This is a genomic window from Streptomyces endophytica, from assembly GCF_026153355.1.
GTDB lineage: Bacteria > Actinomycetota > Actinomycetes > Streptomycetales > Streptomycetaceae > Streptomyces > Streptomyces endophytica.
The window spans coordinates 3,564,136-3,794,821 of sequence record NZ_CP110636.1 but is presented as its reverse complement, the minus strand read 5'-3'; the positions used below and the strand labels follow the sequence as shown (position 1 = coordinate 3,794,821).

The 230,686-nt window shown below is 72.5% G+C and carries 175 protein-coding genes, 1 tRNA gene, 1 other RNA gene and 30 pseudogenes (2 of these 207 running past the window's edge); 110 read left to right on the top strand and 97 right to left on the bottom strand.

Annotation, left to right across the window (positions count from 1 at the left end; genetic code table 11):
* Positions 1-642, bottom strand: partial view of a glycoside hydrolase family 13 protein gene (locus tag OJ254_RS16940; protein WP_265363006.1) — the beginning only. It extends 942 nt beyond the left edge of the window; the window shows 642 of its 1,584 coding nt (coding positions 1-642); the start codon lies at positions 640-642; the stop codon falls past the left edge of the window.
* Between the two features lie 146 nt (positions 643-788).
* On the opposite strand from OJ254_RS16940, the gene OJ254_RS16935 reads away from it, so the two are divergent.
* Positions 789-2,033 (top strand): RNA-guided endonuclease InsQ/TnpB family protein, encoded by a 1,245-nt coding sequence (locus tag OJ254_RS16935; RefSeq protein WP_265363005.1) that lies wholly within the window; start codon positions 789-791, stop codon positions 2,031-2,033.
* Here the strand turns inward: OJ254_RS16935 and OJ254_RS16930 are convergent.
* From OJ254_RS16930 to OJ254_RS16920, 3 genes are read right to left on the bottom strand one after another with little or no spacing between them, the layout of a single operon-like run.
* Entirely contained in the window at positions 2,008-2,844 is an 837-nt protein-coding gene (locus OJ254_RS16930) for a sugar ABC transporter permease (protein WP_265365196.1), read from the bottom strand. The two genes, OJ254_RS16935 and OJ254_RS16930, sit on opposite strands and share 26 nt — an antisense overlap.
* Positions 2,845-2,852: 8 nt before the next feature.
* A complete protein-coding gene (locus tag OJ254_RS16925) occupies positions 2,853-3,731 on the bottom strand; it encodes a carbohydrate ABC transporter permease (RefSeq protein ID WP_423836022.1) in 879 nt (292 codons plus the stop codon).
* Between the two features lie 53 nt (positions 3,732-3,784).
* A complete protein-coding gene (locus tag OJ254_RS16920) occupies positions 3,785-5,062 on the bottom strand; it encodes an extracellular solute-binding protein (protein WP_265363003.1) in 1,278 nt (425 codons plus the stop codon).
* Positions 5,063-5,310: 248 nt separating this feature from the next.
* On the opposite strand from OJ254_RS16920, the gene OJ254_RS16915 reads away from it, so the two are divergent.
* The 3 genes from OJ254_RS16915 to OJ254_RS16905 all read left to right on the top strand — a co-directional run bounded on the left by OJ254_RS16915 (position 5,311) and on the right by OJ254_RS16905 (position 9,019).
* Positions 5,311-6,933, top strand: a complete 1,623-nt coding sequence (locus tag OJ254_RS16915; protein WP_265363002.1) for a glycoside hydrolase family 13 protein — start codon at positions 5,311-5,313, stop codon at positions 6,931-6,933.
* Positions 6,934-6,982: 49 nt separating this feature from the next.
* Positions 6,983-8,032 (top strand): LacI family DNA-binding transcriptional regulator, encoded by a 1,050-nt coding sequence (locus OJ254_RS16910; protein WP_265363001.1) that lies wholly within the window; start codon positions 6,983-6,985, stop codon positions 8,030-8,032.
* Between the two features lie 153 nt (positions 8,033-8,185).
* The gene (locus tag OJ254_RS16905; protein WP_265363000.1) at positions 8,186-9,019 is read left to right on the top strand and encodes a phosphatase PAP2 family protein; all 834 of its coding nucleotides are present in this window, start codon (positions 8,186-8,188) and stop codon (positions 9,017-9,019) included.
* Positions 9,020-9,487: 468 nt separating this feature from the next.
* Here the strand turns inward: OJ254_RS16905 and OJ254_RS16900 are convergent, their stop codons facing one another.
* The 4 genes from OJ254_RS16900 to OJ254_RS16885 all read right to left on the bottom strand — a co-directional run bounded on the left by OJ254_RS16900 (position 9,488) and on the right by OJ254_RS16885 (position 15,983).
* On the bottom strand, positions 9,488-12,559 hold the full coding sequence (locus OJ254_RS16900) for a bifunctional [glutamine synthetase] adenylyltransferase/[glutamine synthetase]-adenylyl-L-tyrosine phosphorylase (RefSeq protein WP_265362999.1): 3,072 nt from the start codon (positions 12,557-12,559) through the stop codon (positions 9,488-9,490).
* A gap of 27 nt (positions 12,560-12,586) precedes the next feature.
* Positions 12,587-13,948 carry a type I glutamate--ammonia ligase gene (glnA, locus tag OJ254_RS16895; RefSeq protein ID WP_265362998.1) on the bottom strand — a complete coding sequence of 454 codons (1,362 nt, stop codon included), beginning with the start codon at positions 13,946-13,948 and terminating at the stop codon, positions 12,587-12,589.
* Positions 13,949-14,322: 374 nt separating this feature from the next.
* Positions 14,323-15,210 (bottom strand): alpha/beta fold hydrolase, encoded by an 888-nt coding sequence (locus OJ254_RS16890; protein WP_265362997.1) that lies wholly within the window; start codon positions 15,208-15,210, stop codon positions 14,323-14,325.
* The gene (locus OJ254_RS16885) at positions 15,207-15,983 is read right to left on the bottom strand and encodes a DUF998 domain-containing protein (protein ID WP_265365195.1); all 777 of its coding nucleotides are present in this window, start codon (positions 15,981-15,983) and stop codon (positions 15,207-15,209) included. Before OJ254_RS16885 ends, OJ254_RS16890 begins: the two co-directional genes overlap by 4 nt.
* A gap of 1,033 nt (positions 15,984-17,016) precedes the next feature.
* Here OJ254_RS16885 and OJ254_RS16880 point away from each other — a divergent pair.
* Together OJ254_RS16880 and OJ254_RS16875 are read left to right on the top strand one after the other, a co-directional pair.
* The gene (locus OJ254_RS16880; RefSeq protein ID WP_265362996.1) at positions 17,017-18,546 is read left to right on the top strand and encodes a multicopper oxidase family protein; all 1,530 of its coding nucleotides are present in this window, start codon (positions 17,017-17,019) and stop codon (positions 18,544-18,546) included.
* A gap of 136 nt (positions 18,547-18,682) precedes the next feature.
* Positions 18,683-20,437 (top strand): NAD+ synthase, encoded by a 1,755-nt coding sequence (locus tag OJ254_RS16875; RefSeq protein WP_265362995.1) that lies wholly within the window; start codon positions 18,683-18,685, stop codon positions 20,435-20,437.
* Between the two features lie 41 nt (positions 20,438-20,478).
* On the opposite strand, the gene OJ254_RS16870 is transcribed toward OJ254_RS16875, so the two are convergent.
* The 4 genes from OJ254_RS16870 to OJ254_RS16855 form a co-directional block, all read right to left on the bottom strand.
* Positions 20,479-21,705, bottom strand: a complete 1,227-nt coding sequence (locus OJ254_RS16870; protein ID WP_265362994.1) for an MFS transporter — start codon at positions 21,703-21,705, stop codon at positions 20,479-20,481.
* A 168-nt stretch (positions 21,706-21,873) separates the two neighbouring features.
* A complete protein-coding gene (locus OJ254_RS16865; protein WP_423836021.1) occupies positions 21,874-22,878 on the bottom strand; it encodes an endonuclease/exonuclease/phosphatase family protein in 1,005 nt (334 codons plus the stop codon).
* Between the two features lie 251 nt (positions 22,879-23,129).
* Positions 23,130-23,789 (bottom strand): TetR/AcrR family transcriptional regulator, encoded by a 660-nt coding sequence (locus tag OJ254_RS16860; protein WP_265362992.1) that lies wholly within the window; start codon positions 23,787-23,789, stop codon positions 23,130-23,132.
* Positions 23,786-25,414: an MFS transporter gene (locus OJ254_RS16855; RefSeq protein WP_265362991.1), complete on the bottom strand. Its 1,629-nt coding sequence runs from the start codon at positions 25,412-25,414 to the stop codon at positions 23,786-23,788. The genes OJ254_RS16860 and OJ254_RS16855 overlap by 4 nt, the downstream gene beginning before the upstream one ends.
* A 219-nt stretch (positions 25,415-25,633) precedes the next feature.
* Here OJ254_RS16855 and panB point away from each other — a divergent pair, with 219 nt between their 5' ends.
* From panB to OJ254_RS16840, 3 genes are all read left to right on the top strand, one after another.
* A complete protein-coding gene (gene panB, locus OJ254_RS16850; protein WP_265362990.1) occupies positions 25,634-26,494 on the top strand; it encodes a 3-methyl-2-oxobutanoate hydroxymethyltransferase in 861 nt (286 codons plus the stop codon).
* A 517-nt stretch (positions 26,495-27,011) separates the two neighbouring features.
* On the top strand, positions 27,012-28,040 hold the full coding sequence (locus tag OJ254_RS16845) for an ATP-binding cassette domain-containing protein (RefSeq protein WP_265362989.1): 1,029 nt from the start codon (positions 27,012-27,014) through the stop codon (positions 28,038-28,040).
* Positions 28,037-28,867: an ABC transporter permease gene (locus OJ254_RS16840; protein ID WP_265362988.1), complete on the top strand. Its 831-nt coding sequence runs from the start codon at positions 28,037-28,039 to the stop codon at positions 28,865-28,867. Before OJ254_RS16845 ends, OJ254_RS16840 begins: the two co-directional genes overlap by 4 nt.
* Before the next feature lie 54 nt (positions 28,868-28,921).
* Here the strand turns inward: OJ254_RS16840 and OJ254_RS16835 are convergent, their stop codons facing one another.
* Positions 28,922-32,287, bottom strand: a complete 3,366-nt coding sequence (locus OJ254_RS16835) for an AfsR/SARP family transcriptional regulator (protein ID WP_265362987.1) — start codon at positions 32,285-32,287, stop codon at positions 28,922-28,924.
* A 149-nt stretch (positions 32,288-32,436) separates the two neighbouring features.
* Here OJ254_RS16835 and OJ254_RS16830 point away from each other — a divergent pair, with 149 nt between their 5' ends.
* Entirely contained in the window at positions 32,437-33,207 is a 771-nt protein-coding gene (locus tag OJ254_RS16830) for a site-2 protease family protein (protein WP_265362986.1), read from the top strand.
* A gap of 1 nt (position 33,208) precedes the next feature.
* Here OJ254_RS16830 and OJ254_RS16825 read toward each other — a convergent pair whose 3' ends face one another.
* From OJ254_RS16825 to OJ254_RS16795, 7 genes are all read right to left on the bottom strand, one after another.
* Positions 33,209-33,400: a hypothetical protein gene (locus OJ254_RS16825; protein WP_265362985.1), complete on the bottom strand. Its 192-nt coding sequence runs from the start codon at positions 33,398-33,400 to the stop codon at positions 33,209-33,211.
* A 111-nt stretch (positions 33,401-33,511) separates the two neighbouring features.
* Positions 33,512-34,243 carry an NADPH-dependent F420 reductase gene (gene npdG / locus OJ254_RS16820; RefSeq protein WP_265362984.1) on the bottom strand — a complete coding sequence of 244 codons (732 nt, stop codon included), beginning with the start codon at positions 34,241-34,243 and terminating at the stop codon, positions 33,512-33,514.
* Between the two features lie 126 nt (positions 34,244-34,369).
* Entirely contained in the window at positions 34,370-35,245 is an 876-nt protein-coding gene (locus tag OJ254_RS16815; protein ID WP_265362983.1) for a carbohydrate ABC transporter permease, read from the bottom strand.
* Positions 35,242-36,228, bottom strand: a complete 987-nt coding sequence (locus OJ254_RS16810; protein WP_423835913.1) for a carbohydrate ABC transporter permease — start codon at positions 36,226-36,228, stop codon at positions 35,242-35,244. Before OJ254_RS16810 ends, OJ254_RS16815 begins: the two co-directional genes overlap by 4 nt.
* Complete coding sequence (locus OJ254_RS16805; RefSeq protein WP_265362982.1) at positions 36,225-37,577, bottom strand: ABC transporter substrate-binding protein; 1,353 nt, start codon at positions 37,575-37,577, stop codon at positions 36,225-36,227. The genes OJ254_RS16810 and OJ254_RS16805 overlap by 4 nt, the downstream gene beginning before the upstream one ends.
* Positions 37,574-38,665 carry a sialidase family protein gene (locus OJ254_RS16800; RefSeq protein ID WP_265362981.1) on the bottom strand — a complete coding sequence of 364 codons (1,092 nt, stop codon included), beginning with the start codon at positions 38,663-38,665 and terminating at the stop codon, positions 37,574-37,576. Before OJ254_RS16800 ends, OJ254_RS16805 begins: the two co-directional genes overlap by 4 nt.
* A gap of 214 nt (positions 38,666-38,879) precedes the next feature.
* The gene (locus tag OJ254_RS16795; protein WP_265362980.1) at positions 38,880-39,563 is read right to left on the bottom strand and encodes a FadR/GntR family transcriptional regulator; all 684 of its coding nucleotides are present in this window, start codon (positions 39,561-39,563) and stop codon (positions 38,880-38,882) included.
* A gap of 194 nt (positions 39,564-39,757) precedes the next feature.
* Between OJ254_RS16795 and OJ254_RS16790 the strand changes: the two genes are divergently transcribed.
* From OJ254_RS16790 to OJ254_RS16780, 3 genes and pseudogenes are all read left to right on the top strand, one after another.
* Complete coding sequence (locus tag OJ254_RS16790; protein ID WP_265365193.1) at positions 39,758-40,747, top strand: dihydrodipicolinate synthase family protein; 990 nt, start codon at positions 39,758-39,760, stop codon at positions 40,745-40,747.
* 42 nt (positions 40,748-40,789) lie between these two features.
* Positions 40,790-41,466, top strand: a pseudogene (locus OJ254_RS16785) (hypothetical protein).
* Between the two features lie 102 nt (positions 41,467-41,568).
* A complete protein-coding gene (locus tag OJ254_RS16780; protein WP_265362979.1) occupies positions 41,569-42,915 on the top strand; it encodes an MFS transporter in 1,347 nt (448 codons plus the stop codon).
* A gap of 47 nt (positions 42,916-42,962) precedes the next feature.
* On the opposite strand, the gene OJ254_RS16775 is transcribed toward OJ254_RS16780, so the two are convergent.
* Positions 42,963-43,202, bottom strand: a complete 240-nt coding sequence (locus OJ254_RS16775) for a hypothetical protein (protein WP_265362978.1) — start codon at positions 43,200-43,202, stop codon at positions 42,963-42,965.
* A 66-nt stretch (positions 43,203-43,268) separates the two neighbouring features.
* On the opposite strand from OJ254_RS16775, the gene map reads away from it, so the two are divergent.
* Both map and OJ254_RS16765 read left to right on the top strand, forming a co-directional pair.
* Positions 43,269-44,126 carry a type I methionyl aminopeptidase gene (map, locus tag OJ254_RS16770; protein ID WP_265362977.1) on the top strand — a complete coding sequence of 286 codons (858 nt, stop codon included), beginning with the start codon at positions 43,269-43,271 and terminating at the stop codon, positions 44,124-44,126.
* A gap of 164 nt (positions 44,127-44,290) precedes the next feature.
* Complete coding sequence (locus OJ254_RS16765; RefSeq protein WP_265362976.1) at positions 44,291-44,998, top strand: biliverdin-producing heme oxygenase; 708 nt, start codon at positions 44,291-44,293, stop codon at positions 44,996-44,998.
* Between the two features lie 36 nt (positions 44,999-45,034).
* Here the strand turns inward: OJ254_RS16765 and OJ254_RS16760 are convergent, their stop codons facing one another.
* Complete coding sequence (locus tag OJ254_RS16760) at positions 45,035-45,700, bottom strand: PhzF family phenazine biosynthesis protein (RefSeq protein WP_265362975.1); 666 nt, start codon at positions 45,698-45,700, stop codon at positions 45,035-45,037.
* A 430-nt stretch (positions 45,701-46,130) separates the two neighbouring features.
* Here OJ254_RS16760 and efeO point away from each other — a divergent pair, with 430 nt between their 5' ends.
* The 4 genes and pseudogenes from efeO to OJ254_RS31875 all read left to right on the top strand — a co-directional run bounded on the left by efeO (position 46,131) and on the right by OJ254_RS31875 (position 50,562).
* The gene (efeO, locus tag OJ254_RS16755; protein WP_265362974.1) at positions 46,131-47,282 is read left to right on the top strand and encodes an iron uptake system protein EfeO; all 1,152 of its coding nucleotides are present in this window, start codon (positions 46,131-46,133) and stop codon (positions 47,280-47,282) included.
* A gap of 45 nt (positions 47,283-47,327) precedes the next feature.
* Positions 47,328-48,641 (top strand): iron uptake transporter deferrochelatase/peroxidase subunit, encoded by a 1,314-nt coding sequence (gene efeB / locus OJ254_RS16750; protein ID WP_265362972.1) that lies wholly within the window; start codon positions 47,328-47,330, stop codon positions 48,639-48,641.
* Positions 48,642-48,708: 67 nt separating this feature from the next.
* Positions 48,709-49,506, top strand: a pseudogene (efeU, locus tag OJ254_RS16745) (iron uptake transporter permease EfeU); the annotation flags it as partial.
* Between the two features lie 66 nt (positions 49,507-49,572).
* Positions 49,573-50,562, top strand: coding sequence for an SCO2278 family lipoprotein (locus tag OJ254_RS31875; protein WP_481005572.1), 990 nt, complete (start codon positions 49,573-49,575; stop codon positions 50,560-50,562).
* A 139-nt stretch (positions 50,563-50,701) separates the two neighbouring features.
* On the opposite strand, the gene OJ254_RS16735 is transcribed toward OJ254_RS31875, so the two are convergent.
* Complete coding sequence (locus tag OJ254_RS16735) at positions 50,702-51,454, bottom strand: bifunctional DNA primase/polymerase (protein ID WP_265362969.1); 753 nt, start codon at positions 51,452-51,454, stop codon at positions 50,702-50,704.
* 163 nt (positions 51,455-51,617) lie between these two features.
* A complete protein-coding gene (locus OJ254_RS16730; RefSeq protein ID WP_265362968.1) occupies positions 51,618-52,244 on the bottom strand; it encodes a TetR/AcrR family transcriptional regulator in 627 nt (208 codons plus the stop codon).
* Between the two features lie 125 nt (positions 52,245-52,369).
* Here OJ254_RS16730 and OJ254_RS16725 point away from each other — a divergent pair, with 125 nt between their 5' ends.
* Positions 52,370-52,549, top strand: a complete 180-nt coding sequence (locus OJ254_RS16725) for a DUF6243 family protein (RefSeq protein ID WP_265362967.1) — start codon at positions 52,370-52,372, stop codon at positions 52,547-52,549.
* Positions 52,550-52,570: 21 nt separating this feature from the next.
* Here the strand turns inward: OJ254_RS16725 and OJ254_RS16720 are convergent.
* From OJ254_RS16720 to OJ254_RS16705, 4 genes and pseudogenes are all read right to left on the bottom strand, one after another.
* Positions 52,571-53,562 (bottom strand): annotated as a pseudogene (locus tag OJ254_RS16720) (small ribosomal subunit Rsm22 family protein).
* A gap of 171 nt (positions 53,563-53,733) precedes the next feature.
* Positions 53,734-54,774, bottom strand: coding sequence for a serine hydrolase domain-containing protein (locus OJ254_RS16715; protein ID WP_423836020.1), 1,041 nt, complete (start codon positions 54,772-54,774; stop codon positions 53,734-53,736).
* 77 nt (positions 54,775-54,851) lie between these two features.
* Positions 54,852-56,168, bottom strand: a complete 1,317-nt coding sequence (locus tag OJ254_RS16710) for a multidrug effflux MFS transporter (RefSeq protein WP_265362966.1) — start codon at positions 56,166-56,168, stop codon at positions 54,852-54,854.
* A 134-nt stretch (positions 56,169-56,302) separates the two neighbouring features.
* Positions 56,303-57,934, bottom strand: coding sequence for an alkaline phosphatase D family protein (locus OJ254_RS16705; RefSeq protein ID WP_265362965.1), 1,632 nt, complete (start codon positions 57,932-57,934; stop codon positions 56,303-56,305).
* A gap of 175 nt (positions 57,935-58,109) precedes the next feature.
* On the opposite strand from OJ254_RS16705, the gene OJ254_RS16700 reads away from it, so the two are divergent.
* The 3 genes from OJ254_RS16700 to OJ254_RS16690 all read left to right on the top strand — a co-directional run bounded on the left by OJ254_RS16700 (position 58,110) and on the right by OJ254_RS16690 (position 61,285).
* Positions 58,110-59,036, top strand: a complete 927-nt coding sequence (locus OJ254_RS16700) for a DUF4429 domain-containing protein (RefSeq protein WP_265362964.1) — start codon at positions 58,110-58,112, stop codon at positions 59,034-59,036.
* Positions 59,037-59,088: 52 nt separating this feature from the next.
* On the top strand, positions 59,089-60,024 hold the full coding sequence (locus OJ254_RS16695) for an SDR family oxidoreductase (RefSeq protein ID WP_265362963.1): 936 nt from the start codon (positions 59,089-59,091) through the stop codon (positions 60,022-60,024).
* A gap of 220 nt (positions 60,025-60,244) precedes the next feature.
* Positions 60,245-61,285, top strand: a complete 1,041-nt coding sequence (locus OJ254_RS16690) for a trypsin-like serine peptidase (RefSeq protein WP_265362962.1) — start codon at positions 60,245-60,247, stop codon at positions 61,283-61,285.
* Between the two features lie 27 nt (positions 61,286-61,312).
* Here OJ254_RS16690 and OJ254_RS16685 read toward each other — a convergent pair whose 3' ends face one another.
* The 6 genes from OJ254_RS16685 to rnpB all read right to left on the bottom strand — a co-directional run bounded on the left by OJ254_RS16685 (position 61,313) and on the right by rnpB (position 66,512).
* Positions 61,313-61,591 (bottom strand): hypothetical protein, encoded by a 279-nt coding sequence (locus OJ254_RS16685; protein ID WP_265362961.1) that lies wholly within the window; start codon positions 61,589-61,591, stop codon positions 61,313-61,315.
* A gap of 157 nt (positions 61,592-61,748) precedes the next feature.
* Entirely contained in the window at positions 61,749-63,323 is a 1,575-nt protein-coding gene (locus OJ254_RS16680) for a S53 family peptidase (RefSeq protein ID WP_265362960.1), read from the bottom strand.
* Between the two features lie 122 nt (positions 63,324-63,445).
* Positions 63,446-64,426: a transporter substrate-binding domain-containing protein gene (locus OJ254_RS16675; RefSeq protein WP_265362959.1), complete on the bottom strand. Its 981-nt coding sequence runs from the start codon at positions 64,424-64,426 to the stop codon at positions 63,446-63,448.
* 201 nt (positions 64,427-64,627) lie between these two features.
* A complete protein-coding gene (locus OJ254_RS16670; RefSeq protein WP_265362958.1) occupies positions 64,628-65,356 on the bottom strand; it encodes a hypothetical protein in 729 nt (242 codons plus the stop codon).
* Positions 65,353-65,838, bottom strand: a complete 486-nt coding sequence (locus OJ254_RS16665) for a hypothetical protein (RefSeq protein WP_265362957.1) — start codon at positions 65,836-65,838, stop codon at positions 65,353-65,355. Before OJ254_RS16665 ends, OJ254_RS16670 begins: the two co-directional genes overlap by 4 nt.
* 271 nt (positions 65,839-66,109) lie before the next feature.
* Positions 66,110-66,512: RNase P RNA component class A (gene rnpB / locus OJ254_RS16660), an RNA gene on the bottom strand.
* Positions 66,513-66,645: 133 nt separating this feature from the next.
* On the opposite strand from rnpB, the gene OJ254_RS16655 reads away from it, so the two are divergent.
* Positions 66,646-67,455: a MerR family transcriptional regulator gene (locus tag OJ254_RS16655; protein ID WP_265362956.1), complete on the top strand. Its 810-nt coding sequence runs from the start codon at positions 66,646-66,648 to the stop codon at positions 67,453-67,455.
* Between the two features lie 976 nt (positions 67,456-68,431).
* Here OJ254_RS16655 and OJ254_RS16650 read toward each other — a convergent pair.
* Positions 68,432-69,916: an RNB domain-containing ribonuclease gene (locus OJ254_RS16650; RefSeq protein ID WP_265362955.1), complete on the bottom strand. Its 1,485-nt coding sequence runs from the start codon at positions 69,914-69,916 to the stop codon at positions 68,432-68,434.
* A gap of 241 nt (positions 69,917-70,157) precedes the next feature.
* On the opposite strand from OJ254_RS16650, the gene yaaA reads away from it, so the two are divergent.
* Positions 70,158-70,955 (top strand): peroxide stress protein YaaA, encoded by a 798-nt coding sequence (yaaA, locus tag OJ254_RS16645; protein WP_265362954.1) that lies wholly within the window; start codon positions 70,158-70,160, stop codon positions 70,953-70,955.
* A 76-nt stretch (positions 70,956-71,031) separates the two neighbouring features.
* Positions 71,032-71,721: a bifunctional 4-hydroxy-2-oxoglutarate aldolase/2-dehydro-3-deoxy-phosphogluconate aldolase gene (gene eda, locus OJ254_RS16640; RefSeq protein ID WP_265362953.1), complete on the top strand. Its 690-nt coding sequence runs from the start codon at positions 71,032-71,034 to the stop codon at positions 71,719-71,721.
* Positions 71,722-71,825: 104 nt separating this feature from the next.
* On the opposite strand, the pseudogene OJ254_RS16635 reads toward eda, so the two are convergent.
* The 3 genes and pseudogenes from OJ254_RS16635 to OJ254_RS16625 form a co-directional block, all read right to left on the bottom strand.
* A pseudogene (locus OJ254_RS16635) lies at positions 71,826-73,038 on the bottom strand (bifunctional RNase H/acid phosphatase).
* Positions 73,039-73,041: 3 nt separating this feature from the next.
* Positions 73,042-73,785: a zinc ribbon domain-containing protein gene (locus OJ254_RS16630; RefSeq protein WP_265365191.1), complete on the bottom strand. Its 744-nt coding sequence runs from the start codon at positions 73,783-73,785 to the stop codon at positions 73,042-73,044.
* Positions 73,782-74,660, bottom strand: coding sequence for a Nif3-like dinuclear metal center hexameric protein (locus OJ254_RS16625; protein WP_261951824.1), 879 nt, complete (start codon positions 74,658-74,660; stop codon positions 73,782-73,784). The genes OJ254_RS16630 and OJ254_RS16625 overlap by 4 nt, the downstream gene beginning before the upstream one ends.
* A gap of 317 nt (positions 74,661-74,977) precedes the next feature.
* Here OJ254_RS16625 and OJ254_RS16620 point away from each other — a divergent pair, with 317 nt between their 5' ends.
* Positions 74,978-76,393, top strand: a complete 1,416-nt coding sequence (locus tag OJ254_RS16620) for a hypothetical protein (RefSeq protein ID WP_265362952.1) — start codon at positions 74,978-74,980, stop codon at positions 76,391-76,393.
* A 145-nt stretch (positions 76,394-76,538) separates the two neighbouring features.
* Entirely contained in the window at positions 76,539-76,706 is a 168-nt protein-coding gene (locus OJ254_RS16615) for a hypothetical protein (RefSeq protein ID WP_265362951.1), read from the top strand.
* A gap of 66 nt (positions 76,707-76,772) precedes the next feature.
* On the opposite strand, the pseudogene OJ254_RS16610 reads toward OJ254_RS16615, so the two are convergent.
* The 3 genes and pseudogenes from OJ254_RS16610 to OJ254_RS16600 all read right to left on the bottom strand — a co-directional run bounded on the left by OJ254_RS16610 (position 76,773) and on the right by OJ254_RS16600 (position 79,878).
* Positions 76,773-77,715 (bottom strand): annotated as a pseudogene (locus OJ254_RS16610) (3-oxoacyl-ACP reductase).
* Between the two features lie 72 nt (positions 77,716-77,787).
* Positions 77,788-78,864 carry a Zn-dependent alcohol dehydrogenase gene (locus OJ254_RS16605; RefSeq protein ID WP_265362950.1) on the bottom strand — a complete coding sequence of 359 codons (1,077 nt, stop codon included), beginning with the start codon at positions 78,862-78,864 and terminating at the stop codon, positions 77,788-77,790.
* A gap of 138 nt (positions 78,865-79,002) precedes the next feature.
* Entirely contained in the window at positions 79,003-79,878 is an 876-nt protein-coding gene (locus OJ254_RS16600; RefSeq protein ID WP_265362949.1) for a MaoC/PaaZ C-terminal domain-containing protein, read from the bottom strand.
* Positions 79,879-80,268: 390 nt separating this feature from the next.
* On the opposite strand from OJ254_RS16600, the gene OJ254_RS16595 reads away from it, so the two are divergent.
* Genes OJ254_RS16595 through OJ254_RS16580 form a run of 4 tightly spaced genes read left to right on the top strand, consistent with a single transcriptional unit; the run spans position 80,269 to position 84,022 of the window.
* Positions 80,269-81,297 (top strand): ABC transporter ATP-binding protein, encoded by a 1,029-nt coding sequence (locus OJ254_RS16595; protein WP_423835911.1) that lies wholly within the window; start codon positions 80,269-80,271, stop codon positions 81,295-81,297.
* Positions 81,297-82,025, top strand: a complete 729-nt coding sequence (locus tag OJ254_RS16590; RefSeq protein ID WP_265362948.1) for an ABC transporter permease — start codon at positions 81,297-81,299, stop codon at positions 82,023-82,025. The genes OJ254_RS16595 and OJ254_RS16590 overlap by 1 nt, the downstream gene beginning before the upstream one ends.
* A gap of 6 nt (positions 82,026-82,031) precedes the next feature.
* Positions 82,032-83,420, top strand: coding sequence for a sensor histidine kinase (locus OJ254_RS16585; protein ID WP_265362947.1), 1,389 nt, complete (start codon positions 82,032-82,034; stop codon positions 83,418-83,420).
* Complete coding sequence (locus OJ254_RS16580; protein ID WP_265362946.1) at positions 83,417-84,022, top strand: response regulator transcription factor; 606 nt, start codon at positions 83,417-83,419, stop codon at positions 84,020-84,022. Before OJ254_RS16585 ends, OJ254_RS16580 begins: the two co-directional genes overlap by 4 nt.
* Positions 84,023-84,050: 28 nt before the next feature.
* Here OJ254_RS16580 and OJ254_RS16575 read toward each other — a convergent pair.
* From OJ254_RS16575 to OJ254_RS16560, 4 genes and pseudogenes are all read right to left on the bottom strand, one after another.
* Positions 84,051-85,497 (bottom strand): annotated as a pseudogene (locus OJ254_RS16575) (MFS transporter).
* Between the two features lie 118 nt (positions 85,498-85,615).
* Entirely contained in the window at positions 85,616-86,173 is a 558-nt protein-coding gene (locus tag OJ254_RS16570; protein ID WP_265362945.1) for a DUF3291 domain-containing protein, read from the bottom strand.
* A gap of 434 nt (positions 86,174-86,607) precedes the next feature.
* Positions 86,608-87,800, bottom strand: a pseudogene (locus OJ254_RS16565) (lipid-transfer protein).
* Positions 87,801-87,873: 73 nt separating this feature from the next.
* On the bottom strand, positions 87,874-90,069 hold the full coding sequence (locus OJ254_RS16560; RefSeq protein ID WP_265362944.1) for an acyl-CoA dehydrogenase family protein: 2,196 nt from the start codon (positions 90,067-90,069) through the stop codon (positions 87,874-87,876).
* A 363-nt stretch (positions 90,070-90,432) separates the two neighbouring features.
* On the opposite strand from OJ254_RS16560, the pseudogene OJ254_RS16555 reads away from it, so the two are divergent.
* The 4 genes and pseudogenes from OJ254_RS16555 to OJ254_RS16540 all read left to right on the top strand — a co-directional run bounded on the left by OJ254_RS16555 (position 90,433) and on the right by OJ254_RS16540 (position 94,257).
* Positions 90,433-91,097, top strand: a pseudogene (locus tag OJ254_RS16555) (class I SAM-dependent methyltransferase).
* A gap of 83 nt (positions 91,098-91,180) precedes the next feature.
* A complete protein-coding gene (locus OJ254_RS16550) occupies positions 91,181-92,056 on the top strand; it encodes an N-acetylmuramoyl-L-alanine amidase (RefSeq protein WP_265362943.1) in 876 nt (291 codons plus the stop codon).
* A gap of 168 nt (positions 92,057-92,224) precedes the next feature.
* A complete protein-coding gene (locus OJ254_RS16545; protein WP_265362942.1) occupies positions 92,225-93,076 on the top strand; it encodes a hypothetical protein in 852 nt (283 codons plus the stop codon).
* 171 nt (positions 93,077-93,247) lie between these two features.
* Positions 93,248-94,257 (top strand): annotated as a pseudogene (locus tag OJ254_RS16540) (LLM class F420-dependent oxidoreductase).
* A 17-nt stretch (positions 94,258-94,274) separates the two neighbouring features.
* On the opposite strand, the pseudogene OJ254_RS16535 reads toward OJ254_RS16540, so the two are convergent.
* The 4 genes and pseudogenes from OJ254_RS16535 to OJ254_RS16520 all read right to left on the bottom strand — a co-directional run bounded on the left by OJ254_RS16535 (position 94,275) and on the right by OJ254_RS16520 (position 98,537).
* Positions 94,275-95,092, bottom strand: a pseudogene (locus OJ254_RS16535) (maleylpyruvate isomerase family mycothiol-dependent enzyme).
* Positions 95,093-95,169: 77 nt separating this feature from the next.
* Positions 95,170-96,240: a prenyltransferase/squalene oxidase repeat-containing protein gene (locus tag OJ254_RS16530; RefSeq protein WP_265362941.1), complete on the bottom strand. Its 1,071-nt coding sequence runs from the start codon at positions 96,238-96,240 to the stop codon at positions 95,170-95,172.
* Complete coding sequence (locus tag OJ254_RS16525) at positions 96,237-97,103, bottom strand: class I SAM-dependent methyltransferase (RefSeq protein ID WP_265362940.1); 867 nt, start codon at positions 97,101-97,103, stop codon at positions 96,237-96,239. The genes OJ254_RS16530 and OJ254_RS16525 overlap by 4 nt, the downstream gene beginning before the upstream one ends.
* A gap of 87 nt (positions 97,104-97,190) precedes the next feature.
* Positions 97,191-98,537, bottom strand: a complete 1,347-nt coding sequence (locus tag OJ254_RS16520) for a glycosyltransferase family 4 protein (protein ID WP_423835910.1) — start codon at positions 98,535-98,537, stop codon at positions 97,191-97,193.
* A 260-nt stretch (positions 98,538-98,797) separates the two neighbouring features.
* On the opposite strand from OJ254_RS16520, the gene OJ254_RS16515 reads away from it, so the two are divergent.
* Positions 98,798-99,430 carry a TetR family transcriptional regulator gene (locus OJ254_RS16515; protein WP_261951805.1) on the top strand — a complete coding sequence of 211 codons (633 nt, stop codon included), beginning with the start codon at positions 98,798-98,800 and terminating at the stop codon, positions 99,428-99,430.
* 16 nt (positions 99,431-99,446) lie between these two features.
* On the opposite strand, the gene OJ254_RS16510 is transcribed toward OJ254_RS16515, so the two are convergent.
* Together OJ254_RS16510 and OJ254_RS16505 are read right to left on the bottom strand one after the other, a co-directional pair.
* Positions 99,447-99,701, bottom strand: coding sequence for a ferredoxin (locus tag OJ254_RS16510; RefSeq protein WP_265362938.1), 255 nt, complete (start codon positions 99,699-99,701; stop codon positions 99,447-99,449).
* Positions 99,701-101,152, bottom strand: a complete 1,452-nt coding sequence (locus tag OJ254_RS16505) for an aldehyde dehydrogenase (RefSeq protein WP_265362937.1) — start codon at positions 101,150-101,152, stop codon at positions 99,701-99,703. Before OJ254_RS16505 ends, OJ254_RS16510 begins: the two co-directional genes overlap by 1 nt.
* Before the next feature lie 238 nt (positions 101,153-101,390).
* On the opposite strand from OJ254_RS16505, the gene OJ254_RS16500 reads away from it, so the two are divergent.
* Positions 101,391-102,557 carry a Strvi_7410 family MBL fold metallo-hydrolase gene (locus tag OJ254_RS16500; protein WP_265362936.1) on the top strand — a complete coding sequence of 389 codons (1,167 nt, stop codon included), beginning with the start codon at positions 101,391-101,393 and terminating at the stop codon, positions 102,555-102,557.
* Positions 102,558-102,717: 160 nt separating this feature from the next.
* Entirely contained in the window at positions 102,718-103,647 is a 930-nt protein-coding gene (locus tag OJ254_RS16495; protein WP_265362935.1) for an SAM-dependent methyltransferase, read from the top strand.
* A 36-nt stretch (positions 103,648-103,683) separates the two neighbouring features.
* Here the strand turns inward: OJ254_RS16495 and OJ254_RS16490 are convergent, their stop codons facing one another.
* Positions 103,684-104,091: a cytidine/deoxycytidylate deaminase family protein gene (locus OJ254_RS16490; RefSeq protein ID WP_265362934.1), complete on the bottom strand. Its 408-nt coding sequence runs from the start codon at positions 104,089-104,091 to the stop codon at positions 103,684-103,686.
* A 535-nt stretch (positions 104,092-104,626) separates the two neighbouring features.
* On the opposite strand from OJ254_RS16490, the gene OJ254_RS16485 reads away from it, so the two are divergent.
* The 5 genes from OJ254_RS16485 to OJ254_RS16465 are packed head-to-tail and all read left to right on the top strand — an operon-like array spanning position 104,627 to position 110,265.
* Positions 104,627-105,982: an SCO2321 family membrane protein gene (locus OJ254_RS16485; RefSeq protein ID WP_265362932.1), complete on the top strand. Its 1,356-nt coding sequence runs from the start codon at positions 104,627-104,629 to the stop codon at positions 105,980-105,982.
* Complete coding sequence (locus tag OJ254_RS16480; protein WP_265362931.1) at positions 105,982-106,662, top strand: SCO2322 family protein; 681 nt, start codon at positions 105,982-105,984, stop codon at positions 106,660-106,662. Before OJ254_RS16485 ends, OJ254_RS16480 begins: the two co-directional genes overlap by 1 nt.
* Positions 106,659-107,834, top strand: a complete 1,176-nt coding sequence (locus OJ254_RS16475; protein ID WP_265362930.1) for a CbiQ family ECF transporter T component — start codon at positions 106,659-106,661, stop codon at positions 107,832-107,834. Before OJ254_RS16480 ends, OJ254_RS16475 begins: the two co-directional genes overlap by 4 nt.
* Entirely contained in the window at positions 107,831-109,453 is a 1,623-nt protein-coding gene (locus OJ254_RS16470) for an ABC transporter ATP-binding protein (protein WP_265362929.1), read from the top strand. Before OJ254_RS16475 ends, OJ254_RS16470 begins: the two co-directional genes overlap by 4 nt.
* Positions 109,450-110,265, top strand: a complete 816-nt coding sequence (locus OJ254_RS16465) for an ECF transporter S component (protein ID WP_265362928.1) — start codon at positions 109,450-109,452, stop codon at positions 110,263-110,265. Before OJ254_RS16470 ends, OJ254_RS16465 begins: the two co-directional genes overlap by 4 nt.
* Before the next feature lie 34 nt (positions 110,266-110,299).
* On the opposite strand, the gene OJ254_RS16460 is transcribed toward OJ254_RS16465, so the two are convergent.
* Positions 110,300-111,469 (bottom strand): steroid 3-ketoacyl-CoA thiolase, encoded by a 1,170-nt coding sequence (locus OJ254_RS16460; RefSeq protein ID WP_265362926.1) that lies wholly within the window; start codon positions 111,467-111,469, stop codon positions 110,300-110,302.
* A 247-nt stretch (positions 111,470-111,716) separates the two neighbouring features.
* Between OJ254_RS16460 and OJ254_RS16455 the strand changes: the two genes are divergently transcribed.
* The 4 genes from OJ254_RS16455 (at position 111,717) to OJ254_RS16440 (ending at position 115,022) form a co-directional block, all read left to right on the top strand.
* Positions 111,717-112,949, top strand: coding sequence for a cytochrome P450 (locus OJ254_RS16455; RefSeq protein ID WP_265362924.1), 1,233 nt, complete (start codon positions 111,717-111,719; stop codon positions 112,947-112,949).
* Positions 112,950-113,200: 251 nt separating this feature from the next.
* A complete protein-coding gene (locus tag OJ254_RS16450) occupies positions 113,201-113,821 on the top strand; it encodes a DUF6230 family protein (protein ID WP_265362923.1) in 621 nt (206 codons plus the stop codon).
* Entirely contained in the window at positions 113,812-114,174 is a 363-nt protein-coding gene (locus OJ254_RS16445) for a DUF6114 domain-containing protein (protein WP_265362922.1), read from the top strand. Before OJ254_RS16450 ends, OJ254_RS16445 begins: the two co-directional genes overlap by 10 nt.
* Before the next feature lie 104 nt (positions 114,175-114,278).
* Positions 114,279-115,022 (top strand): hypothetical protein, encoded by a 744-nt coding sequence (locus OJ254_RS16440; protein WP_265362921.1) that lies wholly within the window; start codon positions 114,279-114,281, stop codon positions 115,020-115,022.
* On the opposite strand, the gene OJ254_RS16435 is transcribed toward OJ254_RS16440, so the two are convergent.
* Both OJ254_RS16435 and ctaD read right to left on the bottom strand, forming a co-directional pair.
* Positions 115,012-115,392, bottom strand: coding sequence for a hypothetical protein (locus OJ254_RS16435; protein WP_265362920.1), 381 nt, complete (start codon positions 115,390-115,392; stop codon positions 115,012-115,014). The two genes, OJ254_RS16440 and OJ254_RS16435, sit on opposite strands and share 11 nt — an antisense overlap.
* Positions 115,389-117,035: an aa3-type cytochrome oxidase subunit I gene (gene ctaD, locus OJ254_RS16430; protein ID WP_265362919.1), complete on the bottom strand. Its 1,647-nt coding sequence runs from the start codon at positions 117,033-117,035 to the stop codon at positions 115,389-115,391. Before ctaD ends, OJ254_RS16435 begins: the two co-directional genes overlap by 4 nt.
* Before the next feature lie 128 nt (positions 117,036-117,163).
* Here ctaD and OJ254_RS16425 point away from each other — a divergent pair, with 128 nt between their 5' ends.
* The 6 genes and pseudogenes from OJ254_RS16425 to OJ254_RS16400 all read left to right on the top strand — a co-directional run bounded on the left by OJ254_RS16425 (position 117,164) and on the right by OJ254_RS16400 (position 122,552).
* On the top strand, positions 117,164-117,715 hold the full coding sequence (locus OJ254_RS16425) for an RNA polymerase sigma factor (protein WP_265362918.1): 552 nt from the start codon (positions 117,164-117,166) through the stop codon (positions 117,713-117,715).
* A 51-nt stretch (positions 117,716-117,766) separates the two neighbouring features.
* Positions 117,767-118,708 (top strand): CU044_5270 family protein, encoded by a 942-nt coding sequence (locus tag OJ254_RS16420; RefSeq protein WP_341483779.1) that lies wholly within the window; start codon positions 117,767-117,769, stop codon positions 118,706-118,708.
* 588 nt (positions 118,709-119,296) lie between these two features.
* Positions 119,297-120,687, top strand: a pseudogene (proP, locus tag OJ254_RS16415) (glycine betaine/L-proline transporter ProP).
* A gap of 308 nt (positions 120,688-120,995) precedes the next feature.
* The gene (locus OJ254_RS31055; protein ID WP_341483778.1) at positions 120,996-121,520 is read left to right on the top strand and encodes a DUF2330 domain-containing protein; all 525 of its coding nucleotides are present in this window, start codon (positions 120,996-120,998) and stop codon (positions 121,518-121,520) included.
* Complete coding sequence (locus tag OJ254_RS16405) at positions 121,478-122,158, top strand: DUF2330 domain-containing protein (protein ID WP_423835909.1); 681 nt, start codon at positions 121,478-121,480, stop codon at positions 122,156-122,158. The genes OJ254_RS31055 and OJ254_RS16405 overlap by 43 nt, the downstream gene beginning before the upstream one ends.
* A gap of 76 nt (positions 122,159-122,234) precedes the next feature.
* Complete coding sequence (locus OJ254_RS16400) at positions 122,235-122,552, top strand: antibiotic biosynthesis monooxygenase family protein (protein WP_265362917.1); 318 nt, start codon at positions 122,235-122,237, stop codon at positions 122,550-122,552.
* Positions 122,553-122,666: 114 nt separating this feature from the next.
* On the opposite strand, the gene OJ254_RS16395 is transcribed toward OJ254_RS16400, so the two are convergent.
* A complete protein-coding gene (locus tag OJ254_RS16395; protein ID WP_265362916.1) occupies positions 122,667-123,014 on the bottom strand; it encodes a carboxymuconolactone decarboxylase family protein in 348 nt (115 codons plus the stop codon).
* 301 nt (positions 123,015-123,315) lie between these two features.
* Here OJ254_RS16395 and OJ254_RS16390 point away from each other — a divergent pair.
* A pseudogene (locus OJ254_RS16390) lies at positions 123,316-123,759 on the top strand (GNAT family N-acetyltransferase); the annotation flags it as partial.
* A 159-nt stretch (positions 123,760-123,918) separates the two neighbouring features.
* Here OJ254_RS16390 and OJ254_RS16385 read toward each other — a convergent pair.
* Complete coding sequence (locus OJ254_RS16385; RefSeq protein ID WP_265362915.1) at positions 123,919-126,012, bottom strand: MFS transporter; 2,094 nt, start codon at positions 126,010-126,012, stop codon at positions 123,919-123,921.
* Positions 126,013-126,305: 293 nt separating this feature from the next.
* Between OJ254_RS16385 and OJ254_RS16380 the strand changes: the two genes are divergently transcribed.
* On the top strand, positions 126,306-127,421 hold the full coding sequence (locus tag OJ254_RS16380; protein ID WP_265362914.1) for a peptidoglycan-binding domain-containing protein: 1,116 nt from the start codon (positions 126,306-126,308) through the stop codon (positions 127,419-127,421).
* A 189-nt stretch (positions 127,422-127,610) separates the two neighbouring features.
* The gene (locus tag OJ254_RS16375; protein WP_265362913.1) at positions 127,611-128,273 is read left to right on the top strand and encodes an HAD-IA family hydrolase; all 663 of its coding nucleotides are present in this window, start codon (positions 127,611-127,613) and stop codon (positions 128,271-128,273) included.
* Between the two features lie 104 nt (positions 128,274-128,377).
* On the opposite strand, the gene OJ254_RS16370 is transcribed toward OJ254_RS16375, so the two are convergent.
* Together OJ254_RS16370 and OJ254_RS16365 are read right to left on the bottom strand one after the other, a co-directional pair.
* Positions 128,378-128,959, bottom strand: a complete 582-nt coding sequence (locus OJ254_RS16370; RefSeq protein WP_265362912.1) for a TMEM165/GDT1 family protein — start codon at positions 128,957-128,959, stop codon at positions 128,378-128,380.
* A gap of 192 nt (positions 128,960-129,151) precedes the next feature.
* Positions 129,152-129,909: pseudogene (locus OJ254_RS16365) on the bottom strand (ABC transporter permease).
* A gap of 287 nt (positions 129,910-130,196) precedes the next feature.
* Here OJ254_RS16365 and OJ254_RS16360 point away from each other — a divergent pair.
* From OJ254_RS16360 to OJ254_RS16335, 6 genes and pseudogenes are all read left to right on the top strand, one after another.
* Entirely contained in the window at positions 130,197-130,841 is a 645-nt protein-coding gene (locus tag OJ254_RS16360; protein ID WP_265365186.1) for an HNH endonuclease family protein, read from the top strand.
* Between the two features lie 360 nt (positions 130,842-131,201).
* Positions 131,202-133,214 (top strand): FAD/NAD(P)-binding protein, encoded by a 2,013-nt coding sequence (locus OJ254_RS16355; protein WP_265362911.1) that lies wholly within the window; start codon positions 131,202-131,204, stop codon positions 133,212-133,214.
* 79 nt (positions 133,215-133,293) lie between these two features.
* Positions 133,294-133,723, top strand: a pseudogene (locus tag OJ254_RS16350) (DoxX family protein); the annotation flags it as partial.
* A 227-nt stretch (positions 133,724-133,950) separates the two neighbouring features.
* Positions 133,951-134,604 carry a DedA family protein gene (locus OJ254_RS16345; RefSeq protein WP_265362910.1) on the top strand — a complete coding sequence of 218 codons (654 nt, stop codon included), beginning with the start codon at positions 133,951-133,953 and terminating at the stop codon, positions 134,602-134,604.
* Between the two features lie 157 nt (positions 134,605-134,761).
* Positions 134,762-135,343 (top strand): GNAT family N-acetyltransferase, encoded by a 582-nt coding sequence (locus tag OJ254_RS16340; protein ID WP_265362909.1) that lies wholly within the window; start codon positions 134,762-134,764, stop codon positions 135,341-135,343.
* A gap of 210 nt (positions 135,344-135,553) precedes the next feature.
* Positions 135,554-136,710 (top strand): annotated as a pseudogene (locus OJ254_RS16335) (methyltransferase).
* Positions 136,711-136,888: 178 nt separating this feature from the next.
* Here the strand turns inward: OJ254_RS16335 and OJ254_RS16330 are convergent.
* Positions 136,889-137,548 (bottom strand): TetR/AcrR family transcriptional regulator, encoded by a 660-nt coding sequence (locus OJ254_RS16330; protein ID WP_265362908.1) that lies wholly within the window; start codon positions 137,546-137,548, stop codon positions 136,889-136,891.
* Here OJ254_RS16330 and OJ254_RS16325 point away from each other — a divergent pair.
* A complete protein-coding gene (locus OJ254_RS16325; protein ID WP_265362906.1) occupies positions 137,489-137,806 on the top strand; it encodes a cupin domain-containing protein in 318 nt (105 codons plus the stop codon). The genes OJ254_RS16330 and OJ254_RS16325 overlap by 60 nt on opposite strands.
* 93 nt (positions 137,807-137,899) lie before the next feature.
* Positions 137,900-138,547 (top strand): annotated as a pseudogene (locus OJ254_RS16320) (nucleoside/nucleotide kinase family protein); the annotation flags it as partial.
* Between the two features lie 20 nt (positions 138,548-138,567).
* On the opposite strand, the pseudogene OJ254_RS16315 reads toward OJ254_RS16320, so the two are convergent.
* Positions 138,568-138,918: pseudogene (locus OJ254_RS16315) on the bottom strand (hypothetical protein); the annotation flags it as partial.
* A gap of 167 nt (positions 138,919-139,085) precedes the next feature.
* Between OJ254_RS16315 and OJ254_RS16310 the strand changes: the two are divergent.
* Both OJ254_RS16310 and OJ254_RS16305 read left to right on the top strand, forming a co-directional pair.
* Positions 139,086-139,736: a MarR family winged helix-turn-helix transcriptional regulator gene (locus OJ254_RS16310; RefSeq protein WP_265362904.1), complete on the top strand. Its 651-nt coding sequence runs from the start codon at positions 139,086-139,088 to the stop codon at positions 139,734-139,736.
* 85 nt (positions 139,737-139,821) lie between these two features.
* Complete coding sequence (locus tag OJ254_RS16305; protein WP_265362903.1) at positions 139,822-140,685, top strand: alpha/beta fold hydrolase; 864 nt, start codon at positions 139,822-139,824, stop codon at positions 140,683-140,685.
* Between the two features lie 64 nt (positions 140,686-140,749).
* Here the strand turns inward: OJ254_RS16305 and OJ254_RS16300 are convergent, their stop codons facing one another.
* From OJ254_RS16300 to OJ254_RS16285, 4 genes are all read right to left on the bottom strand, one after another.
* Complete coding sequence (locus OJ254_RS16300) at positions 140,750-141,250, bottom strand: VOC family protein (protein ID WP_265362902.1); 501 nt, start codon at positions 141,248-141,250, stop codon at positions 140,750-140,752.
* A 299-nt stretch (positions 141,251-141,549) separates the two neighbouring features.
* Positions 141,550-143,916 (bottom strand): trypsin-like peptidase domain-containing protein, encoded by a 2,367-nt coding sequence (locus tag OJ254_RS16295; protein WP_265362901.1) that lies wholly within the window; start codon positions 143,914-143,916, stop codon positions 141,550-141,552.
* Positions 143,917-144,000: 84 nt separating this feature from the next.
* On the bottom strand, positions 144,001-144,333 hold the full coding sequence (locus tag OJ254_RS16290) for a trypco2 family protein (protein ID WP_265362900.1): 333 nt from the start codon (positions 144,331-144,333) through the stop codon (positions 144,001-144,003).
* Between the two features lie 364 nt (positions 144,334-144,697).
* Positions 144,698-145,738 carry a DUF1152 domain-containing protein gene (locus OJ254_RS16285; RefSeq protein WP_265365185.1) on the bottom strand — a complete coding sequence of 347 codons (1,041 nt, stop codon included), beginning with the start codon at positions 145,736-145,738 and terminating at the stop codon, positions 144,698-144,700.
* Here OJ254_RS16285 and OJ254_RS16280 point away from each other — a divergent pair.
* Complete coding sequence (locus OJ254_RS16280) at positions 145,737-146,111, top strand: tyrosine-type recombinase/integrase (protein ID WP_341483776.1); 375 nt, start codon at positions 145,737-145,739, stop codon at positions 146,109-146,111. The two genes, OJ254_RS16285 and OJ254_RS16280, sit on opposite strands and share 2 nt — an antisense overlap.
* A complete protein-coding gene (locus tag OJ254_RS16275; RefSeq protein WP_265362899.1) occupies positions 146,108-146,242 on the top strand; it encodes a hypothetical protein in 135 nt (44 codons plus the stop codon). Before OJ254_RS16280 ends, OJ254_RS16275 begins: the two co-directional genes overlap by 4 nt.
* Here the strand turns inward: OJ254_RS16275 and OJ254_RS16270 are convergent.
* Positions 146,216-146,287, bottom strand: a tRNA-Val gene (locus OJ254_RS16270). The genes OJ254_RS16275 and OJ254_RS16270 overlap by 27 nt on opposite strands.
* Before the next feature lie 142 nt (positions 146,288-146,429).
* Here OJ254_RS16270 and OJ254_RS16265 point away from each other — a divergent pair.
* The 7 genes and pseudogenes from OJ254_RS16265 to OJ254_RS16235 all read left to right on the top strand — a co-directional run bounded on the left by OJ254_RS16265 (position 146,430) and on the right by OJ254_RS16235 (position 153,645).
* Positions 146,430-147,821, top strand: a complete 1,392-nt coding sequence (locus tag OJ254_RS16265; protein WP_341483619.1) for a coiled-coil domain-containing protein — start codon at positions 146,430-146,432, stop codon at positions 147,819-147,821.
* 244 nt (positions 147,822-148,065) lie between these two features.
* The gene (locus OJ254_RS16260) at positions 148,066-148,827 is read left to right on the top strand and encodes a DUF4383 domain-containing protein (protein ID WP_265362898.1); all 762 of its coding nucleotides are present in this window, start codon (positions 148,066-148,068) and stop codon (positions 148,825-148,827) included.
* A 288-nt stretch (positions 148,828-149,115) separates the two neighbouring features.
* Positions 149,116-149,820: a FadR/GntR family transcriptional regulator gene (locus tag OJ254_RS16255; protein ID WP_265362897.1), complete on the top strand. Its 705-nt coding sequence runs from the start codon at positions 149,116-149,118 to the stop codon at positions 149,818-149,820.
* Positions 149,821-150,151: 331 nt separating this feature from the next.
* On the top strand, positions 150,152-151,297 hold the full coding sequence (dgoD, locus tag OJ254_RS16250) for a galactonate dehydratase (RefSeq protein ID WP_265362896.1): 1,146 nt from the start codon (positions 150,152-150,154) through the stop codon (positions 151,295-151,297).
* A 324-nt stretch (positions 151,298-151,621) separates the two neighbouring features.
* Positions 151,622-152,241 (top strand): annotated as a pseudogene (locus OJ254_RS16245) (bifunctional 4-hydroxy-2-oxoglutarate aldolase/2-dehydro-3-deoxy-phosphogluconate aldolase).
* A 113-nt stretch (positions 152,242-152,354) separates the two neighbouring features.
* Positions 152,355-153,401 carry a sugar kinase gene (locus tag OJ254_RS16240; protein ID WP_265362894.1) on the top strand — a complete coding sequence of 349 codons (1,047 nt, stop codon included), beginning with the start codon at positions 152,355-152,357 and terminating at the stop codon, positions 153,399-153,401.
* Positions 153,402-153,426: 25 nt separating this feature from the next.
* Positions 153,427-153,645 (top strand): FmdB family zinc ribbon protein, encoded by a 219-nt coding sequence (locus tag OJ254_RS16235; protein WP_265362893.1) that lies wholly within the window; start codon positions 153,427-153,429, stop codon positions 153,643-153,645.
* A gap of 102 nt (positions 153,646-153,747) precedes the next feature.
* On the opposite strand, the gene OJ254_RS16230 is transcribed toward OJ254_RS16235, so the two are convergent.
* From OJ254_RS16230 to OJ254_RS16215, 4 genes are all read right to left on the bottom strand, one after another.
* Entirely contained in the window at positions 153,748-154,371 is a 624-nt protein-coding gene (locus tag OJ254_RS16230) for an O-methyltransferase (protein WP_265365182.1), read from the bottom strand.
* A gap of 104 nt (positions 154,372-154,475) precedes the next feature.
* Positions 154,476-155,360: an HAD family hydrolase gene (locus OJ254_RS16225; RefSeq protein ID WP_423835907.1), complete on the bottom strand. Its 885-nt coding sequence runs from the start codon at positions 155,358-155,360 to the stop codon at positions 154,476-154,478.
* Complete coding sequence (locus tag OJ254_RS16220; RefSeq protein WP_265362892.1) at positions 155,357-157,840, bottom strand: phosphoribosyltransferase; 2,484 nt, start codon at positions 157,838-157,840, stop codon at positions 155,357-155,359. Before OJ254_RS16220 ends, OJ254_RS16225 begins: the two co-directional genes overlap by 4 nt.
* Before the next feature lie 33 nt (positions 157,841-157,873).
* The gene (locus OJ254_RS16215; protein ID WP_265362891.1) at positions 157,874-159,046 is read right to left on the bottom strand and encodes an HpcH/HpaI aldolase/citrate lyase family protein; all 1,173 of its coding nucleotides are present in this window, start codon (positions 159,044-159,046) and stop codon (positions 157,874-157,876) included.
* Between the two features lie 218 nt (positions 159,047-159,264).
* Here OJ254_RS16215 and OJ254_RS16210 point away from each other — a divergent pair, with 218 nt between their 5' ends.
* The gene (locus tag OJ254_RS16210; RefSeq protein ID WP_265362890.1) at positions 159,265-160,380 is read left to right on the top strand and encodes a TerD family protein; all 1,116 of its coding nucleotides are present in this window, start codon (positions 159,265-159,267) and stop codon (positions 160,378-160,380) included.
* 20 nt (positions 160,381-160,400) lie between these two features.
* On the opposite strand, the gene OJ254_RS16205 is transcribed toward OJ254_RS16210, so the two are convergent.
* The 6 genes and pseudogenes from OJ254_RS16205 to OJ254_RS16180 all read right to left on the bottom strand — a co-directional run bounded on the left by OJ254_RS16205 (position 160,401) and on the right by OJ254_RS16180 (position 164,974).
* Positions 160,401-161,144, bottom strand: a complete 744-nt coding sequence (locus OJ254_RS16205) for a TerD family protein (RefSeq protein ID WP_265362889.1) — start codon at positions 161,142-161,144, stop codon at positions 160,401-160,403.
* A 98-nt stretch (positions 161,145-161,242) separates the two neighbouring features.
* Positions 161,243-162,385, bottom strand: a complete 1,143-nt coding sequence (locus OJ254_RS16200; RefSeq protein WP_265362888.1) for a DUF475 domain-containing protein — start codon at positions 162,383-162,385, stop codon at positions 161,243-161,245.
* 52 nt (positions 162,386-162,437) lie between these two features.
* Positions 162,438-163,012, bottom strand: a pseudogene (locus tag OJ254_RS16195) (TerD family protein).
* Between the two features lie 180 nt (positions 163,013-163,192).
* The gene (locus OJ254_RS16190) at positions 163,193-163,768 is read right to left on the bottom strand and encodes a TerD family protein (RefSeq protein ID WP_261951750.1); all 576 of its coding nucleotides are present in this window, start codon (positions 163,766-163,768) and stop codon (positions 163,193-163,195) included.
* A 170-nt stretch (positions 163,769-163,938) separates the two neighbouring features.
* Positions 163,939-164,397: a peroxiredoxin gene (locus tag OJ254_RS16185; RefSeq protein ID WP_261951749.1), complete on the bottom strand. Its 459-nt coding sequence runs from the start codon at positions 164,395-164,397 to the stop codon at positions 163,939-163,941.
* A gap of 145 nt (positions 164,398-164,542) precedes the next feature.
* The gene (locus tag OJ254_RS16180) at positions 164,543-164,974 is read right to left on the bottom strand and encodes a DUF3052 domain-containing protein (protein WP_030414571.1); all 432 of its coding nucleotides are present in this window, start codon (positions 164,972-164,974) and stop codon (positions 164,543-164,545) included.
* Positions 164,975-165,494: 520 nt separating this feature from the next.
* On the opposite strand from OJ254_RS16180, the gene aceE reads away from it, so the two are divergent.
* Positions 165,495-168,227 (top strand): pyruvate dehydrogenase (acetyl-transferring), homodimeric type, encoded by a 2,733-nt coding sequence (gene aceE, locus OJ254_RS16175; RefSeq protein WP_265362887.1) that lies wholly within the window; start codon positions 165,495-165,497, stop codon positions 168,225-168,227.
* Positions 168,228-168,354: 127 nt separating this feature from the next.
* Here the strand turns inward: aceE and OJ254_RS16170 are convergent, their stop codons facing one another.
* Positions 168,355-168,780, bottom strand: a complete 426-nt coding sequence (locus OJ254_RS16170) for a peptidase inhibitor family I36 protein (RefSeq protein ID WP_265362886.1) — start codon at positions 168,778-168,780, stop codon at positions 168,355-168,357.
* 553 nt (positions 168,781-169,333) lie between these two features.
* Positions 169,334-170,934: pseudogene (locus tag OJ254_RS16165) on the bottom strand (MFS transporter).
* A 115-nt stretch (positions 170,935-171,049) separates the two neighbouring features.
* On the opposite strand from OJ254_RS16165, the gene OJ254_RS16160 reads away from it, so the two are divergent.
* From OJ254_RS16160 to OJ254_RS16130, 7 genes and pseudogenes are all read left to right on the top strand, one after another.
* Positions 171,050-171,709 carry a TetR/AcrR family transcriptional regulator gene (locus OJ254_RS16160; RefSeq protein ID WP_265362885.1) on the top strand — a complete coding sequence of 220 codons (660 nt, stop codon included), beginning with the start codon at positions 171,050-171,052 and terminating at the stop codon, positions 171,707-171,709.
* A gap of 198 nt (positions 171,710-171,907) precedes the next feature.
* Positions 171,908-173,121 (top strand): annotated as a pseudogene (locus tag OJ254_RS16155) (alpha/beta hydrolase).
* Positions 173,122-173,332: 211 nt separating this feature from the next.
* Positions 173,333-174,214, top strand: coding sequence for a DUF4429 domain-containing protein (locus OJ254_RS16150; RefSeq protein ID WP_265362884.1), 882 nt, complete (start codon positions 173,333-173,335; stop codon positions 174,212-174,214).
* 143 nt (positions 174,215-174,357) lie between these two features.
* Entirely contained in the window at positions 174,358-175,863 is a 1,506-nt protein-coding gene (locus OJ254_RS16145) for a sensor histidine kinase (protein WP_265362883.1), read from the top strand.
* Positions 175,860-176,543 (top strand): response regulator, encoded by a 684-nt coding sequence (locus tag OJ254_RS16140; protein ID WP_261951741.1) that lies wholly within the window; start codon positions 175,860-175,862, stop codon positions 176,541-176,543. Before OJ254_RS16145 ends, OJ254_RS16140 begins: the two co-directional genes overlap by 4 nt.
* A 407-nt stretch (positions 176,544-176,950) precedes the next feature.
* Positions 176,951-178,120: an alpha/beta hydrolase gene (locus OJ254_RS16135; RefSeq protein ID WP_265362882.1), complete on the top strand. Its 1,170-nt coding sequence runs from the start codon at positions 176,951-176,953 to the stop codon at positions 178,118-178,120.
* Positions 178,121-178,353: 233 nt separating this feature from the next.
* Entirely contained in the window at positions 178,354-179,574 is a 1,221-nt protein-coding gene (locus OJ254_RS16130) for an acyltransferase family protein (RefSeq protein WP_265362881.1), read from the top strand.
* A gap of 256 nt (positions 179,575-179,830) precedes the next feature.
* Here the strand turns inward: OJ254_RS16130 and OJ254_RS16125 are convergent, their stop codons facing one another.
* Both OJ254_RS16125 and OJ254_RS16120 read right to left on the bottom strand, forming a co-directional pair.
* Complete coding sequence (locus OJ254_RS16125; RefSeq protein WP_265362880.1) at positions 179,831-180,856, bottom strand: aldo/keto reductase; 1,026 nt, start codon at positions 180,854-180,856, stop codon at positions 179,831-179,833.
* Positions 180,857-180,862: 6 nt separating this feature from the next.
* A complete protein-coding gene (locus OJ254_RS16120) occupies positions 180,863-181,354 on the bottom strand; it encodes a MerR family transcriptional regulator (RefSeq protein ID WP_265362878.1) in 492 nt (163 codons plus the stop codon).
* Between the two features lie 167 nt (positions 181,355-181,521).
* On the opposite strand from OJ254_RS16120, the pseudogene OJ254_RS16115 reads away from it, so the two are divergent.
* A pseudogene (locus OJ254_RS16115) lies at positions 181,522-182,342 on the top strand (serine hydrolase domain-containing protein).
* Positions 182,343-182,394: 52 nt separating this feature from the next.
* Here OJ254_RS16115 and OJ254_RS16110 read toward each other — a convergent pair.
* Entirely contained in the window at positions 182,395-183,066 is a 672-nt protein-coding gene (locus tag OJ254_RS16110; RefSeq protein ID WP_265362877.1) for a pirin family protein, read from the bottom strand.
* A 57-nt stretch (positions 183,067-183,123) separates the two neighbouring features.
* Between OJ254_RS16110 and OJ254_RS16105 the strand changes: the two are divergent.
* The 5 genes and pseudogenes from OJ254_RS16105 to OJ254_RS16085 all read left to right on the top strand — a co-directional run bounded on the left by OJ254_RS16105 (position 183,124) and on the right by OJ254_RS16085 (position 188,136).
* Positions 183,124-184,307 (top strand): annotated as a pseudogene (locus OJ254_RS16105) (PucR family transcriptional regulator).
* Positions 184,308-184,396: 89 nt separating this feature from the next.
* Positions 184,397-185,358: pseudogene (locus OJ254_RS16100) on the top strand (ACP S-malonyltransferase).
* A 13-nt stretch (positions 185,359-185,371) separates the two neighbouring features.
* Positions 185,372-186,418, top strand: coding sequence for a ketoacyl-ACP synthase III (locus OJ254_RS16095; protein WP_261951733.1), 1,047 nt, complete (start codon positions 185,372-185,374; stop codon positions 186,416-186,418).
* Between the two features lie 105 nt (positions 186,419-186,523).
* On the top strand, positions 186,524-186,772 hold the full coding sequence (locus tag OJ254_RS16090) for an acyl carrier protein (protein ID WP_006605825.1): 249 nt from the start codon (positions 186,524-186,526) through the stop codon (positions 186,770-186,772).
* Positions 186,773-186,849: 77 nt separating this feature from the next.
* Positions 186,850-188,136, top strand: a complete 1,287-nt coding sequence (locus OJ254_RS16085; protein ID WP_265362876.1) for a beta-ketoacyl-[acyl-carrier-protein] synthase family protein — start codon at positions 186,850-186,852, stop codon at positions 188,134-188,136.
* A 100-nt stretch (positions 188,137-188,236) separates the two neighbouring features.
* Here OJ254_RS16085 and OJ254_RS16080 read toward each other — a convergent pair whose 3' ends face one another.
* Positions 188,237-189,127, bottom strand: a complete 891-nt coding sequence (locus OJ254_RS16080; RefSeq protein WP_265362875.1) for an NAD(P)-dependent oxidoreductase — start codon at positions 189,125-189,127, stop codon at positions 188,237-188,239.
* Positions 189,128-189,247: 120 nt separating this feature from the next.
* Positions 189,248-189,742, bottom strand: a complete 495-nt coding sequence (locus OJ254_RS16075; protein ID WP_265362874.1) for a DUF3145 domain-containing protein — start codon at positions 189,740-189,742, stop codon at positions 189,248-189,250.
* Between the two features lie 323 nt (positions 189,743-190,065).
* Between OJ254_RS16075 and OJ254_RS16070 the strand changes: the two genes are divergently transcribed.
* The 3 genes from OJ254_RS16070 to OJ254_RS16060 all read left to right on the top strand — a co-directional run bounded on the left by OJ254_RS16070 (position 190,066) and on the right by OJ254_RS16060 (position 193,178).
* Positions 190,066-190,977, top strand: coding sequence for an SGNH/GDSL hydrolase family protein (locus tag OJ254_RS16070; RefSeq protein WP_265362873.1), 912 nt, complete (start codon positions 190,066-190,068; stop codon positions 190,975-190,977).
* A 158-nt stretch (positions 190,978-191,135) separates the two neighbouring features.
* Positions 191,136-192,200: an aldose epimerase family protein gene (locus OJ254_RS16065; protein WP_265362872.1), complete on the top strand. Its 1,065-nt coding sequence runs from the start codon at positions 191,136-191,138 to the stop codon at positions 192,198-192,200.
* Positions 192,201-192,479: 279 nt separating this feature from the next.
* Positions 192,480-193,178, top strand: coding sequence for a DUF4097 family beta strand repeat-containing protein (locus OJ254_RS16060; protein ID WP_265362871.1), 699 nt, complete (start codon positions 192,480-192,482; stop codon positions 193,176-193,178).
* Between the two features lie 118 nt (positions 193,179-193,296).
* On the opposite strand, the gene OJ254_RS31650 is transcribed toward OJ254_RS16060, so the two are convergent.
* Both OJ254_RS31650 and OJ254_RS31645 read right to left on the bottom strand, forming a co-directional pair.
* On the bottom strand, positions 193,297-194,448 hold the full coding sequence (locus tag OJ254_RS31650) for a glycoside hydrolase family 3 C-terminal domain-containing protein (RefSeq protein ID WP_423836019.1): 1,152 nt from the start codon (positions 194,446-194,448) through the stop codon (positions 193,297-193,299).
* 623 nt (positions 194,449-195,071) lie between these two features.
* A pseudogene (locus OJ254_RS31645) lies at positions 195,072-196,039 on the bottom strand (glycoside hydrolase family 3 protein); the annotation flags it as partial.
* Between the two features lie 397 nt (positions 196,040-196,436).
* Between OJ254_RS31645 and OJ254_RS16045 the strand changes: the two are divergent.
* Entirely contained in the window at positions 196,437-197,171 is a 735-nt protein-coding gene (locus OJ254_RS16045; RefSeq protein WP_265362870.1) for a TetR/AcrR family transcriptional regulator, read from the top strand.
* Positions 197,172-197,355: 184 nt separating this feature from the next.
* On the opposite strand, the gene OJ254_RS16040 is transcribed toward OJ254_RS16045, so the two are convergent.
* Complete coding sequence (locus tag OJ254_RS16040; protein WP_265362869.1) at positions 197,356-197,715, bottom strand: LppU/SCO3897 family protein; 360 nt, start codon at positions 197,713-197,715, stop codon at positions 197,356-197,358.
* Positions 197,716-198,552: 837 nt separating this feature from the next.
* Here OJ254_RS16040 and OJ254_RS16035 point away from each other — a divergent pair.
* Positions 198,553-199,935: a pyroglutamyl peptidase gene (locus tag OJ254_RS16035; protein WP_423835905.1), complete on the top strand. Its 1,383-nt coding sequence runs from the start codon at positions 198,553-198,555 to the stop codon at positions 199,933-199,935.
* A gap of 148 nt (positions 199,936-200,083) precedes the next feature.
* Positions 200,084-201,490, top strand: coding sequence for a nitrilase-related carbon-nitrogen hydrolase (locus OJ254_RS16030; RefSeq protein ID WP_265362868.1), 1,407 nt, complete (start codon positions 200,084-200,086; stop codon positions 201,488-201,490).
* Positions 201,491-201,650: 160 nt separating this feature from the next.
* Here the strand turns inward: OJ254_RS16030 and rbsK are convergent, their stop codons facing one another.
* The 6 genes and pseudogenes from rbsK to OJ254_RS16000 all read right to left on the bottom strand — a co-directional run bounded on the left by rbsK (position 201,651) and on the right by OJ254_RS16000 (position 210,084).
* Positions 201,651-202,589 carry a ribokinase gene (gene rbsK, locus OJ254_RS16025; protein WP_265362867.1) on the bottom strand — a complete coding sequence of 313 codons (939 nt, stop codon included), beginning with the start codon at positions 202,587-202,589 and terminating at the stop codon, positions 201,651-201,653.
* Between the two features lie 382 nt (positions 202,590-202,971).
* Positions 202,972-205,045: pseudogene (locus tag OJ254_RS16020) on the bottom strand (ABC transporter permease/substrate-binding protein).
* The gene (locus OJ254_RS16015; protein ID WP_423835904.1) at positions 205,035-206,828 is read right to left on the bottom strand and encodes a sugar ABC transporter ATP-binding protein; all 1,794 of its coding nucleotides are present in this window, start codon (positions 206,826-206,828) and stop codon (positions 205,035-205,037) included. Before OJ254_RS16015 ends, OJ254_RS16020 begins: the two are co-directional and overlap by 11 nt.
* Before the next feature lie 365 nt (positions 206,829-207,193).
* The gene (locus tag OJ254_RS16010) at positions 207,194-208,195 is read right to left on the bottom strand and encodes a LacI family DNA-binding transcriptional regulator (protein ID WP_265362866.1); all 1,002 of its coding nucleotides are present in this window, start codon (positions 208,193-208,195) and stop codon (positions 207,194-207,196) included.
* 308 nt (positions 208,196-208,503) lie between these two features.
* Positions 208,504-208,932, bottom strand: coding sequence for an organic hydroperoxide resistance protein (locus OJ254_RS16005; RefSeq protein ID WP_265362865.1), 429 nt, complete (start codon positions 208,930-208,932; stop codon positions 208,504-208,506).
* A 129-nt stretch (positions 208,933-209,061) separates the two neighbouring features.
* On the bottom strand, positions 209,062-210,084 hold the full coding sequence (locus tag OJ254_RS16000; RefSeq protein ID WP_261951718.1) for an NADP-dependent oxidoreductase: 1,023 nt from the start codon (positions 210,082-210,084) through the stop codon (positions 209,062-209,064).
* Between the two features lie 87 nt (positions 210,085-210,171).
* Between OJ254_RS16000 and OJ254_RS15995 the strand changes: the two genes are divergently transcribed.
* A complete protein-coding gene (locus OJ254_RS15995; RefSeq protein ID WP_261951717.1) occupies positions 210,172-210,603 on the top strand; it encodes a MarR family winged helix-turn-helix transcriptional regulator in 432 nt (143 codons plus the stop codon).
* Positions 210,604-210,721: 118 nt separating this feature from the next.
* Positions 210,722-211,345 carry a mycothiol-dependent nitroreductase Rv2466c family protein gene (locus OJ254_RS15990; RefSeq protein ID WP_265365176.1) on the top strand — a complete coding sequence of 208 codons (624 nt, stop codon included), beginning with the start codon at positions 210,722-210,724 and terminating at the stop codon, positions 211,343-211,345.
* Positions 211,346-211,375: 30 nt separating this feature from the next.
* On the opposite strand, the pseudogene OJ254_RS15985 reads toward OJ254_RS15990, so the two are convergent.
* Positions 211,376-212,935 (bottom strand): annotated as a pseudogene (locus OJ254_RS15985) (MFS transporter); the annotation flags it as partial.
* 226 nt (positions 212,936-213,161) lie between these two features.
* Between OJ254_RS15985 and OJ254_RS15980 the strand changes: the two are divergent.
* On the top strand, positions 213,162-214,109 hold the full coding sequence (locus OJ254_RS15980; RefSeq protein ID WP_265362864.1) for a TetR/AcrR family transcriptional regulator C-terminal domain-containing protein: 948 nt from the start codon (positions 213,162-213,164) through the stop codon (positions 214,107-214,109).
* A 40-nt stretch (positions 214,110-214,149) separates the two neighbouring features.
* Here the strand turns inward: OJ254_RS15980 and OJ254_RS15975 are convergent.
* Both OJ254_RS15975 and OJ254_RS15970 read right to left on the bottom strand, forming a co-directional pair.
* Positions 214,150-215,408: pseudogene (locus OJ254_RS15975) on the bottom strand (PucR-like N-terminal domain-containing protein).
* 54 nt (positions 215,409-215,462) lie between these two features.
* The gene (locus OJ254_RS15970) at positions 215,463-215,609 is read right to left on the bottom strand and encodes a hypothetical protein (protein ID WP_265362863.1); all 147 of its coding nucleotides are present in this window, start codon (positions 215,607-215,609) and stop codon (positions 215,463-215,465) included.
* A gap of 377 nt (positions 215,610-215,986) precedes the next feature.
* Here OJ254_RS15970 and pgfA point away from each other — a divergent pair, with 377 nt between their 5' ends.
* The 10 genes and pseudogenes from pgfA to OJ254_RS15915 all read left to right on the top strand — a co-directional run bounded on the left by pgfA (position 215,987) and on the right by OJ254_RS15915 (position 229,822).
* Positions 215,987-216,919 (top strand): cell envelope lipid trafficking protein PgfA, encoded by a 933-nt coding sequence (gene pgfA / locus OJ254_RS15965; protein ID WP_265365175.1) that lies wholly within the window; start codon positions 215,987-215,989, stop codon positions 216,917-216,919.
* 219 nt (positions 216,920-217,138) lie between these two features.
* Positions 217,139-218,347, top strand: coding sequence for a glycosyltransferase family 4 protein (locus OJ254_RS15960; RefSeq protein WP_265362862.1), 1,209 nt, complete (start codon positions 217,139-217,141; stop codon positions 218,345-218,347).
* An 8-nt stretch (positions 218,348-218,355) separates the two neighbouring features.
* Positions 218,356-219,081, top strand: a complete 726-nt coding sequence (locus OJ254_RS15955; RefSeq protein WP_265362861.1) for a class I SAM-dependent methyltransferase — start codon at positions 218,356-218,358, stop codon at positions 219,079-219,081.
* Positions 219,078-225,034 (top strand): annotated as a pseudogene (locus OJ254_RS15950) (alpha-(1->3)-arabinofuranosyltransferase domain-containing protein); the annotation flags it as partial. The gene OJ254_RS15955 and the pseudogene OJ254_RS15950, both read left to right, overlap by 4 nt.
* A 203-nt stretch (positions 225,035-225,237) precedes the next feature.
* On the top strand, positions 225,238-225,978 hold the full coding sequence (locus OJ254_RS15940) for a class I SAM-dependent methyltransferase (RefSeq protein WP_265362860.1): 741 nt from the start codon (positions 225,238-225,240) through the stop codon (positions 225,976-225,978).
* 4 nt (positions 225,979-225,982) lie between these two features.
* Entirely contained in the window at positions 225,983-226,966 is a 984-nt protein-coding gene (locus OJ254_RS15935; protein ID WP_265362859.1) for a DMT family transporter, read from the top strand.
* Positions 226,963-227,187: a Trm112 family protein gene (locus OJ254_RS31640; protein WP_265362858.1), complete on the top strand. Its 225-nt coding sequence runs from the start codon at positions 226,963-226,965 to the stop codon at positions 227,185-227,187. Before OJ254_RS15935 ends, OJ254_RS31640 begins: the two co-directional genes overlap by 4 nt.
* The gene (locus tag OJ254_RS15925; RefSeq protein ID WP_265362857.1) at positions 227,184-227,993 is read left to right on the top strand and encodes an FkbM family methyltransferase; all 810 of its coding nucleotides are present in this window, start codon (positions 227,184-227,186) and stop codon (positions 227,991-227,993) included. The genes OJ254_RS31640 and OJ254_RS15925 overlap by 4 nt, the downstream gene beginning before the upstream one ends.
* Positions 227,977-228,584: pseudogene (locus OJ254_RS15920) on the top strand (hypothetical protein). Before OJ254_RS15925 ends, OJ254_RS15920 begins: the two are co-directional and overlap by 17 nt.
* Positions 228,585-228,790: 206 nt before the next feature.
* Complete coding sequence (locus tag OJ254_RS15915; protein ID WP_265362856.1) at positions 228,791-229,822, top strand: rod shape-determining protein; 1,032 nt, start codon at positions 228,791-228,793, stop codon at positions 229,820-229,822.
* A gap of 98 nt (positions 229,823-229,920) precedes the next feature.
* On the opposite strand, the gene OJ254_RS15910 is transcribed toward OJ254_RS15915, so the two are convergent.
* Entirely contained in the window at positions 229,921-230,517 is a 597-nt protein-coding gene (locus tag OJ254_RS15910) for a histidine phosphatase family protein (protein ID WP_265362855.1), read from the bottom strand.
* A gap of 11 nt (positions 230,518-230,528) precedes the next feature.
* Positions 230,529-230,686, bottom strand: the final stretch of a protein-coding gene (gene trxA, locus OJ254_RS15905) for a thioredoxin (RefSeq protein WP_265365174.1). The gene runs 370 nt beyond the window's last position; the window shows 158 of its 528 coding nt (coding positions 371-528); its start codon lies beyond the right edge, outside the window; the stop codon is at positions 230,529-230,531.

Genomic DNA, 230,686 nt, shown 5'->3' with positions numbered 1-230,686 from the left:
CAGCCCGTGCGCGACGTCCACCCGGAAGCCGTCCACCCCCAGGTCCAGCCAGAAGCGCAGGATGGAGCGGAACTCGTCCTGGACAGCGGGGTGGTCCCAGTTGAAGTCGGGCTGTTCGGGCGCGAAGAGGTGGAGGTACCACTCGCCGTCGGGGACCCGGGTCCAGGCCGGCCCGCCGAAGAGGGACTCCCAGTCATTGGGCGGGAGTTCACCGTTCTCGCCACGGCCCTTGCGGAAGTGGAAGCGTTCCCGGGCGGTGGAACCGGGGCCCTCGGCCAGCGCGCGGCGGAACCACACGTGCTGGTCGGAGCAGTGGTTGGGGACGATGTCGACGATGATGCGCAGGCCCAGCCCGTGGGCGTCGCGGATGACCGCCTCGGCGTCGGCCAGGGTGCCGAACATCGGGTCGATGGCCCGGTAGTCGGCGACGTCGTAACCGGCGTCGGCCTGCGGCGAGGCGTAGAACGGGCTGAGCCAGACGGCGTCCACGCCCAGGTCCCGCAGATACGGCAGACGAGCGCGGATGCCTGCCAGGTCGCCCATGCCGTCGCCGTTGCCGTCGGCGAAACTGCGCGGGTAGACCTGGTAGATCACCGCGTCCCGCCACCAGTCGGTGGCACGGGTGGGGTGGTGCTGGGTCATCCATAACTCCTTGCGTGGAAAAACTGGCCTTCAAGCCTGGGAAAGGGGCCGCCCGCATTCCGGCGTCGCATAGTGGCGGGCCCGAGTGGGCCTGGGTTCTGGCCAGTGCTTGGCCGCTCACATGTGGCGTCACTAGCGTGTGAGCCATGGCGACTTCCCCTGTGAAGCGGGCGTTCAAGTACCGCTTCTATCCGAGTGAGGTGCAGGCGGCTGAGCTGTCGCGCACATTCGGCTGTGTGCGGAAGGTCTACAACCTGGCGTTGGCTGCACGAACGAAAGCGTGGTCGCGGCAGGAGCGTGTGAACTATGCGCAGACCTCGTCGATGCTGACGGAGTGGAAGAAGTCCGAGGAGCTCGCCTACCTGTCCGAGGTCTCTTCCGTTCCCTTGCAGCAGTCGCTCCGTCACCTGCAGGCTGCGTTCGTGTCGTTCTGGGGCAAGCGGACTCGGTACCCCCGCTTCAAGTCGCGTAAGAGATCCCGCGCCAGTGCGGAGTACACCCGGTCCGCGTTTCGCTACCGGAACGGGGAGCTGACCTTGGCGAAGATGACAGACCCACTGGACATCGTGTGGTCCCGCGCCCTGCCCGAAGGGGCGGAGCCGACGACGGTGACCGTCTCCCGGGACGCTGCCGGGCGCTGGTTCGTGTCCCTTCTGTGCGAGGACACACCGGCCACGATGCCCGCCGCCGCGGGCGCGGTCGGCATCGACGTCGGGGTCACGAGCCTGGTGGCCCTGTCCACCGGGGAGAAGGTCGCCAACCCCCGCCACGAACGCGGTGACCGCCCCCGCCTGGCCCGGGCGCAGCGGGCGCTTTCCCGCAAGGCCGAGGGAAGCAGAAACCGGCAGAAAGCCCGACGCAAGGTGGCCAGGGTGCATGCTCGCATCGGCGACCGGCGCCGGGACTTCCTTCAGAAGCTGACCAGTCGACTCGTGCGCGAAAACCAAACGCTCGTGATCGAGGACCTGACTGTCCGCAACATGGTCAAGAACCGCAAGCTCGCCCGCGCCGTCTCCGATGCGTCGTGGGCCGAGCTGCGCAGCATGCTGGAATACAAGTGCGCCTGGTACGGGCGCGAGCTGATCGTCATCGACCGATGGTTTCCCAGCTCCCAACTGTGTTCGGCGTGCGGCACCATCGCGGCGAGGCTGCCGCTCAACGTCCGTACCTGGATGTGCGCTTGCGGAGCGACCCACGACCGGGACGTGAACGCGGCGAAGAACATTCTGGCCGCCGGGCTGGCGGTGACAGTCTGTGGAGACGGTGTGAGACCTCAACGGAACACTCCTGAGAGGCAGCGGTCAGCGAAGCAGAAAATCCGACCCGCGAGGGAAGGAATCCCCGCTCCTCGGAGCGGGGAAGAGGTCAACCCTTGGTGGTGCCCGCCGTGAGGCCGGCGACGAGGTGGCGTTGGGCGAAGGCGAAGACGAGGGCGGCCGGGACGGCGATGATCACGGCGGCGGCGGTCATCGAACCCCAGTCGTTGGTGTACTGGTTGACGAAGGTCTGCAGCCCGCCGGCGAGGGTGAGGTTCTCCTCGCCGGTCATGAAGGCGGAGGCGTAGGCGACCTCGGCCCAGGCGGTGACGAAGGTGTAGAAGCCGGTGACGGCGAGGCCGGGGCGGGCCAGCGGCAGGACGAGCCGCCAGAAGGTGCCGAACGGGTTGAGGCCGTCGACCCGGCCGGATTCGTCGATCTCCACCGGGATGGTGTCGAAGTAGCCCTTCATCATCCAGGCGCAGAACGGGACGGCGATGGTCAGATAGGTGATGACCAGGCCCGCGGGCTGGTTCAGCAGGCCCAGGGTCGCCATGAGGTTGTAGAGCGGCACGATGAGCACCGCGACCGGGAACATCTGGGTGATCAGCAGCAGCCACATCAGCGGGCGCATGCCGGGGAAGCGGAAGCGGCTGACCGCGTAACCGGTGGTGGCGGCGATGAAGACGCCGAGGACGGTGGTCAGCCCGACGATCACCACGGAGTTCTTGAACCAGGTCAGGAACTCGGTGTCGGCCAGTACGTGGGTGTAGTTGGCGAGGGTGAAGTGGCTGACGAGGCTGGTGGAGAAGGCGTCGTTCTTCGGTTTGAAGGACGTCACCAGCAGCCAGAGGGGCGGGAAGACGGCCACCACGGCGGCGAGGGCCAGACCGGTGTGCAGTCCGGCGGATGCCAGGCGGGAGCGCTCGCCTCGTTTGCGGGTCATCGGGGTGGTCACCACACCTCTCCCTGCTTGCGCAGCGCCCGGCGGTAGACGACCGCGACGGCGGAGAGCATGAGCAGGATCAGGACGCCCCAGGCCGCGGACTCGGAGAAGTTGCGCGGGCTGTCGACGAAGGAGAGCCGGTAGGCGTAGGTCACCAGGATCTCGGTGGCGTCGCCGGGGCCGCCCCGGGTCAGCAGGAAGATCACCGGGAACATGTTGAAGGTCCAGATGGTGGAGAGCAGGATCACGGTGCTGCTGACGGCGCGCAGTCCGGGAACGGTGATGTTGCGGAACCGCTGCCAGGCGTTCGCGCCGTCCATCTCCGCGGCCTCGTAGAGCTCGGCGGGGATGGAGGTCAGGCCGCCGAGCAGCGCGACGAGCATGAAGGGCACGCCGAGCCAGACGTTGACGGCGACGACCGAGAGCTTGGCCCAGGTGGGGTCGTTGAGCCAGGGCACGGCGTCGATGCCGCCGCCGGCCAGCAGCTTGTTGAGGATGCCGCTCTTCTCGTTGTAGAGCATCCGCCAGGTGAAGACGGAGATGAACGCGGGGATGGCCCAGGGCAGGATCAGCGCGAGGCGGTAGAAGGTGCGGCCGCGCAGCTTCCGGTTGAGCATGGTGGCCAGCGTGAGGCCGAGGAGGAAGGTGAGGCCGACGCAGGCGACGGTCCACACGACGGTCCAGCCGAGGCGGTCCCAGAAGACGCCGTCGGAGAGCACCGCCTTGTAGTTGTCCAGGCCGGTGAACTTGTAGGTGGCGGGGATGTGGTTGACGCCGATGTTCCGCTCGACGTTGGCCTCGTTGGCGTCGGTGAGCGAGAGGAAGACGCCGCGGGCCAGCGGATAGCCGATGATCACCCCGATGACGAGCACGACCGGGGCGACCATCGTCCATGCGTACCAGTGGGTGCCGAAGGCCCGGCGCACCCGTACAGCAACGGTCACTTGTAGTCCTTGAGCAGCTTCCGGTAGGCGTCGCCGGTCGCCTTGGCGGCCTGCTCGGGCGTGGCGGAGCCGGTGAGGACCTTGTTCATCTGGACCTTGATCGGCTCGAAGAGGGAGTTGCCTTCGGCGATCCAGGGGCGCTGGACGGCGCCGTCGACGGCGGGCTTGAAGAACTTGACCATCTCGTTCTTCTTGACGGCCGGGACGTCGTAGACGGACCTGCGGGTGGGCAGCAGGCTGAGCTGCTCGGTGGTCTGCTGCTGGACCGCGGCGGAGCTCATGTACTTGACGAAGGCGTAGGCGGCGCGGAGGTTTTTGCTGCCGGCGTAGACGGAGAGGTTCCAGCCGCCCTGCGGGGAGCCCTGGGCGGCGCTGCCGGCCGGGACGGGGGCGACGCCGAGGTTCTCCTTGTCCTTGAAGGCCTTGCCGGCGCGGGCGGCCTCGATGTCCCAGGGGCCGTCGATCGCCATCGCGACGGTGCCGTCCTTGAGGGCCTTGAGCTGGTTCTCCTGGCCGTCGGTGGCGTCGGTGACGGCGGCCTTGGAGTCGACCAGGTCCTTGAGGGTCTTGAACGCCTTGACGCCGGCGCCGTCGTCGATCTGGACGACCTTGTCGCGGGCGTCGACCATGTTGCCGCCCTCGCCGTAGAGGTAGGGCAGGAACCAGTAGGGGTCGTCACCGCGCAGGTAGAGGGCGGTGGCGCCGGTCTTGGACTTGATCTTCTTGGCGGCGGCGGACAGGTCGGCGAAGGACTTGGGGACCTCGACGCCGGCGTCCTTGAGGAGCTTCTTGTTGTAGAAGAGGCCCAGGGTGTCGATGACCTGGGGCGCGGCGTAGGTCTTGCCCTTGAACTTGGTGGAGCCGACGGCCTGCGGGAGGTAGTCGTCGGTCTTGTCGAGGGCGGGGGTGCCGTCGAGCGGGGCGAGGTAACCGAGGTTGGCGAAGTCGGCGGTCCAGGCGACCTCGGTGCGCATCACGTCGGGGGCGCCGGAGTTGCCGCCGGCGGCGTTCTTGAACTTGGCGTTGGCGTCGCCGAAGGGGACGTTCACATAGTTGACGTGGACCTTGGGGTGTTCCTTCTGGAAGGCCTCGGCAAGCTTGCGGTAGGTCGTCTTCTCGGTGTCGTTGGAGGTGTCCCAGTAGGTAACGGTTCCCGACAATTCGCCGCCGCTGTCCGTGTTTCCTCCGTCGTCACCCCCGCCGCACGCCGTCGCCGCCAGTGCCAGGCCCGCTACCAGCGCGGTGGCGATCGCGCCCCGTATGCCACGCCGCATGTGAACTCCTTAGGGAAATGCCTCAGATGGCGGTCAGGAACGTAACAGCGCTGCAAACAAACCGAAAGACCTTGCGGCAAATTGCTGCAAGGCCACTGGAAGGTATTGCAACGGGATGTCCGGAAAGAGACCCTGGAGGGGCCTGCGGCACCGTCACCCGGCGACCGCCCGAGCGTTGACTCCGTGAAGGCACACCCCTGCCTCGCGGCCCCGCCTCTCATGACTCTTCACCTCGACAGGGACGGCAGATGACCCAGGAGCTCACTTCCCCCAGCCCCGCCCCCCAGGTGCCCGGACCGGGCCGCGGTCCGGGGTGGTGGCGCGACGCCGTCATCTACCAGATCTACGTGCGTTCCTTCGCCGACAGCGACGGCGACGGCATCGGCGATCTGCGCGGGGCCCGCGCGCGGCTGCCGTACCTCAAGGACCTCGGCGTGGACGCCGTCTGGCTCACGCCGTTCTACGCCTCGCCGCAGGCCGACGGGGGCTACGACGTCGCCGACTACCGCACCGTCGACCCGCTCTTCGGCACCCTCCAGGACGCCGACGACCTGATCCGCACCGCCCACGACCTGGGCCTGCGGGTGATCGTCGACGTCGTCCCCAACCACACCTCCGACCGGCACCCGTGGTTCCGCGACCCCGGGCTCGCCCGGCGGCGGTACGTCTTCCGCCCCGGCCGCGGCGAGCACGGCGAACTCCCGCCCAACGACTGGGAGTCGGTCTTCGGCGGCCCGGCCTGGACCCGCACCGACCGCGGCGACTGGTACCTGCACCTCTTCGCCCCGGAACAGCCCGATCTGGACTGGGACAACCCGGACGTGCACGCCGAATTCGAGGCCATCCTGCGCTTCTGGCTCGACCTCGGCGTGGACGGCTTCCGGGTCGACGTCGCACACGGCATGGTCAAGGCGCCCGGCCTGCCCGACATCGGCCACGGCCAGCAGGCCAAGCTGATCGGCAACCAGGTCCTGCCGTTCTTCGACCAGGACGGCGTGCACACCATCCACCGCACCTGGCGCCGGCTGCTGGACGGCTACGGCACGGACCACGGCAAGCAGGTGATCGGCGTCGCCGAGGCCTGGGCCCCGACCCCCGAGCGGCTGGCGCTCTACGTCCGCCCCGACGAACTGCACCAGGCGTTCAACTTCCAGTTCCTGAACACCCCTTGGCGGGCCGACGCACTGCGCCGGGTCATCGACGACTCGCTCGCCGCCACCACGTCGGTCGGCGCCCCGACGACCTGGGTGCTCTCCAACCACGACGTGGTCCGGCACACCACCCGGCTCGGCGGCGGCCTCGCGCGGGCCCGCGCCGCCACCCTGCTGATGCTGGCCCTGCCCGGTTCCGCGTACCTCTACCAGGGCGAGGAACTGGGCCTGCCCGAGGTCACCGACCTGCCCGACGAGGCACGACAGGACCCGGCGTTCTTCCGCGGCCACGCCTCCGGGAAGAGCGGCCAGGACGGCTTCCGGGACGGCTGCCGGGTCCCGCTCCCCTGGTCCGGCGAGGCCCCGCCGTACGGCTTCGGGCCGGGCGGCAGCTGGCTGCCGCAGCCCGCCGACTGGCGCGCCCTGACCGTCGCCGCCCAGACCGGCGACCCGTCCTCCACCCTGGAGCTCTACCGCACCGCGCTCGCCCTGCGGCGGGAGCTGCCGGGCCTGGGCGACGGGGAGATGAGCTGGCAGCCCTCCCCCGACGGGGTGCTCGCGTTCACCCGCCCCGGCATGGTGTGCACCGTGAACACCCTCGGGCACGAGGTCGAGATCCCGCTCCCCGGCTCTCCGCTGCTGTCCAGCGCCCCGGTGGCCGTCAACGGCACGACGGCCGCGCTGCCCGGTGACAGCTGCACCTGGTGGGCAACCCGGTGACAGCTGCACCTGGTGGGCAATCTGACAGCCGGACGGTAAGGTCCCACCCATGACCGCCCGGCTGGCAGACATCGCAGCGCAGGCGGGTGTCAGCGAGGCCACCGTCAGCCGGGTTCTCAACGGGAAGCCCGGCGTCTCCGCCACCACCCGCCAGTCCGTGCTGGCCGCCCTCGACGTGCTGGGCTATGAACGCCCGGTGCGGCTGCGGCAGCGCAGCGCGGGCCTGGTCGGGCTGATCACGCCCGAGCTGGAGAACCCGATCTTCCCGGCGTTCGCCCAGGTCATCGGGCAGGCGCTGACCCGCCAGGGCTACACCCCGGTGCTCGCGACGCAGACCCCGGGCGGCTCGACGGAGGACGAGCTGACCGAGATGCTGGTCGACCGCGGGGTGGCCGGCATCATCTTCGTCTCCGGGCTGCACGCCGACACCTCCGCCGACATGCAGCGCTACGAGCAGCTGCGCGGCCAGGGCGTGCCCTTCGTGCTCATCAACGGCTTCTCCGACAAGGTGCAGGCGCCGTTCGTCTCCCCCGACGACCGGGCCGCGGTGGACCTGGCCGTCACCCACCTCGCCGCCCTGGGCCACCGGCGGATCGGGCTGGCGCTCGGTCCCAAGCGCTTCGTGCCCGTCCAGCGGAAGATCGAGGGCTTCGTCCGGGCCATGCAGGAGCGGCTGGACATCGGTCCGGCCGAGGCGGCGCCGTACATCCAGCACTCCCTCTACACCCTGGAGGGCGGGCAGGCCGCGGCGAGCGCGCTGATCGAACGGGGCGCGACCGCCATCGTCTGCGCCAGCGACATGATGGCGCTCGGTGCGATCCGGGCGGCCCGGCAGCGCGGACTGGACGTACCGCGCGACATCTCGGTGGTCGGCTTCGACGACTCCCCGCTGATCGCCTTCACCGACCCGCCGCTGACCACGATCCGGCAGCCGGTCACGGCGATGGGCCAGGCCGCGGTCCGCGCGCTCCTGGAGGAGGTCGGCGGCACCCCGGCGCCGCACAGCGAGTTCGTCTTCCACCCCGAGCTGGTGGTCCGCGGCTCGACCGCGTCGGTCCCGAAGGCGGCCCGGATCCCCAAGCCGCTGCGGGCCACCTGACGGGCCGTCTCGGGGTCCGCCCTGGGGTCCGTCTCAGGGTCCGTCCCTGAGAACGGCCGGGGCCGCGTGTCCGCCTCAAGTGCCATATGACGGGTCGAATACCCGACCGAAGGATGATCGGCGACACACCCCTTTCTGGCAGACTGTCTGCCTATGGGTGATGCGCTGACGAGGACTCTGGACGGCCTGCCGACCACCCCGCCACCCAAGGGGGACCGAGCGGACCCGCCGGTGGAAGAGGGCCGACTGGCCCGCTTGCGTACCCCCCGCGCTCCCCGGCTCTGGTTCGAGATCCTGCTGATCGCGGTCAGCTACTGGATCTACTCGATGATCCGCAACGCGGTGCCGGAGCAGAAGGCGAAGGCGCTACGGAACGCGGACTGGATCTGGCAGGCCGAGCACTCCCTCGGCATCGCCGTCGAGCACACCGTCAACCACGCGGTGAACTCGGTGACCTGGCTGATCGTGTCGATGAACTACTACTACGCGACGCTGCACTTCATCGTGACGATCGGGGTGCTGATCTGGCTCTACCGCTGGCACCCGGGCCGGTACGCGGCGGCCCGGCTGGCCCTGTTCGCCACCACCGGCGTCGCGCTCATCGGCTACTACTTCTATCCGCTGGCGCCGCCCCGGCTGATGCCGGACGGCGGCTTCATCGACACCCTCATCGACCACGGCACCTGGGGCTCGATGGCGTCCGGCAACCTCGCCTCGATGTCCAACCAGTACGCGGCGATGCCGTCGATGCACATTGGCTGGTCGCTGTGGTGCGGCATCACGATCGCCATGCTGGCGAAGCCGGTGTGGGCCAAGGCGCTGGGGCTGCTCTACCCCAGCATGACGCTGCTGGTCATCGTCTCCACGGCCAACCACTTCTGGCTGGACGCGCTGGGCGGCGTACTGTGCCTGGCCTTCGGCTTCGGCCTGGCCGGCATCTGGTTCGGCACGTTGCCGCATCGGCTTTCTCCGCACGTTGTCGTCTGACCGTGCGCTTTGCGGCGCCTCCCACGTACCTGTCTGTCCCGCCGTGGTGGTTTCTCGCCGTTGCGCTTTGCGGCGCCCCGCACGTACCCGTCTGACCCGCCGCGGTTGTTGTTCGCCGTTGCGCCTGCGGCGGGCTGGGTTTGTTGTGGGTGCGGTGACGGGCCTCCGGGGCCGGTTGTGTGGACTGCTGACGCTTTACGTCCACACAACCGGCCCCTCCGGCCCGTCCCCTCCCGTGAGAGGGAATGTGAAGGACGGTGGGGGTGCACGTAATGCCCACGTGCCCGCAGGCAACAGATCACGCCCGCCCCCAACCAGCTCAGCAACTCCCCCTCACGGGAGGGGCTGGACCGGAGGACGAAGTCTGGAGGGCCGGCACCGCACCCGAAACACAAACGCCCGCCGCCAGGCGCAACGGCGAGACGACCCGCGGCGGGACGGCCAAGTACGTGGGAGGCGCCGCAAACGTCAGGCTCCATAAAACACGCGCTCGACGACGCTGCGTGCCCGTCGTGTGATCCGGCGGTAGTCGTCGATCATTTCGCCGCTGCGGCCGGAGGCCTCGTTGCCGCGGCCGTTTTCGGAGGGGCGGCGGCTGAGGCCGTCCTCGTAGCCGAGGTAGCGGCCGACCGCGGCCAGTTCCCGGCCGTCGACCGGGAACGTGTCGCCGGGACGGCCGCGGACGAGCATCACCGCGTTGCGGACCCGCGCCGCCAGCACCCACGCCTCGTCCAGTATCTGGGCGTCCTCGGTGGCGATCAGCCCGGCCGCGTGTGCGGCGGACAGTGCCTCGCGGGTGCGGGTGGTGCGCAGGCCGGGGATCTCCCAGCCGTGCTGCATCTGGAGCAGCTGGACGGTCCACTCGACGTCGCTCAGGCCGCCGCGGCCCAGCTTGGCGTGGGTGGTCGGGTCCGCGCCGCGGGGCAGCCGTTCGGACTCCATCCGGGCCTTGAGCTTGCGGATCTCGCGCACCGCCTCGTCGCCCAGGCCCTCGGCCGGGTAGCGCAGCGGGTCGACCAGCTCGATGAAGCGCCGGCCGAGGTCGAAGTCTCCGGCGACCGGCTCGGCGCGCAGCAGTGCCTGGGCCTCCCACACCAGCGACCAGCGCCGGTAGTAGGCCGCGTACGAGGCGAGGGTGCGCACCAGCGGGCCGGTGCGGCCCTCCGGGCGGAGGTCCGCGTCGATGAGCAACGGCGGGTCGGAGGACGGGAGTTGGAGCAGCCGCCGCATTTCGTTGGCGACCGCGTGGGCGGCCTTGGCGGCCTCCTGTTCGTCGGCGCCCTCGCGGGGTTCGTGGACGAAGAGGACGTCGGCGTCCGAGCCGTAGCTCAGCTCGTGGCCGCCGAAGCGGCCCATGCCGATCACCGTGAAGCGGGTGGGCAGGGTGTCGCCCCACTGCGCGCGGACCGCGGCGCGCAGCGCACCGGCGAGGGTGGCGGCGTTGAGGTCGGAGAGCGCGGAGCCGACCGCGTCGACGGAGTGGCCGTGGTCGGTGTCGGCGGGGCTGAACTCCGTGCCGTACGCGCCGATCACGTCGGACGCGGCGGTGCGGAACATCTCCCGGCGGCGCACCCCGCGGGCCGCCGCGACCGCCGCCTCCGCGCCGTCCGCGCGGCCGACCGCGGCCAGCACCTCCTGTTCCAGGGCGGCGCGGGTCCGCGGCTGCAGGCCGTCGGGGGCGCCGAGCAGGGCGACCGCCTCGGGGGCGCGCAGGAGCAGGTCGGGGGCGAGCCGGCCGGCCGACAGCACCCGGGCGAGGTTCTCGGCGGCCGCGCCCTCGTCGCGCAGCAGCCGGAGGTACCAGGGGGTCTTGCCGAGCGCGTCGGAGACCTTGCGGAAGTTGAGCAGTCCGGCGTCCGGGTCGGCGGAGTCCGCGAACCAGGCGAGCAGCACCGGGAGCAGGGTCCGCTGGATGGCGGCCTTGCGGGTCACGCCGGACGCCAGCGCCTCCAGGTGGCGCAGCGCGGCCACCGGATCGGCGTAGCCGAGCGCTTCGAGGCGGTGACCGGCGGCCTTGGCCGACAGCCGGGCCTCGCCGGGCTCCAGATGGGCGACGGCATCGAGCAGGGGGCGGTAGAAGAGCTTCTCATGCAGTCGGCGCACTTCTCTCGCGTGCCACCTCCACTCCCTGCGGAGGGTGTCAACCGGCTCGGTCCGCAGCCCCAACGACCGTGCCAGGCGGCGCAGTTCGGCCTCGTCCTCGGGCATCAGGTGGGTGCGGCGCAGACGGATCAGCTGGATGCGGTGTTCGAGGGTGCGCAGGAAGCGGTAGGCGGCGTCCAGGGCGGCGGCGTCCTGGCGTCCCACATAGCCGCCGGCCGCGAGCGCGGCCAGGGCGTCCAGGGTGGTGGCACTGCGGAGGGTGGCGTCGCTGCGGCCGTGCACCAACTGCAGGAGCTGGACGGCGAATTCGACGTCGCGCAGACCGCCGGGGCCGAGCTTGAGTTCGCGTTCGACCTGCGCCGCGGGGATGTTCTCGACGACCCGGCGGCGCATCTGGCGGACGTCGGAGACGAAGTTGTCCCGTTCGGCCACCTCCCACACCATCGGGGCGAGCGCGTCGACGTACTCCTGGCCCAGGCCGAGGTCGCCGGCCATCGGGCGGGCCTTGAGCAGGGCCTGGAACTCCCAGGTCTTGGCCCAGCGCTGGTAGTAGGCGAGGTGGCTGCTGAGGGTGCGTACCAGCGGGCCGTTGCGGCCCTCGGGGCGCAGGTTGGCGTCGACCGGCCAGATCGTGCCCTCGACGGTGTTGTCCGAGCACAGCCGCATCATCCGGGCGGCGATCCGGGTCGCGGCCTGCAGTGCCTTGGCCTCGTCGACGCCGTCCTTGGCCTCGGCGACGAAGATGACGTCGACGTCGGAGACGTAGTTCAGCTCCCGGCCGCCGCACTTGCCCATGCCGATGACGGCCAGCCGGCACACCGCGGCGTCGCCGGGCGCCTCTTCGTACGAGATCTGCAGGGCGGCGCGGACGGTGGCCGTGGCCAGGTCGGCGAGTTCCGCGGCGGCCTCGGCGACGTCCGTCGTGCCGCACACGTCGCGGGCGGCGATGCCGAGGAGGGCCCGGCGGTAGGCGGCGCGCAGCGCGTCGGCGCGGGGCCGGCCGGCGCCCTGCTCGCCCCAGATGCCCTCGGCGAGCGCCTGCTCGAACTCGGGGGTGGTCGGGTGCAGATCGACGGACTCGTAGGTGACCAGCGACCGCCAGTCGCCGGGGTGGCGGGCGAGGTGGTCGGCGAGCGCCTCGGAGGCGCCCAGCACGCCCAGCAGCCGGTCGCGCAGCGGTTTCGCGGCGACGAGGGTGCTCAGCAGCGCCTGCTGCTCGTCCTCCGGCAGCGCCTCGACCAGCCGGACCAGACCCCGCAGGGCCAGGTCCGGATCGGCGGTGCCGCCGAACGCCTCCAGGAGGACCGAGTCGTCGCGGACGGCTGCGAGTTCGGGGGCATCGAGCAGTTCCCCGGCCGCCGAGGGGTCGGTGAACCCGTGTCTCAGCAGCCGGCCGAACGTGCTGCTCCGCCGTCCCTGCGGAGCGGGTAGTGCCATGGTCCAGCCTCTCGGGGGCGCGGTGGCTCAGAGCACGGGCAGCATCTTGCGCAGCTCGAAGGCGGTGACCTCCGAGCGGTACTCCTCCCACTCCTGCTTCTTGTTGCGGAGGAAGAAGTCGAAGACGTGCTCGCCGAGGGTTTCGGCGACGAGTTCGCTGCGTTCCATGAGCTCGATGGCCTCGCCGAGGTTCTGCGGCAGCGGCTCGATGCCCATCGCCCGGCGCTCGGAGTCGGTGAGCGCCCAGACGTCGTCGTCGGCGCCGGCCGGGAGCTCGTAGCCCTCCTCGATGCCCTTGAGGCCGGCGGCGAGCAGGACGGCGTAGGTGAGGTAGGGGTTGGCGCCGGAGTCGATCGAGCGGACCTCGACCCGGGTCGAGCCCATCTTGCCGGGCTTGTACATCGGGACGCGGATCAGCGCGGAGCGGTTGTTGTGGCCCCAGCAGATGTACGAGGGGGCCTCGCCGCCGGCGCCCGCGGTGCGGTTGGCGCCGCCCCAGATGCGCTTGTAGGAGTTCACCCACTGGTTGGTGACGGCGGAGATCTCGCCCGCGTGCTGGAGCAGACCGGCGATGAACGAGCGGCCCACCTTGGAGAGTTGGTACTCCGAGCCGGACTCGTGGAAGGCGTTGCGGTCGCCCTCGAAGAGCGAGAGGTGGGTGTGCATACCGGAGCCCGGGAACTCCGAGAACGGCTTGGGCATGAACGTCGCCTGGACGCCCTGCTCCAGCGCGACCTGCTTCATGACCAGCCGGAACGTCATGATGTTGTCCGCGGTCGACAGCGCGTCGGCGTAGCGGAGGTCGATCTCCTGCTGGCCGGGGGCGCCCTCGTGGTGGCTGAACTCCACCGAGATGCCCATCGACTCCAGCATCGTGATCGCCTGGCGGCGGAAGTCCATGCCGACGTTCTGCGGGGTGTGGTCGAAGTAGCCGGAGGAGTCGCCGGGGATCGGCCGGGAGCCGTCCACGGGCTTGTCCTTGAGCAGGAAGAACTCGATCTCGGGGTGGGTGTAGAAGGTGAAGCCGAGGTCGGAGGTCTTGGCCAGGATCCGCTTGAGGACGTACCGGGGGTCGGCGTACGAGGGAGAGCCGTCCGGCATCAGGATGTCGCAGAACATCCGGGCGGTGCCGGGGGCCTCGGCGCGCCAGGGCAGGATCTGGAAGGTGCCGGGGTCCGGCTTGGCGATCATGTCGGATTCGTACACCCGGGCGAACCCTTCGATGGCCGACCCGTCGAAACCGATGCCCTCGTCAAAGGCCTGCTCCAGCTCGGCGGGCGCCACCGCCACCGACTTCAGGAATCCGAGCACATCGGTGAACCACAGCCGGACGAAGCGGATGTCGCGCTCTTCCAGCGTCCGGAGCACAAACTCCTGCTGCTTGTCCATGGGTCACCAATCCTTGCAGGTCAATCGGCCTGTCCACGTACGTCGAACGACGCGCGTGGCAACCAGTATCACGTGAGGGGGTTACCGTCACATTACGCACCCTTGGCCTGAACCAGAACCGTCGACCCGTAACCCCCGCTCCGCTTCCTTCCCGCATCCTTTCCCGCAGCGAGCAAGCTCAGCGCAGCCGGCGGCGGCAATCGGGCCGCTTGGTCCAGTCTTGAAGCCGCCCTGAGGGGTCGTTGACCAGCCGTTGAGCGGGGCGTTCCCCGCCGGTCGCCGACGGTTCCGGGTGGTGACCGGGCAGTGAGCGAGCGGTGATCGGACGGGGACGGGAAGGGCTGGGGCGGGGCGGGCTGCCGGCGGCGCACCCGTTACCGGAGCGGGGTGGCGTCCCGGCCGGTGTCGGTGAGGTCCAGGACCGCGCGGGCCACGGATTCCGGGACGTCGGCCATCACCAGGTGGCCCGCGGGCGCGGCGACCGCGAACCGTCCGCCGAGCTCCGCGGCGAGCGCCCGCTGCCGCTCCAGCCAGCGCAGCCGGCCGGCGGTCTCGCTGCCGTCGTAGGCCGCCAGGACCGTCACCGGGACGGGTGGCAGCGGGCGGGCCCGGCGCAGCGCGGCGAGTTCGGCGGCCTGGTAGGGGTAGGTGGCGTTCTCCAGGACGCAGGCCCGGGCGACCCGGCTGGTGCGGTAGCCGACCCGCTCCCAGGGGTGCGGCGGATGGCTGCCGACCGTCGAGGCGCGGCCCACCAGGCGACGGGCGGCCGGGCCCAGGGCACGCGGCATACCGGCCGCGGACAGCACCCCGGCCACCCCGCCCGCCCAGGCCGTCCGCACCGCCCGCGGCAGCAGGGGCCGCGGGTCCTCCTCGATGCTGCCGTCGACGAGGACGACTCCGGCGCAGCGGTCCGGGTGCAGCCGGGCGAACGCCTCGGCGTGGAACCCGGCGAGGGAGTGGCCGACGATCGTGGCCGGGCCGTCGTGGCCGAGCGCGTCGAGGAGCCGGGCGATCCGGTCCGCCTCGGCGGCCAGGGTGGGCGGCGCGGGCGCCTGGGCGCTGAGCCCGAGGCCGGGGCGGTCGAAGCGGACGACGGTGCGGTAGGGGGCGAGCAGCGCGGCGACCGCGTCCCAGTCGAACCACGCCATGCCGAGGCCGCCGCTGAGCACGCAGAGCGGTCCGGCGCCCTCCGTCACGACGTGCAGCGGCACCCCGTCGACGCGCACGAACCGGCCGGGGGTGGGGAGGCGCTGGCTGCTCATCGGTGGGGGATCTCCTTCGCCTCGGTGACGGGTTCGGTACGGGCCGCCCGGTCCGGCCGGGCCAGGTGGAGGGCGAGCAGCGCCAGATAGAGGGCGACCAGCAGGACCTGGAGCCGCTGGCCGGCGCCGAGGGCCCAGGTGCCCCGGCCCGCGGAGAAGGCCGCGACGGAGGCCAGCGTCCAGCACGTGGCGGCCAGTTCGGCCAGCACCAGCCAGGGCCCGTAACGGGCGAGCGGCGCCCGGCGGTCGTGGCGCCGGGCGGCGGCGGTCAGCAGGACCAGCGCGGCGAGGGCGCCGAGCATCGCGCAGGTGCTGCTGACGGCGTGTGCGGTGTGGGTGGCCGGCACCAGGCCAGCGGTCTCCCGGGCCGCGCAGACCGGGTCGCTGGTGGGGGCGCAGCTCAGCGGGAGCCGGGAGTCGACGGCGGTGGCGGCCCCGAAGACGGCGAGCGCGACCCAGCCGGCCTTGGCGGTCCGGGCGGCCACCGGCGCGGGCGCTGTCGCCAGGGGTGCTGTCGCGGCGGATGTCGTCACCGCGGATGTCGTCACCGCGGATGCCCTTCCCGCCGGCGCCGTCATCGCGGTCAGCGCGCCGGCCAGTACCAGCAGGCCGGCGGCCAGGTCCGTGGCGCGGAAGAGGCCGCCGAGCGGCTGGTCGGCGGCGGCGAGTTCGCTGACGTAGGCGCGCACCGGATCGAGGCCGGTGGCGAGTACCAGCTCCAGGACCCACGCGGTGTAGGCCGCGGCGCCGAGCAGCAGCACGGCGGCGGCCACCCGGCGGCGGCGCACGGCAGCGGCTGCGGCGGGACGACGGGTACCGGTCACGGACATCCAGGTGCTCGGGCGGACCCGGCCGGCCGTACGGGGGATCCCGGCCGCGCCGGAGGTGCCCGGGGCCCGCCGGTGGGGCGGGAAGGCCAAGGATAGGCGGGCGACGCCCCGTTCGGCGGCGCTCCGGTGGAGGGTGATACCCCTCGGGGGTAGGGTGCCAACCGGCGGCTCCCTCCGGTGTCCGCCGTCCTCGTCGGGAGGTCCGCGATGCGTGCACAGGGCACGGCCGCCGCCGCGCGGTGCGGCCGGTTGCCGCGGTGCACGGGGACGATACGCGCGGGTCTGCTGCCCGGCCGGTGGCCGATATCCGCGCCGCCGCGCCCCCTGCTCCTCGCCCCCACGTCGGTGCCGCGCGCCCGGTAGCGCGCCCCGCCACCGACGTCCCCGGGAGTCCGCGACGAAAGCCCCGTCAGCCGACTTGCAGCCGACCTTGCTCACACCGACACCGTTTCGAGGTGCTCTCTTCCATGCGCGATTCGCAGCGCCCTGCCCTGCACGATGACCCGTCCAGTGACCCGTCGGAACGCCCGTCGGAAGGCCCCTCGGACGTACGGCCGGAAGACCGGCCGGAAGGCCGGCCGGAAGGCCGGTCCGATGCGCCGGGTGACGTCCGGCCGGCCGGCCCGCGGACGCCCTCGCGGCGTGCCCTGCTCGGTGCCGGGGCCGCGGTCGCCGGCAGCGGGCTGCTCGCCGCCTGCGGCACGTCGAACACCGGCTCCGGACCGGACGTCACGGCAGGCCTGTACGGCTCCCACCCTCCGGCCGCCCCCACGAGTCCCCCGGCCCGCGCACCTCCCACGGCTCGCACGGCTCACATGGCTCGCACGGAGCGGCCGGCAGCCCGGCGCCCCATGGCACCCACAAGCACCATGACGGGCACGGTTCCCACGATTCCCATGGCAGGCACGGCTCCCACGGTGGCGGTGGTTCCGGGGGGAGACCCCCGCGCGGCTATGTCGCCCCGGACGGCCCCGAGGTGGCCGAGTGCGAGCGCAAGCGCGGCTCGGGACCCGTCCGGCACTTCACCCTGACCGCCGCCCCGACCCGGCTCGAACTGGGCGGCGGCCGGACCGTCCGGACCTGGGCGTACGGCGACGAGCTGCCGGGCAAGGAGATCCGGGTCACCGCGGGCGAGCGGATCGCGCTGACCCTCCACAACCACCTGCCGCAGTCCACCACCGTCCACTGGCACGGCCTCCACGTGCGCAACGACATGGACGGCGTCCCGGACCTCACTCAGCGGGCCGTCCGGCCCGGCGGCTCCTTCGACTACCACTTCAAGGTCACCGACCCCGGCACGCACTGGATGCACCCGCACGTCGGCGTGCAGCTGGACCGGGGGCTGTACGCGCCGCTGATCGTCGAGGACCCCCGGGAGCCGCTCTCGTACGACCGGGAGTGGGTCGTCCTGATCGACGACTGGCTCGACGGGATCGACGGCCACACCCCGGACGCGCTCCTGGCCGGATTCCTGAAGCGCGCGGGCCGGCACGGCGGGGGCATGGGCCACATGGGCGGCATGGGCATGAACATGGACATGGGGGACGACGGGAAGGGCGGTGGCGGCACCGCCACCCGGCACGGGCGCGGGCACGACGAGCACGACGGACACGACGAGCACGACGAGCACGACGGACGTGGACACCGGCACGGGCACGGCAAGGGCGACCACGGTCACGGCTCGTCGCGGCGGCCGTTCCGCCGGCGGCAACTCTGGGGCGAGCCGGGCTCGGTGGACCATCCGCTCCACCTCATCAACGGCCGTACCGCCGGGCATCCGCACACCTTCCGCGCCCGCCCCGGCGACCGGATCCGGATCCGGATCATCAACGCGGGCGGGGACACGTCGTACCGGGTCGCGCTCGGCGGCCACCGGATGACCGTGACCCACACCGACGGCTACCCCGTACGGCACGCCAAGACGGACGCGCTGCTGCTCGGCGTGGGCGAGCGCTACGACGTCCTGGTGACCGCCAAGGACGGCGCCTTCCCGCTGACCGCGCTCGCCGAGGGCAAGCGGAACCGTTCCGCGATGGCGGTGCTGCGGACCGCCAGCGGCGCCACGCCCGGCCCGTCCGACCGGCCCGGGGAGCTGCGCGGCAAGCTGATGACCGCGGACCGCCTCAAGGCGGCCGGGTCCGTACGGCTCTCCGCGCGCCGCCCCGACCGCGTCATCGACATGACCCTCACCGGCAACATGGCCCGGTACAACTGGGCGATCAACGGCCGGGCGTACTCCCCGTACCAGCGCTATCCCGTGCGGTCCGGTGAGCGGGTGCGGATCGTCTTCCGCAACCACACCCGGATGTGGCACCCGATGCATCTGCACGGGCACACCTTCGCGCTGCCGCACGGCGGGCCCCGGAAGGACACCACGATCGTGCTGCCGGGGCGGCAGCACGCGGTCGATTTCGACGCCGACAACCCGGGGCTGTGGATGGTCCACTGCCACAACATCTACCACTCGGAGTCGGGGATGATGACGATCCTGGGCTACCGCTCGTAGGGCGCGCACGGCCGGGCCGGCGCCCTCCCCCGGACGCCGGCCCGGCCGTCGCCGTCCGCCTCTCCCGACCCCTCCCGCGCCGCCGTATCCCGCCCTCCGCCCCATATTGCGTCAGAGAGACGATTACACTGGCGGGGTGCCTCAACTCCGCCTCGCCCTCAATCAGATCGATTCCTGCGTCGGCGACCTCGCGCAGAACGCCGAGACGATCCTGCGCTGGACCCGGCACTCCGCCGACCAGGGCGCCCATCTCGTCGCGTTCCCCGAGATGGCGCTCACCGGCTATCCCGTCGAGGACCTCGCGCTGCGCCCGTCGTTCGTCGAGGCGAGCCGGGCCGCGCTGCGGACACTGGCCGGCCGGCTGGCCGACAAGGGCCTGGGCGAACTCCCCGTCGTCGTCGGCTACCTCGACCGCTGCGAGCAGGACCGGCCGCGCTACGGACGCCCGGCCGGTGCCCCGCAGAACGCCGCCGCGGTGCTGCACCGCGGCACGGTCGCGCTCTCCTTCGCCAAGCACCACCTGCCGAACTACGGCGTCTTCGACGAGTTCCGCTACTTCGTGCCCGGCGACACGCTGCCCGTCGTCCGGCTGCACGGCATCGACATCGCGCTGGCCATCTGCGAGGACCTGTGGCAGGACGGCGGCCGGGTGCCGGCGACCCGCAGCGCGGGGGCCGGGCTGCTGCTGTCCATCAACGCCTCGCCGTACGAGCGGGACAAGGACGACACCCGTCTGGAGCTGGTCAGCAAGCGGGCGCAGGAGGCCGGCTGCGCCACGGCCTACCTCGCCATGATCGGCGCCCAGGACGAGCTGGTCTTCGACGGCGACTCGATCGTGGTGGACAAGGACGGCGGCGTGATCGCGCGGGCACCGCAGTTCGCGGAGGGCTGTGTGCTGGTCGACCTGGACCTGCCCGCGGCGGCGCCGGAGCCGCCGGCGGGCGTCCTGGACGACGGGCTGCGCGTCGACCACCTCGTGCTCTCCGCCGACCCGCTGCCGGCGTACCCGCCGGAGAGCCCCGGCGGGCAGGCCGAACGCCTCGTCGACCTGGAGGAGATCTACACCGCGCTGGTCGTCGGCCTGCGCGCGTACGTGGCCAAGAACGGCTTCCGCAGTGTCGTGGTCGGTCTCTCCGGGGGCATCGACTCGGCGCTCGTCGCCACGATCGCCTGTGACGCGCTGGGTGCCGCGCACGTCCACGCGGTGGCGATGCCCTCGCGCTACTCCTCCGAGCACTCGCTGACCGACGCGGCCGAACTCGCCCGGCGGACCGGCCTGGCGTTCCGTACCGTCCCGATCGGGCCGATGTTCGACGCCTACATGGACTCGCTCGGGCTCACCGGTCTCGCGGAGGAGAACCTCCAGTCGCGGCTGCGCGGCACGACCCTGATGGGGATCTCCAACCAGGAGGGCCACCTGGTCCTCGCCCCCGGCAACAAGTCCGAGCTGGCGTGCGGCTATTCGACGCTCTACGGGGACTCGGTGGGCGGCTACGGCCCCATCAAGGACGTCTACAAGTCCGTGGTCTACGAGCTGGCCCGCTGGCGCAACCAGGCCGCCGCGGACCGCGGCCGGACCCCGCCGATCCCGGAACACACCCTCACCAAGCCGCCGAGCGCGGAGCTCCGCCCCGGGCAGGTCGACACCGATTCGCTGCCCGACTACGACGTCCTGGACGGCATCCTGGAGCTCTACGTCGACCGGGACCGCGGCCACGCCGACATCGTCGCCCAGGGCTATGACGCCGCGCTGGTCACCCGCGTCCTGCGGATGGTCGACCACGCCGAGTACAAGCGCCGGCAGTACCCGCCGGGCCCCAAGATCTCCGCGAAGGGCTTCGGCAAGGACCGCCGGCTGCCGATCACCAACCACTGGCGCGAGGGCCGCTGAGGGCCCTCGCGGCGGCCGGTCACCCCCATCCGGCCGGCCGGTTACGACCCGCCGCCGGTCCGGGCACCCGCCTCGGCCGGGGCCGGGGCGTCGTCGCTGCGGGCCACGATGCGCGAGGGGTCGTGCGGGGTCCGGTCCAGCAGGCCGGCGGTCACCGCGACGGCCAGGCCGAGGGCGGCCAGGACGGCGCCGACCAGGGCCGGGGAGGTCCAGCCCCAGCCGGCCGAGAGGGCCAGCCCGCCGACCCAGGCGCCGCCCGCGTTGGCGAGGTTGAAGGCGGACTGGTTGGAGGCGGCGGCCAGGGTGGGGGCCTGGTGGGCCTTGTTCATGACCAGCATCTGCAGGGGCGTGGTGGTCAGGAAGCCGATCGCGCCGACGAGGACGACGGTGACCATGGCGGCCCAGGCCACCGGGGCGGTGAAGTGCAGGGCCGCCAGGACCAGGGCCAGCCCCGCCAGCGAGCCGTAGAGGGTGGGGCGCAGCGCTCGGTCGGTGAGCGGGCCGGCGGCCAGCGCGCCGAGGGTCATGCCGATGCCGAAGAGCGCGAGCACGAGCGGGACCGAGCCCTCGGCGAGGCCGGTGACCTCGGTCATCATCGACGCGAGGTAGCTGTAGACGGCGAAGATGCCGGCGAAGCCGAAGACCGTGGTCAGCAGGCCGAGGAGCACCTGACGGTTGCCCAGGGCGCGCAGTTCGCGGGCCAGGCCGGTGCGTTCCTCGGCGGGCAGCGGCGGGATCAGCCGGGCCAGCGCGGCCATGGCGACCAGTCCGATGGCGGCCACGATGAGGAAGGTGGCGCGCCAGCCGAGCCGCTGGCCGAGCAGGGTGGCGGCGGGCACGCCGACGATGTTGGCGATGGTCAGGCCGAGGAACATGGTGGCGACCGCGCGGGCCTGGCGGCCCTCGCGGACGAGCCGGGCGGCGACCACCGCGCCGACACCGAAGAAGGCGCCGTGCGGGAGGCCGGCCAGCAGCCGGCCGGCGATCAGCAGCCCGAAGTTCGGGGCGAGGGCGGAGGCCAGGTTGCCGACCGTGAAGACCGCCATGAGCAGGACGAGCATCCGCTTGCGGGGGATGCGGGACCCGAGGGCGGTCAGCAGCGGGGCGCCGATGACGACGCCGAGGGCGTAGGCGGAGACGAGGTAGCCGGCGGTGGGCACCGAGGTGCCCAGGTCGTCCGCGACGTTGGGCAGCAGGCCCATCATCACGAATTCCGTGGTGCCGATACCGAAGGCCGAGATCGCGAGTGCGAGCAGAGCCAAGGGCATGGAAAACCTTTCGGGGACGCGTTCCGTGCGTGCGAGCGGAGACGTGGACGTGCGTCCTGCCGGGCCGGCAGGACGCACGGGACTCCCACGGTCTCTTAAGTTCTCTTACGGAACAAAGTCTCCCAGGTCCAGTATTCCAGCGGGGGAACGGGACGTTACGGGGCTGCGTCAGACCTTGATCGAGGCGGCGACCGGGAGGTGGTCACTGCCGGTCGAGGGCATCACCCACGCCTTGACCGGGTCCATGCCCTTCATCATGATCTGGTCGATCCGGGCCATCGGGAAGCCGGCCGGCCAGCTGAAGCCGAAGCCGTCGCCCGCGGCGCCCTGGGCGGAGCGCATCTGCGAGGTGACCGGGGCCAGCGAGCGGTCGTTCATGGTGCCGTTCAGGTCGCCGAGCAGCATGACCTTCTTGACCGGGTCGGCGGCGATCGCCTCGCCCAGCGCCTCGGCGCTGCCGTCGCGCTGGTTGGCGGTGAAGCCGGCCTCGACCTTGACCCGGACCGACGGCAGGTGGGCGACGTAGACCCCGAACTGCCGGCCGTCGGTGGCGGTGACGGTGGCGCGCAGCGCGCGGGTCCAGCCCATCTTGATGTCCACCGGCCTGGTGTCGCTCAGCGGCAGCTTGCTCCACAGACCGACCGTGCCCTGCACGGTGTGGTACGGGTACGCCTTCGCCAGCCCCTTCCGGTACGTGGGCAGGGCGTCGCCGGTCAGCTCCTCCAGGGCGACGACGTCCGCGCCGGAGTGCACGATGTCCCGGGCGGTGGCCGCCGGATCGGGGTTGTCGGCGTTGACGTTGTGGGTGACGACGGTGACGTTGCCGCCGGTGCCGGCCTTGTCCGTGACCTGCCCGGCGAACAGGTTGACCCAGACGAAGACCGGCAGGACCAGCGCGATCAGGGCGGTCGCGGAGCGGCGCAGGACCGCGGCGAGCAGCAGCAGCGGGATGGCCAGGCCGAGCCACGGCAGGAAGGTCTCCAGCAGGCTGCCCAGGTTCCCCACGTCGTTGGGCACCCGGGCGTGCAGGATCATCAGCAGCCCGAGCACGACGGCCAGCACCGCGAGCACGATGCCGCGCCGCCACATCCCGTCGGGACGCCACCAGTTCCGCAGGCGTCCGGCCCGGGAACCGGCCCCTGCGGACCCCCGCCCCTGCTCCGGCTCCGTCATGTATGCCTGCGTCATGCCGCCGTCCTCACTGCCTTGCTCCGGTGCTGTCACCCGTGATCACCGACCCTAGGTGATGGCCGTAATGCGGTTTCTTAGATTCGCGCCCGGCCGTGCCGCGCTCTTCGGTGGTGAGGACGGCGGTGTTGCGGGGTGGGGTTCCGGTCACGGGGTCCGTGACAACGGCTGTGACAGAACGGGCACGGTCCGGTCATACGGCGCGGGGTTCCCGGGCCCGGGCGGCCGGCGGCCACTCAGCCCGCCGCGGCCTGGGGGCGGGGCCGTACGCCGTCGAGGACCGTGTCGACGATGTCCTCGGCCAGCCCCTCGGGGAGGTCCTTCCACTGGTGCAGCACGGCCCGGGCCAGCAGCGGGCCGACGAAGAGGTCGGCGAGGGCGTCGGCGGGGCGGTCGGTGCGGATCTCGCCGTTGGCCATCCCGCGGCGGAGCACGGCGAGCAGCGCCTCGTTGCGGGCCCGGACGACGGTGCGGTGGTACTCGTCCCACAGCTCGGGGTGCGCGTGGACGTGGCTGACGACGGTGCGCAGCAGCGCGGAGTCCCGTTTGGCCAGGCCGCGGCGGCGGAGGAATTCCAGCAGGGAGACCAGGTCGTCGCGGACCGAGGCGCCGTCGAGCGGCGGGAGCGGGGCGTCCAGGGACCGCATGACGTCCAGCATCAGGGCGTCCTTGCCGGACCAGCGGCGGTAGACCGTGGCCTTGCCGACCCCGGCCTCGCGGGCGATCCCCTCCATGGACAGCTCGCCTATGGACGCCCCGTTCTCGATCAGGCGGAGCACGGCCTCGATGATGGCGGAGTCGGCCGCGGCGCTGCGCGGCCGGCCGCGGCGCTCCGGTGCCACCGGGTCCGGCCCCGCCCCGGCCACCGCCTCGGCGCCCCGTGCGGGCCGGTTCATCGCGCCGCCCCCGCCTTCCGCTCGTCCCGCGGCTCCGCGGACCGCGGCGCCGGTCCCTTCTTGCCCGGCAGGAAGGCCAGCACGATCAGGGCGCCGACGGCCGAGACGGTGGCCGATCCGAGGGCGGTGACGTGCATGGCGTGGACGAAGGCGGCGTTCGCGGCGGTGACCAGCGGCCGGCCCGGAGCGCCCATCCGGTCCGCGAGGCCGAGGGTGGCCTCGATCGACTCACCGGCCGCGTGCCGGGCGCCGGCCGACAGCCCGGGCACGGCGTCGAGGACGCCCTGGATGCGGTCCCGGTAGCTCGTGGACAGCAGCGAGCCCAGCACCGCGACGCCGAGGGTGCCGCCGACCTGCCGGAAGACGTTGTTGAGCGCCGAGCCGGAACCGGCCTTCTCGCGGGGCAGCGACTGCATGATCGAGACGGTGACCGGCGGCATGATGTGCGCCATGCCGGCGCCCTGCAGGAAGAACAGCGCCTCCATGACCCAGATCGGGGTGTCGGCGTCCAGCAGCAGCAGGCCCAGCATGGTGTCGGCCACCACGAACATGCTGAACGTGCACACCGCACGGGCGCCGTAGCGGTCCACGGCCAGCCGGGCCCGCGGCGCGAAGATCATCTGGGCGACGGCCAGCGGCAGGAGCAGCAGGCCGGCCTGGAGCGGGGTGTAGCCGCGCACGCTCTGCACGTAGAAGACGATGAAGAACGTGACGCCCATCAGGGAGAAGAAGACCAGGGCGATGGCGGCGATCGCGGCGGAGAACGCCGGCTTGCGGAAGTAGTTGATGTCGATGGACGGGTGGTCGCTGCGCTTCTGGTGCACGACGAACCCGGCGAGCACCACCAGGCCGGCCACGACCGCGCCGATCACCTGCGGTTCGGTGAAGTCGGCGAGCTGGCCGCCCTTGATGATCCCGTAGACCAGCAGGACCAGCCCGACGACGGAGAACAGCACGCCGACCGGGTCCAGCCGGCCGGGGCTGGGGTCCTTGGAGTCGGGCACCAGGATCAGCATGGCGGTCAGCGCGATCAGCACGATGGGCACGTTGACCAGGAACACCGAACCCCACCAGAACTGGTTCAGCAGCAGCCCGCCGGCGATCGGGCCGATCGCGATGGCCAGACCCACCCCGCCGGCCCAGATGCCGATCGCCTTGGGCTGCTCGTCGCGCTCGAAGACGTTCATCAGGATCGCGAGGGTGGCCGGCATGACGAAGGCGCCGCCCAGGCCCATGAGCGCGCGGAAGGCGATCAGCTGGGTCGGCGAGCCGGCGAACGCGGCGAGCACCGAGCCGGTGCCGAACACCGCCAGGCCGAAGAGCAGCGTCTTCTTGCGGCCGAGCCGGTCACCGAGCAGGCCGGCGGTGAACAGCAGCCCCGCGAAGACCAGCGTGTAGGCGTTGATCGCCCACTCCAGTTCGCTCTGGGTGGCGCCGAGGCCGTGCGGGGCCGGCGTGGCGATCGTCTTCATGGCGACGTTCAGGATGGAGTTGTCCAGCACCACGATCAGCAGGCTGAGCATGAGGGCGGACAGGATCGCCCAGCGGCGCCGGTGCACGCGCTCGGGCACCTGCCGGGCGGGCGGGCCGTCCGGCGCGGTCGGTGGGGTCGATGAGGTGGCCATGCCGACACCCTACGTTTGCGATACGGGTCCGTTCCGTATTGATGAGCCGCGGCCGGATCCCCCCGGGCGGGGCGGCCGTACGTCCCACTCTCCCGCGGTTGTGGCGTTCCGGCTCCCGGTGCGCCCTCCCTTTTCCTTTGCCTCGGGGTCGTGCCAGCATGGTGGGGAGTCCGGGGACACCGTCAGGGTGCCTCGAGATGACGAACAGGAGCCGTCACCATGACGCAGCCTTCGCCTGCCCAGACGCCGGTGCCCAAGTCCCTGTACGGGGGTACGGGCTCGCGCCGGGTCACCGTGCGCGACATCGCCGCCGCCAAGGAGCGCGGCGAGAAGTGGCCGATGCTCACCGCCTACGACGCGATGACCGCCTCCGTCTTCGACGAGGCCGGGATCCCGGTCCTGCTCGTCGGCGACTCGATGGGCAACTGTCACCTCGGTTACGAGTCCACCGTGCCGGTCACGATGGACGAGATCACGTTTCTGTCCGCGGCGGTCGTCCGGGGGACCAAGCGGTCCCTCGTCGTCGCGGACCTGCCGTTCGGCTCGTACCAGGAAGGGCCGGTCCAGGCCCTGCGCAACGCCACCCGGCTGGTGAAGGAGGCCGGGGTCGGCGCGGTCAAGCTGGAGGGCGGTGAGCGCTCCGCGGACCAGGTGGAGCTGCTGGTCTCCTCCGGCATCCCGGTCATGGCGCACGTCGGGCTGACCCCGCAGTCGGTGCACGCCTTCGGCGGCTACCCGGTCCAGGGCCGCGGCGAGGAGGCCGCCCAGCAGCTGCTGCGGGACGCCAAGTCGGTCCAGGACGCGGGCGCGTTCGCGGTGGTCCTGGAGGCGGTACCCGCCGAACTGGCCGCCGAGGTCACCCGCTCGCTGCACATCCCGACCGTCGGCATCGGCGCGGGCCTGGAGTGCGACGCGCAGGTCCTGGTGTGGACCGACATGGCCGGAATGAACGCCGGCCGGGTACCGAAGTTCGTCAAGAAGTACCTGGAAATGCGTGAACTGCTGGGCGGCGCGGCCAAGGCCTTCGCCGAGGAGGTCGTGGGGGGCACGTTCCCTGCGCCGGAGCACACGTTCCGCTGACTGGCGGCGCCGCCCACGTACCCGTCTCTCCCGCCGCGGGTCGTCTCGCCGTTGCGCGCTTGGCGGCGCCCCGCACGTACCTGTCTGCGGCGCCGCGGGGCTCGCTCGCCGTTGCGCCTGCGGCGGGCTGGGGGGCGTCGGGTGCGGTGACGGACCTCCGGGGCCGGTTGTGTGGACTGCTGACGCTTTACGTCCACACAACCGGCCCCTCCGGCCCGTCCCCTCCCGTTGGAGAAATGGGAAAAGACCGGTGGGGGTGCACGTAACGCCCACGAGCGTGCAGCCAACAGACAACGCACGCCCCCAACCAGCTGAGAAACTCCCCACCACGGGAGGGGCTGGACCGGAGGACGAAGTCTGGAGGGCCGGCACCGCACCCGACAAAACAACGCCCGCCGCCAGGCGCAACGGCGAGCAACCCCGACGGCGGGACAGACGAGTACGTGGGGCCGAGGCCAAGCGCAGCTATCGGCGGAATATCGGTGCGCTGTCGGTGGCCCCTGGCACCGTTAAGGGCATGACGCGACAGACGATGACCACCAAGGGCGGTAACGCCGTGGAGGTGCGCGGTCTGGTCAAGCACTTCGGCGACGTGAAGGCCGTCGACGGGGTGGACCTGGACGTGAAGGAAGGCACCGTACTCGGCGTGCTCGGGCCCAATGGGGCCGGTAAGACCACGCTCGTGCGCTGTCTGTCCACCCTCCTCGTGCCGGACGCCGGCCGTGCCGTGGTGGCGGGCTACGACGTGGTGCGCCAGCCCCGCGCGCTGCGCCGCACGATCGGCCTGACCGGGCAGTACGCCTCGGTCGACGAGAAGCTCTCCGGCTGGGAGAACCTCTACATGATCGGGCGGCTGCTCGACCTCTCCCGCAAGGACGCCCGCGCCCGCGCGGACGAGATGCTGGAGCGGTTCTCGCTGACCGAGGCCGCCAAGCGGCCCGCCGCCAAGTACTCCGGCGGTATGCGCCGCCGGCTGGACCTCGCCGCCTCGATGATCGGCCGCCCGGCCGTGCTCTATCTGGACGAGCCGACCACCGGCCTGGACCCCCGCACCCGCAACGAGGTGTGGGAGGAGGTCCAGCGGATGGTCCGCGAGGGCGCCACGGTCCTGCTGACCACGCAATACATGGAAGAGGCCGAGCAGTTGGCGGACGAGCTGACGGTCATCGACCGCGGCCGGGTGATCGCCGAGGGCCGGGTCGACGAGCTCAAGGCCAAGGTCGGCGGGCGGACCCTGCAGATCCGGCCGGCCGACCCGGGTGAGCTGGACCGGATGGTCGGCGCGATCGCCCAGGCGGGGCTGGACGGCATCGTGGGCGCGACGGCTGACCACGACGGGGGTGTGGTCAACGTACCGATCATCAGCGACGAGCAACTGACCGCGGTGGTCGGGGTGCTCGGCGGCCGCGGCTTCGCGCTCGCCGGGATATCGACCCATCTGCCCAGCCTGGACGAGGTGTTCCTGGCCATCACGGGCCAGAAGACCTCCGGTGCCCCGGAGTCGGACGACCTGACGGAGCAGCAGTACGCGGGGGTGTCGGCATGACTGCCGTGACGATGACTGCGCCGTCGGTCAAGGCCGGCGGGGACGAGGGCCGGATCGGGCTGCGCGGCAATCTGCGGCACATCGGTGCCCTGGTGCGGCGCAACGCCCTGCAGATCAAGCAGGACCCGGAGTCGATGTTCGACGTCCTGCTGATGCCGGTGATCTTCATCCTGCTGTTCACCTACGTCTTCGGAGGCGCGATCGCCGGCAAGGACCACCAGGCCGACTACATCCAGCGCCTGGTGCCCGGCATGATGGCGATGATGGGCATGAACATCGCCATGGCGGTCGGCTCCGGTGTCAACGAGGACTTCCGCAAGGGCGTGATGGACCGCTTCCGGACGATGCCCATCGCCCGCTCCTCGGTCCTGATAGCCAAGATCGTCGTGGAGATCGGCCGGATGCTGGTGGCCATCGCGATCCTGCTCGGCATGGGCTTCCTGCTCGGCTTCGAAATCCGCGGCAGTGCCCTGGAGTTCCTGGCCGCGGTCGTGCTGTCCACGGCCTTCGGCGCGGCGCTGATGTGGATCTTCATCCTGCTGGGGCTCTCGGTGAAGACTCCGCAGGCGGTGCAGGGCATGGCGATGATCGTGCTGATGCCGCTGCAGTTCGGCTCGTCGATCTTCGCCCCGCCGACGTCGATGCCCGACTGGCTGGAGGGCTTCACCAAGGTCAACCCGCTCTCCACGCTGGCGGACGCGGCCCGGGCACTGCTCAACGGCCAGGGGGCGGTGGCGCACCCGGCGCTGATCACCCTCGGCTGGACGGTCGCCATCACGGTCGTCGCCATGCCGCTCGCGGTCTCGAAGTTCCGCAAGAAGACCTGACGCACGCCCCGCGGGGGGCCTCCCCGCGGGGCGGCAGCCTCCGCCCGGCTCGCGTCAGATGAGGGCGGTGGCCTCTTCCAAGGAGAGGTCACCGCCTTCGGCGTGGGCACGCGCGTAGGCGTCGTCGCCCAGCAGCTTCCGCGCCGCCTCCTCGGTGCGCGCCCGTTCGTCGCGGATGACCAGGGTCGGCACGTGGCCGGTGGCCCGCAGCGCGTCGTACGCCCCGACCAGCCGCGCCGCGTCCCGGCCCGCCGCCTCGCCCCGTAGGGCCATCAGCACCCGGGCGCCGGTGAGGAGCTGGATCACCGGCATGTCGGGGGCGACCATCTGGGTCAGCTCGTCCTGCATCAGCGCCATGGCCGTCCGGAAGCGCGGCAGCACGCCCTCGGTGTGGCCCTCCTCGATGTCCAGCGAGACCAGCGCGGACTCCAGGATGCCGGCGAAGAGGTCCGGGGCGCGCGGGACGAACAGCTCGTGCACGATGTGGAGTTCGGCCCGCGCCTCCTGCGGCCGCCCGCTCACCGACAGCCACATGGCCAGGGTCAGCCGGGCGAACGGCTCGGTGTCCCGGCCGGAGTTGCCCCCCGCGGCCTCGGCCAGCACCTCGCGGAGCATCCGTTCGCCGGTCTCGGACTGGCCGTCCTCGATCAGCACGGCGCCCAGCCGGCAGCGCAGCAGCAGGGTCTGGCCGTGCGCACCCACCTCCTCGGCGTGCACCATCGCCGCCCGGTAGTCGCGCGCCGCGAGCTCGTACGCCCCCCGCTTCTCGTGGTACTCGCCGCGCCCGGTCAGTGCCTCGGCCGCGCCCCAGGCGTCGCCCACCGTGCGGAATATCCGCAGCGCCTCGTCGGCGTCGCGGGACGCCTGGGACAGCCCGCCGGGCCGGTCGTTGAAGATCTTGGAGCGCATCTGCAGGACGTAGGCCAGCTCCCAGTCGTAGCCGTGGTCGCGGCAGGCCGCCACCGCACCGTCGATCATCTCGGCCAGTTCGTCGAAGCGCCCGGTGAGCAGCACCGCGAAGTACCACATCACACCGGGCACCTTGCAGGTCTGCGGCAGTCCGGGGCGGTAGGCGGCGAGCATTCCGGCGAGCTCCTGCTGCATCTGCGGGTCGCGCATCGCCTGGATGTCGCTGTCCCTGCTGGACAGCGCGACCAGGCGGACCTCGCGGCGGGCCTCGGCCAGCTGCTCGTCGGACATCGGCGGCGGGGCGTCGATCGGCCGCCGGTGCAGTGCGGGGGCCGGTTCGACGGGCGCCAGGAAGGGGTTGGGGCCGAGCTCGCCGGCCGCCGTGGCCCAGTGGCGGGCGTCGCTGCGGTGGTCGCGCAGCGACCAGAACCACTGCAGGGACAGCACCAGGCACAGCGCCTCGTGCTCGTCCCCGGCCGCGACGGCCCGGCGCAGCGCGGTGCGCAGGTTGTCGTGCTCCAGCTCCAGCCGCTCCATCGCCGCACGCTGGCCGGGGCCGCGCAGCAACGGGTCGGCGGTACGGGCCAGTTCGCGGTAGGCGACGAGGTGCCGGCGCTCGGTATCGGCCCGCTCCCCCGCCTCGTCCAGCCGCTCCCCGGCGTACTCCCCCACCGTCTCCAGCAGCCGGTACCGCATCTGGCCCCCGGTGCAAGCACCGGCTCCACCGGAGCGGCTGTCGCCGCGCCCCTGGCTGGGGGCGGCCACCACCAGAGACTTGTCGATCAGCGAGCCCAGCAGCCCGGCGACCTCGTACTCCGCGACGCCGTCGCCCGCGCACACCTCCTCCGCGGCGGCCAGGTCGCAGCCGCCGGCGAAGACGGACAGCCTGCGCAGCACCGCCCGTTCGGGCTCGTCGGTGAGGTCCCAGGACCAGTCGACCACCGCGCGCAGGGTCTGCTGCCGGGGCAGCAGGGTCCGGCTGCCGCTGGTCAGCAGCCGGAAGCGGTCGTCGAGCCGGTCGGCCAGCTGACGGGGGGTGAGCAGCCGCAGCCGGGCGGCGGCGAGTTCGATGGCGAGCGGCAGACCGTCCAGCCGGCGGCAGATCTCGGTGCAGGCCGCGGGGTCGTCGTCGATCCGGAAGCCGGGACGGGCGGCGGCGCCTCGGTCGGCCAGCAGCCGCAGCGCGACCGGGTCCGGCAGCGGCTCGACCGGCCGCAGCACCTCGCCCGGTACGGCCAGCGGCTCCCGGCTGGTGGCCAGGACCGTGACGCCCGGGCAGTCGGCCAGCAGCCGCTCGGCGAGCGCCGCGGCGGCACCGATCACATGCTCGCAGTTGTCCAGGACCAGCAGCATCCGGCGGCCCGCGCAGTGCTCGGCGAGCCGGCCGAGCGGGTCCAGCGCGGTCGGGTCGGCGGCGGCCCGCAGGCCCTCGGCGGTGGTGCCGCGGACGACGGTCTCGCGGGCGCCCAGCGCGGTCAGCACCGCCTCCGGCACGGTCTGCGGATCGTCCACCGGCGCCAGCTCCGCCAGCCACACGCCGTGCGGCCAGGCCCCCGGCCGGGCCGCGGCGGCGCTCTCCGCGCCCTCCTGCGACAGCCGGGTCTTGCCCGCCCCGCCCGGCCCCAGCAACGTCACCAGCCGGTGTTCGCCCAGGTCGGACCGGATCGCCGCGAGGTCGGCGTCCCGGCCGACGAACGAGGTGAGCCGGGCCCGGAGGTTGCCGGGCCCGCGCCCGGCGGGCCGGGACGGCGGCACCGGGGGCTCCGCCGCGGCCGCCACCGGCTCGTCCGCACCGAGCCGCAGCAGCTCCGCGTGCAGGGCCCGCAGCTCCGGGCCCGGGTCGGCGCCGAGGCGGTCGGCGAGGCCGGTGCGTATCTCCTCGTAGGCGGCCAGCGCCTCCGCGGTACGGCCCGCGGCGCGCAGCGCCCGCAGCCGCAGGGCCTGGAGGGGCTCGTCGAGGGGGTGTTCCCGGCACAGCGCGAGCAGGGTGGGCAGCGCCCGCTCGGCCCGGCCGAGGGCGAGGTCGGCGGCGAGGCGGGTGCGCTGGGCGTCCAGCCGGCGGCTCTCGGCGCGGGCCGCCTCGGCACCGGCGTCCGGCAGGTCGGCGAGCGCCGGGCCGCGCCACAGTGCCAGCGCCTCGTCCAGCAGGTCCGCGGCCCGGGCCGGATCGGCGTCGGCCAGCGCCCGGCCGCCGTCCGTGGTGAGCCGCTCGAAACGGTGCAGATCGACGGCGTCGGGCTCGGCGGACAGCCGGTAGCCGCCGTCGACCGAGGCGATGGCGGCGTGCCCGAGGGCCCGCCGCAGCCGGCCGACCAGCGCCTGCAGCGCCCCGGGCGCGTCGGCGGGCGGCTCCATGCCCCAGACGTCGGCGATCAGCGCCTCGGCCGGCAGCGCACGGCCCGGGCGCAGGGCGAGGGCGGTGAGCAGCGCGCGCAGGCGGGCGCCGCCGAGGGACACGGGGGTGCCGTCGGGGCGGTCGGCCTGGGCGGTGCCGAGAATTCCATAGCGCACCGGCCCATTGTCGTGCAGGGCCGCGGCCGCTTCGCACCGAGTTTCCGTCCCGGACGACGACCGGCCGCGGCGGCACCCGTGCGCGGTCCGCCCCCGCACGGTTACGGTCGGGGCTGCCCCTGCCGAGTCCGTCCCCGGGAGCCCGCACCATGACCACCGCCATCCGGCGCGCCGACCGGCGCATCAGCCCGGTCTTCCTCGCGCTCGTCGCCGTCCTCGCGGTGTCCGGCTGGGCCGTCTGGAAGGGAACGCTCGGCACGCACACCGGCGTCGCGGTCTTCGCGTTCGTCACGTCCGGCTGGGTGGTGTCCCTCTGCCTGCACGAGTACGCACACGCCCGCACCGCGCTGCACAGCGGCGACATCTCGGTGGAGGCCAGGGGCTATCTCACCCTGAACCCGCTCAAATACACCCACGCCCTGCTCAGCATCATCCTGCCGCTGATCTTCCTGATCGTGAACGGCATCGGCCTGCCGGGCGGCGCGGTCTACATCGAGCGCGCCCGCATCCGCAGCCGCTGGCAGGACAGTCTGGTCTCGGCGGCCGGCCCCCTGACCAACGCCGTGTTCGCGGTGATCTGCACCGCCCCGTTCTGGCTGCTCGGCCTCACGGGCGTCCCGACGGCCTTCCGCTTCGCCCTGGCCTTCCTCGCGCTGCTCCAGGTGACCGCGACGATCCTGAACTTCCTGCCGGTCCCGGGCCTGGACGGCTACGGCGTGATCGAGCCCTGGTTGTCCCCGGCACTGCGCCGCAAGATAGAGCCCTACGCGGTCATCGGCCTGCTGGCGGTCTTCGCCCTGCTGTGGCTCCCCGAAATCAACCAGGCCTTCTTCGGCCTGGTGGACACGATCCTGCGCGGGCTGGGCGTCTCCCGCCTCGACACCTACTTCGGCCAGGAGCTCTTCCGCTTCTGGCAGTGACTCAGCCGGAGGTCGCGGCCCGCTGCTCCCGCTCGATCTTCGCCTTGCGCACGTAGAACCACGCCATGTTGCTGGAGATACCGGCCAGCAACACCCACACGATCCCCACGAAGCTGCCCTCCACGAAGGACACGACGGCAGCGGCAACGGCAAGAACACACACGGCGAGGGCCATGAGAGCGAGGCGGGGCATGGGATGAGCTCCTGTCGGGAGTAGGCGGTCCCTCCCAGTGTCCCCCATCCCCGCCACCGCCCTCGGCTGCCCCTCGCTCTCGGCCACGACGCACCCGCTTGCGCCGTGGGGCTAGACGTCCGTGAGGCGGACCCCCGCATGCGCCTTGTACCGCCGGTTCACCGAGATCAGGTTCGCCACCAGCGACTCCACCTGGTGCGCATTGCGCAGCCGCCCCGCGAAGACGCCGCGCATCCCGGGGATGCGCGCGGCCAGCGCCTGGACCAGGTCCGTGTCGGCGCGGGACTCCCCCAGCACCATCACGTCGGTGTCGATCTGCTCGACCTCGGGGTCCTGGAGCAGCACCGCGGAGAGGTGGTGGAAGGCCGCGGTGACCCGGGACTCCGGCAGCAGCGCGGCGGCCTGCTCGGCCGCGCTGCCTTCCTCCGGCTTCAGCGCGTAGGCGCCCTTCTTGTCGAAGCCCAGCGGGTTGACGCAGTCGATCACGAGCTTGCCGGCCAGCGGCTCGCGCAGGGCCTGGAGCGTCTTGGCGTGGCCCTCCCACGGCACGGCGACGATCACGATGTCGCTGCGCCGCGCGCACTCCGCGTTCTCCGCGCCCTCGATGCCGAGGCCGAGTTCCTCGGCGGCGGTCCGGGCGCGCTCCTCGGCCCGGGACCCGATGATCACCTTCTGGCCGGCCCGGCCGAGCCGGTAGGCCAGGCCCCGGCCCTGGTCGCCGGTGCCGCCGAGGACGCCGACCACGAGGCCGGAGACGTCCGGCAGGTCCCAGGGGTCGCGCTGCAGGGCAGCCTTCGCGCGGGTCGCGGCGTTCGGGGACTGCGCATCGTCAGGAGTAGTCATGACACCGATCCTGTCACGTCCGGTCACGCCACTACGGCCGCCCGCGGCACGGCATCGTCACCCCCACGACGGCCGCCCGTGGCAAGGCACCGCCACCCCACGACGCCCCACCGCGGCATCGCGCCGTCACGCCTTGACGCTGCCCTCCGTCAACCCCGCGCGCCAGTACCGCTGCAGGACGGTCATCAGCACCATCAGCGGCACCACGGAGAGGAACGCGCCACCCACCGTGTACTGGTAGAGCACCGGCTGCCGGTCCGCGTAGCCGGTCCAGCTGGTCAGGCCCAGTTGGATCGGGTAGAGGTCGGAGTCGGAGAGCATGACCAGCGGCAGGAAGTAGTTGTTCCAGATGTGCACGAACTGGAACAGGAAGACGGTGACCAGCGCGGGGGTCATCAGCCGCAGCCCCAGCCCGGCGAAGATCCGCGCCTCGCCCGCGCCGTCGATCCGGGCCGCCTCCAGCAGCGAGTCGGGGACCGCGGCGGCCGCGTAGATCCGGCAGAGGTAGACGCCGAACGGGCTGACCACGCTCGGGATCAGCACCGCCCAGTAGGTGTCGGCCAGGCCCATCGCGCTGAAGAGGAAGTAGAGCGGGAGGGCGAGCGCGGTGCCGGGGATGAGGACGCCGGCGAGGACGAGGTTGAAGGCCGCCTCCCGGCCGGGGAACGGGAATTTGGCCAGCGCGTAGCCGGCCGCGGCGGACAGCAGGGTGGCGCAGACCGCGCCGATCCCGGCGTAGAGCAGGGAGTTGGCGAACCAGCGGACGTAGATGCCGTGGTCGTAGGTGAGGACGTCGGCGAGGTGGCCGAGGGGGTCGGGGTGGCCGGCGAACCAGAAGCCGAAGGTGCCGAAGAGTTCGGCGCTGTTCTTGGTGATGGAGACGACCAGCCAGTAGACGGGCACCAGGAAGTACAGCGCGGCGACGGTCAGCAGCGAGGCGGTGATGATCCGGTGGCGGACCGGCGGCAGGGTCGTGCGGGCTCGGGCGGTGGGCCGGGTCATCGGCGTCGCTCCTTCGCGCGCCCGCCGACCAGCCGCAGGAAGCCGAACGACAGCACGCACGCCACCAGCGCGAGCAGCACCGCCTCGGCCGCCGCCACGTGCGGGTTGTTGCCGACGAACGCCTCGCTGTAGGCGTGCAGGTTGGGGGTGAAGCCGGAGTCGATGGACGAGGCGAGCGGGCGCAGCACCATCGGCTCGGCGAACAGCTGGAGGGTGCCGATGATGCTGAAGACGGTGGTGAGGACGAGCGCGGGGCGGATGAGCGGGAGCTTGACGTGCCGGGCGACCTGCCAGGCGGAGGCGCCGTCGATCCGGGCCGCCTCGTACAGCTCGCCGGGTACGGACTTCAGCTGGGCGATCAGCACCAGCATGTTGTAGCCGGTGAACTGCCAGGTCACGATGTTGGCGATGGACCACAGGACGGTGCCGCGGGAGAGGAAGTCGACGTCCCAGCCGACCGCGTCGGCGATCTTCACCAGCGGGCTGATGCCGGGGACGTAGAGGAAGCCCCAGAGGATCGAGGCGATCACGCCGGGCACGCCGTAGGGCAGGAAGAAGGCGCTGCGGAAGAAGGCGATACCGCGGGCGCTCGCGCTCTCCAGGAGCAGTGCGAGGGCGGTGGCGAGCGCGATCATCAGCGGGATCTGTACGGCGCCGAAGAGCAGCACCCGGCCGAAGCCGGCCAGGAACCGGTCGTCGGCGAGGGCGTGCGCGTAGTTGGCGAGGCCGGCGAACGCCTCGTGTTCGCGGCCGCCGAGACCGAGCGGGCCGGTGCGTTCGGTGCGGTGCAGGCTCTGCTGGACGGCGTACACGATGGGGGCGACGAAGCAGAGGCCGAAGAGGGCGAGGAAGGGCAGGACGAAACCGGCGGCGGCGCGGGCGTTGCGGGCCTCGGTGCGGGAGACCCGGCGCCGGCGGCGGCCGGGCGCGTCCGGCCGCCGGGCGGTGTCCGGCGCGGTGCGGCTGAGGGTGTCCCGGCTCACCCGCCGCTCTCCACCTTCAGGCCCTTGCCCTGGAGGTCGGACAGCGTCTGGCGCTGCACCTTGGCAAGGGCGGAGCGGAACGAGCTGCCGTCGGCGATGGCGTCGGTGAAGGCGTCGCCGAGCCGCTGGTAGAGGGTGTCCACGCCGGGTCCCCACCGCCAGCTGGTGTCGACGTGCGCACTGGCGTCGGCGAAGACCTTGCTGTACGACTGGCCGCCGAAGAAGGGCTTGTCGACGTCGAGGGCGTCGGTGGCGTAGCCCTTCTTGGCGCTGGGGAAGCCGTAGCCGCCGTCGATCAGCAGGGCGATCGACGCGGGGTCGGTGTTGAGCCAGACCGCGAAGTCCAGCGCGTCCTTGGGGTAGCTCGCCTTGGCGAAGACGGCGGTGGTGGAGCCGCCCCAGTTGGCGAAGACCTGGCCGCCGGCCTTCCACTGGGGCAGCGGCGCGGCCCGCCATTTCCCCTTGGTGCCCGGCGCGTTGCCGACCAGCAGGGCGTCGCCCCAACTGGCGCCCACCCAGGCGGTGATGTCGCCGGTCTGGAGGTCCTTGTACCAGGCGTTCTGGCGGTCCGGGATGGTCTTGACGAGCTTCTGCTTGACCAGGGACTCCCAGTAGTCGGCGACCCGGCGGGTGGGTTCGTCGTCGATGTGCACGATCCAGGTGTCGCCGTGGCTCGCGTACCACTTGGCACCGGCCTGCCAGGCGAGGCCCGAGAAGCGGTTGCCGTTGGTGGGGGCGAAGGTCTCGATCCAGGCGCCCTTCTTGCGGATCACCTTGGCGGCGGCCTCGTACTCGTCCCACGTCCCGGGAGCCTTCAGGCCCCACTTGTCGAAGAGGTCCTGGCGGACGAAGAGCCCCATCGGGCCGGAGGCCTGCGGGATGGCGTAGATGCCCTTGCCGAAGACGGACTGCTGCCACTGCCAGCCGAAGAACTTGTCCTTGTGGCGGGCGGCGCCGAGCGGGGCGAGGTCGAGCAGCCCGTTGTCGAGCAGGAAGCTGGGGACCACCGGGAACTCGATCTGGCCGAGGTCGGGCGGGTTGCCGGCCTTGATGGCGGCGTGCATCTTGGCGTACTGCTCGCCGTTGACGGCCGACACCTTCTCGACCTTGACCTGGACGTCGGGGTTCTTGCGGTTCCACAGGTCGACGGGTTTGTCGATGCCCGGCACCCAGGACCAGAAGGTCAGCGTGATCTTCTGGCCCTTCTTGCGCTCCCGGGGCGCGTCGGCGTCGCCGTCCCCGCCGTCGCTGCAGCCGGCGAGCGCGAGGCCGGCGGCGAGCGCGGCCGCCCCGCCGAGGACCGTTCTGCGGGGCATACGGGGCAGGTGGGGCACGGGGTTGCGGGTCATGCCGGCTCCTCCACGGGGATGCGGCGGAAGGTGATCGTCGAGTACGCGCTGAAGTCGCCGGTCTCGTAGAGCAGTCCGACGGTGTCGCGGTCGAGGCGGACGAGATCGGAGTAGCCGGCCGGGAGTCCGCCGGTGGTGTGCACGGTCCGCCAGGTCAGGCCGGCGTCGCGGCTGGTGCGCAGGGTCATCAGGGCGCGGGCGTCGGGGTGGGCGGGTCCGGAGAAGAGCAGGGTGCGGTGGTCGTCGAGGTGGAGCACGCTGCCCTGGCAGACCGGGCCGGCGAGCCCGGCCTGCGGGCGGAACGGGGTGCGAAGGCTCTCGCCGCCGTCGGTCGAGACGGTGTCGGCGCGGTGCCAGGCGGCGGCCGCCTGGCTGCGGGTGTTCAGGTAGACGGTCCCGTCGGGGAGTTCGGCGGCGGTGGTCTCGTTGGGGGCGACGGTGGGGTGGGTGTCGCCGTCGACGGCGCCGATCCGCCAGGTCGCGCCGCCGTCATCGCTGAGCAGGGTGTGGCTGCCGTTGTAGCGGGGCTCGGTGCCGGTGTCCGCGGGGTCGCCGGGCGGGGTGGAGTGGTTGGCGGGGACGAGCAGCCGGCCGGCGTACGGGCCGTGGCGCAGCCGCAGGGCGTGGCCGGGGCCGGTGGCGTACCAGCGCCAGTCCGGCCGCTTGACCTGGTCGGTGAGTTCGCTCGGCGGGCTCCAGGTCGCGCCGTCGTCGTCGCTGTGCTGGAGCCATACGCGGCGGCCGTCGGCGGGCGGGACCGCCCCCCGCCGGATCCGGTCCTCGGTGGCGTCGGCGGCGTTGTGGACCGTCCATAACAGCACCCGGCCGCCGGCCAGGACGACGGGGGCGGGGTTGCCGGCGGTGCCGGTACCGTTGCGGGCGACCACCTGGAGCGGGCCCCAGGTGCGGCCGGCGTCGGTGGACCGCTTGAGGACGGTGTCGATGTCACCGGAGTCGGCGGCCGAGGAGACCCGGCCCTCGGCGAAGGCCAGCACGGCCCCGGAGCGCGCGCGGACCACGGCAGGGATCCGGAAGCTCGTGTACCCCTCGGTCCCGGCCCGGTACGGCACCGAGCTCTCGTACGCCATGGGTCACCCCCAGGGGGCAAGGACGTAGGATGTCCTCTGTCCTGGGGACCATAGGGAGCGCCCAACTGACCGTCAAGGCAGCACACATGACGCTTTTCCGTGTCGGCAACGGGACGGCTGACGGAGCGTGACATCACGGTGAACGGGCGGACGCGGGACGGGGTCCGGCGCCGCCCGCCCGCACCACCGGGGCCGGGCCGGTCCGCGCCCTTCGCTACTCGGCCAGCCGGCGCCGGATGCCGTCGAAGTGCCGGTGCATGGCCTCCACGGCACGGTCGCCGTCGCCGGCCTCCAGCGCCTCGACGATCTCCTTGTGCTGACGGTAGGTCAGCTCCGGGTCAGGGCGGTCGTCGGAGAGGTCCTCGCGCACCCGGCGCAACGCCGCCCAGAAGGCGTCCAGCACCTCGCTCAGCAGGTGGTTGCCCATCGAGCGGTACAGGGCGAGGTGGAAGGCCCGGTCGGTGGCACTCTGCACCATGCCGCCGCGCGCCTCCTCCGCCATCCGCTGCACCAGGCCCTTGAGGACGGTGAGGTCCTCGGCGGGCAGCCGGCGCGCGACGGTGGCGATCAGGCCGGCCTCCACCGCCTCGCGGACCTCCATCAGCTCGTACAGGCTCGGCTCGCCCTGGTGGTGGCGGACCGCGGCGCGGAAGGCGACGCCCTCGACGAACGGCTCCAGGGTGAGCGGGCCGACGTAGGTGCCGAAGCCGTGCCGGATCTCGACGATGCGCATGGCCTGCAGCGCCTTGAGTGCCTCGCGCACCGAGTTGCGGCTGACGTCGAGCAGGTCGACCAGTTCGGCCTCGGTGGGCAGCGGATCGCCCGGGACCAGTCTGCGCCGCAGGATCAACTGCTTGATCTGCGCCTGCACTTCCTCGGACATCGTCCCTCGCGCCATGGGTTCTCCCTCTCCCGCACACACCGCCGCCGCGCCGCCGACCCTCCCCCACCCTCTTGAGGAGCAGGGGGATCCCCCTCCGACCCGCGCCCGCCGGGGCCGCGGATCCTTCCGACCGCCTGTGAACAGGTCTATTGTGCTCTGACATAGGACATCCCATGTCCTATGTGTTTCACGACCACCCGGAGCCCGCCATGGCCCTGCCCACCCCCCTCCACGGCCCTCTCCACGGAGTCATCCCCCCGGTCTGCACCCCCCTCGACCCGCGGGGCGAGGTCGACACCGCCTCCCTGACGCGCCTGGTGCACCACCTCGTCGCCGGCGGGGTGCACGGACTCTTCGCCCTCGGCTCCACCGGCGAGGTCGCCTACCTCACCGACGACCGGCGGGCCACCGCCCTGGAGACCGTCATCAAGGCCGCGGACGGCCGGGTGCCGGTCCTCGCCGGCGTCATCGACACCACCACCCCGCGCGTCCTGGACCACGCCCGCGCCGCCGCCGCGCTCGGCGCCGACGCCCTGGTCGCCACCGCGCCCTTCTACACCCGCACCCACCCCCGGGAGATCGCCGCCCACTTCCGCCATCTGCGCGCGGCCGTGGACCGCCCGCTGTTCGCCTACGACATCCCGATGGCCGTGCCCAGCAGGCTCACCCCCACCGTGGTGCGCGAGCTGGCCGAGGACGGCACGCTGGCCGGGCTGAAGGACAGCAGCGGCGACGAGGGCGCACTGCGCCGGCTGCTCGTCGCACTCGGCGGCCGCACCGGCCGGCGCACCGGACCGGCCCCCGGCTTCACCATCCTCACCGGCTCCGAACTGACCGTGGACGGCGCCCTGTTGGCGGGCGCGGACGGTGTGGTCCCGGGGCTGGGCAACGTCGATCCGGCCGGCTACGTACGCCTCTACGAGGCGGCGCGGGCCGGCGACTGGGCGCGTGCGGCGGCCGAACAGGAGCGGCTGGTCGCACTGTTCGGGATGGTCGACGCCGGTCCGGAGGCGGAGATGGGGCGCAGTTCCTCGGCGCTCGGCGCCTTCAAGGCGGCGCTGCGGCTCCTCGGCGTCATCGAGCACGGAGCCACCGCCTTCCCCCAGTTGCCGCTGAGCGAGGAGTCGGTCCGGGAGGTAGGACGTCGGCTGACGGCCGCCGGTCTGGAGCCGGTGGCCCGTACGGGTGACGCCGGTTGAAACGGCAACCAGGTGCCGGGGCGCTGCGGCAGGATCCGGGCCATGGATGCCGTACGGGTCGCCCTGCTGCGTGAGGTGCTCGCCGGGACCGAGTGGATCCAGGCCACCCGGCGGTTCGCCGGGTCGCTGCGCACCGCCGTCGCCCCGCACGGCGGCGGACTGCTGCTGGTCGGCGGCGCCGACTACGAGCCCTGGCACCTGGCCGCCCATCTCGACGACGAGGCCGCCTGGTCGGGGCTGCCGGAGCTGTCACCGACCCTGGTGCGGCAGCGCGTCCCGGCCGGCGCCCCGGCCCATCTGGCCGTCGGGCCGGGCCGGCTGGTCGCGGCCGGGCGGGGCGAGACGCTGCTGGTCGTCGCGCCGGGGCAGCCGGGCGCCGAGCTGCTGGAGCGGGTGCACGACGCCCGCCGCAACGGCGCCACGGTGCTCGCCCTGGACGGCGGTGACCGCGATCTGCACGCGCTCGCGCACGACGCCCTGACCGCGTCGGCGCCCTCGCCCGACGGCGCCCCCGGTACCGGCCCCACCCCGGCACCGCCCCCGGCCCCGATCCCGAGGATGTCGCCTCCCAGGGCCTCGACCTCGATACGGTCCAGCACCTGGTGAGCGCGGCCGCCGGCGAGAACTGCCTGCCCGCGCCGCGCGGCCGCCGCCGCTTCCGCGACCGCCTGGCCCGCCTCGCCGACGAGCTGACCGCGCCCCCGCCACCACGCTGGTAGCCGCCGCTCGGGCGGGGGGACGTTCCTCCGCCCTCGCGCGGCCCGCCCCCGCCACCGAAAACCCTTTGCGGGCCCGCTCCCCGCGCCGCACGATGGACCCTCGTGACCACCGAGGATCCCCCGCTCCCACCCGCGCCGGCAGCCCGGCGGCGGCTCGCCTCCCTCCTGCCGGACCTGGCCCCCTGGCGGTCCTCACGCGACTTCCGGCTGATGTGGTGCGCCGGCGCGATCACGGTCTTCGGCAGCTTCCTGACCTTCGTGGCACTGCCGCTCCAGCTCAAGCAACTGACCGGTTCCACCGTCGCGGTCGGGGCGCTGGGCGCGGTGGAGCTGGTCCCGCTGATCGTCTTCGGGCTCTACGGCGGTGCGCTCGCCGACGCCGTGGACCGCCGTCGGCTGATCGTGTGGACCGAGGCGGCGCTGGGCCTGATCGCGGTAGGACTGCTGGTCAACAGCCTGCTGCCGGATCCGGCGGTCTGGCCGCTGTATGTGAGCGCGGCGGTGTCCAGCGCGCTCACCGGTCTGCAGCGTCCCGCGCTGGACGCGATCGTGCCGCGGATCGTCGGGCACGACCAGCTCGCCGCGGCCGCCGCGCTGAACGCGCTGCGCTGGCAGGTCGGCGCGATCGCCGGCCCGGCGCTGGCCGGCGGGCTGCTCGCCTGGGCCGGCCCGTCCTGGGCGTACGGCGTGGACGCGGCCACCTACGTCGGCTCGCTGCTGCTCTCCGTACGGCTGGCCCCGTCGCCCGCGGCGCACGACGCCGAGAAGCCGTCCCTGCGCGCGATCGCGGAGGGCGCGCGCTACGCCTGGTCCCGCAAGGAACTGCTGGGCACCTACGCGATCGACCTCACCGCGATGCTCTTCGCCTTCCCGCTGGCGATCTTCCCGTTCCTCGCCGACGAGCTGCACGCCCCCTGGGCGCTGGGCCTGATGTACGCGGCGCTGCCGGCCGGCTCCTGCCTGGTGAGCCTGACCAGCGGCTGGACCTCCCGGATCCACCGGCAGGGGCGGGCGATCGCGCTGGCGGCGGCCGGCTGGGCGCTGGCCGTCGCGGCGGCCGGGCAGGCGCGCACCATCTGGCTGGTGCTGCTCTGCCTCACGCTGGCCGGCTCCTGCGACATGATCAGCGGCATCTTCCGCTCGGCGCTGTGGAACCAGACCATCCCCGACGAGCTGCGCGGCCGGCTGGCCGGCATCGAGCTGCTGTCGTACTCGGCGGGCCCCCAGCTGGGGCAGGTCCGGGTCGGCGGGATGGCGGCCCTGACCGGCGTCCGGGCCTCGGTGTCCCTGGGCGGTCTGCTGTGCTTCGCCGGGGTCGGGCTGCTCGTGCTGGGCCTGCCGAAGCTGATGGCGTACGACGCGCGGACCGACGAGCACGCCCGCCGGATGCGGGAGCGCCGGGCCGCCGCCCCGGCCGCCCCCGAGACCGACAGCGCCCTCACCGCCTAGAGGCCACCACCCGGAGGCCACCGCCCGGAGGCCGCCCGGAGGAGCGGCTAGTCCTCCTCGCGGTCCCCGTCCCCGCCCTTCCCCGTGTCGTGCCACTTGGGGTCGTTCTCCCACTCCACGTTCCGCTCGCGGGCGGTCTCCATGGCGTGGGCGGCCTCCTCGCGGGTGCTGTACGGGCCGAAGCGGTCGGCGGCGCGGCACTGGGGGCCCTCCTCGACCGTGCCGTGCTTGAGGCAGTAGAACCACTCGCCCGGCTGTCCGACCGTCCGCCTCTTGAAGAGCGCCATCGCCGCCTCCTGTGGGGTGCTCCGTGCCACCATCCTGCCCGACGGGCCGCGGATACACTCGCTGGCATGTCTGGCCAGTCGCTTCTTGTCCCGGGGAAGATCTCCCCCACCCGCCCCGTCCCCGCCTCGATCGCGCGCCCCGAGTACGTCGGGAAGGACGCGCCCACGCCCTACACGGGGCCCGAGGTGCAGGACGCCGAAACGATCGAGAAGATGCGGATCGCCGGCCGGATCGCCGCCCAGGCGATGGCGGAGGCCGCCAAGCACATCCAGCCCGGCGTGACGACCGACGAACTGGACCGGGTGGCGCATGAGTTCATGTGCGACCACGGCGCCTACCCGTCCACGCTCGGCTACCGCGGCTTCCCCAAGTCGCTGTGCTCCTCGCTCAACGAGGTCATCTGCCACGGCATCCCGGACTCCACCGTCCTCAAGGACGGCGACATCGTGAACCTGGACGTGACCGCGTACATCCACGGCGTGCACGGCGACAACAACGCCACGTACCTGTGCGGTGAGGTGGACGAGGAGTCGCGGCTGCTGGTCGAGCGCACACAGGAGGCGCTCAACCGCGCGATCAAGGCGGTCAAGCCGGGCCGGCAGATCAACATCATCGGCCGGGTCATCGAGTCCTACGCCAAGCGCTTCGGCTACGGCGTGGTCCGTGACTTCACCGGTCACGGCATCAACTCGTCGTTCCACTCCGGTCTGATCGTTCCGCACTACGACAGCCCGCACCACACCACCGACATCAAGCCCGGCATGACGTTCACCATCGAGCCGATGCTGACGCTGGGCACGCACGAGTACGACATGTGGGCGGACGGCTGGACCGTGGTCACCAAGGACCGCAAGCGGACCGCGCAGTTCGAGCACACCCTGGTGGTCACGGAGACCGGCGCGGAGATCCTCACCCTTCCCTGACCGCGGGCGGGGCGGCCCCGGCCTGGTGGCCGCCTCGCGCCCGGGGTACGGGCCTGGCAGAATTTTTACCGACAGCGCGTCGGAAACACCCCTACACTGATTTACCGACAGTGAGTCGGCAAATCTGCCCGCCCGTTCGCGCCCCTCGGCCCCGGAGGTCCGTCGTGGAACCGTCCAGCCAGGCCCCGCACCCCTCGACCGTCGCGCCCGCCCCGGCCGCACCGTCCACCCCGTTCTCGACGGTGATCCGGACCGCGTCCCACGCGCAGCACACCGAGGCCGAGAACTCCTCCTTCATGAGCGACCTCCTCGGCGGCAGGCTCGGTGTCACGGCGTACCGGCGCTACACCGAGCAGCTGTGGTTCGTCTACCGCGCCCTGGAGGACGCGACCGGGGCGCTCGCCGGCGACCCGGTGGCGGGCCCGTTCCTCCGCCCCGAACTGGCCCGCACCCCCGAGCTGGAACGCGATCTCGCCCACCTCGGCGGCCCGTCCTGGCGCGCGGGTCTGCAGCCGCTGCCGGCCACCGCCGCCTACGCCGCCCGCGTCACGGAATGCGCCCACCACTGGCCGGCCGGGTATGTGGCGCACCACTACACCCGCTACCTCGGCGACCTCTCCGGCGGCCAGATCATCCGCGGCACCGCCGAGAAGACCTGGGGCTTCACGCGCAAGGGCGACGGCGTCCGCTTCTACGTCTTCGAGGACATCGCCAACCCCGCCGCCTTCAAGCGCAGTTACCGCGCCCTGCTGGACGCCCTGCCGGTGGACGAGGTCGAAAAGCAGCGCGTGGTCGAGGAATGCCGCCGCGCCTTCCGTCTGAACAGCGCGGTCTTCCACGCACTGGGCGAGGAGTTCCCGCTCAGCGCGTAGGACGAGGAGCGCGAACGGGCCGGAGGCGGCGGGCGGTTACGCCGCCACGCGCCGCACCCGGCCGCCGACGGCGATGGTGCCGTCCGGGTGGACGCGGGTGAAGAGCTGGGACGCCGCGCCCTGACGGATCGTCAACGGGCGGGCCAGTTGGTGGGTGAGGAGCATGGCGGCCGCGCCGGTGGCCTCGTCCTCGGCGATGCCGTCGCCGCGGCGCGGGAAACCGCGGGCGCGGACCACGCCGGCGGATTCGTCCTGCCAGGCCCAGGCGTAGAGCCAGCCCTCCCCCTGCGGCGGGGCGGGCAGGGCGTCGACCTCGGCGACCGAGGCGAGGCGTTCGGTGTGGCGCGGAGGCACCCATTCCGGGCGGCCCCGGACCCAGGTGAGGTCGCCCTCGAAGCGCACCTCGACCTCACCGGCCGGCGGCCGGAGGGTGCGCGGTGGCCGGCCCTGTTCGCGCAGGAGCCAGGCCAGGCCGACGAGCGGATGCCCGGCGAACGGGAGCCGGACGCTCGGGGTGTGGATGTCGACGGTGCCCCGGTCGGGGTCGTCGAGGAACACGGTTTCGCTGAAGCCGAGGCGGGCGGCGAGGGTGGCGCGTTCGACGGCGCCGGGGAGCGCCGCCCCGTCCCGCACCACCGCCAGGTCATTGCCCCCGGCGCCGTCCGGCCCGCAGAACACCCGGAGTACGTCGTACGCGGTCATCGGGACATTGAACCGCGGGGCCGGGCGAGACCGCGCGGACCAGGGCCCGGCGCAGGCCGGCGCAGAGCACGCGGGCGCGGGTCGCGGTCGGCGGGAACGACGTCATGGAGCACCCCCCAATAGAAACTTAGGTAAGGCTAACCTAACTCCACCGTGATGACCTTGCGCCTCGCGGGTGGCGAAGGGCGAAAAGTGCCGGTCACGGGTGGGATCGAGGGTGGGCCCTTACCTTGACCGGCGCATGACCGTTCCGTGATGTGCGGCGGGCCAATCCGTGATGGGGCCGTTGCGCATGAGAGCGGGATCACTGGACAGGGTGGGCAGAAATAGGTAAGCCTCAGATAAGTTAGGGCCGCCTTAGTGGTGGCTCCGGCCATTGTTTACCGTTCTCCTGCACCGTTTCTTCGTCCTAGCCCGCTTGGAGCCCTGTATGCGAGCCCTTCGCTCCTCCGCCCTCGCCGCCCTCGCCGCGGCCACGGCCGTCACCGCCGTCGCCGGCTGCGCCGCGAAGAACGACGGCAAGGGAGGCGGGAAGGGCGCGGTCAAGGTGACCGCGACCGACTCCAGCTGCGAGCTGTCCGCCAAGGAGTTCCCGGCCGGGCACGTGCAGTTCTCGGTGGAGAACAAGGGCTCCAAGGTCACCGAGGTGTACGTCTACGCCCCGGGCGACCGGATCGTGACCGAGCGGGAGAACATCGGCCCCGGCACCAACGCCGAGATCACCGCGGAGATCAAGGCCGGTTCGTACGAAATAGCCTGCAAGCCGGGCATGAAGGGCAAGGGCATCCGGCAGAAGGTGACGGTCAGCGGCAAGAGCGCGGCCGCCAAGCGCGACCCCAAGCTGGACGCCGCGGTCGCCGCGTACCGCCGTTACGTCCAGGAGCAGGCCGACGAGACCCTGCCGAAGGCCCAGAAGTTCGCCGACGCCGTCAAGTCCGGCGACCTGGAGGCCGCGAAGAAGGCCTATGCGCCGTCCCGGATCGGCTGGGAGCGCACCGAGCCGGTCGCCGAGTCGTTCGGCGACATCGACCCCAAGGTCGACGTGCGGGCCGACGGCCTCACCGGCGGACAGAAGTGGACCGGCTGGCACAAGCTGGAGAAGTCCCTGTGGGAGGAGAAGAAGATCTCCGGGGACGACAAGAAGCTGGCCGACCAGCTGATCACCGACCTCAAGGACTGGCAGAAGCGGGTCGGCAAGGCCGAGATCACCCCGACCAGCATGGCCAACGGCGCCAAGGAGCTGCTCGACGAGGTCGCCACCGGCAAGGTCACCGGTGAGGAAGAGCGCTACAGCCACACCGACCTGGTCGACTTCCAGGGCAATGTCGAGGGCGCCGAGAAGGCGTACGAGCTGCTCAAGCCGGTCGTCGCCAAGAACGAGCCGGCGCTGGCCAAGGAGCTGGACAAGCAGTTCGCGGCGATCCACGCGCTGCTCGACGACCACCGCGACGACAAGTCCGCCGACGGGTTCGTCTCGTACGACACGGTCGGCAAGGGCGACCGCAAGAAGCTCTCGGACGGCGTCAACGCGCTGGCCGAGCCGCTGTCGAAGCTGGCCGCAGCCGTGGCCACCGCCAAGTAGTCCGCCGCCGGGCAGGGGATCAGGATGACGCAGGACGAGGACGGTATGGCAGACAAGACGGACGACGTGACGAAGGCCCCCGAGGCCTCGCAGGGCACCGACGGGCGGGCGCCGTCCCGGCGTTCGCTGCTCGGCTGGGGCGGTGCGGGGCTGGCGCTGGGCGCGGTGGCGGCCGGCGGTACGGCCGCGGCGCTGCGGGTCGGCAACGACGTCCAGCCGGCCGGCGCGGACGCCACCGCGGGCGCCGCGGTGGCCTTCCACGGCGCGCACCAGGCGGGTATCGCCACCGCCGTCCAGGACCGGCTGCACTTCGCCGCGTTCGACGTCACCACCGACGACCGCGACGAGCTGATCGCCCTGCTCAAGGAGTGGACCAAGGCCGCCGCGCGGATGACCGCCGGTGACGCGGTCGGTGACGGCGCGGTCGGCGGGCTGGCGGAGGCGCCGCCGGACGACACCGGTGAGGCGCTCGGTCTGCCGCCGTCCCGGCTCACCCTGACCTTCGGTATCGGCCCGTCGCTGTTCGAGAAGGACGGCAAGGACCGGTTCGGTATCAAGGACCGGCGGCCCGCGGCGCTGATCGACCTGCCGCAGTTCCCCGGCGACAACCTCGACAAGTCCCGCAGCGGCGGCGACCTGTGCGTCCAGGCGTGCGCGGACGACCCGCAGGTGGCGGTGCACGCCATCCGCAACCTCGCCCGGATCGGCTTCGGCAAGATAGCCATCCGCTGGTCCCAGCTCGGCTTCGGCAAGACGTCCTCGACGACGCCGGACGCCCAGACGCCGCGCAACATGATGGGCTTCAAGGACGGCACCCGGAACATCGCGGGCACCGACACCGCCGCGCTGGACAAGCACGTGTGGGTCGGCGACGGCGACGAGAAGGGCAAGGCCGGCTGGATGGCGGGCGGTTCGTACCTCGTCGCGCGCCGCATACGGATGCACATCGAGACCTGGGACCGCACCTCGCTCAAGGAGCAGGAGGACATCTTCGGCCGCAACAAGGGCGAGGGTGCCCCGGTCGGCCGGAAGAACGAGCGCGACGAGCCGCACCTGAAGTCGATGCTGCCGACCGCGCACGTCCGGCTCGCGCACCCCGACTCCAACGGCGGGGTCCGCATCCTGCGCCGCGGCTACTCCTTCACCGACGGGACGGACGGACTGGGCCGGCTGGACGCCGGACTGTTCTTCCTCGCCTACCAGCGCGACGTGCGGCACGGCTTCGTGCCACTGCAGCAGAAGCTGTCGCAGAACGACGCGCTCAACGAGTACATCCAGCACGTGGGTTCCGCGGTCTTCGCGGTGCCGCCGGGCGTCCGGAAGGCGGACGACTGGTGGGGCCGGGAGCTGTTCGCCTGACACCGCCGCGACCGGCGAGATCGCCGTCCGGAACGGGCGGCCGTATGAAAGAAGGGAAGGGACCGGCGTGTTCGGCAACTACCTGATCGGACTGCGCGAGGGGCTGGAGGCCAGCCTCGTCGTCTGCATCCTCATCGCCTATCTGGTCAAGACCGGCCGGCGGGAGGCGCTGCGCCCGGTCTGGCTCGGCATCGCGCTCGCCGTGGTGCTGTCGTTCGCGTTCGGGGCGGCGCTGCAGTTCGGCTCGGAGACCCTGACGTTCAAGGCGCAGGAGGCGCTCGGCGGTTCGCTGTCGATCATCGCCGTGGGCCTGGTGACGTGGATGGTCTTCTGGATGCGGCGTACCGCGCGGCACCTGAAGAAGGAGCTGCACGGCAAGCTGGACGCGGCGCTGCAGATGGGCACCGTGGCCCTGGTGGTCACCGCGTTCCTGTCGGTGGGCCGGGAGGGCCTGGAGACCGCGCTGTTCATCTGGACCGCCGCGCAGTCCGCCAACGACGGCGTACGGCCGTTGGTCGGGGCGCTGCTGGGGCTGGCGACCGCCGTGGTGCTGGGCTGGCTGTTCTACCGCGGTGCGGTGCGGATCAACCTCGCGAAGTTCTTCACCTGGACCGGCGGGATGCTGGTCGTGGTCGCGGCGGGCGTGCTGGCGTACGGCTTCCACGACCTGCAGGAGGCGGCCGTGCTGCCCGGGCTGAGCTCGCAGGCGTTCGACATCAGCGCGCAGATCCCGGCCGACAGCTGGTACGGCACCCTGCTGAAGGGCATCTTCAACTTCCAGCCGGACCCGACCGTCCTCCAGGTCACGGTGTGGGCTCTGTATCTGATCCCCACGCTCGGCTTCTTCCTCGCCCCGGTAGGGTGGCGCCGAATCGTGCCACCCCGGCGGCCACCCAGTCCGCCCCGGTCGCCCCGAAGGAGCCCGAGCCCCATGACACGCAGGTCGCCGTTCCGGGTGCCCGCAACAGTGACGTCGGCAGCGACGGCGCTGGTGATACTGAGCGGGTGCATGACGGTGCACGGCGAGCGGGAGATGCTGCCGGCGGTGACGAAGGCTGACGGCGCCAAGGCGCTGCAGCGCTTCGCCGCCGGCTTCAACAAGGCCAAGCGGCAGCTCGATCCGGAGCTCAACCCCTCGTTCGAGGGCGGCGCACTGCTCGCCCTCGACCAGGCGGGGATAAAGGCGGCGCACGCGCTGAAGCCGCAGGGCGACCCGGCCTACCCCGCCCTGGCGTTCCAGGACGCGCACTTCACGATCCCCAAGCAGGCGGGCTGGCCGAAGTACTTCATCGCCGACGCGGCCAGCAACCGCAAGGCGGCCGACGGTTCGTACAGCCGCTGGTTCCTGGTGTTCAGCCGCAACGGCATCAAGGAGAAGTGGCGGGCGGTCTACCTGGCGGAGTTCGCCGGCAACAAGGCGCCGGAGCTGAAGACGGACCAGGACGGCTTCGCCGAGGCGGTGCCGGCCGGCGGCAAGTCCGGGCTGGCGGTCGATCCGGGCAAGCTGAGCCGTACGTACGCCGACTACCTCAACACCGGCAAGGGCAGCACCTTCGCGTCCGGGCCGAACACCGACGGCTGGCGGGCCCGGCGCGCGCGGGACACCAACCAGCCGGGCGCCCGCATCCTGTGGGAGGACACCGCGGCCGACTACCCGCCGGTGGCGCTGCGGACCACGGACGGTGGCGCGCTGGTGTTCTTCTCGACCTTCTACCACCAGCAGAAGACGGTCTCCGCGGGTTCGGTGATCACGGTCCCGGCCCAGTTGCAGGGCCTGATGGACGGGCCGGCGAAGAAGACCAACCGGATGGCCTTCACCACCGTCTCCGCGCAGGCGGTGACGGTGCCGGCGAAGGGCTCCGGGGGCAAGGTCACGGTGCTGAACCGGCGCGAGGCCAAGACGTCGGTCAAGCCGCTGTAGGCCGGCCGGGAGACGGGCAAGCAGTCCGGTACCGCGCGAGACGGACCACGCGATACGGACAAGGGGCCGCCGGGAGGTTTCCGGCGGCCCCTTGTCCGTACGGCGGGGGACGTGAAGAACGGTGCGCGGGGCGCGGCGGTCAGCGGCCGATCGGCCAGGCCGCGCTCTCGTGGTAGTGCTCGCGGTCGGCGCGCTCGTTGAACTCCGCGCAGGCGTCGGTGAGCGACTCCAGCAGCGTCAGCGGGTCGGGCAGCGGGAGTTCGGGGCCGCGCAGCCAGGTCACCGCGGGCTGTTCGCCGGGGAGGGTGGAGGGCGGCAGGAGGACGTAGCTGCCGCGGCAGTGCCAGCGCAGGCCGGGATGCTCGTCCATGGTCTCGGGGTGGCAGTCCAGTTCACAGGGCCACCACTCGTCCTCGTCGTCCGGGGTGCCGCGGGTGGCGGTGAAGAACAGCATCCGGCCGTCGCCGAAGCCGGCGCCGCTGAGGGTGATCGGGCCGACCTCGATGCCGGCCGCCTCCAGTCGTCCGAGGGCGCTGCGGCCGGCCTCGACGGGTACGTCGAGGACATCGTGGGCGATGCCGGTGGCGGTGATGAAGTTGGCCTGCGCGAGGGTGCGGACCCAGGCGGCGACCTTGTCGCGGTCGGTGGTGGCGACGGTCTGCCAGCCGAAGGAGATGGGGTGGCGTCCGGGGGTGGGACAGCCGATGCGCTCACAGGAACAGCCGTAGCCGGAGGGGTGCGCCGCCGGGGCGATCGGGAAGCCCGCATCGGCCGCGGCCAGCAGCAGGTCCTCGCGGCCGCGCGCGGCAACCGATCCCGTGTCCGTATCGCCGCCGTCCGATCCGCTCTTCGGCCGGCGCAGCCACTGGGAGAACCTGCTCTTGCGTTCCATCTATCCCCTCACTTCGAGCGGTGGTCTGGGATCAATGCTGCCACCATCCTGCGCCCGGGGTGACCGGTGTGCGGATCCGGGGTGAACAGGAGAAGGCCGAATACCGGCATTTCCGGCCATCACCGACAGGTCGCCGCACACGCCGGGCGCTCGGCCGGCCGGGTCAGTCCCGCGGACGCAGACCACGCAATGCCTGGTCGACGAGGGTGTCGACGAAGTCGTGGGTCAATTCGCCGGTGCGCATCAGCCAGCGCTGTGAGAAGGGACTCAGCAGCATCTCGACGGCCACCCGTACGTCGATGTCCGCGGCCACCTCGCCGGCCTCCTGGGCCCGCCGCAGCCGGTCGACGTAGACCTGGGTGCCGGGCTCCAGCAGCCGGGCGACGAAGGCGCGGGAGAGCTCCTCGTCGTTCGCACCGGCCGCGGCGAGGGCGCGGTAGGGGGCCTGCCAGGCGTGGTCGTTGAATTCGTCGGCGGTCGCGTGGAGCACGGTCTTCAGGTCGGCGGCGAGATCACCGGTGTCCGGGAGGCCCTTTTCGTAGTCCTCGTCGACGCCGGCGGTGAAGGCGTCCAGGAGGACGGCGGCCTTGGAGGGCCACCAGCGGTAGATGGTCTGCTTGCCGACCCCGGCCCGGGAGGCGATGCCCTCGATCGTGAGCTTGTCGTAGCCGACCTCGCCGACCAGCGCGAGCGCGGCGTCGAAGATCGCCTGTCGGGAGCGCTCGCTGCGGCGGGAGGAGTCGGGGGCTTTGGCGCCGGAGCCGGCGGAGGAGGCTGAGGTGTGGGCCATGGGGCGAGTGTAGCGAGGGCTAGGCGAGACGTATCGTCTTGACGAGACGATACGTCTCGTGCATGCTGAAGCCCGTTACGCGAGACGCATCGTCTCGCTTCATCGGTGCGACGGAGGAGGAACCCATGAGCAAGGGCAACGGGGACGGCATGCTCGGCGTCGGTGGCACCCGCAGCAAGCTGTCGCGCGGAGCGCTGCGCGGCGGCGCCGGCGGCGGCCGGGGCGGCACGGACCGCGCCCGGGCGCAGGACCAACGGCAGGAGCTGTTGCGCAAGTTCCAGGAACGGGCGACCGGGAAAGGATGAGACCGCCCGGGCCCGGCGTACTCAGGCGCCGGGCCAGCTGTCGCCCCAGGCGGCGTCCCGGGCCTCGCGGTACTGCGCGCCGTGCCGCTTGGTGACGGTGGTGCGCCGCAGCCCCTCGTCCGTGGTGCACAGGTCGAGAAGGACCTGGCCCTTGCGGAGCTGCGGTTTGCGGACGATCCGGGCGGGGGCGGGTTCGGCCGGGAGGGCGGTCGCGGCGACGTAGGCGAACTTCTCGTCCTCGTACGGGAGCGCGCCGCCCTTGACCTGGCGGTGGAGGGAGGAGCGGCTGACCCGGGCGGAGAAGTGGCACCAGTCTCCCCCAGCTACCGCTGGGGGTGCCCCCACGCCCCCACAAGCGGGACGATGGGGCAGGTCCCGGCGTGCGGGCAGGGGGCGACGATCCGCAGGCCGGCCTCGATGAGCTGGTCGCGGGCCTCGCGGATGCGGAGGTAGCCGTCGGGGGTGCCCGGTTCGATCAGGACGACGGCGGTGGCGGTGGCGGCCGCGGCGACCACCGCACGGCGGTCCTCGGGGCGGAGTTCGCCGAGTACGTAGGAGACGGTGACCAGGTCCGTGCCCTCGGGGACGGTCAGGCCCTCGCCGATGGTGCCGCGGCGCCAGGTGGTGTCCGGAAGGATGCCGGCGGCGAGTTCGGCGCCGAGGTCCAGGGCCGGCTGGGCCCAGTCCAGGACGGTGCTGTGGTGACCCTGCCAGAGGGCGGCGGTGGCCCAGGTCGCGGCGCCGGTGCCGCCGCCGATGTCGAGGTGGGTGGCCGGGGACCAGTCCGGGACCCGGACGGCGAAGGCGGTCAGCGCGGCGCGCACCGCCTCGAAGGTGGCCGGCATGCGGTAGGCGGCATAGGCCGCCACGTCCGCGCGGTCGCGCAGGACCGGGGCGTCGGTGGGGGTACGCCCCCGGTAGTTGGCGATCAGCCGGTCGACGGCCTGCGCAGCCTGCTTGGGCGGCAGGCCGTCGAGCAGGCCGGCCAGTGCGGCGCGCAGTTCGTCGTGCATCGACGAAATTCTACGTACGTTTTCGGCTGGCCCGCCGTGGGGGTTGCTGTTTTTCGCCTTCGGCGGGGTGGGGTTTGGGCCGGGGGCGCTTGGTTGGTGGGTGGTGCCGGGTGTGGTCCTCCGGGGCGGGCCAGCCCCCACGGCGGGCCAGCCGAAAACGTGCGGCGATCCTCAGCCGGCGGCTCGCGCCAAGCACGTCGCCGCAGCCGCCCGCGGGCCGCTGCCGGCGTTGCGGCGCCGCGGGTGGACCGTATTGGCGAGCAGGACCAGGAATGTGTCGGTGGCGCGGTCCAGGACCAGGCTGGTGCCGGTGAAGCCGGTGTGCCCGGCCGCGCCGCGGCCCGCCAGCTCGCCCATGAAGTACGGCTGGTCGACGACGAAGCCGAGGCCCGGTGGGTCGAGCAGGGCGTCGACCGCGGCGGGCCCGAGGATCCGGGCGGTGCCGTACGCACCGCCGTTGAGCAGGGTGCGGCACAGCACGGCCAGGTCCTGGGCGGTGGAGAACAGGCCCGCGTGGCCGGCCACCCCGCCCAGCGCCCAGGCGTTCTCGTCGTGCACCTCGCCGCGGAGCATGCCGCGGTCCGCCTTGGCCCAGGGCCGCCGCTGGTCCTCGGTCGCCGCCACGCCGTGCGGCGGCAGCGGTCCGTAGCGGGTCGAGGTCATGCCGAGCGGGCCGGTGATCTGCTCGCGGACCAGCGCGTCCAGGCGGCGCCCGGTACGGCGCTCCAGGATCAGCGCCAGGGCGATGAGGTTGAGGTCGGAGTAGCGGTGGCCGGCGCCGCCGCTGGGGGCCGCCGCCTCCCGCCACAGCAGCGCCAGTTGGGCGTCCCGGCCGGGGTGGTCGTAGAAGGGCAGCTCGGGTGCGAGCCCGGAGGTGTGGGTGAGCAGCTGCCGGACGGTGCGGCCGGGGGCGAAGGCCGGCAGATGGTCCCGGACCTCGTCGTCGAGGGAGAGCCGGCCGCGTTCGGCCAGCTGGACGGCGGCGACGGCGGTGAAGAGCTTGGTGAGCGAGGCCAGGTCGAAGACGGTGCCGGCCCGCATCGGCTCCCACAGGTCGCGGGGCAGGTCCACCCCGCGGTCCCGCTCGGGGTCGTACGCCCGGTAGCGCTGCGCCCAGCCGGCGGCCTCCTCGGCGACCACGACCGGGCCGCGGCCGGCCAGCACCACGACCCCCGGGCTCCACGGCGGCCGGCCCTCGGGCACCTCCCGCACCCCGCGCACCAGCCGCTCGACCCAGGCGGGGTCCAGTCCCGCCCGGGCCGGCGTGCCAGAGGTGAGTCGAGGTGCGTTCAGAGTGCGGTCCTCCCGCCGTGGCTGCTCTCCCCCTTACGCTGCCACGGACGGCACAGTCCCAGGAAGCTCCCGAGCGCCAATACGGCGCAGGAGAGCTGGACGAGTGCCATCGGTACGGCCGTCCGCTCGCCCGCGATGCCCACCAGCGGCGAGGCCACCGAGCCGAGGAGGAAGGTCGAGGTGCCCAGCAGGGCGGAGGCGGAGCCGGCCGCGTGCGGGGTGCGCAGCAGCGCCAGGGTGTTGGTGCTCGGCATGACCAGGCCCATCGCGGCCATCAGCACGAACAGTCCGGCGGCCGTCGGCAGGAGGCCGACGTGCCCGAAGACGCCTGCGGACATCAGCAGCAGCGCGCCCGCGGCGAGCGCGATCACGGCCAGGCCGGCGCCCAGCACCTTGTCCAGGGCGACCCGGCCGACCAGCACCTTGCCGTTGATCTGGCCGACGGCCACCAGGCCGACGGAGTTGATGCCGAACAGCAGGCTGAAGACCTGCGGGGAGGCGCCGTAGATCTCCTGGACGACGAACGGCGAGGCCGAGATGTACGCGAAGAGGGCGGCGAAGGCGAAGGCGCCGACGAGGAGGTAGCCGGAGAAGACCCGGTCGGCGAGCAGGTCGCGCATGGTTCGGAGGGCCTCGCCGATGCCGCCGGAGTGCCGCCGGGCGGGCGGCAGGGTCTCCGCCAGGCGGCGCCAGACCAGGAGGGTGAGGGCGAGGCCGACGGCGGTGAGGACGACGAAGACACCGCGCCAGTCGGTGATCTGCAGGATCTGCCCGCCGATGAGCGGGGCGACGACCGGCGCCACCCCGGAGATCAGCATCAGGGTGGAGAAGAACCGCGCCATCGCCACCCCGTCATAGAGGTCGCGCACCACGGCGCGGGCGATGACGATGCCGGCGGCGCCCGCCAGCCCCTGCAACAGCCGGAAGGCGATGAGGAGTTCGGCGTTGGTGGCGAGCGCGCACAGGGCGGTGGCCAGGACGTAGACGACCATGCCGGCCAGCAGCGGGCGGCGGCGCCCCCACTTGTCGCTCATCGGGCCGACGATCATCTGGCCCAGCGCCATGCCGGCGAGGCAGGTGGTGAGGGTGAGCTGAACGGTGGCGGCCGGGCTGTGCAGCGCGGCGGTGACCTGCGGCAGGGCCGGCAGGTACATGTCCATGGAGAGCGGCGGGACCGCGGTGAGTCCGCCGAGGACGAGGGTGACGAGGAGGCCGGTGCGGCGGGACGCGGCGGGAGGTGGTGCTGCCGCGTCCCGCCCGGCTATGGCGGGGGTGTCCGAGGGGTCTGCCGGTCTGGTGCCGGGCTCCGTCATGTGCGTCTCCATGGGTCGGTGGGCCGATCCATGGTGTCATGAGCAGAGCGGGTTCGGGCCCCTTACCGGGTGCGTCATTGGACCTAGGACCGTGGTCCCGGCCGGCAGTCCGGCCGGGGCCCGCGGTCCGGGCATCAGGCCGGCTTGAGGCCCGGGTTGCCGGCCTCGGTGACGAAGGACGCGGCCGTCCTGACCGGCGCGCCGGGGGTGGTGACGGCGGACACCGTCCGGTAGTCGCCGCGGGCGGTGTCCCGGTCCAGGGTGACCGTCACATAGCCGCGGCGGCCGTTGTAGAACTTCAGGTGCGGGTTGGCGGCCATGTACGTGCCCCAGTTGGCGGGCTTGTCCGCGCCGTCCTTGCCGCTGGCGATCGAGGTGGTCACGAACTCCACGCCCGCGGTGCGCGATCGGGGGTCCGCGAAGTCCTTCTTGATGTCGAAGGCGTAGTGGACGTGCACGTCGCCGGTGAGCACGACGAGGTTGTCCACGCCGGCCGACTCCGCACCCGCCAGTACCCGCGCGCGGGAGGCCGGGTAGCCGTCCCAGGCGTCCATGCTGACCTGGTAGCCGGGGCCGGTGGCGTTGCGCCGCTCGGAGAACGCGACCTGCTGCGGCAGCACGTTCCAGCGGGCGGTGGACTGCCGCCACCCGTCGATCAGCCAGCGCTCCTGGGCGGCACCGGTCAGGGTCCGCTTCGGGTCCGTGGACTCCGGGCCCGGCGCGTGCCAGCCGTCACCGTAGGCCTGGTCGGAGCGGTACTGGCGGGTGTCGAGGATGTCGAACTGGGCGAGCTGGCCGTAGTGGAGGCGCCGGTAGAGCCGGGCGTCCGGGCCGTGCGGCCGCTGCGGGCGGCGCAGCGGCTGGTTCTCCCAGTACGCGCGGTAGGCGGCGGCCCGGCGGACCAGGAACTCGGCGGGCGGGAGGTCGTCCTCGCTGATGTCGGAGGCGTAGTTGTTCTCCACCTCGTGGTCGTCCCAGGTGACGATGAACGGGTGGGCGGCGTGTGCGGCCTGGAGGTCCGGGTCGGACTTGTACAGCGCGTAGCGCAGCCGGTAGTCCTCCAGCGTGACCGTCTCGCGGTTGAAGCGGGCGGGCAGCGTGCGGCCGGTGTATTTGCGGGCGCCGCCGGCCGCGTCGACCGGGTACTCGTAGAGGTAGTCGCCGAGGTGGAAGACGACGTCGAGGTCCTCCTCCGCCAGGTGCCGGTAGGCGGTGAAGTAGCCGTCGTGGTAGGCCTGGCAGGAGACCGCGGCGAGCTTCAGCCGGGAGAGCTGGGCGCCGCGGGCCGGCGCGGTGCGGGTGCGGCCGACCGGGCTGATCCAGCTGCCGGCCCGGAAGCGGTAGTAGTAGACGCGGTCCGGGGCCAGGCCGGTGGGCTCGATGTGCACGGAGTGGTTGAACTCCGGGTGGGCGTCGGCCCGGCCCTGCCCGGCCAGCCGCGAGAAGCGCTCGTCGTAGGCGACCTCCCAGCGGACCGTGACTCTGGCGTCCGGCATTCCGTTGCCGGGCTCGTACGGCCGCGGCGCGAGGCGGGTCCACAGCACGACCGAGCCGGGCTGCGGGTCGCCGGAGGCGACGCCGAGGGTGAAGGGGTTCTCGGTGATCTTCCGGGCGTCGGCCTCGGCGGCGTGCGCGGCGCCGGCGGCCGGGAGGTTGGCCGTGAACGCGAGCGCGGCGGCGGCCCCGGTCACGGTGAGGAAGCGGCGCCGGCCCACGCTCGCGGCAGCGGCCCTGATCTCCTGCTCGTACGGTGCGGTGTGCGTCATCTGGCCCTCCCCTGGCGGCGGTTGCTGCCGACGATTGGAGGGCCGCGGGACGGCGGGCCGCTGACCCGGGTACGACGCAGGCATGACAGCTCGATGATGGTTGGTCCGGCACCGGACGACGCCGGACAATCACGGCACGCCGCACGCACCACCGGCTCTCCGTAGGATTCGGGACATGGCTGAACTGATGGGACGCGACGGCACCTGGAGCTTCGACGGAGAGGGCATACGCATCGTGCCGGGCCGCGAGCGTGGGGTGCACAAACTACGCCAGGATCTGGGCGAGTTCACGGTCCCACTGACCGCGCTGGCCGGCATCGCCCACGAACCGGGCCGCAAGGTCGGCCGGCTCCGGCTGCGGCTGCGGGACGGCGCGGATCCGTTGCTCCAGGTCACCGGCGGCGGGCTGTCGGACGACGCGAATCCGTATCAGGTCGCCGTGGAGGCCGCGCGGGTGGACGTCGCCGAGTACTTCGTGGACGCGGTCCGGCAGGCCCTGCTGCTGGAGCAGGTGCCGGACGGGCCCTGCGACCGCTATCTGCTGCCCGGCCCCTCGGTACCGCTGACGGCCGCCGGGGTGGACGGGGTCGCCACCTTCGACGGGGAGCGGGTGCGCGTGGAGTGGCGCTGGAACACCAGTGAGACCAAGCGGCAGTGGGGTCCGCGGGACTACGCCCTGACCGAACTCGAAGCGGTGGAGTGGCGCCCGTCCGCCGGCCTGGAGTCCGGCTTCCTGCGCTTCCGTCCGCACGGCGCGAAGGAACGGCTCAAACCGGACCACGACCCCAACTCCATCGAACTGTGGGGCTTCAAGAAGGAGAGCGGCACCACCGCGCTGCTGGCGGCCGCGGTCACCGCACGGCTGCCGCACCCCTCGGCGCCCGCGGCCCAGGCCCTCCCCGCGGCCGCTCCGGCCCTCCCCGCGGCGGCGTCCGCGCCCCCCGCGGCGGGGCCCCCGGCCGCCGCCCCGGCCGACGACCACGACGCGCTGCTGCGCCGGCTGCGCGAACTGGGCGAGCTGCACCGCGAGGGCATCCTGACCGACGAGGAGTTCACCGCCACGAAGGCGGCGGTGCTGCGGCGCTTCGACACCGTCGGCTGAGTCGCCGCGGCGGGCGGCCGGTTCGCTCGCCGCCGCCGTTTACGCTGCCGCCATGGCACAGAACACACAGCGGGCAGGGGCAGCACAGGCGACGCCGGTGGCGCGGGCCGGGCACGTGGGCGGCACGGCGACCGCGCCCCGGCCGACACTGCCGGCACCGGCCACACGGGGCGGGCAGACCCCGCAGACCGCGGCGGCGGCCCAGGAGGCACGGGAGGGCGGCGCGGCGCCCCGTAAGGTCGCGGTGGTCACCGGCGCCGGATCCGGCATCGGGCGGGTCGTCGCCCAGGCGCTGATCCGCGCCAACTGGTCGGTGGCGCTGGCCGGACGGCGCGCCGAGGCACTGGCCGAGACCGCCCGCCTGGCCGCCCTGACCGAGCCGACCAGCCCGGCGGTCGTCACCGTGCCGACCGACGTCACCCGCCCCGAACAGGTCGACGCGCTGTTCGCGGCGGTCCGCGACCGGTTCGGCCGGCTCGACCTGCTCTTCAACAACGCCGGCACCTTCGGCCGGGCGGTGCCGCTCACCGAGCTGTCGTACGACGACTGGCGCGCGGTGGTCGAGGTCAACCTCACCGGTGCGTTCCTCTGCGCCCAGGCCGCGTTCCGCACCATGCAGGAGCAGGAACCGCAGGGCGGCCGGATCATCAACAACGGCTCGATCTCCGCGCACGTGCCGCGGCCGCACTCCGTCGCGTACACCGCCACCAAGCACGCGATCACCGGGCTGACCAAGTCGCTGTCCCTGGACGGCCGTCCGTACCGCATCGCCTGCGGCCAGATCGACATCGGCAACGCGGCCACCGAGATGACCGGCCCGATGCAGACCGGCATCCTGCAGGCGAACGGGCAGACGGCGGTGGAGCCGGTGATGGACGCCGCGGACGTCGCCCGGACGGTGGTGCACATGGCGGAGCTGCCGCTGGAGGCCAATGTGCAGTTCGCGACGGTGATGGCCACCACCATGCCCTACATCGGCCGGGGCTGACCGGCCGTCGGCGGCGGCGCCGCCCGCACCGCCGGTCCCGGCCGTTTCCGTCCGACCCCTGCCCTCCGGTCGCTTCCGGTGGCACGCTTACCTCTCACCGCACCACTCGTCTGCCGGGCCGCCGCCTGCGGCGGCCTCTCCCCCACGCTCCCGAGGAGCAGGGGGACCCCACTCGCGGCCGCGCGCCCGGTGTGCGCGGCCCCCGCAGAAGGAGTTACGCGTGAGACGAAACGAGCGTGGCCGCACGGCAGTTGACGGCATAGCGACGCGGCGTCCGGCGCGCGGGTCCCGGGCCGCCCTCGGCACCCTGACCGCCGCCGGCACGCTGCTGGCCCTGCTGCTCCCCACCTCTGCGGCCGGTGCCGCCACCCCGCAGGACTCCCACCGCTCCGCCACCCCGCAGCGCACCGCCGGCGCCTTCTGGACGGCGGCGCGGATGCGGTCCGCCACCCCGCTCGACCTCGCCGCGCCGGCGCAGCGGCACCGCGCCGCGGTCCCGCGCAGCGCCCCGCTCACCGTACGGCCGACGCTCCCCCGGCTGCCCGGGCTGCCGTCCCTCGCCGCGCCGCTGACCGCCGCAGCGGCCCAGCCGGGCGGCCCGTGGACCGGTGGCGGCGCGGTCACCAAGACCGCCGGCCGGGTGTTCTTCACCTACCAGGGGCGCACCGCCTCCTGCTCCGGTGACGCGGTGACCAGCGCGAACAAGAGCACCGTGCTCACCGCCGGGCACTGCGTGAAGCTGGACGGCGCCTGGCACACCAACTGGGTCTTCGTGCCCGGCTACCACGATGGCCAGGCCCCGTACGGCAAGTGGTCGGCCGCCAAGACGCTCTCCACCCCGCAGTGGACGGCGAGCGAGGACATCAACTACGACGTCGGCGCGGCGGTCGTCGCCCCGCTCGACGGCAAGAAGCTCACCGACGTCGTCGGCGGGCAGGGCCTGTCCTTCAACTCCGGCTACAACAAGACGATGTACGCCTTCGGCTATCCGGCGGCGGCACCGTACGACGGCACCAAGCTGATCTACTGCAGCGGCACCACCATGAAGGACCCGCTGTTCTCCCACGACCACGGTCTGTCCTGCAACATGACCGGCGGTTCCAGCGGCGGCCCGTGGTTCACCTCGTTCGACGAGAAGACCGGCACCGGGCTGCAGTCCTCGGTGAACAGCTTCGGCTACCAGTTCCTGCCCAACACCATGTTCGGTCCGTACTTCGGCGACGACGCCAAGAACCTGTACAACACGGCACAGGCGTCCTGACCGGCGGTCCCCACGGGCGGGCGGGGTCTACTCCCCGTCCGCCACCCCGGTCGTCACCGACCGGCCGGCGTCGTCGTAGCCGCCGGCGACCAGCGCCGAGGCCGCCACGACGAGCGCGACCAGGGCACCGAAGATCAGGAACGGGCGGGCCCCGTACAGGCGTTGGCGACTGCGCCCGGGTCCGCGCCCGGTGCGCGTCCGCTGCCGGTGCGGCCCCAGGGCGCCCGGGCCCATGCCGCGCCGCCATCCCAGCGACCGGCTGATCCGCCGCTTCCAATACACCAGCCGGTAGTAGTGCTTGAGCACCGCAGCCCCCACCCCGTACGCCCGTTCCGCACACTCATTCGAGAAAATTCCTCCCGAGGGTACCGGCCGCGGGGCCGCTCCACCGCACCTTCGGGCCATCCGCCGAGGGCCCGCCGGGTGCGGCCGTGCACACCCGGCGGGCCGGCTGTCCGGGGGTTCAGCGGGGCACCATCTCCCGCAGGGAGGCGAGGAGTTCGGTGCCGTTCGGGACTCCCAGGCCGGTACAGGTGTCCCAGCCCGGGTGGGCCTCGAAGTCACCGTTGGTGCCGACGGTGACGTCACGGAAGCCGCGGGCGGTGTGCCCGGGGGTGGCACCGGCGTACAGCAGCGGGTGCAGCATGCCGAGCGGGCGGCCGAGCGCCTCGACCAGCCGGCAGGTCAGCGCCGCCCAGAGCGGGGCGACGGCGCTGGTGCCGCCGATCACCGTGCGGTGGCCGTCCACCAGTACCTCGTAGCCGGTGGCCGGGTCGGCGACGCCGGAGACGTCCGGCAGGCCGCGGCCCGGGCCGCCGCCGTTGTGCGGCACACCGGCCGTGGTCTGCCAGGACGGCAGCGGGAACGCCTCGCTGACGCCGCCACCGGTGGCACCCCCGCCGTCGCCGCCCCACACCACTTCGCTGCGCACCAGACCGGAGTCCGGGTCGGCGTCCAGGCGGGTGCCGCCGCAGGCCAGGGCGTGCGGGCTGGAGGCCGGGAAGTCGGTGTGCGGGCGGCCGTCGGGGACGCCGTCGCTGCTGCCGTCGTCGCCGGCCGCGGCGCACACCGTCACGCCCAGCGCCGCCGCGTCCGCCAGTGCCTCGTCGAACACGGCGCGGGCCTGGTCGGTCCAGAACGGCTCGGCGGCGCCCCAGCTGATGCTCAGCGCGGCCGGGGTCGGGGTGTCGTGGACGGCCTGGCTCACCGCGTTGACGAAGCCCTGGTCGGTGTTGTGCGCGAAGTACACCTTCTGCTCGGCGCCGGGCGCCAGCGCACCGGCGACCTCGATGTCCAGCAGCACCTCGCCGTCGGCGCCCTTGGGGTCCCCGTTCGGCTGGTTCCGGGCGGTGCCGACGCTGACCGCCGTCACCTTGGGCATCTTCGGCAGCCCGAGGGACCGGAAGTACTCCGTCAGCTCTTCCTGGGTGAACCCGCCGTCGAGTTCGATGATCGCCAGCGTCTGCCCGCTGCCGTCGGTGTCCGGCGGGAACTGGTACACGCCGGCCAGCTGCGAGGGCTTGTACGAGGTCTGGCGGGCCCGGGCCCGCGCGTGCCGGACGTGGGGGCGGGCCTGCGGGCGGTCGTCCAGACCGAGCACCGCCACGACCACGCCGTCCAGCTCGGCGGGCAGCTGCAGCGGGCCCTCGCGGTGCCGGTGCTCGACGAGGTCGCCGTGGGTGGGGTCGGGGCTGGCCACCCGGGTCAGCTGGGTCCCGAACGCGGCGGCCATCTGGTCCGCGGTGCCGGACACCTTCATGCGCCGGGACGCCAGGTCGACGTCGTTCACGTCGACGCCGTGCCGGCCCAGCACCTCGCGTACGCGGTCGGCGTCGGCCTGGTCGGCGCCGTACCGCTGTGCCAGTTCGGCCTGCGAGATGGTGTCCGGCCCGGTGATCAGGTCCCGGGGGACCTCCGCCCGGCGGCGCAGCATGATCGTGGCGTGTACGGGGGTGGAACCGTCGAGGGGACCGGCGGGGCGCGCCTTGGGCGCGGCGGCCCGCTCACTACCAGGTATAGGGACAAATCGTTCATTCATAGCACAAAGTATCGACCCGATCACGCCATGTCCGCATGTCGAGTGCGGGACGGCGGGCATCCGGTCCTCATCGGCGGTGGTCACCCCGCTCTTCGGGCCGACCACCGCCGCGGGGTGGTCCCTCAGGTGCGCGGGCGGTCCCGGCAGGACAGGGCGTCGATGGTCTCGGTGCGCGGCTTGTAGTCGGTTTCCCAGGTCGGGTCGGCCTTCGTCGCGGCCCACAGCGACGTCGAGAAGTCGTGGCTCCAGTTGTTGCTGTTGACGTAGTCCCGCAGCGCGTCGCGCAGCCGCAGGCAGTCCTTGCGGTGCCCCTTGGCCATCGCGATGCCGTAGTGGTTGACGGAGCCGTAGGTGAGGTCCGGGACGACCTTGAGGTCCGGGTTCTCCTGCGTGAAACCGTAGAGGATCATCTGGTCGGTCGAGACCGCGTCGGCCACCTTCTTGACCTTGAGGTCGGTCAGGCAACTCGACGCGTCCGGCCGCTCGTAGACCGCGATCCGGGAGTACTCCGGCCCCTCCAGCGTGGTGGCGGACGTCGTCCCGGGCCAGGTGCAGACGCGCTTGCCGAAGAGGTCCTCGGGCTTGCGGATCCGCTTGTCGTTCTTGCGGACCATGATCCCCTGGTACGTGGACGCGTACGGGCCCGCGAAGTCCAGCGTCTTCATCCGGTCGACGGTGATCGAGAAGGTCGCCACGACCAGGTCCTTCTTCTTCTCGGTGAGCACCGCGCTGCGGTCCTCCGACGGCACGATCCCGAAGTCCGGCTCGGCGCCGACCGCCTTGAGGATCTGCTGGGCGACGGTGATGTCGAAGCCGGAGAACTTGTAGGTGTGGACGACGCCCGTACCGGGCTGGTCGTTCTTGGCGCCGACCGACACCTTGCCGCCCGCGAACAGCGAGGGCGGCTCCGAGGAACCGCAGGCGGTCGCCACGAGCGCGGTGAGCGCGAGCACCGCAAGCCCCGAGAAGGCCTTGGAGCGACGGGCCTTCAGCGGCGGCCGCGCGGTGCTGGTGGATCGCGCGGCGCACGTGGTCCGGGCGGTGCTCGTGGGCCGGGCAGTGCTCGTAGGTCGTGTGCTTCTCCACGCTCGGGTGGTGCTCATCGCCCGCGTGGTGCTCAACGCCCGGGCGATCCTCCACGCTCGGGTGGTGCTCAACGCCCGGGTGATTCTCCACGCTCGGGTGGTGCTCATCGGTCTCCCCCGTTCCGACGGTTCTGCTTCTGGCGCGCATCTGCTTCTTACGGGATCTGCGTCACTCACTCCCTGAGGTCCGTAGGGCACCGCGGTGCCCCTGATGGTGCGTCACCGGTCATGCAGCACCGCACCGGTGGTCCGTACGTCCATCCGGCAGCCGCGGCCGGTGTGCAGCCGGACGCCGATCGTCACCGTCGTGGTCCGTGCCCCCAGGGCGAAATCGACGGTGCCGCCGGGCCGGAGATCCGCGGTGCGGTCCGCGGTGCCCGCGGTGAGCAGCGAGAGCGTGGCGCGGGTGTCCGGCAGGCAGGTCGGGCCGGCCGGGTCGTGGTCGGCGATGGCCAGCGTCAGCCGCAGCGCGTTCCGCGGCTCCGCCAGGGCACGGGCGTCGAGCCGGAGGGTGAGCGTGCGGTGCGCGGCGTCGTCCAGCGGCTGGCTGCCCACCGCACGGACCTGCCCGGTCACATCGATCTCGCCGTGCGTCCGGACGCTCTGGAAGGCCAGCCAGCCGCCGACCGTGGCCAGTACGGAGACCAGGGACAGCACGCCGGCCAGCCGGGCGTCGCGCGGGCTGCGGTCGAGGACGCGGGCCGCGGCGGTGACCACCGACAGACCGGTGAGCAGGCCCCAGAGGGTGTACTGGCGGGCCGGCCCGTCCGGCCAGTCGGTGCCGGCGATCACCACGGCGGCGCAGGCCAGCAGCAGTGGCAGCCAGCGGGCGCTGGGGTGCATCACCCACTTGATGAAGATGTTCCTGATGTCGTGGGCCGCGATGGAGTGATCGCCGTGCGAGGTCGTGCTGTGGTGGACGTCGCCGCGGCCCGCCGGCCGGCTCATGAACCGTTCCGGGAGTCCGCGCTGCCTCCCATGTGGATGTCGCCGTGGATCTCGCCGGCCGCGATCGATCCCTGGCCGGTCGCGGTGACGTGATGGTGGACGGTACGGCCGCCCGCGGCCCCGGCGAGCCGCTCGATCTGCCGCAGCAGCTGGGACCCGTCCCGCCGGTCGGCGGGCCCCGCCAGCCAGGCACCCACCGCCTCCGCCAGCACCCGGCGCTCGTCATCACCGAGGGCCGCCAACCGCCCGTCGAGGTCGTCCGCCCGCTCCCGATCGAGGACCAGCCGGCCACCGTCGCCGACCGGATCCCCGTCCGCCCCGTCCCCACGGCGCAGCAGCCGGCGGAAGAACCCCTCCCCGGCCGTCACGGTGCGCTCGGCGATCCGCTGCTGGGCAGCGCTGATCACGGACGTACCGAGGCTGTTCGCCGCCATGGTCAGATAAGGCGCGATCTCCGCCGATACGGTCGCCAGGTCGGACATCCGGCTCTCCCCACGCTCAGAAGTCACGGCCCCCGCCGCAACACCCATACGGGAAAGGCGTGTTACCCATGTGAGAGCTGATCCACACCCACCCGCCTGAGGGGTTTTCACCACGAGCGACCCCGACCCGACAAGCCCTTCGAGCCGCCTCACGCGCGGGGGTGGCGCCGGGGCGCTGTCACCCGGGCGGAAACCCCGGCACGAACGCAGACGAGCACGGACAGACGGCGGACGGCGGCAGCCGAACCCCGGCCGGAAGAACCACAGGCGGCGGACGAGTCGGCCTGTACGCCGGGTTCTGTCGCCCCCGGTCCTTGCGGGCCGGGGGGAGACGGCCATCCATCTAGGGCTGCCGTTGCCGACAGCCTCGTGCGGTCTACCCGCGGACTCGGGCGGGCAGCCCTCGGTCGTCCGCGCAGGGGCATCGTCGATGCCCCCTCTTGACCTTGCTCCGGGTGGGGTTTACCTAGCCCTCCGAGTCACCTCGGAGGCTGGTGGTCTCTTACACCACCGTTTCACCCTTACCGGAGGCCGAAGCCTCCGGCGGTTTGCTTTCTGTGGCACTGTCCCGCGGGTCACCCCGGGTGGGTGTTACCCACCACCCTGCCCTGTGGAGCCCGGACGTTCCTCGGGAGGGTCGTTGCCGATCCCCACGCGGCCGTCCGGCCGGCTCGTCCGCCGTGGCGACCATGCTACCCGGCGCGGAACCGGCCCCGCGTCCCGCATCGCCTCCCGGCATCGCGTCCGGCCCGCGGAGCCCCGGAGCGCGCTTGACCTTGTCGCAGCGGCAACGTTTCTACTGGCGGCATGAGAATCGGTGAGCTCGCAGGTCTCGTCGGCGTCAGTACCCGCGCCGTCCGCCACTACCACCACCTCGGACTGCTGCCCGAGCCGGAACGCCGGGCCAACGGCTACCGGGAGTACGGGCTGCGGGACGCGGTCGCGCTCGCCCGTCTGCGCCGGCTGACGGAGCTGGGACTCGGGCTGGAGGAGGTCCGGGACGTCCTCGCCGACGACTCCGGGCGCGAGCTGCACGAGGTGCTGGCCGAACTGGACGCCGACCTGGCGCGCCAGGAGGCGGAGATCCGGGTCCGGCGGGCCCGGCTGGCCGCGCTGCGGCAGCAGGCGGAGGAGCACGGCGGACTCCCCGCGGAGGGGCCGGTGTCGGACGAACTGGCCGCGATGTTCCGGGAGATGGCCCGTACCTCGGCCACGCTCCCCGGTCCCGAGCCCGCGGTGGCGGCGAAGGAACGGGAGGTGCTGGCGCTGCTGGAGTCGGCGGGAGACGGGGCGGGCGAGCGGGTCGCCGGCCTGCTCGGGGACTTCGCCGCGGCGCCGGGGGCTATGGAGCGGGCGTACGAGGTGTACGGGCTGCTCGACGAGCTGGCGGAGGCCGCGGCGGACGATCCGCGGGTGGAACGGGTCGCGCGGGCGCTCGCCGACTGCATTCCGGACGCCGTGGTCGCCGAGGTCAGCGGCGAGCACTGGGCGCGCGCGGCCGATGCGGGCCGGGATGCGGACGGCGGTTTCATGGCGGCGTACTACGCGCACTTCCCGCCCGCGCAGGCCGAGGTCATGCGCCGGGCGATCCGGCTGGTCGCGGAGCGTGCCCGGTGAAGGGACAGCAGGGGAGGGCGCGACGGCTGCTGGCGCATGAGGGGCGGTGGCTGGCGAGTCTGGTGTGGTGGGTGGCGCGGCGGCGGTTCGGGGTGGCGGCGGGCGAGCGGGTCCTGCCGTACGCGGCGGCACAGTCGGCGCTCGTCTACGGGCTGACGTTCGTGTGCGTGGTGGAGACGGCCGGGGTGCATGCGATGCTCGCCGACGTTCCGGTGGCGCGGGTGGTGATGCTGTTCGTCGATGTCTACACGGTGCTGATGCTGCTGGGCTTCCAGGCGGCCGCGGTCACCCGGCCCCATGTGCTCGGCACGGATCACCTGCTGCTCCGGGACGGCGCCCGGCGGGAGATCCGCATCCCGCTGGACCGGATCGCCTCCGTCCGGTACGACCTCCGGTTCTCCAACGACGGCAAGGACGGCAGGGACGGAAGGGACGGCAGGGACGGCAGGGGCGGCAGGGACGGCAGGGGTGGCAGGGGTGGCGAGGACTCCGGAAAGGGCGAGGACTCCGGGGACGGGAAGGGCGGCGGGGGTGACGGGGTCTGGGCGCTGGCCGTGGGTGGGCAGACGTCGGTGACCGTCGAGCTGACCGCGCCGGTCGTCGCGGTACGGCTGTCGGGGCGCCGCGACGAGGTGCGGACGGTGCGGTTCCATGCCGACGACGCACGCGGCGCGGTGGCGGCCGTACGGGCCGCGGGGGTGGCGGCGGCCGTACGGGCGGCGGGGGTGGCGGCGGCCGTACGGGCGGCGGGGTGGCGGCGGACCAGACAGCTCACGGGCGTACCCCGGCGGCGGACGGGCTGGCCGCGGACGCCGCGTAGCGGCAGCGCGGGGGACCGGGGCCCGGGACACGGACGGGGCCCGGACCACACGGGCCGGAGCCGGGACACGGACGGGGCCCGAACCACACGGACCGGGACCACACGGACCGCGACCGGGACCGGCGACCGGCGACCGGCGACCGCGTCGCCGCGGCCTCACACCGGCGTGAAGCGGACCGGTTCGAGGCCCGGTTCGGCCTCGGCGAGGCGGACCTGGATGCGTTGGCCGAGGGGCAGCCCGGGGCCCTCCGGGGCGGCCTCGACGGGGCCGATGACGGCCGGCTCGTAGAGGTGGACGGTGCCCCGGGTGGGGTCCTTCTCCTGGATGTCGACGACCAGGGCCTCGAAGGTCTCGCCGACCCGGTCGCGCAGCAGCGCGGCCTCGACGAGGTCGACGCAGGCCCGCTCGACCTGGTTGGCGCGCTGGGCGCCGGTCTCCATCTCGCGCGGCAGCGCGGGCAGCGCGCTGCGCACCCAGTCCGCCGGCTCGTGGCCGGCGGACGCGGCCAGGCACAGCTCGGAGGTGTAGCGGTCGACGAGCCGGCGCAGCGGTGCGGTGGCGTGCGCGTACGGGGCGGCGACGGCCGAGTGCAGCGCTTCGGAGGCGCTGGGCGGGGCGCCGTCGAAGGCCGTGTAGCCGGCGCCGCGCAGCAGGGCCGTGCACTCCTGGAGGAACGCGGCGTGCGAGGCGCAGTGCGGGTCCAGAGCACGGATCAGCGCGGAGTACGAGGTGTGGTGCGGCCAGTCGACGCCGAGCGCCCGGGCGGTCAGCCGCAGCCGGGCCACCGAGCCGTCCGGGGCGGTGGGCAGGGTCCGCAGGATGCCGGTGCCGGCGGCCAGCATCAGTTCGGCCGCGGCCATTCCGGTGAGCAGGGAGATCTGCGCGTTCCAGCCGTACGCCGGCAGGGGCGCGCGGTACTCCAGGTGGTAGCGGCCGTTCCGTTCGACGATCTCCTGCTCGGGGACGTGCAGCGAGATCGCGCCCCGGGCGACCTCCAGTTCCTCGCGCAGCAGGCCGATCTCCCGGAGCAGGTCGAGCGGCTCCTCGGCCGTCCCCTCGTCGATGGCCCGCTGGACGCCCGCGTAGTCGAGGCGGGCTCGGGAGCGGACCAGGGCGCGGCGGACGGAGGCGGCGACCAGGCCGCCCTCGGGGTCGAGGTCGAGCTGCCAGAGGACGGCCGGGCGGTCCTGGTCGGGCAGCAGGCTGGCGGCGCCCTCGCTCAGCGCGTACGGGTAGAGCGGGATCCGCTCGTCGGGGAAGTACAGCGTGGTCACGCGGTGGTGGGCCTCGGCGTCCAGCGCGCCGCCCGGCGTCACGAAGGAGGCGACGTCGGCGATGGCGTAGTGGATGCGGAAGCCCCCGCCGCGGCGGGAGGAGAGGAACATCGCCTGGTCGAGGTCGCGGGAACCGGGCGGGTCGATGGTGAAGAGGGGCAGGTCGGTGGCGTCGTCCAGGGCGTGCTCGGTCGCCACCGCGCCGTCGGCGGCCGGGATCCGCGGGGCCCGGGCCGCGCTGTCCGCCTCGGCCTGGGCCGTCGGCGGGAAGTGGTCCGGGACCTCCAGATCGATCCGCAGCTCCCGCAGCGCGGCGCGCAGCGGGGCCTCGGCTGCGTCGGTCACATGCATATGGCGACGGGGCATGAAACCGAGCGTATGACCGGATGGCGCGGGTGGCGCGCGGGGCGAACGGGGCGGGGAGCGCGCCTGGCGCGGCTGGCGCGCCGTGCGATCAGGTGCCGGGGAGCTCATCTGACGCGTCCGGAGGGCACAGCTCGGGGTGGCCGCGGTTCCTGGGCGGGCCGCGGTTCCCGGGGCGGGCGTCGCAGGCCATACGCTTTCCGGGGGCCGCACCCCCGCCCGTACCGCCGTGAAGGAGAACACCGTGCTCGTGCTGTTGCCGCCGTCCGAAGGCAAGGCCCCGGGAGCGGCCGGGGCGCCGCTGGACACCGGCGCGCTGTCGCTGCCCGGGCTGACCGCCGCGCGGGAGACGGTCCTCGGCGAGCTCACCGAACTGTGCGCGGCGGACGAGACCAAGGCCCAGGAGGTGCTCGGGCTCAGCGACGGCCTCAAGGGCGAGATCGCCAAGAACGCGGGGCTGCGGACGGCCGGGGCACGGCCGGCCGGCGAGATCTACACCGGCGTGCTCTACGACGCGCTCGGCCTCGCGTCCCTGGACGCGCCGGCCCGGAAACTGGCCGAGCGGTCGCTGCTGGTCTTCTCCGGGCTGTGGGGCGCCGTCCGCATCACCGACCGGATCCCGTCGTACCGCTGCTCGATGGGCGTGAAGCTGCCGGGGCTCGGCGCGCTGGGCGCGTACTGGCGGGCGCCGATGGCGGAGGTCCTGCCGGCGGCGGCCGGCACCGGCCTGGTGCTGGACCTGCGGTCGGCGGCGTACGCGACGGCGTGGAAGCCCAAGGGCGAGGTGGCCGGGCGGACCGCGACGGTGCGGGTGCTCCAGTCGAAGACCGTGAACGGCGTGGAGAAGCGCACGGTCGTCAGCCACTTCAACAAGGCGACCAAGGGCCGGATGGTCCGCGACCTGCTGTCGGCGGGCCGTCCGCCGCAGGGCCCGGCGGAGCTGGTCGAGGCGCTGCGCGACCTGGGTTACGCGGTGGAGGCCCAGGCCCCGGCGAAGGGCGGCAAGCCCTGGGCGCTCGATGTGATCGTCACGGAGCTCTAGGGCCTGGGACCGGCATCGAGTCAGCACATTGCACCCTGCGCAACGGTCGTTGCGCAGGGTGGGCGCGGAGCGCAGTATGGGCGGCGTGACTAGCGCCGCCTCCTCCCCCGCGTCCGCCTCCGGTCCCACGTCCGCCTCCGGTCCCTCGGTCCCGTCGGTCCTCGGGCTCGCCCCCGTCATCCCGGTCGTCGTGCTGGACGAGGCCGCCGACGCGGTACCGCTCGCCCGGGCGCTGGTCGCCGGTGGGCTGCCGGCGATCGAGGTGACCCTGCGGACGCCCGCCGCGCTGGACGCCATCCGGGCGATCGCCGACGAGGTCCCGGACGCGGTGGTCGGCGCGGGCACGCTGCTCAACCCCGGCCAGGTCGCCGCGGCCTGCGCGGCCGGCGCCCGTTTCCTGGTCAGCCCCGGCTGGTCGCCGCGGCTGCTGGGCGCGCTGCGGGACTCCGGTCTGCCCTTCCTGCCGGGTGTCTCGACGGCCTCGGAGGTGGTGACGCTGCTGGACGAGGGCGTCACCGAGCTGAAGTTCTTCCCGGCGGAGGCGGCGGGCGGGACGGCCTATCTGAAGTCGCTGGCCGCCCCGCTGCCGCAGGCCCGTTTCTGCCCGACCGGCGGCATCACCCTGGCGTCCGCGCCCGGGTACCTCGCGCTGCCCAACGTCGGCTGCGTGGGCGGGACGTGGATGCTGCCGGCCGACGCACTGGCCGCCAAGGACTGGTCGCGCGTCGAGCGGCTGGCCCACGAGGCGGCGGCGCTGCGCGCCTGACCCTCAGGCCCGCCCGGCCCGCCGCCCGGCCCCCTCGCGGCGCAGGTACGACGTCCCGCTCGTCGTACCTGCGACGTCCGCTCAACGCAGGTACGACGCCCCGCTCAACGCAGGTGCGACGTCTCGTTCAGCAGCCGCAGGGAGGCGTTGCCGTCGGAGTAGTACGCCACCGCGGACAGCGAGGCGGCGGAGAGTTCCATCCGGAACAGCGACTCGGGCGGGGCGCCCAGCGCCAGCCGGACCAGGGTTTTGATCGGCGTGACGTGGGTGACCAGCAGGACCGTCTTGCCCGCGTACCGGGCCAGCAGCTTGTCGCGGGTGACCGCGACCCGGCGGGCGACCGACGCGAAGGACTCGCCGCCCCCGGTGGGCGCCGCCTTCGAGGAGTGCAGCCAGGCGTCGAGGTCCTCGGGGTGGCGCTCGCGCACCTCGGCGAAGGTCAGCCCCTCCCAGGCCCCGAAGTCGGTCTCGCGCAGGCCCTCTTCGACCCGTACCTCAAGGCCCAGCCGGTCGGCGACCGCCTGGGCGGTCTCCCGGCAGCGCCGCAGCGGTGAACTGACCACGGCCTGGATCGTGCCGCGGGCGGCCAGCGCGGCCGCGGTGGCCTCGGCCTGGCGGTGGCCGGCGGCGGAGAGTTCGGGGTCGGTGCCGCCGCTGCCGGAGAACCGCTTCTCGGGCGTCAGCGCCGTCTCGCCGTGCCGCAGCAGGACGAACGTGGCGGGTACGCCGAGGTCCGGGGCGCCCCAGCCGACCGGCGGGGCGGCCGTCGCCTCGGGAGCCGCTGCCCGCTCGGCTCGGACTCCGCGCGTTCCGCGGCCTCGTCGGCGGCCCGGGCGGCGGCGCTGCGGGCGGGTGCGGTGGCGGTGGCCAGCGCCGCCCGGGAGTCCCGCGGCTCCCACTGCTTGCCGACCTTCCCGGCGTCCATCGCCTCGTTGGCGAGCCGGTCGGCGTGCTTGTTCTTGGCGCGCGGGATCCACTCGTAGCTGACCCGGTCGGCCGGGAAGACCGACCTGGCCTCGGCGGCCAGCGGCTTCATGCCCGGGTGCTTGATCTGCCAGCGCCCGGACATCTGCTCGACGACCAGCTTGGAGTCCATCCGGACCTGGATGCGGGCCTCCGGGTCCAGCGCGTGCGCGGCCCGCAGCCCGGCCACGAGGCCCTTGTACTCGGCGACGTTGTTGGTCGCGGTGCCGATGAACTCGGCGGCCTCGGCGAGCGCCTCGCCCGTTTCCGGGTCGAGGACGACCGCGCCGTAGCCGGCCGGCCCCGGGTTGCCCGGGACCCGCCGTCCGCCTCGACGATCAGCGTGCGCGGCACGGTCTACAGGCCCGAGTCCGGGGTGCGGACCAGGATCCGGCCGCAGTTCTCGCAGCGCACGACGGCGTCGCCGGCGGCCGCCCGGATGTCGTTCAGCTCGGTGATGTTCAGCTCCAGGCGGCAGCCCTCGCAGCGGCGCTGGTAGAGGCGGGCCGCGCCGACGCCGCCCTCCTTGGCGCGGATGCGGTCGTAGAGCTTCAGCAGGTCGGCCGGGATGTCGGCGACGGTCAGCTCGCGCTCCTTGGTGACCGCGGCGGCCTCGGCGTCGATCTCGCTGCTGGCGGCGTTGCGGCGGGCGACGGCGTCGTCGACCTTGGCCTGGATGGCCTCGACCCGGGAGGTCAGTTCGGCGACCCGCTCCTGGGCGGCCTCGCGGCGCTCCATGACCTCCAGGACGACGTCCTCCAGGTCGCCCTGGCGCTTGGCGAGCGAGGCGATCTCGTGCTGGAGGTTCTCCAGGTCCTTGGGGGAGGTGACGGCGCCGGAGTCCAGCCGCTTCTGGTCGCGGGCGGCGCGCTGGCGCACCTGGTCCACGTCCTGTTCGGCCTTGGTCTGCTCGCGGCTGGTGTCGCTCTCCTCGGTCTGCGCGGCGACGAGCAGGTCGCGCTGCTGGGTGAGGTCGGCCTCCAGGGTCTGCAGCTCGGCCAGCTCGGGGAGGTTCTTGAGCCGGTGCGCGAGCTGGGTGAGCCGGACGTCGAGGGCCTGGACGTCGAGGAGGCGGATCTGGTCGGCGGGCGCGGCGTTCAGCGGGGGGCTCCTGTGGTGTGCGTCGGGGTGAAGATCGGGGTGGACGCCGCGTGGGCGGTCCAGGGGTCGGTGACCGTACGGGAGACGTGCGTGCGCAGTCCCCAGTCGTGCCGGTCGGAGACCGCGTCGAGCTGGGCCGCGGCCTGCTCGCACCACGGCCATTCGGTGGCCCAGTGGGCCGCGTCGAGCAGCGCCGGCGGGCTGGTCCGTCCGGTGGTCTGGGTGGCCTCGGACGCCGGGTGGTGGCGCAGGTCGGCGGTGAGGAAGGCATCCACACCGGCCGCCCGGACGTCGTCGAAGAGGCTGTCGCCGGAGCCGCCGGAGACCGCGACGGTGCGGATCTCGCGGTCCGGGTCGCCGGCCGCCCGGATGCCCTGCGCGGTGGCCGGCAGGTGCGCGGCCGCGTACGAGGCGAACTCGGCCAGGGTCATCGGGTGCGTCAGTTCGCAGATCCGGCCCAGGCCGCGGCGGCCCGCCGGGTCGCTCGGGTCCGGCACCAGGGGGCCGAGGACACGCAGGTCCAGGGCGCCCGCCAGGGCGTCGGAGACGCCGGGGTCGGCGGTGTCGGCGTTGGTGTGCGCGACGTGCAGGGCGATGTCGTGCTTGATGAGCGTGTGCACGACCTTGCCCTTGAACGTCGAGGCCGCGACCGTCGTCGTCCCGCGCAGGTAGAGCGGGTGGTGGGTGACGAGCAGGTCGGCGCCGAGCCGTACCGCCTCGTCGGCGATCTCCTGGACGGGATCGACGGCGAACAGCACGCGGCGGACCTCGGCGTCCGGGTCTCCGCAGACCGTGCCGACGGCGTCCCACCCTTCGGCCCGCTCGGGGGGCCAGAGGGCGTCGAGCGCGGTGAGGACTTCAGACAGTACGGGCACGGGTGGAAGGTTACCTCCCGGGCGGGAACCCGCACCGCCTGCGCCTGCGCCCGCGCGCGGGCGCAGGCGGGAGGTCACGTGACGGGGCAGCCGCCAAGGTCGTCCGGGACGCGGTCGGCGGTGGTGGCGGTGGCGCCCTCCACCGGGAGTGAGGTCTGCCTAAGTCGGCCCACCGTTGAAGCGTGAAGCACAACCGTCCCATCCGGCACCGGCGAACCGGACATCCGCCACCCTTATGCGTGAAGTGCCGCAACACGCGTTGATCGGCCGGAAGTGCGAAAACTAGCTTCGGTCTGCCGACTGGAGGTGACCACTTCATGACGATCTGCGCCACTGAGGACGCCGCGGCCCCGGCCCGCCCGCACCGCGCGGCCCTGACGATCGCCGCCGACGGCTCGTACGCCGCCCGGCTCGCCCGGCACGACGACGCCGACCGGAGCTGGTTCCCGGAGCGCTGGACGCTGAGCGGCCCGGAGCCGTACGCGGTGCCACTGCCCGGCAGCCAGCCCGAGGAGCCGGACAGCGAACTGCTGCCGCTGACGGACGGCCGGGTGCTGATCCTGCGCCGGGTCGCCGACCGCTTCGCCCTCTCGCTGCTCTACCCCACCGGCCCCGGAACCGGTGAACTCCTGCTGGGCACCGTGGAAGCGGAGGAACTGACGCTGCTGCCGCCGACGCCGGGCGGCACCGACGGGTACGCGCTGGCCCCCGCGTTCGGGCACACCGTGCTGTGGCGGGTGCCCGGCGATGCGGGCGGGCCCGAGCGGGTGGCAAAGATTCCCGGGCGCTGTACGGGCGGCGCGTGGCTGGACCGCGGCGGGCGGCTGCTGGCGCTGGACCGGGAGCTGGCCGGCCGGACGAAGACCGTCCTGGTCGACCTGGAGCGGGGCGGCGAGACCGGGCTGCTGCTGCAGATCACCGAGGAGAGCAACGACCGGCTGCTGCTGGCCGATCCGGACAGCGGGCTGCTGCTGGTCCGCTCGGACGCGCCGGGTCACGACCGGCTGGGCTGGGGCGTGCTGGGCAGCAGCCGGCCGGTGCGGTTCCCGGAGTGCCTGCGGCCGGCCGATGCCGCGGTGACGCCGTTCGCCGTGCAGCCGGGGCAGATGCTGGCGCCGGAGAGCTGCGCGGTGGCGTTCCGGGTGGACGCGGCGCACGGCACCCGGCTGGGGATCTGGCGCCCCTGGGGCCGGCGGCTGCGGCAACTGCCCGTACCGGACGGGTGGCTGGCGGGGACCGGGCTGTGGACGGCCGACGGCGAACTGCTGCTGCCGTGCGCGACGGACGCCGAGCCGTGCGGGCTGGCGCGGATGGCCATACCGCTGGAGCCGGTGGCACCGGTGGCACCGGTGGAGCGCAGGATTCCGGTGGGATCTGTGGGATCGGTGGGCTCGGTGGGCTCGGTGGGCTCGGTGGGCTCGGTGGGCTCGGTGGAGCGAGCGGGATCTGGGGGACCTGGGGGACCTGGGGGCCCGGCGGAGCGAGCGGGTTCGGTGGGGTCGGCGGGGCTGGTGGGGGCGGTGGGGTCCGTACGGGTGGGGCGGACGCGGCGGCCGTGCGCGGCGGGGGGATTGTCCCGGATGCAGGGGATGCCACCAACCACTCCACATCATCTGCACAACCGAAGGCCGCCCACGCGGAACCGCGGCGCTCCCCCGCACATCCCCATATGCGCAGGCCAGTTCCGCTGCAACAGGCGCCCCTCGGGGCCCGCTAGGCCCGGTGGAGCGTGATTTCCCACCCCGTTAAACTTTCGGGTGGGGGCTACGCAGCCGGTTGACCGGCCACCGATCACGCCGCTCGGGGTACGACCCCACGGCGGCCGGGCGGGGTCCCGACGCGTACAGCAGCAAGCGATCCGACGGAGTGACTCTTTCCATGTCCGAAGCCCGAACCGACACGACCCAGGCGCGCCCCCAGGAGGCATCCGCCCAGGCCGCCGAGGCTGCAAGCTCCGGCAGGCACCGTGGCCCGGCCGCCGCGGAGGAGTCCGACTCCACCGCGCACGGCCGGCACCGCCGGGACAAGCAGCCGCAGGGCGCGTAAGTCCCAGGGGGCCCGGGCCGCGCCTCGGGAACCGCGCCGGAGAGCCGCGCTTCAGGAGCCGTGCCCTCAGGAGCCGTGTTTGAGAGCCAGCACCTCGCCCGCCGCGAACGTCTCGTGCGGCGGGCGCTGTGCGTAGTGGGGCGTCAGCAGCTCGTCCAGCTCCTCGAAGGTGAAGGCCTCCTTCGCGGTGTCGAACTTGGCGGCGATCCGGGGGCGTTCGGCGATCGCGACCATGCCGCCGTGGACGACCAGCAGCTGGCCGTTGACCCGGGCCGCGGCCGGTGAAGCCAGGTAGCCGACGAGCGGCGCGACGTGCTCGGGGGCCAGCGGATCGAGCCGGCCGTCGGACGGCACCCCGAAGCCGGCGAAGACGTCCTCGGTCATCCGGGTGCGGGCGCGCGGGCAGATCGCGTTGGCGGTCACGCCGTATTTGGCCAGCGCCAGCGCCGTGGAGGTGGTGAGGCCGACGATGCCCCCTTGGCGGCGGCGTAGTTGGGCTGGCCGGCCGAGCCGGCGAGGAACGCCTCCGAGGAGGTGTTGATGATCCTGCCGTACACCGGGCCGCCTACCGCCTTGGACCGCTCGCGCCAGTGGGCCGCGGCGAAGCGGGTGGTGTTGAAGTGGCCCTTGAGGTGCACCCGGATGACCGTGTCCCATTCGTCCTCGGTCATCGAGAACACCATCCGGTCCCGGAGGATGCCCGCGTTGTTGACGAGGATGTCGAGCCGGCCGTAGGTGTCGATCGCCAACTGGACGAGTGCGCCCGCCTGTTGGTGGTCGGCGACGTCACCGGCGTGGGCCACCGCCTTGCCGCCCGCCGCGCGGATCTCGGCGGCGACGTCCTCGGCGGGGCCCGCGGAGGCGGCGCCGGACCCGTCGCGGCCCGATTGCCCGTAGTCGTTGACCACGACCGCCGCGCCGAGCCGGGCGAGTTCGAGGGCCTCGGCGCGGCCCAGTCCGCGGCCGGCCCCGGTGACGATCGCGGTCAGGCCTCAAGTGGCTGTGCCATCTGGCGTTCCCGTCCTCTCGGTCTGCCGGCCGGGTCGGGGTCGCGTCACCGGCCGGTCGGATCTCTTGGCGGTCAGATCTCTATGCAGGTGCGCAGTGCCGTCCCGGACCGCATCTGGTCGAGGGCGTCGTTGATCTCCGGGAGCCGGACGCGGTGGGTGATCAGCCCTTCGAGGTCGATCCGGCCGGCCCGCCACAGGGCGATGACCCGCTCGTAGGAGCGCAGGACGTCCCCGCCGCCGTAGAGGGACGGCAGGATCCGCTTCTCGTCGAAGAACAGCTCGAACATGTTGACCTGGAAGGTGTCGTCCATGGCGCCGGCGCCGACCACGCACAGGGTGCCGCCGCGCCGGGTCGTCTCGTACGCGGTGCGGGCGGTGGCGGACCTGCCGACCACCTCGAAGACGTAGTCGAAGCCCTCGCCGCCGGTGATCTCGGCCTTGGCGCCGTCGAGTTCCTCCGGCGCGACGGCGTCCGTGGCGCCGAAGCGCAGTGCCGCCTCGCGCCGGGCGGGCACCGGGTCGACGGCGACGATCCGGGCCGCGCCGCAGACCCGGGCGCCCTGGATGACGGAGATCCCGACGCCGCCGCAGCCGATGACCGCGACCGAGGAACCGGGCGCCACCCGCGCCGTGTTGAGGGCCGCGCCGAGCCCGGTGGTGACGCCGCAGCCGATCAGCGCGGCGATCTCGTACGGGACGTCGTCCGGGATGGGGACCGCGCAGTTGGCGGCCACCACGACCTCCTCGGCGAAGGTGCCGGTGCCGGCGAACCCGAAGACGTCCCCGCCGGGCCGCCGGAAGTTGGGCGTGCCGGCGTTCATGAACCCGGCCAGGCAGAGGTGGGTCTGGCCGCGTTTGCAGGACGGACAGCTGCCGCAGGCGGGCAGCCAGCACATCAGCACCCGGTCGCCCGCCGCCAGGCCGGTGACGCCGTCGCCGACGTCGACGACCTCCCCGGCGCCCTCGTGGCCGGGGACGAAGGGCACGGGCTGCGGCAGCACCCCGTTCATCGCCGAGAGGTCGGAGTGGCACAGTCCGGTCGCCCGGAGGCGGATCCTGACCTTGCCGGGCCCGAACCCCACCGCCTCGACGTCGTCGAGGACCTCCAGCTTGTCCTGCCCGGTCTCGTGCTGTACGGCTGCGCGCATCTCACGGCTCCCCTCGGAGACGACAACTCGGACGCATCAATCGGAGACAACGATCGGAGGCAACAACTCCGCGGCCACCGCCCGGAGGCCACCACCCGGAGGCGACAAAGCGACAAGGGAGCGGCGGCCGTGCGGCTGCTAGCCGTGCTCGACGACGGTGTCCGCCAGCACCGCCGCCTCGTCCCGCTCGGGTGCCGTCACCGACACCTGGATCCGGCCGGGCTCGCGCCAGAGCCGGATGCGCAGCACCTCGCCCGGGAAGACCACCCCGGCGAAGCGCGTGGTGTACGACCGGACCCGGGAGACGTCCCCGTCCAGCAGGGTGTCGACGACCGCCTTGAGCGTGATCCCGTAGGTGCACAGCCCGTGCAGGATCGGCCGGTCGAAGCCGGCGAGCCCGGCGAATTCGGGGTCGGCGTGCAGCGGGTTCCAGTCGCCGGAGAGGCGGTAGAGCAGCGCCTGATCGGCACGGACCTGCCGCTCGGTGGTCAGGTCGGGGGCGCGGTCGGGAAGTTCGAGGCGGGCGGACGGGCCGCGGTCGCCGCCGAAGCCGCCCTCACCGCGGACGAAGATCTGGGTGTCGCAGGTCCACAACGGCCCGTCGTCGTCCGCGACTTCGGAGCGCAGCACGATGACGGCGGCCTTGCCCTTGTCGTACACGGCCGGGACGGTCGAGGTCTGGGTGGCGCGGCCGCGCACCGGCAGCGGGCGGTGCACGGTGACGGTCTGCCCGCCGTGCAGGACGGCGGCCAGGTCGACGTCGATGCCGGGGGCGGAGAGTCCGCCGGCCAGCGCCATCCCGCCGCCTGCGACGGTGGCGAAACTGGGCAGGACGTGCAGCGCGCTCTCCAGGGTGTAGCGCAGTTCGTCCGGGTCGGTGGCGGCCCGCGGCTTCTCGGGGGTGGCCGCGCCGGCGCCGATGCCGAGGTGGTAGAGCTGGACGTCCTTGTGGTCCCAGGCGAGTTCGGTGGTCCGCGGTTCGGCGGCGGTGGCCTTGGTGACGTCGATGGGCATGGGGGCGGTTGCTCCTTCACCACGGTGGAGTTCATGGGAAGACCCCGGCCCGGCCGTCCGCACCGTCGGCCCGGCCGGGGTCGTCACTGGTCGGCGCGGACCGCGCGCGGGCCGGCGGTGCCGCAGGGACAGCCGCCGGGCGCGGATCACGCGCCGGTCGGCCGGGCCGCACGGGACACCCGCCACTTCTAGAACGCGTTCTAGCCGATGGCCTTCATGTATAGCCGATCCGCCTGACACCGGGAAGCCCCCTGACGGTATGTCAGAAACGCGTCGCGGCCGCGGTCCGCACCGATGACATTTGTCAGCGCGCATCACCCACATTCGCCCTGCCCCGGCCCGCCCACGCTCCGTAACGTCAGGGACGGGAAACGACCGAAGGGGGCGGACATGACACCGGGGACGACACCGGGCGGGGCACGGACGACGGCGCAGGTGGGGCCGGTGGGGCAGGGCGGCGACGGGACGGCCGTGGCGTTCTGTGGCGTCACCCGGAGTTACGGCCCGGTGCGGGCCGTGGACGGCATCGACCTGCGGATCGCCACCGGTGAGACGGTGGCGCTGCTCGGCCGCAACGGCGCCGGCAAGTCCACCACCCTGAACATGCTGCTGGGGCTGCTGCCGCCCTCCTCGGGCACGGTGCGGCTGTTCGGCGGCGAGCCGGAGACCGCCGTAAGGGCCGGCCGGGTCGGGGCGATGCTGCAGGACGGCAAGGCCGTCCCCCGGGTCACCGTCCGCGAACTGGTCGGCTTCGTGGCCGCCACCTACCCGCGGCCGATGGACGTCACCGAGGCGCTGGAACTGGCGGGCCTGGCCGAGTTCGCCGGGCGGCGGGTGGACCGGCTCTCCGGCGGCCAGGCCCAGCGCGTCCGGTTCGCGGTGGCGCTGGCCGGCAACCCCGACCTGCTGGTCCTCGACGAGCCCACCGCGGCCCTGGACGTGGAGGCCCGCCGGACGTTCTGGCGCGCGATGCGGGCCTACGCCCGGCGCGGCCACACCATCGTCTTCTCCACCCACTACCTGGAGGAGGCCGACGACCACGCCGACCGGATCGTGGTGATCGACCGGGGCCGGGTGGTCGCCGACGGCAGCGGCGAGGCGATCAAGCGGCGGGCCGGCGGGTCGCTGGTCTCCTTCGACCTCGCGGGCGCGCCGACCGCGCCGCTGTCCGCACTGCCCGGCGTGCACACCGTGGAGGTCCGCGGCGACCGCGCCCTGCTGCGGACGACGGACTCCGACGGCACGGTCCTGGCGCTGGCCGGACGGGGCCTGGTCCGCGGCCTGGAGGTCACCGCCGCCAGCCTGGAGGACGCCTTCCTCACCCTCACCTCCCCCGACGGCACGCACGCCGACGCCCTGAACCCCAACGCCCCGAACCCCGACGCCGCGAACCGCGACGCCCTGAAGGAGACCGCGTGATGCTCGGCTACCTCCGTCTCGAAGTCCGGCGCACGCTGCGCGACCGGGGCTTCGTGATCTTCGGCATCGGGATGCCGGTGCTGATGTACGTCCTGATGACCAACATCGGCGCCGGCCCCGGCGGCGCCGACATGGGCTGGAAGACCGCCTCGATGGTCGGGATGGCCGCGTACGGCGCGCTGGGCGCGGCGATCGGCACCGGCACCGGCGTCGCCGAGGACAAGCAACTGGGCTGGCTGCGGCAGCTGCGGATCACCCCGATGGGGCCGCTGCGGGCCGTGGTGGGCCGCGGACTGACCGGGTCGGTGACGGTGCTGCCGGCCATCGCCGCGGTGCTGCTGGTGGGCGCGCTGGTCAACGGCGTCCGGATGCCGGCCTGGCAGTGGGCCGCGCTGACCGGCCTGCTGTGGCTCGGCACCGCCCCGTTCACCCTGCTCGGGCTGGGCAACGGCTACCGCCTCTCGGCGCAGTCCACCGGTGTGGTCAACACGGGCTGCATGCTGCTGCTGTCGATCGTCGGCGGACTGTGGTTCCCGGCCGAGCTGTTCCCCTCCTGGCTGCGCGCCCTGTCGGCCTGGACGCCCGGCAACCGCTTCGCCGAACTGGGCCGGAGCGTCACCGAGGGCGGCGCACCGAGCCTCACGGCAGTGGCGGTGCTGGCCGCCTGGCTGGCAGTCTTCGGCACCTACGCGGTGTACGCGTACCGCCGGGCCGCACGGACGGTGTGACCGGCGATGGCGCAGATCTGGGAAACGACGGTGCAGCAGACGACAGAGCAGGACCCCGCCGGCCGGACGCCCGGCGGGGCGACGGGGACGGAAGGGGCGGCCGGCGACGACGGCACTTCGTGTACGGCCGGGCGGCGCGGCCGGAAGCTCGACAAGGGCCCGGGCAAATACAGCTTCCTGCCCTGGCTGCTGATGGGGCTGGGCGCCTTCTCCAACATCGTGCAAGGCAAGACCGGAAACCCCTGGCTGGCCGGGCTCGGGCTCCTCGCCTTCAACTCCCTCTACCTCACCGTCATCCTGTCGGCCTTCAGCCCGCGGCTGCGCGACACCCGCTACCCGGTCATCGCCCTGGGCGCGCTCACCGCGGTCACGTTCGCCATCGCGCTCGGCTTCGGCGGCAGCTGGTTCCTGTTCTTCCCACTGCTGTCGCTGGCCTCCGGTACGGTCCGCGCGCTGCGCGGCAAGAAGCTCGCGGTGTGGCTGATCACGCTCAGCGGTACGGCCGGGTTCCTGTCCGGCTGGCAGGCCGGCGACCCCGGCGACTCGTTCGGCGTCGGCTACGGCACGTTCCTCTCCGGCATGGTGACGTCCACGGTGCTCAGCCTGTTCGACACCATCCAGGAACTGAAGGCCACCCGGCAGGAACTGGCCCGCAGCGCCGTGGAGAAGGAGCGGCTGCGCTTCTCCCGCGACCTGCACGATCTGCTGGGGCACACGATGTCCCTGGTCGTGGTCAAGGCCGAGGCGGTGCGCCGGCTGGCGCCGCGCGATCTGGACGCGGCGCTCGCCCAGGCCGCGGACATCGAGGCGGTCGGCCGGCAGGCGCTGACCGAGATCCGCGAGGCGGTCACCGGTTACCGCGAGGGCAGCCTCGGCACCGAACTGGACCGGGCCCGTTCGGCGCTGGAGGCGGCCGGCATCGAAGCCGTCGTCCGGCAGGCCGGGCCGCCGCTGCCCCCGCAGGCGGGTGCGCTGCTGGGCTGGGTGGTCCGCGAGGGCGTCACCAACGCGCTCCGGCACAGCGGCGCCACCCGCTGCGAGATCGCGGTGCACGCCGACGAGGAGCGGGTCCGGCTGACGATCACGGACGACGGCCGGGGTCCCGTAAGCTCCGGTGCGGCCCCGGCGGCCGGCCGCACCTGGTTCCGCGACCGCGTCCCCGAGCGCGACGGTGACGCCCCCGGTACGGCCCCCACGGACGGCGCCGCCGCGTCGCCCGGAGCTCCGGGCCCGGTCGGCGGCACCGGCCTGAAGGGCCTGACCGAACGGCTGGCAGCGGCCGGCGGCACCCTGAGCAGCGGCCCCGACGGCCGGCGCGGCTTCCGGGTGACGGCCGAACTCCCGGTCGGCACGGGGGAGATGACGGAGACGGAGAGGGAAGGGTTGACCAGGTGATCAAGGTCCTGCTCGCGGAGGACCAGGGGATGATGCGGGGCGCGCTGGCGCTGCTGCTCGACCTGGAAGCGGACATGCAGGTCGTGGCGCAGGTCGCGGCGGGCGACCGGATCGTTCCGGCCGCGTTGGAGGCACGTCCCGACATCGCCCTCCTGGACATCGAACTCCCCGGCCGCAGCGGGCTGGACGCCGCGGCCGACCTGCGCGACGCGCTGCCGTCGTGCAAGGTCCTCATCGTCACGACCTTCGGGCGGCCCGGCTATCTGCGCCGCGCCATGGAGGCCGGGGCGTCCGGCTTCCTGGTGAAGGACGGCCCGGTGGAGGACCTGGCGGCGGCGATCCGCCGGGTCCTCGCCGGGGAGCGGGTGATCGACCCCGGGCTGGCCGCGGCGGCGCTCAGCGCCGGGCCCAATCCGCTGACCCAGCGGGAGCGGGACGTGCTGACCGCCGCGGTGGACGGCGCCACCGTCTCCGACATCGCCGGCAAGCTCCACCTCTCCCAGGCCACGGTCCGCAACTACCTCTCCGCGGCGATCGGCAAGACCGGGACCCGCAACCGCATGGAGGCGGTACGGGCGGCGCGGCAGAACGGGTGGCTGTAGCCCGGCGCCCGGGGCCGCCCGCTCGCCCCTAGCCGGTGGCCACGTCCGCGCGGCGCCGCGGCAGCGCGAGCAGCATCAGCAGGATGCTGCCCAGCAGCACTCCCGAGCCGACCTGGAAGGCCAGCCCGTAGCCGTCGGCCAGCGCCGCCTTCGCGCCGTGGCCCGCCTCGATGCGGGAGGCGGCGACGGTGGACAGGATCGACAGGCCCAGGGCGCCGCCCATCTGCCGGAGGTGTTGATCAGGCCGGAGACCAGGCCCTGGTCGGCCGGGTCGGCGCCGGAAGTGGCGATGGCGGCGACCGGCGTCGCGGTCAGGCCGGCGCCCAGCGCCATCAGGATGCCGGGGCCGAGGATCGTGCCGAGGTAGGTGCCGTGGACGTCCATCGTGCCCTGCCAGACCATGCCGGACGCGGAGATCACCGCGCCGGTGGCGGCCAGGGTCTTGGCGCCCAGCCGGTTCATCAGCCGCGGCCCGATCTTGGAGCCCAGGACGATGGACAGCGAGTGCGGGATGAAGGATAGCCCCGCCTGCAGTGGTCGGTAGCCGAGCACGTTCTGGACGTAGAGCGACAGGAAGTACCACATCGAGAACATCGCGGCGCCGGCCAGCACCATCGCCGCGTTCGCCGAGGACACCGAGCGCAGCCGGAACAGCCCCAGCGGCATCAGCGGCGCCTTGGCCCGCGCCTCGACGGCGAGGAAGGCGGCGATCACGAGCAGCCCGGCGGCCAGCGGCAGCAGCGCGGACGCCGACGCCCAGCCGTCCGTCTCGGTCTGCACGATCCCGTACGCGACCAGCCCAGCCCGCCGGTCACCAGCAGCGCACCGGGCACGTCGAGCCGTCGGGCCGCGCCCTGCCGGCTCTCGGTGAGCCACAGCACCGCACCGGTCAGCACCAGCGCCCCGACCGGCACGTTGATCAGCAGCACCCAGCGCCACGACAGGTACTCGGTGAGCACCCCGCCGACCAGACCGCCCACCGCGCCGCCGCCGGCGCCGACCGCCGTCCAGGTGGCGATGGCGCGGGTACGGGCCGGGCCGGCCGGGAACGACGTGGTGAGGATGGTGAGGGTGGCCGGCGAGAGCACGGCGGCGCCGATGCCCTGGACCGTCCGCGCCGCGATCAACTGCCAGGGCTGCTGGGCCAGTCCGCCGCCCAGGCTCGCGAGGGTGAACAGCGCCAGCCCGACGACGAAGATCCGCTTACGGCCGAAGAGGTCGGCGGCCCGGCCGCCGAGCAGCATGAAGCCGGCGAAGGTGATCACGTACGCGTTGACGATCCACTGCAGGCCCAGCTCGCTCAGCCCCAGACCGGTCCGTACGGCGGGCAGCGCCACGTTCACCACGGAGACGTCCAGCACGACCAGGAACTGTCCGGCGCAGACCAGCAGCATCACCAGCCAGGCCGGTGCGGCGCTCCGACGGGAGGTCGTGGGCAGGGTGGCGGACTCGGCTATCGGGGGCATGCGGACCATGCTCGCATCGACCCCGCACCCCCGCATCGGGATATCGGTGCATACGCCACCTGACCGGGGACCTAGGTCGGTGGGCGGAGGACGGGGCCACCCACACCCGGTCGTTCAGGCTTCCTGGTCAGCGAGCCTGGTCGCTCTTCGGCCCGATGCCTTTGGTCCTGGTCGGAGTTCCGTCCGGGGCGAACGGGTGGTGGAAGGTGAAGGCGTGCGGCGCGGAGCCCTGGTCGTGGAGGTGCTCCAGCCTGGAAACCCCGTCCTGCCAGGTGGGTATCACGCCGTCGGAGACCCACCAGAGCACGTAATTCGGCTGTCCTGTCCTCTCGAACCAGTCGTGACGCCTGCTCAGCGCCTCACGGTGCAGACCGGTGTAGATGGCGTCGAAGGCGGAGGGCAGGTCGGTCCAGAGCGAGAGGGTCGCGTCCAGGGCGGCGGTTTCCACCGTGCGGCCCTTGCCGTACCAGGTCGGTACGGCGAACTCTCCCCAGGCACCCCAGTCCAGGTCGAAGTGTGTGCCCCGGCCGCGGTCTGCCGCTTCGGCACGAGCGAGGTACCCGGGGTGCTGGCTGATCTTCCGGTAGACGGCCTCGCCGCTCTTGAGGAGTTCGCGCGTGAGAGGTCCGGGATCGGTGAGAGGTGACTTCAGGACGCCGAATGTGTACAGCGCGAGATGGGGCATGCGTCTCTCCCTGGTTGGGGGTGCCTGGTGTGGACCGGACCCTGTTCGGTGTCTTACGCACGGGGGCGAGGGTTCGTGGGGCGTGACCCACTCATCCCGTCGCGGGTGGCTCAGCCTGAAAGAACTCCGGTGCGACCGTGGGCGATCGCCGAAGACCAGGTGAAGGTAGCTGCCTCTGCGGGCCCTGTCGAAGTTGCGTTTTTCCGGTCCAAGTGGCTTCTGGCCCCGGTCATTGCGGGGGCCGGGGGGGTGACGGGCGGGGCAGGCCGCGGGGTGCCGAATGATCCGCTTCGGCCGATCGGTGCGCCCGCCGTGCCCGTCCGCACCCCGTGGCCGATGGCCCGACCCCTAAGGGGCGGGGGCCCTCTCGACCCCTAAGGGTCGGGAGGGCCCCCGGAGGGCCAACTACCCGTATCGGCAGGGTGGTTAATCGGTCACCTCCGCAGCAGCGTCACCACCGCCGCGCCGCCCAGGCCGATGTTGTGGGCCAGGCCCACGCGGGCGTCGGGGACCTGCCGGGGGCCGGCCGTGCCGCGGAGTTGCCAGACGAGTTCGGCGGTCTGGGCGAGGCCGGTCGCGCCCAGGGGGTGGCCCTTCGAGATCAGGCCGCCGGACGGGTTGACCACCCAGCGGCCGCCGTACGTGGTGGCCCCGTCGGCGACCAGCTTCCCCGACTCGCCGTCCGCGCACATGCCCAGCGCCTCGTACGTCAGCAACTCGTTGATCGAGAAGCAGTCGTGCAGCTCGATGACGTCCACGTCCTCGATGCCGAGCCCGGACGCCTCGTAGACCTGCCGGGCCGCGGCCCGCGACATCGGCTTGCCGACGACGTCGATGCAGGAGCCGCCGGCGAAGCTCTCCTCGGTGTCGGTGGTCATCGCCTGGGCGACGATCTCCACCGCCCGGTCGGCCAGCCCGTGCGCCCGGACGAACCGCTCGGAGGCGACCACCACCGCGGCCGCGCCGTCGGACGTCGGGGAGCACTGGAGCTTGGTCAGCGGACGGTGGATGACCTTGGCGGCCAGCACCTCCTCGACCGTGTGGACGTCCCGGAACTGGGCGCGGGGTTGTGCGCGGAATGCCGGTGGTTCTTGGCGCCGACCGCGGCCAGTTGCTCGGCCGTGGTGCCGTACCTCTCCATGTGCTCGCGGGCCGCGTTGCCGAAGATCTGGGCGGTGGGCGGGGTCCGCTCGAAGCCGTGCGCGGCCGCCATGACGCCGTAGTGGCGGGCGACCGGGGAGGCGGCGAAGTCGCCTCCCGCCGCGCCGCCGCCCAGCGCACCGCGCTTCATCTTCTCGAAGCCCAGTGCCAGCACGCAGTCGTTGAGGCCCGAGGCGACGAACTGGCGGGCCATCATCAGCGCCGTCGAGCCGGTGGCGCAGTTGTTGTTGACGTTGTAGACGGGGACCCCGGTCAGGCCCAGCTCGTAGGCGGCGCGCTGACCGGCCGTGGACGGCTGGTGGCAGTAGCCGACCGGGACCTGCTCGACGGCGTCGTAGCCGATCCCGGCGTCCGCGAGCGCGGCCTCGCCCGCCTCCTTGGCCATGTCCCAGTACTGCCATTCGCGGGTCTCGGGCTTCTCGAAGTGCGTCATCCCTACGCCGACGAGGTACGCCGTGCCTGACATGGAGGTCCTCCTGGTGAGTCACCGGGCGCCGTGCGGGGGCGGATGCGTGCGGGGGGGCGGATGCGTGCCGGGGTCAGATGAGGGGGCGGGGCTCGGGGTCGCGGGGCAGGCCGAGCAGCCGCTCGGCGACCACATTGCGCTGCACCTGGGTGGTGCCGCCGGCGATGGTCAGACAGCGCGACATCAGGAAGCCGTGCAGGGCACGTTCACCGGCACCCTCGCGCACCGCGCCGTCCGGGCCGAGCAGTTCCAGCGCCAGTTCGGCGACCTTCTGCTGGTGCGGGGTCTGCACCAGCTTGCGGATGCTGGCGCCGGCGCCCGGTTCGAGGCCGGAGACCTGCTGGAGCGTGGTGCGCAGCGTGAGGCAGGCCAGGGCGTGCGCCTCGGCGGCCAGCGCGCCCACCCGGGCCCGTACGGAGCCGTCGAGGCCGGCGGTGCGGTCGAGGAGCGCGGTCAGTCCGGTGTCGAAGGTCAACTGGTCGGCCATGTGGACGCGTTCGTTGTCCAGGGTGGTGCGGGCCACCTTCCAGCCGTTGCCGGTCTCGCCGACCACCGCGTCGGCCGGCAGCAGCACGTCGTCGAAGTAGACCTCGTTGAAGAGCGCCTCGCCGGTGATCTCCTTCAGCGGGCGGACGTCGATGCCGGGGGTCTTCATGTCGACGACGAAGAAGGTCAGGCCCTGGTGCTTGGGCGCGTCCGGGTCGGTGCGGGCGAGCAGGATGCCGTGGTCGGCCCACTGGGCGGCCGAGGTCCACACCTTCTGCCCGTTGATCCGCCAGCCGGGGCCGTCGGGTCCGTCCACCCGCTCGGCGCGGGTGCGCAGGCCGGCCAGGTCCGATCCGGCCTCCGGTTCGGAGAACAGCTGGCACCACAGCATCTCCCCGCGCAGCGACGGCATCAGATAGCGCTGCTGCTGCTCGGCGGTGCCGTGGGCGAGCAGGGAGGGCACGACCCAGGTGGCGATGCCCAGGTCGCTGACGGTGACCCCGGCGGCGGCCAGTTCCTGCTGGACGGCCAGCTGCTGAACGGGGCCGGCGCCCAGGCCGTAGGGCGGCGGGAGATGCGGTGCGGCGTATCCGGTCGGGGCCAGTTCGCGGCGTACGGCGGCGGGGTCCAGGCCGCGCACCCGGTCGATGACCTCGCGGGCCGCGGTACGGAACTGCGCGGCCTCGGCGGGGAGTTCGAGGCTCAGTGGGCGCCGGGCGCCGTCGGCGGCGAGGGCGGCGGCGCGCAGCCGGTGGGTGTCGCCGGCGCCGAGCAGCTGGCGGGCCGCGGTCGCCCGGCGCAGATGCAGATGGGCGTCGTGTTCCCAGGTGAAGCCGATGCCGCCGAGGATCTGGATGCAGTCCTTGGCGCAGCTGAAGGCGGCGTCGAGGGCGGTGGCGGTGGCGAGGGCGGCGACCAGGCCGCGGACCTCGGGCGGCTCGCGGTGGGCGCGGGCCGCGTCCCAGACCAGGGCGCGGGCCTGTTCGCAGCGGACGAGCATGTCGGCGCAGAGGTGTTTGACGGCCTGGAACTGGCCGATGGGGCGGCCGAACTGCTCGCGGACCCGGGCGTGTTGGGTCGCGGTGGCGAGCGCCCAGGCCGCCGTCCCGCAGCTCTCGGCGGCGCACAGCACCCCGGCCAGGTCGCGGACGAGCGCGTCGTCGACGGCCACCAGCCGGTCCGCGGGCACCGGCACGCCGTCCGCGCCCACTTCGGCGACCGGGCGGGTCGGGTCGGCGCTCTCCTGGGCGCGTACGGTCAGCGCCGCGGCGTCGACGGCGAGGTGGACGGTTCCGGTGGCGGTCCGTGCGGCGAGCACGAGGAGGTCGGCGTCGGCCCCGGCGAGGACCGGGGGCGCGGTGCCGTCGAGGAGGTAGCCGTCGGGTGTGCTGGTGGCGGTGAGCGTGCCGGGGCCGAGCGCCACCGCGCCGATCAGCTCGCCGGTGGCGAGGGCCCGTACGAGGTGCCGGGGCGCGTCTCCTCGGTGGAGCAGCGCGGCGGCGAGGACGGTGGGCAGGTAGGGGCCGGGGAGTGCGGCGCGGCCCAGTTCTTCGAGGACCACGGCGAGGTCGAGCAGGTCACCGCCGCCCCCGCCGTCGGCCTCGGGGAGGTGGAGGCCGAGCAGGCCCTGTGCGGCGAGGCCGTCCCAGTGGGCGGGGCGTCCGGTGCGGGCGGGTGTGGTGTCGAGGAGGGTGCGGACCTCTTCGGGCGGTACGGCCCGGCGGGCCCAGCCGCCCGCCGCCTCGGCCAGGTCGCGGTGGTCCGGTGTGATTCCGATGCCCATGCGGGGCAGACTAGAACACGTTCCAATCTGACGGAAGGTCAGGTGGGCCGGAATGTTCCGCCCGGTGGACGGCGGCGAGTGCCCCGCGGGGAACGGTCCGGCGGCGGACGGGAAACGGTCCGGTGAATTCCGGTACGAATACCATTTGCCCGCCCGGCGGTTTCCGGGCCCGCACCTTTCCCGTTTCCGGACATCCGGGAAACGTCCGGCGATAAACCGGCCGGAGCGGCCGGGAATCCGCCGGAGCGACTCCCCCGCGCCGCCCGGCCGGCCGGAAAGCCGCACGAAATGCGAACCCCCGCACGGCCACCCCCGGCCCGTACGGCACGATGAGCCTCCGACCGCACCACCAAGGAGGAAGCCATGTCCGCTCCCACGGCGCCGACCGCCCCGCAGCCGGAGATCCTCGCCGCGTTCGAGGCGGCGAAGGGCTTCATGCCCGTGGACGAGGGGCTCGCGCTCTACGCGGCGGCGGCTGAGGCGGCGCGGCTGGGGCTGCCGCTGGTGGAGGTCGGCACGTACTGCGGCCGGTCCACCCTGCTGCTCGCGGCCGCGGCCCGGGCCGCCGGGGTGACGGCCGTCACCGTGGACCACCACCGGGGCAGCGAGGAGCAGCAGCCCGGCTGGGACTACCACGACCCGTCCGTGGTGGACCCCGAGGTCGGCCGGATGGACACCCTGCCCACGTTCCGCCGGACCCTGCACGCGGCCGGGCTGGAGGACCACGTGATCGCCGTCGTGGGCCGCTCCCCGCAGGTCGCGGCCGTGTGGGGGCGGCCGGTGGGGCTGGTCTTCATCGACGGCGGGCACACCGACGAGCACGCCACCGCCGACTACGAGGGCTGGGCGCCGCACGTGGCGCCGGACGGGCTGCTGGTCATCCACGACGTGCACCCGCACCCGAGGACGAGTTCACCGGCCAGGCGCCGTACCGGATCTACCTGCGCGCGCTGGCCTCCGGGGCGTTCACCGAGGTCGCGGTGCAAGGGACGCTGCGCGTCCTGCGGCGCACCGGTCCCGGCAGCTGATCCGGGCCGCGGGCTACCATCGCGGAGATGTCGAACGGCAGCACCTTCCCCCGCACCGCCGCCGGCGCGGCACCGTACTCCTGGTGCTGGCCGCCGTGGCCCTGGTGGCCGTCGGCGGCTGGCTGTTCTGGCGGCAGACGGGCGGCCACGGCGGTCCGACGGCCCGCGGCGGCTCACCGGCGCCCGGCCGGACGGCGGGCGGCGGCACCGGGGCCGGCGGCGGGCCGGGCCGGAGCACGGACCACGGGAGCACCCACCGCCCGGACGGCAAGGGCGATCCGCACGGCAGCCTCAAGGGCCGGACCGTGGTGATCGACCCCGGGCACAATCCACACAACAGCCGGCACACCGGGCAGATCGCCCGGCAGGTGAACATCGGCACCGCGCGCAAGGAGTGCGACACCACCGGCACCGCCACCAACGACGGCTACGCCGAGGCGTCCTTCACCCTGGACGTGGCCCGCCGGGTCCGCACCCTCCTGGAGGACCAGGGCGCCAAGGTCGTCCTCACCCAGGACGGCGACCGGTCGTACGGGCCGTGCGTGGACGAGCGCGCGGCGATCGGCAACAAGGCGCACGCGGACGCCGCGGTCTCGATCCACGCCGACGGCTCGGCCGCCGGCAACCGCGGCTTCCATGTCATCCTGCCCGCCCGGGTCACCGCCGGTCCGGCGGACACCACCGCGATCACCGGCCCGTCGCGGCAGCTCGGCAAGCGGCTGGCCGACCGCTTCCGGGCGGTAACCGGAAGTGCGCGGTCCAATTACATCGGCGACGGCACCGGCCTGGACGTCCGCGGCGATCTCGGCGGGCTCAACCTCTCCACGGTGCCGAAGGTGTTCATCGAGTGCGGCAATATGCGCGACGCCAAGGACGCCGCGCAATTGACCGACGGAGGGTGGCGGCAAAAAGCGGCCCGCGGGATCACCGAGGGCATTACGGACTTCCTGACCCGCTGACCGCGTACGACGTCCGCGACCACGGCCGATAACGCATCGAAACCAACAGGCCGACCCGCCGGATTCGGCGATAGGTTCCCCTTTACGATGGGTGGTCACCGCCGTGCCTCGCACCGCGCGCACCGCGACAGCGACGAACAGCCCACGAAAGAGACAAAGGACCCTTACGTGAACATCCGCTCCCTCACTAGAGGCGACGGCGTGGTGATCGGAGCAGCGGTGTTGCTGTTCATCGCCTCGTTCCTCGGCCTCACCGGCGCCCCGGACTGCACCGGCCCGTTCGCCAAGTACTGCGAGGCGCAGGACTACAGCAGCACCAACGCCTGGGGATCCGTCTCCGTGCTCATGAGCGTGTACCTGGCCGGCGTGATCGGCGCGGCGATCATCATCCTCGGCCGCGCGCTGCCGCAGCCGCGCAAGATCGCCGGTCTGGACCTCGGCCAGTTCGGCGTGGCGCTCACCATCTTCGCGGCGTGGACGGCGTTCTGGGACATCATCGACACCAACAGCGCGGGCGCCGGCCTGATCGTGGGTCTGATCGCCGCGCTGGCGCTGGCCGGTGGCGCGGTCGCCGGCCCGCTCGTCCCGGCGCTGAAGGCGGAGCTGATCGGCGCGCCCAAGCCGCCGGCCGCCCCCTACGGCGCGGGCCCCAACCCGGGTTACGGCTACCCCGGCGCCCAGCAGCAGGCAGCGGCGGGCCAGGGCTACGGCTACCCGGGTCCGGGCGGCCAGCAGCAGACCGGCCAGACGCCCGGTCAGCCGGCGGCCGACGCCACGGCCGGCGGTCCGGCGGGCGCGACCCCCGCGGCCGGCGCCCCCGCGGACTTCGCCCCGTTCTGGTTCGCGGTCCCGGTCGCCCGCCCGCTGTACGGCGAGGACGGCGCGCCGTCGCCGATCGCCGAACTCGCGCCCGGCACCTGGTACCTGGCGGTGGAGCAGCGCGGCCAGGCCCTGATCGCGCAGACCCAGGACGGCCGCCGCGGCGTCCTGCAGGACACCACCGGCATCCAGCGCGGCTGATCCGCCGCCCGCCGTCGCCCAGCGGTCCTTCCACGGCCCCCGCCCTTCCGGCGGGGGGCCGTTGCGCTGCCCGCGCACCGGCCGTACAGTGCGCCGCACTACCGTGAACTGACGGATCGTCAGCTATCGCGGTGAGGCTCGGTACGGTCCGTACGGAGAGAGGCGGTCGCCATGCGACTCGGTCTGGCACTGGGCTACTGGGGCCGCGGCCCCGACCCCCGGCACCTCGAACTCGCCCGCGAGGCCGAGCGCCTGGGCTACGACTCGGTGTGGACCGCGGAGGCCTGGGGCTCGGACGCGTTCACCGCCCTCACCTGGATCGCCGCGCACACCTCCCGCATCCGGCTCGGTACCGGCATCGCCCAGATGGCCGCCCGCACGCCCACCGCGACCGCGATGCACGCCCTCACCCTCGATCACCTCTCCGGCGGGCGGCTGCTGCTGGGCCTGGGGCTGTCCGGGCCGCAGGTCGTCGAGGGCTGGTACGGACGGCCGTTCCCGAAGAGCCCGCTGACCGCCACCCGCGAGTACGTGGACGTGGTCCGCCAAGTCCTCCGCCGGGAGGGGCCGGTGGCGTCCGAGGGGCTGTTCCATCCGCTCCCTACCGCGGCCCGGACGGCACCGGTCTGGGCAAACCGCTCAAGCCCATCACCCATCCGCTGCGCGCCTCGGTGCCGGTCCTGCTCGGCGCGGAGGGGCCCAAGAACATCGCCCAGACCACCCGGATCGCGGACGGCTGGCTGCCGCTGTACTGGTCGCCGCGGCGCACCGGCGTCTACCAGGAGTCGCTGGCCGGCGCGCCCGAAGGGTTCCGCATCGCGCCGATGGCCCGCGCGGTGGTCTGTGACGACGTCGCCGAGGGGTTGTGGCCGGTCAAGGCGATGCTCGGCTTCTACATCGGGGGCATGGGGCACGCGGCGCGCAACTTCCACGCCGACCTGATGGCCCGTATGGGATACCCGGACGAGGCCCGCCGCATCCAGCGGCTCTTCCTGGAAGGCCGCAAGGAGGAGGCGGTGCGCGCCGTGCCGGACGCCTTCGCCGACGAGATCTCCCTGGTCGGCCCGCGTGAACGGATCGCCGAGCGGCTGGCGTCGTGGCGCGCGGGCCCGGTCACCGACCTGCTGGTCACCGCACCGGACCCGCGGACACTACGGGTGCTGGCCGAGCTGAACTCCTGACGCCCGGCGCCCGCCGCTCACCCGAACTGGGCGTAGGTCAGCCACGTGTCGAGCAGCGCCCGGTCGCCGAGCACCTCGACCCGGTCGCTGTCGGCGGGCAGCCGGCGGTAGACGACGCACAGCACGTCGGTGAGCGGGCCGCGCAGCGCGACCGCCGCCTTCTCGTGGGCGCGGCGGTAGGTGAACCGGTCGCCGGTGAGATCGAGCAGCCACTCGGCGTTCAGCCCGTCCGGGGTGTCCGTGGCGTGCAGGTGGAGGGTGTGGCCGGGCCGAAGGGCTGCACGCCGTGCGCCGCGAACCGCTCCGCGGCCTCCGGCAGCTCGCACAACTGCAGCCACTCCTCCAGGCAGTCGGCGGCCACCTCCTGCGGCACGTCGAAGGGGACGCCGGCGGCGAGCGCGGCGTCGACGCGGTGCACGACCGTCTCGTGGGTCATCCGGCGGGCCCAGAAGCCGGCCCGCTGCGCCGGCGGCGCCCAGGTCCACACCTCGGCGTCCGGCCCGGCCTCGCGCAGCGCCGCCACGGTCCGCTCCGCGCCCTCCGCGAGCCAGGCGTCCAGGGCCGCCGCGTCCTCCCCCTCGGGCCCGGCCGCGCCCGGTACCTCGTCGGGCCCGATGGCCTTCTCCGCGCGGGTGGCGACGAGCGTGCCGGCCCAGCGGTGCGCACCGCCCACGTGCCGGACGAGGTCGGCCAGCGTCCAGTCGGGACAGGTCGGCACGGTCACGGAGAGGTCGGCGCTGCGCACGATCTCCCGCAACCGTCCGGTCTCGTCGAGGAGTTGGGAACAGTAGGCGTCATGACTGAGGGAGCCCTGAAGGGGCACGGAGTGGGTCATACGGCGCACACTAATGCGCCGCACCCCGCCCCGCCCCTTCTCTGCGCGGTCCGGCCCGGATGCCCGTGCGACAGCCCCTACCGGCAGCAGTCCGGCTCCAGTCCCGACGGCAGCCGCTCCGCGCCGAAGACCGTGGTGGTGGCCTCGTCGCCGCCCACGGCCGCTACCGCGAGCAGCAGCGAACCGGCCGTCCAGGAGGTGCGTTCGCGCGGCCAGATCGCGTCGTCGTCGAAGACGTAGCCGGTCCAGTACATGCCGTCCTCGGCGCGCAGGTGCTGGATCCACTTGAGGATCTGCACGGCCCGTTCGGACTCCCCCATCGCCCACAGCGCGAGCGCCAGTTCCGCGCTCTCGCCGCCGGTGACCCAGGGGTTGGGCAGGACGCAGCGCACGCCCAGGCCGGGCACCACGAACCGCTCCCAGTCGGCGTCGATCCGGTCCCGGGCCGCCTGGCCGCGGACCGCGCCGCCGAGGATCGGGTAGTACCAGTCCATGGAGTAGCGGGCCTTGTCCAGGAACCGCTCGGGGTGGCTGCGTATCGCGTGGCCGAGCCGGCCGGCCGCCAACTCCCAGTCCGGCTGCGGCTCCTCGCGCTGCTCGGCGAGCGCCAGCGCGCAGCGCAGCGCCTGGTAGATGGAGGACGAGCCGGTCAGCAGCGCGTCGCGGACCGGGGTGCCGTCGTCCTCGCGCTTCCAGCCGATCTCCCCGCCGGGCTGCTGCAGTTCGAGGACGTACTCGATCGCGGCGTGGACGGCGGGCCACATCCGGTCGAGGAAGGCCTCGTCGCCGGTGGACAGGTAGTGGTGCCAGACGCCGACCGCGATATAGGCGCAGAAGTTGGTCTCCCGGCCGCGGTCGGTGGGCGCCTCGGCGTCCCCGTCGGCGTAGGCCGCGTACCAGGACCCGTCCGGGTTCTGGTGCCGCACCAGCCAGTCGTACGCGGCCTCGGCGCGCTCGTGTTCGCCGGCCGCGTCCAGGGCCATGGCGGCCTCGGTGTGGTCCCACGGGTCGAGGTGGTGGCCCCGGAACCACGGGATGGCGCCGTCCGCGCGCTGGGTCGCGAGGATGCCCTCGACCGTGCGGGCGGCCTCCTCGGCGGTGAGCACCCCCGGCAGGACGAGCCGTTCGGTACGCCCGGGACTCGTCACTTGGCGGCCCCGGCGGAGGACTTGGCGGAGGACTTGGCGGAAGCCTTGGCGGAGGACGTGGCGGTCTTCCGGGCGCGGGCGGCGGGCCGGGCGGCCGGCTCCGGGGCCTCGGCGGGCGCGCCCGCCTCGTCGGCGGCGGGCGCCTCGGGCAGGTGCGGCTTGGTGGCGTAGACGACGAAGCTCTTGCCGATGACGGGGTTGAGGGCCCGCTCGGCGAGCCGGGTGGCCAGCGGCTTCTTCATGATGTCCCAGACCAGCAGCTTGTGGTACGCCTGCACCGGCAGCGCCTTGTCGTTGTCCACCCCGAAGGCGCACTTGAGCCACCAGTACGGGCTGTGCAGCCCGTGGGCGTGGTGCGTACCGTACGGCTCCAGGCCGGCCTCCCGCATCTTGCCGAGGAGTTCGTCGCCGCGGTAGATGCGGATGTGGCCGCCCTCGACCTCGTGGTACTCGTCGCTGAGCGCCCAGCAGATCTTCTCCGGGCCGTAGCGCGGCACGGTGACGGCGATCCGGCCGCCGGGGCGCAGCACCCGCACCATCTCGGCGAGCACGCCCTTGTCGTCGGGGATGTGCTCCATGACCTCGGAGATGATGACGACGTCGAAGCTGTCGTCGGGGAACGGCAGGGCCAGCGCGTCACCCTCCATCGCGGTGGCGGACGCGCCGGCCGGGGCCTCGCCGGCCTCCTTCATCGCGGCGAACCACTTGGCGACCTCGCGGATCTCGTCGCCGTTCTGGTCGAGGGCGACGACCTGCGCGCCGCGCCGGTAACACTCGAAGGCGTGCCGGCCGGCGCCGCAGCCCAGGTCGAGCACGCGGTCGCCGGGAGCGAGCGGGAATCGGGAGAAGTCGACGGTCAGCACGGCGTTCTGCTTTCGTCCGGCGGTGGGTGGCGGTGGTGCGAAACGGCGGCGGGGCGCCCGGGAGGCGGTGCCGGGGAGGTGACGGAGCTATCTGCGGGCGGCGGACCGGCTGCCCTGGAGGGCGATGGCCTCGCGGTAGCGCTCGGCGGTGCCGAGGGCGGCCTGGCGCCAGGTGAAGCGGGCCAGCACCCGCTCCCGGCCGGCCGTGCCCAGCCGGCGGCGCAGCTCCGGGTCGCCGAGGAGCCGCAGCAGCCCGGCCGCCAGCGCGCCGGCGTCGCCCGGCGGCACCGCCAGACACGTCTCGCCGTCCGGCCCGGCGACCTCCGGGATGGCGCCGCCGGTGGTGGCGAGCAGCGGGGTGCCGGTGGCCATCGCCTCGGCGGCGGGCAGCGAGAACCCCTCGTAGAGGGAGGGCACACAGGCGATCTGGGCACCGCGCACGAGGTCGACGAGTTCGGGGTCGCTGATGCCCTTGACGAACTCGATGGCGCCGGCCAGTCCGAGCCGTTCGATGGCGGCGGCGACCGGTCCGTCGTCGGCCCGCTTGCCGACGACGACCAGATGGGCGTCGGGGTTCTCGGTGCGCACCTTGGCGAGCGCCTCGACGAGGTGGACCAGGCCCTTGAGGGGGACGTCGGCGCTGGAGGTGGTGACGATCCGGCCCGGCACCTCGGGGACGGACGCGTCCGGCGAGAAGAGGTCGGTGTCGGCGCCGATGGGGACCACATGGATCCGCTCGGGGCGGACCCCGAGGTCGTCGACGATCTCCTGGCGGGACGAGCCGGAGACGGTGAGCACGGACGGCAGCCGGCGGGCGACCCGCTTCTGCATCCGGGTGAAGCCGTACCAGCGGCGGACCGAGGCGCGGCGCTTCCAGTCGGTGGCGGCGGCCAGGTCGAGCCGGCGGTCGACGGTGATGGGGTGGTGGATCGTGGTGACCAGCGGGGCGCCGAGCGCGCCGGGGCCGCCGAGCAGGCCGTAGCCGAGGGTCTGGTTGTCGTGGACGACGTCGAACTGGCCGGCGCGGGCGGCGAGATGCCGCCGGGCACGCAGCGAGAAGGTCAGCGGTTCGGGGAAGCCGCCGGTCCACATCGTGCCCACCTCAAGGGCGTCGATCCAGTCCCGGTACTCGCCGCGCTTCGGCGTGCGGAACGGGTCCGGCTGGCGGTAGAGGTCCAGGCTCGCCAGCTCGGTCAGCCGCACGCCCTCGTCGAGGACCGGATAGGGCTGGGCGCCGATCACCTCGACGCTGTGGCCGAGCCGGGCCAGCTCACGCGAGAGGTGGCGTACGTAGACGCCCTGGCCGCCGCAGAACGGGTTCCCCTTGTACGTGAGCATCGCGATGCGCAGGGGGCTTCCCGGGTCCCTCGGGGCGGTGGCCGAGGAGTCCCCGGCAGGGCGAGGCGCGGCTGCCTGAACGGCCTCTGCGGTCACGCTCGGCCCCCTTCTCACTGGACTTTCGCCGGAGCGTAACCGCTGGCGGTAATCTAGAACAAGTTTCAGAACTGCTGGGCTACTGATCAGTTCACCGAGCTTCGAATCTACCGGCCGAGAACGATGCGAAAAGAGCCGCACCAGGTGATTCGCGCCACCACCCGACCCCCTGCCATGCTGTGCCGGTCGCGGCAGCGGCACTCACCACATCGCGGACAGAACGCCACGGACGGCCACGGAACAGCCATGGAATGGGAACAATGACTACGGAATCCAAGGCAGCCAGGCCGGCGCTTCCCGCGAGTCCTCCCCTGACCGAGCGTCAGGAGGCCCGGCGCCGCCGCATCCTGCACACCAGCGCCAAACTGGCCTCCCGTGGCGGCTTCGACGCCGTGCAGATGCGCGAGGTCGCCGAGTCCTCGGGCGTCGCGCTCGGCACCCTCTACCGCTACTTCCCGTCCAAGGTGCACCTGCTGGTCGCCACCATGCAGGACCAGCTCCAGCACATGCACGAGACGCTGCGCAAGCGCCCGCCGGCCGAGCCGGAACCGGGCGCCCGGGTCGCCCAGACCCTGATGCGGGCGTTCCGCGCCCTGCAGCGCGAACCGCACCTCGCGGACGCCATGGTCCGCGCACTGACCTTCGCCGACCGCTCGGTGAGCCCCGAGGTCGACACGGTCTCCCGGCTGACCACGGCGATCATCCTCGACGCGATGCGCCTGGACGGCCCGCCCACCCCCGAACAGCTCTCCGCGGTCCGCGTCATCGAGCACACCTGGCACTCGGCCCTGATCACCTGGCTCTCCGGCCGCGCCTCGATCGCCCAGGTCAAGATCGACATCGAAACGGTCTGCCGCCTGATCGACGTGACGTCACCGGGGGCGGGGGGCTAGGGGCGGCGCCTTCCCCTCACTCCTCCGGAGGGAAGACCGCCGCCCCGCTGTCCGCCGCGGTGAGGGTGATCGCCTCCACGGGGCACCCCTCGGCCGCCGCCAGTACGCGCTCGCCGGCCTCCGTCTCCGTCGCCACCGGGTGGGACTGCCGCGCGGTGTCCAGCCGGAACCCGTCCGGTGCCGCGCCGACGCACATCCCCGACCCGATGCACACGCCCCGGTCGACGGCCACCCGCCACCGTTCCGCCGCCCGTCCCTCCGCGTCCGCCATCACGCACCCGCCGGCAGGTGGATCATCTTGTGCTCCAGATACTCGCCGAACCCCTCGGGCCCGAACTCCCGCCCGATCCCGGAGTTCTTGTAGCCGCCGAACGGCCCGAGCATGTCGATGCTGAACGTGTTGACCGAGTACGTACCGGTCCGCACCCGCCGCGCCACCTCGATGCCGTGCTCGACATCGCCCGTCCACACCGAGCCGGACAGCCCGTAGTCGGAGTCGTTGGCGATCCGTACCGCCTCCGCCTCGTCCTCGTACGGCAGCAGGCAGATCACCGGCCCGAAGATCTCCTCCCGGGCGATCCGCATGCCGTTGCCGACCTCGCCGAAGAGCGTCGGTTCGACGTACCAGCCGGTGGTCTGCCCCTTCGGACGGCCGCCGCCGGTGAGGACCTTGGCGCCTTCCTTCTGGCCCAGCGCGATGTAGTCCAGCGAGCGCTGCTGCTGCCGGCGGGCGACCAGCGGGCCGACCTCGGTGGCCGGATCCAGCGGATCGCCCACGGTGAGCGCGGACGCCGCCGCGGTGAAGCGCTCGGCGATCTCGTCGTAGTGGCTGCGCGGCGCGAGGATCCGGGTCTGCGCCACGCACGCCTGCCCGTTGATCATCCAGGCGAACGGCACGATGCCGGCCACCGCCGCGTCCAGATCGGCGTCCGGCAGGATCACCGCCGCCGACTTACCGCCCAACTCCAGCGTGACCCGGCTGAGATTCCGGGCCGCGACCTCCATGACCCGCTTGCCCGCCGCCACCGACCCGGTGAACGACACCTTGTCCACGCCGGGATGCCCGACGAGGTACTCGCTCACCTCACGGTCCGCCGGCAGGATCGAGAGCACCCCCTCCGGCAGCCCGGCCGCGGTCGCGATCTCCGCGAGGAGGTACGCGTCCAGCGGGGTCTCCGGTGACACCTTCAGCACCACCGAACAGCCGGCCAGCAGCGCCGGCGCGAGCTTGGCGGCGGCGGTGAACTGCGGCACGTTCCACGGCACCACGGCCGCCACCACCCCGGCCGGTTCCCGCCGTACCAGGATCGGCCCCAGCACCCCGGCCCGCCGCTCCTCGAACGGGAAGTCCCGGGCCACCGTGAGCGCCGCGTCCCAGGCCAGCACTGAGGCCAGCGACTGCACCATGACGCCGGAGGTGAACGGGGTGCCGTTCTCCGCGCTGATGACCCTGGCGATCTCCTCGCTGCGCGCCGCGAAGGCGTCCTTGATGCGGGTCACCACCTCGATCCGGTCCGCGAGCGGGGCGTTCGCCCACACCCCGGACGCGAAGGAGGCGCGGGCCGCGGCCACCGCACGGTCGACATCGGCCCGCGAGGCGTGCGGGACCCGGCCGATGACCTGCTCGGTGTGCGGCGAGACGACCTCGATCGTGTCCCGGCCGGCCGGATCGACCAACTCACCGCCTATGTAGAGCTTTCCGTGCTCGACGAGGTCGCTCATGGCTGCCGCCTTCCGACGATGACCAGCTGTGGACGGGCGATGGCGGTGCTACGCACCTTGCTGACGGATCGTCAGGCACGCTGCCGCATCAGGAACTGTTACCAGTTCCAGTGGGAGGAGTCCACGGCGCCGACCGAATCCGGGCCCCGCCAACTCCCCCATGACGGTGGACACTTAGCCCCTCACTTGAAACCCGTTCTAGTTATAGTGAGGGCGGCTTCGACGAGAGGGGTCCGCGATGGGCGCGCAGGTGATCGACCACAAGGGCGGGGTGTGGAGCATCGCCGTCCCCATCCCGGACAATCCACTCGGCCACACCCTCGTCCACCTCCTGGAGACCGACCGCGGGCCGGTACTGATCGACACCGGATGGGACGATCCGGACTCCTGGGACACCTTGGTGGCCGGCGTGACCGCCTGCGGTTTCGCCCTCACCGATCTCCACGGCGTACTGATCACCCATCACCACCCCGATCACCACGGCCTCTCCGCCAAGGTGCGGGAGGCGTCCGGTGCCTGGATCGCGATGCACGCCGCGGACACCGCCGTCGTACGCCGCACCCGCGCGGCCGTACCAGGAGAGTGGCTCGACTACCTGATCACCAAGCTCTCCACCGCGGGCGCACCGGACGAGCACGTGGCCCGACTGCGGGCGGCACACGCCAAGCGGAGGAGCGGCCGCCGGCCGGCGGGCCGGGAGGTCGCGCTACCGGACCGCGACATCGCCCCGGGCGAACTGCTCGACCTGCCGGGCCGCCGGCTGCGCGCCATCTGGACGCCGGGCCACACGCCGGGCCATGTGTGCCTGCACCTGGAGGAGGAGCACCCGGCGGCCGGCCCGCGTCAGAGCGGACCGGCGGGCAGAGGCGGAGGCGGAGGCGGAGGCGGACAAGGACGTGGCTTCGGGCGGCTGTTCTCCGGCGACCACCTCCTCCCCGGCATCACCCCGCACATCGGCCTGTACGAGGATCCGGACGGCGAGGGGAGTCCCACCCGCTCGAACGAAGCGGAGAGCCTGGGAGGCGCCACCGACCCCCTGGGCGACTACCTCGACTCCCTCGAACGCGTCGCCCGCCTCGCGCCCGCCGAGGTCCTGCCCGCACATCAGCACGCCTTCACCGATGCCGGCGGACGCGTACGCGAGCTCATCGCCCACCATGAAGAGCGGCTCTCCGGACTGAGAGCACTGCTCCGCGAACCCCTGACCCCCTGGGAACTCGCCGTCCGCATGGAGTGGAACCGCCCGTGGGAGCACATCCCTTTCGCGTCGCGGAACATCGCGGTCTCGGAGGCCGAGGCGCATCTGCGCCGCCTGGTGAAGCTGGGGCAGGTGGAGCGGGTGGAGCGGGTGGAGCGGGCGACGGACGGTCCGGCGCGCTATCAGGCGGTGCAACTGAACCCGTAGGCGGCGCCGATGAAGCCACGGCGAAGCCACGGCCAGAAATTAAGTAGCCTCAGGCAACCAAATCGCGCTACGCTCAAGCCTCCACCACCCGCCCCGCTCACCGCACCCCCTTGCCCCCCTTTCCTCCTTCCTCCCTTCCCTCAGCCTCCGGAGGCCCCTCATGGGCGAGTTGCGCGGCGTCGCCGCCACGGCACTCGGTGTGGCCCGGATCCGTGCGGCCGAAAGCGCCCGCCCGGACCGGCTCTTCGACGACCCGTACGCCGCGGCCTTCGTGGCCGCCGCCCCGCCCCGGCCTGCCACGGTGGCGCGGGCGGACGACACGGAGGTGCCCGCCGCCCACCGGGAGGCCTTCTACCGCGGGCTGTTCCGGCACATCGTGCTGCGCACCCGCTTCTTCGACGACTACCTGACCGCAGCCACCACCGAACACGCCCTCCGCCAGGTCGTGATCCTCGCCGCCGGCCTCGACACCCGCGCCCACCGTTTGCCGTGGCCCGACGGCGTACGCCTCTACGAGGTCGACCTGCCGGAGGTGCTGGCCTTCAAGGAGCGGGTGCTGGCCGAGCAGGACGCCCGGCCGCGGTGTGCGCGTACCGCCGTCGCCGCCGACCTCCGCACGGACTGGACCGCACCACTGCGGGCCGCCGGTTTCGCGCCGGACGAGCCGACCGCCTGGCTCGTCGAGGGGCTGCTGGTCTACCTGTCGGCCGGGGACGCCGCCCGGTTGCTGACCACCCTCGGCGAGCAGTCCGCCCCGGGCAGCCGCCTCGCCTTCCCCGGCTCCGGAGACTTCCGCACCAGCGCGATGATGGCCGGTGGCCGTGCCCTGCCGTCGATGCGCGAGGTCAGCGCGCTGTGGCAGGGCGGCCTCGACGAACCGGCCGACAACTGGCTGCGCCGGCACGGCTGGCAGCCGCGCACCTACGCCCGCGAGACGGTCGCGGCGTCGTACGGGCGAGCCTCGGGCGAGCGGCCGGACGGGGCGGGCGCCGACGGGGCGGATGACCGGGGAGCCTTCGTCGTCGCCGTACGCGGCGACCGCGAGGACCCAGCCATCCAGTGCCGCAACAGGCCGCGTTCGCCCTCTTGACGGCCGGCGGTCCCGGCTCGCGCCGAGCGGCGCGGCTTACTCGGCGTCGAGCTGGTGGTCGGCCCAGACGTAGGTCTCGGGCAGCAAGTCGGTGAGGGGGACGGCTCGGAGGCGGTCGCCTTCGCCGACGATGACCTTGAGGGCGGGAAAGTAGTCGTGGAGGACCTGGCGGCACCGGCCGCACGGGGGAACCACCCCTCGGTCGCGGTCACCCACGGCGACGAGCGTGTCCAGCTCGTAGGCACCCTGGGCGGCTGCCGTGCCGATGAGGACCAGCTCGGCGCAGGGGCCTCCGGTGAAGTGGTAGGCGTTCACGGCCGTGACGATCCGGCTGTCCCGGGCGCGCGCCGCGGCCGCCATGGTGTGGTTGTCGCCCCGGCAGCGAGTACGAGCGACGTGCGCCGCGGCCTGGATGAGTTCGTGATCGACGTGGTGGGTCTGCATGGTCGCCTTCTCTGCCTGGTCATGTGACATGCGACGCTGACCCGAGGCACGAGGGCGCGCAAGTGAATATCGGCGGTGCGCTTGCCGACCGCGGGGTCCCGGCGGGCCGGCGCTCCCGAGGGCACACCCCGCCGGCCGGGGTGCCCTCCCCGCGCCCGCGGCCCCCGGTCGGGGGCCGGTTAAGGTGTGCGGGACAACGTCATCCGTACCCGATCGGGGGAAGCCGGTGTAAATCCGGCGCTGACCCTCCCCCAAGCTCTCGGCTTCGCTCAAGCCCGGGGGCACCCCCATCCGTGAGGACGGCCGGTCGCTCCTCGTGCGGCGATCCGGCCGGACGAGTCGGAGCACCCGATGGGGCACGGCCAAGGCTCGCGCCACCGGTACCGCCACGTGCGGACGGCCGGTGCGCGGCACCGTCGAGGTATACGGAGCCGAGCCCGGTGCCACCGCGCCCGATCGCAGGATCGGTGCGCGGGTGGTGGGCCGAGCGCGGCTGCGTGCACCGCCGCGACCCGACCCGAGAGGCACCGACCCGATGGCCCCCATGGCTTCCATGGCTCACCAGGCCCCTTCGACGCACCCCGTCGCCTTCCTGGCGCGCCGCGCCGCCACGGCGCTGGCGGCCGCGGTGGCCCTGGGCGCGGCCGCTGCCCCCGCCGCGTTCGCCGCCGGCCCTTCCCCGTCCCCGCAGAAGCTGCCCGCCGGGCTGTACGGCACCAAGGACCCGCAGTACGACGGCGTCTGGCGGCAGTCGCTCGCGCTGCTGGCACAGCACACGGTGGGTGTGCGGCCCGCGGCCCCGGCGGTGGACTGGCTGGTCGGGCAGCAGTGCGCGGACGGTTCGTACACCGCGTTCCGGGCCGACCCGGGCACGGCGTGTGACGCCAAGACGATGCGGGACACCAATCAGACGGCCGCCGCGGTGCAGGCGCTGGCCGCGCTCGGTGGGCACGGCAAGACCGTGACGAAGGCCGTGGACTGGCTGAAGTCGGTGCAGAACGACGATGGTGGCTGGAGCTCGATGCCCGGTTCGCCCAGCGACGCCAACTCCACCTCGGTGGTCATCGGCGCGCTGGCGGCGACCGGTCACAAGCCGGAGTCGGTCACGTCGAAGAAGGGCGGCAAGACCGCTTACGACGGGCTGCTCACCTTCCGGCTGGGCTGTGACGCCAAGGAGGAGGGGCGCGGTGCGTTCACCTTCCAGCTCAAGGGCGCGGCGCCGAACGCCGACGCCACCGCGGCCGCCGCGACCGGCGCGCTCGGCAAGGGCTTCGTCGTCGCCCCCGCTGACGGCGCCGCCGATGCTCCCGTCAAGCCGCTGACCTGCAAGGACGGTGCGGAGGACGGCGCCGGCAAGGGCAAGTCGGCGGGGGCGGACGGCCGGACGCGGGCCGCGGACGGCGGCGCCGCCTACCTCGTCGACCAGCTCGGCAGGAACGGACAGCATCTGATGTCGACGATGCCGGGTGCGGAGAAGCAGCCGGACGTCGGCAACACCGCGGATGCCGTGGTGGCGCTGGCGGCCGGTGGCCACCGCTCCGCCGCGCAGCGGCCGCTCGCGTGGCTGGAGAAGAACGCCACCGGCTGGGCCCGGCAGAACGGCCCGGCCGCGTACGCACAGTTGGTGCTCGCCGCGCACGCCACCGGCACCGACCCGCGCGCGTTCGGCGGCACCGACCTGGTGTCCGCCCTGAACGCCACCGGCCCGAAGCCGGCCGCGGTGTCCGCCGAGGCCAAGACGTCCGGGAAGGACGAGAAGGACAAGAAGGGCGACGACGGCGAGGGCGGGGGCATGGGCGTCGTGTGGGTCGTCGCCGTCGGCCTGGCCATAGGTGCCGGCATCGGCTTCCTGCTGAGCGGCCGCCGGAACCGCGGGAAGAACGGCCTCTGATGCGCCGGGCACTTAAGGCGGTGCTGCTGGCCGGCGTCCTCACCGGTCTGGCCGCCGCCCCCGCCCAGGCGCAGGAGTACCGCTACTGGTCGTTCTGGAACGGCGGCGGCAAGGACGGCTCCTGGGCGTACGCCACGGCGGGGCCGGCCACCCTGCGGCCGGCCGACGGCGCGGTCGAGGGCTTCCGCTTCACCGTCAGCGCGGACTCCGCCGCGGCCGGAAAGCCGCGTACGGCCGCGGACTTCGACGCCGTCTGCGGTACGACGCCCGCCAAGGACGGCCGCAAGCGGATCGGCATCGTGATCGACTTCGGCACGGTCGCGGACGCCCCGGGCGGTGAGCGGCCGCCGAAGGCGCGGACCGCCTGCGCCCAGGTGCCCGCGGACGCCTCGGCCGGTGAGGCTCTGGCGGCGGTCGCCCGGCCGCTGCGCTACAACTCCGACGCGCTGCTGTGCGGGATCGCCGGCTACCCGAAGTCGGGCTGTGCGGACCAGGTGAAGGACGCGGATGGAGGCGCCGGTTCCGGTGCCGGCAAGGGCAAGGAGGCCGACCGGGCTCAGGACGCCGACCGGGCCGACGACGGCGACGGCGGGCCGTCCGCCGGTCTGCTCGGGGGCGGCGCGGCCGTCCTCGTCCTCGGTGCGGCGGCCGGGTGGCAGGCGCGCCGCCGGCGCGGATGAGCGCCCCGCAGGCGACCCGTACCACCGCGCTGCACGCCGGCGCGTGGTGGCTGTGGGCGCTCGGACTGGCCACCGCGGCCTCCCGGACCACCAATCCGCTGCTGCTCGGGCTGCTGGTGGGGGTGGCCGGTTATGTCGTCGCGGTGCGGCGTACGGACGCGCCGTGGGCCCGCTCGTACGGCGCGTTCGTGAAGCTGGGTCTGCTGGTGATCGGCATCCGGCTGGTCTTCGCGTTCGTCCTCGGCTCACCGGTCCCGGGTAGCCACACGCTCGTCACGCTTCCCGAAGTGCCGCTGCCGGACTGGGCCGAGGGCGTCCGGATCGGTGGCCGGGTCACCGCGGAGGGCATGCTCTTCGCCCTCTACGACGGGCTGAAGCTGGCCGCCTTGCTGATCTGCGTCGGCGCCGCGAACGCGCTGGCCAACCCGTCCCGGTTGCTGAAGTCGCTGCCCGGTGCGCTGTACGAGGCGGGCGTCGCCGTGGTCGTCGCGATGACCTTCGCCCCGAACCTGGTCGCCGACGTCCAGCGGCTCCGGGCCGCCCGCCGGCTGCGCGGCCGTCCCGACCGGGGCTTCAAGGCGCTGCTCCAGGTCGGACTGCCGGTGCTGGAGGGCGCGTTGGAGCGTTCGGTGGCGCTGGCCGCGGCCATGGACGCCCGCGGTTACGGCCGTAGCGCCCGGGTCCCGCGTGCCGTACGGCACACCACCTCCGCCCTCACCCTCGGCGGGCTGCTGGGCGTCTGCGCGGGCACGTACGGCCTGCTCGGTGACGCCGGGGCCGGTTACGGGCTGCCCCTCCTCCTGGCCGGGCTGGCGGCGGCGCTGACCGGGCTGTGGCTGGGCGGCCGCCGTTCCGTGCGCACCCGTTACCGCCCCGAACGGTGGGGCCCGCGCGCCTGCTTGGTGGCGGGTTCCGGCATCGCCGTCGCGGCCCTGACGATCTGGGCCGGCGGCTACGCCCCCGCCGCCCTTCACCCGCCCGCCTTCCCGCTCACCGCCCCGGTCCTGCCGCTCTGGCCGGCCGCGTCCCTCCTCGTCGGCCTCCTCCCGGCCGTCGTGGCCCCGGCCCCGGCCCCGCCCGGCGCCACCGCCCCGGCCGCGGGCCCGGCCACCACCAGGGCCACCAGAACCACCAGGACCACCCAGACCGCCCAGAAGGAGACCAGCCAGTGATCCGGTTCGAGCAGGTCTCCGTCACCTACGGAGACGCCGCCGCGCCTGCCGTCCAGGGCGTGGACCTGACCGTCCCGGAGGGCGAGCTGTGCCTCCTGGTCGGCCCCTCCGGCGTCGGCAAGTCGACGGTGCTGAACGCGGTCTGCGGGCTGGTCCCGCATTTCACCGGGGGGACGCTGCACGGCCGGGTCACCGTCGACGGCCGGGACACCCGCACCCACAAGCCGCGCGAACTGGCCGATGTGGTCGGGACGGTGGGCCAGGACCCGCTGGCGCACTTCGTCACCGACACCGTCGAGGACGAGCTCGCCTACGGCATGGAGTCGCTGGGGCTCGCACCGGACGTGATGCGCCGCCGAGTCGAGGAGACCCTCGACCTGCTGGGCCTGGCCGAGCTGCGGGACCGGGCCCTGGCCACCCTCTCGGGCGGGCAGAGGCAGCGGGTGGCCATCGGTTCGGTGCTCACCACCCACCCCAAGGTCCTGGTCCTGGACGAGCCGACCTCGGCCCTGGACCCGGCCGCCGCCGAAGAGGTGCTCTCCGTCCTCCAGCGTCTGGTGCACGATCTGGGGACCACCGTCCTGCTGGCCGAACACCGGCTGGAGCGCGTGATCCAGTACGCCGACCAGGTCATCCTGCTCCCCGCGCCCGGTGCGCCGCCGGTCATGGGCGCACCGTCCGACGTCATGGCGGTCTCCCCGGTCCATCCCCCCGTGGTGGCCCTGGGCAAGCTCGCCGGCTGGTCCCCGCTCCCGCTGTCCGTACGGGACGCCCGCCGCAAGGCCGCTCCACTGCGGGCGCGGCTGGAAACCGTCACACCACCACGGCCGGTGGACACCACCCAGGCCGCGGGGGCCGCGACGGTCACGGAGGTCACCGGGCTCGGTGTGCGCCGGGGGCGGATCGAGGCGCTGCACCGGGTGGACCTGTCCGTCCGGCGCGGCGAGACCGTCGCCCTGATGGGGCGGAACGGCGCGGGGAAGTCCACGCTCCTGACCACCCTCGTCGGGATGCACCAGCCGTCGTCCGGCGCGGTGCTGGTGGGCGGCGTCGTTCCGCACCGGACCGGCCCGCGGGAGCTGTTGCGGCAGGTCGGCCTGGTGCCGCAGGAGCCCCGTGACCTCCTCTACGCGGACACCGTCGCCGCCGAGTGCGCCGCGGCCGACCGGGACGCGGCCGCCCCCGCGGGCAGCTGCCGGACGCTGGTCGCGCGGCTGCTGCCCGGTGTGCCGGATTCCGTTCATCCCCGGGACCTGTCGGAGGGCCAGCGGCTCGCGCTCGCCCTCGCGGTCGTGCTGACCGCCCGGCCTCCGCTGCTCCTGCTCGACGAGCCCACCCGCGGCCTGGATTACGCCGCCAAGGCCCGCCTGGTCGAGGTGTTGCGCGCGCTCGCGGCCGAGGGGCACGCCATCGTCCTGGCCACCCATGACGTGGAGCTCGCGGCCGAGTTGGCGCACCGGGTGGTGATCCTCGCGGACGGTGAGGTGGTCGCCGACGGGCCCACCGAGGAGGTGGTGGTCTCGTCGCCGTCGTTCGCCCCGCAGGTCGCGAAGGTGCTGGCACCGCTGCCCTGGCTGACCGTTCCGCAGGTGGCCGGTGCGCTGGAGGGCGCCGTATGACGGCCGGCCGGCAGGCCCGTGCGGTGCGGCTCGGGCCCCGCTCCGTCGCCGCGCTGGTCCTGGTGTCGGCGATCGGTGTGATGGCGTTCGGCTGGCCGCTGCTGGCCGATTCCGCGTCCGGGCTCGCCCATTCCAAGGACGCGCCGTGGCTGTTCGCGGCGCTGCTGCCGATGCTGCTCGCCGTGGTGGTGGCGACGATCGCCGACGTCGGCCTGGACGCGAAGGCGATCGCCATGCTCGGTGTGCTGGCCGCGGCCGGGGCCGCGCTGCGTCCGCTGGGCGCGGGGACGGCCGGGGTCGAGCCGATGTTCTTCCTGATGGTGCTGGCGGGCCGGGTGCTCGGGCCCGGCTTCGGCTTCGTGCTGGGTTCCGTGGCGATGTTCGCCTCGGCGCTGCTGACCGGCGGCGTCGGCCCGTGGATGCCGTTCCAGATGCTGACGATGGGCTGGGTGTCGATGGGCGCCGGTCTGCTGCCGGGGGCCGACCGGCTGCGCGGACGCCGCGAGTTGGCGCTGCTGGCCGCCTACGGCGCCGTCTCCGCGGTGCTGTACGGCCTGGTGATGAACCTCCAGGGCTGGCCGTACATCGCGGGCATGGCCTCGGGCGTCTCGTTCGTACCGGGCGACCCGCTGGACCAGAACCTCGCCCGGTACGTCGCCTACTGCCTCGCCACCTCACTCGGCTGGGACCTCCCCCGTGCCCTGGTCACCGTGGTCCTCACCGTCACGCTGGGCGGGGCCGTCCTCAAGGCCCTGCGCCGCGCCACCCGCCGCGCCGCCTTCGACGTCCCGGTCGCGTTCGACCAGGGGTAGCCCGTGAGGGGTGACGACAGCCGCTGCGGGGCCGCTAGAGCCGCTGGATGATCGTCGCCGTCGCCAGTGCTCCGCCCGCGCACATGGTGATCAGCGCGAACTCCTTGTCCGCGCGTTCCAGTTCGTGCAGCGCGGTGGTGATGAGCCGGGCGCCGGTGGCGCCGACGGGGTGGCCCAGGGCGATGGCGCCGCCGTTCACATTGACCTTCGCGAGGTCCTGCTCGAAGACCTGGGCCCAGGAGAGCACGACGGAGGCGAAGGCCTCGTTGATCTCGACGAGGTCGATGTCCTTGAGGGACATCCCGGCCTTGCCGAGCACCGCGCGGGTGGCGTCGATCGGGCCGTCGAGGTGGAAGTGCGGGTCGGAGCCGACCAGGGCCTGGGCGACGATACGGGCGCGCGGCCGGAGCTTGAGGGCGCGGGCCATCCGCTTGGAGGCCCACATGATGGCAGCGGCGCCGTCGGAGATCTGTGAGGAGTTGCCGGCCGTGTGGACGGCGGTCGGCATGACGGGCTTGAGGCCGGCCAGCGCCTCCATGCTGGTGTCGCGCAGGCCCTCGTCGCGGTCGACCAGCCGCCACATGCCCCCTCCCGCGGCCTGTTCGTCCTCGGTGGTGGGGACCTGGACGGCGAACGTCTCGCGTTTGAAGCGTTCCTCGGCCCAGGCGGTGGCCGCGCGCTCCTGGGAGATCAGTCCGAGGGCGTCGACGTTCTCGCGGGTGAGTCCCCGGTGGCGGGCGATGCGTTCGGCGGCCTCGAACTGGTTGGGCAGATCGACGTTCCACTCGTCGGGCCAGGGCTTTCCGGGACCGTGCTTGGAGCCGCTGCCGAGCGGAACCCGGGACATCGCCTCGACGCCGCAGCCGATGCCCACGTCGATCACACCGCCGGCGATCATGTTGGCGACCATGTGGTTGGCCTGCTGGGACGAGCCGCACTGGCAGTCCACGGTGGTCGCGGCGGTCTCGTAGGGGAGGCCCATGGTCAGCCAGGCGTTGCGGGCCGGGTTCATCGACTGTTCGCCGGCGTGGGTGACGGTGCCGCCGACGATCTGTTCGACGCAGTCGGGCTGGATGCCCGTACGGGCGAGCAGTTCGCGGTAGGTCTCCCCCAGGAGGTAGGCGGGGTGGAGGTTGGCGAGCGCGCCCTGGCGCCTGCCGATCGGGGTGCGTACGGCTTCGACGATGACGGGTTCCGCGGCCATGACTGACTCGTCCTCTCCTCGCGTCCGCGGGCGTCCCGACACCCACGGAACAGAACTAGTACGCGTTCTAGTTCTGCGAACAGTCTCGTGAGCCGCCACCCGGCGCGCAAGAGGCATGCAACCCCCTTGTCCGGAACGGGAATCGCCGAGACCCTTGCCACTTATAGAACTCGTTACTACCTTCACCGCGACCCCCGCACCTGATGTTCCGTCAGAAAGACGATGGCCCACGGACCAGGAGTCGCCGATGCCATGCCCAGCGCTGCCCGAGGGGTTCGACTTCACCGATCCCGACGTCTACCGGTCCCGCGTCCCGCTCCCCGAGTTCGCTCAGCTGCGGCAGACCGCGCCCGTGTGGTGGAACGCCCAGCCGCACGGCATCGCCGGCTTCGACGACGACGGCTACTGGGTCGTCACCCGCCATCAGGACGTCAAGGAGGTCTCCACCAAGCCGGAGGTCTTCTCCGCGAACCTCAACACCTCGATCATCCGGTTCAACGCCTCGATGACCCGGGAGCAGATCGACGTCCAGAAGCTGATCATGCTGAACATGGACCCGCCCGAGCACACCCGGGTGCGCCAGATAGTGCAGCGCGGATTCACCCCGCGCTCCATCCGGGCGCTGGAGGACGCGCTGCGCGGGCGGGCCGGGCACATCGTCGCCCAGGCCCGGGAGAACGGCTCGGGGGACTTCGTCACCGACGTCGCCTGTGAGCTCCCCCTCCAGGCCATCGCCGAACTCATCGGCATCCCCCAGGACGACCGGGCCCGCATCTTCGACTGGTCCAACAAGATGGTGGCCTACGACGATCCCGAACTGGCCATCACCGAAGAGGTCGGCTCCAACGCGGCCATGGAGCTGATCTCGTACGCGATGAACCTCGCCGCGGCGCGCAAGGAGTGCCCGGCCAAGGACATCGTCAGCCAGCTGGTGGCGGCGGAGGACCAGGGCAACCTCGGCTCCGACGAGTTCGGCTTCTTCGTGCTGCTGCTGGCGGTGGCCGGCAACGAGACCACCCGCAACGCCATCACGCACGGCATGCACGCCTTCCTCACCCACCCCGGCCAGTGGGAGCTCTACAAGCGCGAACGCCCGGCCACCGCGGCCGAGGAGATCGTGCGCTGGGCCACCCCGGTGGTGTCCTTCCAGCGCACCGCCACCCAGGACACCGAACTGGGCGGCGCACGGATCAAGAAGGGCCAGCGGGTCGGGATCTTCTACTCGTCCGCCAACAACGATCCCGAGGTCTTCGACCACCCCGAGGTCTTCGACATCACCCGCGACCCCAACCCCCACCTGGGCTTCGGGGGCGGCGGACCACACTTCTGCCTCGGCAAGTCGCTGGCCGTACTGGAGATCAACCTGATCTTCCAGGCCATCGCGGACGCCATGCCGGACATCTCGCTGGCGGGCGATCCCCGGCGGTTGCGCTCGGCCTGGCTCAACGGCGTGAAGGAACTCCAGGTGCGGTACGGCTGAGCCGTTGCTCCGTGCGGCGCCCGGTGGCCGACAGGGACCACCGGGCGCCGCGATATGTCTGAAAACGGTTTGCCGCTCAACCTTGCCAGCCGTCAGGGGCGGTCCTACATTCGAACTCGCGAGTAAGTAACCGCGGGTAACCCGTCCTTCCCCCTCACGCGCCGCCCGGTTCCCCTGCGCACCTCCACGCACCGTTCCCCCCACATGTCGCGACAGCGTGCTCCACCGCTCTGACGAAGGGGACCCAGACCATGCAGGACACACAAGGCAGACCCGTCACGGGACGCACCAGCTGGCGGAAGTTCGCCGTGCTGGCCGTCCCGGCCCTCGCCGGTACCGCGGCCCTGGGCATCGCCCTGGCCAACGGGGCACTGGCCGCATCGTTCGCCGTATCGGGACAGCAGTTCAAGGTGTCCGCCGACAGCCTCAAGGGCGACGGATTCGCCCAGTACGGCAGCGTGGACACCAACGCCAGGGGAGATCTTCTGCCGGTCGCGGTCACCGCCATCAAGACCGCGCAGCTGCACAACCTCTGTCAGTCGGTGGTCACCCACCTGCCCGTCATCGGGGACATCTCGCTCAACCTCAGTGCCGGAACGGGCAGTACGCCCGTCGAGGCCAGCAATCTGTTCGTGGACGCCACCCAGCTCTCCGGCAACGCGTCCTTCCACGCCATCGAGATCGGCCGGGACGCCTCCACCCTGGACAAGGGCCCGGACAGCGCGCAGGGCATGCAGGATCTCTTCGCCCAGCAGGCCGACGACGTCAGCATCACCCACCTCCGGCAGACCGCCTGGGCGACCAACGCCGGCACCTTCAAGCTCTCCGGCCTGCACATGAAGATCTCCAAGGGCGCGAAGGAATGCTTCTGACCTGGCGGCGCTGGCGCACGGGACGGCCCTTCTGGGGCGGTCTGGCGGCCGTCGTCGCCGGCGCCGAGATCTGCGCCATCCCCCTGGCGCCCCTGAAGATCATGCTCCAACAGGGCATCGCCGGTGTCCCGTCCGTCCTGATGGGACTGGTGATGATCCTGATGGGACTCTCCGCGTGGTTCGCACCGCACTACCGGGGCCTCGCGGGGGTGCTCACCGTCCTGTGTGCGGCGGCCGCACTGGTGATGTCCAACCTGGGCGGCTTCCTGATCGGCACGGTCATCGGGATCCTCGGCGGCTCGATGATCTTCGCCTGGCAGCCGACCGAGGCGGCGGAACCGCCGTCGCCGTAACTCCCGTGCGGCCCCCCCTGTGGAACGCCCCTCTCCGGAACCCCTCCGGACCCCTCTGGAACCCCCTGGACCCCTCTGGAACCCCCTCTGGAAGGAACCCCTCCATGACGCATGCCCAAGACCCCACATCCGCCCGGCCCCGTAACTCCCTTGCCTGCCGTGCCTCCCGTACGCCCCGTGCCTTCCGTACGCCCCGCAGGCGGGCGTTGGTCGTCGCCGGTACCGGGATCGCCGCGGCGGTCGGACTGACGGCGGGGGTGACCGGTCCGGCGATGGCGCAGCCGGCCGGGGCCGCCGACGCCACGACCGTCAGCCCCGCCGGCCACGCCTTCACCGCCACCCTCACCGGCAAGGCCACCTTCACCGCCGGATCGGTGACCGTGACCTGCACGACCTCGACGTCCAGCGGCCAGGTCCCGGCCGCGCCCGGCAACCACAACGACGCCGGGCCGGTGAGCAGTTCGACCACCCCGGCGACCTACGGCTCCTGTACGACGAGCATGCCCGGGGTGAGCGCGACCGTCACCACGACCGGCACCTGGGGCGTGGCCATGCAGAACGGGACACCGGTGACCGCCGGGCTGACCATCCCCTCGGGCGGGTTCGTGCTCAAGACCAGCGGTCTGGCGTCCTGCACGGTGACCGCGGCACCCACCGCGGCGGCCACCGTCAACGGCACCTGGACCAACGGGGCGCCGTCCACCCTGACCTTCACCAAAGCGGCGGTGCCGGTGAAGGTGGTGGGCGGGTTCGGCTGCCCCACCAGTGCGACGAGTTCGACGTTCAACGCCGCCTATCAGGTGCGCGACACCACCGATCCGGCGTCCCAGATCACCGTCACCGGGTGAGGCCGGCGGCCGCCACCGTCACCAGGGCCACCGCCACCGCCGTGGCACTCACGCACGCGGTGACCAGCCGTCGCCGGAGGACCCGGTAGACCCCCTCGTATTCGGTCCGCAGACTCGCGCTGCGGACCGCAATACGTTGCAGATAGGCCCGCGAGGTCTCGTGCTGGTCCTGGCAATAGCGGACCGCCACTTCCTGCCGCTGGGTGTCGGTCAGCCAGGGCAGTCCCGCACAGAAGGCCTCCGCGCGGGTGCGGGCGCGGTCCTTCTCCGCCTCCCAGAGCAGAAAGCCCTCGATTTCGTTGACGGCCCGGTCCAGATCCCGTTCGCTCTCCCGGATCCTTTCCTCGCCGGTGCGGATGCGCTCGCTCATGCCCGGGCCTCGATTCCGGTACCGGAACGGTCCCCGTCATTCCTCGCGTCCGTGAGTTCCCGGGCGATCTCCGGGTGGTGCAGATCGAATGCCGGCGATTCGGAGCGAATACGGGGCAGGGAGAGGAAGTTGTGCCGCGGCGGCGGGCAGGACGTGGCCCACTCCAGCGAACGGCCATAGCCCCACGGGTCGTCGACCTCGACCTTCTCGCCGTACTTCGCGGTCTTCCAGACGTTGTAGAGGAACGGCAGGATCGACAGGCCGAGGAGGAAGGAGAAGATGCTGGAGACGGTGTTCAGGGCGGTGAATCCATCGGCCGCGAGATAGTCCGGAATACGGCGGATCATGCCTTCCGCGCCGAGCCAGTGCTGGACGAGGAACGTGCCGTGGAAGCCGATGAACAGCGTCCAGAACGTGATCTTCCCGAGCCGCTCGTCGAGCATCTTGCCGGTGAACTTCGGCCACCAGAAGTGGAAGCCGGAGAACATCGCGAAGACGACCGTTCCGAAGACCACATAGTGGAAGTGCGCCACGACGAAGTACGTGTCGGAGATGTGGAAGTCCATCGGCGGCGAGGCCAGGATGACGCCGGTCAGACCACCGAAGACGAAGGTGATCAGGAAGCCGACCGCCCACAGCATCGGCGTCTCGAAGGACAGCGAGCCCTTCCACATCGTGCCGATCCAGTTGAAGAACTTCACACCGGTCGGAACGGCGATCAGGAACGTCATGAAGGAGAAGAACGGCAGCAGCACACCGCCGGTGACGTACATGTGGTGCGCCCACACCGTGACCGAAAGGCCGGCGATCGAAATCGTCGCCGCGATCAGACCGAAGTAACCGAACATCGGCTTCCGGGAGAACACCGGAATGACCTCGGAAATGATGCCGAAGAACGGCAGCGCGATGATGTACACCTCCGGATGCCCGAAGAACCAGAAGAGGTGCTGCCAGAGGAACGCGCCGCCGTTCGCGGCATCGAAGACATGCGCACCGAATTTACGGTCCACCTCCAGTGCGAACAGCGCCGCCGCGAGCACCGGGAAGGCCAGCAGGACCAATACACCGGTCAGCAGCACGTTCCAGGTGAAGATCGGCATCCGGAACATCGTCATGCCAGGCGCCCGCATGCAGATGATGGTCGTGATGAAGTTGACCGCACCGAGGATGGTGCCGAAACCGGAGAAGGCCAGACCCATGATCCACATGTCGCCGCCGATCCCGGGGGAATGCACCGCGTCCGAGAGCGGCGCATAGGCGAACCAACCGAAGTCCGCCGCCCCTTGCGGGGTGAGAAATCCGCCCACCGCGATCAGCGAGCCGAAGAGGTAGAGCCAGTACGCGAACATGTTCAGCCGGGGAAAGGCGACATCGGGCGCGCCGATCTGCAGCGGCATGATCCAGTTCGCGAAACCGGCGAACAGCGGCGTCGCGAACATCAGCAGCATGATCGTGCCGTGCATCGTGAACGCCTGGTTGAACTGCTCGTTCGACATGATCTGGTGGCCCGGCCGGGCCAGTTCGGCGCGCATGACCAGCGCCAGCAGCCCGCCGACGCAGAAGAACGCGAAGGCGGTGACCAGATAGAGCGTGCCGATCGTCTTGTGGTCAGTGGTCGTCAGCCACTTCACGGGGAGCTTCATGCCCCGTTGGTGTCCGGGACCGCCTCCGCCGTCACCGCCAACAGGGCGTGTGAACCCCCGCCGAGAGGGTGGGATGTGTCACTCGGTGCAGGTGTGAAGATCGGGGGCATGCCGGACACCAACGGTTCATGAGCACGGACGACGCCTTCGCCGAGGCCTATCGCGCGCACTACTGGGCGGTCAGCCGCTTCGTGGCGCGACGGCTGGACGGGCAGGCACACGAGGTCGAGGAAGTGGTGGCGGAGGTCTTCTCCATAGCCTGGCGACGCCGCACCGAGCTCCCCGAATCCCCGCTGCCCTGGCTCTACGGAGTGGCCCGCAACTGCCTGGCCAATACGGTGCGCGGGCTCGGCCGCTACCGGCGGCTGCTGAACCGACTCGGCAACCACGAGGCGGCGCACCGGCGGCAGACCGTGGAGAGTCCGGACGCCGAGCGGCCCGGCTCCTGGGTGCACGAGGCGCTGGCCCGGCTCTCACCCGCCGACCAGGAGGTGCTGCGGCTGACCGCCTGGGAGGAACTGACCGTCGAGGAACTGGCGGTGACCCTCGGGTGCGGCCACAGCGCGGCGGCCATGCGGCTGCACCGGGCGCGCCGCCGCCTGCGCGCGGAGATCGACCGTACGCGGACGACGGTGTCCGCACGAGCAGGAGACGACGGCAATGGGGGCCGCAATGGGTGACGAACTGGAGCTGCTGCGCGCGGCCGATCCCGTACCGGCTGGCGCGGGCCGCTGGCGGGACCGCCCGCTGGACGCCCGCGCCGAAGCGGGCCTCATCCGCCTGCTGCACCACACGCGGACCCGGCGGGCCGGGCGCCGGCTGATGCTGCGCGCGGAGGCGGCGGTGCTGGCGCTGGTGGCGATGGTCTGCTTCCTGCTGTCCGACGCCGGCAGCAGCCCGGCGGTCGCGGCGCCCGGGCCGCTCGTCCTGCACGCCGACACCCGGCCGGTCCCGCTGGCCGAACTCGCGCGGAGGGCGGAGGCCAGGGCCCGGGCGGCCGCACCCGGGACGGGCCGCACCGGGGCAGCCATGTGCAGAGCTGGTACCTGAGCATGCAGGAGGGCCCGGACGCGGCGCCGCCCGTTACCGTGCCGGAAGAACGCATCACCCGGTGGAACGCGGACGGCAGCGGCTCCGAACTGGTCGTGGCCACCGACCCCCGGCACCCGGGCCGCCCGGTCATCCATGACGACGACGGCCACTGGCGGACCGTCAGCGACGGCAAGGTCCTGCACCGCAGGACTTACCCGGCGGGCTCGGAGGCGCAGCACGGCGGCCTGGCCTCGCGTACGCGGCCGCCTACGGACCCGGCGAAGCTGCGCGCGGAGCTGGGGTGGCTGTACGGCGGAGCGGGCGGCACCCGCACCGTCTCCCCCCTCCTGCAGGCGCTCTCCTCGTTCCGCGGGGAGTGGACCCCGGGGCCGCGCGAAACGGCCGCCGTCGTACGGATGCTGGCGGATGCCGGAGGCCTGCGTCCGGCCGGTTCGGTCACCGACCGGCTGGGGCGCCGCGGTGAGGCGTATGTGCACGACGGCACGGGTCTGCGGCAGATGGTGATCCTCGACCCGCGGACCGGCGAACTACTGGGCCTGGAGGAGACCTTCACGACGGACCAGCCGGACTTCAAGGTGAAGGCGGGACAGGTGATGTCGTACGAGGCGTGGCTGCCGTGACGGGGCTGCCGTGATGGGACGGCCGTGCTCCCGAGTGGCGGGGCGCCGCGGCATGGCCGATCCTTGAGAGGACGCGACGATCCCGTCTCGGCGCGGCGGTGCTGTGTGCCGCCGCGCCGTTTCGCGTGTGGCCTGACCCCGGGCGGTACACCCCGGGTATCCCAGGACATCTCAAGTGACACATGCCACACATCAGCGGACGGTTGCAGCCGATCCCCGCGAGATGGATCACAGACGAAAGTCCCGCACATTGCTCGGCGAAACGGAGTTTCCCCTGCAAGGAGCGGGTATACGACCGCCTGCGCGGTCATCCGTGCACTGTCCGTGATGAACCGTTCTGCCCCTATGGTCGACCTTTGCCCCGCCGCCCGACGGTGGGCCTGCCCGTCGCTGCCATGGCGGGTCATGTCCCGCCACCCGGTGGCGGGCGGTTCCTTGTAGTCGTCCCAGAGAGCGCAGGCGAGCGAACACGTGCCGACGCAGTCTCCCGTCGCACCCGGCCCCCGTCCCCCCATCGGCAAGCGTGCCGATGCCGCCCCCGGTCAGCGACAGGACCGGCACGCGGAACCGCAGCAGTCCTCACCCAAGGTGACCGTCGTCGACCCCACGATGGTCAAACGGGCGGTGTCGGCGGCCGCGCTGGGCAATGCGATGGAGTGGTTCGACTTCGGCGTCTACAGCTACATCGCGGTCACTCTCGGGCACGTCTTCTTCCCCTCCGGGAACCCGACCGCGCAGTTGCTGTCGACGTTCGGCGCGTTCGCGGCGGCATTCCTGGTGCGTCCGATCGGCGGCATGGTCTTCGGGCCGCTCGGTGACCGGATCGGCCGCCAGAAGGTGCTGGCGATCACCATGATCATGATGGCGGTCGGCACTTTCGCCATCGGCCTGATCCCGTCGTACGCCACCATCGGCGTCGGCGCGCCCATCCTGCTGCTCGTCGCCCGCCTGGTGCAGGGCTTCTCCACGGGTGGCGAATACGGCGGCGCCTCGACCTTCATCGCCGAGTACGCGCCCGACAAGAAGCGCGGATTCCTGGGCAGCTGGCTGGAGTTCGGCACGCTGGCCGGATACGTCGGCGGCGCCGGCCTGGTCACGCTGATGACGGCCCTGCTGTCCACCGAGGACCTCAACTCCTGGGGCTGGCGGATCCCCTTCCTGATCGCCGGTCCGATGGGCATCATCGGCCTCTACCTCCGGATGCGGCTCGAAGAGACCCCGGCCTTCGCCCAGTTGGAGAAGGAGGCGCGGTCCAAGGAGAAGGCGCGCCGCGAGGCCGAGAAGCGGATCGGCATCCGCGAGATGGTCTTCGGCCAGTGGCGGTCGATGCTGCTGTGCGTCGGTCTGGTGCTGGTCTTCAACGTCACCGACTACATGCTGCTGTCGTACATGCCGAGCTATCTGACCTCGGAGCTGAAGTACGACGAGACGCACGGTCTGCTGGTCGTGCTCGCGGTGATGGTGCTGATGATGGTGGTCCAGCCGTTCGCGGGCCGGCTCTCCGACCGCTTCGGCCGCCGCCCGGTCATCGCCGCGGGTTGCGCCGGCTTCCTGGTGCTGTCGGTGCCCGCGCTGCTGCTGATCCGCCAGGGGTCGCTGCTCGCCATCGCGCTGGGCATGGCCGCACTGGGGCTGCTGCTGGTCACCTTCACCTCGACCATGCCGGCCACGCTGCCCGCGCTGTTCCCGACCAAGGTGCGCTACGGCTCGCTGTCGATCGGCTTCAACATCTCGGTGTCGCTCTTCGGCGGCACCACGCCGCTGGTGGTCACCGCCCTGATCGGCGCGACCGGCAACACGATGATGCCCGCCTACTACATGATGGCGGCGGCCGTGATCGGCGGCATCGCCGTCTGGCGGATGTCGGAGAGCGCCCGCAAGCCGCTGCCGGCTCCCCGCCGGCCGTCGAGACCGGTGCCGAGGCCCACGAGGTCATCGAAGCGGCCCGCCGCGAGGCCAAGGCGGCCGCGGCGAACTGACCGCGCCGCCTCGCCACCGTGGGCGAACAGGCACGCACGCGAAAGGGCCCGGCCGGAGACCTCCGGCCGGGCCCTTCGCCGCAGCCACCGGGTGCCCCGCCCTGGATCACCCCGTCCGGCCGCGCCCGTAACCTCCGGGACCAGCAGCCCCCGCCGAGGGGCGGGAACCGGCCACCCCCTCCCCACCGTCTGTGTCGACGCTGCCGGCTGCGGAACGCCGAACGCCGGCTGCGAACGCCGGTGCGGCGAGCCGCCTGCCGGGCGAGAGGCCCAGGTCGGGCACGGTGCAGGAAGAGGGCGGGGACGACATGGCGCTGGCGACGATCCGGCCACGGGCGCGACGGGCCGCGGCGGCGCGGGCCGGCGGACGGTGGCGGACGCACCGGCAGGCGCTCCTGGTGGTCCTGATGCTGCTGGCCGTGCAGCTGGTGTCGCTGGCTCGCCCGGCGTACGCCTGTGGTTGCGGGGCGATGGTGCACGACCCGAAGACCACCATGGCCGTGGGCCGGGAGACCTCGGTCGTGCGCTGGGACGGGAAGACCGAGCAGATCGTGATGAGCCTGCAGGTGAACGGCACCGCCCCCGACGCCGCGTGGATCATGCCCGTCCCGCACCGGGCCACCGTGCGACTGGGCGATCCGGCGGTCTTCGACCGCCTCGCCACACTGACCGAACCGGCCGTCGCGCAGCGCCATTACTTCTGGCCGCACGGCGGCGACTGGCCCTTCGGGCACAACGGGACGCCGCGGAGGCCCCGCCACCGTCGGCGGGCGGCCCAGGAGTCGGGGTCGTGGGCCGCGAGCGGCTGGGCCCGTTCGACGTCGCCCGGCTGACCGCCACCGACCCCGGCGCCCTGCGCAACTGGCTGAAAACACACGGTTTCCACCTCCCCGCCCCCCTGGCGAGCGCCCTCCGCCCCTACGTCGCCCAACGCTGGGAGTACGTCGCGATCCGGCTGGCACCCGCCGAACGACAGCGCACGCTCTCCGGCACCCTCGACCCGCTGCGGCTGACCTTCGCCAGCGCCCGGCTCGTCTACCCGATGCGCCTCTCCGCCCTGGCCACGACCCCGCAGTCCCTGGGCCTCTACGTCCTCGCACCGCACCGGATGGAACCGCGCAGCACGATCGGCGGCTCACCCCCCGAGGTCTTCTTCGCGGGCCGCATCCACCCCGAGGGCCCCCTCCGCGCCCTCACCGGCAGCGGCCCCACCTTCCTCACCGCCATCGACCAGAGCTTCCCCCAGCCGCACCGCATCACCGGCGACCACGAACTACGCCGCACCACCCACGACACCCCGTACCGACGCGTCAGATATGAGTACGCACTTCTGAAGGTGGCCGGCGTCCCGGCCTGGCTCATCACCGTCGCCGGAACCCTCCTTCTCCTCCAGACAGCCTCCGCAGCCCTCGCCCTCACGATCGCCGCCCGCAGACGCCGCCGACTGGCGGCCACAGACACCGACGGTTGACGCCCGCCACCGGGCGAGGCGTCCTGGCCACCGCCCCTTACGCCGCCTTGTCGGGCCCGTACGGCACGATGGGGTCATGAGCGTAGTCAAGATCAACGTGCTGACCGTTCCCGCCGAGCAGCGGGAGACCCTGGAGAAGCGCTTCGCCTCCCGCGCGCACGCGGTTGAGGGGTCGGACGGCTTCGAGTGGTTCGAACTCCTCCGCCCCGTCGAAGGAACCGACAGCTACCTGGTGTACACGCGGTGGCGTGACGAGGAGTCATTCCAGGCGTGGATGGAGGGCCCCATGAAGGCGGCCCACCAGGGCGGCGGCGACCGGCCGAAGCCGGCCGCCAGCGGTTCCACCCTGTGGTCGTTCGAGGTGGTACAGCAGGCAGAGCCGAAGACCGCCTAGCCTCGGTTGGTGAAGTGATGCGCCCCGGCCGGCCCGTCGAGAGGTCGGTCGGGGCGCATCCGTGTGTATCGCCCCGCTCCGGAGCGTTTCGTCAGGCCTCGGCCACCGGCACCGTCAGGCCTCCATCTCGGTGACGAGTTCGGCGAAACCCAGCGCGCGCAGGACGCTGCCGGCCGCGTCGACGACTCGCGCGCTTCCGACGATCGGCGCGATGGCCACACAGACGGCCTTCGCGTCTTCGACGGTCAGGCCGGCCTCTTTCGCCACGGTGAGGTTGGTCAGGTACGACGCGGGCGCGGCATCCATCGCGATCAGCGCAGCCAGCCGTACGAGGTGGTAGGTACGCTCGTCGAGGCCGGAATTGGGCAGCGTCTCTATGGTCATCCGGGCAAGCTGCTCGAAGACCGGGTGGTCACCATGTGCCAGGGCGCCCAGGGCTTGTTCAGGAGCTTCTGCAGTCATGATCGGCGGCTTTCGTGTGTTCTGAATTCCACACGGTCCGCGAGGCCAAGCCGGGCAGGAGAGAGCGTTAACGCAGGCGGTGTCCACCTCCATGGGATTCCTTCGCGGGCTTGACGTCAAATGCACCGGCCGGGCCGATGAGGAAGACCGCCCACGTCTGCGAGGAAGGCCGCCCGGCGTCGACGGGCGATGATCGGGTTCGGCCCTGGCCCAAGGCCCGAGGACCCGAGGACCCGACGGACCGCCGCGCGCGGATCAATTCCGTTGCGGCCGGGCCCGCCCCCGCCGCGACAATGGCGCCATGAGCGACGCCGCCCTCCTCCGCACTCCCTGGACCATCGCCGCCGAGCCGGTCGATTCGCCGGACGCGCGGGCGCTGCTGCGGGAGTACTACACAGAGGTGGCGGACCGGTACTTCACGCTGCACGAGGGCCGTCTCTCGACACCGCGGGAGATCGACGAGGGGGTGGCGGAGTACCCCGTGGCCGATCTCGTGCCGCCGCGCGGTGTGCTGTTGGTGGCCCGTCGCGGTGGTGAGACGGCGGGCTGCGCCGGTGTACGGCTGCTGGACGCGCGTACGGCCGAGCTCAAGCAGATGTTCGTCCGGCCCGTCGCGCGCGGCCTCGGTGGCGGTGGCGGGTTGCTGATGGCCGCCGAGGCGACCGCGGCCCGGCTGGGCGCCGAGCGGATCCGGCTGGACACCCGCCTGGACCTGACGGAGGCCATCGCGCTCTACCGCCGGCACGGTTTCGTCGAGATCGCTCCGTACCACGACGACATCTACGCGGAGATCTTCTTCGAGAAGCGCCTCGGCGGCGGGGACGACGGGACGGGGACGAGGAGAGCGACGACGGCACTGGCGACGGCGAGGGCGCTCCGGCCGTGGGGCGGTCCACGTAGCGGTTCACCGCGCGAGGTCCGGGGGCCGTGGGGGCCGCGGTGGACCGGGAGGGCCGGCCGGGCGCGATACCGGCTGCCGGGCGGAGCCGACGTGCGGCTCCTCCGCGTCCGAGCCGCACAGCTCCGTCGTCAACTCCCGTACGAGCTCGGTGAGATCGGTGGGCCGGTCCTTGGTCCACCAGTCCCCCAGCATCTCGGCCAGCGACTCCTGACGGGCCGCCGACAGCCGCTCCGTGACCTCCCGCCCCCGGTCGGTCAGCAGCATCAACAGGCCCTCCCGGGTGGCCAGTCCGCGCTCCTCGACCTGGCGGACGCTCTCGGCGAGCACACCGAGCGGAACGGTGCTGCGTTCGGCGAGCAGACCCGGTTCGACCGATCCGTAGCGGTGGATCCGCAGCAGCAGCCAGCTGGCGGCCGGTTTGAGGTCGAGGCCGGCCCGCTCGGTGATCTTCTCGTAGATGCGCTTGCGCCCCTCCATGCTGCCGAGTTTGGACAGCGCACGGGTGCACTCGTCGCGGGACGACCGCTCCACGGGGTTGGACGACAGCACCTCGCTGGTGTCGGGGGCGGTCACGCTGCTGCGCAGCGGCTCCTCCTTGAGGAACCAGGCCAGCACGAACGCCACGAAGACCACCGGCACCGCGTAGAGGAAGACGTCGGTGATCGAGTCCGCGTAGGCGTGCAGCACGCCGGCCGCCTGCCGGGCCGGCAGCCGGGCGACGGTCCGCGGGTCCTGGGCGACCTTCGCCGGGTCGACACCGGGCGGCAGTTGCTGCCCGGCCAGGGCGGCCGCGATCCGCGGTCCGAGCTTGTTGGCGAAGACCGTGCCGAAGAGGGAGACGCCGAACGAGCCGCCGATGGAGCGGAAGAACGTGGCACCGGAGGTGGCGACGCCGAGGTCCTGGTAGGGGACGGCGTTCTGCACGATGAGCACCAGCACCTGCATGACCAGACCGAGCCCGAAGCCGAAGACGAAGAAGTAGGCGCTCATCTCCGCGACGCTGCTGGACGGGTCGAGCCGGTGCAGGAGCAGCAGTCCGAACATCACCACGGCGGTGCCGGCGATCGGGAAGACCTTGTAGTGGCCGGTGCGGCTGACGATCTGGCCGGACCCGGTGGACGAGAGCAGCATGCCGAACACCATCGGCAGCATGTGCACACCGGACAGCGTCGGCGACACCCCCTGGACGACCTGCAGGAACGTCGGCAGGTACGTCATCGATCCGAACATCGCGAAGCCGATGACGAAGCCGATGACGGCGGTGAGCGAGAAGGTGCGCAGCCGGAACAGGCGCAGCGGGATGACGGGTTCGGCGGCCCGGCGCTCGATGAGGACGAAGGCCACCAGGAGGACGGCGCCCAGCACGCCGAAGCCGGTGATCTGCCACGAGCCCCACGGATAGCTGACGCCGCCGAGTGAGGTCATCAGGACGAAGCAGGTGGCGACCCCCGCGATGGTCACGGTGCCCAGGTAGTCGATCCGGTGCGGGGTGCGGTGGCGCGGGATGTGCAGGACGGCGGCGATCACGGCGAGCGCGACGATGCCGATGGGCAGGTTGATGTAGAACACCCAGCGCCAGCTGAGGTGGTCCACGAACAGCCCGCCGAGCAGCGGCCCGAGGACGCTCGTACCGCCGAAGACCGCGCCGAACAGCCCTTGGTACTTGCCGCGTTCGCGGGGCGGCACGATGTCGCCGACGATCGCCATCGACAGCACGATCAGCCCGCCGCCACCCAGGCCCTGGAGGGCCCGGAACCCGATCAGCTCGCCCATGTTCTGCGCGATGCCGCACAGCACCGAGCCGATCAGGAAGATCACGATGGCGGTCTGGAACAGCTTCTTGCGTCCGTATTGGTCACCGAGCTTGCCCCAGAGGGGCGTCGCGGCCGTGGAGGCCAGCAGATAGGCGGTGACCACCCAGGAGAGGTGGTCCAGGCCGCCGAGCTCGCTGACGATCGTGGGCAGCGCGGTGGCGACGATGGTCTGGTCGAGCGCCGCGAGGAGCAGGCCGAGGAGCAGCGCGCCGATGGCGACGAGAACCGTCCGCTGCGACCGGCGCTCACCCGGGACGGCAGGGGCGCTGGTGTCCGGCGCCATGTGCGTCTCCTTCGTTGCGGGTACGGCGGGTGGGTCGGGGGGGGTGGCAGGTAGCGGGGGCCGGCGGGTTCGGGTGCCCGCGTTCCGGGCTTTCAGACGTCCTCCGGGACGTCGTGCGTCGCGTTCCATGGTGGGCGGTTCCAGCCGATATGGCCCGCCGAGCGGTGATCGGCGCCCCTCGTCGGACGGCGGACACCTGGGGTATGCCGGGCGGATGTCCGCGAGCACCTGCGCGGGCCGGGCAGGCTCTGGATAATCGCTGCCTGTTCGGGCCTCCAGGGAGGAGCGCACTCGTGACGGCATTACGGACCTGCCCGCACTGCTTGGCCCCCGTACGGAGCAACGGCCGGCCCACGTGCCTGTGTGCGGCGGCCGATGCGGACGACTTCGATCCGCTGCGGGTACGGCCGTACGTGTCACTGCCGGAGGAGACCCCGCCCGACGGGACACCGCCCGACGGGACACGGACCGCCTACGGGGCGGGGGCCCACGACGCGCCGGGGACCGGCTCCGGGCCGGCGGCCGACCCCGGGAGGGCGGCCGCCTACGGGGCGGGCCCGCCGGCCGGGTGGCCGGCGGACCCGCTGGAGGACTTACCCGGGGTGGACGCCGCCGTCCACGTGGCGAACGACCCGCCGCCCACCCCGGCACCCGCCTCCGAGCCCTTGGTGCCCCGGGCGCGCCGTCCGGCCGGACCGACCTCGCGGACGTATCGCTCGACCCCCGAGGAGCCGCTCTCCGGCCCCTCCCCCGCCGTCCCCACCACCCCCGCGGCCGCATCCCCAGCCGGTCCCCCGCCGCCCGCTCGCCCGGCCCACCGCCGGCGCGCACTGCCCGCCGCACTGGTCGCGGCCGGCGCGGCAGTGGCCGCCACCGCGGTCCTGATCAGCACCGATGCGCTGTCGGGCAGCAGGCAGGACCGCGCCGCCCCACCCGACCGCGGCACCGTCTCCCCCACCGCCGCCTTCCCCACCGGCGGGGACCCGTCGCCCACCCGGCACGCCACCCCCGCTCCCCCGCCGCCGGACCGCTCGCCCTCCCCGGCCGCCACCGGCATCGGCACCCCGAGGGCCACCGTGCGGCTCTCCCGTACGGCCGCGCCGCCCCCGCCCGCGCCCACCAGGGCCTCCGGCAGCGTCACCGACTCCCCCGGTGGCGAGGACCCGAGCTCCGCTCCCACCGGGCCGATCGTGCTGCGGGAGGGTTCCAGCGGCCCGGAGGTGACCGAGCTCCAGGGGCGGCTGCGCCAGCTGTCGCTCTATCCGGGCGCCGAGGACGGCCGGTACGACGCGGACGTACGGGACGCCGTCTCGCGCTATCAGCGGACCTACGGCGTCACGGGCGACCCGGACGGTGTCTACGGCCCGCGGACCCGGCAGTCACTGGAGGCCCGCACCCAGGAGCCGTAGCGAGCCGAGCGGCCGGCCGGTCCGCGCCGACCCACCCCCGGTTGTCGCATCGCCTCCCGATTTTGTATCGTGAAAAAACAAAGTGGTTCCGCCCGCACTCCCTGACCGGCGGGCGGAGCCGCTTGTCCTCCCTGCGCTCGTACGGTTCCGCGCCGCCCGAGCACCCGTAGCGCTCAGGAGCCCCCGCCGATGACGGCAACCACCACGCTCACCGCCCGCGCCCTGCTGCTCGACATGGACAGCACGCTCGTGAACTCCGAGGCCGTCGTGGAGCGCTGCTGGCGCCGCTGGGCGGCCGAGCAGGGGCTGGGTGCCGACGAGGTGCTCGCGGTCGTGCACGGCCGCCAGGGATGGGCCACGATGGCCGCGCTGCTCCCGGGCCGCCCGATGGAACGCAACCTGGCGGACAACCGCCGGATGCTGGAGCAGGAGACGGCCGACGTGGACGGCGTGGTGCCGGTCCCCGGCGCACCCGCCTTCCTGGCCGCCCTCGCGGACCTGCCGCACGCCCTGGTGACCTCCGCGGACGTCCCGCTCTCGGACGCGCGGATGGCGGCGGCCGGGCTGCCGATGCCCGCGGTACGGATCACGGCGGAGAACGTGAGCGCCAGCAAGCCCGATCCGGAAGGCTTCCTCAAGGGCGCCGCCGAACTGGGCTTCGCCCCTGAGGACTGCCTGGTCTTCGAGGACTCCGAGGCGGGCATAGAGGCGGGCCGCGCGGCCGGCATGCGGGTGATCGGCGTCGGCGACCGCGCCGCGGCGTACGCCCCCACCGCCCACGTCCGTGACCTCACCCAGCTCCGTGTCGAGGCCCTGCCGGACGGCGGGATCGCGGTCCACGTCGAGGGCTGAGGAACCAGCTCCACACGGAGCCGGGCCTGCCGGGGCCCGCGGCCTCGGGCCCGGGGACCGAGGCCGCCTTCAGCGGGACCTGAGCCGCGCCGGGCCCGGACGCCTCAGCCCGCCAGCGCCTCGTACAGGCTGAACGCCGCCAGCAGGGCCATGACGCACGCGGCGATCTTCGTGATGAGCTTGAGCGGGACGTGCTTCATGAGCGTGCGCCCGCCGAGGATGCCGAGCCCGGCCACGGCCCACAGACCCAGCACCGCGCCCACGCCGACCGACAGCGGGTCGTCGTAACGGGCCGCCAGGTTGGCGGTCATGATCTGGGTGAGATCGCCGAACTCGGCCACCAGGATCATCGTGAAGCCCGCCCCGGAGACCTTCCAGAAGCTCTGGTCGGCGGGCTTGGCCACGTCTTCCTCTTCGTCGTCCTTCTTGAAGAGCAGCACCGCCGCGCCCACCAGGAAGAGCACCCCGACCACGCCCTGAACGACGCGGTGCGGGAGCAGGGTGAGCACGCTGCCCGCCGCGATCGCGAGCGCGACGTGCACCAGGAAGGCGGCGGCGACCCCGGCGAAGACGTACGAGGCGCGGTAACGGGTGCCGAGCATCAGCCCGGCGAGGGCGGTCTTGTCGGGCAGTTCGGCGAGGAAGATGACGCCGAAGACGACGGCGGCAACGGTCAGGCTGAACACGGGGTGGGATACCTCGATCGGTTGGGCCGCACCAAAAGGGGCCCGGGAAAGGGGTCGCTTCGGCACGGCAGCGTCGGACACTGCGGCCGAAGGTCTCGCTGGCGCGTTGCGTACCGCCCCGCGGTATCCCATCGCGCTCCGGGCGCCGGCCCACCACGAGGGCGGGCAGTATGTCGACGGTCCGGCGGAGAGCTACTCCCCTTCTGCTGTCCTCAAGGGTACGCGGTGCAGCAGCCCGCGCGCGACCAGCTCCAGCACCACCGCACAGGCCGCCGCCTGCACCGCCAACAGGGCGACGAGCACGAACAGCTGCACCGCGCCTGCCTGTACGGGCGAGGCACCGCCCAGCAGCATGCCGACGAACGCCCCGGGAGTGTGACCAGTCCCACGGTCCGGGTCTGGTCGAGCCCCGGCAGCAGCGCGTCCGACGCGGCCGGGCGGGCGACCTCCATCCGCGCGTCACGGTCCAGCAGCCCCAGCGCGAGCCCCGCCTCGAACTCGCCGCGCCGGGTCTCCAGCTCGTCCAGCGCCCGCCGCCCGCCCAATACGGTCGCGGTCAGCGCGCCGCCGATGAGGATGCCGGTGACGGGGATGAGGCTGAGCCCCCGCGGCGGCACCAGACCGGTCGCCAGCAGCAGGCCGACGACCGGGACCACCCCGGTGGCGATCGGCACGGCGGCCCACCACCAGGTGTGGTTCTGGGTGATCCGCCGGCCCGCGGTCCGTACCGCCACCGCAAACATCAGCACCAGGAAACACAGCAGCCACGGAAGTGCGCGCACCACCCAGCCGATGAGGTAGGAGACCGCGGCGAGTTGCGCGGCCGCCCGCAGCCCGGCGACCGCGATGGCCCGGCCGTGGCCGAGGTGCGCCAGCGCGGCGACGGCCACGGCGGCGACCAGGAGGACGGCGAGAACGACCCCGAGGGTGGCGTTGACCGGCAGCAGCACGCGCTCACTGTAGGACGGACGACGGCGCACGCCGGCACCTCAGCCGACGCCGACACCTCAGTGGGCCAACCGGAGTGCTGTCATACGGGCCCGCCGGAGGGCCGTCGTGCGCGCCAACCGGAGTGCTGCCACGCACTTATGGCGGCCCGTCAGCTCTTGATCTGTCGTGAGCATGTCGTCACCCTGTTACCTGGTGCCCACCCCATGGCAACCCCTCATCACCACCATGGGCCCGCACCGCCCGTCAACTTCCCCCACACTCCAAGGGAGTTCCGATGGCAAAGACCGTGTCGAAGGTCTACGCGCGTCGAGTTTCCATCGCCGCGGGTTCGGCCGCGGCGCTGTTCGGCACGCTGGTGCTGAGCGGACAGTCCGCCCAGGCCGCGCCGCCCAGCCCGCCGAGCGCGGCCACCGCCCGTACGTACCTCGCCCAGATCAAGCAGCAGCCCGAGGGGCCGCAGGACGGCTACAGCCGCGCCAAGTTCCCGCACTGGATCGACCAGGGGAAGAACTGCAACACCCGTGAGGTGGTGCTCAAGCGCGACGGCAAGAACGTGCAGCAGGACGGCGGCTGTGCGGCCGTGAGCGGCACCTGGGTCTCGCCCTACGACGGCGCGACCTGGACCAAGGCGTCCGACGTCGACATCGACCACGTCGTCCCGCTGTCGGAGGCCTGGAAGTCGGGCGCCGCGAAGTGGACCACGGCACGCCGCCAGGCGCTCGCCAACGACCTGACGCACTCCCAGCTGATCGCCGTCACCGACAACGTCAACCAGGAGAAGGGCGACAAGGACCCGGCGAAGTGGCTGCCGCCGAAGGCCTCGTACCGCTGCCAGTACGCCCGGATGTGGGTCTGGGTGAAGCACGAGTACGGCATGACCGCGGACTCCGCGGAGAAGGCCGCCCTGAAGAAGATCCTGGACGGCTGCTGACCGACCGCTGAGGCGCGTTGCGCGGGCGCCTCGCCCCCGCCCGCCGACCGGACACCACCGGTCGGCGGGCGCTTTCGGTGGACGAGCACTTCCGGAGGGCACTTCGGGCAAGCACGTCCGGCGGGCGCTTCCCGCGGACGTTTCCGGCGAACCCGGTCGACTTGCCCGTACTGCCGGCCCCTGCCGCGGACTGCTGGCTTCCGGTTGTCCGCCACCAACCTCCGGATCCGGTGTGATTCTTCGCGCACCCGGGTGCCCGGCGGCGCGCCGGGCGGTGATGATGGTGCGCACCTCGTCGCCCGCACTCTCGGGCGCCCGCGCCCGCGCGCCGGCCGTCCGCCGCCCCAGGGAGGGCCCCTCTTGGCCGCCGAACACATCGCCGACCACCGCCCCGGCCCCGTCGCCGCCCTCGCCGTCGTCGGTGCGGGACCGCGCGGGACGAGCGTGCTGGAGCGGATCTGCGCCTCGGCCGCCGAACTGGCCCCGGGCGCCCGGCTGACCGTTCACGTCGTCGACCCGGCCCCGCCCGGCGCCGGCCAGGTATGGCGCACCGCCCAGCCGCCCGAGCTCCTGATGAACACCGTCGCGTCCCAGGTCACGCTCTTCACCGACGACAGCGTCGAGTGCGCCGGCCCGATACGCACCGGTCCGAGCCTGTACGCCTGGGAGGGGTGCGAGATCGGACCGGACGACTATCCGGGGCGCGCGCTGTACGGGCGCTATCTGGAGTGGGTCTTCCGCCATACGGTGCGGACCGCCCCGGAGGAGGTGACGGTCGACGTCCACCGGGCCCGCGCGGTACGGCTGACCGAGGCTCCCGACGGATCGCAGTCGCTCACCCTGGACGACGGCCGGACCCTGCACGGCCTGGGCGCGGTGGTCCTCGCCCAGGGCCATCTGCCCACCCGCCCCGGGCCCGAGGAGCAGCGGCTGGCCGTGTACGCCGCCGGACACGGCCTGCGCTATCTGCCGCCCGCCAACCCGGCCGACCTCTCCGCCGAACTGGAGGCGCTGGCCCCCGGTCGCCCGGTGGTCCTGCGCGGCCTCGGCCTCAACTTCTTCGACCACATGGCGCTGCTGACGACGGCCCGCGGCGGCCGATTCGTCCCCGGCGCGGACGGCCGGCTGAGGTACCTGCCGTCCGGCCGCGAGCCGCGACTGTACGCAGGATCCCGGCGCGGCATCCCGTACCACGCGCGCGGTGACAACGCGAAGGGCGCGCACGGCCGTCACCTGCCGCTGCTCCTGACGCCGGACGTGATCGCCGCCTTCCGCAAGCGCGCGGACTCCGGTGAGCTGCCCGACTTCATGACGGAGGTCTGGCCCCTGGTGGCGAAGGAAGTGGAGACCGTCTACTACGAGGCGCTGCTGGCCCGACGCGAGGTGACGGTCCCCGGGGCCACGCGTCCCGGCGACTCCCACGGTTCCGGCGGCCCCGCCCCCTCCCGGAAGCGTCCCGAGGGCGCCGCGCCCTCCCGGTACCGCTTCCGCGAGCGCTTCCTCGGGACCGCGCACCGCAGCGCCGAAGAGGCCGCCGTATTGGACGCGTTCGGCATCGCGCCGGCCGACCGCTGGGACTGGCACCGGATTTCCCGGCCGAACGCGGAGCACGGTTTCGCCGGCCGCGCCGCCTTCCGTGAGTGGCTGCTGGTCCATCTGCGGGAGGACATCGCACACGCCCGGCAGAACAACGTGTCCGGCCCCGTCAAGGCGGCCCTCGACGTCCTGCGTGATCTGCGCAACGAGCTGCGGCAGATCGTCGACCACGGCGGACTGGCCGGCGCCTCCCGGCGCGATCACCTGGACCGCTGGTACACCCCGCTCAACGCCTTCCTGTCCATCGGGCCGCCGCGCCGCCGGATAGCGGAGATGGTGGCGCTCATCGAGGCGGGCGTCCTGGAGGTGGTCGGCCCCAGGATGGCGGTCCGGACGGGCTCCGCCGACGGGCGCGGGCCCGGTTTCACGGCCGCCTCCCCGGACGTCCCCGGGTCGGAGGTGACGGCGACGGCGCTGATCGAGGCCCGGCTGCCGGAGCCCGACCTGCGGCGCACCGGGGACGCGCTGCTGTCCCGGCTGCTGACCGACGGCGGCTGCCGGCCGCACACCGTGGACGGCTACGAGACCGGCGGCCTGGACGTGACGCCGAGCCCGTACCACCTCGTCGGGGCGGACGGGCGGCCGCATCCGCGGCGGTTCGCGGTCGGGGTGCCGACGGAGGGCGTGCACTGGGTGACCGCCGCGGGGGCCCGCCCGGGGGTGGGTTCGGTGACGCTGGCCGATACGGACGCGGTGGCCCGGGCGGCGCTTCGGTCCGCGCTGACCGGCCCGGAGACGGTTGGGTCGGACCGAAGGTCACGTTTGACCAAAGGTTGAACTTGCAAGTACTGGTTAGGTGCCCCTAACCTATGCTCCACGGTTCCCATCGTCCCCAGAAACCGTAGGAGCTCCCCACATGTCCGCACCGCTGAACTCGTTCACGCAGAGATCGACGCCGCACGTGCTCGCGCTCTTTCCGCGTCGTCGTCGGCCTGCTCTTCGCCTGCCACGGCGCCTCCTCGCTCTTCGGCGTCCTGGGTGGCGCGATGGGCCAGGGCGGCACCGTCCCCACCGGCGCCTGGCCCGGGTGGTACGCCGCCGTGATCCAGCTGGCCGGCGGCCTCCTGGTGCTGCTCGGCCTGGGCACCCGCGCCGCGGCACTGATCAGCTCCGGTTCGATGGCGTACGCGTACTTCTCCGTCCACCAGGGCAGCGCGCTGTGGCCGATCCAGAACGGCGGTGAGGCGTCGGCGATGTTCTGCTGGGCCTTCCTGCTGATCTTCTTCACCGGCCCCGGTGCCTGGGCGCTCGACCGCGTCTTCTTCGGCGACCGCGACCAGGAGCCCCCCGGCCGCCCAGGGGGAGCCCTCCGCCGCCTGACGCCCACTGGGCAACTGCGCCTGCTTCACGGCCCGTACGGCACTTCGCCGTACGGGCCGTGGCGTATCCGCACCCCGTGGACGGGGGCCGGACATCCCGGCCGAAACGGCCAGGCGTACGCTGTATGGCCGTAAAGCCGCCCCTGCCGCACCGAGCGACGTCGCGGCGGGGTTCGGACCGGGAGAAGGACTTGATGGAAAGCCTGGGGTCCCTCAGTGGCACCCCTTGGTTGTACGTGATCGTCAGCCTTTCGATCCTGCTCGATGTGTTCGTCCCGATCCTGCCCAGTGGCGTCCTGGTGATCGCCGCGGCCACTACGGCCGCCGGCACCACGGCCGCGGGCACCACCACCGGCGACGCGGTCGCGATGGCGTCCTCCGTCCACGGAGGCACCCACCTCGCCCAGGTCATCTCCCTGGTGGTCTGCGCGGCCACCGCGTCGGTACTGGGCGACATGGTCGCCTACCGGCTCGCCTGGCGCGGCGGCGACCGCTTCGACCGGGCCATCGGCCGCTCCCGCCGCCTCACCGCCGCGCAGGAACGCCTCGGCGCCGCGCTGACCCGCGGCGGTGGGGGCCTCGTCGTGCTGGCCCGCTTCGCCCCGGCCGGACGGTCCGTGGTCAGCCTCGGTGCCGGCGTCGCGCACCGTACGGTCCGTGAGTTCCTGCCCTGGTCCGCGCTGGCCGGCCTGGCCTGGGCGGCGTACAGCGTGAGCCTCGGCTACTTCGGCGGCCACTGGCTCGGCACGTCCTGGATGAGCACCGCACTCTCGGTCGTCGCCCTCTTCGCCGCCGGTTCGGCCGCCGCCTATCTGGTGCGCCGCCCGGAACGCCGCACCGCCCACTGAGACGGAGGCGGGGCGGCAGCAGGGCGGAAACCGGGGCGTGAGGCGGGGGCATGAGGCGGGGCGTGAGCCGGGCGCCGGGACCGGCCGGTCGAGGGCCCGCCCGCACCGGCGGAAATCTCCTGGCACGCTGTCAGACCCTGCTGCGACGATGAAGGACATGAGCAGCAGCCCCCGCGCCGACGATGCACCCGGACCGTCCATCGCGGCGAGCCCCTCCACCGCGGCCCGGTCCGTCTGGCGCGCCCGCCCGGAAGCCGCCGCGGACATACCGGCCGTCCGCCGGATCAACCTCACGGCCTTCGAGACGGCCGCGGAGGCGGATCTCGTCGACGCCCTGCGCCGTGACCGGTCGGCCTGGCTGCCCGGACTGTCGTACGTCGCCGACGCACCGGACGGCACCCCGGCCGCCCACGCCCTGCTGACCCGCTGCCATGTCGACGACGTGCCCGCCGTCGCGCTCGCCCCCTGCGCGGTGCTGCCGGCGCACCAGAAGTCCGGTGCGGGCAGTGCCGTGATCCGGGCGCTCCTCGACGCGGCCCGCGCGGCCGGCGAGCGCACCGCCCTCGTGCTCGGCCATCCGCCGTATTACCCACGCTTCGGCTTCGCACCGGCCGCGAGCCGGTTCGGCATCCTTCCCCCGCATCCCTGGCCGGACGAGGCCTTCCTCGCGCTCTCCCTCGACGGCTCCCCACCCCCGCGCGGCACGGTCCGCTACGCCACCCCCTTCGGCATCGACTGACCGAGGCAGCACCCCTACGGAAGAGAGCGACGCCATGACGGAGGAGAAGAGCGACACCCATAACGGAGTAGAGTCAAGCGTCACAGCCCGCCCACCGCCCAGCCGCGCATGCGGCGACGCCACCACCACAGTCGCCCACCGCGGGCGGGGCAGGCACCGCCCGTCGGCGCCCCGGGCCGGGTCCGAACCACACACGCGAGGCACATTTCGGTGAACCAACCTCCGGTCGTCCATTGGACCGAGGCCGACCAGCCCCGTTCCGCCCGTTGGCGCTCCGAGAACGGCTCCCCGCCACCCCGCCGTATCGTCATCGCCGACGACCGGACGCGGGCCAACGACGCCTACAAACTCGCCTGTGAGGGCACCGCCCTGTTGTGGCGCGGCGACTTCCACAACGCCCGCCAGCTGCTGACGGCGATGGCGCACCGCATCGACCGCCGCCCCCGCAAACCGCTGCCCGCCGATCCCACCCAGGCATTCCATGTGCACCGCGCCGCGCAGAACCACCGCGCCCGCATCCTGGGCATGCTGCTGATCCCCCTCGACGCGTCGTACGACGTCCCGCTCCACCGCGCCCCCGACGTCCGCGAGGCCTGCACCCGGGCCTACGGGGCCCCAGCCCATGAGCCTTCTCTCCTCTCCCTCCGCGAACTCCTCGCCCTGATCGGCGCCAACGAATGGCGCAGGAAGGGTGTGGAGATCCCGGCGCTCGGCGGCGACCGGATCCATCCCCACTACGGCGTCTTCTCCCCCGCCCGCGGCGAGTACGTCGACCTGGTCGCCGAGGCCTCCCTCCCCTCCCAGGACCTGGCGTTCGACATCGGCACCGGCACCGGCGTACTGGCCTCGGTCCTCGCCCGCCGCGGCGTGCGCCGGATCGTGGCCACGGACCAGGACCCCCGCGCACTGGCCTGCGCCCGCGAGAACACCGAACGGCTGGGCGTGGCCGACCGGGTGGAGGTGACCGAGGCGGACCTGTTCCCGTCCGGCCGCGCCCCACTGATCGTCTGCAACCCCCCATGGGTGCCCGCGAAACCGACGTCTCCCGTGGAGCACGCGGTCTACGACCCCGGCAACCGCATGCTGCACGGCTTCCTCAACGGCCTCGCCGCCCACCTCACCGAGACCGGCGAAGGCTGGCTGATCCTCTCCGACCTGGCGGAACACCTCGGTCTACGCCCGCGCGCCGAACTCCTCGACACCATCGCCCAGGCGGGCCTCACGTCCTCGGCCGCCTCGACATCGCCCCACGGCACCCCCGCGCCCGCGACACCTCGGACCCGCTCCACGTGGCCCGCATGGCCGAAGTGACCTCCCTCTGGCGCCTCGGCCTCGCCGACCACCCCACACCCGCGGGCACGCCCTGACCCGCAGCGCTCCGGAGCGGGGGCGCGCAGCGCTCCGGAGCAGGGGCGGCACGCTCGTCGAACCCGCGAACCTCGATGAGCCTCGCAGCCTCGTGACCCTCACGAGCCTCGTGGCCCTCACGAGCCTCGTGGCCCTCGTGCACCTCGTTGCACGTTCGTCGCCGCCCCTGCCGCTCCCCTACGGCTGCCGCAACCCCGCACACGCATTGCGCACATAACGCCGCCAGTCGCCCGCATCGTTACGGATCACCGCCGCCAGCCCGCACACGATCATCACCACATCGCCGACCTCGGCATCCGCGCGCACCGTGCCCTCTTCCTTCCCCCGGGCGAGCAACTGGCCGGCGACCGCCTCGGCCTGCGCCCGCCCCTCCCCCGTCGGCTCGGTGGATCCGAACGACGCCTCGATGGACGCGGACAGCCCACGTTCCGCGTCGAGCACCTCCCCGATGTGCTCGACGAAGGCGGTCAACCCCTCCACCGCCGTCGCACCCGCCAGACAGCGACTGCGCCCGAACTCCACGATCTCGGCGTGCCGTTGCTCCCCCACGGCAGCGATCAGCGCGGCCCGACTGGGGAAATGCCGGTAGACCGTGCCGATGCCCACCCCCGCCGCCCGCGCGACCTCCGGCATCTGCGCCTCGTCACCGCGCGCACGGAACACCTCCCGCGCGGCCTCCAGAACACGGGCGCGGTTGCGTTCGGCATCGACCCGCGGCCTGCGCTGAGGCGCCGAAGTGCCTGAAGAGGAGCGAGAGGAACGGGAGGAATGGGCGGAGTGGGAGGACGACTGGGGCGCGGGGGCGACGGGGGCGTCGGAGGCAACGGGGCCACCCACCACCTGACCCCCGGCATGTGCGTCCTGCTGCCGCACGGCGTACCGCACGCGCTGCGCAACGCCTCCCAGCCACCCGCCCGCTGCCTGCAGATCTCCTCGCCGGGCGGTTGGGACGCGTTCATGGAGGACATGTTCGAGGCCGGGCCGGTCACCATGAAGGACGGCCACCCCGACCTCGACCGCCTCAATGCCATCGGCGCGCAATACGGCATGGAGTACCAGACCCCAAACCAGAACGGGCGGCAGCACCGGACCTGATACCGGACGGCGACCGGCCACCAGACCTGACGGGCCACGCCCAGTGGGGCGCTGCCCCCGCCCCACCCTCCCCTCAGGCACCATGGGCGCACCATGGACCTCCAGCACCTCCTCGCCCGCGCCCGTCGGCTCGCCGGTTCCGCGCGCCCCACCGAGCGCCGACTGCTCGGCATTACCGGCCCACCCGGTGCCGGTAAGTCCACTCTCGCCGCCCACGTGGTCGCCGGGCTGGCCGGCCAGGCCGCGCTGGTCCCGATGGACGGCTTCCACCTCGCCGAGGCGGAGTTGCGCCGCCTCGGCCGTACGGACCGCAAGGGCGCACCGGACACCTTCGACCCGGCTGGATACGCGGCGCTGCTCAGCCGCCTGCGCTCCCCCGAGCCGGACACCGCCGTCTACGCCCCCGCCTTCGACCGCCGCATCGAGGAACCGGTCGCGGGCAGCATCCCCGTAGCGCCCCACCTCCCCCTCATCGTCACCGAGGGCAACTACCTCCTGCTCGACTCGGGCCCCTGGTCACGGGTGCGCACCCTGCTCGACGAGGTCTGGTACGTGGAACTGGACACCCAGGAACGGGTCCGTCGGCTGATCGACCGTCACGAGCGCTTCGGCCGCCCACGCGCCGACGCGGAACGCTTCGTCCACGCCTCGGACGAGGCCAACGCCCGCGTCGTGGCGGCGACCCGACACCGCGCCGACCTGGTCATCACCTTCACCCCGACGAAGCCCCACCCCACAGGCCGACTGACGCCGCCGTCCAGCAGGCCGAGCACCGACAGCGCGCCCCACCCCACGGACACCGCCACCGCCTTCCGCCTCCGGCCCCGGTCAGGCAGCGTCATGCCGAGCAGCACGGCGTCCCCGAGGTCCGCCGCGATCCGGACATACGCAGCGGTACGCAGCGCCGGGCCCTCGGGCGCCAGCGCCAGGGCCAGCCCACTCGCCGCATCCCGCCAGGCCAGCGGACGCAACGAGATCCGGGTCGCCGACGCGACCCTCCCCTCGTCGTCGACCAGCCCCGAAGGCCGAGCCAACAGATCAGGGACCACCGACACCGCCACCCCATAAACGGCGGTAGCCACCCCCACCCCCCGCAACAGCCTCACCCTCACCAGCCCACTCCTTCCTGCCCGCCTGCCCTTCCTGCCACAAGCCCCTTCAACCCCACGCAACTCCCTTCAGCCTCCTTCAAGTCCCTCCACCCCAGCCCCTCCACACCCCTCCTCCCCTCCTCTCCACACCCCTTCCCAAACGACATCACCGATGTCATCATGACATCATGAGTGTCATTGAGGGGGGTCGGCGCGACGCCGACGACGCCGGACGGGCGACACCCACCGAAGAATTGCTGTACGGCGTCATCCGCCGCCTGTGGCCACTGCACCGCACGGTCGTCCGCGCAGTGGAGCGCGAGCTCACAGGCACGGGCCTGACCGCCGGCGAACACGCCTTGCTGGATGCGCTGCGCACCGAAGGTCCGCGCACGGTGCCGCAGTTGGCGCGCACCATGGGGCTCGACAGACAGCCGGTCCAGCGCTGGGTGAACCACGCCGCGGAGCTGGGCCTGGTCGTCACGGCCCCCAACCCCGCGCACCGCCGCTCGTCCCTGATCGAGCTCACCACCGAAGGCGCGGAAGTGATACGCGGCATCCAGGACTTCGAGGCCACGGAATTGCGGCAGCGCCTGGCCGACCTGCCCGCCGCAGACGTACGCACCGCACTGCACGTACTCGACCGCATCGGCGAGGAATTCCGGCACCTGGCATCCGGCTCATCCACCTCCGCAACGGAATCCACCGCTCAAGGCACCCCAGAACGTCATCAAAGTCCCGGCATACCCAAGACGGGTGATATCAAGGAGGATCCGGACACCCCGAGCGCCCGCCCCACCAGGCAACAGCCCGGCCGTAAGCGCTCCCCCGGGCGATGACAACAACCTTCACACCACCACCCGCACCACCGCGCTCCCCACCGCCGCAGCCCCGCCACCCCTCCCCGTAAAGGACGGTCGTGACATGACCCAGACCCTCACCGACTGGTCCGAGATCGACAACGGGATCGTGCCGATCGAGGACGGCGAGCTGTTCTACGAGACGGCCGGCGCGGGCCCCGCCGTGGTACTGCTGCACGGCGGCATGCTCGACCAGCACATGTGGGACGAGCAGTTCAGCTGGCTGGTGAACTCCGGCCTGCGCGCGATCCGCTACGACTTCCGGGGCCACGGCCTGTCGTCCACGGTCACCGGGGACTACGCCAACCATGACGACCTGATCACCCTGCTCGACGCCCTCGACGTCCCCCGCGCCGTACTCGTCGGCCTCTCCCACGGTTCACGGGTCGCGCTGGACACCGCCATAGCCCACCCCGACCGGGTCGCGGCCCTCGCACTCGCCTCCCCGGGGATCAGCGGCCGCGCCTTCACCGACCCCTTCGTCCTGGAGCACATCAAGGAGCAGGTGGCCGCGATCGACGCACCGGACGGCGCGGAGCGCTATGTCGAGCACTTCCTCCGGATGTGGGTGGACGGCCCCCATCGGCACCCCTCCGCCGTCCACCCGGGGTTCCGCGAGCGGATGCGCGCCTCGGCCGAGGCCAACGTCATCGCCCATGCCGACGGCGCAGGCGCCGGCATCCCCCTGGAGGTCGGGGCCGCCGATCGCCTGGGCGAGATCCAGGCCCCCACGATCGTGCTCGACGGCGACCTGGACAGCACCGACATCTCCGCCAACGCCCACGCCATAGCGCTGGCCGTCCCCGGCACCCGAAGAATCCGCATACCGGCAGCCGGCCACATGGTGAACCTGGAGAACACCCCGCTCTTTGACCGGGAACTCCACGCCTTCCTCTCGACGTTGGACTACTCCCGCTTGGGCTACTAGCCGCGCAAGCCCCCAGAGACAGAGCCCCCAAGCACCCCCGGGGCCCTCCCACACCGACGCCTCACTACGTCGCCGACCCGGCCGCCGCCCCCGTCACCAGATCCGGCCCCCAACGCTTCAGCGCCCCCGCCAGGTCGAGCGGACGCAGCCGGTCCGCCTCGTCCGGCCCCGGCCAGTCCTCCCGCGGCACCCGCCACATCACCTCGAACTCAGTGCCGTCCGGGTCCTTGCCGTACAGCGACTTGGAAACGAGATGATCACTGGCGCCGACCAGCGCACCCCTCTCCACCAGCCGCGCCTCAGCCGCAGCGAGCTCCCCGAGCGTGCCGACCTCCCACGCCAGGTGATACAGCCCCACCCGCCCCGCCTCCGGCCCCGGCGCGCTCTCCCCCACCGCGAACAACCCCAAGTCATGATCATTGAGCGACCCGGGAGCACTCAGAAACGCCATCCTCCCCGGCACCTCAACATCCACCGCAAGCCCCAGCGCCTCGGTGTAAAAAGCCACCGACCTCGCCACATCCCGCACATACAACACCGCATGATTAAGCCGCCGCACGGCCATGGACCCCTCCTCCACTCTCCCCGCAACAGCACCCACGCACCACGCCCGGATGCCACCACACACCCACTACTCGCGGCCCATCCAGGTCCCGAGCCACTTACTTGAGACTTCAAGCTTCTCTCACCCGACAATACCCCCCACCCCCACCCCAAACAACAGCGCCCACCCCACCGCCCCGCAGCCCACAGAAGGCCCCCCGCTCGAACGAGTGGGGGGCCACTGACCGGCAGGGAGAGGCGCACGCGGGCGATCCCTTGGTGCGGAGCCTGGAAGGCGACAGGGGTGGGACGGGCCGCGGATTACTCCTCTGGAGCTCGTCTCAAGAACTCGCGTAGCTGGAGGGCTCTCTCCAGGTCCTCCGTGAACACATCGGGTCGCTGCTCGGCCAGGGTCTCGCGGATGTCAATGGCGCGGGTGATGACGGCCAGCGCCTCTTCCCGCCGACCCAGGTCCGCCAGACGGACGGACTGGTTGTTCAGCGAGGTGGCGAGACCAGGCAGGTCGGGATCTTGTGTGTCGTGGTGTTCCACCAAGGCCGTGCAAAGGGCGACGGCCCACTCGTTGAGCGCGAGGGTGGAGTCCGGTAGCTGGTCACTGAGCTGGTGCAGCAGAGCGACGTCGTGCGTCGTGCGGGTCAGATGTGTCAGGGCGGTGATCAGTGGTGCGGGGTAGGCAGTACGTGTTGCGGTGGTCAGGGCGGCCGGTCCCAGCACTTTCGGGGCGGTCGTGATGGCATCGCACAGGATGTTCCTGGTGGTGTCGTGATGATGAGGGTGCTGGGCGGTGCGGGCCAGGACCGTCAGGGCATGGGCAGCGTGGTTGGCGGAAAGGATGGTCAGGACGCGTGTGAACAGGGCCGGTTCACGGCTTGCCTGGGTACCGATGTGGTACTCGGCGATCCGGTCGGGCTGGAGGCTGCCCCACACGGAGCCTGCTTGACTCGGGTAAAGATCGGCAAGCCAGGTCGCCAGCGCGCCACAGACAGCGGTCGCGCCGTCGTCAGCCAGACCAGGAAGCAGGGCCAGAAGCATCCGGGCGTGGTCACGGTCCGTCGCGGGGGCGAGGCAGGCCAGGGCGACGGCGAGCGCACGGTTTTCGCTTCCGCTGCGTTCCCCGGTCAACCCCCGTTCCGGGCTGTTGGCGGTCTCGTCCCAGTACTTTTGCTCGTGTCCCAGGAGCCGGCCCTCCAGCGAGGCGGCCTGACTGCCGGTGGGCTGTCGGACGCCGGTGGCATCCAACAGCGCAAGCAGAGCGGCCATCTGCACCGTCAAGGGAGTGTCGAACTCGGCGCCAGTCAAGGCGGGGGCGGGCAGTGCGTCCGGTGCGGTGAGAGCCGGCAGGAGGGCCGCCCAATCGGTGCCGGGAGAAGTCCGGCGCAGCCGGGTGCTGAAGTCGCCCAAGGCCTGCCGGTAGGCAGTGGCGCGGTCGTGAAGGGTGTGGTGCAGGGCGGGGACCGGCGTGACGGTGGCGGCGGCCAGAGCCTGGCTGTGGGGCTGTGCGGTGGCCCGGGTCCACCAGTCGCCCGCGGCGCGGGCCAGAGCCAAAATGCGCACCGGGCTGGTGGCCTGGTCGTGGTCGACAGCCTCAAGCAGGGCGTGAAGTTGCGGTGTGCGGGTTTCGGCGTAGTCGACGACGACCAGTAGCGGTCGTCGCACCTGTGACAGGGAATCCAGCGGCGTCTGGGTATCGGTGGTCAGGCGGATCGCGGTCCAGCCCTGGCCGGTCATGCGCAGGGCGAGTTCAGCGGCCAGCCTGGTCTTACCGGCACCGCCTGCCCCTGTCAGCAGCCGTGCCTGGACGGGGCTCTCGTCCCACGACCAGATCCCGGCCGCCGCCCCGGCGGGAGCGTCAGGCTGTGCTTGGTCCGGGGTTGGCCGGCACCAACGGGTCAGGTCCTTCAGCAGGTCCTCACGTCCCATGAAGGACACCACGGCCTGTTCCGGGCGCAGCAAATCGGCCGGGGAACGCGGCGGCCGGGGGCTGGCGGTACGGTCGATGACGTGCTGCAAGTCCGCAGGCTCCAGCAGCATCGCCCGGCCGGTGTGCTCCTCGACCAGCTCCCGTACCACCGGATCGGAAGCCAGCACATAGGCGGGCACCGCCTCCAGTTGGGTGTGGCTGTGGCCGGGCGGATCTCCGGCCACCACCCCTGTCAGCAGCGACGGCATCCCCGGTGTGCTGCCGCACCACAACGCGGCCCCGGACATCCCGCCCCACGGCGAGTCGTCGTCGAGAGCTTCGGCACCCATGTCCCCGGCCAGGACGTACCGGTCACGATCCCGGCCGCTGAGAGGCAAGACCCGCCCGTCGCGCTGCACACACGACACCGCATCCCCGCCGGCCTTCCCCACGACGGGGTAGCCCAGCGCCTGAGCCGGGCAGGCCTGCATCGTCACCAACCGCCCCCACCGCACCGGTGGCAAAGCCCTGGCCAACAGCTCCTCCCCGGCCAGCAGCAGCGCCGCGTCCCCTCCCTGCGGGCCGTCCTCGAACCGGTCCCACACCACCCGGCACCGCACCCGACCGGGCCGCCCGGGCAGTTGCACCGACACCTGTCCACGGTCCTTGAGCACATGCGCCGCGGTCAGCACCAGCCGCCCGCCCAGCACATACCCCGACCCCTGGGCACCACCAGAGCGCACCACCGCGACCCGAGCCGCATCCACCCCGCCCGGCCTCCTCAGCCTTGAATCCCGGTTCCAGATGTGCGATCCCCGCGCCTATGCCCGCACGGTGTGCTGCCTGTCCGGTTACTCGCCGAACCGGGAGCCGAGCATCTCGCCCGTCGCATCCGGCCGGTCGGTGTTCACGTGATACGCGCCGCTGGTCGCGGTGTCCTTCGGCGTCAGTACCAGCTTCACCCGATGGACCGACGCCTTCGACACCGAGGCTTCCGCACCGGCCGACACCACCCATGCCTTCACCCCGGCCCTGCCCTTGCCCTCCTTACGCATCTCCACCGAGAACTCCAGCTCGACCGGTCCCACCTCAAACCGCGGACCGGTACCACTGCCAGCTGCTGCCGCCACCAACTCCGCCCGCAGATGCTCCACTGCCTCCGCGATCCCGATCTCTTCAGCCACCTCGGCCCCCTCCCTCTCGAAGTCACACAACTGCCGTGCTCACCAAGCAGCGCACCCGCGCAGACGACCCACCCCAACCGAGTAGTTCCCGCCCCACTTCATGCGCCAACAAATGATCAGAACTCGCCAAGACATGCACCCTTTGTGATCGCAGGTGAATGCCTGGCGTGCAAGGTGAGTGCCTTGAGAGTCCCGAGGTCGGCGGAGCGGCTTTGGGCTGGAGTGGGGCGGAGCGGCTTTGGGCCGGAGCGGGCCGGAGACAGGAGCGCAGGCCCGGCCGGGGGTCGGGCCGCGCGCGGCCGCGGGAGCGAGCCGCCTTGAAGTCGCAGAGAAACCGCCTTGAACTCACAGAGGAAGTTGTTGCTCAGGCATCCGACGGGATGTGCCAGAGCGGGGCCTGATACTGCTCCGGGCGACTGCTGAGCAGTAGTGCTCTGAGGTCCTGGCGCTGGTTGCCGCTGAGTCCGAAAGCTTCGGTGAGCCGGCGGAACGTCGTGTGCGTGATTCCTCGGCGCCGGGCCTCGGCCTCGAATTCGTCGAGCCGGTGGACAACAGCTTCCGGATCGAGCTTCTCGGTGGGTTGGCTGCCGAGCCAACTGGCCTTGGTGCGCTCGTAGTCAATCTCGGAGAAGCCGCAGATTTCCCGGCTGTGCTGCTCGACCTGGTGCAGGTTCTCCGTTGCGAGGATGGCTCGGGCGAGCTGGTTGCGGTTGAGGGCTTCGTCAAGGTCTGCCTCGTACACGGCGGGGCCGTCGTCGGTGAGCGGGACCGGTAGGCCGGCGTCTCGTACTTCGCACCGGCCGCGGGCGCCTCGTGCCGTGGCGGCCAGCATGGCCGTGGCCTCGGAAGGGTGCCACTCCAGTACCGAGCTCACGGGCATGACGTGCTCAGCGGTGAGCGTCAGGGCAACAGGTCCCAGGCGATCGCGTAGGACCTCGACGGGCAGTTCGCCGTCGAGGCCGGGGCCGGCGACCAGGAGCCGTACGGGGAAGTTGAGTTCGCAGCATGCGGCGAGGGTGAGCGCGTCGGCGAGTGGGCTGCGGAGGGTGGGCTCGTCACCCCGGGCGAGGATGTCGCCGCCGACGTCCAGGAGGTCGATGGAGTCCGGCTCCAAGTGCTGGACGAGCTCTTCGAGTTGGCGAACCATGCCTTCGGCGCCGTGGTGTGGGTCGATGAGCGCGAAGGTCTGCGGAAGCTCAGCGGCCAGTCGGGGAAGCGTCGACCCCGCGGGAGCAATCGGTGTCGCGTCGGCGGGCACCGTCTGGACGCTTCGCGTAAGGGGGCGGAGGCCGGTGAAATTGGCCGGCCCTCTCGGGCCCGGAACGGGGTCGATCAAGAGGCGGTCCCATGCGTAGGTGAGGACCACCGCTGGAGCCTCATCGCCGTAGAGGGCGGCGTCCAGCATCGCGGCGGCGACAGCGTCGCCGCCTCCTCCCGCTGCCACGATCAAGCGCGCCACGTGCGTCAGCGTACGACTGCGGGGCGGGAAGCGCCGCTCTGGCCGTCATCAGTTCCCGGCCCAGCGCGCCACCGGCCTCTCGGACGTGCACTTCCACGATCTGCGGCACACGGGCACCACAATCGCCGCGACGGGCGGCGCGACCACCCATGAGCTGATGCGCCGCATGGGGCACTCGTCCGTGCGGGCGGCGCTGATCTACCAGCACCTGCAACACCTGGTCAACGGTCGTGATCAAGCGATCGCCGATCACGTGGACAAGCAGATCCGGCAGGCGAAACCGGACCGGGGCGGCTCGCGCGGATCCTCTGGCACGTGAGCGGCACGATCCCGGCGGTCCCGCATCCGCAGCAGAAAACGATCAAGGCCCAGGAATCCGAGTTCACATCGGATGACCTGGGCCTTTTCGTTCTACGTAAGGAGTGGGCACAACAGGATTCGAACCTGTGACATCTGCTTTGTAAGAGCAGCGCTCTACCGCTGAGCTATGCGCCCTGGCCGAGCCGACAGACTACCTTGCCGTCGGGGTTGGTCTGCAATCCAGTGGGCGAAGTGCGAACTTACCGGCCGGTGTGTTCGTTTCCGGTGGGTGCGAGAATGACATTCGGTCCTGGGGCGATCCGATCGGGAGAGGGAAGTGACGGCGACACATACGCAGCCGCTTGAGCAGCGAGAACGTCGTCGTGCGCGGGGTGGCCCGGTCCGTGACCTGGTGGGGCTGATGTTGTTGCCGTTGCCGCTGGTGGCGGCGGTGGCGACGATGTCGTTCGCGGGTGGCGGGACGCGTCGGTGGTTCGGGCGCGGGGAGAGTCAGCGGGCCGACGCGCAGGCCGCGAAGGACGCCGCGGCCGCGGCGTTCTATGAGCTGGACACCGCGCAGCGGGATCTGCGGATCACCATAGAGACGATCACCGCGGTCGACAGTTCGCCGCGGGCGCGCCAGGCGGCGCAGGATTACGCGGACTTCGGGCGGCGGATCGACGAGGTCAGCCAGGCGTACATCACCGCGGTCGACGCCCATGACCTGGACCGGGACGATCTGGACGGCGGTGCGGTGGCGCGGGCGCGGGCCGATCTGACCCGTGCCAAGGACGAGCTGAACCGGGTGAAGGGCGAGCTCGACCGGTTCGCGCAGGGGCTGGCGCCGCTGCTGCAGTCCGCCGAGACGCAGCTGGCGCAGCTCGCTCCCGCCGTCGAGCGGGCCCGGCAGGCGCTACTGGCGGCGAGCGACGCGTTGGATACGGTCCGTGCGCAGGATCTGCGGGCGGACGAGCTCGCCGCCCGGCTGGCGGCGCTCGGCCCCGAACTGACCAAGCTCAACCAGGGCGCCGGGCAGCACGGTGTCCAGGAGACGATCCGGCGCGCGGACGACGTACAGCGCAAGGCCGGGGAGATACGGGCCGAGGCCGAGCGGCTGCCGGCGCGAGCGGCGGAGATCGACAAGCGGCTGGTGTCGTTGCGGACCCGGGCGCAGGCGATCACGACGCGGACCGGCAAGGTCGAGCCGATCCTCAGCGAGCTGCGCCGGCGCTACAGCGCGGCGTGCTGGCAGGACCTGCAGCACGTGCCGGAGCAGGCCGCGCAGTCCGTCGAGCAGGCCGAGGTCAAGCTGCGGGAGGCGCAGCAGGCGCGGGACGAGCAGCGCTGGGCGGACGCGACGAGCCGGCTGGCGACCGTCCGGGCGTTGCTGGACACCACCGACGAGGCGGTGTCGGCGGCCGGTGACCGGCTGCAGCGGCTCGATGCGGTCTCGTTCGACCGGCAGAAGGAGGTCGACCGGACGCGCTTCGCGATCCGGGACGCCCAGCGGCTGGCGATGGCCGGGCGCAGCACCCCGGACCCCCGGCACGCGCAGCCGCTGGACGACGCGGTGGCGCGGCTGGACCGTGCGGTCGCGGGCCTGGAAGGGCGGCATCCGGACTGGTGGCACTTCCTGACGGAGACCGAGGCGGTACGGCAGACGGCCGCCCGGGTGGTGCAGGAGATTCGTGAGGCCCGGGGCGGTACGGGGGCGGGAACGGGGGGCTGATCTCCGTACGAGGACCGGGGACGGCCAGCTGATCTTCGTAGGGACCGCCAGCTGATTTCTCCGTACGGCGGACGCGTCAGTCCCGCTCCGCTACGCAGCCAGCACCCGTACCGCCCGCCCCTCAAGGCGTCGTCCCGGCCGCGGCCGCCCCACCGGAGCAATGGCGCAATGTGGCAGGTGGGCGGATCCTGGAGATTGGATTGAGTACGGCCCAGGCGGTACCTCTGTGCAAAGGAGGCCGGACATGGCTACTGGGGCTCCTGGCCAGGCTCTGCCCGGGGGGCGGTTCCACCACCGGGCGAAGCGACACACCCGGCTCGATGAGCATCTGCCCGTGGACCACACGCTGAGCAGGGTCTACCGCATCGGCGCCGGGGTGATGGGCCTGATATTGGTCGCATTCGGCGTCCTCGGACTGACCCACAACATCGGCTTCTTCGACACCGGCGGCGACATGGTGGCCGGGCTGCAGACCAACGGCGCCCTGAGCGTGCTCTCGATCGTCGTCGGAGTGATCCTCTTCGCCGGCATGGTGATCGGCGGGAACTTCGCCTCGAACCTCAACCTCATCTTCGGCATCCTCTTCCTCCTCAGCGGGTTCGTGAACCTGGCGCTGCTGCAGACCGACGCGAACTTCCTCGCCTTCAAGATCCAGAACGTGCTGTTCAGCTTCGTGGTGGGCCTGATGCTGATGGTTTTCGGGATGTACGGACGGGTCAGCGGCGGCCTCCCGTCGGACAACCCGTACTGGCGCGCCCGGCACCCGGAGGAAGCGGAACGTTTCGACCGCGGCGAGTGGCATCCCGTATCCGGTATGACGGCCGGGCGGCAGGCGATGCTCGTCAAGATCCAGGGTGCGTCGCACGCCGGGCGTGGTTCGTTCGGGCCCGGGACCAGTGGGAGTGGAATCCGCCGCAGTACGGGCACCGAGGCGCACGGCCCCTCCGGAGGCGGTGACAGTAGTAGGGCGGGCGGCGCGAGCGGTTCCGGCGGCAACGAGCCGTGAGCCGACCGTGAGCCGGCGTCGCGCGGAGGCGTCAGGGCGTGCCGAGGAGGGATCGGGGTTCGGCACACCCTGACGTCGCACGCATCGGACCTCGTACGGCCCGGCGTCGTACGCATCAGACGTCGCACTCGCATACATCGGGTGTCGGACGCGTCGGATGCCGGATCCAACGCGTTGGGTCGCACGCGTCGGATGCCGGACGCACCCGTTGGATGTCGGACGCGTGGGATGGCGCACGACCCGGCGTCGCACGCGTCGGACCAGAAGCCAGGAGCAGGGAGTGGGAGCATGAGCCGGTCGGGGCAGCCCGCCCCCGCCGCGGGGAGCAGTGTGCAGCACGCGGCGGTCGAAGCGCTCGCCAAGCGGATCCTCAAGGGCATCTACGGCGAGGGCGAGTCCCTCGTCATGCCGGAGCTGATGGCGGAGCTGGACGTCAGCCAGACCGTACTGCGCGAGACGGTCAAGGTGCTGACCACCAAGGGACTGCTCGGCACCGACCAGCAGCGCGGGACGTTCGTCCTGCCTCGGGCGGAGTGGAACCTGCTGGACACGGACGTACTGCGCTGGAAGCTCGCGGCCGGCGTGTCCTCCGACTTCTTCGCGGACGTGCTCGAACTGCGGCGTTCCATCGAGCCGGCCGCGGCCGCGCTCGCCGCGGAACGCCGTACCGACGAGGACCTGGCGGCCCTGGACGCGGCGCTGACCACCATGGGTGCGACCGCCGACGATCCGGAGCTGCTCGTCCGCGCCGACGCGGACTTCCACACGGCGTTGCTGATCGCGTCGAACAACCGGTTCTATGCGCAGATGCACCGGGTGATCGTGCCGGTGCTCGTCCAGCGTGATCGGGCGGTGCTCGGTGCCGACGGTGCCTTCGAGCACCCGCACGCGGTGCACGCCACGGTCCGCGACGCGGTGCGGGACCGGGATGTGGACGGCGCGTACATGGCGATGCTCGAACTGCTGGACAAGTCGGCGCGCGAGCATCCCTAGGCACGCGCACGGAGCACTGTGGCTCGCCCGTACCGCTATTGCTCGTACGTACCACTGTTGCCCACCCGTACTGCTATTGCTCGTACGCACCACTGTTGCTCGCCCGTATAGCTGTTGCTCACCCGTACCGCTGCTGCGGCTCCTACCGCTGCCGCACTGCCGCTGCTCCTCGCTCTCCCGCCACCGCGCGGCTCCCGCATGCCCCGCCGCCCCCCGTTACACCCCTCTCCGGACGGGGCAGGAACCACCGTCACGGAAGCCACCTCACGGAAACCACCTCACAGAAACCACCGTCACGGAAGCCCACCGCTACAGAACCCAAGGGATCCTCATGAAGATCAGCCGTATCGAGACCTTCCTCGCTCCGCCGCGCTGGATGTTCGTGCGGGTCGAGACCGATGAGGGGCTGGTCGGCTGGGGTGAGCCGGTGGTCGAGGGGCGGGCGGAGCCGGTGCGGGCGGCCGTGGAGGTGCTGGCCGAGTACCTCCTGGGCCAGGAACCGGAACGGATCGAGGACCACTGGCAGGTCATGACCAAGGGCGGGTTCTACCGCGGTGGGCCCGTCCTGTCGTCCGCCGTCGCCGGGCTGGACCAGGCGCTGTGGGACATCAAGGGCAAGCGGCACGGCCTGCCCGTCCACCAGCTGTTGGGCGGACCGGTTCGCGAGAAGATCCGCGCCTACGCATGGGTCGGCGGCGACGAACCGGAGGCCATCCGCGACGCCGTCACCGCGCAGGCCGAGGCCGGCTTCACGGCCGTCAAGATGAACGGCTGCGGCCGGATGAGCCCGGTGGCGACCCGCGCCGAGGTACGGGCGTGCCTGCGGCGCGCCGAGACCGCACGGGAAGTCCTCGGCGACGACCGGGACTTCGGACTCGACTTCCACGGCCGGGTCTCCCCCGCCAATGCCCGCAGGCTCCTCCCCCTGCTGGCCGAGCACGCACCGATGTTCGTCGAGGAGCCGGTGCTGTCCGACTACATGCAAGCCCTCCCTGATCTCGTCAACGCCTCCAACATCCCCCTCGCACTCGGTGAACGTCTCTTCACCCGACGGGAGTTCCTGGCTCCGCTTCAGGCCGGAGTGGCGATCCTCCAGCCCGACATCTCGCACGCCGGGGGCATCTCCGAGCTCCGCCGGATCGCCGCGCTCGCGGAGACCTACGGGGCGCAGCTCGCCCCGCACTGCCCCCTCGGGCCGGTCGCCCTGGCCGCCAGCCTCCAAGTCGCCTTCACCACCCCGAACTTCCTCATCCAGGAGCAGTCCCTCGGCATCCACTACCACCGGGACGCCGAGCTGCTCGACTACGTCGTGGACCCGGAGCCGTTCCGTTTCCACGGCGGCTCACTGCTGCGGACCGAGCGTCCCGGCCTCGGCGTGGAGGTCGACGAGCCCGCCGTACGGGCCGCCGACGCGCACGGACACGCCTGGCGGAACCCGGTGTGGCGCCACGAGGACGGATCGTTCGCCGAATGGTGACCCGGACGGTGAACCGAATGGTGGCCTGAACCCTGAACAGCCACCCGGGCGGCGAACCGAACGGTGGCCTGAACAGTGACCCGGGCGGTGAGCCGAACGGTGGGCTTATTAGTGACCCTGACGGCGAACCGAACGGTGGGCTGGACAGTAACCCTGACGATGAGCCGAATGCTGAGCTGAATGGTGACCCGACCGGCGCCGTATTGTCCGGCGCGCCTGTCAGTCCGGACCGGAATAATCGGAGTCGGAGGCAGCACCCGCGCGACCGGACGACCCACCTGCCTGGCATCTGCCGGGCAGGAACGGGAGAAAGTAGGAAACGCCATGGACTTCAGCACAGCGCTCCGCACCGAGCGGCTGGTCGCCATCATCCGGGGCAGTGACGCGGAGGCGTCCTTCCGTACGGTCATGGCCCTCGCGGAGGCGGGGCTGCCGCTGGTCGAGATCTCGCTCAGCGGGAAGGACGCGCTGGGCGTCATCCGGCGGGCGCGCGCCGAGCTCGGCGATGCCGCGTGGATCGGCGCGGGCACCGTCCTGACCGGCAGCGACGCCCGGCGCGCCGCGGAGGCGGGAGCGAACCTCATCGTCACGCCCGGCCTGGGGGCGGGACTGGAGGAGTCCGTCCGGCAGGGGCTGCCGACGCTCGCCGGGGTGCTGACGCCGTCCGAGGTGATCGCGGCCGAGGCGCTGGGCGTCTCGGCGCTGAAGCTGTTCCCGGCGTCGGCGGGCGGTCCGGCGTATCTGCAGGCGCTCCGCGCGCCCTTCCCCGAGCTGCCGTTCGTGCCGGTCGGCGGGGTGGACGCGGCGATCGCGCAGGCGTACTTCGACGCCGGGGCGGTGGCCGTGGGGTGGGCTCACCGCTGGTCGGGGACGCGGCGGACGGCGGTGATCTGGACGAGCTGCGCAAGCGCGCGGCGGAGTTCCGTGCGGTATGCGCCCGATGACGGGAGGAGTCCCGGTCCCGGGAGAGGGCTCGGCGACCGGGGAGGCGGGCCCGGGGCCACAAGGGGAAGCAGCGGGCCCGGGGCCGAAAGAGGAAACAGCGGGCCCGGGGCCGTTGGCGGAGGAGGCGGAAGAGGCGCAGGTAAGCGCGCGGCCGCTTCCCCCGGCGCGGCCCGGCCGGCCCGACGTCCTCACCTTCGGCGAGACCATGGTCGCGCTGCGCGGCAGCGGCCCGCTGAAGCTCGGCGGCACGATGGAGGTGTCCGTCGCCGGGGCGGAGAGCAACGTCGCGATCGGCCTGGCCCGGCTCGGACACGCCGTGCGCTGGGCCGGCGCGGTCGGCGACGACGAGGCCGGGCAGCTGGTGCTCCGTACGCTGCGGGCCGAGGGCGTCGGGGTGTCCGGCGCCACCGTCGACCCCGGTGCGCCGACCGGGCTGCTGATGTTCGAGCCGCGGCTGCCCGACGTCACCCGCGTGCACTACTACCGCGCGGGATCGGCCGGCTCCCGGCTCACCGCGCACGCGGTCGAGGCCGCCTTCGACGCCGCCCCGCCGCGCGTCCTCCATCTGACGGGCATCACCCCGGCCCTCGGCCCCACGGCCCGCGCGGCGTCCCGGCACGCCCTCGAACTGGCCCACCGGGACGGCTCGTTGATCTGCCTCGACGTCAACTTCCGGGCCCGCCTGTGGAGCGCCGAGGACGCGGCGGCCGTGCTCCGGCAGTGGATGCCGTTCGTGGACGTGCTGATCGCCTCGGACGACGAACTCCCGCTCTGCCTGCCGGAGGGAGCGGGCGGGGCAGGCGGGTCCGGAGCCGGACGGGTCGCCGCGCTCGCCGAGCGGGCCGCGCCGCTGCTGGACCTGGGCGTCACCGAGGTGGTGGCGAAGCTGGGCGCGGACGGGGCGGCGGTCTTCACCGGCGACGGATCGCTCCACCGGCCCGCCACACCGGTCCGCGCGGTGGACGCCGTGGGTGCCGGGGACGCGTTCGTGGCGGGATACCTCTCGGCGCTGCTGGACGGCGAGGGGCCCGCGGAACGCCTGGAGCGGGCCGTGACCACCGGGGCGTTCGCGGTCGCCTCGCACGGCGACTGGGAGGGCGCACCGACCCGTGCCGAGCTGGGCCTGCTGGGCGCGCCGCCCGGCACCGTCGTGCGCTGACCGGCGGCGCGGCTAATCTGTGGCCATGCCTCGTTACGAATACCGGTGCCGCCCCTGCGGCTCCACCTTCGAGCTGAACCGGCCGATGGCCGAGTCCTCCGCCCCGGCCGTCTGCCCGGAAGGCCACGAGGACACCGTGAAGCTGCTCTCCACGGTCGCCGTCGGCGGCTCGGCGGCCGCCCCGGCCCGGAGCGCGCCCAGCGCCGGGGGCGGCGGCTGCTGCGGAGGCGGCTGCTGCGGCTGACCCGCCACGGCCCGCCCCGCGGCGGGCCGTACGTCATCCCGTCGGCGGGCGGCCCGCCGGCGCCGTGCTGCCGCCGGTCAGCTGCCCGCCCGTACGTCCCCGCTACCGCTTGCGGGCCAGCGTCACCCCGTCCGCCACGGTGAGCATCACCGCCTCCATCCGGGCGTCCGCCTGCACATGGTCGTTGAACGCCCGGATCGCCAGCGCCGATCCGGTGGCCGCCGGATTGACGACCTCGCCCTTGTAGAGGACGTTGTCCGCGACGATCAGGCCGCCCGGCCGCAGCCGCGGTACCAGCTCTTCCCAGTACGCGATGTAGCCGCCCTTGTCCGCGTCGAGGTACGCGAGGTCGATGTGCGGTTCGGCCGGCATCGCCCGCAGCGTCTCCAGGGCGGGCGCGATCCGCAGGTCGATGCGGTCCGCGACGCCGGCGTCGGCCCACGCCTCCCGGCCGTACGCCGTCCACTCCTCGGAGATGTCGCAGGCGACCAGCGTGCCGTCCGCGGGCAGCGCCTGGGCCATGGACAGCGCCGAGAAGCCGGTGAACGTGCCGACCTCGACGACGTGCCGGGCCCCGATCAGCCGCACCAGGAACGCCAGCAGCGCCCCCTGCTCCTCCGCGGACTGCATCCCCGCCGCGTCGGGGAACTTCTGGTGGGTGAGGTCCACGATCTGGCGCTGTGCGGGGTTCAGCTGCGGGTTGTGGGCGAGGACGTAGTCGTACATCTCCGCCGTGATCGGCGTGCTCTTGGACTCGGCCACTGGCTCTCCTCCGGATCAAGGACGGTGTCGGCCGATCACCGGAACTGCGGCCGGCCGCCCTCGCGAGACTAGCCGAGGTCCGGCGCCGCCCCGCGGTTATCCACAGCCCCGAGGAAGGCCCGGACGATCTCCTCGCCGGCGGCGGCGCCCCGGGCGTCGAGCGCGGTGACGTGGCCGGCCCGCCAGCCGGAGTCGGCCAGTTCGCCGTGGCCCGGCCGCCAGCCGCGGTCCGCGGCCAGCAGCAGGTCCGCGTCGAGCAGGGAGTCACCGGCGGCAAGCACCTGGGACGCGCCCGTACGGCGGGCCACCTCCGCCACGGCCGCGCTCTTGGTCAGCGGCCGGGGCACGGCGTAGATCTTGCGGCCTTGCAGGGAGACGGTCCAGCCGCGCTCCTCCGCCCAGCGGGCGAGCTCCTTGACCCAGGTGTCGGGCAGCAGCGCCCGCTCCACGACGAGGTAGGCGAAGAGGTCCTCGGCGACCCGCTCCTTGAGCAGCCAGGCGGGATCGGCGGTGCGGACCAGGTGTTCCCGGACCTCGTCCAGCGGCGCGCACTGTGCGGCGAGCCGCTCGGCGACGGTGCGCCGCCAGTCCGGGTCGGACTCGCCCCGGACGAGCAGATGGCCGCCGTTGGCGCAGATCGCGAACTCCGGTGGCGGGCCGGGCAGATGGATGCGTCCGTACTGCTCGCGGGTACGGGTGGTGGTCGGCACGAAGGTGGTGCCGGCGGCGAGTTCGGCGAGCAGCCCGGCGGCCGTCTCCGTCATGTAGGAGAGCGGTGCGCCCTGGTAGACCTCGACGCAGAGCAGCCGTGGGGCCTCCGCGTCGGGCATGGCCAGGCCGAGGGCCGCGGCCGAGTAGATCAGCGTGCGGTCGAGATCGCTGGCGACCAAAAGAGGGGCAGCGCGCAGCGCTTCCGGGGAAGGGTGGTGGTGGGCGAGGGGCCGGCCGCTCATGAGGAGACCACCGCCTTGCCGTCGGCACCGGTGGCGCCGCGGGTGAAGCGCGGGTGGATCAACCCCACGCAGGTGTAGGGGAGTTCGTCGACCTCTTCGACGGGTACGCCCCGTTGTTCCGCCAGGAGACGGACGTGGTCGAGGTCGGTCCCGGCGCCGCGGCGGGCCAGGATCTTCCAGGGGACCCGGCGCAGCAGTACGCGGGTGGTCTCGCCGACGCCGGGCTTGACGAGGTTGACGTCGTGGATGCCGTACTCCTCGCTGATCCGCTCGACGGCCGCCCAGCCCTCCCAGGTGGGGGCCCGGTCGGCGCCGGCCAGCTCCTTCACCTCCGCGGTGACGTCCTCGGCGACCTCGTCGAAGCAGGCGCCGACCGCGTCCAGGAAGGCCCGCGACACATCGGCGCCGGCCAGTTCGCGGTAGAACTTGGCGCCGTGGAAGTCGCCCGGGCCGACCAGGTCGTCGCGCAGGACCGTGCGTGATATCAGGCCGGATACGGTGGAGTTGAGGCAGGCGGACGGGATGAGGAAGTCGTCGCGGGTGCCGTAGGTCTCGACGCAGCCGCCGGGGTCGGCGAGCACGGCGATCCGGGGGTCGAAGCCGGGGAAGTCCGCGAGGGCCCGGGCGAGTTCGCGGGTGATGGCGCCCTTGCCCGTCCAGCCGTCGACGAAGACGACGTCCGCCGGGTCGTGGTGGGCGGCCAGCCAGCGCAGTGCGGTGGTGTCGATGCCCCGGCCGCGGACGATCGAGACGGCGTAGTGCGGCAGGTCGAGGCCGTGCGTGTGCCGGGCCCAGCGGCGCATCAGCACGCCGACGGGGGTGCCGGCGCGGGCCAGGGACACCAATACGGGGCGGGGGCTGCGCTCGGCGAGCACGGTCTCGGTGACGGTACCGACGGCGCGCGCGATCCGGCGCGCGGAGCTCTGCAGCGCGCTGTGGAACAGCGCCTGGTAGCGCTCGCTCGGCTGGTATTCGACCGGCAGCGACTCGGCGTAGTGGGCGCCGCCGCGCTGGATCGCCTCCTCGCGTTCCTCGGTGGGCGCTTCCAGGGTGACGTCGGAGAGGTCCTGCAGCAGCCAGCCGACCTCGTCGGCGTCGTAGGAGGAGAAGGCGGGGCCGCGGAGCGGCTCGGGGAGGGGCATGGGGGCCGCCTGGGGTCGTGGGACGTACGAGGGGATGACGGCGAGCAGCAGCCGGTCGGTGTGGCCGGCGAGCCGGTCCAGCAGCCCTCCGGGGGCGTGTAGTTCGGGGCGGTCGCCGTGCGAGTCCACCACGGCGACGACGGCGTCGAAGCGGCGGGCCGGGTCGCTGCCGGCCGCGACGTTGTAGGCGTACCGCGCCCCCGGGCCGTCGGCGGGCCGGTCGTGGGCGGGGAACGACAGCCGGGTGCGTATCGCGTAGCCGGGGTCGTCCACGGCGAGGACGGGCGAGCGGGTGGTGGTCGAGAAGCGGACCTCCGCGTCCGCGCCGAGGTGGGCGTCGAGCGCCCCGGCCAGCCGCAGCGGTGCGTACATCAGCTCCTCGTTGCCGAGGACGAGGACGCGGCGGGCGCCGTCCAGATGCGGGGCGAGACGGGCCGCCAGGCCGGGGAGTGCCGCGTCCAGGCGGGCGCGGTGCGCCGGGGTGAAGCCGTGCCGCCCTCCGTCCGGCAGCCCGGCGGGCCAGCCGAGGTCGACGCGTACGGCGTCCGGGGGGCCGCCGTCTCCGTATCCGGGCGGGCTTTGCGGAGCGGCCGGTGCCGGCGGCGTGCGGCCCTCGTGCTCCGCGACGAGCGCCTGACCGCGGGCCAGGACGTCCTCGGGAAGGCGTACGCCCCCCGCGGCGAGCGCCACGAGGTCCACCCGGGCGCCCAGTTCGGCCGCGAACTCCGCCAGCCGGCCGCGGTCGGCGTCGGAGCGCATGTCGACCAGGGCGACGACGACGTAGTGGTCGCGCGGGAAGCGGGTGTGCAGCGCGCTGATGGTGTTCAGGACGGTCCGGCCGGTGGAGAACTCGTCGTCGACGAGCACCAGCGGCCCGTCTCCCGCCAGGAGTTCCGGGTCCTCGGGGAGCAGCAGGTGCGAGGTGGCGTGGCTGTGCTCCTCCTCGAACCCGGCCTGGTGGGCCACCCCTTCGACCGGCCGGCGGGTGGAGTGCAGATACGGCGCGAGCGCCAGGCCGTCGGCGACGGAGTGCCCGAGGCCGGTGGCGGTCTCGGCGTAGCCCAGGACGACGGCGCGGGCGGCCGCCTCGTCACCCAGCAGCGTGCGCACCCGGCGCCCCAGGCCCAGGCCCGCGCCGTGCACCGCGTCCGGCCGCTGCGGCACGTGCTTGCCCAGCACGTTCGACACGAGCAGATGGGCCCGCTTGGGGTTGCGCCGCAGCGCGAGCCCCAGCAGGCCGGTCAGCTCGTCCCCGCCGCTCAGCGAGACGCCGAGCCGGCCGGCGACCCATTCTCCCGTCCAGACCACGCGTTCCGTCTCCTCCGTCGTACCGTTCATGTCGTTCGCCGTGTCCCAGGGCCCAGGTGGTGCTCAGGTCTGCGGCAGGCTCGCCGTCAGCAGTTCCACGAACCCGATGCCCTCCCGCGCGACGCCGAACGCCTCGGCGCGCAGCAGGGTGCGCTCGGCCCAGGCGCGGTGCGGCTTCACCTCATTCATCTTGTTCGTGTACGCCGAGCGGAGCACCCCGCCGTCGCAGCGTTCCGGCCGCAGGATGTCGACCGCGTCGCTGAACTCCTCGTGGCTGACGACCGAGAGGGCGTGCACCGGCGCGACGTGCGAGGGGTGGATGCAGGTCTTGCCCTGCAGGCCGTTGGCGCGGTCCAGTTCGATCTCGCGCAGCAGGCCGTCCATGTCGTGCTCGATCAGCGCGGTGCGCAGCTCCTCGGCGCGGCCGAGGAAGGGCGAGCGGCGCAGCTGGGGCTTGAACATCCGCTCGTGCAGCCGGAAGTACTCCCAGACCGGCCCGGTGACGGTGAACCCGGTGCCGTCGGCCCGGCCCAGCACATTGACCACGTCGGCTATCACGGAGGCCACGATCTGGACGTCGTACGCGGTCATGTCGGGCGCCCTGCGCAGCCCGTAGGCGGAGCAGAAGTCCGTGACGCCCAGCCGGAGGGCGAGGACGCGGTCCCGGTATTTGTCGACGGTGCGGGCGATGTTCTGGAGCGTCTCGGGGCGGCTCTCCAGGTGGAGCAGCTCCGGGGACTCCAGCACCGGCATGGCGAACAGCCGCCGGTCGCATACGGACTCCGCCGCGGTCAGCGCTTCGAGGAACGGCACGCCGCGTTCTTCGGTGAACTTCGGAAGTACAAATCCGGACAGCCGGCGTACGGCCGGTCCGATACGGCGGATCAGATCCGGTATCTGCCCGGGCGCCCGTACCCGGATGAACAGCAGCGGCAGGTCCGTGCCCGCCCCGGCCGCCTCGTCGAGCAGTCCGAGCTGCCGTACGAGGTTCTCCTCGCCGGCCGCGACGTCCCCGTCGCTGATGGAATCCTCCAGACACAGCACCATGGACAGCACGCCGCGTCCGGCCTGTTTGAGGACGTCGGCGGCGAGTCGCGGCCGGGTGGCGGGGCTGTAGAGGGTGGCGCCGAGGGCGACCGCGAGCGTGCGGGCCGGGGAATCGGCGGTGAACTCCACCGGCTCCTGGTGGAACAGTGCCTTCCGGATGTCGGGCGGAAGATGCCCAAAATGCCGCATAGAACTCCCCGATTACCTGCGGGACCCGGGCACCCCCGCTGCGTCTCGCTGTCTGGATCCAGCCGGTAATCGTACGTCTGTGGGGGTGGGGTTGGTTCCCACGTGCGTGAAAATCACGTAACCCTCATGAGGCGCCCGGGTGTCGGGACGGACGCCCGACGCACCGGCTCGCGTGCCCCGCGTTGTCCCTGCCACCTCCGGGAAGGCAGGATTGCGGCATGACGCACGCGATGTTGAAAGGGTCGAACGTACCCCTCGACGCCACGGCCGTCCGGGCCGTCCTGCGCTGGACGCCCGGCGCCGACGTCCCCGACGTCGATGCCTCGGCGCTGCTGGTGGGGCCCGAGGGGCGCGTGCGTTCCGACGAGGACTTCGTCTTCTACAACCAGCCTCGGCACCCCAGCGGCCTGGTGCGGCATCTGCCCAAGGCCCGGCTCGACGAAAGTCTGGCCGAAACCATCGAGGCGGACCTGGCCGGACTGGATCCGTCGATCGACCGGATCGTCCTGGCCGCGTCGTCCGACGGCGGCGCCTTCGCGGGCGTAGCCGACCTGCGGGTGCTGCTGTACGACGCGGCCGCGGGCGACGCCGAGCCGATCGCGGTCTTCGACGTGGAGCCCGAGACCGGCGACGAGACCGCGCTGATCTGCGGGGAGTTGTACCGCCGCGCCGAGTCCTGGAAGTTCCGCGCCCTGGGGCAGGGCTACGAGAGCGGCCTGACGGGCCTGGCGACCGAGTTCGGCATCTCGGTGGAGGAGAACGACGCGGCCGGCGGCGACGCGCCCGCGGATGCCGGGGCAACGGCCCCCGCGGCAGCACCGGAAGCCGCGGCGTCCGCCTCGGACGCCACGACGGCGGTCGCCCCGTCCCCGCGGAGCGAGCCGGCCCCTGCCGACGCCGTCACCCCGCCCCCGAGCACCTGGCCCGAAGGGGCGTCCGGCCCGGGAGCCGCGGCGGAGCCGGAGAGCTACCCGCTGGCGGACCCGGAGGCCGTCACCCAGCACGTGGCGGACGCGATGCCCGAGCCGTTCTCGGCCGCTCCGCTGCCGCCGCCCGGCACCGCGCCCCAGGCACCCGCGGCCGCGCCGACGACCGGCGGCGGTTACGGCTACCCGGCGCACGTCCCGCCGCCGCCCACCCAGCCCCCGGCCCAGCCCGGCTACGGCTACCCGGGCCCGCCGCCCCAGTACGCACCGCAGCAGCCGCCCGCGTACGGCTATCCGCAGCAACCGCCGCCCCCGGCCCCGGCGTACGGCTACCCGACCCAGCAGTACCCCGCGCCGGACCCGTCCTTCGTGCTGCCGCCGCAGGGCCCCCAGTTCCAGCGCCGGTAGCCGACCGGGCGGGGGCCGGGTCAGACCTTGGACTTGTACCCGCGCCCCCACTGGAGCCCCCAGCCGTACAGCCGGTCGAGCTCCGCCTGGAAGCCGTAGACGTACTTGACCTCGCGGCGCACCGTGAGCTCGCCCTTGGCGTTCTCCAGCGTGAAGATCGCGCAGGACCGGGCCTGTGGCGCCCGCTCGTCGAGCTTGACCTCCACCCGCGGTCCGCTGCTGGGGTAGAGCGTCACGACCGCGTGTGTGCGGTCGAAGGCCGGTGTGCCGTCGTAGATGTAGACGAAGATCAGTAACCGCTTGATCTCGTCGCGGTGGTCCAGGTTGATGTACAGCGTCTCGCCGGAGCCCGAACCGAACCGGTCGTCGCCGCTGAGCTGGACGAACGGCGGGCCGTTGAGGTCACCGAGGAAGTTGCCCAGCGGCTGCACCACGCCCTTGGTGCCGTCCTTCAGCTCGTACAGGCAGGCCAGGTCCAGGTCGACGTTGACCACGGCCGGTCCCTGCGCCTGGACGATCTCGGGCTTGAACAGCCTGCCCGGGTGCCGCAGCAGCCCGCCCCTGCCCGGCCCGCCCCGCTCGTGGAAGTCGGAGGTCCGCATCTGCCAGTGCAGATTGACCCGCAGATGACCGGCCGCCGCGCCCTGCTTGGTCAGCGAGATGACCGGACTGCGTTTCGTCAGCTCGACGACGTACGACGCGCCGCCGCTGTCGAAGTCGTATTTCTGGGCGCCACCGCGCCACAGGTTCCCCAGGAACGACACCTTGCCCACCCCATTGCTCGGCCCCAATTACCGCGGGGCGGCCCGGGGTCCAAACCCCATGGCCGCCCCGCAGAGAGCGTTCCTCAATCAGACCCGCGTCACACTCCGGACACGACTTCCTGTTCGGCTCCGGAGGTGTCGCCCGGCTTGCCCTCGCGCCGGTTGCGGATCACCGACGAGGCGAACGAGAGGCCGATCAGCCCCACGCCGATCAGGCCGGTGACGACCTCGGGGATCTCGTACTTGATCGAGGCGAGCAGGATGACGGCGAGCGCGCCGATGGCGTAGTGCGCGCCGTGCTCCAGGTAGACGTAGTCGTCGAGGGTGCCCTTGCGCACCAGGAAGACGGTCAGCGAGCGGATGTACATCGCGCCGATGCCCAGGCCCAGCGCCATCATGAAGATGTCGTTGGTGATGGCGAACGCGCCGATGACGCCGTCGAAGGAGAAGGACGCGTCGATGACCTCGAGGTAGAGGAACATGAAGAACGCGGCCTTGCCCGCCAGGCCGAGCGCCGAGCCGGCGCCCTTGCTCGCGGGCGTCGCGGCGGCCGCGGTGGCCTCCTCGCCGTCGTCGTCCTCGTCATCCTCGTCCAGCTTGTCCTCGAAGTAGCCCGAGATGCCGCCGACGACGAGGTACGTGATCAGGCCCGCGACGCCGGACAGCAGGACCGTGGCGGTCTTGTCACCGCCGCCGTGCGCGACGTTCGTCGCCACCGTCATCGCGCTCACCAGCAGGGCGACCAGCGCGATGATCACGGAGAGCATGTCGAGCTTGCCCATCTTGGCCATCGGCTTCTCGATCCAGGAGAGCCACTTGTAGTCGCGCTCCTCGAAGATGAAGTCGAGGAAGATCATCAGCAGGAACATCCCGCCGAAGGCCGCGATGGCCGGGTGGGCGCTGGTGACCAGCTCCTGGTAGTGCGCCTTGTCGTTGAGGGCGAGCTTGACCGCCTCGATCGGCCCCAGTTTCGCGGTGATCGCGACGATGACGACCGGGAAGACCAGCCGCATGCCGAACACGGCGATAAGGATGCCGACGGTGAGGAAGATCTTCTGCCAGAAGGCGTTCATCTTGCGCAGGATGCCTGCGTTGATGACGGCGTTGTCGAACGAGAGCGAGATCTCCAGAACGGACAGGATCCCGACAATCGCGAGCCCCTGCCACCCCCAGAGCACGCCGGCCAAGGCGAGACCGACCACCGTGATGGCGAACGACCAGCCAAAGGTTTTCAGGAGCACTGCCTACCCAATCCCTCGCTGTGTGGGTCCCCCGCGCGCGGCGCGCGGCGCTTTACGAAACGTTGACCCCGAAGTCTAGAGCGATGCCCCGCAGACCCGACGCGTACCCCTGTCCTACCGCCCGGAACTTCCATTCGCCGTTGTAGCGGTACACCTCACCGAAGATCATCGCGGTTTCGCTCGACGCGTCCTCGCTCAGGTCATAACGGGCGAGTTCACTGCCGTCGGACTGATTGACGATCCGGATGAAAGCATTGCTGACCTGGCCGAAACTCTGCCCGCGCAGATCCGCCTCGTGGATCGAGACCGGAAAGACGATCTTGTCGACCTGCTCGGGAACCTGCGAGAGGTCCACCAGGATCGACTCGTCGTCGCCCTCGCCCTCACCGGTGAGGTTGTCACCGGTGTGCTCGACGGAGCCCTCGGGGCTCTTGAGGTTGTTGTAGAAGACGAAATACTCGTCGCCCAGCACCCGGCCCTCCCGGCACAGCAGCGCGCTGGCGTCGAGGTCGAAGGGTGCGCCGGTCGTGGACCGCGCGTCCCAGCCGAGGCCGACCATGATCTGGGTGAGATTCGGCGCGGCCTTGGACAGGGAGACGTTGCCCCCTTGGCGAGCGTGACACTCATCGTTCGCTTCCTCCCCGGTGTCGTACGGGCCCGCACTGGCGCGGCCCGGCTCTTCACGCGCGCCCGGCGCCGCACGTCCCCGGACGGGGGCGTACGGCGCCGGGCGCGGTCACTCTCCTGGCCGGGCGGCCACCACGGCGGCGCTGCCCGGCCGAACGTCGGCGATCGGCTCGGGGCCGGTCAGACGTTGACGCCGAAGTCCTGGGCGATGCCGCGCAGGCCGGAGGCGTAGCCCTGGCCGATGGCGCGGAACTTCCACTCCGCGCCGTTGCGGTACAGCTCGCCGAAGACCATGGCGGTCTCGGTCGAGGCGTCCTCGCTCAGGTCGTAGCGCGCCAGCTCCTTGTCGTCGGCCTGGTTGACCACGCGGATGAAGGCGTTGCGGACCTGGCCGAAGCTCTGCTGGCGGGTCTCGGCGTCGTAGATCGACACCGGGAAGACGATCTTGGCGACATCGGCCGGCACGGCGGCGAGGTTCACCTTGATCTGCTCGTCGTCGCCCTCGCCCTCACCGGTGATGTTGTCACCGGTGTGTTCGACCGAACCGTCGGGGCTCTTCAGGTTGTTGAAGAACACGAAGTTCTGGTCGTTGGCCACCTTGCCCTGGTCGTTCGTCAGCAGGGCGCTGGCGTCCAGGTCGAAGTCCGTACCGGTGGTGGTACGCGCATCCCAGCCCAGACCGACGACGACCGCGGTCAGATTGGGGGCTTCCTTCGTCAGCGAGACGTTGCCGCCCTTGCTGAGGCTGACTCCCACGAGTCCTCCCGTAGATTCGAGGGGTACGTAAAGATTTGCGCCCCCATCGTGCATGGCATCGGATCAACGAATTGATCCTAGTGACCGGTTCCCACCGATTGCAGATATCGCACCCGGATCGGTGCGGATGTCGGCGCGGCGGGCACCGGCGGGCGGGAGAGCGCCCCGGCTCAGAGGGTTTCGAGGGCCTTGACGTAGTCGTTCAGGTCGCGGGCGTCCGGCAGGCCGTTGACGACCGTCCAGCGGACCACGCCCTCCTTGTCGATGACGAAGGTGCCGCGCACCGCGCAGCCCTTCTCCTCGTCGAAGACGCCGTAGGCGCGGGAGGCCTCGCCGTGCGGCCAGAAGTCCGACAGCAGCGGGTACTCCAGGCCCTCCTGCTCGGCGAAGATGCGCAGCGAGAAGGGGGAGTCGTTGGAGACGGCCAGCAGCTGGACGTCGTCGTTGACGAACTTCGGCAGCTCGTCACGGAGGGCGCACAGCTCGCCGGTGCACACGCCGGTGAAGGCGAACGGGTAGAAGAGGAGGACGACGGCCTTCTCGCCGCGGAAGTCGGAGAGCTTGACCAGCTCGCCGTGCTGGTTCTTCAGCTCGAAATCCGGAGCCTTCGTGCCGACCTCGATCGCCATGGGGGTGCTTCCCTTCCGCTCACGCTCTACAGAACGCGACCACCCTACGCGCCGGGGCACCGCGCCGGGGACCCGACCTGAACGGGGCCGAGCCCCCTCCGGAACAGGGCGGAGGGGGCTCGGTGGCGAGTGAGGGGCCTGCGGCTCAGCGCTTGCCGGACTTGGGCGTGACCAGCCGGCTGCCCGTCCAGTCCTTGCCCGCGTTGATGCTCCGGGTCTGCGACAGGCCCGCGGTCTGCGCGGCTTCGTTGATGTCGCTGGGCTCGATGTAGCCGTCACGGCCGGTCTTGGGCGTCATCAGCCAGATCTGGCCGCCCTCGTCGATCAGACCGATGGCATCCACCAGCGCGTCCGTGAGGTCGCCGTCTTCATCGCGGAACCACAGCAGAACGACGTCGGCCACATCGTCGTAGTCCTCGTCGACGAGATCCTGGCCGATCACAGTCTCAATGGCTTCGCGGAGATCCTGATCGACGTCATCGTCGTAGCCGATCTCCTGGACCACCTGTCCGGGCTCGAACCCCAGCCTGGCGGCAGGGTTGGTCCGCTCCTCCGCGTGGTCCGCGGTCGCGCTCACGGATTGCCTCCTGTCATGTTTCGGAAAATGCTCGGGTGACCCCGCGCGTGCGCGGAGCATTGGGCGTAGTCCACACGGGCCGGGCGGATCGCGCAAGTACCCGGCGGTCCAGACCGCCGAAACGGTGACGTTTGGCGGCGTCTCGCCGCAACCGCGACCCCCGACAGACAGGGTGAAGTGATTCACACCACAGCGTTCTGCGGGGTTTATCGGGTAGTCGCGCGCGACTGGTCCCTTCGGGGGTGGCCGGGCCCGGTACCGGATCTCATTTCGGGGTGCGTACGTCCGTACGCGAAGCACTTTCGACATGGGCGTATGGTTGCGATTTGGCCGACGCGCGAAATCGGCCTTTTCAGCGCCATCTCTCAGCGGATGGTTACCCATCGGTAGAGGTGACGTATCGCTGTGGCTCGGTACACGATGGAAGACGGCGCGACACCAAGGCAGAGACAGCATTCGTCCCGTGCACGGCATGAATAAACGTGCGGAGCACGACACGACCCGAACACGAAGGAACAGCGTGGCTTCCGGATCCGATCGAAACCCGATCATCATTGGCGGCCTTCCCAGCCAGGTCCCGGACTTCGATCCCGAAGAGACCCAGGAATGGCTCGACTCGCTCGACGCGGCCGTCGACGAGCGAGGCCGGGAACGTGCTCGCTATCTCATGCTCCGGCTGATCGAGCGGGCCCGCGAGAAGCGCGTGGCCGTGCCGGAGATGCGCAGCACGGACTACGTCAACACCATCGCGACCAAGGACGAGCCGTTCTTCCCCGGCAACGAGGAGATCGAGCGCAAGGTCCTCAACGCGACCCGGTGGAACGCCGCCGTCATGGTGTCCCGCGCCCAGCGCCCCGGCATCGGCGTCGGCGGTCACATCGCCACCTTCGCGTCCTCCGCCTCCCTCTACGACGTGGGCTTCAACCACTTCTTCCGGGGCAAGGACGAGGGTGACGGCGGCGACCAGATCTTCTTCCAGGGCCACGCCTCGCCCGGTGTCTACGCCCGCGCGTTCCTCCTCGACCGGCTGTCCGAGGCCCAGCTGGACGCCTTCCGCCAGGAGAAGTCCAAGGCCCCCAACGGTCTGTCCAGCTACCCGCACCCGCGGCTGATGCCGGACTTCTGGGAGTTCCCGACCGTCTCGATGGGCCTCGGCCCGCTCGGCGCGATCTACCAGGCCCGGATGAACCGCTACATGGAGGCCCGTGGCATCGCCGACACCTCCAAGTCGCACGTGTGGGCCTACCTCGGCGACGGCGAGATGGACGAGCCCGAGTCGCTCGGCCAGCTGTCCATCGCCGCCCGCGAGGGCCTGGACAACCTGACCTTCGTCGTCAACTGCAACCTGCAGCGCCTGGACGGCCCGGTCCGCGGCAACGGCAAGATCATGCAGGAGCTGGAGTCGCAGTTCCGCGGCGCCGGCTGGAACGTCATCAAGCTGGTCTGGGACCGCAGCTGGGACCCGCTGCTCGCGCAGGACCGCGACGGCATCCTGGTCAACAAGCTCAACAGCACGCCCGACGGCCAGTTCCAGACGTACGCGACCGAGACCGGCTCGTACATCCGCGAGCACTTCTTCGGCGACGACCAGCGTCTGCGGAAGATGGTCGAGAACATGACCGACGACCAGATCCTGCACCTGGGCCGCGGCGGTCACGACCACAAGAAGATCTACGCGGCCTATGCGGCGGCCAAGGCGCACAAGGGCCAGCCGACCGTGATCCTCGCGCAGACCGTCAAGGGCTGGACGCTCGGCCCGAACTTCGAGGGCCGCAACGCGACCCACCAGATGAAGAAGCTGACGGTCGAGGACCTCAAGGGCTTCCGCGACCGGCTGCACCTGCCGATCCCGGACAAGGACCTGGAGGACGGCCTGCCGCCGTACTACCACCCGGGCCGGAACTCCGAAGAGATCCAGTACATGCACGACCGCCGCAAGGCGCTGGGCGGGTACGTACCCACCCGTGTCGTGCGCGCCGAGCCGCTGCAGCTGCCGGACGACAAGGCCTACGCGGGCGCCAAGAAGGGCTCGGGCCAGCAGAAGATCGCCACGACCATGGCGTTCGTCCGCATCCTGAAGGACCTCATGCGGGACAAGGAGATCGGCAAGCACTTCGTGCCGATCGCGCCCGACGAGTACCGGACCTTCGGCATGGACGCGTTCTTCCCGTCGGCCAAGATCTACAACCCGCTGGGCCAGCAGTACGAGTCGGTGGACCGCGAACTGCTCCTGGCCTACAAGGAGTCGCCGACCGGCCAGATGCTGCACGACGGCATCACCGAGGCGGGCTGCACGGCCTCGCTGATCGCGGCGGGCTCCGCCTACGCCACGCACGGCGAGCCGCTGATCCCGGTCTACGTCTTCTACTCGATGTTCGGGTTCCAGCGCACCGGTGACCAGTTCTGGCAGATGGCCGACCAGCTCGCGCGCGGCTTCGTGCTCGGCGCGACCGCGGGTCGTACGACGCTGACCGGTGAGGGCCTCCAGCACGCCGACGGCCACTCCCAGCTGCTGGCCTCGACGAACCCGGCCTGTGTCGCCTACGACCCGGCCTACGGTTACGAGATCGCGCACATCGTCAAGGACGGTCTGCGGCGGATGTACGGCGAGAACGCCGAGGACGTCTTCTACTACCTGACCGTCTACAACGAGCCGATCCAGCACCCCGCGGAGCCGGCCGACGTCGACGTCGAGGGCATCCTCAAGGGTCTGCACCGCATCAAGTCCGGCGAGAAGGGCGAGCACGCGGCCCAGATCCTCGCCTCCGGCGTCGCGGTGCCGTGGGCGGTCGAGGCCCAGCAGATCCTCGCGGACGAGTGGAACGTCAAGGCCGATGTCTGGTCGGCGACCTCCTGGAACGAGCTGCGCCGCGAGGCGGTGGACGTCGAGGAGCACAACCTGCTGCACCCGGAGGAGGAGCAGCGCGTCCCGTACGTGACGCAGAAGCTCCAGGGCGCCGAGGGCCCGAAGGTCGCGGTCTCGGACTGGATGCGTTCCGTCCCGGACCAGATCTCCCGCTGGGTCCCGGGTACCTACCAGTCCCTGGGCGCCGACGGCTTCGGCTTCGCGGACACCCGTGGCGCGGCCCGTCGCTTCTTCCACATCGACGCGCAGTCCATCGTCCTGAGCGTGCTCACCGAGCTCGCCAAGGAGGGCAAGGTCGACCGTTCCCTGCTGAAGCAGGCCATCGACCGCTACCAGCTCCTGGACGTCGCGGCCGCCGACGCGGGTGAGGCCGGCGGCGACGCCTGATCCTCCCGCGGCCTGCCGCCGCACCGCTTCCCTCGCGCCCCCGGCCGGTGTCCTCCACCGGCCGGGGGGCGCGGTGGTGTGCGGCCCGGCGGGCCGGCACCCCGCGGTGGGGCCGCCGGTGCGCGGTTCATCGCTCCCACACCTTGAACGCCCTTACCTGGTAAGGGGATCGGGGCACCCAGGTGCCGCCGCCGGGGTAGGTGTTGTACTCGGCGGTCTCGGCGCACTCCGCGCTCTGGTACGTGGTGACCGGCCGGCCCATCCGGTTGGCGAACGAGGCGGCGCTGACACCCTTGGGCAAGGCGATGCAGCTCTCGATGTCCGTGTTGGACAGCTCGAAGGTCCTTCGCTTGCCGGCGAATTCCGCCCTCGGCCAGAGGCACAGCTGCCCCGCCGCGCACGCGCCCGACGCCGCTGCGGTGCGGCCGGTGGTGGCCGCATGCGCGGGGACGGTGCCGAGCGCGGTCGGAAGGGTGAGCGCGGCGGCCAGAGTGGCGAGGCCGGTGAACAGCGCGGTGGCGGTGGTGGTGGACGTGCGCAGACGCAGACGCATGGGAATCTCTCCCCCGTGAGGTACCTGACGTGTCGCGGCGGGCGGCTGCCCGCGGCGGGTTCGTCATCGACCTTCGCCGGGCCGCGGTGCGGTTGCCAAGGCCCGGCCGGGTCCACCACCCGGATCAGGTATGTGGACAAGCGGACCGGCCCGAAGTGGGGCTGTGGCGTACGAGGTTGACGCGGCGCGGAGCGGCCGGACGGGCCGCGGAAACCGTTCTTCGCTGCCGCCTGCCGGGGGCGGAGGCAGCGGCGTCACCTGTAATGCGCGCGGGGGCCGGGGCGGTTCCCGGCACGGCTCACCAGGATGAGGGATTCGACGTTGCGGAAGGGGTCAACTGCCGCTTGGTTACTGGCCGATGGGGCCGTGCGGCGGCCCGGATTGGGTGGTTGACGCGGCCGGCCCCGCGGATCCGCGACCGCGGCCAGGCATCCGCGGCCGGTACGGCGGCAGCGCATGCGACGGCGCGCGGCCGGCCGAGGAATGTCTCGACCGGCCGCGCGCCGGATGATGCGGGGCGGGCCCGGGCGTTCACCCGCCCCGGCGGCCCGGGTCAGATGTGGCCGACGCCGGCACCCGCCTCGGCGTTCGCTCCGCGCTTGGTGAAGAGCGCGACGACCGCGGCGACGACCGCGACACCGCAGGCGACGGTGAAGGCCAGGCCCATGCCGGACACGAAGGTGTCGTGCGCGACCGAGGTGATCTTCTGCGCGAACTCCGGCGGGGTGTGCTTCGGGACCGGCGCGATACCGGCCGAGACCGCGTCCGAGACCTTCGGCATCTGGGCGGGCGGGATCGGCGGGAGGCCGGCCGACTGCCACTTGCCCGGGAGGTCGTTCTCCACGCGGTTGGCCATCACGGCGCCGAGCACGGCCGTGCCAAGGCTGCCGCCGACCTGCATGGCGGCCTGCTGGAGGCCACCGGCGACACCGGAGAGCTCCAGGGGGGCGTTGCCGACGATGACCTCGGTGGCGCCGACCATGACGGGCGCGAGTCCCAGGCCGAGCAGCGCGAACCAGACGGACATCGGCCCGGTGCCGGTGGTGGTGTCCAGGCCGGACATGCCGTACATGGCGACCGCGGTGAGGACCATGCCACCGACCAGCGGGATGCGCGGGCCGAACTTGGTGATCAGCGCGCCCGCCAGCGGCGAGCCGACGATCATCATGCCGGTGAGCGGGAGGAGGTGGAGGCCGCTGTCCACGGGCTTCATGCCGTGGACGTTCTGCAGGTAGAACGTCACGAAGAACAGGCCGCCCATGAAGGCGAAGGCCATCAGCACCATCAGGATCGTGCCGGCGGTCAGCGGCACGGAGCGGAACATCCGCAGCGGGATGAGCGGTTCGCGGACCTTGCTCTCCAAGACGGCGAACAGCGCGAACAGGACCACGGCCCCGATCAGGAAGCCCCAGGTCTTCATGTCGCCCCAGCCCCAGTCGGTCGCCTTGATCAGCGGCCAGATGAGGCAGAACATCGCGGCGGAGAGCAGCACGATGCCGGGGACGTCGAACGAGCGGGGGCGTTCTCCGCGCGGTGGTCCTTGAGGATCACCAGGCCGAGGATCAGGGCCAGCACGCCGACCGGGACGTTGATGAAGAACACGGACTGCCAGTTGACGTGCTCGACCAGCAGTCCGCCGACTATCGGGCCGCCGGCGGTGGAGGCGCCGATGACCATGCCCCAGATGCCTATCGCCATGTTGAGCTTCTCGGCCGGGAAGGTGGCGCGCAGCAGGCCGAGGGCGGCGGGCATCAGCAGCGCGCCGAACAGGCCCTGGAACACGCGGAAGACGATGACCAGCGTGACCTGGCTGGAGAAGCCGATGGCTCCGGAGGCGGCGGCGAAACCGACGATGCCGATGAGGAAGGTCTGGCGGTGGCCGAACCGGTCACCGAGCTTTCCGGCGGTGATCAGCGAGACGGCCAGGGCGAGCATGTAGCCGTTGGTGATCCACTGCACGTCGGCGAACGAGGCGCCGAGGTCATCCTTGATCGCCGGGTTGGCGATGGCGACGATCGTGCCGTCCAGGGCCACCATCATGACGCCGATGGCGACGGAGAAGAGGGTCAGCCACGGATGGCCTCGCAGCCCCCTCGGGGGCTCCGGTACGGGAAGTTCCGGCGCGGCGTGGGCGACCGGGGTCTGGGAACTCATACTCAGAGGCTAATGTCAGCGACTGACAATTGACAAAGCAATTCATGAGTCGGTAACTGTCATCTCCCTCACAGGTAACCTGAGCAGCGAGAACACCACGGAAAGGCGGCGCAGGATGGCCACCTCGACGCCGCAGACGTCCCCCGTAGGCGGACTGCGCGAACGCAAGAAGCAGCGCACCCGCGACGCGCTGATCCGCGCGGCACTCGAACTGTTCACGGAGCAGGGCTACGAGGAGACGACCGTCGACGAGATCGCCGAGGCGGTGGACGTCTCCCAGAGGACCTACTTCCGGTACTTCGCCAACAAGGAGGACGTCGCCTTCGCGGTCCAGGAGATGGTCGAGGCCCGCTTCCTCGACGAACTGACCGCGCGCCCCGCCTCCGAGGACCCGCTGACGGCACTGCGCAGCGCGGTGATGGTGGCCTGGGACGACATCGGCAGCGCCATCGAGTCGGTGATCCCGGTGGAGCTGCACATGCGGACGTACCGGATGATCGAGTCCACACCCACGCTCGTGGCCTCCCATCTGCGGCGCTCCTCCGAACTGGAGGAGCGGATCGCGGGGTTGATCGCCCGGCGCGAGGGGCTGGACGTCGAGGCCGATCCGCGGCCGCGGGTGCTGGTCGCCGCGTTCTGCGGGGTGATGCGGGTGGCCGGCAAGGTGTGGGGCGAGGGCCCGGACTGCAGCGTGGCGTCCATCCGCGAGCTGACCCAGTCCTACCTGGACCACATCCAGCCGGCGATCGGCGGCGACTGGCGCTCCGCCCGCTGAGACCGAATCCCCCGCAACTGCCCGTAACGGACAGCCACCGTTGAGCAACCCATTAACCGCATGATGAGACCGCCCCTGCACGACTGAGCACGGGAAATCGGCAATTCATGTCCGGTTTGGTCGAAATACCCGCCGCGAAACGTGATATCACTCACGGGCCCGGCAGCTGGCCTGCCCCGTCTCCTAGGGTGGCCCGCGGTGACTTCCTTCCCGGGCCTGGGCCCCTCCTCCGGTTTTCTGCAGTCCACCGCCTGGCGTGCGGCACTCGCCTTGGCGGTGGTGTTCGTGATGCTCGCCATGACCGGCTGGACGGCCGTCAGAGGCACCAAGGACGACGCCAACCCCCTGGCCACGGCCAGAACCGCCTGGAAGCACGCCACCTTCCTCGGGCGTCCGCTGCCGACCCCAACGGCTCCCCGGCCACCCTGCGGACCTTCTTCGCCGCGCTCACCGGTGCCCAGAAGCAGCAGCTCGCCACCCGTTATCCGCTGGTCGTCGGCAACATGGGCGGCGCGCCCGTCGCACTGCGTTACCGCGCCAACCGGATGGCGCTCGACGACGCCCGTGTCGTGGAGAAGCGGCGGATGGCCGACCACCGGCTCACGCCCGTGGGCCGCCAGGAAGCCGGCCGGCTGATGCACCGCTTCGAGTCGATGATGAGCCCCGGGCGGCAGATCCTCGCCTTCGATCCGGCCGGCGGCGGCCGGGCCGCTGAGGTCTTCGGCAGCCTTCCGGCGGCGAAGCGGGTCTCCGTGGTGGTGCCCGGTGTGGACACCAATCTGTCGACCTTCGAACGGACCGCACGAGCCACCGTGGCGCCCGTCGGCATGGGGCGCTCCCTCTACGACGCCGAGCGCGCGGCCAAGCCGGGCGTGCGGACGGCCGTGATCGCCTGGGCCGACTACACCACGCCGTCCGGCCTCGGTGTCGAGGCCGCCACCGGAAACCTCGCCGAGGCCGGCGCGGTCCGGCTGCGCGCCCTGGTGAAGTCACTGCCGTCCTCCGACACCATCTCGCTGTTCTGCCACAGCTACGGCTCCGTGGTGTGCGGCGTCGCCGCCCGGCACCTGCCGGCGAACGTCGAGGACATCGCGGTCGCGGGCAGCCCCGGCATGCGGGCGGAAAGCCTCTCCGGGCTCGGCACCCACGCCCGGGTCTGGGCGATGCGGGACTCCGACGACTGGATCCAGGACGTGCCGTACCTGGAGGTCGGCGGGCTCGGTCACGGCGCCGACCCGGTCGATCCGTCCTTCGGCTCCCGGATCCTGTCCGCCGACGGCGCCGTCGGGCACGCCGGTTACTTCGCACCCGGCACCCGCAGCCTGCGCAACTTCGCTCTGGTCGGGGTCGGTTCGCTCGACTCGGTGGCCTGCGCGACCGACGACCCGCACTGCAGCACGGGCCTCGCCTGAGGTCCCGCGAGACGGCCGGTTCCCGCCGGTACGGCCCGGCGCCCGGGGACGGGCCGTGCCGACGGGAACCGTCCCCGGTGGCGAGCGCGTCCATGGAACAAGGGCCGGAAGCGGCCGGGCCGAAGGCGCGTGACGCGCGTAGTCCGGGCAGGCGCCTTCGAGGTGTCCGGAAGGGGGACGGGCGGGCAACCGCCCGCATACGATGAGCCGCATGGGTGATGTGCTGGCCGGTTTTCATGCCGTCTGGGAGTTCGACACGGACTCCGTACTCATCCGCTTCGAACGGGGGATCCGCAGGCCGAAGCTCTTCCAGGCGCTCGGCGAGCGACGCATTCCGTACGAGGCGCTGAGCTCGGTCGAGGTGTCCGAGGGCAGACGCGGCACGGTGGTGCTGCGCGCCGTGCCCCGGCCGGGCGCCGACCCCCTGATGGAGGCGGCGAACGGGCAACTCAAGGAGGAGGCCGATCCGTACCGGCTGGTGCTGCCGGCCGAGCGCGAGACGCTGGCGGAGTACTACGCCGACGAACTGCGCACGGTGCTGGGCCCCGACGCCAAGGAAGCGGCCGAGCGTCATCTGGTGACCGCACCGGAACCTCCGCTCCACTTCAAGGCGTACGACGGCAAGGCGTCCTTCGACGGCCGTTCGGTCGCGTTCCGCTGGTTCTGGACGGGGGCGTCGTCGGCGAAGTGGAAGTGCGGCGACCAGACCTTCACGGTGGGCGAGTTGGCCGGCGTCGAGTGGCGCTCGCCAGAGGTCTTCAACGGCTACCTCCGGCTGCTGGAACGCCGGGCGGGCGAGCCGGGGAAGGGCGAGGCCGATCAGGACCCGGCCGCCGTGGTGTTCGGGCTGGGGTACGGCCCGGTCCACGAGTCGCTGCCGTTCGCCGCCGCGGTACTGCAGGCGGTGCGCGCCGCCCAACCGGAGCAGGAGACCGCGGAGCGCGAACCGGTGTGCCGCCGGGCCGGGGACGCCCGCCGGGACCCGGCGGACATCGCGGACCGGATACGGCACCTGGGAGAGCTGCACGACGCCGGGCTGCTGACGGACGACGAGTTCAGCACGAAGAAGGCCGAACTGCTGGCGGAGTTGTAGGGCCCGGCTCCCCGCGGCCCGACCGCCTCGCCGCGGGGCGTACCGCGGTGTCGTACCGCGGTGGGTCATACCGTGGTACGGGCCGAAGGCCGAACCCTGGTATGACGCCCGGGCCCCGGCCGCCCGCTTAGATTGACTCCGCGATGAACGGACGATCCCCCACCCCAGCCCCCGAGGCGGCCCGCAGCGCCGAGCGCGAGCCGGCCCGGTCGAGAGCGCTGCGCGCCGCACGGCAGGCGCTGCGCATCCTCGCCGTCGAGCTCGGCACCCCGACCGAGCCCGGCACCCCGCTGTTCGCCGGTGTGCAGAACCCCTGGCTGCGCCGGGTGCCGTATCTCGTCGCCTTCACGTTCGCGGTGTCGCTGCTGCCGACGACCATCAACGTCCTCGGCAACGACTACGGCATGAACGGCGGTCTGGCCGGCGCGCTCGCCACCGCCCAGACCGTGCCCCTGATGCTGGCCGTGACCCGGCCGCTGCAGGCCTGGTGGGTGATCTTCGCCGCGGATGTCGTCTGTGCCCTGGCGCTCACCGGCGTTGACGGTGTGGCGGACCGCGCCTGGCCCTGGACGCCCCCGGTGATCGTCGGCTATCTCGCGCTGATGCTGGCGCTGTCCCTGCGCGAGCGCCGGCGCACCCTGATAGCCGTCTGGCTGACGACCGGCTTCGCCGGCATACTCTCCGAGGCGATCACCCCGGAGCGCAGCCAGAGCACCTGGGTGCTGATGTTCGTCCTCGCCGGTGTGATGCTGCTGATGGGCGCCACCCTGCGGGAACGGGGCGACGCACAGCGGAAGTTGATCGAGCAGGAGACCATCAGCGAGGCCGAGCGGGCCCGCCGGACGCTCCTGGAGGAGCGCACCCGGATCGCCCGCGAGCTGCACGACGTGGTCGCCCATCACATGTCGGTGATCACGGTCCAGGCGGACAGTGCTCCGTACCGCATCAGCGGGATACCCGAGGAGGCGCAGGAGGAGTTCGGGTCGATCGCCGCGACCGCGCGCGAGTCCCTGGCGGAGATGCGGCGGCTGCTCGGTGTGCTGCGCAGTGAGGAGACGGAACGGCAGGGCGGCCCGGAGAAGACCCCGCAGCCCGGCGTGGCGATGCTGCCGAAGCTGGTCGAGGGGACCGTACGTGCCGGTGTGCCGGTGGAGTTGGTGCTGCCGGAGGAGCCGGTGGCGCTCGAACCGGCGGTGGATCTGTCGGCGTACCGCATCGTGCAGGAGGCGCTGGCCAATGTGGTGCGGCACGCCCCCGGGGCGCAGACCCGGGTGTCGGTCATCCCGACCGCGGACCGCAGCCGGCTGACGGTGCTGATCGTCAACTCCGCCCCGCCCGTGGTGTCCGCGCCCTCCGCGCCGCTGGAGACGACCGGCACCGGCCACGGCCTGGTCGGGATGCGGGAGCGGGTGCGGCTGGTGGACGGTTCGCTCGACACCGGTCCGCTGCCCGACGGCGGCTTCCGGGTCGCGGCGCAGCTGCCCCTCGCGGCCACGCCCGGCACCGCCGCCCCCGGCTCTCCCCCACCTGGCTCTCCCTCACCTGGCACCGCCGCACCCGGCTCCTCCGCGCCCGGTTCCCCGGTGCCCGGTTCCGCCGCGTCCCCCTCGGCCCCTCCCCTCTCAGCGAAGGATTCCGGCTCTTCATGACCACGCGCGTGATCATCGTCGACGACCAGGCCATGGTGCGCGCGGGGTTCGCCGCGCTGCTCGCCGCGCAGAGCGACATCGATGTGGTGGGCGACGCCCCCGACGGTGTGCAGGGGGTGGAGCTGAGTCGTCGGACGCACCCCGATGTGGTGCTGATGGACGTCCGGATGCCGGAGATGGACGGGCTGGAGGCGGCCCGGCAACTGCTCAGTCCGCCGCCCGGTGTCACCCACCGCCCCAAGGTGCTCATGCTGACCACCTTCGACGTCGACGACTACGTCTACGAGGCGCTGCGCGCCGGGGCCTCGGGGTTCCTGCTGAAGGACGCCCCGCCGGCCGATCTGATCTCCGCGGTGCGCGTGGTGGCGGCGGGGGAGGCACTGCTGGCGCCGTCGGTGACCCGTCGGCTGATCGCCGATTTCGCCCGCCAGCGGCCGGCACCCCGCAAGGACCGGGCCTCGCTGCGGCTGAACGGCCTCACCCCGCGGGAGACCGAGGTGCTGGAGCTGATCGCCCGTGGCCTGTCGAACCAGGAGATCGCCGAGGCGCTGATCCTCGCCGAGCAGACCGTGAAGACCCACATCGGGCGGGTGCTGGCCAAGCTGGAACTGCGGGACCGCGCGCAGGCCGTGATCTTCGCGTACGAGTCGGGGCTGGTGGCGCCGGGGAGTGGCAGCTAGAGCGAGAGGCGGAGCTGCACTGGGAGCTCTTCCTGGAACTGCAGCGGAAGTTCACCCTGAAGCTGTAGTGGAAGCTCTCTGGAACTGCAATCGAGGCTCTCCTTGGAGCTGCGGTGGGAGCGGTAGGGCGACAGCTCTTGGCGGCCCCGGTTGCCGGCCTTCGCGTGGCCGGCAACCGGGGCCGCGGCCAGCCGTACGCCCCCTGACGCGACCCGCGTGCCCCGCGCACCCGCGCAACCCCTACGTTCCCCCTACGGCTCCCTCGCGCGCGCTCCTTCCTGAGGACGAGCGCGGTGCCGGACCCCTACCCCGGTATCACCCGGGAGTTGGCTCCGCGGTGTGACGCCGTGTCATACACCGTCTCCCTACCTTTCCTCCGCCACACCAACGGGAGAGGGAGACACACCATGTCCGTGCTGCGCACCGTCGCTCGACGCAGCAAGCGCACGCTGATCGCCGCCGCGCTCGCGGTGACCGTGGCCGCCGGAACCGGCGGCTGGGCGGCCGGTTCCGCGCAGACCGCGGTCACCGGCCCGCCGCCCGGTGCCGCCGCCTGGCGCGCCGACCACTCCCTCGGCATGGGGTTGCCGGACCCGGCGACCGCCCAACCCGCCGCCGTCGCCCGCTTCTTCGCCTCGCTGACCGACGCCCAGCAGCAGGCCCTCGCCGTCCGGCACCCGCTCACCGTGGGCAATCTCGACGGCGCCCCGATCGCCCTGCGGTACACGGCCAACTCCCTCGCACTGAAGGCGGAAAGGACCCGTCAGCTGGCCCGTGCCACGGATCCCGCGGGCACCCTCCAGGACCACCAGCAGGCCAGGAAGGCGGCCGACCGGTGTGCCGCACTGCTCAAGTCCGGCCGCCGGATCCTTGCCTTCGATCCGCGGGGACGTGGTCAAGTGGCGGAGGTCTACGGCGACTTGACCACCGCAGAGCACACCGCCGTGGTCGTGCCGGGCTCGGACATCGACCTGGGGTCGTTCGACCGCGCCAAGGACCCCTACGGCACACCGGCCGGGATGGCCAGGTCGCTGCGTACCCGGATGACCGCCGACGCGCCCGGGACGCGTACCGCCGTCATCGCCTGGGTCGGGTACACCACCCCGGTCGGCCTCGGTCCGGACGCCGCCACCGGCCGGCTCGCCGAGGCCGGTGCGCCCCGGCTGGCCCGCTTCCTGTCCGGGCTGACGGCCACCGGCGTGCCGGCGCCGGCCGTGCTGTGCCACAGCTACGGCTCAGTGGTCTGCGGGCTGGCCGTGCCTCGGCTGGGTGGTCGGGGCCGCATCGCCGACCTGATCGTCTTCGGCTCCCCCGGTATGCGCCGGGACGGCGTGGCGGAACTGCACACCTCCGCCCGGGTCTGGGCGGCCCGGGACGCGTCCGACTGGATCGGCGACATCCCGAACGTCGAGCTGCTGGGCCTCGGTCACGGCGAGGACCCCACCGACCCCGCCTTCGGCGCCCGGCACGTCTCCGCGACGCGCGCCGAGGGCCACACCGGCTACCTCGCCCCCGGTACGGACTCGCTCCGGAACTTCGCGGCCATCGCGCTGGGCCGGTACGGCCAGGTCAGCTGACCCGCACCAGCCGCGGGCGCGGAACGGCACGGCACGGCACGGCAGACCGCAGCACGGCGTGACATCTCGCCGTACGGCGCGGCACGGAGCACCACGGCGCACCCCCGGAGCGGCACGTAGTCGAGGCACCCGCCCCATGCCCCGCACCCCCGTACCCCCCGCACCACAGCGCCGCCCACCTTCAAGGCACCACTGCACCACCCATCGTCAGGACGCAGAGGCCAAGGACACCCATGAAAACCACAGACACCCTCCGCTCGGCCGTCCGCGCCATCGAGGCGCGTACCCCCGTGGAACGGGACCGGGCGATCGACGGGCTGCGGGCGCTCGCGCTGCTCGCGGTACCCACCGGCCACTGGCTGCTCGGTGGCTTCACCCTGGACGCCGACGGTGCGCTGCACAACGCCAGTCCGCTCACCACCTTCGGCGCTCTCGCGCCCGCCAGTTGGGTGCTGCAGATGCTCGGCATCTTCTTCCTGGTCGGCGGCTACGCCTCGGTGCTGTCCTACCGGCGCGCCATCGGGCGCGGCGGGTCCGTCGGCGGCTGGCTGCGCGGACGGCTCGTCAGGCTGGGCCGGCCGGTGCTCGGCGTCACCGCCGTATGGGCGGCGCTGCTGCCGCTGCTCTACAGCATGGGCGTGCCGGAGGCGACCCTGCGGACGGGCGCGACGCTGGTGATCCAGCCGCTGTGGTTCGTCGGCGTGTACGCGGCGATCACCGCGCTGACGCCGTACTGCGTCCGCGCGGCGCACCGTATGGGTGCCTGGGCCGCCGCGCCGCTGCTGGGGGCCGTGGCGGCGGTGGACTTCCTGCGTTACGGGCCGTTCGCCGACGCCATGCCGTCCTGGCTGAGCCTGCTGAACCTGCTCCCCGGCTGGATGTTCGCCTATCAGCTCGGCGTCTCCTGGGGCGAACGGCGGCTCGGCCGGCGGGCCGCCTGGACGCTGCTGTTCGGCGGGGCGGCGCTGTTCGCGGCGCTGCTGCTGTTCTTCCACTACCCGGCGAGCATGGTCGGCGTCCCCGGCCAGGACCGTACGAACTCGCATCCACCGTCGTTGCTGGTCCTGGCGCTGGCGGCGGCCCAGTCCGGCGCCGCGATCCTGCTCCGGGACCGGATCGCCGGCCTGCTGCGCCGGCCCGCCCTGTGGGCGCCGGTCGTGGTCATCAACCTGTCGGCGATGACGATCCTGTGCTGGCACCAGACGGCGATGCTGTCCGCGGCGGTGCCCGCGTCCTTCCTCGGAACGGTGCCCGGTCTGACCGTTGCGCCCGTCACGCCGGGGTGGATCCTCGTCCGGCTCGCCTGGCTGCCGGTCTTCGCCGTCGCCCTGCTGCTGATCGGCCGCAACACCCGCCGTTTCGAAGCCCCTTGGACGGGCGTCACCCGGGCCCGCCGCGCCCTCGCCGCGGTCCTGGCCACCGCGTTCGCGGCGTTCGCGCTGGGGCTGGCGTAGGACCGGGGTGCGGCTGCCCACGGCCCGGAAGGCCGGGGCACAGCTGCCCACGGCGCGACAGGCCGGGACGGCAGACCGGAGCCCGGAAGACCGGGGCGCGGCAGGCCAGGGCGCGGCTGCCCACCGCACGGCCGGCCGGGGCGTGCCCGCCGGACCATCCGGGCCCCGGGTCCCGGGCCCCCGGGCCGATCGCACGACACGCCCCACCCCACCGCGCCCCGCCCGCGCGAGGAGCTACAACTCCCGCACCAGCGTGCTACTCCCGGCCCGCCGACGTGTGCGTCATGTCCGCGTAGCGCTCGCCCGCCACCTTGTCGGCGATCGGTTCCAGCAGGGCCAGTTCCTCGTGGGTGAGCCGGACGCGGGTGGCGGCGGTGTTCTCCTCGACGCGGTGGCGCTTGCGGGTGCCGGGGATCGGGACGACGGCCAGGCGGTGCACGGCGGCCTGCTGCTGCACCCAGGCCAGGGCGATCTGGCCGAGCGTGGCGCCGTGGGCGTCCGCGACCGTCCGGACCGGCTCCAGCAGTGCGGCGTTGGCGGCCGCGTTGTCGCCGGTGAAGCGCGGCTGCGTACGGCGGAAGTCGTCCGCGCCGAGCTCCTGGTCGGCGTGCACGAACGCGCCGGTCAGGAAGCCGCGGCCGAGCGGCGAGTAGGGCACCAGGCCGACGCCGAGCTCGGCCGCGGCCGGCACCACGCCGGCCTCGATGTCCCGGCTGAAGAGGGACCACTCGGACTGGACGGCCGCGATCGGGTGGATGGCGTGCGCCGCGCGCAGTTCGCTCCCGGTCACCTCGCTCAGCCCCAGGTGCTTGACCTTGCCCTCGGCGACCAGTTCGGCCATCGCCCCGATCGACTCCTCCAAGGGGACGTCCGGCGTGCGGCGGTGCATGTAATAGAGGTCGATCTCGTCGACGCCCAGCCGCTTGAGGCTGCCTTCGACGGCCTGGCGGATGTACGCGCGGTCGTTGCGGATGATGCGCCGGTACGGGTCGTCCGGGGCGTCCGGGTCGGGGGAGATGGCGAACTTGGTGGCCAGGACGACCTTGTCGCGGTGCGCCCGTATGAAGGGGGCGATGAACTTCTCGTTCTCCCCGCGGCCGTACATGTCGGCCGTGTCGTAGAGCGTCACGCCCAGCTCCAGCGCGCGCTCCAGGGTGGCCCGCGCCTCGTCGGCGTCCGTGGGGCCGTAGGCGAAACTCATGCCCATACAGCCGAGGCCCTGCACCCCGACGCGGGGGCCGCCGGTGCCCAGCTCGACCGTCTCGATCTTCTCGCTACCCATGAGACCTCAGAACCTCTCGGACGCCCGCCGGGCGTCGGCGTAGATGTTGATCTTGTAGTCGAGGACATCCAGCGTGCTCTGCAGGTCCGCTATGCGCTGCCGCACGTCCTCGCGGTGCGCGGTCAGCAGCTGCTCACGCTCGGCGAAGGTGCTCTCGCCCAGCCGGACCAGCTCGGCGTAGCGGACCATGTCGGCGACCGGCATGCCGGTCAGTCGCAGCTTGGTGACCAGGCTCAGCCAGTCCAGATCGCGGTTGCTGAAGCGGCGCTGCCCGGTGTGCGTCCGGTCCACGTGCGGCATCAGCCCTATCCGCTCGTACCAGCGGAGGGTGTGGGCGCTGAGCCCGGTGTGCTCCGCGACCTCGCTGATCGTGTACCGGTCCTGGCCGGTGGGCTTGGGGTGCGGGGGCGGCGGGGTGGCGCAGTTGGGGGCCTGCGCCGGCCGTTCGGCGGTCGCTGCCACGCCGCTCGTCACCGGTTCGCTCTGCGTGACCGTCATGCCCCGTCTCCCCTGTTTCGCCGGATTGCTCTCGACTTCGCCGCGGACCTCGCGGCTTTCGCCGGACGCCTTGCGACGTCGTCAACGCTAGAGACTTCGAGCGCACTCCAAGCAAGCGCGGATCGGGCGCAGACTTGACCTGAATTTGGGGAGGTTAGGCTCGGAGCATGCAGAGCCTGCGGATGATCGAGAACTGGCCGGTGCCCACCGCTGCGGCCGCCGTCGTACGAGCCGACGGGTCGGTGACCGGATCGTACGGTCCTCTGGAGCAGCGGTTCCCGCTGGCGTCGGTGACCAAGCCGCTGGCCGCGTACGCCGCCCTGCTGGCCGTGGAGGAGGGCGCCGTCGAGCTGGACGAGCCGGCCGGTCCCGAGGGTTCCACGGTCCGTCATCTGCTCGCACACACCTCGGGGCTCGCCTTCGACGAGCAGCGCGTGATGGCCGCCCCCGGCACCCGCCGGATCTACTCCAACACCGGCTTCGAGGTGCTGGGCGACCACATCGCCAAGGCGACCGACATCCCCTTCCCGCAGTATCTGCACGAGGCGGTTCTCCAGCCGCTCGGCATGACCGCGACGGAACTGCCCGGCTCGCCCGCCAAGGACGGCGTCTCCACGGTCGCCGACCTGATCCGGTTCGCGGCCGAGCTGCAGGCGCCGCGGCTGCTCGCACCGCAGACGCTCGCCGAGGCGACGCAGGTGGTCTTCCCCGGGCTGACGGGTGTGCTGCCGGGCTACGGCCACCAGAAGCCGAACGACTGGGGCTGGGTTTCGAGATCCGCGACGGCAAGTCGCCGCACTGGACCGGCGCCGGCTCCTCGCCGCGCACCTACGGGCACTTCGGGCAGTCCGGGACGTTCCTGTGGGTGGACCCGGATGCCGGGGCCGCCTGTGTGGCGCTGACCGACCGGGCCTTCGGACCGTGGGCGATCGAGGTCTGGCCGAAGCTGACCGACGCGGTGCTGGACGAGCTGGCGCGGTCGGCCTAACACGGGCCGGCGGCCGACCGCGTCCCCATAGGAGCGACGGCCGCTGCCCGCCTCACCCGTAGGCCGGCTCCGGCCCCATCTCCCACATCAGGCACTCCGACGCCGTCAGCGCCGTCAGCTCCAGCTCGGTCCCGTCCGTGATCCGCGCCGCGTCGCCCGCCTCCAGGCGCTGCCCGCCGATCGCGATCGCGCCCCGCACGACGTGCACGTACACCCGCTCCGCGGCCGGGACGGCGGTGCGCTCGCCTTCCGTGAGACGGCGCACATGCAGCAGGGCGCCGGCCCGCGGGACCGCGTACGGAGTGCCGTCGGCGATGCCGCGGACGATCTCGTACGCCGGCTCCCCACCGAATTCGCGCGGCGCCAGCCACATCTGCACGAAGCGCAGCGGGGCCCCGCCCGCGTTGCGCTCCACGTGCCGTACGCCGCCGGCGGAGCTGAGCCGCTGAAGATCGCCGGAGCGTACCGTGGTCTCGTGACCGGCCGAGTCGCGGTGGGTCAGCTCACCCTCGACCACCCAGGTCACGATCTCGGTGTCGCGGTGCGGATGCTCGTCGAAGCCGGCGCCGGCCGCCAGCCGCTCCTCATTGCAGGCGATAAGCGCCCCGAAGCGCAGATTGTCCGGGTCGAAGTGGGGCCCGAAGGAGAATGCGTGCAGTGACTCGATCCCGGCGTCCGGATCGCCGCCCCGATAGCGTTCCTCGCCCCTGCGCACCTGAATCATGGGCCCACGGTAGCCCCGCCCCCTCACCTCCTCGCCCCGATAGTGCAGGCTTGTCCCGTGTCTGAACCCGCATCGCGCGACGCGCACCCGCACTCCGCGACCCTCCGGCGGCTGGAGAATTCCTCCGGCACGCTGGCGGCCGCGGCCATCGCCCGCATGGACGCCACGCTGCCGTGGTACCGCGCGATGCCCCGGAGAACCGCTCCTGGATCGGCCTGGTCGCCCAGGCCGGTATCGCCGCTTTCACCGAGTGGTTCCGGCATCCGGAGACCCCGCAGGCGATCAGTACCGACGTCTTCGGCACCGCGCCGCGCGAGCTGACCCGGGCGATCACGCTGCGCCAGACCGTCGAGATGGTCCGGACGACCATCGAGGTCATGGAGGCGGCGATCGACGAGGTCGCGGCCCCCGGCGACGAGTCCGTGCTGCGCGAGGCGCTCCTGGTGTACGCCCGGGAGATCGCCTTCGCCACCGCCCAGGTGTACGCGCAGGCCGCCGAGGCCCGCGGCGCCTGGGACGCCCGCCTGGAGTCGCTCGTGGTCAACGCGGTGCTCTCGGGGGAGGCCGACGAGGGCGCGGTCTCCCGGGCGGCGGCGCTGGGCTGGAACTCCCCCGAGCACGTCTGCGTGGTGCTGGGCACCGCCCCGGACGGCGACAGCGAGCTGACCGTGGAGGCGATCCGGCGGGCCGCCCGGCACGCCAAGCTCCAGGTGCTGACCGGCGTGCTGGGCTCGCGCCTGGTGGTGATCGCGGGCGGTTCGGACAATCCGCTCAAGGCGGCGAAGGCGCTGATCGGCCCGTATGCCGCCGGCCCCGTGGTGGCCGGTCCGGTGGTCTCCGACCTCCTGGCGGCGACCCGTTCCGCGCAGGCCGCGGCGGCCGGTCTGCGGGCGTGCGCGGCCTGGCCGGACGCCCCGCGCCCGGTGCTCGCGGACGATCTACTTCCGGAACGCGCGATGGCCTCGGACCCGGTCGCGCGGGAGCAGTTGGTGGAGGAGATCTACAGACCGCTGGAGGAAGCCGGGTCGGCACTCCTGGAGACGCTGAGCGTCTATCTTGAGCAGGCGAGCAGTCTGGAGGGCGCGGCCCGGATGCTGTTCGTCCACCCCAACACCGTGCGCTATCGGCTGCGACGTGTGACGGACGTCACCGGGTGGTCACCCTCCGATGTGCGCTCGGCCTTCACCCTCCGTATCGCGCTGATTCTGGGGCGTCTGGCTGACGGTGAGGCGCAACTCTAGACTTTTGTCGGAGACCAACAATTACCCCGATGGTTCTTCGTCCTTGTCCCCACGGGCGGGCGGAACCACCCACAAGAGAGAGTGTGAGGGTGCTCGTACTCGTCGCTCCCGGCCAAGGCGCCCAGACGCCCGGCTTCCTGACCCCCTGGCTCGACCTCCCCGGTGTCGAAGACCGGCTCCGTGAGTGGTCGGCCGCCATCGACCTCGACCTGGTCCACTACGGCACGAAGGCGGACGAAGAGGAAATCCGCGACACCGCGGTGGCGCAGCCGCTGCTGGTGGCGTCCGCCCTGATCTCCGCCCGTCAGCTGTTCGCGACGGCCGACGACGTCTCCTCCAAGGTCGGCGCCGCGGCGGGCCACAGCGTCGGCGAGCTCGCCGCCGCCGCGCTGACCGGCACGCTCTCCGACGAGGCCGCGATGGGGCTGGTACGCCGCCGCGGCCTGGCGATGGCCGAGGCCGCCGCGGTCACCGAGACCGGCATGGCCGCGCTGCTGGGCGGCGACGAGGACGTCGTCATCCCGCATCTGGAGCGGCTGGGCCTCACCCCGGCGAACGTCAACGGCGCCGGCCAGATCGTCGCGGCCGGCACCGCCGAGCAGATCGCCGCGCTGGTCGAGAACAAGCCGGAAGGCACTCGCCGGGTCGTACCGCTGAAGGTGGCCGGCGCGTTCCATACTCACCACATGGCACCCGCCGTCTCCGCGCTGGAATCCGCGACCGCTTCGCTGTCGGTCGCCGATCCGCACACCCGTTACGTCTCCAACAAGGACGGGCAGCTGGTCTCCTCCGGTCAGGAACTGGTGCAGCGGCTGGTCGGCCAGGTGGCCAACCCCGTGCGCTGGGACCTGTGCATGGAGACCTTCAAGGCGCTCGGCGTCACCGCGCTCATCGAGGCCGCCCCGGCGGCACGCTCACCGGCCTGGCCAAGCGCGCCCTGCCCGGCGTGCGGACCCTCGCCCTCAAGTCGCCCGACGACCTCGACGCGGCCCGCACGCTGATCGCCGAGGCGTCCGCCGCCACCGCTGCTGGCTCGGCACCGGCCGAATAGGAGTCCGAAGCGCATGACCTCGAAGATCAAGCCCTCCAAGGGCGCTCCGTACGCCCGGATCATGGGCGTCGGCGGCTACCGGCCGACCCGTGTCGTGCCCAACGAGGAGATCCTCAAGCACATCGACTCGTCCGACGAGTGGATCCGCTCGCGGTCCGGCATCGCGACCCGCCACTGGGCGGGCCCCGAGGAGACCGTGGCGCAGATGTCGGTCGAGGCGTCCGGCAAGGCCATCGCCGACGCCGGCATCACGCCCGAGCAGATCGGTGCCGTGATCGTCTCCACCGTCTCGCACTTCAAGCAGACCCCGGCGATCGCGACCGAGATCGCGCACCGCATCGGCGCCGGCAAGCCGGCCGCCTTCGACATCTCGGCGGGCTGCGCGGGCTTCGGCTACGGACTGACCCTCGCCAAGGGCCTGGTGACGGAGGGTTCGGCGGAGTACGTCCTGGTCATCGGCGTCGAGCGGCTGTCGGACCTGACCGACCTGGAGGACCGCGCGACGGCCTTCCTGTTCGGTGACGGCGCCGGCGCCGTGGTCGTCGGCCCGGCCAACGAGCCGGAGATCGGCCCGACGGTCTGGGGCTCGGAGGGCGACAAGGCCGACACGATCAAGCAGACCCTCGGCTGGGACGTCTACCGTTCCACGCCGTTCCCCGGGGGCGACGGGCCCGAGGCGCGCCCCGCCCTGGAGGAGATCCGGTACCCCGCCATCACCCAGGAGGGCCAGTCGGTCTTCCGGTGGGCGGTGTTCGAGATGGCGAAGGTCGCCCAGCAGGCGCTGGACGCGGCCGGAGTCAGCCCGGACGACCTGGACGTCTTCATCCCGCACCAGGCCAACATGCGGATCATCGACTCGATGGTGAAGACTCTGAAGCTGCCGGAGAGCGTGACGGTCGCCCGCGACGTGGAGACCACCGGCAACACCTCGGCCGCCTCCATTCCGCTCGCCATGGAGCGGCTGTTGGCGACCGGACAGGCCAAGAGCGGCGACACCGCGCTGGTCATCGGCTTCGGGGCGGGTCTCGTGTACGCCGCGACGGTCGTTACCCTCCCCTAGGCAAGATCTGCGCAGCACCGTCCGTCTCCGGACGTGCCGGGCGCCGCACGGATCTTCACCGCAAGTAACGCAGTTTCCCCTTAAAATGACCGAAGGAGCGCCATCATGGCCGCCACTCAGGAAGAGATCGTCGCCGGTCTCGCCGAGATCGTGAACGAGATCGCCGGGATCCCCACCGAGGACGTCCAGGTGGACAAGTCCTTCACCGACGACCTGGACGTTGACTCGCTGTCCATGGTCGAGGTCGTCGTCGCCGCCGAAGAGCGCTTCGACGTGAAGATCCCGGACGACGACGTCAAGAACCTCAAGACCGTCGGCGACGCGACCGACTACATCCTCAAGCACCAGAGCTGATCCAGCTCCCGCGCATGTCGCCACCCTGCGGTGGCGCCGTCGATTCAGACCCCTCTACCCGTGGAGTAAGAATTCCCGTGAACGCGACCAATCGCACCGTGGTCGTCACCGGTATCGGCGCAACCACACCGCTGGGTGGCGACAGCGCTTCGACCTGGCAGGCCCTGCTCGCCGGACGCTCCGGTGTCAGCCCTCTCGAACAGGACTGGGCTGCCGACCTGCCCGTCAAGATCGCCGCTCAGGCGGCCGTCGACCCGGCGGAGGTCCTTCCCCGGGCTCAGGCGCGCAAGCTGGACCGTTCGGCGCAGTTCGCGCTGATCGCCGCCCGCGAGGCCTGGGCGGACGCCGGTTTCACCGCCAGGGCCGGTGAGCCCGACGCCGCCGCCGGCGCGGCCGGTTCGATCAACCCGGACCGGCTGGGCACCGTCATCGCCTCCGGCATCGGCGGCGTGACCACCCTGCTCGGCCAGTACGACATCCTGCGGGAGAAGGGCGTGCGCCGCGTCTCCCCGCACACGGTGCCGATGCTGATGCCCAACGGCCCGTCCGCCAACGTCGGCCTGGACGTGAACGCCCGCGCGGGTGTGCACACCCCGGTCAGCGCCTGTGCGTCCGGCTCGGAGGCGATCGGCTACGCCATCGAGATGATCCGTACGGGCCGTGCCGACATCGTCGTCGCGGGCGGTACGGAGGCGGCCATCCACCCGCTGCCGATCGCCGCGTTCGGCAACATGATGGCGATGTCCAAGAACAACGAGGACCCGCAGGGCGCCTCCCGCCCGTTCGACGTCGCCCGCAACGGCTTCGTCCTCGGTGAGGGCGCCGGCGTGATCGTCCTGGAGTCGGCCGAGCACGCCGCCAAGCGCGGCGCCAAGGTCTACGCCGAGGCCGTCGGCCAGGGCGTCTCCGCGGACAGCCACGACATCGTGCAGCCCGAGCCGTCCGGCAACGGCATCGCGCACGCCCTGCAGAACCTCCTCGACGGCAGCGACCTCGACCCGGCCGAGATCGTGCACGTCAACGCGCACGCCACGTCCACGCCGCAGGGCGACCTGGCCGAACTGAAGGCGCTGCGCAAGGTCTTCGGCGACGACACCGACCACATGGCGGTCTCCGCCACCAAGTCGATGACCGGTCACCTCCTGGGCGGCGCGGGCGGCGTCGAGACGGTCGCCGCCATCCTGGCGCTGTACCACCGGGTGGCGCCGCCGACCATCAACATCGACGAGCTCGACCCGGAGGTCGACGTGGACATCGTCCGCGGTGAGGCCCGCAAGCTCCCGGCCGAGGGCCGGATCGCGGCGCTGAACGACTCGTTCGGCTTCGGCGGCCACAACGTCGTGCTCGCCTTCCGCACGGTCTGAGGCGCGCCGGCAGACGCGTAGGAGGGCCCGCCCGGTGACGTTCACCGGGCGGGCCCTCCGTCATTCCCGGGCCGGCGTTCCGAGCCGGTTTCCGCCGCTCTCAGTCGTCGAAGCTGGCGAAGTACGCCGCCGCGCCGTCCTCGCCGCCGTGCCCCTGCGCCTCGGCCCGGCGAAAGCGCTCGGCCGCCGCCTGCGCCAGATCCACCCGTACGCCGGCCCGGTGGGCGGCCTCGGTGATCAGGCGGGTGTCCTTGCGGGCGGCGGAGACGGTGAAGCTCGCGGGGTACTCACCGGACAGGATGAGCTCGGACTTCATCCGCAGATACGGCACGTCCAGCGCCCCGCCGGCCACCGCCGCGAGCACCTCGCGCGGGTCCACGCCGAGTCCCTTGGCCAGCGCCATGGTCTCCCCCGTGCCGGTGATGAGCGTCATCACCCAGTTGTTGACGACCAGTTTGAGCCGGCTGGCGGCCCCGCTCGCGCCGTCCTCGCCCACCCACTGGGTGCGGCTGCCGACGATCCCGAAGACCCGCTCGGCGCGCTCCCGCACCTCTGGTGCGCCGGCCGCCAGAATCGTCAACTCCCCCTTCTCGGCAGGTGCCTTGGTGCCCAATACGGGGGCGTCGACGAACCGCAGTCCGTGGTCGTCGGCGAAACGGGCGAGCGGGTCGAGCGCCTCGTCGCCCACCGTGCTCATCTGGAGCCAGAGGGCGCCGGCGGGCAGCGCCGGGGCGGCCTGCCGCACCGCGTCGAGGACGGCGTCACCGTCGAGCAGCATGGTGAGCACCACATCGGCGCCGTCCACCGCCTCGGCGGGCGTGTCGGCGATGCGGACCCCGTCGGCCGCCAGCGGCTCGGCCCTGGCCCGGGTACGGTTCCAGGCGCGGACGTCCAGCCCGGCCCGGGCGAGGTTGCGTGCCATCGCCGCGCCCATGATTCCGGTACCCAGGACGGCTACTGACAGCGTGTCGGGAGAGTTGTTGTCGGCCATGAGGGCACGCTAAGTCTTAGAGCGCACTCCAGGACAACCGCGGCGGCGTGTCGCCCTTCGGGCGCCGCGGCGGTGGCGTCGGACGACGTGGGGCATGCAGCGCACGGGGCGCCTCACACCTCAGACGACCTGGTGCAGCCAGCGCACGGGGGCGCCCTCGCCGGCGTACCGGAAGGGCTCCAGTTCGTCGTCCCAGGGCTTGCCGAGGAGTTTGGCGACCTCGGCGGCCAGCTCGGTCTCGCCGCGCGCGGAGCGGGCGACGGCGGCGCGCAGCCGGTCCTCGGGGATCAGGATGTCGCCGTGGATGCCCGTGACGGCGTGGAAGATGCCCAGGTCAGGGGTGGAGCTGTAGCGCTCGCCCTCGGCGCTGGCGCAGGGTTCCGCGGTCACCTCGAAGCGCAGCAGGTGCCAGCCGCGCAGCGCGGAGGCCAGCTTGGAGGCCGTACCGGCCTCGCCCTGCCAGGAGAATTCGGCTCTCCACGTGCCCGGCGATGCCGGCTGCCGGATCCAGTCGAGGTTGACGCGCACCCCGAGGACGCCCGCCACGGCCCATTCGACGTGCGGGCACAGCGCGCGCGGAGCGGAGTGGACGTACAGAACTCCACGTGTCGTCACCGGGACCTCCAGTGCGGTTCGAGGTTCGCCTTCCCCAGCGGCCTCGTGCCCGTTCCGGTTGCGGCCGGGACAGTTGTCATTCTGCCCCAGTGATCACTTCGGCACCAGCCTGCGAGGTGACCTACAGTAAACACCATTAGGCGGAATTTGCCGCAAAAGGGACAGGAAATGACGTGATGTAATTTGTCTGCACCGACCGCACGTGCCACTTTGGGTCACCGCCCGGCAGGCACGGGGCAAAGCTACCGCGCGGTGCCGGACGAGGGGGTGACGTACCGTCGGTACCCGAAGAGATATCACTCGCACGCCGGAGGGGACAGGGGATGACCCAGATCGATCGGCCCTTTCGCCTCCGTCACCACGGTCCTCGCGCACGCCGCACACGCACCGTCACCGCCGTCTCCGCCCTGCTGCTCGCACTCGCCTCCTGCAGTGCCGGCGGCGGCGCACACCCCCACTCCAGCCCGTCGGCCGGACGGCAGGCGAAACCGGCATCCGTCTGGCGCACCCATCCCCGCTCGATCGCGGCGCTCGGCGACTCCATCACCGTCGGCTTCAACGCCTGCACCATCCTCTCCGAATGCCCCGAGGTCTCCTGGTCCACCGGCACCGATCCCAAGGTCGACAGCCTCGCCCGACGCCTGGTGAAGCGCCCCGCCACCCACAGCTGGAACTTCGCCCGGGCCGGTGCCCTGATGGACGACCTGCCCGGCCAGGTGGCCGCCGCGGCCGTACGGAAGCCCGAGCTGGTCACGGTCCTGATCGGCGCCAACGACGCCTGCCGCACCGATGTCGGGGCGATGACCCCGACGGCCTCCTTCCGCGCCGACTTCACTCGCTCCATGAAGGCGCTGCGGCGCTCGCTGCCGCACACCCAGGTCTATGTCGCGTCGGTGCCCGACCTGTTGCGGCTGTGGTCCGAGGGGCGCAAGAACCCGCTCGGCAAGGAAGTCTGGAAGCTCGGCATCTGCGGTTCGATGCTGCGGGATCCGGACGACCTGACCAAGCCGGCCCAGGACCGGCGGGACGAGGTGCGTGAGCGGGTCATGGCCTACAACGCGGCGCTGGCCGACGTCTGCGGCAAGGACCCGCTGTGCCGCTTCGACCCCGCCGTCTTCGACTACCGCTTCACCGGGCGTCAGTTGAGCACCTGGGACTGGTTCCACCCGGGCGCCGGCGGCCAGAAGGAACTGGCGGAGCTGGCGTTCCGCACGATCACGCGCAGGCAGGGGTAGCGGGGCCGGCCAGCGGGTCGGTTCAGCGGGGCCGTCCGTCCAGCCGGTCCGTCCCCTTGGGCGGGCGGTGCGCGGCGCGTGCGGCGGGTGTCTGCGGGGCGCGAGGTGGGTTGCCTTCCACCGGGCACCGACTCCCGGGCGGGCATAGGCTCATGCCCATGAAGACGCAGGTCAGCAGGGAACCCTTCGGCACACTGGACGACGGGACCGGCGTCGACCGCTGGACCCTGGAGTCGGGCGCCGGCCCGGACGCACTACGGGTGCGGGTCCTGACGTACGGCGGCATCGTCCAGACCATCGAGGCCCCCGACCGGGACGGCAGGTCCGGCCAGCTGGCGCTCGGCTTCCGCGACCTGGCCTCCTACGTGGCCCACGGCGGCTCCCACTTCGGCGCGTTGGTCGGCCGCTACGCCAACAGGATCGCCGGGGCCGCCCTCCCCCTGGACGGCAGGACGTACGGGCTGACGGCGAACGACGGGCGCAACAGCCTGCACGGCGGGCCGCACAACTTCTCCCGGGTGGTGTGGGACGCCCGGGAGGTCGAGGGCGGGGTGGAGCTGCACCGGGTCAGCCCCGACGGCGAGGAGGGCTTTCCCGGCAACCTGGACGTGCGGGTGACCTACACCCTGTCCCCCGGACCGCGCGGCGGCACCCTGCACCTCTCCTACGACGCGCACACCGACGCCCCCACTGTCCTGAACCTCACCAACCACACCTACCTCCACCTGGGCGGCGACGGCAACGGCAGCGCCACCGGGCACGAACTGCGGCTCGCCGCCAGCCACTACACGCCCGTCGACGACACCGGCATTCCGCTGCCCGGCGCGCCGGCCGAGGTCTCCGGCACCCGCTTCGACTTCCGCACCGCCCGTGCGGTCGGCGACCCGTACGACCACAACTTCGTGCTGGACGGCGGCGTCACCACGGCCCCGCGCCCGGTCGCGGAGCTCTACGACCCGGCCTCCGGCCGCGCCCTCGAACTGGCCACCACCGAACCAGGTCTGCAGCTCTACACCGCCGACCATCTCGACGGCTCCCTGACCGGCTTCTCCGGCTTGCCCTACGGCCCGGCGGCCGGCCTCGCCCTCGAAACCCAGCACTTCCCGGACTCCCCCCACCGCCCGGACTACCCCAGCACCGTCCTGCGCCCGGGCGAGGTGTACCACTCCGAGACCGTGTACCACTTCTCCGTGCGACCGCGGGAGGCGGGCGCTGCGTCGTGAGCTGGGGGTCGGAGGCTGGGGGCCGAGGGTCGGGGGCCGAGGGCCGAGGGTCGGGGGCCGAGGGTCGGGGGACGGGGCCGTTGTGGGACTCCCAGGGGGCAACTCTCAGGGGTGCGGGGCGCCTTCCCCTAAGGGACTCTCATACCGTGCGGTGATGCCAAAGGTCATACCCTGCGGTGACGATTCCCGATTCGCGATACTCGAAGATGATCAGTGTCCGGCCCATCCGGTCCGGAACCGCTTCGGTCCCCTTCCCTTCGTCTCGGGAGACGTATCACCATGGCCCGCCTCCGCGCTCCTCATCTCGTCCTGTCCTGTGCGGCCTTGACCGCGCTGGTGGCCGGCTGCTCGCTCTCCGATTTCGGCCCGACCAAAGAGGCGAAGCGCTCGTACACCGTGGACGGAAAGATCACTGCTCTCTCGGCGACGACCCACGGCGGGGACATCGAGGTGGTCCCGGTCGCGGCCGGCGGCTCGGTGAAGGTCACCGAGAAGTACCGCTACAACGACCGCAAGCCGACCCCGGCGCACAGCGTCAAGAACGGCCTGCTGACCCTGAAGGCCGAGGACTGCGGCATGGGCCGCAAGTGCGAGGTGGACTTCCGAGTGCTGCTGCCGCGCGACGCCTCCGTCAATCTGCACACCAGCGGCGGGGACGTCATCGTCCGCGGCACCTCGGGCGCCATCGACGCGGAGACCAGCGGCGGCGACGTGACGATCGCGGACTCCACGGCCCGCAGAGCCCAGGCCAGAACCAGCGGCGGAGACGTGGACCTGACCCTGACCACGATGCCCGACGACATCTCGGCCCGCACCAGCGGAGGCAACGTCACCGTCCGTCTCCCGAAGGGCAGCTACGCGGTCAACGCCACCACCTCCGGCGGCACCAGCAAGGTCTCCGTACCGACGGACCCGAAGTCCCCCCACAAGGTGACGGCCCGGACCAGCGGGGGTGATGTGTCGGTGCGGACCTCTTGAGGACCGACCGGCCGGCCGGCCGCAGACGGCGGTGGCCCCGCGCTGGCCATCACGTGGCGTTGGCCTCGGTTGCCCAGCGGTGGTGACCTCGGCTGTCAGGCAGCGGTGACGTCCGCTGTCAGGTGGCGGTGACCTCGGCTGTGAGGCGGCGGTCGGTGAGGCTGTGGGCGGCCTCGACGGTGTAGACGCCCTTGATCCGGCGCCAGGCGCCTGCCTCATCGTCCCAGATCTCGAAGGCCCGGTCCGGCAGCGGGATTTCGGCCTCGACGCTCTCACCGGCGCCGGCCTCGACGGCCGCGAAGCCGACCAGCCAGCGGGCCGGTCGCTCGGGTGCCGTCAGGGTGGTGTCGGCGGTCAGCTCCGTCGGGGCGGCATCGGGGCCGTACGGGGCGGGCGGGGCGGACGGGGCGGCCGGGGTGACGGCCGAGGATGTGGTGGGGTCGGCGCTGACTGGGGTGGGATCGGCGGTCGGGGCGGATGGGGTGCTCGGCGAGTTCGTGGGGGCGGGGGTGGGGGTGAGGGTGGGGGTGAGGTAGATCTGGACGATTTCGCGGCCGGGGCGGGGGCCGGTGTTGCGAAGGCGTACGCGTACCGAGTCGGGGGTGGTGTCCAGGGATTCGTACTCCCAGTCGGTGTAGCCGAGGCCGTGGCCGAAGGGGTAGGCGGGGGCGGGGAGCGACGCGTCGCGCTGCCAGGCGCGGTAGCCGATGAACGGGCCCTCGGCGTAGGCGAGTTGGCCGTTGGTGGGGGTGACGGTGGTGACCGGGGCGTCGTCGAGGCGGGCCGGCCAGGTGGTGGGGAGCCGACCGCCGGGCTCGTGGGTCCCGAGCAGGACGTCGGCGAGTGCGGTACCGGCCTCCTGCCCGGGGAACCAGCTCAGCAGGACCGCGGCGACCTGCTCGCGCCAGGGAAGTTCCACCGGGGACCCGGAGTTGACCACGACGACGGTGCGCGGGTTGACCGCGGCGACGCAGGTGACCAGCTCGTCCTGGCGGCCGGGAAGCCGTAGATCGCGGCGGTCGAAGCCCTCGGACTCGACCTCTTCGGTCGTGGCGACGACCACGACCGCGACATCGGAGGCGGCCGCGGCGCGCACCGCTTCCTCGATCTCGGCGTCCGCGTCGAGCTGCGGCGCGCTGTGGCCGAGGGTGAAGTTCAGCGCGTCCATGCCCTCCCCCAGTCCGAGGCTGCGCGGTACGAACCGCAGGGTGACGTCGGTCTGCTCCCCCGCCGCCAGTTCCGCCGTCACCTGCTGCTCGACGGGGTTCATGAACGCCTCGAAGGGGTCGCTGCCCTCGGGTGTGACGGTGTCGTCGAAGAGGGCCGTGCCGCCCACGGTCAGCCGGAGGGAGCCGGTCCCGGCGACGGCGAAGGTGTGGGCGCCGCTGAGCTGGGGGGTGTAGCTGCCGGCCAGTTCGACGGCGCTGAGGTTCTGCCGGGTGACGCCGGCGGGGAAGCGGCCCATCACCTGCACCTTCCCGTCGAACTGCGGGTTTCGGCCAGCAGGTTGCCGTCCGCGTCGAGGTAACGGGCGTGCAGGGTGAACCCTTCGCGGGCGTGCGGGATCCGGGTGCGCGGGTCGGCGCCGACGGCGAAGGTGACCTCGACGTCGTCGGGCAGGGCCGCGCGGAGTCCTTCCAGCGGGGAGACGATCCGGTCGGGGAAGACGGTCGCAGATCCGCCGCCGAGGACGCGGGCGTCGCGCGCGGTGGCTCCGATGACGGCGAGGGAACGGATCGCCGTCGCGTCGAGGGGTAGCAAACGGCGGGCCCCGCCCGCTCGTTGGGTGGTCGCCGCCGCACCGGTTAGGGCTTCGTGGGCTGCCGGTTCGTGGTCCGCCGGTTCGTGGTCCGACGGTTCGTGGGCTCCCCGTTCATCGGCCACCGATTCACCGGCGACCGGTTCGTTGCGGAGCAGGACGAAGGCGCGTCGGGCGATTTCGCGGGCGATCGCGGGGCCGTCGATGTCCTGGGGTACGTCGGCCGGGGCGACCGCGGCGGGTACGCCCGCGAGGCATCCCGTCCGGGCGGCGAGCAGAAGTACGCGGCGGACCGCGTCGTCCACCTCGCCTTCGGCCACCTCACCGGCTCGGACGGCCTCGGCGAGCGGGGCGCCGTACACGGTGCGCGGGCCGGGCATCGCCACGTCCAGGCCGCCCCGCAGCGCCCGGGCGGTGTCACGGGCGGCCGTCCAGTCGGAGACGTTGCAGCCGTCGAAGCCCCATTCGCCGCGCAGGACGTCCTGGACGAGGTAGCGGTGTTCGGTCATCGTCGAGCCGTTGACCTGGTTGTACGCGGTCATGATGCCCCAGGGGCGGGCGTGGGTGACGATGTGCTCGAACGGCGCGAGGTAGAGCTCGCGCAGCGGGCGGGGAGCGATGCGGTTGTCGACGGTGAGCCGGTCGGTCTCGGCGTCGTTGCCGACGAAGTGCTTGACCGTAGTGGCGACGCCGCCTTCCTGCACCCCTCGTACGTATCCCGCGCCCATCACGCCGGTGAGGAGCGGGTCTTCCGAGTAGCACTCGAAGTGGCGGCCGCCCAACGGGGAACGGTGCAGATTTACGGTCGGCGCCAGGAGGACGTGCACGCCCTTGCGACGGGCCTCCTGGGCGAGGAGTTGCCCGGCGCGGCGGGCGAGTTCGGGTCCCAGGTGGCGGCCAGGGCGGTGGGGCTGGGCAGGGCGACCGAGGGGTCCTCGGCACTCCATTCCTGGCCGCGCACGCCGATCGGGCCGTCCGACATCACCAGCGACCGCAGGCCGATCTCGGGGACGGCCGGGAGGGTCCACATGTCCTGGCCGGAGAGCAGCCGGACCTTGGTTTCGAGGTCGAGCGCGGCGAGCGCCCGTGCGACGGCCGCGGCGTGTGCGTCGGCGAGCGCCTCCCCGTGTGCGTCGGTGTGGGGCTCGGCTTGTGTCCCGGCGTGCGTCTCGGCGTGTGGCTCGGCATGTGGCTCGGCTTGCGTCTCGGCTTGTGTCTCGGCGTGTGCATCCGCGCGAGTGGGGGCGTGGACGGCGTGGACGGGCGCGGTGTCGCGGGAGGGACGGTCTGACTGGGCGTCGGTCATACGGCTCTCCGGTCTCGCTGGCGCGGCCTGTTGGGGCTGTGGGGGCCTGTGGAACCCGAGGGGAGCGGCTGGCTCCGAACGTTATGTGGCCCCTGGCCGGATTCTGATCCGCTAACCTCCCGAACGGTAGGCATCGTGACCCTTCCGTTACCTTGCCCGTACGAGTTCTCCACGCCGGGGTTACGCTCGGCCGGTGACTGCACGAGAGCGAGGCGCCTCCCGCGACGGCCGGCCGGGGCCGCGGCGGGGCGGTGGCGGACGCGAGGCCCAGCGCGCGGAGCGGCGCGAGGCCATCCTGGAGGCCGCCGTGGAACTCATCGCCGAGCGGGGCTACCGCCGTACCTCGCTGGCCGCCGTCGCCGAGCGTGCCGGGCTGACCCAGCAGGGCCTGCTGCACCACTTCCCCACCAAGGAGCTGCTACTGGTCGCTGTGCTGGAGGCGCGCGACCGTTGGGACCTGGCCTCGTCCGCCGCCACATCCGGCATCTGGCGTACCGACACCCTCGCCCAGCTCGTCGACTACAACGCCACCCGCCCCGGCATCGTCCAGACCTACACCGTCCTGTCCGCCGACAGCGTCACGGAGGACCATCCGGCCCGCGCGTTCTTCGAGTCCCGCTTCCGGACCGTACGCGCGGCGATGGCGGCGGCGCTACGGTCCGAGTTCGGAGACCGACTGCCCGGCGGGCTGACGCCGGAGCGTGCGGCTCCGCTGCTGGTCGCGGTGATGGACGGGCTCCAGCTGCAGTGGCTGCTCGACCCGGAGAACGTCGATATGCCCGTGGCGTTCCGGGACTTCGTGGCCTTGCTCAAGGGCGGGGAGGGCGAGGCGACGAGCGACGGTGAGGGCGTTGGGGAGAGCGATGGGAAGAGCGATGTGAAGGGCAATGCGGAAGGCGACGGAGAAGGCACCCGCCGGAGGACGTGACGGGCGGGCCGGCAGGGGGCGGGCCGGCGGGTGTGGGGGCGGGCGTGGGGGACGTCGGGATGCCGGAACATCGGGACACCGGTACGCCGGGACGTTAAGGACGCCGGGACGGTAGGGGGCACCGGAACGTCAAGGACGCCGGAACGTCGGGGCTTCTACCGGAGAGGCGTGAGGCAGGAGGTCGTCATCCCGTCCGAGCTGTACTTGGGATCGGCCAGGTAGTCCCGTCGGCGCACTGTTCCCCCGAGGAGTGGCGGGTGCGGGTCACCTTGAACTGTGCATCGGCCGATCCGCAGTCCAGCGTCCGCAGGTCCTGGTCGTGCCAGTCGCCGTCATTGTGCACACAGTCGCCGACGACGAGGGTCTGCGCCTTCTCCACTCCCGTAGTGGACGAGCTGTCGTGCGGGTCGTCCGCGAGCAGGCCGATGACGAACAGCACCGGCAACAGCAGCGCGAGCAGCGTCATCGGCACGAGGAACAGCATGGCCTCGGGGCGGCGGGTGAGCGGCTTGCCCGGATCGAGCGAGGGCCGGAAGCCGCCCATCGGGGGCGCCAGTTTGCGGAAGCGGGACCGGGGCCGAGGTTGATCAGGAGAGTGAGCGGGGTGATGGCCACGGAGAGCGGGCTCCACCACCCCTGCCACAGGGTTTTCGCCGACATCTCCCGGTAGGTGGCCAGTCCGCACGAACGGCAGAACATGCCGCTGCGACTGAGGAACCGCATGACGTAGAGGATGCCCTGGTGGCCCCGTACGGTGGCCTGGACGGCGGGCTGCGCACCACAGAACACGCAACCGGGGGTGGGGGCCGCCGCCCCGTAGGGCTGGGCGTACGGGTCCGGGTGCTGGTGGGGTGGTACTGCTGCTGGGGCGGGTACTGGTGCGGCGGGTACTGGTGCGGTGGGTACTGCTGGGGCGCCGGCGGTTGCTGAGGGTACGGATACGCGTGGGTGCCTGGGCTGCCGGGTTCGAGTTCGGGCCGGTGCCGGTGCCGGGTAACCCGGCGGCGGGCCGTATGGGTTCGGGCCGGCCTGGCTCGGCGGCGGAGCGTACGGGTGCGGGCCGTGCGGTGGTGGCGGAGTGGCCACAGAGTTCCCCCTGAGTTTCGTGAAAAACAAGTCCGGTGCATGTCATGTCGCGCACGTATCACGTCACGCATCGCGTCACGCATCGCGTCATGGCGTCATGGCGTCATGGCGTCATGGCGTCATGGCGTCATGTCATGTCATGTCATGTTCGGAATCGAGCGCGGTGCCGGTGGCTCGGCGTTCGGGAGCGGGCCAGAACCGGGCCCGGACCGGACGGGAAACCCTATCCGTGGCCGCGCAGGGCCGTGCACCCGCCCTCTACCGTCGCGGCCCGCGCCCCCGCTTTACTCACCCCATGAGATCGCTCTTCAACCCCTCACGCATGGCGCACACCGGACGCTCAACTGCCCGGCTGGGCACGCTCGGTGTCGCGCTGTTGGCCGCGGTTCCGCTGTCCCTTCCGACCCCTTCGGCCGCGGCGACCCCGCCAACCACAACAAGCGCCCCTACGGCTACGGCCACGGCGACGGCCACGGCGACGGGCCTCACCGTGGAGGAAGACCGGCTGGCGCAGGCCGCCCCTCAGGAGATCCTGCGGCGCAGCGGATTTGCCGTATGGCCGCGGGAGTTCGGGCGCGGGCTGGCGCGGATGACCACATATCCGCAGGCCAGGCGGTATGTGGAGACGGAAGGGCGGGCGTTGTGGCGGCGTGCCGTGGACCGGGCGCAGGGGCGCGGGCCCGCGGGTGGCGACCTCAGCCGGGACGACGACCGCCCGCTGTATTGGGCACGGTTGGGGATGTCGAAGGAGCTGCGGCAGTGGCGGCCGGGCTTCGGGCTGTCGGCCTCTCAACGCGCCTCGTTGCTCGCCGGGTTGGAGCGCGGCTCGCGGGGCCAGGACTCGATCGAGCTGCCCGCGGGCAAGCGCCTGCTGCGGATCGTGGTGACCGGGTTCGACCCGTTCCAGCTGGATGCCGATCCGCGGCGGAGCAATCCGTCGGGAGCGGCGGCACTCGCGCTGGACGGGACGACGATACGGACCGCGTCGGGTGAGCCGGCGCGGATCGAGGCCGCGGTCTTCCCCGTACGGTGGGCCGATTTCGCGCGGGGGACCGTGGAGCGCACCCTGGCACCGTATTTCCGGCGCGGGCCGCGGCAGGTGGCCCTGTTCACGACGATCAGCCAGGGGCGGCCGGGGCGGTTCGACGTGGAGCGGACCAACGGGGCCTGGCGGGGCGGCTATCCGGACAACGTGCGGGAGTCGCGTACGGAGACCGTGCCGATTCCGCCCGGGGTGCCGACCGTGACGCCGCAGCCGCAGTGGACGACCACGAGCCTGCCGTACGCGCGGATCGTGGCGGCCGGTACCGGGCCTTACCCGGTGGTCGATCACACGGCGGTGACGGAGATCCCGGTGGGTGGTACGGCGCCGGTCGAGCGGCCGGACGGGCCGACTCCGGGATCGACCGCCCGGGCCGGGGGCGGCGGGGACTACCTGTCCAACGAGATCGCGTATCGGGCGACGCTGCTGCGGGATGCGGTCTGGCGTCCTGCGCTGCCGGGCGGGCATCTGCACACCCCTGTCCTGGAGTTCGGGCCCGGCAACACGGATCCGGCGAACGGGCAGGTCACCGACCCCGTCCTGGTGCAGAACCGGTTGGCGATCACTCAGCAGGTGCGGGAGATCGTGACGGTGGCGGCCGACTCGGCGCGCGGCGCTGAGGCCGGTACGTCGTAGCGAAAAGACCATTACGTCGTAGCGAAAAGACCGGTACGTCGTAGCGGAAGGAGGGGGCGAGTCGGCACGACCGGCCGGCGCGGCCGGGCCTGCGAAGAGTTATCCACAGGCCCGCACGCGTCGGGGCCGCGGCGGGCATCATGGGGGAATGATCATTGCAGCCGCACAGTTCGCCCCCGTGCCAGGGGATATCGAGGCCAACGCCGCGCGGATGGCCGCGCTCATCGGCGAGGCCGCCGGCCGTGGTGCCGGTCTGCTGGTCTTTTCCGAACTCGCCCTGACGCACTACGACCTGCGGCTCATAGCGGCCGATCCGGACCGGCTGACGGTCGCTCCGGACGATGCCCGGCTGGCGCCGGTCCGGGAGGCCTGCCGGGCGGGCGGGGTGGCGGCGGTGGTGAACGCCGCGGGCCGGGCCGCCGAGCCAGGCGGCCGGCCGACGATCTCCTCGTTCGTCTACGGACCGGACGGTGCCCTGCTGACCCGTTACGACAAGGTCCATCTGTCCGACGACGAGAGCGAGGTCTTCGCGCCGGGCAGCACCGAGGGCCGGTTCTTCCTCGGCGGGATCCGGTTCGCGCTGGCCACGTGCTTCGACAACAGCTTCCCCGAGGTGCCGGCGCGGGCCTCGGCGGACGGCTGCCGGGTGTATCTCTCCAGCGCCTTCCACGACGCGGCGGAGCAGTTGGCGCGGTACGGCGAGATGGCGCGGGAGCACGGACTCCTCGTCGTGCTCGCCAACGGGGTGGAGGTCGGCAGTCCCGGGCCGGCCTGCGGGCTGAGCGGGGTCTGGCTGCCGTCCGGCGAGCGGGTGGCGGCGGCCGCCGAGTGGACCGCGCCGGTGCCGGGCGACGGTGCGGAGCTGGTGGTGAGCGACGTCCGTGACCGCATCACGCTGATGTCGGATCCGGCGGTGGCGGCGATACCGGTCAAGGAGTGCGGTGAGCCGCTGGTGGACGTGCGGACCGCGGCGCCCGGTCTGCTGGTGGCCGCGGACCTGCGCGACGAGGACGGTGCATTCGCGTATCTGCGGGAGGGGGTGCTGCGGCGGCTGCTGGACGCGCAGCGGGCGCTGCCGGACGGGCTGCGGCTGCAGTTCGTCGAGGGGTACCGCCCGCCGGACCTGCAGCGGCGCTATTTCGAGGGGTACGCGGACGAGCTGCGCGCCGCGCACCCGGACTGGGACGGGGCACGGGTCCATGCGGCCGCCAGCCGGTATGTGTCCCCGCCGGAGATAGCGCCGCACAGCGCGGGTGGTGCGGTGGACCTCACGCTCGTCACGGCAGAGGGCGAGGAGGTCGACATGGGGACACCGATCAATGCCTCCCCGGAGGAGAGCGACGGTGCCTGCTACACGGCCGCGCCGGGCCTGTCCCCCGCGGCGCGCGAGCACCGCCGCATAGTGAGCGCCGCGCTCACCGCCGCCGGGCTGGTCAACTACCCGACGGAGTGGTGGCACTGGTCCTACGGCGACCGCTACTGGGCAGTGGCGACCGGCGCGGACCATGCGCTGTACGAACCGAAGGAGCTGGGGAACACGGAGCTGAGGAACTGACGGAGGTGAGGAGCTGATACCGAGGTGAGGAACTGACAAAGGTGAGGAGCTGATACGGAGCTGAGGAGCTGACGGAGGAAGGGGCGGAAGGGCAGGCAGCAGGCGCGGCCCGCCTGCGTCCCCGGCGAGGCCGGGGACGGTGGCCGCACACCGGCACGCCTCAGCTGCCGTCACCCGCGTCCTGGACGGATTCCGGGACCAGGGCTTCCAGTTCGGCGCGGGTGGGGTACGAGGGCTGGGCGCCCGGCTTGGTGACGGCCGCGGCTCCGACCCGTACGGCGAAGCGGGCGGCCTCGGGGAGGGTGTCGCCGCGGGCCAGACGGGTGGCCAGGGCGCCGGTGAAGGCGTCGCCGGCGCCGGTGGTGTCCACAGCCTTGACGCGGACGCCGGGCACCTCGGTGGCTCCGGAGGCGTCCAGGACCAGCGCTCCGTCGCCGCCGAGGGTGACGACGACGGAGCGGGCGCCCTGGTCGCGCAGTGCCGCGGCCCACTCGGCGGGCGTGCCGTCGGCGCGGCCGGAGAGCTGACGGGCCTCGTGCTCGTTGACCACCAATGGGTCGGCGACCGCGAGGAGTTCGGGAGCCAGGGCGGTCCGGGGTGCCGGGGAGGGGTTGAGGACGACGCGGGTGCCGGCCTGTTCGGCAGCGGTTGCGGCGGCCCGTACGGACTCCATGGGGATCTCCAGTTGGAGGGAGACCACCGCGGAGGCGGCGATGGTGTGCTTCGCCGCGGCCACGTCCTGCGGGGTGAGGGCGGCGTTGGCGCCCGGGGAGACGACGATGCTGTTGTCGCCGTCCGGGTCGACGATGATCATCGCGGTGCCGGTGCGGGCCGACTCGTCCACGATGACCGGTGTGACGTCGGTGCCCGCCTCGCGCTGGGCGTGCAGCAACAGTTCGCCGTAGGCGTCGCCGCCGACCCGGGCGAGCAGCGCGGTGCGGCCGCCGATCCGGGCGGCGGCGGCCGCCTGGTTGGCGCCCTTGCCGCCGGCCGATTCGACCAGGTCCGTGCCGAGCACGGTCTCCCCCGCGCCGGGCCGCCGCTCGACCCGTACCGTCAGATCCGCGTTGGCCGAGCCGACCACCAGGACGTCATACATGTGCCGTTCTCCCGTTTCCGAGCGTCGCCCGGTCTCGCCGGTGGCTGTCCATGCGCCGCTCTCCTTCTGTTCTCGTGTGTGGTGCGTGGGTCGTGTTGTTGCAGTCGAGGTTGCTGCAGTTGAGGTTGCTGCAGTTGGAGTTGTTGCAGTTGGAGTTGTTGCAGTTGGAGTTGTTGCTGTCGAGGTTGTTGCTGTCACGCGTGTTGTGGTGGCGCGTGGGTTTCCGTGTGTTGCCGTCGCGTGTCAGTTGTTGCCGTCGTGTGTGGGGTGTTGCTGCCGTGTGTGTTGTTGCCCTGTGTGTGGTCGCCGTCGTGCCTGCCGTTGCTGTCCTGCGTGGTGAGTGAGCCCGGACCGGGTGTCGGGGCCGCGGGTCCGGGGGGCCTCATCCGCCGTCGAACGTGGCCGCGTTCTTGCGGGTCACCAGGACCACCGGGACCTTGACCGACTGCGGCAGCTTCTCACCGTGGGCGGCCTTCAGGGCCCAGTCCACGGCCTGTTTGCCGAGGAGTTCCGGCTGCTGGGCGATGGTGGCGGTCAGGGTTCCGTCGCGGACGGCCGTGATGCCGTCGGGTGTGCCGTCGAACGCCACCACCTTGACGTCCTTGCCCGACCGGCCGCCCAGCGCCTTGGCGGCGCCGAGCGCCATCTCGTCGTTGGCGGCGAAGACCCCGGTGAGGTCGTGGTGGGCCTGGAGCATGTTGGTCATCACGTCCATGCCCTTGGTGCGGTCGAAGTCGGCGGGCTGGCGGGCGACGACCTGGATGCCCGGGTACTTCCGGAGGCCCTCCTCGAAGCCCCGGCCGCGTTCACGGGCGGCGGAGGTGCCGGGCTGTCCTTCGAGGAAGGCCACCTTGCCCTTGCCGCCGAGCGATTCGGCCAGTGTCTTCGCGGCGAGCCGGCCGCCGGCGACGTTGTCGGAGGCGATGGTCGAGCCGACCGTGCCGCCGTTGACACCGCGGTCCAGGGAGATGACCGGCACCTTCGCCCGGTTGGCGACGCCCACGGCCGGGACGGCGGCGTCGGAGTCGACCGGGTTGATGATGGCGGCCTTGACGTTCTGGCTGGTGAAGGTCTCCATCTGGTTGATCTGCTGGGTGGGGTCGTTCTGGGCGTCGGTGATGTTGATGTGCAGTCCGCGGGCGTCCGCCTCGGCCTGGGCGCCCTTCTTGATGCCGACGAAGAACGGATTGTTCATCGTGGACAGCGCGAGCCCCAGGTCGGTGTTGCCGCCGCGGTCGCAGCCGGTGAGCGCGAGCGCGGCCGTGAGGGTCCCGGCCACCGCCATCGCGAGCGTCGCGCTACGCGCACGCCCACCCGCGTCCCGCGCGCACGCCCCCGGGCATCCCCGCGCGCACGCCCCCGGACATCCCGGCGGGCATCCGTGGGCGTACCGCCCGGGGCGTCTCCGCGGGGCGTCCGCGCTTCCGCGCCCGCCCTCATCGGGTGCTCCGGCGGCGCAGCGTGTCCAGGAGGACCGCGAGGGCGATGACCAGGCCGGTGGCCACCTGCTGCCAGAAGGCCGACACGCTCAGCAGGTTGAGGCCGTTGCGCAGCACGGCCAGGATCAAGGCGCCGATGAGGGTGCCGGACGCCTTGCCGGAGCCGCCGGAGAGGCTGGCCCCGCCGATCACCACGGCCGCGATCGCGTCCAGTTCGTAGCCGGTGGCCGCCTGGGGCTGGGCGGAGGTGAGGCGGGCCGCGAGCACGATGCCGGCGACCGCCGCGAACAGCCCGGACAGCGCGTAGATGACGAGCTTGCGGCGCTTGACGTGGATGCCGGAGAGGCGGGCCGCCTCCTCGTTGCCGCCGATCGCGAACATCGCGCGTCCGGCGTACGTGCGGGCCAGGATCAGGGCGGCGACCAGCCCCATGCCGATCATGACGAGCACCGGTACCGGCAGCCAGCCGCCGAGGGTGTCACCGAGCCTGCTGACCGACGCGGGGAAGGGGATCGGCGAGCCGCCGGAGATGACCAGGGCCAGACCGCGGCCCACGGACAGCATCGCCAACGTCGCGATGAACGCGGGCAGTTTGCCGTACGCGACCAGCGCGCCGGAGAGCAGTCCGGCCCCGGCGCCGACCGCGAGGCCGAGCAGTACGGCGATCCAGACGGGCAGGCCCTGGCCGGTGGCGGCCCAGGCGACGACGGTGGCGGCGAGCCCGGCGACCGAGCCGACGGACAGGTCGATGCCGGCCGAGACGATCACGAAGGTGACGCCGAAGGCGAGGATCGCGGTGACCGATGCCTGGACGCCGACGTTGAGGAGGTTCTGGCCGTTGAGGAAGTCCTTGGAGAGCGCGGCCATCACCACGACCAGGGCGGCCAGGCCGCCGAGCGGGCCGTTCTTGAGGACCGCCCGGGAGAACCACGCCGCGGGCCGGCGGCCGTCCACCTCCCGGTCCGGTGCCCGTCCCACCGCCTCGGCGGCGGCTCCCGTCTTCAGCTCAGCGGACATCGGAGCCCTCCATCGCGCTCTTGTCGGTGTGGTTGCGGTGGCCGGTGCCGTCGGCCGTGCCGCGGTCGGTGCCGTGGGCCGTGTGGAGGGCCAGCTCCATCACGGCGTCCTGGGTGGCCTCTTCTGCGGTGAGCTCTCCGGCCAGCCGGCCCTGGGACATCACCAGCACCCGGTCGCTCATGCCGAGCACCTCCGGCAGATCGCTGGAGATCATCAGGACCGCCCGGCCGGACGCCGTCAGCTCGTTGATGAGGTGGTAGATCTCGACCTTGGCGCCGACGTCGATGCCCCGCGTGGGCTCGTCGAGGATCAGCAGCCGGGTGTCCGCGAGCAGCCACTTGCCGATGACGATCTTCTGCTGGTTGCCGCCGGAGAGCGTCCGGGCGGACTGCGCCAGGCCGCTCATCCGGACCTTCAACTGCTCGGCCACGGTGGCCGCCCGGCGCCGCTGGGCGCCGCGGTCCACCAGCCCGCCACGGGTGTCGCGGGTGAGCCGGGCCAGGGTGAGGTTGTCCTGGAGGGACGCGTCCAGGACCAGGCCCTGGCCCTTGCGGTCCTCCGGTACGAGGCCGAGGCCGGCGCGCATCGCGGCGCGGACGTCGCCGCGGGCCAGCCGCTCGCCGTCGATCTCGACCGTGCCGGCGTCGTACGGGTCCACCCCGAAGACCGCCCGGGCCACCTCGGTGCGGCCCGCGCCGACCAGTCCGGCCAGGCCCACGACCTCACCGGCCCGCACCTCGAAGTCGACGTCCTGGAACACCGGTCCGGTCCCGCGGCCGTGGCGGGTCAGGCCGCGGACCCGCAGCAGCGGCGGGCCGGGCCGGTCGGGGCGCTGCCGCGGGTACTGCTCGGCGATGTCCCGGCCGACCATGAGGCGGATCAGCTCGTCCTCGCCGGTCGAGGCCGGCACCTGGGCGACGGAGCGGCCGTCGCGCAGCACCGTGACGCGGTCGCCGAGCGCGCCGATCTCCTCCAGGTGGTGGGTGATGAAGAGGATGCCGACGCCGGCGTCGCGGAGTTCGCGGACGATCCCGAAGAGGGTCCGGACCTCCTCGGAGGTGAGCACCGCGGTGGGCTCGTCCATGATCAGCACCCGGGCGTCGAGGCTGAGCGCCTTGGCGATCTCGACCATCTGGAGGCGGGCGATGCCCAGTTCGGCGACCGGGGTGTCCGGGGAGACGTCCAGCCTGACACGGCGCAGCAGTTCGGCGGCGCGGGCCCGCATCGTCTTCTTGTCGATGAGGCCGAGGCGGGTGCGCGGCTGGCGGCCGAGGAAGAGGTTCTCGGCGACGGTCAGGCCGGGGACCAGGGTGAATTCCTGGTAGATGGTGGCGATGCCGAGCCGCTCGGCGTCCTGGGCGGAGCGGATGTGCACCTCGCGCAGATCGCCATCCGGCCTGGTGCCGGGCCTGGTGGTGGGCTCGGTGGTGGGCCCGGCGGTGGGCCCGGCGGTGGGCCCGGATTCGGGACCGTCCGGCCCGGTGGCAGGCACGTCCGGCCCGGCGGCGAGGATGCGGCCCTGGTCGGGGCGGTGGGCACCGGAGAGCATCTTGATGAGCGTGCTCTTGCCGGCGCCGTTCTCACCGAGCAGGACGTGCACCTCGCCGCGGCGCAGGCTCAGGTCCACGCCGTCCAGCGCGCGCACCCCGGGGAAGGACTTGGTCACCCCCTCCACGCGCAGCAGTTCGCGGCCGTCCGGCACCTCGGCCGGTGCGCGGCCCGGCACGTCGGCCGGTGCGCTGTCCGGTACGCCGTCCGGAACGTCGTCGTTGACGCCGGTCATGCGCTGCCCCTCTCATCCTCGTGTGACTGCTCGCTGGTGACTGCTCGCTGGTGACTGCTTGTTGCTGGCTCTTGTTGTTGGGTGCCCGCCGTTGGCTGCTTGTTGTTGGCTGCCTGCTGGTGTGGCTGCTCGTTGGTGTGGCTGCTGATGCGACGACTGTGGTGGCTGCCCGCCGGTCTGGCTGGAGGTGTGGCTGGAGGTGTGGCCGGTGGTGTGGCTGCTCGGGTGGTCCTCGGAGACGAAGTGCGGGGTGGCGGAGACGGTCGGGCGCGGGTCCCGGGGGTGCGGCGCCGGGAGTGCGGTGCCGGGTGCCCAGGGGTCGGGGGTCGGGGGTCGGGGGCGGAGGCGTACGTACCGCCCGCCGCTCAGCCGGCCACCGGTTCGCCGCACGAGCGGCGTGGCACGAGCCGGGCCGGGAGCAGCACCGATTCGGCGGGGCTGCCCTCGATCCGGGCCAGCAGGGTGCGGACGGCGGCCCGGCCCAGTTCGCGGGTGGGCTGGGCGATGGCGGTCAGCGGCGGATCGGTGTGGGCGAACCAGGGCACGTCGTCGTAGACCACCAGCGCCATGTCGTCGGGGACCCGCAGGCCGCGGGCGCGGAGTTCGTCCAGCGCGCCGAGCGCCATCAGGTTGTCGGTGGCGAGCACCGCGTCCGGCGGCTCGGGGAGGTCGAGGAAGCCGCGCATCACCTGGCGGCCGCCGGTGGGCTGGAGGTCGGGGGTGGCGCCGACCCGCTCGTCGGGCAGCGGGATGCCGTGGCCGGCCAGCGCCGTACGGAAGAGGGCGAGGCGCTCGTCGCCGGTGGGGGTGCCGGCCGGGGCGACGATGATCGCGGGGCGGCGGCGGCCGAGGGCGGCGAGATGGCCGGCGAGTTCGGTGAGCGCGGCGCGGCCGTCGGCGCGTACGCAGGGGGCGTCGACGCCGGGGACGCTGCGGTCCAGCAGGACCAGCGGGGTGCCGGAGGCGACGACCTCGCGGAGCATCGCCGAACCGGTACCGGCCGAGCTGACCAGCAGGCCGTCGATCCGGCGGTCGAGCAGGGTGCGGATGTAATCGTCCTGCTGCTCGGGGCGTTCGCCGGCGTTGCCGATGACCAGGCTGTAGCCGAGGCTGCGGGCCGCGTCCTCGACGGCGTCGGCCAGCTCGGTGAAGAACGGGTTGGTCAGATCGCTGATGATCAGGCCGAGCGCGCCGGTCCGCGCGGTGCGCAGGGCGCGGGCGACGTTGTTGGGGCGGTAGCCCAGCTCGTGTACGGCGGCGAGCACCCGGTCGCGGGTCTCGGCGACCGGGCTGTGCCCGTTGAGGACCCGGGAGACCGTGGCCACGGAGACCCCTGCCCGCTCTGCCACGTCCTTGATGTTCGCCATGGCGCCGTTGCCGTTCCGATCGTGGGTGTAATCGTTTTCACGAGGATGTCGTGGGGGCTACGAAATCGATTACACGGCGGGGGCGTCAAGGTGCGGCGCACGTGGCCTGTGTCACACCAGGAGGCGCGGCGGGCCGCTGAGGGCTGGCGAAGGGGCCGGGAGGCGGGTCGCCGTACGGGCTCCGGATACGGCAGGGGCCGCACCCCGGGTCGGTCCGGGATGCGGCCCCTGGCGCGTGCGCGGAGACGCCGTTACGGGAATCGCCGTGCGGCAGACGCCCCTTCAGGAGACGCCACTGCGGCGCTCGGTCAGGCGACGGTCAGCTTGACGTCGATGTTGCCGCGGGTGGCGTGGGAGTACGGGCACACCTGGTGCGCCTTCTCCACGAGGTCCTTGGCGGTGGCGGCGTCGACCGTGGGGATGGAGGCCAAGATCTCGACGGTGAGGCCGAAGGCGCCGTCCGGGGTCTTGCCGATGCCGACCTTGGCGGTCACCCGGGAGCCGGAGACATCGGCGTTCTCCCGGCGGGCGACGACGCTGAGCGCGCCCTGGAAGCAGGCGCTGTAACCGGCCGCGAACAGCTGCTCCGGGTTGGTGCCGGCGCCGCTGCCGCCCTGCTCCTTGGGCGGGTTGACGACCACGTCGAGCTTGCCGTCGTCGCTGGCGACGCGGCCGTCACGGCCGTTCTCAGCGGTGGCGACGGCGGTGTAGACGACGTCGACGGTCTGGATGGACATACGAAATCCTCCTGTGGTTCGCCGCGACTCGCGCCCACGGATCGCGACGGCTTGCCGCCGAGCCTAACGGGCCCGCGCAAGGGCACGGCGAGGAGGGCTCGCCGTCCGGCGGCCGCCGCCGGTGATCGCTCAGGCCTCCGTCAGGCTCACGATCATCTTTCCGGTGTTCTCGCCGCGGAGCATGCCCAGGAAGGCGTCCACGCCGTGCTCGATGCCGGCGACCTTGGTCTCGCTGTACTGCAGCTCGCCGGAGCGGATCCAGGCGGAGACCTCCTCGACGAACTGCGGCTGCAGCGCGGAGTGGTCGCTGACCAGCAGGCCCTGGAGGCGCAGCCGCTTGCCGATGACCATGGCGAGGTTGCGCGGCGCGGGGCTGGGCTCCGTGGCGTTGTACATCGAGATCATGCCGCAGATGGCCGCCCGGCCGTGGACGTTGAGGGCGCTGATGGCCGCTTCGAGGTGGTCGCCGCCGACGTTGTCGAAGTAGACGTCGATGCCCTCGGGCGCGGCCTCCTTCAGCTGCTGGGTGACGTTGCCGTTCTTGTAGTTGAAGGCGGCGTCGAAGCCGTACTCCTCGACCAGGAGCTTGACCTTCTCGTCGGAGCCGGCCGAGCCGATGACCCGGGAGGCGCCCTTGAGCTTGGCGATCTGGCCGACCTGGCTGCCCACCGCGCCGGCCGCGCCGGACACGAAGACGGCGTCGCCCTCCTTGAAGGACGCGACCTCCAGCAGACCCGCGTACGCGGTCAGGCCGGGCATGCCCAGGACGCCGAGGTAGGCGGTGAGCGGGGCCAGCGACGGGTCCACCTTGGCGGTCCGCTTGGCGTCCACGACGGCGTACTCGCGCCAGCCGAGGCCGTGCAGGACGTGGTCGCCGACGGCGAGGGAGTCGGCGCGGGAGGCGATGACCTCACCGACCGCGCCGCCCTCCATCGGCTCGTCGAGCTGGAAGGGCGGGACGTAGGACTTCACGTCGTTCATCCGGCCGCGCATGTACGGGTCGACGGAGAAGTGCTGGTTGCGGACGAGGACCTGGCCCTCGCCGAGCTCGGGCACCGCGGCCTCGCGCAGCGCGAAGTCCTCCGGGGTGGGCCAGCCGTGCGGGCGGGCGACGAGGTGCCATTCGCGGCTGGTCGTGGGCAGTGCGGACATGAGAGCCATCCTCCTAATGCTTCAGGTGCTGAAACAATAATGAGCTCGATATTTCATGATGTCAAGTAATCGGGTATCCTGGTGCACATGACACCGCGCCCAGACTCCTTGACCGTCGAGGTCGTCGATCTCATCGGCACCGTCGTCGCCCGTTACCACGAGGAGTACGAGCACGCCGCGGCCGAGCACTCCCTCACCGGCACGCAGGCCCGGGTCCTCAGCCTGCTCGCGGTCGGGCCGCAGCCCATGCGCAAGATCGCCAACTGCCTGAAGTGCGAGCCGTCGAACGTCACCGGCATCGTGGACCGCCTGGAGTCCCGCGGCCTGGTCGAGCGCCGCCCCGATCCGGACGACCGCCGCGTGAAGCTCGCCGCCGCGACGGCCGAGGGCGCGCGGACCGCCGAGGCGCTGCGGACGTCGCTGCACTTCGCCCGCGAACCGCTCGGCAAGCTGACGATCGCCGAGCGCACGCTGCTGAAGGAACTGCTGCAGCGGATGCTGGGCGGCACCGCGGAGTAGCGGCGCGGCAGGGCGGAGCAGAGCGAGGCGCACCGGCCGTCCCCGCCCGCAAATGGCCCACGATCACCGCGGCCAGGTGGACCGGGCGGGCGGGCCGGTGGCGGCTTAGGGTCGCCGTATGACACAGACCGGCGAGACCCGCCACTCCGTCGACTTCTACTTCGACCCGATCTGCCCGTTCGCCTGGATCTCCTCCCGCTGGATCCTGGAGGTCGAGCAGCACCGCGAGCTGGACCTGCGGTTCCGCGTGATGAGCCTGTCCGTGCTCAACGAGGGCCGCACGGACCTCCCCGAGAAGTACCGCGAGCTGCTGGACTCCGGGTGGGGCCCGGTGCGGGTGTGCATCGCGGCGGCCCAGGAACACGGCGAGGACGTGCTGCGCGACCTCTACACCGCGCTGGGCACCCGTATCCACAACAACGGCCGCGAGGACACCGCGGCCGTCATCGAGGAGGCGCTCGCCGAGGTCGGGCTGCCGGCGGAGCTGGCCCGTGCCGCCGGGAGCGACGCGTACGACGATGCGCTGCGCAAGAGCCACCACGAGGGCATGGACCCGGTCGGCGAGGACGTCGGGACGCCCACGATCCACATCGACGGCGTCGCCTTCTTCGGGCCGGTCCTGATGGCGATCCCGCGTGGCGAGGATGCGGTGCGGGTCTTCGACGGCGCCCGCCTCCTCGCCGGTTACGACAAGTTCTTCGAGCTCAAGCGGACCCGCACCGGCGAGTTCGACTTCAGCTGACCGCTTCCGGGGAGGCCGGAGCCGGGCTGTGTCCGCCGGAGCCGGAGCCGGCGCCGGACGTACTCCCCGCAGCAGCGCCACGGCCAATACGGCGGCACAGAACATCAGGCCCGCGGCGCTCAGCACGGCCGTCTGCAGTCCGTCGGTGAAGGCGGTGCGGGCCGCGGTCAGCACCGCCCGGCCGGCCTGCGCCGGGAGATGCGCGGCCACCGCGGCGGCGCCGGCCAGCGTCTCCCGCGCGGCGTCGGCCGCCCCCTGGGGGAGGCCGGCCGGCAGGGCGTCGTCCATGTGGCCGCGGTAGACGGCGCTGCCGATGCTGCCCAGGATCGCCATGCCCAGCGCGCCGCCCAGTTCGGTGCCGGACTCCAGCACGGCCGAGGCGGAGCCCGCGCGCTCCGGGGGCGCCGCGCCGAGGGCCAGTTCGTTGCCGAGCGACGCCACCATCACCAGGCCGGAGGCGTAGACCGAAGAGGCGACCAGGACGTACCAGAGCGCCGAGCCCGGCTCCACCCAGGAGAGCCACAGGAAGCCGCCGGCCGCGAGGACGAAGCCGAGGGCGATGACGTGCGCCCGGTCCATCCGCTGGGCGAGCGCCGTGGCCACCGCGGTCATGCCGCCCACGGCGAGGGTCGGCAGCAGGTTCCAGAGTGCGGCCTCCAGCGGGCTCATGCCCCGTACGGTCTGCAGGTACTGGGTGAAGAAGACCGCGCAGCCGACGATCGCGAACATCGCCAGCAGGTTCATCAGCACCGAGACGCTGAACCCGCGGTGCCGGAAGAGTTCGAGGTCGAGCATGGGGTGGCGGGCGGTGCGCTGGCGGAGGACGAAGCCCGCGGCGGCCAGCAGGCCGACGGCGAGGGCGAGGACGGGCAGGACGGACACGCCGTTGCGGGCGATCTCCTTGATGCCGTAGACGATCGGCAGCATGGCGAGCAGGGAGAGCAGCGAGCCGGGCAGGTCGAAGCGGCCGGCCGTCGGATTCCTGAACTCCGGGAGCAGCAGCGGCCCGCAGACCAGCAGCAGCACCATGGCCGGGGTGTTGATCAGGAACACCGAGCCCCACCAGAAGTGCTCCAGCAGCAGCCCGCTGAGCACCGGTCCGACCGCGATGCCGCCCATGGTCGCGGCCGACCAGATGGCGACGGCCTTGCCGCGCTGCTTGGCGTCGTGGAAGAGGTTGCGGATCAGCGCCAGGGTGGACGGCATCAGGGTCGCACCCCCGATACCGAGCAACGCCCGGGCGGCGATGAGCATTTCGGCGCTGTCGGCGTAGGCGGCGAGTCCGGAGGCGAGGGCGAAGAGCAGGGCGCCGAACAGCAGCAGCCGGCGGCGCCCGATGCGGTCGCCCAGCGCGCCCATGGTGATGAGCAGGCCGGCCAGGACGAAGCCGTAGACGTCCAGGATCCACAGCTGCTGGACGCTGCTGGGTTCGAGCTGCGCGGTCAGGAACGGCACCGCGAAGTAGAGCACCGAGACGTCCATGGAGACCAGGAGGCAGGGCAGCAGGAGGACGACGAGGGCGATCCACTCCCGGCGGCCGGCCCGCGGCTCGGGGGCCGGGGCGGGGGATGTGTACGAGGTAAACGACATGGGTGACACGGTAAGCACATGCGGCTTACGGTGCAAACATCAGGCACAGCAAGGGGTTTGGAGGTGCATCACACTAGTGCACTGACCTAGTGCGCGGTAGCGGAGCACCGCAGGTAGGGGCGGTTGGTGCCCCGCGCTGCTACTGTCGGCGTCAGCACGAAGGCTCTGGTGCACTAGTACGGCACCGATGAGGCACTGACCCGGCACCCCTACGGAGGAGGCCCCCGTGGCGCAGCCCAGCGCACCGCCCTACCGCCGGATCGTCGCGGAGATCCGGCGCCGCATCGACGCCGGTGAACTGGCGCCGGGCGACCGGGTGCCGTCGACCCGGCGGATCACCCAGGAATGGGGGGTGGCGATGGCCACCGCCACGAAGGTGCTGACCACGCTGCGCCAGGAGGGGGTCGTACGAGCGGTGCCGGGCGTGGGGACGGTGGTGGCCGAGCCGCGGCCCCCGCAGCGGGCGGCGCGCGGTCCGGCCCCGCGGGAGCGGCGGCCGCGGGACGCGGACGGGCTGAGCCAGGAGCGGATCGTCCGGGCCGGGATCAAGGTCGCCGACGCCGAGGGGCTGCGCGCGCTGTCGATGCGCCGGGTCGCCGCCGAGTTCGGGGTGTCGTCGATGGCGCTCTACCGCCATGTGGCCGGCAAGGACGAGCTGGAACTGCTGATGGCGGACGCCGTGTTCGCGGAGGTGGAGCTGCCCGATCCGGCGCCGGACGGCTGGCGCGACCGGATGGAGGCCGGGGCGCGGCTGCAGTGGACGCTCTACCGGCGCCATCCGTGGCTGGCGAAGTACCTGTCGGTCACCCGCCCGCAGCCGATGCCGCAGGCGATGGCACTGATCGAGTGGACCGTGGGCCAGGTCGAGGGGGCGGCTCCGGTGACGCTGCTCCACATGGCCGTGACGCTGCTGGGTTTCGTGATGTTCACCGCCGCCGGTTTCGAGGACGACCTGGAGGCCGAGCAGGAGACCGGGATGAACCAGGACCAGTGGATGGCCGCGATGGAGCCGGAGTTCGAGGGCATCTTCACCTCCGGCGCGTATCCGATGTACGCGGCGATGTCCGACTCCCCGGAGGGCTCCTTCAGCCTGGAGACCCTGTTCGAGTTCGGCCTGGCCCGCCTCCTGGACGGCATGGCGGTGCTGGTCGAGGGCCGCGGAGACCCTGCCTGAGCCGGCCGGAGAGCTCAGTGGGTTTCCCCGCGGAGACAGCTCAGTGGAGTTCCCCGCGGAGCCGGCGCGCCCGTAACACCAGTTCCAGTTCGAAGCGGCGGTCCGGGTCGTCCACCTCCGGGCCCCATAACTCCCGTATCTGGCGCAGCCGGTAGCGCACGGTCTGCGGGTGGACGCCGAGCCGGGCGGCGATCTCCGGGGCGCCGCCGCGGGTCTCCAGCCAGGCGAGCAGGGTCTCCGCGAGGCGCCGCCCGTGGGTCGGGCCGCAGCCGTCGAGGGGGGCGAGGCGGCGGCGGGTGAGGTCGTCGATCAGCTCCTCGGGCGGCAGCAGGACCAGCGCCTCGGTGTGTTCGGTGCACTGCAGCAGTTCGCCGGCCGGCAGCAGTCCGCGCTCGATCAGGTCGGCCGCGGCCCCGGCCCAGCGCAGCGATTTCGCGGCGGCCGGCAGGGGGACGACCGGGCCGAGCGCGCCCGACCAGCCGGCCGCGGCCCGGCCCAGCAGCTCGCGCCGGCCCGGGGCGTCCGGTTCCGGCACCACCATGCGCGGCCGTTCGCACTCCATGTCCAGCAGGACGTCCGGGGCGACGGCGGGGGCCACCGCCGCCCGGTCCGGGCGCAGCAGGACGGCGACCGCGACGCGTTCGGGCAGCGGCCAGCCGATCCGGGCGGCGCGTTCGGCGAGCGCCGCCGGAACCCGCCGGCCACCCCGGGATGGGCCGTTCCGGTTCCGCTCCCGCCGCGTCGCGTACGGGTGGCCGCGAGGTCGAAGAGCTGCTCCATCAGGCGGCGTTGCTGCCGCAGCCGCTCCCCGGCCTGGCGGGCGGCGGCCTCGGCGTAGCCGCGGACGGATTCGGCGACCAGCCCGTCGAGGTACTCGAAGCCGGACTCGGCGAGCTCGTACATCGCCGGGGCGGGGATGGCGACCTGCTGGCCGATCTCGGCGAGCCGCCGCCAGGCCAGCCGTACGCCGAGCCGGTAGATGGCCTGCAGCGCGTCCAGGCTGCGGCCCTGCATGCCCTCGCCGCGGCCGAACTCCTGGAAGACCCGCGGGTGGACGTGCGGCCGGTCCAGACCCGTGGTCAGGTGCGTGACGAAGTGCTCCAGCGACTGGCGGATGCCGACCAGCGCCCGCGGCTCGCCGAACTCGTCCGGAACCAGCGGTAGTTGGGGGTACTCGTGACGGATCTCGCGCAGGATGTCCTGGGTCAGCGTGGGCACCTCCGCCAGCGCCAGGGTGGCGAACTGCCGTACCTGATAGGGCGGGACGTCCCGCCAGGCCGAGCGGACGGCGGTCGCCATGGCGAGGACCTCCTTCGTACGCCGCGGGCCGGCCGGGCTGCGCATACCGCCCGCCTACCCGCCGGCCCGGTCGAAGGTCACCAGCGGCACATTGGGCTGTTCGGGAGTGGCGTCGAGCGCCGCGACGATGCCGAGTGCGGCGGCGACGGCCAGGGCGGCGGCGGTCAGCGCGGTCAGTGCGGCGGCGAGCATCCGGTGCATGGCGCGGCGAGCCCTTCGTCGGGACCGGAGACCTCACCGGTCTCCGTCGGGTCGGTACGGCACACGGCGCGGCCCCGGGCGTACGGAATCGGGGGCCGGCTCGTGCCGCGTCCCACAGCGCGGCACCACTCGGTCGTGGTGACTGCCGAGTGTGGAAGGGCATTGACGGTCTGTCAAGAGTTCGCTTACGTTCCCGGCCCATGGGCGCCCGGCCCGCCCGACGCCGTTTCCCGGGCGGCCGCCCGCCCCTCCGCACGTGCACCAGAGCGTGATCCCCCACCGCTTCCAGGAGTGCCCGTATGCCTTCCCCCACCTCCGTTTCCGCCCCGCCTCCGGCCCCCGCCACCACGGCCACCGGTGCCCGCACCGCCGCCCCGATGTCCCTGGCACTGCTCGGCCTCGGCGTCTTCCTGCTCGTCCTCGCACCCCTGCTGACCTGGTACGTCACGCCGCGGGCGAAGGTCACCCCGGTCGACGTCGACGTCACCACCGTCTTCACCGGCACCGGCAGCTACTTCGACACCGACGCCCTGCGCACCAGGGACCGGCAGCGAATCACCCTCACCCGGCACGTACTGGGCGACGTCGCGGCGAGCGAGAAGAGCGGGCGGGCCGTGTGGGACGTCTCCACCACGGTCGACACCCCGAAGACGCTGGCCCTCGCGGATCCGCGCCGGGCGTTCCAGTGGACCACCGAGCGCTGGGTCACCGACCGGCGCAGCAACGCCCCGGTGCACTGCTGCGGCGAGGCCCCGACCCGCTTCGACGGCGATGCCTACCTGAAGTTCCCCTTCGACCTGCGGCGGACCGGATACCGCTGGTGGGACAACACGCTGGGCGCCGCCGTTCCGCTCCGCTTCGCCGGTGAGCGGCGGGCCGGTGGGCTCGTGCTGTACCGCTTCACCGGGACCGTGCCGGCCACCAGGACCGGCAGCCGGCAGGTCCCCGGGCGGCTGGTCGGGCGGCCGCGGCAGGGCCAGATCCAGGCCGAGGAGTGGTACGCCAACTCCGGTATCGAGCTGGTCGCCGAGCAGCGCACCGGCCGGATCGTGGATGCCGTGATCTCGCCGGTCAAGACGCTGCGGGCGCCCGGCGGCCGGCACGACGCGGTGACGCTGCTGCGCGGCGAGCGGCTGCGGTTCACCCCGGCGACGCGGCGGGCGCAGCTGCGGCTGGCGGAGGCGGACAGCGGCAGGCTGGCGCTGGTCGGCGGGGCGCTGCCGGTGGGCGCCGCGGTGGCCGGCGGGCTGCTGACGGCGGCCGGGGTGATCTGGGTGGGGCGGGGGCGGCGGCGCACGGAGGCCGGGTGACGCCCCGCGGATCCGGCCGGCCGGCGGCGTCCCGCGGCTTGCGTGAAGTGATGAACCGTCAGTTCAAGACCGCGCGGATTTTGTCACCCCGGTGAGTAGCCGCGCCCCGGGGCCCGGCCCAAAACTGTCCACCCCATGGCGCAGCACGGCCCGCACGACTCAGCACGCAGTACGTCCCCCACCCCCGGTACCGCACCCTGAGACGAGTTGGATCCGCCCATGCCCTCACACGTACGGCCCGCTCCCCACACCCGCCCCGCTCCGCCGCTCGCCCCGCCCACGGCCGCCGGTCCCCCCGCCGGCGGCCCGCCCCCGCTCCCCCGCCGGATCGTCTTCCTCGCCCGGCGTGACCTGGGCAATCCGGCTGCCGGCGGCTCCGAGCTGCTGGTGGACCGGATCGCCGAGGGCCTGGCCGCGCACGGTCACCAGGTCACCCTGGTGTGCGGCGGGCCGGCCTCCCCCAAGGACTCGGCCCCGCCCGACCAGGGAGGTACCCCCGCCCGGGACTACCGGGTGGTGTCCGCGGGCGGCGACGTCGGCCACTTCCTGCGCGCACCACGCCACCTGGACCGCCGGGTCGGCGGCTGTGACCTGCTGGTCGAGGTCTGCAACGGCATGCCGTACCTCGCCCCGCTGTGGCACCGCGGGCCGACGCTGTGCCTGGTCAACCACGTCCACACGGACCTGTGGCGGCTGCGCTACCCGGGGCCGGCCGCCCGGCTGGGCCGCCAACTGGAGCACTGGGCGCTGGCCGGGGCGCACCGCCGCAATCTGATGGTCGCGGTCTCCGGTTCGACCGCGGCCGCGCTGCACGAGCTGGGCGTGGCCCCGGAACGCGTCCGGCTGGTGCACAACGGCGTGGAGGAACCGGGGCCGCTGGTCCCGAAGGCGCCCGAACCGCTGTTCCTGGCCATGGGCCGGCTCGTCGAATACAAGCGGATCGATCTGCTGCTGCGGCTGTGGGAACGGGTCCGGCCGGTGACCGGCGGCCGTTTGGTGATCGTCGGCGACGGGCCGGAACGCGCCCGGCTGACCGCGCTGGCCGGCCCCGGCGTCACCTTCACCGGCCGGATCTCCGAACGCCGCAAACACGAACTCCTCTGCTCCGCCTGGCTGTTGCTGCACCCGTCGCTGGTCGAGGGGTGGGGCCTGGTGGTCATGGAGGCGGCCGCCCGGCGCACCCCGGCGCTCGGCTTCGACATCCCCGGACTGCGGGATTCCGTCGAGGACGGCGTCACCGGTCTGCTCGCCCGCGGGGAGAGCACCTTCGCCGCGCACTGGTGCGCCCTCGGGCTGAGCGCGCAGCGCCGTACCGCCCTGGGACTCGCCGCGGAGGCGCGGGCCGCCCGCTTCCGGTGGAGTCATACCGTCCGCAGCTTCCGTGCGGTCGCGGCGGAGGCGTTCCGCACCGCGTCCCCCGGGCGGTGAGGCCCGAAGTGCGCGACCCCTCACTGCGCCGGTCCTGGGCCCTGTTCCGGGCCTTCCTGCGGGAGCAGGACGATCCCGAGCGCTGCTACCGGTTGCTCGCCCGCGACGCCGCCGACCAGGTCGAACGCCATCTGCCGCTGCGGGGCGCGGTGGTCGCCGACGTCGGCGGCGGCTGCGGCCACTTCACCGAGGAGTTCCGGCGGCGCGGCGCCCACGGCTACCTCTTCGAGCCCGATCCGGTCGAACTGACCGCCCGCGGGCGGCGGCCCGAGGGCGCGGTGATCGCCGACGGCTATCTGCTGCCGCTCGCCGACGGCGCCGCCGACGTCTGCTTCTCGTCCAACGTCCTGGAACACGTCGCCGACCCGCAGACCTTCCTCAGCGAACTGATCCGGGTCACCCGCCCCGGCGGGCTCGTCTACGTCGCCTTCACCAACTGGTTCTCCCCCTGGGGCGGCCACGAGACCGCGCCCTGGCACTACCTGGGCGCCGAACGGGCCCGCAGCCGCTACCGGCGGCGCACCGGCGGGCCGGCCAAACACACCCTGGGCGTCAACCTGTTCGCGGTGCACGTCGGCCGCACCCTGCGCCAGGTGCGGGCCCGGGACGACGTCGCGCTCGTCACCGCACGCTCCCGCTACGCGCCGTTCCTCGCCGAGGCCATCCCCCGCCTCCCGGGCATCCGGGAGGTCGCCACCTGGAACCTCCTCCTCATCCTGCGGCGGTTGCCATGACCCAGACCCTCAGGTCCTCCCCGTCCCGGGGTCGCCCGACGCCGGCGGCCGGCCCGCGCCCGTCCCGGCCCCGTCGCCCGGGCGGCCGCGGTCCCGGCGCTGGCTGCTCGCCTTCTGGGCGCTCACCCTGGCCGGCTTCCTCGCACCCGCGCCGGGCAGGATGACGTTCGAGACGAAGCTGGGGGTCACCACCGATCCCTGGCGGTTCCTCGGTGACCTGGGGCAGTTGTGGCACGACCGGGCCGGTCTCGGCGGCCTCGCCGACCAGTACATCGGCTACGCCTTCCCGGCCCTCCCGTATTACGGCCTGACCCACCTCGCCCACCTACCGGTGTGGCTGGCCGAGCGGCTGTGGATGTCCCTGATCGTCACGACCGCGTTCTGGGGCGCCCTCCGGCTGGCCGAACGGCTGCGGTGCGGCTCCCCGGCCTCCCGCCTGCTGTCCGCCGCCTGCTACGCGCTCTGGCCCACCTTCACCCTCGTCATCGGCTCCACCTCCGCCGCCGCGCTGCCCGGGGCGATGCTGCCGTGGGTGCTGCTGCCGTTGACGAACACCCAGGTCAACGCCCGTATAGCGGCCGCCCGTTCGGCGCTGCTGATCCCGTTCATGGGCGGCGTCAACGCGGCCTCGACGCTGGCCTGCCTGCTGCCCGCCGGGCTGTACCTGCTCTCCCGCACCGGGCCGCGCCGGACCCGGCTGCTCGCCTGGTGGCTGCCCGGGGTCGTGCTGGCCACCGCCTGGTGGGTGGTGCCGCTGCTCCTGCTGGGCCTGCACGGCGAGAACTTCATGCCGTTCATCGAGCAGGCCGACACCACCACCGGCACCATGTCCGCCACCGAACTGCTGCGCGGCGCCGGCAACTGGGTCGGCTACCTGAACTTCGGCGAACCGTGGTTGCCGGCCGGCTGGACGCTGACCGCCCGGCCGTACGCGGTGCTCGGCTCGGCGCTGGCCGCGGCGCTCGGCCTGGCCGGCCTGGCCCGCCGCGAGCTGCCCGAGCGGCGCTGGCTGCTGCTGACCGTGCTGTCCGTCGCGCTGATCACGCTGGCCGGGTACGGCGGCGCGCTCGGCGGGCCGCTGCACGGGCCGTGGCAGGACTGGCTGAACGGCTGGCTGCGCCCGTTCCGCAACATCTACAAGTTCACCCCCGGCCTGGCGCTCGCGCTCACCCTGGGCCTGGCGCATCTCCTCGCGGCCGGCGGACGGCACGCCACCCGCCGGGTCCCCGCCCGCCACCGGCTGCCCCTGCTGACCGCGCTCCTCATCCTGCCCGCGCTCGCCCTGCCGTTCCTCACCGGCACCATCCTCCAGCCGGGCGCCTTCAAGAAGTTGCCCGCCTACTGGACGCAGACCGCCCAGTGGCTGAAAGCGCACTCCCCGCAGAGCCGCGCCCTGGTGGTCCCCGCCACCGCGCACGGCATCTACACCTGGGGCTCCCCCATCGACGAACCCCTCGACGTCCTGGCCCGATCGCCCTGGACGCAACGGGACTTCGTGCCCTTCGGCACCCCCGGCGCCCGGCGCGCCCTGGACGCCGTCGAACAGGCCCTGCTGACCGGCGCCGAGGTCCCGGGCCTGCGCGACTACCTGCACCGCGCCGGACTGTACGACGTCGTCGTCCGCAACGACCTCGACCCGGACCAGATCGGCTACGTCCCGCCGCAGACCGTCAAAAGCACCCTGGAGGCGTCCGGCTACCGCAAGGCGGCCGCCTTCGGCCCGCTCACCACCGGCGGCCGGATCCCCGCCGAGACCCCGCTCCAGATCCAGGGCCTCTACCCACGCCAACGCGCCGTCGAGATCTACCGGCCGGCGGACACCCCCGCGCCCGGACCGGTCACCGCCCGGGCCGTCGCGGACACCGCCCAGCTCAGCGGCGGCCCGGAGGCCCTCCTCCAGCTGTCCGCCGACCCCGCGCTGCGCCGCCGGCCCACCGTGCTGACCGGCGACAACCACCCCGGGCTCGGCACCCCGTCGCTCCAGCTGACCGCCGACGGGCTGCGCCGCGCCGACACCCGCTTCGGGCTCGTCAACAGCAACACCTCCTACACGTACACGGCCTCGGAGACCAACCACCCCGACAGCGTGCAGGACCCCGGCCGGCCGCCCCGGCAGATCCTGCCGGTCTCCGGCATCGGCCACCAGACCACCGCCGAGCTCCGCGGCGCCGCCTCGGTCACCGCCTCCACCAGCGGCAACTGGCTGTTCCATCTGCCGCAGTACGACCCGGTCAACGCCTTCGACGGCAACCCCGACACCGCCTGGGCGGAGGGCAGCGCCGGCGACCCGGTCGGCCAATGGATCAAGATCACCTTCATCCGGCCCACCACCCTCCCGGCCACGCTGTCCCTCACCCCGCTCCGTGGGGACGGGCTGCGCGCCGCCCCCACCTCCGTACGGATCGCGACCGACCGCGGCAGCACGGACGGCCCGCTCCGCCCCGACGGGACGAAACAACAGGTCAAGGCCCCGGCAGGACCGGCGAAGTGGCTGAAGGTGACGATCCTCGGCGCACAGACAGCGCGCGCCGGGCTCTCCGGCGCCGGCTTCGCCGAGATCGGCGTGCCCGGCGTCCAGGTGACCCGGCTGCTGCAACTCCCCACCGACGCGCAGGATTCCGACGCCCCCGCCGAGACCATCTCGCTGCACCGCGGCAGCGACCCGGGCGGACTGTCGCCGGTCTCCGCCGAGGTGGGACTGCACCGCCAGTTCCGCACCGGCTCGCCCGCGCCCTACGCGGTCTCCGGCACCGCACTGCCCGTACCCGGCCCCGAACTCGACCGGCTGCTGGACCGCATCGCACCGGAGCAGAAGGACCGGATCATCGCCACCGCCGACTCCACCAGCTTCGGCTTCGGCCGGTCGCTCAGCCCCCGCAACCTCGTCGACGGCGACCTGACCACCGCCTGGATCGCCGGCGACAGACCGACCCTGCATCTGCGCTGGCCGGGCCGGAAGAAGATCGACCGGATCGTGCTGGCCGCGGCCGGCGGGATCTCCACCCGGCCGGAACAGATCCTGCTCAACTCCCCGGACGGGGCGGCCACCGCGGGCGTCGACGAGAACGGCCAGGCCCGCTTCGACCCGATCACCACCGACCGCCTCGACATCACCATCAGCAAGGTGAAGGAACTGACGCTCCACAACCCGGTCGCCGGGCAGGCCCTGCAACTCCCGGTCGGCCTCAGCGAGGTCTACCTCCCGGCGCTGGACGCGTACCGCACCCCGCCGCCACCGGCCGGCGCGCGCTTCACGCTCGGCTGCGGCCAGGGCCCGATGCTCGCCGTCGACGGTGTGCTGCACGCGACCAGGGCCTCGGGACACGTCCGCGATCTGACCGAACGGCGGCCCATCTCCGTGCAGTTGTGCGCGGGTGAGGCACGCGACGGGCGCCTGGAACTGGTCGCGGGCCGCCACCGGGTCGAAGCGGGTGACCAGGGGCCGCTGGCGCTGACGGACGTGACGCTGGGGAGGGGCGGGGAGCCGGTACCCGGGTAGCCGCGCGGGACCGCAGGGCCACCGCTCAGGACTGGTCGGGGGACCGGCGCACCGTCCGCATCGGACCCGGTCAGGCCGTCTATCTGCAGATGTACGAGAACGCCAACGACGGCTGGCAGGCCACCTTCAACGGCCACCGGCTCACCCCGCTACGGGTGGACGGCTGGCAACAGGGCTTCCTCGTACCGGCGGGCGCGGGCGGCACGGTCGAGCTCACCTACGCACCCGCCGGCCTCTACGACGCGGGGCTGATCGGCGGCGCGGCGGCCGTCGCGCTGCTGGCGGTGGGCGCGCTGGTGCGCCGCGGTACGCCACAGGCCGCGCAGCCCCCTGCCCTCGCACCACCCGCACCGTCGTGGGTGCTCGGGGTCGTGGCGCTGACCGGGGTGCTGGCGCTGGCGGCCGGGCCGTACGCCGTGATCGTGCCGCTCCTCGCGCTGGCGGCCCGCTTCCGGCCCGCCCTGCTCGGGCCGCTCGCGCTGGTGGCGATGGCGGGCGCCGGGGTCATCGCGGCGCTGGGCGCGGGCGAGCCGGTCGCCGCCGGCCGGGGCGCGTTCAGCGGCGCCGCCCAGGCGCTGGCACTGCTGGCGCTGGCGGCGGCGGTGGTGACGGTGCCACCGGCCCGGCCGGAGGGGTCCCGGTGGTCGCCGTACCGGTCGCTGCCGTCGCGGTCGTTGTCGTCGTCGCGGTCGTTGCCGTCGCGGTCGTCACCGGACCGCGCGTACGACCAGGCATCCGGCGGCCCAGCATCCGATGGCCAGGCATCTGCCGGCCGGGCACCTGCCGACCAGGCATCCGACGAGGGGGAGGGCTCCGCCCGATGACCGCACTGCATCCGACGGCCGGGGCCCCGGCACCGCAGGGGGATCCTGGTGGGCCCGGTGGCCCCGGTGGCCCCGCTGGTCCCGGCGGGCCCGGTAGCTCCGGTGACCCCGGTGGCCGCCAACCCACCCTCCATCAGGTCCCGTTCCCCGCCGTCGACGAGATCTCCCGGCACTGCCTGGAGGACGACGAACCGGAGACCGTGCACATCGAGGTGCAGCTGCCCGGACGGGTGGACGCCGCCCGGCTGCGCACGGCCTTCCACCAGGCGCTCACCCGGCATCCGCGCATCCTGATGCGGCAGGCGCCGACACACTGGTGGCACCGATCCTACGCCTGGCACCTCACCCCGGGCCCCGACCGGGACCCGGTGGTCGTCCCGCCGCCCGGCCCCGATGCCCTCCTACGGGCGAGGGCACGGGCCCTGACCGACTGCCCGCCCCTGGACTGCTCACCGCCCGTACGCCTGGAGATCCTGCGACCCGCGGAGCCGGACGGCGGCACCGTGCTGCTGCTCACCCTCAACCACACCGCGCTGGACGGCCCGGCCTGCCTCCGCGTACTGGCCACCACGGCGGAGCTCTATGCGGGGACGGGTGCAGAGGCAGGTGCAGGGACAGAGGGAGGTGCGGGTACGGGGGCGGGCACGGGTGCCGCCGGCGGCCCGGCTGACAGGGAGGGCACGGTCCCGGCGGGCAGCGAGGGCTTGGTACCGGCAGATGGAGAGGGCACGGTCCCGGCGGGCGAGCAGGACGGCGGCCGGCCGCGCGGCGCCGGGGCCCGCTTCGCCCGGCCCGCCCGCGTGGCCGCCGATCACCAGGGAAGCGGCGATAGCGAGGGCTCCGGTGCCGACAGGGGCAACGGTCCCGACGGGGGCAACGGTCCCGACGGGGCTCCGGTCCCGACGGGGGCTCCGGTCCCGACAAGGGCAACGGCATGCTGCTGACCGAGCTGCCGGTACCGGCCCGTCCGCCGCGCACCGGCGGCCGGGCGCCGTACACCGTCAACGACCAACTCCTCGTCGCCACCTGCCTGATGGTGGCGCGCTGGAACCGGCTGCACGGCGCCCGCCCGGCACCCGTCGTCATCACCATGCCCATGGACGACCGGCCGCGCGGCGCCGAGATGCCCATCGGGAACGGCACCCGGCTGGTCCCGGTCCGCTTCGGCCCCGCGGAAAGCCGGGAGGCGGCACTGCTCACCGCCGGACCACCCGACCCGGACGCGGTGGCCAGGCTGCTGCGGCGGACGGCCGCACGCACCCGCGCCCTCAAGGCGGCGCCGCCCGGCCCACCGCTCGGCCTCGCCGGGGCCGTACTGACCGCACCGGTGCTGCCCGTGGGCGTCCGCGGCGCGGTCACCCGTGCGCTGCGCCGCACCGCCGCGCCCTGGACGACCACCACCCTGCTCTCCAACATCGGGCGGCTTCCCTACCCGTTGGACTTCGGCGCCGCCGGCCGGCCGACCGCGGTGTGGTTCTCCGCCCCGGCCCGGATGCCACGCGGGCTCACCGTCACCACCGTCTCGGTCGGCGGCCGCATCCAGCTCGCCCTCCGCTGGTCCCACGCCCTGCTCGACGACGCCGCCGGCGCCCGTCTCGCCACCCTCTTCCGCACCGCCCTCGCCGCGACGGCCTGGCCGGGCGCCACGGCGGTCCCTGGGCCCCCTCCCCCTCCCCCTCCCCCAAGCCCACCCACCCCGCCACCACCACCTCCTCCGCCACCCGCCGCACGACCCCAAGCCCCACCGGTCGCGCCCCCACCCGTCGCGCCCCCACCCGTCGCGCCCCCACCGGTCGCGCCGCCACCCGCGCCCCCGGCCGAGGGCGGCGCCCGGTGAGCCCGGCCGGGGCAGCCACCCTGCGGGACTTCTACGAAGATCCCGCCGTGCCGGTGGCGTCCGGGGCCGGGCGCAGCCGGCGGCAGGCGCGGCTGCTGGCGCGCGCCCTGGGCCCCGTACGGGCCGGGGCGCCGGGCGCGACGGTGCTGGACATCGGCTGCGGCGACGGCACCGCGGCCGCCACCGCGGCGGAGGTCCTGGCCGGTCACCGCCTCATCGGCGTCGACTGGTCACAGGACGCGCTGCGCCGCGCCCAGGCCCGTCTTCCGTATGTCGTACGCGGCGAACTCACCGACGGCGGGCTGCCGTTCGCGACCGGCTCCGCCGACGCCGCCCTCTTCAGCGAGGTCGTCGAGCACCTCGTCGACCCCGATGCCGCACTGGACGAGCTGCACCGGGTGCTGCGCCCCGGCGGCCATCTGCTGCTCTCCACCCCCAATCTCGCCGCCTGGTACAACCGCGGGCTGCTGCTCGCCGGGGTCCAGCCCGTCTTCTCCGAGGTGAGCATGCGCCGGATCCACGGCCGGCCCGGCACCCAGGTCGTCGGCCATCTGCGCCTCTACACCGCCCGCGCGCTCCGCGGCTTCCTGGCCGCGTCCGGCTTCGAGGTCGTACGGATCGCCGGTGCGCCGTACCACGACGTACCGCGCCCGCTGCGCCCCCTCGACCGGGCCGCGTGCCACCTCCCGTCACTGGCCTCGATCCTGCTCGCCCATGCCCGCCGGAGAAGGGAGTAGGTCGATGCCGTGGTGGGGCGTGGCGTCCGCGCTGCTCGCCAACGTCCTGTACAGCACCGGCTTCGTGCTGGAGAAGCGGGCGCTGGCGACGCTGCCCGCGCTGAGCACCCGGCAGCCCGCCCGGGTCGTCGGTCACCTCCTGTCCAGTCCGCTGTGGCTGGGCGGTTCGCTCGCGCTGGCCGCCGGGTTCGCCGCCCAGCTGGCCGTCTACCGCACCCTGCCGCTCGCCGCCGCGCAGGGCATCTTCGTGTCCGGCCTGGTGCTGTTGCTGCTCCTCTCCTCGGTCGTACTCGGCGAACGGACCAGTGGCCGGGAGCGGCAGAGCATCGTGGCGATCCTCGTCGCGCTCGTCCTGGTCGTCGCCTCCCTCCGCGGCGAGGACGCCCGGGCCGTCGCCCGCACCGCCCCGCCGGCGACGCTGCTGGTCATCGCCGTCCCGTCGCTGGCCGCCGGGCTGCTGCTCTACCGCTCGGCAGAACGGCGGGCCCGGCGCCGCCACCGCCTGCCGACCGCCGGTGTCCCCTACGGGGTGGCCGTCGGCCTGCTCTACGGCGTCAGCTCACTGGCCATCAAGGGCGTCTCCGGCCTGCTCACCACGCATGACGTCCCGGCCGCCGCCGGGCAACTGTTCCGTTCGCCGTACCCCTACCTCCTGCTCTTCACCGGTGCGGCCGGTCTGGTGCTGTCCCAGACCGCGCTGCAGCGCTGCCGCGCCTCGGTGATCGTCCCGGTCTGCACCACCGTCACCTGTGTCTTCACCGTCGTCTGCGGCACCGTCGCCTTCGGCGAGCCGCTGCCCGCCGATCCGCTACGGCTGGCGCTGCGGCTGGGCGGCACCGCCGTCGCGGTGACCGTCCTGCTCGCACTCCCGCGTCACGACGCACCTCCCGTCCCCCGGGCCGCCGAGGCCCCGTACCTACGTCCCTCGATCCCCCGAGCCCGGAGCTCCGCACCAACCTCCCCCGTACTCCCCGGAGTTGAGCCATGAAGCCCGATGACCCGCTGCTCAAGATCCTCGTCTGTCCGCTCGACAAGGGCCCGCTCGCCCTCCTCACCCCCGAGGACCTCCTCTACAACCCCCGGCTGCGCCGCCGCTATCCGATCCTCGACGGCATCCCCCAGCTCCTCCCCTCCTCCGGTGAACAGGTCACCGACGCCGAACACGCCCGTCTGCTGCACCGGCTCACGGACCAGGAGCCGCGGCCGTGACGCTGGCCGCGCGGCTGGGACCCCGGCTGCCGGCCCGGCTGGTGTCGGCGCTGGCCGCCGGGCTCTATCCGCGCTTCGAGCCGGAGCTGCGGCGCCTCGGCGATTTCTGCCCGCCGGGGGGTACGGCCGTCGACGTCGGTGGGTGGTACGGCCCCTGGACCCGGCGGCTGGCCCGGCGCGCGGACCGGGTCGTCACCTTCGAGCCGGTGCCCCATCTGGCCCGCCTGCTGGCGTCCGTGACGCCCCCTCATGTCGAGGTGCTCTCCGCCGCGGCCGCCGACCACGCAGGCTGCGCCACCCTCTGGCTGCCCCCGGACGGCCGCGGCGACCGCGGGGTCTCCTCGCTCGTCCGCCGTGATCTGCACACGGCCGCCCTCGACGTGCCCTGCCTGCCGCTGGACGCGCTCGGTCTGGCGTCCGTGACGCTCATCAAGATCGACGTGGACGGTGCCGAACTGGCGGTGCTGCGCGGCGCCGCGCGCACCGTCGAACGGGAACTCCCGGCGCTGTTCGTGGAGTTGGAGTACCGCATCCAGCCGCTCCGGCCCGTGCTGGACTGGACGGCGGCGCGCGGCTATCGCGGCTGGGTCCTGCCGCACGACCGCTGGCTGCCACTGGCCGACTTCGATCTGTCCGCCCATCAGTCCCGCACCTCCCACGTCGCCGAACACGGCCTGCTGAGGCGCTCCCTCGCCCCGCACCGCCGCTACGTCAATTCCGTGCTGTTCCTTCCGGACGGCGAGCGCCCCGGACCCCCCGCGGCCCCCGTCGTCCACGACCATGTCCATCATGAACCCCACCACTGACAATGACCCGCCCGCCGGCTCCGGCACCCCCTCCGACCTGCCCGGACCGCTGGCGTTCCAGCTCGTGCTGCTGCGCCGGATGGCCGATCACCACCCCGGCCTGGTCGAGGACGCGCTGCGGGAGCTGGGGCGTCGCGGGCGCAGATGCGGGAGGCCAACCGCCGCTGGCAGGCGCGGATGCACGCCTCGCGGGCCGGCGGTGTCCAGCCGTACCGGGCGCTGCTGGGTGCGCCCGAGTCCGTCACCCCCCGCCGGATCGGCGATCTGACCTGCGAGGCGCTGCTCTGGCCGGTCCCGCTCTGGCCCGATCTGCGGTTCGAGGTACTCACCGCCGCCCGGGGCACCGTCTGGAACGCCTGGCTCGTCCGGGCCCCCGGAGCGGCCGCCCCCGAGTTGCGCACCACCGCGGACCTGGCTCCGTGGTCGTGCACGGTCGACGAGGTCGCCCGCGCGTTCCCCCCGGCCCGCCCGATGGAGGGCAGCGCCCCGACCCGCTGGCGCCTGGCCTGCAAGGCCCCGGGGCCCGACGGCACGCCCCGGGATCTCATCGCGGAATTCACCTGGGGGCTGTACCAGCGGCGGGTCGACTGAGCGGATCGCGCACCCGCCCGCGGTCACCCGTTCGCCCCGTTCCGCCCCCGCCCGTCCCCCGACCGGACGCTCTCGGCGGGCGGAGTTGTGCGGGCGCTCGGAGGATGGCGCACGAGCGGTCCGTGTGATCGGGCCGTATCAGCGGTCCGGTGAACGGGCCGTACGAGCGCTTTCGTCCATACCGGCCCACCGGGGAGGAATCACCCATGACCATCAGCCTCGCCCAACTGCGGCGCTGCTCGGCCGCCGTCGACCTCGGTGCGGCCCGGACCCGGGTGTATGTGAAGAACCAGGGGCTGGTGGTCGATGAACCGACCGTCGCCGCCATCAACACCCGTACCGGTGCGCTGCTGGCCGTCGGCGCGCAGGCGGAGGTGATGGACGGCCGCACCCCGGACTACATCCGGGTGGTGCGCCCGGTCTCCGGCGGCACCGTCGTCGACATCGACATGGCCCAGCGGCTGCTGCGCACCCTGGTCGGCGACAAGTTGCGCAAGTCCTGGCGCCGCCGGCCCACGATGCGGGCCGCGGTCTGCCTGCCGTACGGGAGCGAGCCGCTGGCGCAGCGGGCCGCGGTCGAGACGCTCACCGGGCTGGGCGCGCGCCGGGTGGAACTGGTCGACACCCTGGTGGCCGCCGCGGTCGGCTCCGGGCTTCCGGTGGAGCAGCCGGAGGCGACCATGATCGTGGTGTGCGGTGCGGGGACGACGCAGGTCGCGGTGCTCTCGCTCGGCTCGATCGTGGCCGCGGAGAACGTGCCGGTGGGCGGCAACGCCATCGACCACGCGGTGGTCCAGCACCTGCGGCTGCACCACGAACTGATGCTGGCGGGCCAGTCCGTACGCCCGCTGCACCTGATCCTCACCGGTGGGGACGAGCTCACCCCCGGCTCCACCGAGGTGCACGGCCGGGACGTGGTCAGCGGCATGGCGCGCTCGGTGCACATCGACACCGAGCGGGTACGGGACGCCATCACCACGCCGCTGACCGCGATCCTCGACGGGATCAGTGCCGTGCTGCGCCGCTGCCCGCCCGACCTGGTCGCCGACCTCGGCGAGCGCGGCATCGTGCTCGCCGGGGGCAGCGCGCTGATCCCCGGCCTGGAGCCGATGATCCATCAGGCCACCTCGATGCCGGTGCACACCGCGGACCGCCCCGACACCTGCGCGGTGATGGGGCTGGGCGCGATGATCGAGGGCAAGGTGCAGCCGCTGCACCTGGATCCGATGGCGCCGTAGAAGGGGCGGGTCCACCTGGATCCGATGGCCCCGTAGAAGCTGGATCCGGTGGCGCCTTGGACAGGCGGGAACACCCGGGTCCCCTGACGGGTGTTCCGTTACGGATGACGGGTGTTCCACGCCACCACGGCCGGGCGGTCGTGTTCCGTCCCCAGGACGCCGACCGCGCCCGTCTCGAACGTGAACAGCCCGCCCGCGGCGGCCGGCAGCCCGAGCCGGCGGGCGGCCAGCACCCGCAGGAAGTGCGCGTGCGCCACCAGCACCACATCGCCCCGGCCGGCCCGCAGTTCCGGGTCGAGCCGGCCCAGCACCCGGTCGGCGCGCGCCCCGACCTGCTCGGGCGACTCGCCGGTGTGCCCGTCGGGGCCGGGGACGACACCGTCGGAGAAGAGGTACCAGCCGGGCCGGCCGCGGTGGATGTCTGAGGTGGCGACGCCCTCGTAGCCGCCGTAGTCCCATTCCCGCAGGTCGGGGTCTATCCGCGGCTGCGGGAGGCCCGCCAGCTCGGCGGTGCGCAGTGCCCGCACCATCGGGCTGGCGTGCACCTGCGCGATCTTCCGGCCCGACAGCAGCGGCCGCAGTGCGCGGGCCTGCTCCTCACCGACGGAGGTCAGCGGCAGGTCGGTCCAACTGGTGTGTCGGCCGTCCCGGCTCCACTCGGTTTCGCCGTGCCGGACCAGAAGTAGCTCGCTCACGAGCCCTGAGCCTACTGGGCCGCCCCGCCCTGCGCCTGCTCGCTGTTCTGGGCCTCGGCGACCGACGCCCGGACCTCGTCCATGTCCAGCGCACGGGCCTGGCCGATCACGTCCTCCAGCGCCGCCTCGGGCAGCGCACCCGGCTGGGCGAACACCGCGATGTTGTCCC

Excerpts from the sequence above, each read along its gene's own strand:
- OJ254_RS16515 (WP_261951805.1), top strand. The coding sequence starts at position 98,798 with ATGACTACGGAATCCAAGGCAGCCAGGCCGGCGCTTCCCGCGAGTCCT.
- OJ254_RS16140 (WP_261951741.1), top strand. The coding sequence starts at position 175,860 with ATGACCACGCGCGTGATCATCGTCGACGACCAGGCCATGGTGCGCGCG.
- OJ254_RS16300 (WP_265362902.1), bottom strand. The coding sequence starts at position 141,250 with ATGGCCGTGCGGCGGCTTAATCATGCGGTGTTGTATGTGCGGGATGTG.
- OJ254_RS16375 (WP_265362913.1), top strand. The coding sequence starts at position 127,611 with ATGACGGCAACCACCACGCTCACCGCCCGCGCCCTGCTGCTCGACATG.
- OJ254_RS16010 (WP_265362866.1), bottom strand. The coding sequence starts at position 208,195 with ATGGCGAACATCAAGGACGTGGCAGAGCGGGCAGGGGTCTCCGTGGCC.
- OJ254_RS16445 (WP_265362922.1), top strand. The coding sequence starts at position 113,812 with ATGCTTCTGACCTGGCGGCGCTGGCGCACGGGACGGCCCTTCTGGGGC.
- OJ254_RS16615 (WP_265362951.1), top strand. The coding sequence starts at position 76,539 with ATGTCCGAAGCCCGAACCGACACGACCCAGGCGCGCCCCCAGGAGGCA.
- OJ254_RS15970 (WP_265362863.1), bottom strand. The coding sequence starts at position 215,609 with ATGCACCGGATGCTCGCCGCCGCACTGACCGCGCTGACCGCCGCCGCC.
- OJ254_RS16170 (WP_265362886.1), bottom strand. The coding sequence starts at position 168,780 with ATGCGTCTGCGTCTGCGCACGTCCACCACCACCGCCACCGCGCTGTTC.
- OJ254_RS16775 (WP_265362978.1), bottom strand. The coding sequence starts at position 43,202 with ATGGCGCTCTTCAAGAGGCGGACGGTCGGACAGCCGGGCGAGTGGTTC.
- OJ254_RS16795 (WP_265362980.1), bottom strand. The coding sequence starts at position 39,563 with ATGGCGCGAGGGACGATGTCCGAGGAAGTGCAGGCGCAGATCAAGCAG.
- OJ254_RS16215 (WP_265362891.1), bottom strand. The coding sequence starts at position 159,046 with ATGCGGCATTTTGGGCATCTTCCGCCCGACATCCGGAAGGCACTGTTC.
- OJ254_RS16465 (WP_265362928.1), top strand. The coding sequence starts at position 109,450 with ATGACGGCCGGCCGGCAGGCCCGTGCGGTGCGGCTCGGGCCCCGCTCC.
- OJ254_RS16805 (WP_265362982.1), bottom strand. The coding sequence starts at position 37,577 with ATGACCCGCAACCCCGTGCCCCACCTGCCCCGTATGCCCCGCAGAACG.
- OJ254_RS16230 (WP_265365182.1), bottom strand. The coding sequence starts at position 154,371 with ATGTACGACTACGTCCTCGCCCACAACCCGCAGCTGAACCCCGCACAG.
- OJ254_RS16620 (WP_265362952.1), top strand. The coding sequence starts at position 74,978 with ATGACGATCTGCGCCACTGAGGACGCCGCGGCCCCGGCCCGCCCGCAC.
- OJ254_RS16000 (WP_261951718.1), bottom strand. The coding sequence starts at position 210,084 with ATGTCCGCACTGCCCACGACCAGCCGCGAATGGCACCTCGTCGCCCGC.
- OJ254_RS16485 (WP_265362932.1), top strand. The coding sequence starts at position 104,627 with ATGGCCCCCATGGCTTCCATGGCTCACCAGGCCCCTTCGACGCACCCC.
- efeO (WP_265362974.1), top strand. The coding sequence starts at position 46,131 with ATGCGAGCCCTTCGCTCCTCCGCCCTCGCCGCCCTCGCCGCGGCCACG.
- OJ254_RS15915 (WP_265362856.1), top strand. The coding sequence starts at position 228,791 with ATGACCATCAGCCTCGCCCAACTGCGGCGCTGCTCGGCCGCCGTCGAC.
- ctaD (WP_265362919.1), bottom strand. The coding sequence starts at position 117,035 with ATGAAGCTCCCCGTGAAGTGGCTGACGACCACTGACCACAAGACGATC.
- OJ254_RS16730 (WP_265362968.1), bottom strand. The coding sequence starts at position 52,244 with ATGGCCCACACCTCAGCCTCCTCCGCCGGCTCCGGCGCCAAAGCCCCC.
- OJ254_RS16675 (WP_265362959.1), bottom strand. The coding sequence starts at position 64,426 with ATGAGCACCACCCGAGCGTGGAGAAGCACACGACCTACGAGCACTGCC.
- rbsK (WP_265362867.1), bottom strand. The coding sequence starts at position 202,589 with ATGTATGACGTCCTGGTGGTCGGCTCGGCCAACGCGGATCTGACGGTA.
- OJ254_RS31875 (WP_481005572.1), top strand. The coding sequence starts at position 49,573 with ATGACACGCAGGTCGCCGTTCCGGGTGCCCGCAACAGTGACGTCGGCA.
- OJ254_RS16285 (WP_265365185.1), bottom strand. The coding sequence starts at position 145,738 with ATGCTGGACGCCGCCCTCTACGGCGATGAGGCTCCAGCGGTGGTCCTC.
- OJ254_RS16840 (WP_265362988.1), top strand. The coding sequence starts at position 28,037 with ATGACTGCCGTGACGATGACTGCGCCGTCGGTCAAGGCCGGCGGGGAC.
- OJ254_RS16500 (WP_265362936.1), top strand. The coding sequence starts at position 101,391 with ATGGGCGCGCAGGTGATCGACCACAAGGGCGGGGTGTGGAGCATCGCC.
- OJ254_RS16425 (WP_265362918.1), top strand. The coding sequence starts at position 117,164 with ATGAGCACGGACGACGCCTTCGCCGAGGCCTATCGCGCGCACTACTGG.
- OJ254_RS16670 (WP_265362958.1), bottom strand. The coding sequence starts at position 65,356 with ATGAGCCGGCCGGCGGGCCGCGGCGACGTCCACCACAGCACGACCTCG.
- OJ254_RS16130 (WP_265362881.1), top strand. The coding sequence starts at position 178,354 with ATGAAAACCACAGACACCCTCCGCTCGGCCGTCCGCGCCATCGAGGCG.
- OJ254_RS16475 (WP_265362930.1), top strand. The coding sequence starts at position 106,659 with ATGAGCGCCCCGCAGGCGACCCGTACCACCGCGCTGCACGCCGGCGCG.
- OJ254_RS16855 (WP_265362991.1), bottom strand. The coding sequence starts at position 25,414 with ATGGCCACCTCATCGACCCCACCGACCGCGCCGGACGGCCCGCCCGCC.
- OJ254_RS16210 (WP_265362890.1), top strand. The coding sequence starts at position 159,265 with ATGACGCACGCGATGTTGAAAGGGTCGAACGTACCCCTCGACGCCACG.
- panB (WP_265362990.1), top strand. The coding sequence starts at position 25,634 with ATGACGCAGCCTTCGCCTGCCCAGACGCCGGTGCCCAAGTCCCTGTAC.
- OJ254_RS16790 (WP_265365193.1), top strand. The coding sequence starts at position 39,758 with ATGGCCCTGCCCACCCCCCTCCACGGCCCTCTCCACGGAGTCATCCCC.
- OJ254_RS16185 (WP_261951749.1), bottom strand. The coding sequence starts at position 164,397 with ATGGCGATCGAGGTCGGCACGAAGGCTCCGGATTTCGAGCTGAAGAAC.
- OJ254_RS16695 (WP_265362963.1), top strand. The coding sequence starts at position 59,089 with ATGGCACAGAACACACAGCGGGCAGGGGCAGCACAGGCGACGCCGGTG.
- OJ254_RS16825 (WP_265362985.1), bottom strand. The coding sequence starts at position 33,400 with ATGCCCCGCCTCGCTCTCATGGCCCTCGCCGTGTGTGTTCTTGCCGTT.
- OJ254_RS16160 (WP_265362885.1), top strand. The coding sequence starts at position 171,050 with ATGGCCACCTCGACGCCGCAGACGTCCCCCGTAGGCGGACTGCGCGAA.
- OJ254_RS16220 (WP_265362892.1), bottom strand. The coding sequence starts at position 157,840 with ATGAACGGTACGACGGAGGAGACGGAACGCGTGGTCTGGACGGGAGAA.
- pgfA (WP_265365175.1), top strand. The coding sequence starts at position 215,987 with ATGTCCCTGGCACTGCTCGGCCTCGGCGTCTTCCTGCTCGTCCTCGCA.
- OJ254_RS16725 (WP_265362967.1), top strand. The coding sequence starts at position 52,370 with ATGAGCAAGGGCAACGGGGACGGCATGCTCGGCGTCGGTGGCACCCGC.
- OJ254_RS16930 (WP_265365196.1), bottom strand. The coding sequence starts at position 2,844 with ATGACCCGCAAACGAGGCGAGCGCTCCCGCCTGGCATCCGCCGGACTG.
- OJ254_RS16310 (WP_265362904.1), top strand. The coding sequence starts at position 139,086 with ATGAGTGTCATTGAGGGGGGTCGGCGCGACGCCGACGACGCCGGACGG.
- OJ254_RS31640 (WP_265362858.1), top strand. The coding sequence starts at position 226,963 with ATGAAGCCCGATGACCCGCTGCTCAAGATCCTCGTCTGTCCGCTCGAC.
- OJ254_RS16340 (WP_265362909.1), top strand. The coding sequence starts at position 134,762 with ATGAGCAGCAGCCCCCGCGCCGACGATGCACCCGGACCGTCCATCGCG.
- OJ254_RS16680 (WP_265362960.1), bottom strand. The coding sequence starts at position 63,323 with ATGAATGAACGATTTGTCCCTATACCTGGTAGTGAGCGGGCCGCCGCG.
- OJ254_RS16455 (WP_265362924.1), top strand. The coding sequence starts at position 111,717 with ATGCCATGCCCAGCGCTGCCCGAGGGGTTCGACTTCACCGATCCCGAC.
- OJ254_RS16845 (WP_265362989.1), top strand. The coding sequence starts at position 27,012 with ATGACGCGACAGACGATGACCACCAAGGGCGGTAACGCCGTGGAGGTG.
- OJ254_RS16655 (WP_265362956.1), top strand. The coding sequence starts at position 66,646 with ATGAGAATCGGTGAGCTCGCAGGTCTCGTCGGCGTCAGTACCCGCGCC.
- OJ254_RS16585 (WP_265362947.1), top strand. The coding sequence starts at position 82,032 with ATGGCGCAGATCTGGGAAACGACGGTGCAGCAGACGACAGAGCAGGAC.
- OJ254_RS16600 (WP_265362949.1), bottom strand. The coding sequence starts at position 79,878 with ATGCCCATCGACGTCACCAAGGCCACCGCCGCCGAACCGCGGACCACC.
- glnA (WP_265362998.1), bottom strand. The coding sequence starts at position 13,948 with ATGGACAAGCAGCAGGAGTTTGTGCTCCGGACGCTGGAAGAGCGCGAC.
- OJ254_RS16490 (WP_265362934.1), bottom strand. The coding sequence starts at position 104,091 with ATGCAGACCCACCACGTCGATCACGAACTCATCCAGGCCGCGGCGCAC.
- npdG (WP_265362984.1), bottom strand. The coding sequence starts at position 34,243 with ATGACTACTCCTGACGATGCGCAGTCCCCGAACGCCGCGACCCGCGCG.
- OJ254_RS16560 (WP_265362944.1), bottom strand. The coding sequence starts at position 90,069 with ATGGGCATCGGAATCACACCGGACCACCGCGACCTGGCCGAGGCGGCG.
- OJ254_RS16135 (WP_265362882.1), top strand. The coding sequence starts at position 176,951 with ATGTCCGTGCTGCGCACCGTCGCTCGACGCAGCAAGCGCACGCTGATC.
- OJ254_RS16920 (WP_265363003.1), bottom strand. The coding sequence starts at position 5,062 with ATGCGGCGTGGCATACGGGGCGCGATCGCCACCGCGCTGGTAGCGGGC.
- OJ254_RS16865 (WP_423836021.1), bottom strand. The coding sequence starts at position 22,878 with ATGACGGAGCCGGAGCAGGGGCGGGGGTCCGCAGGGGCCGGTTCCCGG.
- OJ254_RS16735 (WP_265362969.1), bottom strand. The coding sequence starts at position 51,454 with ATGGAACGCAAGAGCAGGTTCTCCCAGTGGCTGCGCCGGCCGAAGAGC.
- OJ254_RS16260 (WP_265362898.1), top strand. The coding sequence starts at position 148,066 with ATGGCTACTGGGGCTCCTGGCCAGGCTCTGCCCGGGGGGCGGTTCCAC.
- OJ254_RS16910 (WP_265363001.1), top strand. The coding sequence starts at position 6,983 with ATGACCGCCCGGCTGGCAGACATCGCAGCGCAGGCGGGTGTCAGCGAG.
- OJ254_RS16060 (WP_265362871.1), top strand. The coding sequence starts at position 192,480 with ATGGCCCGCCTCCGCGCTCCTCATCTCGTCCTGTCCTGTGCGGCCTTG.
- OJ254_RS16090 (WP_006605825.1), top strand. The coding sequence starts at position 186,524 with ATGGCCGCCACTCAGGAAGAGATCGTCGCCGGTCTCGCCGAGATCGTG.
- OJ254_RS16030 (WP_265362868.1), top strand. The coding sequence starts at position 200,084 with ATGATCATTGCAGCCGCACAGTTCGCCCCCGTGCCAGGGGATATCGAG.
- OJ254_RS16080 (WP_265362875.1), bottom strand. The coding sequence starts at position 189,127 with ATGGCCGACAACAACTCTCCCGACACGCTGTCAGTAGCCGTCCTGGGT.
- OJ254_RS16595 (WP_423835911.1), top strand. The coding sequence starts at position 80,269 with ATGACACCGGGGACGACACCGGGCGGGGCACGGACGACGGCGCAGGTG.
- OJ254_RS16015 (WP_423835904.1), bottom strand. The coding sequence starts at position 206,828 with ATGACCGGCGTCAACGACGACGTTCCGGACGGCGTACCGGACAGCGCA.
- OJ254_RS16890 (WP_265362997.1), bottom strand. The coding sequence starts at position 15,210 with ATGAGCAGCCAGCGCCTCCCCACCCCCGGCCGGTTCGTGCGCGTCGAC.
- OJ254_RS16150 (WP_265362884.1), top strand. The coding sequence starts at position 173,333 with ATGGGTGATGTGCTGGCCGGTTTTCATGCCGTCTGGGAGTTCGACACG.
- OJ254_RS16760 (WP_265362975.1), bottom strand. The coding sequence starts at position 45,700 with ATGACCGCGTACGACGTACTCCGGGTGTTCTGCGGGCCGGACGGCGCC.
- OJ254_RS16145 (WP_265362883.1), top strand. The coding sequence starts at position 174,358 with ATGAACGGACGATCCCCCACCCCAGCCCCCGAGGCGGCCCGCAGCGCC.
- OJ254_RS16460 (WP_265362926.1), bottom strand. The coding sequence starts at position 111,469 with ATGGCCGCGGAACCCGTCATCGTCGAAGCCGTACGCACCCCGATCGGC.
- OJ254_RS15960 (WP_265362862.1), top strand. The coding sequence starts at position 217,139 with ATGCCCTCACACGTACGGCCCGCTCCCCACACCCGCCCCGCTCCGCCG.
- efeB (WP_265362972.1), top strand. The coding sequence starts at position 47,328 with ATGGCAGACAAGACGGACGACGTGACGAAGGCCCCCGAGGCCTCGCAG.
- OJ254_RS16400 (WP_265362917.1), top strand. The coding sequence starts at position 122,235 with ATGAGCGTAGTCAAGATCAACGTGCTGACCGTTCCCGCCGAGCAGCGG.
- OJ254_RS16705 (WP_265362965.1), bottom strand. The coding sequence starts at position 57,934 with ATGACGCACACCGCACCGTACGAGCAGGAGATCAGGGCCGCTGCCGCG.
- OJ254_RS16095 (WP_261951733.1), top strand. The coding sequence starts at position 185,372 with ATGACCTCGAAGATCAAGCCCTCCAAGGGCGCTCCGTACGCCCGGATC.
- OJ254_RS31650 (WP_423836019.1), bottom strand. The coding sequence starts at position 194,448 with ATGAACCCCGTCGAGCAGCAGGTGACGGCGGAACTGGCGGCGGGGGAG.
- OJ254_RS16830 (WP_265362986.1), top strand. The coding sequence starts at position 32,437 with ATGACCACCGCCATCCGGCGCGCCGACCGGCGCATCAGCCCGGTCTTC.
- OJ254_RS16035 (WP_423835905.1), top strand. The coding sequence starts at position 198,553 with ATGAGATCGCTCTTCAACCCCTCACGCATGGCGCACACCGGACGCTCA.
- OJ254_RS16590 (WP_265362948.1), top strand. The coding sequence starts at position 81,297 with ATGCTCGGCTACCTCCGTCTCGAAGTCCGGCGCACGCTGCGCGACCGG.
- OJ254_RS16915 (WP_265363002.1), top strand. The coding sequence starts at position 5,311 with ATGACCCAGGAGCTCACTTCCCCCAGCCCCGCCCCCCAGGTGCCCGGA.
- eda (WP_265362953.1), top strand. The coding sequence starts at position 71,032 with ATGGGCGGCGTGACTAGCGCCGCCTCCTCCCCCGCGTCCGCCTCCGGT.
- OJ254_RS16495 (WP_265362935.1), top strand. The coding sequence starts at position 102,718 with ATGGGCGAGTTGCGCGGCGTCGCCGCCACGGCACTCGGTGTGGCCCGG.
- OJ254_RS31055 (WP_341483778.1), top strand. The coding sequence starts at position 120,996 with ATGGCGCTGGCGACGATCCGGCCACGGGCGCGACGGGCCGCGGCGGCG.
- OJ254_RS16345 (WP_265362910.1), top strand. The coding sequence starts at position 133,951 with ATGGAAAGCCTGGGGTCCCTCAGTGGCACCCCTTGGTTGTACGTGATC.
- OJ254_RS16005 (WP_265362865.1), bottom strand. The coding sequence starts at position 208,932 with ATGTCCATCCAGACCGTCGACGTCGTCTACACCGCCGTCGCCACCGCT.
- OJ254_RS16700 (WP_265362964.1), top strand. The coding sequence starts at position 58,110 with ATGGCTGAACTGATGGGACGCGACGGCACCTGGAGCTTCGACGGAGAG.
- OJ254_RS16065 (WP_265362872.1), top strand. The coding sequence starts at position 191,136 with ATGAAGACGCAGGTCAGCAGGGAACCCTTCGGCACACTGGACGACGGG.
- OJ254_RS16710 (WP_265362966.1), bottom strand. The coding sequence starts at position 56,168 with ATGACGGAGCCCGGCACCAGACCGGCAGACCCCTCGGACACCCCCGCC.
- OJ254_RS16605 (WP_265362950.1), bottom strand. The coding sequence starts at position 78,864 with ATGCGCGCAGCCGTACAGCACGAGACCGGGCAGGACAAGCTGGAGGTC.
- OJ254_RS16235 (WP_265362893.1), top strand. The coding sequence starts at position 153,427 with ATGCCTCGTTACGAATACCGGTGCCGCCCCTGCGGCTCCACCTTCGAG.
- OJ254_RS16110 (WP_265362877.1), bottom strand. The coding sequence starts at position 183,066 with ATGATTCAGGTGCGCAGGGGCGAGGAACGCTATCGGGGCGGCGATCCG.
- dgoD (WP_265362896.1), top strand. The coding sequence starts at position 150,152 with ATGAAGATCAGCCGTATCGAGACCTTCCTCGCTCCGCCGCGCTGGATG.
- OJ254_RS15990 (WP_265365176.1), top strand. The coding sequence starts at position 210,722 with ATGACACAGACCGGCGAGACCCGCCACTCCGTCGACTTCTACTTCGAC.
- OJ254_RS16925 (WP_423836022.1), bottom strand. The coding sequence starts at position 3,731 with ATGGTCGCCCCGGTCGTGCTCGTCATCGGGGTGATCATCGGCTATCCG.
- OJ254_RS16870 (WP_265362994.1), bottom strand. The coding sequence starts at position 21,705 with ATGCCCTTGGCTCTGCTCGCACTCGCGATCTCGGCCTTCGGTATCGGC.
- OJ254_RS15995 (WP_261951717.1), top strand. The coding sequence starts at position 210,172 with ATGACACCGCGCCCAGACTCCTTGACCGTCGAGGTCGTCGATCTCATC.
- OJ254_RS16450 (WP_265362923.1), top strand. The coding sequence starts at position 113,201 with ATGCAGGACACACAAGGCAGACCCGTCACGGGACGCACCAGCTGGCGG.
- OJ254_RS16435 (WP_265362920.1), bottom strand. The coding sequence starts at position 115,392 with ATGAGCGAGCGCATCCGCACCGGCGAGGAAAGGATCCGGGAGAGCGAA.
- OJ254_RS16440 (WP_265362921.1), top strand. The coding sequence starts at position 114,279 with ATGACGCATGCCCAAGACCCCACATCCGCCCGGCCCCGTAACTCCCTT.
- OJ254_RS16505 (WP_265362937.1), bottom strand. The coding sequence starts at position 101,152 with ATGAGCGACCTCGTCGAGCACGGAAAGCTCTACATAGGCGGTGAGTTG.
- OJ254_RS16510 (WP_265362938.1), bottom strand. The coding sequence starts at position 99,701 with ATGGCGGACGCGGAGGGACGGGCGGCGGAACGGTGGCGGGTGGCCGTC.
- OJ254_RS16225 (WP_423835907.1), bottom strand. The coding sequence starts at position 155,360 with ATGAGCGGCCGGCCCCTCGCCCACCACCACCCTTCCCCGGAAGCGCTG.
- OJ254_RS16120 (WP_265362878.1), bottom strand. The coding sequence starts at position 181,354 with ATGACGGTCACGCAGAGCGAACCGGTGACGAGCGGCGTGGCAGCGACC.
- OJ254_RS16305 (WP_265362903.1), top strand. The coding sequence starts at position 139,822 with ATGACCCAGACCCTCACCGACTGGTCCGAGATCGACAACGGGATCGTG.
- OJ254_RS16650 (WP_265362955.1), bottom strand. The coding sequence starts at position 69,916 with ATGCCCCGTCGCCATATGCATGTGACCGACGCAGCCGAGGCCCCGCTG.
- OJ254_RS16800 (WP_265362981.1), bottom strand. The coding sequence starts at position 38,665 with ATGGCGTACGAGAGCTCGGTGCCGTACCGGGCCGGGACCGAGGGGTAC.
- OJ254_RS16905 (WP_265363000.1), top strand. The coding sequence starts at position 8,186 with ATGGGTGATGCGCTGACGAGGACTCTGGACGGCCTGCCGACCACCCCG.
- OJ254_RS16815 (WP_265362983.1), bottom strand. The coding sequence starts at position 35,245 with ATGACCCGGCCCACCGCCCGAGCCCGCACGACCCTGCCGCCGGTCCGC.
- OJ254_RS16860 (WP_265362992.1), bottom strand. The coding sequence starts at position 23,789 with ATGAACCGGCCCGCACGGGGCGCCGAGGCGGTGGCCGGGGCGGGGCCG.
- OJ254_RS16040 (WP_265362869.1), bottom strand. The coding sequence starts at position 197,715 with ATGGGCGGCTTCCGGCCCTCGCTCGATCCGGGCAAGCCGCTCACCCGC.
- OJ254_RS16070 (WP_265362873.1), top strand. The coding sequence starts at position 190,066 with ATGACCCAGATCGATCGGCCCTTTCGCCTCCGTCACCACGGTCCTCGC.
- map (WP_265362977.1), top strand. The coding sequence starts at position 43,269 with ATGTCTGGCCAGTCGCTTCTTGTCCCGGGGAAGATCTCCCCCACCCGC.
- OJ254_RS16395 (WP_265362916.1), bottom strand. The coding sequence starts at position 123,014 with ATGACTGCAGAAGCTCCTGAACAAGCCCTGGGCGCCCTGGCACATGGT.
- OJ254_RS16900 (WP_265362999.1), bottom strand. The coding sequence starts at position 12,559 with ATGGCACTACCCGCTCCGCAGGGACGGCGGAGCAGCACGTTCGGCCGG.
- OJ254_RS15935 (WP_265362859.1), top strand. The coding sequence starts at position 225,983 with ATGCCGTGGTGGGGCGTGGCGTCCGCGCTGCTCGCCAACGTCCTGTAC.
- OJ254_RS16935 (WP_265363005.1), top strand. The coding sequence starts at position 789 with ATGGCGACTTCCCCTGTGAAGCGGGCGTTCAAGTACCGCTTCTATCCG.
- OJ254_RS16255 (WP_265362897.1), top strand. The coding sequence starts at position 149,116 with ATGAGCCGGTCGGGGCAGCCCGCCCCCGCCGCGGGGAGCAGTGTGCAG.
- OJ254_RS16385 (WP_265362915.1), bottom strand. The coding sequence starts at position 126,012 with ATGGCGCCGGACACCAGCGCCCCTGCCGTCCCGGGTGAGCGCCGGTCG.
- OJ254_RS16480 (WP_265362931.1), top strand. The coding sequence starts at position 105,982 with ATGCGCCGGGCACTTAAGGCGGTGCTGCTGGCCGGCGTCCTCACCGGT.
- OJ254_RS16665 (WP_265362957.1), bottom strand. The coding sequence starts at position 65,838 with ATGTCCGACCTGGCGACCGTATCGGCGGAGATCGCGCCTTATCTGACC.
- OJ254_RS16125 (WP_265362880.1), bottom strand. The coding sequence starts at position 180,856 with ATGGGTAGCGAGAAGATCGAGACGGTCGAGCTGGGCACCGGCGGCCCC.
- OJ254_RS16570 (WP_265362945.1), bottom strand. The coding sequence starts at position 86,173 with ATGCCCCATCTCGCGCTGTACACATTCGGCGTCCTGAAGTCACCTCTC.